The sequence below is a fragment of the Microbacterium hydrocarbonoxydans genome, from assembly GCF_023715885.1.
In the GTDB taxonomy this organism is placed as follows: Bacteria; Actinomycetota; Actinomycetes; order Actinomycetales; family Microbacteriaceae; genus Microbacterium; species Microbacterium hydrocarbonoxydans_C.
The window spans coordinates 341,066-563,728 of record NZ_JAMBOY010000001.1; the positions used below are offsets into that span (position 1 = coordinate 341,066).

A 222,663-nucleotide genomic window follows, 5' to 3' on the forward strand; every position below is an offset into this window, starting at 1 on the left:
ACCGAGGTCCGGAGGCTTCAAAGCCCCGACCGGGGACGACCGTGATCGATCCGAGGTACTGCAGCCCGTCGTTGCCGACGTGGAAGCCGGGCTCGACCTCGACCCACAGCCCGCGCGGCGTGGCGACCGCACGAGTGCGTGCTCCTGCCGCGGCGCGTGCCGCGACTCCGATCCGCTTCGACATCGTCAGGCGCTCATGGCGTGGAGCTGCGGGGCAGCCGCCACCTCCGCGAACTCGGCACGGGTGAGGTCGAGACCGCCCGAGGAGTTCGCGGCGTTCATCATCTTGACGAGCAGCGCGCGATCGATGGGCGACTCCTCCTCCATGACGAATCGCAGCGGGATGGCCGCCTGCACCCACAGCGTCTCGACGCCGGCGGGAGTGTGAAGCGTGAGTGCGAACGACTCGTTGCGTCGGAGCTTGGTCAGCGTGACGGCTCGGACGTGCGTCAGAGTCTCGTCCTCGACGTCGATCGCCAGTGTCGAGTTCCCGTAGGTCAGGTGTCCCATCGTGTCTCCCATCCCGTGGTTGCTTCGACGTTTAGATTACTAGGTAACCTAGCTAAATGCCAGCGGAGGGAAATTTCGGGTCACGACAGGTCGCTGATCTCCTCCGTCAACCGACGCAGGAAGCGAGAGACGACATCGCTCTGCTCGGGCGTGAACTCGCTCGCGATGTCTTCGATGCGCTGCGTAAGGTCGTCGACCGGAGCGTTCGCGTCGCGCAGCGACGGCCGGAGCACCTTCGACCGGGCGTCCTGCGGGTGCGGTGCGACGACGACCTGTTCCCGCTCTTGCAGACGGCGGAGGATGCTGGTCACCGCGGCGGTGCTGACGTTGAGATGCGCGGCGAGATCACCGGGCGTTGCCGGCGAGTCCGCCGGCGCCTCGGAGATGAAGCGCATGGCCTCACGGTCGGTGTCGTTGGGCGCCCGGCGCAGAGACAGTCTGCGGGCGAGCTGCGACTCGGCACGACGGAGATCGTCGACACGATCCACCAGCTCGCGCGTGGTCACCTGCGTCGCGTCCTTGATATCGGTCATTCCGTCACCCCCTGACGCGACAATTCTACAAGAGAACCACGTAACCAGGCAGGCTAGTGATATGAGATGCACGGCACGTCGTTAACGGGTGAGAGGATGGACTCCTGTCGGAAGGGACGCCATGGGAAAGCGATTCACGCCCGAAGACGCCGGATACATCCTGTACTCCGACGTCATCGAGCGTCTGCGCGCGCAGTTCCCGACGGTTCCCGAGTGGCGTCTCGAGCAGATCGTCACCGCCGAGAACGAGGCGATCACCGGAGGGATGCTGAGCATCGTCCCCGAGGAGGTCGAAACCGGAGCTGTCGAGATGCTCACGCGCGAGGAGAATCGCATGAGTGACGACGACGAGGTGGCCTGATGTCCCAGTCTCCCGAGGAATTCACCCGGTCGGGTTACTGGTATCCCGACGCCGAGTCAGCGAGCACCGTCGACGTGCTCAATCTGCTGCGCCGCTATCGATCGGCCGAGACCGCGATGCGTGCGCGCACTCGTGCATCGATGAAGATGAACGAGACAGACCTCGTCGCGCTGCGGTTCCTGCTGCGCGAGCAGCGCGCCGGCCGCATCGTGCGCCCCATCGACATCGCCCGGATGCTCGACATCTCCACGGCATCCACCACCACCCTCATCGACCGTCTCGAGAAGGGAGGTCACGTGCGCCGTGAAGCGCACCCGACCGACCGCCGCGCGGGCGTGGTCGTGCCGACCGTGAGCAGCGACGACGAGGTGCGCGAGACCCTCGGCGCCATGCACCGCCGCATGCTCGCCCTCGTCGACGAGATGAGCGATAAGGAGCGCGCGGTCGTGACACGGTTCCTCGCCGGCATGACGTCGGCGATCGAGGAGGCCTCCGACCTCGATCAGGAGTTGCGCGATGTCATCCGCGACCACGAGGAATCGGAGTCGTCGGGCGAATAGCGCCCGACCTCAGGCTTTCTCTGGCTGCTGCTCGTCGGACTCCACCCGCTCCGGGAAGAGCTCGTCGAGGTCGAGGTCGGGGTTCTCGTCCTGTGTCTCCACGAGCGCGATCGCCTCTTCCTCGGTCTGCACGCTGGGCATCGCGCCAGGCAGCGGTCGACGGGCGGACTCCTTCAGCACGACGACAGCGATGAATCCGGCGATCGAGGTGCCGATCACGTAGAAGGCGGGCGCCAGCGACGAACCGGTCCACTGCACCAGCGCCTCCATCACGACCGGCGCCGTGCCGGCGAAAAGCGCCACTGCGAGGTTATAGGAGATGCCCATACCGCCGTACCGCGAGGAGGTCGGGAACAGCGCGGGCAGGGAAGACGCGAGGTTCGCGACGTAGAACGTGACGGGGAAGGCGAGCAGCACGAGGCCGAGCACGGTCGACCAGATCGCCCCGTGCATCATGAACAGGAACGCGGGCACGGCGAAGACGATCGCCGAGACGGAGCCGATGAAGAGCACCTTCCGCCGACCGATGCGATCGGAGAGGCGACCGGTCAGGGGGATGCACAGCGCCATCGCTACGAGCACCGGCAGCGTCAGCAGGGTGCCGTGCACCTCGTCGTAGCCGAGTGTGCCGGTGAGGTACGTGGGCATGTAGGACGTCAGGGCATAGCCGACGGTGTTGGCGGCGGCGACGAGCACGAACGCCGTCAGCAGCTCGCGCCAGTACGAGCGGATCAGAGCGATGACACCCTTCGGCGCGTCGGGTGAGGCCTGGGCTTCGTCGGCCGCGCGCTTCGCCGAGTCCTGAGCTTCCTGGAAGGCGGGGGTGTCCTCGATCTTGAGCCGGAAGTAGATCGCGACCGCGCCCAGCGGCAGGGCGACGAGGAACGGGACGCGCCATGCGAACCCCTGCATGACGTCGGCGGAGAGGGTGAGCTGCAGGATCGAGACGAACGCCGCACCCACCGCGAAGCCCATGTACGAGCCGAGGTCGAGCAGTGACGCGTAGAAGCCGCGGCGGCGGTCGGGGGCGTATTCCGTGATGAAGGTCGTGGCACCGGCGTACTCCCCTCCGGTGGAGAAGCCCTGCGCGAGCTTGAGGACGATGAGCAGGATCGGCGCCCAGACGCCGATGACCGAGTAATCGGGCAGCACGCCGATGAGGAAGGTGGCCGCCGCCATCATGATCAGGGTGAACGCGAGGATGCGCTGGCGCCCCAGGCGATCGCCGAGCTGGCCGAGCACGATGCCGCCCAGCGGACGCGCGACGAACGTGACGGCGAACACGCCGAGCGAGAACAGCGACTGCGCACCCGCCGACGCGTCGGGGAGGAAGGCGCGACCGATGATCACGGCGAGGTAGCCGTACACGCCGATGTCGTACCACTCCATGAGGTTGCCGACCACGGTGCCTGCGACAGCTCGCCGCAGCATCGGGCGGTCGACCACGGTGACGTCGTCGACGGTGAGCCGACGGGGCTCCTCGGCGTCTTTCACGAGGCCGAAGCGACGGCCCAGCCGACGCCACAGCGATTCGCTCTTCACGGATTCCGACATGATGCTCTTCTCTCGTTCTCCCCCGGGCCCGCGCGCCCATCACGCGCGGAAAAAGCAGACGGGGAGGCGGCTCGCGCCGCCTCCCCGCACTGTGCGTCCGCCTCAGTTCTTGAAGGCGTCCTTGACGTTCTCGCCGGCCTTCTTGGCATCGGCCTTGACCTGGTCGGCCTTGCCCTCGGCCTCGAGCTTCTCGTTGTCGGTCAGCTTGCCGACCGCTTCCTTTGCCTTGCCGGAGATGTCCTGCGCGGCGTTCTTGATCTTGTCATCGAGTCCCATGAGGGCTTCCCTTCTCTCTTCCAACGGTGGCCTGCGGCCTGCAGTTCACTGCTGCAGAAGCTGTGTGACGATGACGGTCATCAGCGGCGCGGATGCCGCGGCGACGAGCACCATGAGCCCTGCCGCGCCGAGGATCTCGCGCGGCGGGCGAGCGGAGACGAGGGACGCGCGATCGATCCCGATCACGCGTCCCACGGCCTCGCTGGCGGGGAGCGGCGCGAGGCTGGCCGCATCCGTGAGCGTCGACGTCGCGTCATGTGGGGCCGTATCGACGCGAGCGGGGGAATTCGCTGCTCCGGACATATCCATCACCTACCTTCGATGGCAGGTTACTAGATGAACTAGTGATTTGGAAGCCTAGTGATCTTTCGGCATCCTCGGCATACCCTCGGAAGCATGACGGAGCTCACCCAGCCCACCGGCCACGAAGAAGCGCTGCGCGCCGTCCTGCGCGAAGACGGATCAATGCCCCGAGCGCTGGTCCTCGGAGCCACCGGATACATCGGCGGGCGTCTCACCCCGCGACTCCTGAACGCCGGCTACCGCGTGCGCATTCTGGCGCGCGACGCGGCGCGCGCGGCATCCTTCCCCTGGGGATCCGACTCCGAGATCGTCGAAGGATCCGCCGATGACGAGGATGCCGTCCGCGAGGCCATGCGCGACGTCGACGTCGTGTACTACCTGATCCACTCGATGTCGGCGGGCAAGGGCTTCGAGGAGAGCGATGAGCGCGCAGCGCAGACGGTGGCGGATGCCGCGGCGGCCGCCGGCGTGCGTCGCATCGTGTACCTCGGCGGACTGCATCCCGACGACGTGAAGCTCTCGGCGCACCTGCGGTCCCGAGTGCATGTGGGCGAGATCTTCCTGCGGTCGGGCGTCCCGACGCTGGTGCTGCAGGCCGGTGTCGTGATCGGCTCCGGGTCGGCGTCGTTCGAGATGATCCGCCACCTGACCGAGGTGCTGCCGTATATGCCGGCGCCGAAGTGGGTGCGCAACCGCATCCAGCCGATCGCGGTGCGCGACGTGCTGCACTACCTGCTCGGCGCCGCCCGCGTCGACGACGACGTGAACCGCGCCGTCGACATCGGCGGACCCGACGTGCTGCGTTACGGCCAGATGATGAACGGCTATGCCGTCGAGGCGGGCCTCCCCCAGCGCGCGATCGCCGCGCTGCCGGTGCTGACTCCCGGCCTTGCCTCGCACTGGGTGAACCTCGTCACCCCCGTGCCGCGCTCGATCGCCCGGCCGCTCGTGGCGTCGCTGCAGAACGAGTGCATCGTCAAGGACCGCGCCGTCGACGACCTCATCCCCCGCCCCGAGGGTGGACTCACGCCGTACCGTCAGGCCGTGCGGGCGGCCCTCGGGCGCGTGAACGCGGATGCGATCGAGACGAGCTGGCAGGACTCCGAGGTCTCCGGCGCGCCGAGCGATCCCCTGCCGAGTGACCCCGAATGGGCGGGGCGCATGGTCTTCACGGATGCGCGATCGCTGAAGACGAGCGCCCCGGTCGACGGCCTGTGGCGCGTGATCATCGGCATCGGCGGAGAGAACGGGTGGTACTCGTCGCCGTTCCTCTGGGCCGTGCGCGGCTGGATGGACCGCCTCGTCGGCGGTGTCGGCCTGCGCCGAGGACGACGGAACAAGGCCGCAGCGCGGGTCGGCGACGCGATCGACTTCTGGCGCGTGGAGGCCGTCGAGGAGCCGGGGCGCGACACCGAGGCGTCGGACGCGAGCGGCGGGCTCCTGCGGCTGCGGGCCGAGATGAAGGTGCCCGGCGAGGCGTGGCTCGAGCTGCGCGCACTGCCCGACGGCACCGGCGCGCGCTACGAGCAACGGGCCGTGTTCTTCCCCCGCGGACTCGCCGGCCGCCTGTACTGGTTCGCCGTGCTGCCCTTCCACGGGTTCATCTTCGCCGGCATGGCGGCGCGCATCACGGCCGCCGCGGAGAAGCCGGTCGAGACCGTCGCGCCCGGGCACTGACGCGGCCGGCCGGGGCGCCGCGGCTGTCGAAAGATCAGAAACGCCGCGGAACGGCATCCGTCCGCGGCGTTTCTGATCTCTCGTCCGGAGACCGGCGCGGCTAGCGCTCGGTGGGGGCGGCGCCGCCGGACTCGTCGACCGACTCGGCCGTGTCCTCCGCGAGCGCCGCGGGCGGATCGGTCGGGGCAGGGGATGCCGCAGCATCCGCCCCGGCATCCGTCTCCGCATCCGGGATGACGTCGATCGCCTCGGTGGCCGTCGCGTAGACCTCGGCGAGGCTGTCGTCGACCTCCGCCTCGTCGATCCAGGCGAGATCGTCCTCCGAGTGGTCGTACTCGACGGGGACGAGCGCGAAGTCGTCGCCGTACTCCTCGAGCCCGGCCATGACGCTGTGCCGCACGGCCATCCGCGCATAGCGCTCGCGCAGGATCATGGGGTCACGCCGCAGATCCTTCATGAACGCGACCATCATGAACGCCATGATCACCGCGAACGGCAGCGCCGCGATGATCGTCACGTTCTGCAGCGAGCGCAGACCGCTCCCCTCCTCGCCGCTGACGAGCAGCACGGCGGCGATGACTCCGACGAGCACACCCCAGACGACCGCGACCCAGCGCGCCGGGTCGGGGCGGCCCTGCTGTGACAGCGTGCCCATCACGAGGGATGCCGAGTCGGCTCCGGTGATGAAGAAGATCGAGATCAGCAGGATCAGCAGGATGCTGGTGATCAGCGGGAACGGGAGGTTCTCGAGCACGCCGAACAGCACCTCCTCCGGCGGGTCGACCGTGAGGCCGGCGCCGTCCATCTGCTGCTGGATGGCCGTGGTGCCGAAGATCGCGAACCAGATGAGCGAGATCGCGGCGGGCACGACGATGACGACCGAGACGAACTGGCGCAGCGTGCGGCCGCGAGAGATCTTCGCGATGAACATGCCCACGAAGGGCGACCACGAGATCCACCACGCCCAGTAGAAGATCGTCCAGCTGGAGAGGAACATCTGCGCCTCATCGCCCTGGGATGCCGAGCGCGCGATCATCTGCGGCAGGTCGCCGAGGAACTGCACGGCCACCGACGGGATGACGTTGAGGATCAGCAGGGTGGGGCCGACGAAGAACACGAAGAACGCGAGCACGAGGGCCGCGACCGCGTTGATGTTCGACAGCGCCTGGATGCCCTTGCTCACGCCCGAGACGGCGGAGGCGATGAAGCACGCGGTGAGCACGGCGATGACCGCGATGAGGATGCCGTTGCCCAGCGGGCCGGCTCCCGTGACGATCTCGACGCCGTGGCCGATCTGGAGGGCTCCGAGGCCCAGCGACGCCGCGGTGCCGAACAGCGTCACGATGATCGAGAAGATGTCGATCGTGCGGCCGAGCGGTCCGGTGGTGCGGCCCTCTCCGAGCAGCGGAGCGAAGATCGACGAGATCAGCGGAGTGCGGCCGCGGCGGAAAGCTCCGTACGCGATCGCGCCGCCGACGAGCGCGTAGAAGGCCCATGCCTGCGGACCCCAGTGGTAGAGCACCTGCGCCTGAGCCGTGTGCATCGCCTCGAGTGTGTTCGCCTCGACCGTGCCCGGCGGCGGGCTCTCGAAGAACGTCAGCGGTTCGGCGGCGCCCCAGAAGACGAGGCCGATGCCCATGCCTGCGGCGAACAGCATCGAGATCCACGAGAACATCGAGAACTCGGGCTCCTCGTCGTCGCGACCGAGCGGGATGCGTCCGTAGCGACTGAAGCCGATGAAGAGCATGAACACGAGGATGACGGTGGCGATCGTCGTGAAGAAGAAGCCGAAGTACTCGACCACCCACGCGAGCACGGTCGACGTCGTACCCGCCAGGTTGTCGCCCGCGAACACGCCCCACGCGATGAACGCGATGGTGAGGGATGCCGCGACACCGAAGACCAGCGGGTCGGTGCGGTACGTGCGGCCGGTCTCCTCGACCGAGACGCCTGGCACCAGGGCCGGGTGCACGCTGCGCGGCGGGACAGCGGCGATGTCGCGGACGATCTTGCCCGCCTGCATCCCGGCCTGCCGCAGGGTTCCGGTGTGGGTCTTCTGAACGTCGGTCCGCGAGTGGGGTTTCTCGTCAGGAGTGTCCATGACTCCCGATTCTCCCATGCCGGAATACTGCGGTTCGTCTCGGAAAACCCAGACCACCCGCGGGATCCGCGGCGAGTCGCAGCCCGGCACGCCGAGCGGATGCCGTCGTCTCTCCGTTCTCCGGAAGTGTTTCACCCCCGAACAGGTCAGCGGGAGCGGCGGCCCACGCCCGCGAAGACGGCGTGCAGCAGCGGCAGCGCCGACACGCAGATCAGCGTGATGCCGAGCGGCTCGAGCGACGGCACGAGCAGCGCCCCGCCGACGAGCATCGCCGCGAACAGCACACCCGAGCCGATGCGCCGGGCGATGCCCTCGAGCCGGTCGAGGCGGCGTTCCAGGCGCGACGTGTCGAAGGTCACGGTCCCCGCGTCGACGCGCGAGATGATCGCGTCGATCCGCTTCGGCAGTCGATAGGTGATCGCGGCGGTCTCCATCGCCTGGTCGGCCATGTCGCGCATGAGGCCGCTGCTCTCCTCGCGCAGGAGTCGACCGGCGTACGGCTCCGCGGCATCCCACACGTTGAAGTCGGGGTCGAGGCTCGAGCACATTCCCGAGGTCAGCGACACCGCCCGGATGAGCAGCAGCATGTTCTCGGGCAGCTGCAGCGGGAGCGAGCGCACCATGTCGCCGAACTCGTTCGCGAAGTCGGCGAACTCGCGCGGGTCGACCTTGGCGAGCTCAGCGAATCCCATGCCTCCGAAGCGGGCGAACAGGGCGGTGAGCGCTCGTTCGAGCTCGCCCGTGTCGGCCGACGGCAGCAGCACGCCGATCTCCTGCGCGGCGGCGACGAGCCCATGGCTGTCGCGCGCGGTCACGGCGATGAGCAGCGTGCGCAGACCGGCGCGGAGGTTTGCCGGCACCTCGGCCATCATCCCGAAGTCGATGAACGTGAGTCGGAAGCCGGCCGGCAACGACGCGTCCGGGGTGACGAAGATGTTGCCGGGGTGCGGGTCGGCGTGCACGAAGCTGTGCGTGAACACCTGGTCGAACATGACCTCGGCGAACGCGTCCGCGACGGCGGAGGGGTCGATGCCCGCCGTGCGCAGAGCAACCGTGTCGTTGATCTTGATGGCCGTGACGTCGGAGAGGGTGAGCACGCGGCGAGTCGACCGCTCCCAGACGATCTCGGGGGCGTCGATGCGCGGATCGTCCGCGAAGTTCTCGCGGAAGCGCTCGGCGCTGCCCGCCTCGTGCAGGTAGTCGATCTCCTCGAAGCTCGTCGCCGCGAACTCCTCGACGAGGGCTGGCGCGTCGACACGGTCCGACACGAAGCGCACCCGCATCGCCCACCGCGCGACGCGGCGGAGGGCGGAGAGATCGACCGCGACGATCTCGTCGATGCCCGGCCGCTGCACCTTCACGACGACGTCGGAGAGGCCCGTGTCCGCGGCATCCTGATCCGACAGCCGTGCGCGATGCGCCTGACCGAGGGATGCCGCGGCGACGGGCGTCTCGTCGAACCAGGCGAAGACGCTGCTCAGCGGGGCGCCGAGCTCGGCCTCCGCCACGCGCCGGATGTCGGCGAAGGCGACGGCCGGCACCTCATCCTGGAGCCCCTCGAGCTCCTTCGTGATCTCGGGCGGCAGCACGTCGAGGCGGGACGACATGAACTGCCCGACCTTGATCATCAAGCCGCCGAGGTCGACCGCGAGTGCGTGGAACCGTCGCGCGAAACGCTGCATGCGCGGCCCGCGGGTGCGTTCGGCGATGCGGGTGAGCCCGAACCGTGGGAGCACGAGTTCGAACCACCAGATCGCGATGAACTCGCGGGCCGCGAACGACACGATGCGGCGGTAGCGGGCGCGATGGGCGCCCTGCGCCGCGGCATCCGTCATCGATGGTTCCCGTTCGTTCGCGTTCAGTCCTGAGCGAGGATCGTGTACAGCCTACGGCGGGCCTCGTCGAGCACGTCGATGGCCTGCTGCACCTGCTCGGGGCTGCCGCTGCGGCCGACCTGGGCGGCGGCGGCCGCGAGGTCGACACCGGCCTTCGGCAGCGCGGAGAACCGCGGGTCGTTGCGGTGGCCGTCCTTGGTGGAGCTGGACACCCACGGCGCGGGCGTCTCGGTCGACTCGGCGGCGACGGCGCGACCGGCTTCGGTGAGCGAATAGGTCTTGCGACCGTTCTGCTCGTCGGCCTCGATCAGGCCCTCGTCGGCGAGCAGCTGCAGCGTCGGGTAGACGGATCCCGCGCTGGGCTTCCACGATCCGCCGCTGCGCTCGGCGATCTCGCTGATGATCTGGTAGCCGTGCATGGGCCGCTCCGCGAGGAGCGAGAGCACGGCGGTGCGGACGTCGCCGCGCGCCATGCGCGTGCCGCCGCTGGGACGCTGCTGGTCGAACGACTTGCGGAGCTGGTCGAGCGCGTCGAAGATCGCGCCGGCCGGGCCGTTGGGGCTGCCGAGTCCGCCGGATCCGAAGATGCCGCCAAGCGGGTTCTCGCCGCTGTTCGAGCCGGTGCCGAAGGGGAATGCGTTGTTCATGATGACCTCCCAGTGCTGTTGGTGGAGCCGGTGAGCGATACTCAACGATATATCGTTAACCCTGGGTGCGGGGTGGGAGTTTCGACGTCCCAGACGGGGCGTAGCCCATGGCATCCTGCATGCCCGACGCACGGATGCAGGCCGCACAGCGCCCGAACCGCCCTGCATCCGTGCACCCGACCTGCAGGACGCCACGACTGAGCGTTAGGACGCGCGCGTCGCGGCAGCACGTTCCGACTGCACGTCAGGACGATCGTGGCAACCCCCGTGCGGGTCCATAGGTGACACTGATTGACTGCTCCACGATGTCGACAGTGTCCGAAGATCCCCAGTCCCCTCCCGCCGAGTCGGTGCGCGTGAGCGTGGTCGTGCCCGTGTTCAATCCGAACGAGGCGTTCGACGAGCTCATCGCCTCGCTCGACCGGCAGACCCTCGACCGCTCGCGGTTCGAGGTGCTGCTGTGCGACGACGGGTCCGATGAGAAGACCAGGGAGCGACTGGCAACGGTCGAGAGCACGCGGCCCCACGTGCGAGTGCTGTACCTGCCGCACTCCGGATGGCCCGGGACCCCCCGCAACGAGGGCGTCGCCGCGGCGCGCGGTCGCTACGTGCAGTTCGTCGATCAGGACGACTGGCTGTTCGAGTCAGCGCTCGAGGCCCTGTGCGACTACGCCGACGAGCACGGCTCTGACGTCGTCGTGGGCAAGGAGGTCGGGATCGGCCGCCCGCTGCCCCGCCGCATCTACCGCCGGGACGTGCCGGACGCGAAGCTCGGCGAGGACCCGCTGCTCGAGATGCTCACGCCGCACAAGATGTTCCGAACGGCGTTCCTGCGCGAGAAGCAGGTGCGCTTCCCCGACGGCAAGGTGCGGCTCGAGGATCACCTCTTCGTGATGCGCGCGTACTTCGAGGCGCGCACGATCTCGATCCTCGGAAGCGTGCCCTGCTACGCCTGGGTGAAGCGCTCGGGCAGCGCGAGCTCGTCACGGATCGACCCGGAATCGTACTTCCCCCACCTCGAGGCCGTGCTCGATCTGGTCGAGCGGTACACCGAGCCGGGGCGCCTGCGCGACCGCCTGCTGCGGCACTGGTTCCGCGGCAAGATCCTCAAGCGGGTGGCGGGCAAGCGGATGGTCGGATACCCCGCCGAGTACCGCACCCGGCTGCTCGACGCCGTGGTGCCGATCGTGCAGCGCCGGTTCGGACCGGGCGTCGACGCGGGGCTCGCCTTCCCACAGCGGATCCGCGCAGCGCTGCTGCGCGCCGATCGACGGGCCGATCTGGTGGCGTTCGCGCGGTTCGAGAAGGAGATGGAGTGCCGGGTCGCGGTGACCTCGGCATCCTGGTCGCGCGGCGGCGGGCTGAGCCTCGGACTGCGGGTCGCGATCACCCGTGACGGCCAGGACGCGCTCGTGTTCGACGACGGCGGCACGCTCACGTCGCTGCCCGTGCCGATGGACGGGCTGCCGACCGGACTGCTCGAGGCAGGACGAGAACTGCGCAACGACCGGATCGAGCTCGTGCTTCCCGGCGAGGGCAGCTCGGTCAGGCACCTGGCGAGCGCATCGCTGCGCAAGCGGTCGACCACGACGATCGCGATCGACCCGCTGCGCGTGTTCGGACCCGACGACGAGTCCCGCGAGGCGCGGATCATCGCCAAGGTCCGCCGCGCGGGCTGGACGTTCGACGTACCCCTGACCTCGGATGCCGCGACGCTGGCCGGCGCGGGGCGCTCGCCGCTCCTCGCCGGACGCACCTGCACTCCGGTCGCGGCTCGCGGCGGCGCGGTCGAGCTGCGTCGGGTCTGGCCCGGGGGCCGGTTCAAGGATCTGGCCGGTCGGGCGGTGCGCCGGATGCGCAGCCGCGCGCACAGGCGCTGAGGAGGCGCCTGTTCCGGCCGGGTCAGCGGGCGCGCGTCAGCACCTCGGCGCCGTCGTCGGTGATCGCGATGGTGTGCTCGGTGTGGGCGGTGCGGCAGCCGGTGGCGCTGCGCAGGGTCCAGCCGTCGGCGTCGACGACGAGCTCATCGGTGTCGGCCATGACCCAGGGTTCCAGCGCGAGCAGCAAGCCGGGGCGCAGTCGGTAGCCGCGACCGGGGCGTCCGTCGTTCGCGACATGCGGATCCTGATGCATGGTCGACCCGATCCCGTGGCCGCCGAACTCGAGGTTCACCGCGTACCCGGCGTCAGTCAGCACCGAGCCGATCGCGTGCGAGAGATCGCCGATCCGCGCGTCGGGCCCGGCCGCAGCGATCCCAGCGGCGAGCGCCCGCTCGGTCGCGTCGATGAGAGCGAGATCCTCGGATGCCGCGCGCTCGCCGACCACGAAGCTGATCGCTGCGTCGGCCGCGATACCGCGGAGCTTCACGGCGAGGTCGAGCGTCAGGAGGTCGCCGTCCGCGAGGACGCGGTCGTGCGGCATTCCATGCAGGACCGCATCGTTCACGGCGGTGCAGACGTAGTGTCCGAAGGGTCCGCGGCCGAACGAGGGGGCGTAGTCGACGTAGCAGGACTCCGCTCCGGCATCCTCGATCAGCTCCTTGGTCCAGCGGTCGAGGTCGAGCAGGTTCACCCCGACAGCGGTGCGCTCTTCGAGGGTCTGCAGGATGCCGCCGACGAGCGCGCCGGTGTCGCGCGCCCGCTCGAGCTGGTCGCGATTGAGGATCTCGATCATGTGCCGTGCCGTCCGTTGTCCCGATAACTATCCCGGTAATACTATCCCGGTATTACTATGGGTGCATGATGGTCCGCCTCCCCCTGAGCGCCGCCGAGGTCGAGCGCGGCGAGCGCCTCGGCGCCCTGCTGCGTCGTGCGCGCGGCGAGCGGTCGATGCTGAGCGTCGCCCTCGACGCCGGCGTCTCGCCCGAGACGCTGCGCAAGATCGAGTCGGGTCGCGTGGCCACGCCGGCGTTCTCGACGATCGCCGCCATCGCCGGGGTGCTGCATCTGTCACTCGACGCGGTGTGGACCGAGATCGAGCCGGCGCGCGACACCCGCAGTCGGGTCGCCTCCTGACATGGCGAACGCCCTCGTCACCGGCGCGTCGCGCGGAATCGGTCGCGCCGTGGCGCAGGAGTTCGCACGCCGCGGCGACCGCGTGGTCGTGCACTACGGCGCGGATCGCGCCGCCGCCGAGCAGACCCTCGCGTCGCTCGACGGCTCGGGCCACGCGATCGTCGGCGGAGACCTCGGCGACCCCGCGGGCGCGCGGAGCGTGGTGGATGCCGCGATCGCGGCACTCGGGTCGCTCAGCATTCTGGTGAACAACGCCGCGGTGGCGCCGAGCGCCGCGAACGAGCACCGCGTCGACTCCGCGTCGTTCGCGGACTGGCAGCGCGCGTGGTCGTCGATGGTCGCGGTGAACCTCGTCGGTGCCTCGAACGTGACGATGCTCGTCGCGCAGCACATGATCGCGCAGGGCAGCGGCGGCGCGATCGTGAACGTCGGGTCGCGCGGGGCGTTCCGGGGCGAGGCCGACCACCCGGCCTATGCCGCGACGAAGGCGGGACTGCAGGCGCTCGGCCAGTCGCTCGCGCTCGTGCTCGCGCCGCATGGCATCGCCGTGACCTCGGTCGCCCCGGGAATGATCGCCACCGAGCGGCAGGCGCCGAAGCTCGAGGGGGCCGGCGGCGACGGCATCCGCGGGCAGAGCCCGTTCGATCGGGTGGGCACTCCCGAGGAGGTCGCCGAAGCCGTGGCCTATCTCACGTCACCCGGGGCCGTGTGGGCGTCGGGTGCGGTGCTCGATCTCAACGGAGCGTCGTACTTCCGCTGAGGTGGGTGTTGTGCGAGCGCTTGCCTCGGCTTTGTGCGCTTCCCTCGGCTTTGTGCGCTTCCCTCGGCTTTGTGCGCTTCCCTCGGCTTTGTGCGCTTCCCTCGGTTGCTTTGCCCGGATTCGGCCGCGGTAAGCGCATTTCTCCGAGGGAAGCGCACGCGCACGGCGTCGCAGGTGCGCGAGCGGATGCCGCGTCAGCCGCGCAGCACGGAGTCGAGGAGTCCCGGGAAGAGGGCGTCGAGATCGTCACGGCGCAGCGTCAGCACCCGTCGCCGTCCGTTGGGCTCGTTGCGGATCACTCCCGCTTCGCGCAGCACCTTCATGAAGTGCGACTTGGTCGACTTCGGCAGGTTCGGATCGGTGGCGTGGCAGGCGGCCATGTCGAGCGGGCCGTCGGCGAGCTGACGCGCGATGGCGAGGCGCTCGGGGTCGCTGAGCGCGAAGAGCACGTCCGTGAGCTGGATGTCGGAGCGCTCGGGATGCGGCAGGTCACCTGGCATGGTTCGAGAATAGTTGAACAATGGCGCGAGGGCGAGTACGCTCGCGAAGGTTCGATGATTCTCGAACCGAACAGGAGCCTCATGACCACCGCGCCGATCGTCACCTCCACGATGGATGCCGATGCCGCACCGCGCATCCGCCGCCACCGCTTCGGGTTCGCCCTCGCGATCGTCGCGCAGATCGCGATGATGACCGGCGCGAGCGCGCCGTCGCCGTTCTACCCCGTGCTGGCGGCCGAGATCGGATTCGATGCGATCGTCATCAGCGCCGTCTTCGCGGTGTATGCGATCGCTCTGCTGCTCGCGTTGCTCACGGCCGGATCCCTGTCAGACCACGTCGGCCGGCGCCCTGTCGCGATCGGCGGATTCCTGCTGCTCGCCGCAAGCATGCTGCTGTTCTGGCATGCGGACACGGTCGTGACGCTCATGCTCGCCCGCATCCTGCAGGGAGCCGCGAGCGGCGTGCTCATCTCGACGCTCTCCGCGGCCGCCCTCGACCTCGCGCCGCGCGGACGGGCTCGGACCGCCGCGCTGTGGAACGCGCTCAGCCCCGGCATCGGACTCGCGCTGGGCGCCCTGCTCGCGGGCATCGCCCTCGACCTCACGCGGGCCGCTCTGCTCGACGTGTTCGCTCCGCTCACGGTGGTCTACGTCACCCTCGCCGCGCTGTTCTTCGTGGCGCCGGAAACCGCACCTCTGCGGGCGGGCGCGTGGGCGTCGCTGCGGTTCCGGCTGTCGGTGCCGTCGGCCGTGCGCGGCGACTTCTGGCGCGGAGCGCCGGCGATCATCGCGGGCTGGGCCACCGGCGGGCTCTTCCTCTCGCTCGGCGCGACCATCGTGCGCAGCGAGCTCGGCGGCGAGGCGCACACGTGGCAGGGACTCTCGGTCGCGATGCTCGCGGGAGTCGGCGCGATCACGGCGTTCACGTTCCGCCATCGTTCGGCCCGCACCTCAGTGATCTTCGGCACGGCTGCGCTCACGGTCGGCACGGCGCTGTCGCTCGTGGCGCTGGCCGTCGGATCGCTGCCCTTCTACCTCGCGGTCACGGCCGTCACCGGCATGGGATTCGGCACCGCCTTCTCGGGCGTGGTCGCATCGTTGGCTCCGCGCATCCCCGCAACCGAGCGTGCCGACGCGTTCGCCGTGATCTACGTGCTCGCCTACCTCGCGTTCGCCGTTCCCGCGGTCGTCGCCGGTATGCTCGTCGGCGTCTTCGGTCTGGGAGCGGTGTGCGTCGGGTACGGCGCCGTCGTCATCGCCCTCGCCGTGACCGCGCTCGTACTGCGCGTGCGCCGGGCGGCGTAGGGGGTTGCGGCGCGGCATCCCCCGCGCCCGCGCGCGCACCGCAGGAGATCTCACGCAGTGCAGGAGCTTCCGCCCCGGAATCTCCTTCGTGACGCGCGAAGTCCTGCAATGCGGGTGCGAGGGATGCCACAACGGCGGCGCCCCGGCATCCACCGCCTTGCCTCATCGAACGATTAACGATAGATTCCTATTGTTCTTCGACGAGAGGGTGTGTCATGGGTCGAGCGACGATCGCCGTACTGAGGGTGCTGATCGCCATCGCGCTGGTGGGGTCGGTCGCCGTGCAGGCGCTCGTGGCGCCGATGCTGTGGCTCGACCTCGCGGCCGAGGAGCTGTGGGGGCGCATCGTGATCGTCGGCCTCATCGTGCTGGGCGTCGGGACGATGCAGGTTTTCGGCGTCTGCGTCTGGATGCTGCTGACCAGAGTCCGCAAAGGGTCGATCTTCTCGGCATCCTCGTTCCGATTGGTCGACGTGATCATCGGGGCGATCCTCGTCGCGGCGGCGCTGACGTTCACGTTCTCGGCGGCGCTGGCCCCGGGCGATGCTGCGCCGGGGATCGTCGCGTTGATCGGAGGCGCCGGACTGGTGCTGTGCGGCATGGCGCTGCTCGTCGTCGTGATGAAGGCGCTGCTGCGACAGGCGATCGACCGTGACGTCGAGGCGCGCTCACTGCGGTCCGAGCTCGACAACGAGGTGATCTGATGCCCGTTGTGGTCGACATCGACGTGATGATGGCCCGGCGCAAGATGAGCGTCGGCGAGCTCGCCGACCGCATCGGCATCACCCCCACGAACCTGGCCGTGCTGAAGAACGGCCGCGCGAAGGCGGTGCGCTTCACGACGCTCGACGCGCTGTGCGAGGTGCTCGAGTGCCAACCCGGAGACTTGCTGCGCTGGGAACCCTGACCGCGGGTTCGTTCCCGCGGTCGGATGCCGTTCGCTCGGCCACCTCCCGCGCATGCGGCCGAGCGAAGGCGAAAACGCCGAGCGAACGAACGCCCGCTACCGCCCCGCGAGCAGCTCCCGTAACCGCGTGACCTCGGCGTCCGGCATCCCGTACCCGTGCTCGGGCGCGGGGTACTCCCCCGACCGCACCTCGTTCGCGTAGGCCGCGACTCCGGCGACCGACGCCGCCCGCACCTCGGCGTACCGCTTGACGAAGGCGGCAGCCGGCCCGTCGTAGATGCCCAGCAGGTCGTGGAAAACGAGCACTTGGCCGTCGGCATCCGCTCCGGCACCGATGCCGATCACCGGCACGCGCAGCAACGGCATGAGCGCTGCCGTGACAGCCGAGGGGACGGCCTCGACGACGATCAGCGAGACTCCGGCATCCTGCAGCGCGACGGCGTCGTCGATCACCGCGAGCGCGGCCTCGGCGGTGCGCCCCTGCGCGCGGAAGCCGCCGAGAGCGGTCGCGGTCTGCGGGGTGAGGCCGACGTGTCCGACGACGGGGATGCCGGCGTTCACCAGTGCGCGGGCCCGGTCGACGGTCGTTCCCCCGCGCTCGATCTTGACGAGGTCGACCCCCGCCTCCTTCACGAAGCGCTGGGCTGTCTCGAGCGCGAGCGCGTCCGACGCCTCGTACGACCCGAACGGCAGGTCGCCCACGAGTAGCGGTCGCGAGAGTCCGCGGCGCACGGCCTTGGTGAGCACGAGCATCTCGTCGATCGTGACGGGCACCGTGCTGTCGTACCCGAGCACCGTCATCGCGGCGGAGTCTCCGACCAGCACCATGTCGACCCCGGCCTCCTCGACGATCCGCGCGCCGGGATGATCGTAGGCCGTGACCATGACGATGGGCTCCCCAGCATCCTTCTTCTTGGCGAGGTCGGCGATCGTCAGGCGGCGAGTGGGAGCGGCGTGCGCGCTCATGCGGGGATTCCCGTCAGCAGGTGGTTGTCGATCAGGCGGGCGGCGCCGACCCGGGCGGCGACGAGCAGCAGGGCGTCTCGGTCAGCGCGAGCGACGGGCTCTAGAGTCTCGGCATCCCGGAGTTCCAGGTACTCGGGCTCGATGCCCGCCTCGGCCAGCACCGCGAGGGCCGCCGGCACGATCTCGCGCCCTGCCTGGTGCGCCGCCTCCCCCGCATCCAGCGCCCGGTTCAGCGCGCCGGCCTGTGACCGAGCTTCCCTGTCGAGATAGACGTTGCGCGAGCTCAAGGCCAGTCCGTCGGATTCGCGCACGATCGGGCACGCGACGATCCGCACGTCGAGGTCGAGGTCGCGCACGACGCGGCGCACGACGAGCACCTGCTGCGCGTCCTTCTGCCCGAAGAGCGCGACATCGGGGCGCACGATGCCGAAGAGCTTCGTCACGACGGTCGCCACGCCGTCGAAGTGATGGGGCCCGCGGCTCGCGCCGTCGAGTACCTCGGTGATGCCCGCGACGTGGATGGTCGTCGCGAAGCCGTCGGGGTAGATCTCGGCGGGCTCCGGAGCGAAGAGGATGTCGACGCCCTCCGCCGCGGCGAGCGCCGCATCACGGGCCTCGTCGCGCGGATAGGTGCTGAGGTCTTCGTTCGGCGCGAACTGGGTCGGGTTCACGAAGAGCGAGACGACGACGAGGTCGGTCTGCTCGCGCGCCGCGCGCATCAGCGACAGATGCCCCTCGTGGAACGCTCCCATCGTGGGGACGAGTCCGACGCTCCGGTCGGCGGCCTTCGCGTCGCCGACGGCGGCACGCACCTCGGCGATCGTGCGGACGATTCTCATGCGCCACCCTTTCTCGAGGCGATCGCGCGCGTCGCATCGGCGAGCGCGTCGAACAGCCCTCGATAGTCGTTGGATGCTGTGCGCTGCCGCGCCACCGTCTCCTCGTCGCCTCGGGCGATCGGCCCGGTCAGGGCGGATGCCGCGCCGGACACCGCCCAGTTGTCGATCGTCTGGCGGACGAGCGGTGCGAGGTGGGCGCGGTCGACACCGGCATCCTTCGCGAGGTGCTCGGCCGCGTCGAGCACGGTGAGCACGAAGGTCGAGGCGAAGGATGCGGCGGCGTGGTACTCCGCGCGGTGGGCGTCGTCAACGTGGAACGGGTTCGCGCCCAGCGCCCGCGCCAACTGTTCCGAGACCTCGAGCGCCTCGGGAGTGCGGCCGTCAACGGCGACGCCGATGCCGCGGAACACGTCGGGCGTCTCGGTGCCGGTGAACGTCTGAAGCGGATGCAGGCTGAAGTCGACGTCGACGAGGGGTGTCGCTCCCGAGACGTGGGCGACGAGCCGCGAGTGCGGTCGAGCGGCGAAAGCCACCGCGGCGATGGCGGAATCCGGGACGCAGAGCAGGGTGATGTCGGCATCCGGAACCCTGTCGTCGCGACGGAGGGGCCCGATGACTGTGATGCCCGCCGCGCGCAGGGCCCGAGCGAGGACGCCGCCGAGACGGCCGGCGCCGACGATGGCGATGGTCGTCTCAGGAGGGAGAGCGGGGGTGCTGTGCATGGTGTCGCCCGCGCGGTCGTCGTCACGGGATGCGTCGAGTATCCGCCGCAGAGGGTTCCCGCACCAAATGCAGGAGCAAGTAGACATGCTCAATCCGATTGATAATGATGTATTTGAACATTTTCTAGGCAGTTGACTTTGCATATTGCTCCAGCCGCCCCCGCCACGACTGCTGCGCTCTGAGCGACCGGGTGAGAGTGATTGACCAATCACTCCCACGCGAGTACAGTCGCTGACATGACCCCGCGCACTCCCGTCCTCTCCACCGCCGACGTCCGCCGACCCCTGGTCGCGGCGGCCGCGTTGGTGGAGTTCGCTCGGGGCGGCTATTTCCGCACGACGGTCGCCGATGTCGCTCGCGAGGCGAAGATCTCGCCCGCGTACGTCTTCAAGCTGTATCCGCGCAAGGAGCAGCTGTTCGTCGCGGCGCTCGAGGCGTGCTTCGAGCGGATCGTCGAAGCTCTGGATGCCGGGGCCAACGCCGCCGAGTCCCCGACCCCCGGCGAGGTGCTGGATGCCATGGGCGAGGCGTACGCCGATCTCATCCGCGACCGGTCGTTGCTGATGCTGCAGGTGCACGCGCAGTCGGCGGCGGAGATCCCCGAGATCGGCGACGCGCTGCGCGCCGGACTCGCGAAGGTCACCGAGTTCGTGCAGCAGCGCTCGGCCGCGAGCGACGACGCCGTACAGCGCTTCATCGCGTACGGGCAGCTGTGCCATCTGATCGTCACCGCCCGCGTCGATGAGAGCAGTGCCCCGTGGGCGAAGATCGTCGCGCACGGCATCCGTCATCCCGAATGAACCATCTCGTTTCCACTCGCACTTTTTCGCGTCCTCGCGGGTGAGTGACCGCTCACTAACCACCCAATCAAGGAGTACATCATGACCCTCACCACCCCCACACCCACCGCGACCGCGGGCAGCAACCGGCGCTGGCTCGCCCTGAGCTTTCTCGCTCTCGCGCAGTTCCTCGTCGTGCTCGACGCGTCGATCGTCAACATCGCACTGCCCGTGCTCGGGCAGCAGCTCGCCATGAGTACCGCCGCGCTCGCCTGGGTGATCACGGCGTACGTGCTCGCGTTCGGCGGACTGCTTCTGCTCGGCGGACGCCTCGCCGACCGCTACGGCCACCGCCGGATCTTCCTTGTCGGCACGGCGGGATTCGTCGCGGCATCCGCTCTGGCCGGGCTGTCGTTCTCGAGCGAGATGCTTCTCGGTGCGCGCGCTCTGCAGGGCGTGTCGGCGGCGCTGCTCGCCCCGTCGGCGCTCGCGCTGCTCACCCGGCTCTTCCCCGATGCGCGCGACCGCTCGAAGGCGCTCGGCGTGTGGGGCGGCGTGGCCGGCATCGGCTCCGCCGCCGGGGTCCTGCTCGGCGGCGTGCTCACCGGCGCCTTCGGGTGGCAGTCGGTGTTCTTCGTGAACGTCCCCGTCGGCATCGTCGTGCTCGTGGCCGTGCCGCTGTTGATCTCGCGCGACACGGCGTCGGCGAGCGAAAAGCTCGACGTGTGGGGCGCCGTCACCATCACCGGTGCGCTGGTCGCGGTCGTCGGGGCGCTCAGTGCGGTCGAGCAGGTCGGCATCCTGCATCCGCTCCCGCTGGGCCTGCTCGTGGTCGCGGTCGCGCTCGGCGTGGCGTTCGTGATGATCGAGCGGCGCACGGTATCCCCGCTTGTGCCGCTCGGGATCTTCCGCATCCGCACCCTCGCGATCGGCAACCTCGTCGTGCTGCTCGTCGGCGCCGGGATGGTCGCGCTGTTCTTCGCCCTCTCGGTCTACATGCAGGCGGTGCTCGGCTACGACGCGCTCACCACCGGGCTCTCGCAGCTTCCCCTCGCCGGGGCGCTCGTCGTGGTCGCCGGCGTCGTGCCCGCGGTCGTGCAGCGCCTCGGCCTGACCGCCACGCTGATCGGCTCGCTGCTCGTGCTGGCCGCGGGACTCGTGTGGCTGTCGTTCGCACCCGCGGATGCCGGATTCGTGGCGCAGCTGCTCGGCCCGACCCTGCTGATCGGCGTCGGCCTCGGCGGCGCGTTCGTCACCGCGACGCAGCTGTCGGTCGACGGGGTTGAGGGCGGCGAGGCCGGACTCGCGGGCGGACTCGTGAACACCAGCCAGCAGATCGGCGGCGCGCTCGGACTCGCGGTGCTCGGCACGGTCGCGTCGCTGCGGACGGAGGCGCTGACCGCGGCCGGGGTGTCGGCGCCGGAGGCTCTGACCGGCGGGTTCTCGTGGCTGTTCCTCGGGGCCGCGGCGGTGACCGTGGTTGGGGCGGTCGTGGCAGGGTTCGCGCGGAAGGGCTGACGTCGCGCGCTCGGTGATGTGCGCTTCGCTCGGCCAAATCCTGCAGATTCGGCCGAGCGAAGCGCGTTTGGCCGCACGAGCAGTAGCTGGTTGAGCGAAGCGAGACGACCGCGCGGCGGCGAGCCCGCGGCATCCGCTCTACGCTGGACTGTCGGCCCCTTTTGCGTGGCCCTTCTCTGGAGCATCCCCCATGTCTGCACTCACGGTCGATGATCGTGCCCGCTATCGGGCGAAGCCCTCTGTTCTCGACGCGCTGAAGAGTCCGCGGATGCTGACGCGCGAGGTCCTAGCGGGACTCGTCGTCGGGCTCGCGCTGATCCCCGAGGCGATCGCGTTCTCGGTCATCGCGGGCGTTGACCCGAAGGTGGGACTGTTCTCGTCGTTCATCATGGCGGTGTCGATCGCGTTCCTCGGCGGGCGTCCGGCGATGGTGACCGCGGCGACCGGAGCCGTCGCGCTCGTGATCGCGCCGGTCGCGCCGACGTACGGGATGGACTACTTCATCGCGACCGTGATCCTGGCGGGGATCTTCCAGGTGATCCTCGGGGTGCTCGGGGTCGCGAAGCTCATGCGGTTCATCCCGCGCAGCGTCGTGGTCGGGTTCGTGAACGCGCTGGCGATCTTCGTGTTCAGCTCGCAGTTTCCGCAGCTGATCGATGTGCCGTGGCTCGTGTATCCGCTGGTGGCGCTGGGAATCGTCGTCATGATCGTCATGCCGCGGATCACGAAGATCGTGCCGGCGCCGCTGGTGTCGGTGATCATCGTGACCGCGGTCGTGCTGACGATGGGCATCGCGGTGCCGACGGTCGGCGATCAGGGCGAGCTGCCGCGGAGTCTGCCGTCGCTGTTCCTGCCCGACATCCCGTGGACGTGGGAGACGTTCGGCATCATCGCGCCGTTCGCTCTCGGGGTCGCACTCGTGGGACTCATGGAATCGCTGCTCACCGCGAAGCTCGTCGACGAGATCACCGACACGCACTCGAACAAGACGCGCGAGTCGTGGGCGCAGGGCGTCGCGAACATGCTGTCGGGATTCTTCGGCGGCATGGGCGGATGCGCGGTCATCGGGCAGACCATGATCGGCGTCAAGGCGTCGGGCGCGCGCACCCGCATCTCGACGTTCTGCGCGGGGCTGTTCCTGTTCGTGCTGGTGGTCGTGTTCGGCGACTTCGTCGGGACGATCCCGATGGCGGCGCTCGTCGCGGTCATGATCATGGTGGCGATCGGCGCCTTCGACTGGCACTCCGTGAAGCCTTCGACACTCAAGCGGATGCCGAAGAGCGAGACGTTCGTGATGGTGGCCACCGTCGTGCTCGTGCTGCTGACCCACAACCTCGCGATCGGGGTCGTCGGCGGAGTGTTGGTCGCGTCGGTGCTGTTCGTGCGGCGGGTGGCGCATTTCGTGTCGGTGTCGCGTGTTGTTTCTTCGGCTGGTGATTCTGTGACCTATGTCGTGGACGGGGAGTTGTTCTTCGCGTCGAGCAATGATCTGACGACGCTGTTCTCGTACTCGGATGATCCTGCGCGGGTGGTGGTGGATCTGTCGCGGTCGCATGTGTGGGATGCGTCGACCGTCGCCGCGCTCGATGCGATCGAGACGAAGTACGCGGCGCTGGGGAGGTCCGTGGAGATCGTCGGGATGAACGAGAGCAGTCAGCGGATGCGGGGACGGTTGACCGGCGGGTTCGAGTAGGGCGACTTCCGGGTCGTTGAGCGAGCGGCTCCCCTCCGGTCGTTGAGCGAGCGGCGCCCCTTTCGGTCGTTGAGCGAGCGAAGCGAGACGAAACGCGGCAACCCCCGCAGGTGGTCGAGCGAGAGAAGCTGTCCGCACTCAGCGCGCCTTCTCGCCTGCTGTGGTCTCTGCAAGCTAGCCAGTTCGGCTGTCGATCAGTCCGGCCAGGACCGCCGGTTGCATCCGATACTCCGGAATGGGTCGATCCCCGACAGCTAGACCTCTGCCGGGAGGTCATGTCGCGCGCTAATCTGTTTGTATGCAAACAGGAGTGTCCGATCCGGCTCACACGACGCCGATCTACACACTGACGGAGGCGGCGCAGATCATTCACGCGCCGCCCACTTCCTTCGCGCGGTGGGCTCACGGCCACCGGTTCAGGCAGCGGCGAGCGGGCGAGTGGGGATGGAGTGAACCGATCCTCACGGGTGTTCGCGAGGGTCGCGGCTTCACCGTGCCGTTCAACGCGCTTGCCGAAGGGTTCATCGTCGAGTCCTTCCGACGGGCGGGGCTACCGATGGCCCGGATTCGACCGGCCATCGAGGTGCTTCGCAATGAGTTGGGGATCGAGAACGCGCTCCTCAGCGAAAAGCTTCGAACCGATGGCGCCGAGATCCTGATCGAGAATGGCGACCGAGAGTTGGTCGTCGTGCGCAACCATCAAGGCGTCTTCCGCGATGTCGTAGCAGAGTACTTGCAGAGCATCCGATACCGCGACGGCTTCGTCGAGTTCGTCCAGCTTCCGACGTACGAACGTGCTGAGGTGATCGTCGATCCCCGCCGCAACTCCGGGCAGCCGACGATCGCGCGGCTCGGAGTGCGAGTCGAAGACGTCGTCAGCCGGGTTCGTGCGGGCGAACCCATGCCGGAGGTTGCCGAGGATTTCGGGTTGAAGAAGTCCGAGCTGCGATCTCTGCTCGTTCAGGCGGCGTGACGTGGCGCCGGCACGCTTCCTGCTCGACCGATCGGTCGGAGGAAGAGTGCTGGTTTCCCGACTTCGAGCCGCAGGTTGGGACGCGCGAACTCTTGCGGAAGAGTACGGTGACGAACGCGCCCAGCGCATGCGCGATGAAGAGTGGATCGCTGAGGGCACTCGATCGGGATTCCTGCTCCTTGCGAAGGATCACCGGATCGCGTCACGACCTCTCGAGGCTCAAGCCGTCTACCTCAACGACGCCCGCGTGATCGCGTTCGCCCGGGGAGAGCTCACGGGCTCGCAGATGAGCGACATCTGCCTCACACACGAGCGAGCGATCCATCGATTGGCCGCTGTGCGGCCACCGTTCGTGTTCTCACTGAGCGCGAGCGGATTGCGACGAAAACATCTCAACGCACCCTGATCGACGGAGCAAGCGAGCGGCCACGAGGTGCCAGCCGACCCCCGCCGGGCACCGCTCGCCCGACCTGCTACCGTGTTCCCCAGCGTCGCGTGTCGGTGGCAGTCTGTGCCAGACATGGAGGCGTGGGACCCGAGGAGGACGACCGTGACAACGGCGATCTCTTCGCCCTCCCGTGTCTGAGGGCGAGAAGACCAGGCTGATCGCCTGGGCGAACGAACTGCGCGCGGTGCACGGCCGCCTGCGTGCCGCATTGAAGGCAGCACAGGATGCCGTGGCATCCGGCGCTCCCGCAGAGGTCGCATCCCGCGATCTGCTGCTGTTCTGTCACGGATTCTGCGTGGCGCTGACCGGGCATCACGAGGGCGAAGACCGCACGCTGTTCCCCGCGCTCAGCGCGGCGCATCCGGAGCTGCACGAGACGATCCGCAAGCTCATGCAGGATCACTCGATGATCGGGCACCTGATCGGCGGGCTGCAGTCGGCCGTCTCGTCGGGCGCGACGACCACCGCGATGGCCTCGCATCTCGAGGGCATAGCCGCCATCATGGAGAGCCATTTCCGCCACGAGGAGCGCGAACTGCTCGATGTGCTCGACGGTCTCGTTCTGGACGCGGATCCGGCGGAGGTTCTAGGTCCGCTCTGATCTGCGAGATGCCCCCTTCCAAAGGGGGGTGGCGGCAGTAGGGTGACGCTGTGATCATCAGCGCGAAGGCGTTCGCTTCTCGATTCGATGTGCCGCTCGCGGAAGCTCGCCGTGTTCTGAGATCGCTGCACGGGCCCGCGCCCACGGGGAGCGATGGGTGGGATCTGAGCGAGGCGGAGGTCTCGGCCGCGCTCGCGCAGATCTCCGATCGACCCGAACGCGCATTCGCAGAAGAGCTCACATCTGATCTGCTGAGTCAGTACGCCCAGATCCTCGCGGAGCTCCGAGCGCGGGGAGTCGTGCGCACCGGAAGCGCACCGCTCGGCGACTATGCCGAGCACATGGCACTCTCGGTCTACGGTGGATCGCTGGCTCCGAACTCGGCGAAGTCCTACGACATCACCGCAGCCGACGGGCGCACGATCCAGGTCAAGGCGCGCACCGTCAGTGCATCGACGAGTCCAAGCGCAGTGTTCTCGGTCTTCCGCTCATTTGACTTCAGCGTGGCGACTCTGCTCGTCCTCGACTCTCGGACCTACGCCGTGAAAAGCGCGCACGAGATGGATCCGGACCACGTCAGGGCGGCGTCGCGCTGGTCAGAGCACGTGCGTGGCCATCTTCTGCCGGTCAGCGCTCCGGCGAAATCCGGAGTCGACGTGACGGACCTGTTCGCCGCTTACTCCTGACACACTCAGCCGATCGCGGCCAGGATCTGCCGGCGAGCTGGAGCGCCTTGTCGAGACCGAGCTTGCCGAACACGATCTGAGCAAATCTGCCCTCTACGTCGACGTACGGCCGAATGGCGGGAGCGGACAGCCCCCGAGCTGCGCCCCAACCTGCTCGATCGCTAGTCGCGGCTTCTGCACAGTGAGCGCAGGCTTAGCAGCTCGCATCTTCCGTGAACCGAGAAGCCGGGCCCCGCTCCGTTGCGGGGCCCGGCTCCTTGCCCAACCCGATCAGTAGCCGACCGCGGCGAGCCCGTACTCGATCTCTGACGGCAAGAACCCCTCGTACTCGAGCTGGCCGTAGAGGCCGTCGCGCGAGAACGACGAGAAGTCAAGATAGCTCTGTGCTTTCTCGGCAGCCTCGAGGTTCCAGTCAGCACCTGCATTGTCGACGGCGAACGTCGCGTCCTCGGTGCTGAATCCCTCATACTCGAGCTGCCCGATGAGGCCGCTACGCGAGAAACCCGTGAAGTCGAGGTAGTTCTGCGCGGATCGGATCGCATTCTCCTGAGCCACAGTGAGCTTGGGCTTCTCCTCGAGTGTCAGCGTGATCTCCGTGCCCTCCTCAACTTCGGTTCCCGCGGCCGGACTCGTGGCGAGCACCTTTGCGAGCGGGTCTGCGAGCGTCGTCAGCACTGGCGGGTTGAGACCGGCGGCGCTCAGCGCGACCAGCGCCTCCGTTGCGGTGAGCCCGGTCACATCCGGGACGGCGACCATGACCGCGGGCTCCGGCTCTTCCACCGTCTGCTCGGCCGTCACCGTCGACGTCGACGGTTTCTCGTCGGCGACATTGTTGCTGCCTGCACCCCCGACGGCATTCGCGACGCCGCCGATGAGGATGACTCCAGCGGCGATCGAGCCGCCGATGATCCAGCCCTTCTTCTTCGACTTCTTCGCCGAGGTGCCGTCCACGGGAACCGACGCATCGACCGTTGTGGACGGACCCGCGGGGTACTCCTTCGTAGGAACATCGTTCGGCAGGGCAGCCGTCGGGACGGCGACGGTCGCCGCCTCAGGCGTCATGGGAGTGCTGGGCTGCTGCGGCTCGAGCCACTGCACCCCATCCCAGTAGCGCTGCTCGTTATTGGCGTGCGGCGCCGGGTACCACCCTGGCGCAGGATTCGGGTTCGTCATGGTCGAGTTCCTTTCGATGCGGTTGTACTGCTGTGTCGTGTTTGTGATTCGGGGGACAGCTGATCGCTCCACGAGAGCCGTCCTCGTGCTGCCCCAAGTGGTCAGATGACATGGGGAGCGACGCCTTCGTCGCTCATCACGTCATCTGTCAGATGGCGGAGTTCGCCACTCCTCGTGCTGCCTCCACCTGAGCTCTTACACCCTCGATGGCTGCGAGGATCGTCGGACCGTCCTGAGTCGAGACCGCGTCGGACAGGACGTCAAGCGCAGCGCCCAGCGAGGTCAGCGACGCCGGCCAGGTGTTCACGACGCCCGGGGGAACGTCCAGACCCTCCAGCTGCCCAAGGTTGAATGCTAGTTCGGCGCTATTACTCAGCAGACGCCAAAACCCTGCCTCTTGCACGGTGACGACCATGTCGTCCAGGTCCTTATTCATGTCGTCGAGATGCGATCCAGCCTGAGCGCGAAACGCGACACTATCGACGGCATCGATCGCTGGCGCAGTTGCCGTCGGCGGCGTCGGGGTGGGCGTCGGCTCCGCCGAGGTGGGTTCTTGCGTCGCGATGGCGGCAGGGGCGGCGCTCGCCTGCTGAACCGGTTCCCGGTTGCTTCCAGCGCCGATTGCGGTACCGACAGACCCGACGAGGATGACGGCGGCCGCGATAGCACCTCCGATGAGCCAGCGGTTCTTGCTCCTCGACGACGTCGGCGCCGAGGCTGACGACGCCGCAGGAGGCGGCGGGATCGTCGGAGTTCCGGGCTGCAGGGCGGGCGTAGCGAAGGCGGGCGCCACGGCAATCGGTGGCGCGGACGGCCCAGGAATCGCGTCTGCAGGCGGCGTCATCGGAGCGCGATGCTCCGTCCACCGCGTGCCGTCCCAGTAGCGGCTCTGCGTCGGAGCTTCAGGATCCGGATACCATCCAGCGCGAATATCGCTCACGTCTTCCCCCAGGTGATGAAGAGCCCCCCATCTGGCTCCGATCTGACACTAGCGACTCCATGCGTTCGCATTGGTCTCGGCTTGATCACGATTGAACGACGGTGCAACCCTCGCCGTCCGCCAAACTCTTACGCGTCTATCGGATTCCCCGGTGCACCAGAGTCTTCGCGAGGCCGTTCATCGCTTCTAACCCGCCACGCTCAGCGTCGTAGACGAATAGCGCAATTCCCGCCGTGTCTGCAAACTCTCTCGCTCCTCGGGCGTACCCGGTGCTTGTGAAAAATAGGGCTTGGCGATGCAGAGGATCGTTGGCAGCGACTCCAGCGAGTTCGCGCACGGGGGCGACGCCCACCGATGTCGCATAATGCTTTACCTGCGCAAACGACCGACTGCCTGTCACGTCGATCCCACCGTCACCGGTGTAGCTCGTCAGCTCGGCGTCCGCTTCTCCCAGATGACGCATCCATTGGGCCACGACTTCCTCTGCCCCTCGCGCGTCCACTCCCTGAGGTCGTGGGGACGGAGGAAGGAACCCTCGCGCAGCCGAGACCTCGACCGCCATCCCGGTGCGTTGACGACGCCCGGCGAGAACGGTGATCGCCCCCTGGAAGGCGGCGTCATAGAGCGCCCGAACCGCCGTACTGTGCGCCTCTTTCGCGCGCCTGCTCGCCGCCGCAACCGCAAACGATAGCGCTATAACAACGAGGAGAAGTGCGGCAGTGACGAGGATCAGCGCCTCGCGCGGAACCGTTTCGATCAGCCCCCGCATTGTGGTCAAGGCCGGCATTGAGTCGACGGTTGCCTGCGGCAGCATCACGATCACTGTTGCTGCGAGAGCGACGACCGCGACGAACGAGGTGAAGATCAGGAGGCCTTGCCCTGTCTCGAAAGATCTGTCCTCATCGGAGCGCTGCAGTTTGATCTGAGGGCCGATCCTTCGTCGAATCTCTTGCTTCAACACTTCATCGGGGATCCAGACATCGGAAGCATCGCGACCGATCTCGCGGCCGATCTTGTTGGCGGTGTTGACGGACCTCACGCGCTCATCCTGGCAGAGTCCCGACGCAAAGATGCTCCGCGCAGATCGCCGAGCATCGCCTGCACGCAGAGTTGTGTGTAGCGAGAACGCCATGGAAGATGACCCGGCTGCATTGGTCGCCGCCGCGCAACCGGGATCGAGAGCCGCTACGCTCAGCCTGAGGGCATGCGGCGTGCGGTGGGGCGCGTCGAGAAAGGGACAATCGCGATGAGTGCATCGACCCCGGGTTGGTACCCGAACGGGGATCAATGGGAGACCTACTGGGACGGTACCCGCTGGACGGGTCAGCACAGGGCGGTCACACCTGCGGGGATGCCCGCTCCTCCTGCACCGCCCGCATCGGCTGTCGTCACCCCGATGCCTTCTACCGAAACGTTTACCTCGGACGGTGCGCTACTGAAATTCAAATCCCACATCGATGGGAAGAACGCGGACGTGGCGATATACGCCGATCGCGTCGAGTGGCTCATGGCACGCGGCGTCTCCGGCGCGAAGGTCACTGCCGGGGTATTCACCGCCGGGCTGTCGATGCTGGCGACTGGCGTCAAGAACGGTAAGGCCGGCACAGAGATGATTCCGATGAAGTCGATCACGGGTGTCTCCACGAAGCGCGACGGCATGATCAACACGATCGTCACCGTGACCTCCTCCAGCTCGGCCATCGGGTTTCGGGTCTCCCACAAGGAGGCCGAGCAGATGCGCCAGCTCCTGAACCAGCTGATTCTGTCGTAAGGCGGTGGATCAGCTCGCGCAGCTTTCGCCGGCCCACGCAATCACGACTGCGGTTCGAGCACGTTCGAAACAACTTGTCTGCCGCCCTGACACTGCGTCCGAACTCTGCGAGGCAGCCCCCATGACGACCCGGCTTCAAACGGCGTGCTGAGCCAATCGGCCGGACTTTCGAGCGCGAGCGCGAGCGCCATAACCCGACGTCGCGGGTGAAGCCCTCCCAGTCAGCCGATCGCAGCCTGGATCTGCCCGGCGAGCTTCTCGACGGCCTTCTTGTTCTTCACGCCGTCCATGAGTGCCGGCGGACGGTTGTGGTGCACGTTCAGCGACAGATGCACGTCGGATCCGGATGCCGCGGGCACGACGTTCGCGCGGCCGAGGAGCTCCCAGTTGAGCAGCGTCTTCTTGGTCTGGAAGTCGATCTGCGTGCCGTCAGGGCTCTGCCCGAGCACCTTGCTCTTGTTGTCGGCGAGTACGCGCTGCACGGCAGCCGCGGTGGTCGCCGCGTCGGCGTTCGAGTGGAAAGTGGTGGTGGCTTCTGCGGACATCGTGATCCCCCTCCGGATCGTGGTGTGAGCCCTCACGCTAGCGGAGGCGACGGCGGGCGCGGCGCAGTAGTCTCAGAGGATCATGACGAGCGTTTTTTGGCAGGATGCCTCTCTACGTTGGTGGGATGAGCCCCGTCCAGATGCTTGGAAGATTGCGCAGGAGTTGCCCGACCTCTTCGAGGGTGTTCTCGGCGATGTCTGGCGAAAATCCGATGTGAGCTATGAGGTCGTGACAAAGTCCGGAATCAGATTCGAGGGTCCCGACATCGTTGCGCTGCAGGAGTGGACCAATCTCCACAAAGGTCCCCTATCGTTACTGGCAGTCGCCGGTACGTACCGATACGCCAACGACGAGAGACTCCACTCTTCTGCTCTCTTGCACTTCGACAACCGTCAAGCCGCTGCAATCAGCCTGACGTGGGCGAGTCCTCAACGAGTAGACATAGAGTCTGCTCGCTATTCGTTGAGCCAGGTCGTGGACAAGTTGAAGCGCCGTAAGTCTTGGAAGTCGGCTGAGTTTGAGTTACGCGACATCCGGATCACGACGAGTGCCAATGCGGGGGATAAGGAGAAGATAGAACCTCCAGCGGTCAAAGCCAATGGGCTTCGCCCGCGCGGGCGCCGTTGGTTCATCCGAAACCGGGACAACCTGATCATCAGTTTGGGCGGCGGATTCATCGTCAGCACCGCCATAGTCGTCCTGCAGCTTGTAGGCGCAATTCCCGTGCCTGGGTGACTGCGGCCGGAGTCGACGCCGTCCGCCGTGCGCGAGCCCGGGAGAAGTTCGATCTAAGATACCCGCTCACGGAATCACGATGACCTTCCCCGCGATCCGTCCCTCCGCAGCCTCGGCATGCACGGCAGGCAGCTCTTCGAGCGGAACCCGCCGCGTGACCTCAACGGTGAGCACCCCGGCATCTACCAATCCGACGAGCTCGCGCAGCTTCTCCGCGTCGCTCCGCACGAAAACGACGACCGAGCGCACGCCGCGGTCGGCGTCGTCGGGGGCGGGCATCCATGCGGTCGTGCTGACGACGACTCCCCCGTCGCGCACGAGGCCGACCAGAGCGGTGAACTCGTCGGGCTCGATGGGGGCGAGGTTGAGCAGTAGGTCGACCTGGTCGGTCACGGCATCCCGCACCGTGGACTGCGTGTGGTCGATGATGTCGTCGGCGCCCGCTGCGCGCACGGCATCCGCACTCCGAGGGCTCGCGGTCGCGATGACGTAGGCGCCCGCGCGCTTGGCGAGGGCGATCGCGTACTTGCCGACGACTCCGCCGGCGCCGACGATGAGCACGCGCTGGCCGGCTTCGAGTCCGCCGTCGTCGAACAGCGCCTGGCGCGCGGTGAGGGCGACCGACGGGAGTGCGGCGGCATCCGCCAGCGGAACGCTCGTGGGCGCGGCGACGATCGAGTCGGAGGGGGCGACGACGTACTCGGCGGCGCCTCCGTCGTCGGTCATCGGCAGGAACCCGATCACCGGGTCGCCGACCGCGAAGCCCTCGACTCCGTCGCCGATGGCGTCGATCGTTCCGGACACGTCGTATCCAGGGACGTGCGGGAGCTTCACCGGGATCGGCAGGAACCCGGCGCGCATGCCGTTGTCGGCGGCGTTGAAAGCGGATGCCGCGACGCGCAGCCGCACCTGACCCGCCGCCGGAGTGGGCTGCTCGATCTCCTCGGTGCGGAGCACCTCGGGACCGCCGACCTCGTGGAACCGTACTGCCTTCATGACTCATCCCTTTCGTAAGTACTTCGAATTCGAAGCATATGGGAACGGTAGCACTGCTTCGAATTCGAAGCAATCTATACTGGACCTATGAGTCGCCCCGCGCAGCTGTCCCAGCTCGAGCTCTCGGCGTACTTCGCGTTCACCGAGGTCAGCAGCCTGCTGCGGCATGAGGTCGAGAAGCAGCTGCGCGACGTCGGCAAGCTCAGCTACGTGCAGTTCCAGCTGCTCGCGCGGCTTGGGGATGCTTCTGGTGGGTCACTGCGGATGACCGACCTCGCGGACGGCGTCGTCTACAGCCGGAGCGGGCTGACGTATCAGGCGCAGACGCTGGAGGAACGGGGGCTGGTCACGCGGGCGCCGTCACCGGACGATGAGCGCAGCACGATGGTGACGCTGACCGATGCGGGGCGGGCGGTGCTGGCGGAGGTGTTCCCCGGGCACATCGCAGTCGTGCGGGGGTTGCTGTTCGAGTCGTTGGATGAGGGGGATGTTGGGGTGCTGGAACGGGTTATGACTCGGGTGAGTGGGCATCTGCGGGCAAATCCACCTCGGAGTGCTGGGGGGCGGAAGCGGAAGAGTGGCACTAGCTCACACGACTTCACCGGGTGAAGCGACGCCGTCATTCTCGGACGAAGATTGCATCTCTTGCGCCAATCGCAATACCGTGAATAGACGCCTACAAGCACATGAGGAGCGAAGTGTCCAATGAAGAGTTGAACGACGCGGTCGTAACCGCCGACGTCGATGACGAGAGCCACGCGGACGACGCCACCGTGCTCAACGACCCCGAGGAACCGGAGTCTACGATCGATTCAGTAGCGGCCAGCCTGCCGTACTTCGGGGCAGACTTCGACGTAGCTGGGTTGGTACGTCGCCTGGCGGATGACGATATCGTTATCCCGCGGTTCGATCCCGACGAGAGCTCAGACCTTTCCGTGGAGGGTTTTCAGCGCCAGCGCGTCTGGACAAAGCCTCGAATGGAGAAATTCATCGAGTCACTGCTCCTCGGATGGCCAGTCCCAAACATCTTCCTCGTTGTCGAGCCGGATGGCAAGTATCTCGTGCTCGACGGGCAGCAACGCCTCACGACGCTCTCCGATTTCTATAACGGAGAATTCAGCCTCGAAGACGTGGTACCGGAGCTCGGGGGAGCCAACATTTCAAACCTTTCGACCGAAAGTCGCCGACGTCTCAACAACACCTTTATTCAGGCCGTCGTGATTGAACCTTCGGAGCCGGACGGTCGCGACTCAGTTTATCGCTTGTTCGGACGGCTTAATAGCGGTGGGGTGGCGCTTACTCCTCAAGAAATCCGAGTTGCGCTGTACCGCGGACCGCTAGTCAACTTCATTCGGGACCTCAATCACAACGACGATTGGCGGATCCTCTACGGTTTGAAGAATGGCGAAGAGTTCACGACTGACAAGAAGCTGAAGGACCACGAATTAATCCTTCGCTCGCTCGTTATGTCAGATGTTGTTGAAAAGATTCACCTCGACTGGGACGATAAGGCGGCGAGGATTTCAGCATATCGTCCACCTATGGTTCAGTTCTTGAACTCGTACCTAGACAGCAACCGTCAACCGACTGAGGCACGCCTGAATGCCCTCGAGAGCGCTTTCAAAGTAAGTTGTCAGTTGCTCAATCAAGCCGATGGACGCGAGGCGCTGAGATTCGCCGGCAGACTCAATGCCGCCCACATTGACGCCCTGCTGGCGAACCTGATCTTTGCCGCCGAGAACGGATTACTCTTTTCCGTCGATCAAGTCCGGGCAGCGATATCCGACCTTCGTACTAACGAAGCGTATATCGGGTGGATCTCCGGCAGCACTTCACATCGGGACAGCGTCTATGGCCGCCTCAAGGCTGTCCGCGAAGCCCTATTGGCGACACTGCAGTGACCCTGCAAGTATTTCCGCACCGAGAGGCGCATCAGCTCTGGACACAGCTGGAGTCTGAGTTCGAGCGATGGCGGAAAGCAGTCTCATATATTCCCGCTGATCAGATCCGGCTGCAGGAGGACCTTCGCGGTTACCTATGCCTTCGTTGCGCTGGATTTCTTGAGTCACTTGCATTTGAGTGCGTCAAAAGGTACTTGACGACGCATTCTAGCGGCCCCGCCCTCGAGTTCGCACAGTCGTTCTTTCACCAGGCTCCGAATCTCAATGCGACGACCCTACCAAAACTCATTGATCGCTTTGGCAAGGAGCATAGCAACAGTTTCAAAAAATTCCTGACCCCGCAGCTGGCAGATAGCCTAAACGATCTAGCGGCTGTCCGCAACAACATTGCCCACGGGAATCTGCAAGGGGGGCGCAAACTTAATCCCGATCGATATCACGCCCTCTGCAAGGCAATACTCGGCTGGTTCTCGGGAGAGTTTCTCGAGCCACAGGCAACCTCGCAGGCGATCGACCCAGACATGACAAATGTCGTAGACGAGCCATAATCTAACGGGTTTCGCTATCCGTCGGCAAAGGTTGAACCCGAGGTTACTGACCTCTGCCATCACCGAGAACCTCGTCCAAGAAGGTGAGGATCCCGCTCAACCAGCGCATCAGGCGGCATCGTGTGGATCGCACTGACCACAACCAGTCCGCGAGGAGTAGTAGTCGTCCTTACTCAAAGACAAGCCCCGCGAATGCGGGACTAAGCGACCCGCATCCGGGCCTCTCAACGCAATTCGCACCGCGACCGAGAGAACAGGGGACATTTGCATCAACCGGCGTCTGCCAATGTGCCTTCCATAGCCCCTCTCCCTCGAACAGGGGCGCGGCTTTGTATGAATCACTTGAATGGCACATCGGGAGCTTCGACAGGAGATATTTCCGCTTCGTCGGCTAGCCTCCAAAGCTGCCCGCCAAACTCAGCAACGAACGGATCCTCGTCTGTTGCCGGAACCAGCCGAATGCTGACTACTTCCCCCGGCTCCGGCGCCTCGACTCCTAGCTGCCTCGCCGCAACACGATGCTTCTCGTAATCACCGCCGAGGATGACGTACCCCTCGGGGCGTAGCGTCGTACGTGCACCACCGTTGGCTCGCACCCGCTTCATGAAGTCGTCCTGCTGCGCCACAGTCGCGATCACATTTCGGCCGATTCTTCGTCCGGTCACTCGGCGGAGCAATTCATTAACGCGCTTCTGACCGGACTTTGGGGAGAAGATCGCCGCGAGTGTCTCGGCGTCACAGTCAAGGAGGACGTTCGGCGGCAGATCGCCAGGCCGCTGCAGCCATCTGACGGCCTCTCGCCCTGCCTGATTCAGCTGCACCTTTGCGTCACGATTTGGTTTAATCCTGCAGTGGTCTAGCGTCGCGCGGACTACGCCGAGGGCGAACTCGTTCTTGGCGTCGCTCACGTAGCCCACGACGAGAAGATGCCCGAGTGCTTCCGGCGGAATCATCCACCCGTTCATCCGCTGGGAGAACTTGCAGTCAACGTCTACGTCGGCGATCCTATAGTCGAGCTTTTCGCCTTCATCGATTACGTCGTCGAACTCACGACGAAGGTTGATCTCGAAGAGAGTACCGAAGTGCGTTCGTTCGGTCTTGTGTAGCTCGGCCCACGAGTATCGCCCAGTACGCTGACCGTCATAAAGCTGATCGAGGGTGCGTCGCATGAGTCGTCCGGTGCGGGTGCCATCCGGATCTGCAGTGCGAAGCTTTTGATAAACAGCCACTAGCTCCAGATCGCCCTCACTCTCCAGCGGGTCTGGCTCCCAGCCCCGCAGCAGCTCGGCACTCATCCGATCAGCTGACCTTACTCCGAAATCGAGTAATCACTTCGTGCCGCCAGTGATCTTCCTGCCCGGTGAAGCCCCTGAAGTCTCCGAGCAAGTATCGCTCACTTCCATCGATGTCGAACCTGTGGAGTTCGAAGTCGCGCCCGATCGCTGCGAGTCTCTGCTGAACTGCAGCAGTGCTTCCTTCGTTGTAGGCACCAACCAACTCATCAAGACTTAGCGGCCGATCGCTGCTGGCAAGCGCTCGGTACACCGGATCCTGAAGGCTCACACCATCGGGCTGAACCACTCTCGCGATGCCCTCCTGAGTGAGAGCAGCCCGAACACTGCGACCAAGCGCCTCCGCGACAGGTGGAGGGAACGCGTTCCCGATCTGTCGGTACTGCGACGTTTTCCGGCCAGCGAAAGTGTACGCATCCTCCGCCTTCCAGCCCTGGACTCGAGCCGCCATCTCGATGGTCAAACGTGGTGGGGCCGTCCTGAACGAGGGAGATTGACGGTTAGGTCGCGTGTCAGCGATCCCCCTACCATCAACGCCCAGCTTCGCCCACGCTGCCTTCGCCCTCGTTGGGCCAAGGTCGGCGCCGCCGTGTTTCTTGCTGCCGCCCACGAGCGTCGGCCCGATATCGTTCGCTGCCTCGCGCCAAGCATCCGCATACTTCCAGCCGTCAGCTGCCATCAAGTCGTGCAGCGCTTCTCCGACCGTGATTCGAGCGCCCGGCCGTGGCTCTGGCCAATGGAAGTAACGCATCTCGTCCGCCCGCATCGCCACGAGGACGAAACGGGGGCGCAGCTGCGGGACACCGAAGTCAGCGGCGTGGAGTAGCTTCCACTCTCCGACGTAGCCGAGATCATCGAGACGGTCCAGGATTCGCTGGCGGTACGCAGCAAATCTGGGGGAGGAAAGCCCGCGGACATTCTCAAGCATCACTGCGCGGGGCTGGATGACACCTACCTGCTCGATGGCCCAGGCGAACAAGTCGCGCTCGTCACCCGTCCCGAGCTGCTTGCCCGCAGCTGAGAAGGGTGGGCACGGTACCCCGCCGGCAAACATGTCGACGCCCTCATACTCCCGTGGGTGCCAGAGTGTCCGGTCGGCAACATCGCCCACGGCAACATCGACCCCAAGGTTCGATCGAAGTGTCTGTGCTGCGGTTTCATCGATCTCAACGGCCAGCGCATGGGAGAACCCGGCTTTGTGAAGTCCAAGTGATTGACCGCCAGCGCCCGCGCAAACCTCCACGAGAGTATGAGCGGAGTCCTGGGAGCGACGAGATTCTGGCACGGTTTCATCGTACGTCTGGCCTGCGACATAGGCCTGAAGCATCACCGAGCCTTGTTGTGACCGATCTTCCCCGCCCGGGTCCAGAGCACTGCGATCGACGTACCAGGAACGCGTGGCCGAAGGGTACGCGGCTCGGACCTGGATCGGAACCCGAGCTAGTTCGTCACCTCTCAACATGAAGCTCACACCAAGAGTGCGCTCTCGATCGGGCGGGACTATCATCGAAATACATAGACGCACCGTTGCGAAACCCGAAGGAGCTCCACCATGGCCCTCACCGCCCACTCCACGATCGGCGACTGGCTCAACGACCCGACCGGCGGCCCGCTCATCCGCGGACTGTTCGAGCAGACCGGCGCCGACCCTGAGCTCCTCACTCCGGTCCTCGGGCTCCCGCTGCAGCAGCTCGTGGCGATGAGCCAGGGCCAGCTCCCGCAGTCGGTCGTCGACGACCTCGTCCGCGCGGCGAACAACGGCGAGATCCCCGAAGACACGAGCACCGAGGGCTGGACTGAGACCCCCACCTCCGGACGCTTCGCTGGCAAGACCGTGATCGTCACGGGAGCCGCGTCCGGGATCGGTAAGGCCACGGCATCCCGCATCGCCCGTGAAGGTGGACGCGTCATCGCCGCCGACATCTCCGCCGAGAAGCTCGACGCGCTGAAGTCCGAGCTGCCCGACATCGTCACGGTCGCCGGTGACCTCACCCAGCAGGACGCGATCGACGCCGTCATCGCCGCCGCGGGCGACACCATCGACGGTCTCGCGAACGTCGCCGGCATCAACGACGACTTCTCCCCCGCGGGCGAGACGACGGATGCTGTGTGGGACCGCGTCATCGCCATCAACCTCACCGCCCCGTTCAAGCTCATGCGCGCGGTGCTGCCGATCATGGAGAAGGCCGGCCGCGGCGCGATCCTCAACGTCTCGAGCGAGGCGGGCCTGCGCGGCAACGCCTCGGGCAACGCCTACACGGCGAGCAAGCACGGCATCATCGGCGTCACGAAGTCCGCGGCGTTCATGTACGGGCCGAAGGGCATCCGCGTGAACAGCGTCGCTCCCGGAGGGGTGGCCACCGGCATCCCCATGCCCCCAAACATGTCGGAGTACGGGTCCGGGCGTCTCGCTCCGTTCCAGCAGGCGATCCCCACCGTCGCGACCGCCGAGCACCTCGCCGCCTCGATCACGTTCCTGCTGTCGGACGACGCCGTGAACATCAACGGTGCCGTGTTGGCCTCGGACGGAGGATGGTCGGTTCAGTAGGTCCGACGCTCAGCGCGTGATCCGCCGAATCGATCGGCGGATCACGCCCGGCGAGGCAGGTGGCACTTTCAACTTGCGGATAACTTCCTTCTCACTACGATTGCCGCTCTCTGCGCGCGGCGCGCAACTTTGACAATCGAGTCGTGGCCGCCGAGCCGACCATGAACGCGAGCAAACCGATCAAGAGGTACGCAGGAAGGGCATCGCCAGTGGGGCTGTCCATGTTGCCCGACCAGCCGAACCATGCCAGCACAGCGAACCACCCCACGACCGGGATCATCGCCAGTACAGCGCTCAGCTTCTGTCCCGCGCAGCCGGTCAGGGTTCCCCAGAGGAAGAGCGCGACACCAACGATGATGTAAGCCATACCCGACTCCCCTAGCAGTCCCGCACCCACGGCCACCATACGCCGGCCGGCCCCCCGACGCCGACTACGTAGTGAATGGAGACGCACCTGTTGCCGACCAGCTGAGCCGCCCCGATCGCGGTGACTGTCGTGCAAGCGACCTGCAAGAGCTTCGCGAAAGGCACGGGTGACTTGCTCAGAATTCCAGCGCACGCAGCGTAGCCCGTAATCGCTGCACGACTCTCAGTCTTGTTCAGGTGCACCTGAATGTAGGGGCCGAAGAACTGCACAGTGGGATCAGCGACCACAGGAAATGTCGCGCCCGTCGTGTCAACGACCTGCGTGAGAGTTGAACCAGAGATCTCGTAGTGGGTATCGAGGGACCGCCCGGCGGCATCTACGGCCCATGGGGATTCGATGCCAGCGATGAATCCACGCGCGTCGGAAACCGAGACCGATCCATCATCGAGAAGCAACAACTGGGTGCCGCTCCCAAACGTCCACTCGGGACTTTGTGCCGACTGTTCGGCGATCACGGCTGAGAATCGCGTCGCTCCCTCTTCGGGCAAGCTCACGGCGTAGGTGACGGACTCCTCTACCGCGACCGCGTACTGGTCGACCGGCGAGTTTTCAGCGTGCGATGAGACGCCTAATGTCACATCTAGATCGACGGCATCCAGCGACACGAAAGTGCCACCCGCTTCGCTTTCAAGCGCTGGAGGGGCGACGGTGGACGGCGACGGAGCTCCCACGGCGATCAGCTCGGCATCACCGATAACGTCCGCGAGGTCGTCGAGCGAAGACGCCGCGTTGGCATGAGCGATCGCGGGAGCAACAGCGACAGATAGGGCGAGCGCTCCCGCTGTGCAAGCGATCCGGATTCCAGATTGTGTTTTCATGCGGCATAGATTTACACACGTTTGACTACGGATGTGATATTTTGCATAAGCTGCGCGTGGGTCGAGCGGAGGTGCCCGAGGCCGTTGGTCATGTATCTCTGATTACCCTTGACACATGAAGAAGCTCCCTGCCCTGGCCGCTCTCGGCGTCAGCATCCTTCTGCTGTCCGGATGCTCTGAGCAGGTGTCGAAGGTCACGGCGTGCGGCTCGGTCACGTCGCTCGCGGTGCAGGTGAGCGGTGCGATCGGCTCCCTCACCTCCCCGACTCCCGAAGCGGCGCAGGCGGCGCTCGACGAGGTCCGCGGGGTGGTCGAGAACATCCGTCAGGTCGAGGGTCCCGACGAGTTCGTCACCCTCCGCGACGCGTGGACCATCAGCATCGACGGCGTCATCGCGGAGGGCGAGAACACGCTGGCCGGGAATCCCGGGAACATGGATGCCGCGGTCACCGACCTGCGCACCACGACGGAGGCGATCGTCGGCTACTGCGCGCCGTAGTCTCGCGCGTTTCGTCTCAGGCGACTTCGTCGTCTTCGCTCAACGACCCGGGGAGCCCCCCGCTCAACGACCGGTCAGGTCGCGATTCCCCGCAGCAGCCGCGTGACCGTCTCGTCCACACGACCTTCACTGAGGGGCTGCCCGATGAGCGCCGCGTACGACGCCATCGCGATGAGCTGATCGGCGATGGCGTCGGCATCCACATCCGGGCGGATCTCGCCCGCCGACTGCCCGCGCGCGATGCGCTCCGCGACCCACTCGCGGATCGGCGCCGCCAGCCGCTCGTTGAGCGCGAGTCCGAGCTCGTGGTCGGTGGCCGTCACCGCGATGAGCGCGCGGGCGAGGGCAACGCCCTCGTGGCTGGCGAGTCCAGCCGACATCGCCGAGAACCACGCGTGCAGGTCGGCGCGGATGTCGTCGGTGATCGGCACCTCGACGTCGGCTCCGGGGAGGTCGCCCTCGAGTAGCGCCTCTCCGAGGATCGCCGCCTTCGTCGGCCACCAGCGGTAGATCGTCTGCTTGGCGACTCCCGCCGACTCGGCGAGTCCCTCGATCGTCACCGCCTCGTAGGCGCCGGCGACGACCGCCGTGCGCATCGCGTCGAGCACCGACCGGCGGGCGGCTTCACTACGGGGACGAGGCATGAGGACAAGGCTACTGACGGATGCCGAAGCGCGACGCCGTCTTCGCCGCCGACATGGACCGTCGACTGCGCGCCCTAGGCTTCACTCATGTCGAAGAAGAAATACGGGTTCTGGAACTTCGTCCTGGACTGTGTCCTCACGCTCCTTACCGGAGGCCTCTGGTTGATCTGGATCTTCGTGCGGGAGATGCGCCGCCGCTGAGTCTGGCGTTGCGAGTGTGCCTGCCAGGGCCGCTCGCCAATGTCGAGGGAACTCGGCGGTTGCGTCAGTTCTGAATGCCGGCGTCGCGGCCGTAGCGGTTCTCGAAATCGCGCGTCGCTCGCCGGGAGGCGACGAGCTTGACAGCGCCGAACACTGCGCCGCCGATGAAGACGACAACGGCGGCGACGCCGAACCACAGAAGCCAGCCACCTCTACCCTCGATGACGAGCGTCACCTGCAGAGCGGCCGCGATGATCGACGAAACGATCGTCCAGACTGCGTAGTTCCTATCTCGGCGAAGTGCGAAGCGCTGCTGGATCAGCGACGGGGTCGGCTTCGGTTCGCTCATGGGGGGAAGCGTAGCGGCCTGCATCGTCGCAGGTCACGAAGATATCGATGCTTGTCCTGACTCTGATCCGACCGGCACGCGTTGGTCCCGGTCTCGAGGCGGCCGGCGTCGATCCACCGGTACACCTGCGAGAAATGCCTTCCGATCAGCACGGCGACTTTCTTCGCGGTCACCCACTCCTCCAGTTCACACATTGGGGACTCTTTCCCTCTTTCGCTGGCTGGGTACAATCCGGGTATGTCCTTCGCAGCACACGTGACCGTGGACGGCATCGCATACGAAATCCACGACGAGGAGGAGTGGGCCGACGTCTCGGCGCAGATCGACACCTTCGTCACGACGGGCCGCCACCTGCTCAGAATCAACTACCCGACTGGCGTGCAGCATGTCCTCCTCACGGAACACTCGAAGTTGCTCGTCTGGGTCCAGACCGACTAGCGCGGCGCTCACGTCCTGTCTCCTCGCTCACCGTGATCCGCTCCTTCGGATTGGGCATAGTCGCGTCCCGCGTCTGCCGATAACCTCTGCGCATGAGCGATGGTGACCCGAGGCCCGCACCTCTACCTGGAGAAACCGAGTCGACGTTGCGGACTCGGCGTCTGGTCCTGTGGGCGACGATCGCCGTTGGAGGGGCGGGGAGTGTAGCCCTCTCGTACCTGATTGCGGGATGGGATGCAGTGATAGGTGGCGCGATCACCGTGGTACTCGTCGCGCTCTCCTTGATAGTGCCGGAGCTCGTTCGGATCCAGCGAGCGCTGCGCACGCTGCGAGACGATCCGCATGCTGACGAGCGGCGTTAGGCTCTGCGCATGAACGAGCCCAAGCCCGAGCCGTCGTTGATCCAACAACGCCACGAGCTCGGGCGATGGCGCCTCGCCGCGCTCATCATGATGATCGGCTGGGGCGCGATGGCTGCGCTCCGAGTCGTCTTCTTCGACGTCGCCGACTTCGTCGACTGGGGAATGCTTGGTCTCTCGGCGGCCCTGGCGCTTTATGGGGTGAAGCTCTGGTTCGACTACCGTCGCAAGGTCCGCACCTTCGAGGCTGAGCATGGCCCGGACGCAGGCAAGCAACCGTAGGCTTCGGGCATGAGTGATTCCGAGCTGACACGGGATCGACAGCGGCGTGCGATCAGCCGCAGCACGATCCTCTGGTCCGTCGCCGCGGTGGGGATGCTGATACTCGGCGCGGCTAACTGGATCACTCTTGCGGTCGATGGGGGTGGCAGCCAGTACACCTGGGGTATGGCGGTTGGCGCCACTGTCATCGCGGTTTTCACGGTGGTGTTCATCGTTACGTTCCGTGTCGCGACAAGGAGTCTCAGGCTTTCCAAGGCAGACCGGCGGCGTTGAGAGAGCGCTCGTCGCCCCTCACCCCTACGTCAGAAGCAGCACGCTGAGCGTCGCGCCACCGGCACCGAACGACTGCTTCGGCGGACGCGACGAGCATCCGTCCTTCCACTCGAGTGATGCAGCCTCGCGCTGCGCGTCGAACGGTCCGACCTGCGGCTCGATCCGCCCGTCTGAGATGATGTCGCCATGCTCCTGGTGCTCGCAGCGATCGGATACCTGGTCGTCATCGGCGTCGCGTTCGCTGCGGTGCGCCTCGGCCAGTTCCTGATCCGTCGACGCCGCTAGGTTGGCGCTCGGCTCCAGCACGTCGAACCGAGGCGTAGCCATCTGGTCCCACTCGTCCCAAAGCCATCCGAACCCCTGCCCTTCCTCAGCGACAGGCGTAGCGGGCTCAAGAATGTCCGCGAGCCGACGCGGTCTGCACCTCCCTGGTCCGCCCGACGGTAGACCTGAGCGACCGCATCGGACCCGAACTCGCGCCGGCTCACAGACTCCGACGACGACGACGAAAGCGCAGCGATCCACTCTCAGTCCATCGATGAGCCAGCTCTGGTCACAGACCAGCTCAACTCTGATCCGGATGGCGAGGCGTCCCTCGTTGGGACAGCACAGCACCAACCCCCACCCACATAAGGGTGAACATGAACAGGGCCGAACCCACCCAGAGCGGCAAGACACCCATGATGGACAGCGGTGCCACCACTATCCCCGCCATGATGATCGCGTTGCACACGCCGCGAAAGACTTTTCGATCCCTTTTCATCGGTCATCTCCTCACTGAGCTTCAACGCCTTCATCTGCAGTGAGCGGTCCCACGCGGTTCGATGAAGACAGAGGAGCCGAGCGGTGTGAAGAGGATTCCGATGCAATTTCGATCTTTGTTGGCCACCCCCGCTTGCGACAGAGCAATCCCCAGCGAGATTCCGCAGCCGATCGCGATAACGGCTCCAGCTTTCGCGCATGCTGCCGTGATCGCTGCACCCACTGCTGGACCACCGGATGCGATCGCATTCGTTTCGGACCTGTTGAAGTAGACGGAACACCAACCGACGCCGCAGCCCATGGTGGGGTCGGCCGTTACGGGAAAGGTTGCGCCCTCCAAATCGACATGCTGAGTGAGGACGTTGCCAGCCACTGTGTAATGCGTGGCGACATCGACACCCTCGGCATCCGTCGCCCACGGTGCTTCGATGAAGTTGACGACTTGCCCCGTGACGTCACGAACAAGCGCCGAGCCATCGACCTGCAGCTCGAGCGTTGTCCCTCCATCTCCGATCTCGAAGTCGTAGGAACGCGGGGCTGACGAGTCGTGGAGAACGATGAAGCTCGCATTCGTCCCTCGTGCACCCGTGCCCGTTACGATCCCGAAGCTGTCTTCAACGAGAACAGAGGATCCGTTCTCTGTGTAGGACTCGCCCTCCCATACCGGAGCGATTTCCACTTCATTGTTTAACGGCTCCGCGATGACGGGTGGGATATCTACTTCGAAGGCATCAGATGGACCACCCAGAAGATCCTGCTCCTCCACGATCGCCAACGGATCAAACTCTTCCTCAGCATGTGCGGGCGCGACGCCCAGCGCTGTGACAAGCGCTGCCGCGCTTAGGAGCGCTGGCGCCAGGAATCTGGTGGCAATGGACTCGTGTTGTGTACTCATATGAGGACACTACGACGGGCATCGAAGATTCGCAGTATGTTGCATTGCGCCACTCAAGCCGATCAAGACCCTAAAAGGGCGGTGTCCGCCCGACGGTAGACCTGAGCCACGGCGCCAGACCCGAACTCGCGCCGACTCACCGGCTCAAGCCGCACCCGCTCTCGTAGCCCATCGAGCAGGTACGGACCGTGCCCAGCGACGATCGGATGCACGACGAAGATGTACTCGTCGATCAGTCCCAGATCCGTGAGCGCGGTCGACAGCACGAGTCCGCCGACCGACAAACCCTTGCCCGGCTGCTCCTTCAGCCGCCGGACGGCATCGCCGAGGTCGCCTCGCACGAGCTCTGCGTTCCAGTCCACCGATTCGAGCGTGCCCGAGACGACGTACTTCCTCGCCCGGTCGAGGGTGTCGGCGAACTCCTGCTCCCCCGCATCCATCCGGTCGGGCCAGACCCCGTCATCCGGACGCTTCCACGCCTCCCGCATCATCTCGAACGTCACGCGGCCGTAGAGCTCGGCATCCGAGTTGTGCATCTGATCGGTCCAAAAGCGCATCAGCTCGTCGTCGGGAGCGACGCCGGCCTCGTGATGCACGCAGCCGTCGAGCGTGACATTGATGGCGTACCGCAGTGGTCTCATGGCGCTGCTCCCTTGATGCGCGAAGTGCGGGTCGGATGCGGTACAGAGTACGCCTCGTGGAGGGCACCGCGTTTCGTCTCGCTTCGCTCGCTCAACGACCGAGAGGCGGGGCCTCGCTTCGCTCACTCAACGACCGAGAGCCAGGCACAGACTCCATCGAAGTGGCATGATCGATTCGAAGCACTTCGAGACGAGGACCCATGTCGAATCCCGCGACCATCTACGAGGTCGCCAGCCGCGCCGGCGTGAGCATCTCGACGGTCTCCCTGGCCATCAACCACCCGGCCCGCGTCAGCGCCAAGACCCGCACACTCGTGCTCGCCGCCGCCGACGAACTGGGTTTCGTGCCGAAGGAGCGCGCGATCGCCCGGGCCAAGGCCGGTGTCGGCCGGATCGCCATGGTCGCGCCGTTCTCGTCGTACCCGAGCTTCGCGGAGCGCATGGCCGGAGCGATGGAAGCCCTGGGCGACGACGGCACGCAGTTCGTGGTGTTCGATCACGAAGACATCGCGACCTCCGACTCCCCGCTGCTCGACACTCTGCCGGTGCGCGGGCACGTCGACGGCCTGATCATCATGGGCATCCCCCTGCAGGATGCCGCGGCCGAGCGCCTCGCCACCCGGCTGCCGACCGTGCTGGTCGATCAGAAGCATCCGCTGCTCTCCAGCGTCTGGGTCGACGACCTCGGCGGCGGACAGCTGGTCGGCGCCCGCCTGCTCGCGGGCGGACACCGCCGCGTCGTGTTCGTGCGCGAGACGGAGACGTCGTTCCTCGACGACTCCCCGGCGCAGCAGCGCGTCGACGGATTGCGCTCGGTCATGGGCGACGACGCGGTGCGCGAGATCACGATCAGCCGCACGCCGTCGGCCGGACGCGAGGTGATCGCCGAGTACTGGGGCGACGGCGCGGACTGGCGGCCGACCGCCGTCTTCGCACACCGCGACCTCGTCGCCCTCAGCGTGCTGGGAGCGGCACGCGAGGCGGGGCTGCACGTGCCCGGCGACGTGTCGATCATCGGGTACGACGACGACGATTCCGCCGCCGCGCTCGACCTGTCGACGGTCGCGAACCCGCTGCGTGAGAGCGGCCGCGAGGCGATCCGTCTTCTGCGCGAGATGATCGCGCACCCGGACGCCGCCCCGACCCAGGTCGAGCTGCCGCTGATGTTCCGCGCGCGCGGATCGTCGGGGCCTGCCCCTCAGAGCTGAGCCGGGCGCTCCGCGAAGTCCCGGAGCACCGAGACGACCTCGCGGTGCCAGAGCCGCGCACCGCGATACCCCTGCAGCAACGACTGCGTGCCGTGCAGCGACCCCAGGTGCCGGGTGCCGGTCACGCGGTTCCCCGCCGCGGCCAATCGCTCCACGAGCGCTTCGCCGCCCGCCCGCAGCGGGTCGAACTCCGCGGTCATCACGTGCGTCGTCGGCAGACCGCGCAGATCTCCGCGAAGGGGCGACACCGCGGGCGACTCGGCATCCTGCTCGCTCACGTATCCGGCACGCAGGTCGGCGACCGACGGCAACCCGTTGAGCTCGCCGTACTCCGGCAGCCAGGGGGCGTCGTCGGAGAGATCCACGACGGGCACCTCGAGCAGCTGTCCGCGCACCGGCACTCCGTTGTCACGGGCCCAGAGGCAGAGGGATGCCGCGAGCGCACCGCCCGCCGAGACCCCGCCGACGACGATGCGGGTCGGGTCGATCCGCAGTTCGGCGCTGTGCTCGCGAAGCCACGACAGGGCGGCCCTGGCGTCGAGCGATGCGGCCGGATGCGGCCTCATCGGGGCGAGGGCGTAGTCGGGGCAGAAGACCGCGTACTCCGCCTCCACCGCCCGGTTGCTGCAGAACGCGACGTTGATGAGTTCGTCGAGGTCGCCCAGTCGGAATGCACCGCCGTGCAACACGAGGTAGGCGGGCAGTTCGCCGATCGCCCCGGCCGGCCGGTACTCGTCGATGCGCAGGTCGCCCGACTCGGTCGCGATCCGGTGCGTCGTGCGCGCGGCGGGCGACGGGATCTCCCCGAACTCCGCGAAGAGGCGGTCGCTGAGTAAGCGCGAGCGGGTGCGCTCGTCGGCATCCGGGTCATGGGTGTCCGAGACGTCGGCGATACGGCTCTGCCAGACGCGGATGGTCGGGTCGAGCGCAGGCGAGGTGAGGGTCATCGGAGGAGGGTCTTTCGGGATCGGCGGGCGCGTTGCACGACCGGGTCGGGGGAGGGCACGGCATCGAGAAGATTCCGGGTGTAGTCGTTCTGCGGCGACGCGAGCACGTCGGCAGTGGCGCCGGACTCGACGACGCGGCCGTAATGCAGCACGGCGAGCCGGTGCGCGACGTGCTCGACGACGGCGAGGTCGTGCGTGATGAAGAGGTAGCTGACCCCGGTGCGCTGCTGCAGCTCGGCCAGCAGGTTGAGGATCTGCGCCTGGATCGAGAGGTCGAGTGCGCTCACCGCCTCGTCGCACACCACGAGCCGCGGCTCGACGAGCAGTGCCCGGGCGATCGCGATGCGCTGCCGCTGGCCGCCCGAGAAGTCGGAGGGGTACTTCTGCGCCGCGGCCGCGGGCAGCCCCACGACGTCGAGCCAGCGCTCGATCCGGGCGCGGCGATCGGCGGCATCCGTCGCGATGCCGTGCGCGCGCAGCGGCTCGCTGAGCGTCTGCCCGATCGTCAGCGCGGGGTTAAGCGACGCGTACGGGTTCTGGAAGATCACCTGGATGTCTTTGGTGAGCTGCCGGCGCCGTGCTGCCCCCACCTGCGTGATGTCCTCGCCCGCGAAGGCGATGCGGCCGCCCGAGACGGGGGTGAACCCGAGCACGGCGTTGCCGATCGTCGACTTGCCCGAGCCGCTCTCGCCGACGAGGCCGAGAGTCTCACCCGCTTCAATGCTCAGCGAGACGTCGTCGCTCGCGCGCACGGGGAGCGATCGTCTGCGCCCCCGGTAGTCGACGACGAGGTGCTCGATCGTGAGCAGGGGCTCCGAATCGCGGATGGTCATGCGTGCACCGCCTTCAGCTCGTGGGTCCGGATGCAGCGGCTCTCGCGCTCGTCCTCCGGCACGACGAGCGGGATCGCGCCCGCCCGGCAGGCGTCCGTGACGAGCGGGCAGCGGTCGGCGAAATGGCACCCGACCGGCCAGTGCGCCGGCTCCGGCACCTGCCCGGGTATCACCGGCAGCGGCTCGCCGGGAGTGGCGGTCTGCGGGTTCGCCGCGATGAGAGCGCGCGTATAGGGATGCAGGGGTTCGGCGAACAGATCGACGATGTCGGCCTGCTCGACGAGCTCTCCCGCGTACATGACCAGGGCGCGATCGCACAGATCGGCCAGCACGCCCCAGTCGTGGGTCACGAGCACGATCGACGTACCCAGCCGCTCACGCAGGTCGGCGAGCAGGTCCAGGATCTGGCGCTGCACGGTGACATCGAGCGCGGTCGTCGGCTCGTCGGCGATGAGCAGGGACGGCCGGCTCGCGAGGGCGAGCGCGATGCCGACGCGCTGTGCCATGCCGCCGGAGAGTTCGTGCGGGTACATGCGCGCGACATCCGCCGCGTGGGGAAGACCGACCAGTCCGAGCAGCTCGATCATGCGCGCCTCGGTGGCCCGACGGTCGCTCCTGTCGTTGGTGCGCACGGCCTCCCTCAGCTGCGAGCCGATGGTGAACACCGGGTCGAGAGTGTTCATCGGCTCCTGCGGGATCAGCCCGATGCCGGAACCCCGACGCCGCGCAAGGCCGCGCGTGACGTCGGCGCCCTGGAACCGCACGCTGCCGGCGACGATGCGCCCGCCCCGGGCGAGCAGCCCCAGCACCGCGCGACCTGTGACCGACTTGCCGCTGCCCGACTCGCCGACGATGCCCACCACCTCGCCCGGCGCGACGTCGAACCCGACATCGCGCACGACGACGGTGCTGCCGAAAGCGACCGTGAGCCCGCGCACGCTCAGCAATGCGTCGGGATCGTGCGGTGTCGTCTCGCGAATCGGCTCCTGACGGCCGGCCTTCGTCCGCGTCGGCGCCGAGCCGCGCTGCGTCACCGCATCGCGGGCGCCGTCGCCGACGATCCCCAGGGCGAGCACGAACAGCGCGATCAGCAGACCGGGCGGCACGAGCTCCCAGGGGTTGCTGGTGAGGTTCGCCGCGGCATCCTTCACCATCGCCCCCCAGCTCGGCGCCGGCGGCGCGACGGAGAATCCGAGGAAGGCGAGGCCGCTTTCGACCAGCACGGCGCTCGCGGCGAAGAGCGTGACCTGCACCGTCACGGGCCCGGCGAGGTTCGGGAGGATGTGACCGGCGACGATCGCGGCCGGGCGCAGGCCGGAGGCACGCGCCGCCCGCACATAGAGCTCCGCGGACGCGGCGATCGTCGTCGCCCGCACGACTCGGAAGACGCTGCCGAATCCCAGGATGCCGAGGGTGATCATCGCCGCCACGATGCTCGTGCTGAACACGGAGAGCACGACGAGAAGGATCACGATCACCGGAACGGCGAAGAGGATCTCGACGGTGCGGCTGAGGAGCGTGTCGATCCATCCGCGTCGATAGCCGGCGACGAGCCCGAGCGGCACACCGAGGATGACGAAGACGACCGTTGCGATCAGGGTGCCCACCAGCGTCGTCTGTCCGCCGTGCAGAAGCCGGGAGAGGATGTCGCGGCCGAGCGTGTCTGTGCCCAGCCAGTGCGCCGCGGAGGGCAGCTGATTCGCGCTGGCGAGATCCTGAACGAGCGGTCCGTACGGGGCGACGAGGTTCGCGAAGGCGCACGCCAGGACGACCACGACGATGAACCCGAGGGCGACGACGGCGAGAGGGTTGCGCAGGAAGGCGCGGAGAGAGGTCATGCGGTTCTCGCCTTCGGGTCGAGGATGCCGGAGAGGACGTCGATGAGAAGGTTGGTCACCACGACGAACAGCGCGAAGGTGAGCGCGACGCCCTGGACGACGGGGATGTCGTGGCGGGAGGTCGCCTCGACGACGAGACCGCCCAGGCCCGGGAGGGCGAAGACGTTCTCGACGAGCACGGTGCCGCTGAACAGACCGATCATCATCAGACCGATGACCGTGGTCACCGGGATCGCCGCGTTCCGTAGCACATGCCGGTAGACGATCGAGCGCTCGCTGAGTCCCTGCGCCCGCATGGCCGTGACGAACTCGCGGTCCAGCTGGGTGCGCATCGCGTCGCGGGTCTGCTTCGCGATCACGGCCACGCCGCCGATGCCGAGGGTGAGCACCGGGAGCACGAGGCTGAGGAACCACCCGAACGGCCAATACCCGAAGTCGATGTAGCCGGTCGCGGGGAACAGCGGCAGGGCGACCGCGAAGACAGACACGAGCAGGAATCCCAGCCAGAAGGTGGGAATGGAGACCCCTACGAGAGCGACGACGTCGATAGCCCGACCGATCGGCCCGTGGCTGCGAGCGCCGGCGACGCCCAGAGCGACTCCCACGACGACCGAGAACAGCAGGCTGCCCGCGACCAATGACAGGGTAACGCCCAGCCGTGACCCGATGAGGGACGACACAGACTGGTTGCTGAAGATCGACGACCCGAGGTCGCCCTGCACCGCCGCGCCCAGCCACTGACCGTACCGCTCGATCAGCGGATCATCGAGGCCGAGCTGATCGCGCAGGGCCAGGTACTGCTCCTGCGTTCCGGTCTGGCCGAGGATCGTGCGGGCGGCGTCGCCGGGGGCGAGCGAGACGAGCACGAAGGTGAGCACTGAGACGACGAAGAGCAGGAGGAGGGAGGTGGCCAGCCACCTCGCCAGGCGGCGGGCGAAGAGCCCGCCGCGCTGACGAGACGGCGCGGCCGTGAAGGTGACGCTCATCAGCTCGCCGGCTCGAGGTCCACGATCGCGACGATCGGGTTCTCGCCGGTGGTCGACGCGACCGCCTCGGGATCGATCGCGTCGGTCGCGTACTGACCGAGCGGGGCCCAGGCAACCGGCGCGTACCAGGCGAGGTCGACAAGGCGCGTCTCGATCTGCTCGCTGAGCTCTTTCACCTGGTCGGTCTCTGCCACCGCGAGCTGCTCCGAGAGGCTCGTGAGCTCGGCATCCGTCGACTTGAAGGCGTTGAAGAGCGCCGTCGGTCCGTACAGCTGCTGGTACTCGACGAACATCGGCAGAGTGCCGAAGCCGATCCACGCGGCGGGGTACTCGCCCGAGGCCATCTTCGTCACGTACTCGTTGACGTCGGCCTTGCTGTCGGCCTGGATCGTGATGCCCACCTCGCGCAGCTGGCCCGCGATGGCCTGCACCATCGTGTCGCCGTTGAAGAACGGAGCGGACACGACCGGGAGGGTGAACCCGTCGGCGTACCCGGCCTCAGCGAGCAGCTGCTTCGCCTTCTCGGGGTCGTACGGATACGCGTCGTCGAGCGACTCGACGTAGCCGACGCCGTGCGTGGTCTGCGTGGTGGCGGACCCCCACTCGCCGTAGAGCGCGTCGACGATCGCCTCTCGGTCGATGGCGTAGTTGATGGCCTGGCGCACGCGCTGGTCGCCGAGAGCCGGAACGAGAGCGCCGTCGCGATCGAGCAGATTGAGCCCGGAGAACACATTCGGGACGAAGTGCACCTGCAGTCCGGCCTTCTCGGCCTCGGATGCCGTCGTGTAGTCGCCCGTCGTGAAGTCGATCTGGCCCGACTTCATGGCGTTGAGGGTGGAGCTGAGGTTCGGGATGACCTTGATCGTCACCTTGCTCCAGTGAACGTTCTCCTCATCCCAGTAGTTCTCGTTCGGGACGTAGACGTAGGTGTCGTTCGCGATCGTCGCCTGCGCATCGAGCACGTAGGGGCCCGCTCCGGCGGTCATGGTTCCGAGGTCGTCGGCGTTCTCGAGTCCGGTCGGACTGATGACGTCGGCGATGCCGACACCGCTCTGCGAGAAGTAACGCGGCAGCTCGGGGTTGCCCTCGCTGAACGTGAGCTCCACGGTGAGGTCGTCGGGGGTGTCGATGGACTCGAGCGTCGCGAGGACCCCCGACATCTGACCGCCCGCGCCCTTGACGTACTCGAGGTGCTTCTTCACGCCCTCCGCAGTGAGGTCGCTGCCGTCGGCGAACGTGACTCCCTCGCGCAGGGTGAGACGGAAGGTCGTGTTCCCTTCACCGACGTACCCCCAGTCGGTCGCGAGTCCCGGGCGCAGCGTGCCGTCGGAGGCCGCCTGGATCAGCGGGCTGTAGGCGAGATCGACGTACCACTGGGCCGCCTGGTTGATCAGGGCAGGGTCGAGGGTGCCGGGCCCCGCCTGCATGGCGATCCGCAGTTCGGGCGGTGCCCCGTCGAATCCGTTCGGCCCACCGGCGGGCGGCGCGCAGGCGGTGAGAGTGGCGGCGAGCGCGGCGGCCGCGGCGGCGAAAGCCAGCAGTCGGCGCGTGCGCGAGGTGTGCTGTGACGACATTGTCGGTGCCCTTCTGAGCGCGGGAGCGCTGTCGCGACCTTCCGGATGAAGGTGGGTGTGTTCATGAAACCCGCGTCTCGACATTCTGTCAAGTGCTTGTTCGAAGCACTTCGATATGGTGGGATGGCTGCAAGCCATTCGTCGAAGGAGACACGATGCCGCTCGACCCGATCATCACCGAGGCCGATACCCGCGCGTACGCCCTGATGTCGTCCACGCCGGTGTCGTCACCCACCGAGCAGCGCGCCCTCGCGCTTCGGATCGACGAGGAGATCGTGTTGCCGCTCGTCGCCTCGCCCCCGCCGGTGGACGTGCGGACCGAGACGGTGCCGGTACCCGGAAGAGACGACGTGACGGTGCACGTCTACACGCCGGAGAGCGAATCGGCCGCCGGCGGGTACCTGTTCTTCTTCGGAGGCGCTTTCCGCCAGGGCGGCCTGCACTTCCCGAGCGTCGACGCCGTGCTGCGCAGCCGCGCGGCGAAGGCCGGCACCGTGATCGTCGCGCCCGACTACGCGCTCGCGCCCGAGGAGCCGTACCCGATCGCGCTCGCGCAGGCTGCGGCGGTGCTGCACTGGATGACGGAGCAGGCCGACGCACTCGGCATCGACCCGGCCGCGGTCTCGATCGGCGGGATGTCGGCGGGAGGAGACATCGCGGCGGTTCTCGCGCTGATGAACCGCGACGGCGACGGTATCCCGATCCGTCGTCAGATCCTCGAAGTGCCCGTCTCCGATCTGACCGGCGGCCACCTCTCGCTGGAGGTCGCGCGAGACCTCGGCCTCGATGAGTCGACGATGGTGCCCATGATGCGCGAGCTCGCCGACAACTACCTCGCGGGAGCGGATCCGACGGCCCCTACCGCGTCTCCCCTCTTCGCGCCCGATCTGTCAGGGCTGCCCGACGCGCATGTCCTCGTCGCGGAGGTCGATGTCTTCCGGGGTGATGGCGAAGCGTACGCCGCGGCGCTGCAGGAGCACGGGACACCGGCGACACTGCACCACTTCACGGGCATGACTCATGGGAGTCTGGCCTATACGAAGGACGTCGCAGGAGCGCAGGAGTGGGAGCGCACCGTGGTCGACCTTCTTCGCGGCTGAGGCAGGAGCGATGGGATCCATGACGCAGATGAGCCCGACCGTCCGCACCGAGAGCGGTGAGGTGCGCGGCACGACCTCCGACGCCCTGCACGTCTTCCGCGGCATCCCCTACGCGGCCCCTCCGTTCGGAGCGAACCGCTTCCGTCCACCGGCGAGAGCCACGTCGTGGGACGGCGTTCGGGACGCGACACGCTCCGGGGTCGCCGCCCCGCAGCCGACACCGCCCGCATCCGATCCATGGGCGCCGATATACGCGCCGACCGATACCGGCGAGGACTGTCTGAGTCTCGACATCTGGACGCCGGAGCTCGGCGCCACGCGGCTTCCGGTCGTCGTGCACATCCACGGCGGCGGGTACGTCTCGGGGGCCGGGTCGCTGCCGCTCTACTCAGGGCGGGCATTCGCCCGCGACGGGATCGTCCACGTCAGCATCAACTACCGCCTCGGGATCGACGGCTTCCTCCACCTCGGCGAGGGGCATGACAACCTCGGGCTGCGCGATCAGATCGCCGCGCTCGAATGGGTGCAGCGCAACATCGCGACCTTCGGCGGCGATCCCGACCGCGTCACGATCATGGGGCAGTCCGCGGGGGGAGTGAGCGTCTTCACGCATCTCGCGATGCCGGCGTCGGAGGGCCTTTTCCACCGGGCGATCGCGCAGAGCGGGTCGACGATCGGCTCGATGAGCATCGACACCGCCGAGCGGCAGACGCGCCAGGTGGCTCGCGGACTGCGGGTCGCTCCGACCATCGACGCCCTGGGGGATGTGCCGCTGGACCGGACGGTCGCGGCCGCGCAGAAGCTGGCCACCCGCTTCGCCTTCGGGCTGCTGCGCGGAGACCCCGAATCACTCATGATCACCCCGTTCCGAGCGGTGCACGGCACGGCGATGCTGCCCGAGATGCCCTCGGCGACCGCGGCCCGGTCCACGGTTCCCCTGCTCACCGGGACCGTGCAGAACGAGACGATCGGCTTCATCCAGGCGCTCACCTCGATGCCCCTGCTGCGCGGCCTGGCGCGGCGCGGACTGCGACGTGCCCTCGGCATCGACGCGGCGACGCGTGCGGCGTACGCATCGGGAGAGCGCGCCCTCAGCGACGCCGACCTCGTCAACGAAGCGGCCTGGACGGACTGGAGCTTCCGCGGGCCGACGAGGCGCTTCGTCACGGAGCGGCCGGGGCCGTCGTGGCTCTACGAGTTCCGCTGGCACGTGCCCTCGGAGCCCGCCGGGGCCGTGCACGGCATCGACCTGCCGTTCAGCGCCGACGCGCTGGACACCGTCGGGCTTCTCGGCGAGGAGGCGCGCCGGTACTTCGAGGCCGCGCCGCAGGCGCTCGCCGACGACATGCACGGCGCATTCACTGCATTCATCCGCACCGGTGATCCGGAGTGGGAGCGGAGCGACGGCGTCGCCCGGCCGCGGGTGTTCGGCGGCGGGGGTACGGCGGCGGGCTGACCGCGTCTCGTCTCGCTTCGCTCGCTCAACGACCGGGGCGTACGCAGCCAGCCAGTGACTTCTGTCTGAGGCTCAGGCAGAGTGATGCCATGCGCGTCATCGTGAGCGGAGCAGGTCTCGGCGGACTCGTGCTCGCCCACGCCCTGCGCGACCACGCCGAGGTCGTCGTCGTCGACCGCGACGCGCACCCCGGCGACACCGGCGGCTACCGCATCGCCCTCACGCCCGAAGCCGTCGCCGTGGTGGAGCAGCACGTTCCGGCGCGGCTCGTCGACCGCATCCGCTCGGTGTCCGACGGCCCGCGCACGTTCTCGCAGTTCACCATCGCCGACTCACGCCTGCGCCCGATCGTCGTCGCACCGGAGCCGCCGGGACAGGACAGGATGCTGTGCCAGCGCCGCGCCCTGCGGCAGATCCTCGCCGAAGGGCTGGGCGACAGCATCCGCTTCGCGTCGACCGTGACCTCGGCCGAGGCGCACGCCGAGGGCGCGTCGGTGACACTGACCGACGGCACCCGGATCGACGGCGACCTCGTGGTGGCGGCGGACGGCGCGCGCTCGGCGACCCTGCGGAGGCTCGCTCCGGAGACGAGCGCCGACACCGGACTCGTCGGCATCGCGGGATCGACTCCGCTCGGTCGAGCGCCGCGGTTCCCGCGCTACCTCGACCACGGTCCGGCCCTCGCGGTCGACCGTTTCGGCACAGGGATGTTCCTGTCGCTGACCTCGCGCGGACTCTCGTCGCCTCCGGCAGACCTCGCGGATGCCGTCGGCCCGCCGTCGCTCGTCTGGGGTCTCATCGCGCGACGGGATGCGCTGCCCGACGTGCGCGATGCCGACCCGGAGGAGCTGGCGGCGACGGCATCCGTGCTGGTCCGCCGATGGCACCCGTGGCTGCAAGATGCCATCGCGGCCTCCGCGGCCGATCGCACCGCCGCGTTCTCCTTCCGCGCGGCGGACCCCTCTGAGCCGCGCTTCCCGTGGTCACCGTGCCGCATCACCGCCATCGGGGACGCCGTGCACGCGATGCCGCCGACGGGCGGGCGAGCGGGATCGACCGCCATCCGCTCGGCCGGCGCACTCGCCGACGCCCTGATCGCCGAGGCTGACATCGACGTCGCTGTGGCGCGGTATCAGTCGCGCGTGAACGAGTGGGCCCGTCCTGCCATCCTGGAATCGCTCGGGCCGGTGCGCGTGATCACCGCCCTGCGGCATCCACTCGCGCAGCTCGTGGCGGGTCCGGCTCTCGGGGTCGCCGGGGCGGTCGGGGCGGCCTTGTACCGACTCAGGGTGCGCGGGACTCGCGACGACTGATCGGAGGCACGCAAGGGCCTGTCGCGGCATCCGTCCTCCGCCCTAGCCTGTCCCGCATGCTGAAGATCGTGTCGCTCGTGATCCGCGTGGACGACCTGCCCGCGCAGGCCGAGTTCTGGAAGGCCGCCCTCGACTACGTCGAGCGTGACCCGGCATCCGACGACTGGGTCGTGCTGAAGCCGCGCGATGCCGACGCGCCGTGCATCGCCCTCGACGCGCATCACTCGGAGCGGGTGCTGCCGCCGCGCATCCACCTCGACATCTACGCCGAGGATCAGGATGCCGAGGTGCGCCGCCTCTCCGATCTCGGGGCGACCATGGTTCCGTGGGACGGGCGTCCCGATGACGCCGACTACGTGATCATGCAGGATCCGGAGGGCAACCGGTTCTGCATCGTCGACCGGCCGGACTGGACGGGGTGGGCGCGCCCGAGCCCCGACTGATCCGCCTACAGCCCTTCTGCGATCTCCTTGATCGCGGCGAGACGGCGATCCCACGCGACGCCGACAGCATCGAGGTGCTTGGCGGTCGATCGCAGCTCCGAGCCGACCACCCGGAACTGCACCTCGCGCCCGACCTTCACCGGCTCGACGAGACCGACCCCCTGCAGCACGACGAGGTGCCGCGCGATCGCCTGACGCGTCACCGGCAGCTTCCCCGCGAGCGCCGACGCCGACGCATCGCCCTCGCCGAGCGCCGCGAGGATGCTCCACCGCGTCTCGTCGCCGAGCGCCGCGAATACGGCCACCATGGCCTGCATCGTCATGCGCCGCGCTCGACCAGCGCGACGAGCTTGTCGAGCTCGCTGTCCCACCCCTGGCGGTGGCTCTCCATGTTGGCGGCCGGATCCGACGTCGCGTCGAACCCGGTCTCCACCACCGTCAGCCGGGTGCCTCCGTCGAGGGGCTCGAGTGTGAAAGTGAACACGGTCGAGCGCTCATCGACCTCGGGCGGCAGACTTCCGCTCGCGTCGTCGTTGCTCCAGCGGTACGACACGAGCCGCGGCTCGTCGATCGCCTCGATGCGCAGCGGAATCGCTCCGTAGTCGTCGAATGTCAGAGTTCCGGTCGCGCCGACGCTGGATCCGTCGAACTCCGCCCGACCGAACCACCGCGAGATATGCCCGGGATGCGTCACCGCGGCCCAAACCTTCTCGATCGGGGCGTCGATGCGGATCGTCCGCCGCACCGAGAACCGACCCTCGTCGATGACGGATGCGCTGTCGTTGGTCATGCTGTCCATGATGTTCCTTTCGAGAGGATGCTGCGACTCACCGCGAGGCGAGGGATGCAGGTTCCGCGATCGGAACCCGGAGGAGACTCGTCGCCCACGCCGCGACGATGGCGATGATCGCGATGCCGAGGCCGGTGACGACCGCGAGCGTAACCCCGGCGATGTCGATCGCAACCCCGCCGGCGAACGCTCCGAGCGCGATGCCGACGTTCACCGCCGATGCCGGCAGGGATGCCGCGAGCGGCCCTCCGACACCCGCGAGCCCCACCACCCGATGCTGCAGCGACGGCGTCGTCGCCATGCCCATCAGCCCGATGCCGAGCACGGCGAGCACCGCGATCCATGGACTACCGCCGAAGGCAAGCATCAGCCCGAGCGACGCCGCCACTCCGGCCGCGCCGATCACGAGCATCCGCGGTGCATTCGCATCGGCGAAGCGTCCGCCGAGTACCGAGCCGACGGTGGTGGCGACGCCGTAGAGGAGCAGGTACGCCGTGACGATCCCGCCCTCGACGCCCGTGACCTGGTCGAGAAACGGCACGAGGTACGTGATCGCCGCCTGCATGCCCGCGAAAGTGAGGACGCTCACCGCGAGCACGGCGAGCACCCGCGGAGCGAACGCGTGTCGGGCCTGTCCGATCGCGCGGCTGCCACTCGCCGTCGGGATCGAGGGGAGCAGGACGATCACCAGGACCAGCACGACGAGCGCTGCGAGCACGACGGCGACGAACGCTCCGCGCCAGCCGATCGCCCGCCCGAGCAGGGTTCCGAGCGGAAGGCCGAGGGCGCTCGCTGTGGCGAATCCGGAGATGACCACGGCCATCGCGCGACCGGCGCGCTCAGGTGGGGTGACCGCTGTCGCGGTGATCATGGCGGCCGCGATGAACAGGCCCTGCACCGCGCCGATGACGACGCGAGCGACGAGGAACACCGGATAGTCGGCGATGGTCGCGGGCAGCAGGTTCGCGACGAGGAAGACCGCGCTCGCGGCGATGAGCACATGCCGTCGATCGAAGCGGGTGGTCAGGAAGGTCAGCACGGGACCACCGATCGCGAGCCCGAGCGCGTTCGCCGTGACCAGCGCTCCGGCGTTCGACAGCGAGACCGCGAGGTCGTCGGCGATGAGATCGATCATGCCGACGACGAGCATCTCGGCGCAGCCCATCACGAACGCGCCGGCGAAGAGGACGGCGAGCACCGCGTGGGGGCGCGTGATCTTCGGCGTGGCAGGCATGAGCTTCCTCTCGCTATGTGCAATCCGAGTGTTGCAGGTTGCGAGCGGAAGTGCAACAGCAATGTTGCAGTCAGGTCCGGTTCATCCGGACTACTGACCGGCCTCATTCGCTCCGGAGTCCGGCGCGAGCGAGCGGTAGAAGTAGAACGCCTTCTCCCCCGTGTCGGGGTCGCCGTTGCTGAAGCCGTGGGCCTCGTAGAAGCGCATCGTGTCGGCATCCGACTCGTCGACGTTGATCTCGATCTCCGCGACGCCCAGCCGCTGGCACGCCTCGACCATCACGCGCAGGATCTCGCCGCCGATGCCGCCGCCGCGCTCCTCCGGCGCCACGTACATCTCGTCGAGAAGCGCGACCGGTCCCGCCGACCACACGTTCGGACGCAGCGTCACCAACGCGACCCCGATCGCCGGCTCGCCGCCGAGAACCGCGAACGTCGACGGCCCCGCGAGCAGGGTGCGCAGCCTGCGCGTGAGCACCTCGACCCCCGGAGTGGCGGTGTCGAACTCGGTGTTGAAGTCGTGCAGCAGCTCCGCGATGCGGGGCGCATCGTCAGGCGTCGCCGTGCGGATGCGGTACGCGCGGGGTTCGTCGTTCATCGGGTCTCTTTCGGGTAGAGAGTGGTGCGGATGCCGCAGGGTGGCGGTTCGAGGAATGTAGCGCGTTTCGTCTCGCGACGCTCGCTCGACGACCCGGGGGAGAGCGCGCCGCCGATCAGTTGGACTCGGCCTTGCGGGAGCCGGCCTCGAGCACGTCGCCGGCCGGGAGCTCCTTGTGCCCACCGAACTGCAGACGCATCGCCGAGAGCACCTGGTTCGCGAAGCGGTCTTCATCGCGAGACGCGAAGCGCTCGAAGAGGGATGCTGCGAGCACCGGCACCGGCACGCCGACGTCGACCGCGGCCTTGACGGTCCAGCGACCCTCGCCCGAGTCGGACACGCGACCGGCCAGCCCGTCGAGCGTCGGGTTCTCAGCCAACGCCGCCGCCGTGAGGTCGAGCAGCCACGACGAGATGACCGATCCGCGCCGCCACAGTTCCGACACCTTCGCGGTGTCGATGGGGAACTGGTAGTACTCCGGCTCCTCCAGCGGCGCGATCTCGGCGGAGTGCTCGGCCTCGCGCACCCCGGCATCCGCGTTGTGCAGCAGGTTCAGCCCCTCGGCGATCGACGCCATGATGCCGTACTCGATGCCGTTGTGCACCATCTTCACGAAGTGCCCCGCGCCCGAGGGACCGCAGTGCAGGTAGCCGAGCTCCTCCGGGCCGAGCTCGCCGGTGCGCCCGGGGGTGCGCTCGATCTCGCCCGCGCCCGGCGCGATCGTCTTCAGGATCGGCTCGATGCGCTGCACGGCCTCGTCCGGCCCGCCGACCATGAGGCAGTAGCCGCGGTCGAGTCCGAAGACGCCGCCGCTCGTGCCCACGTCGACGTAGTGGATGCCGCGCTCCTTCAGCGCCTTCGCCCGACGGACGTCGTCGCGGTAGTTCGAGTTGCCGCCGTCGATGAGGATGTCGCCCTCCTCGAGCACCGCCGCCGCCTCATCGGCGACCGCCCCGGTGAGGCCAGCCGGCACCATCATCCACACGGCCCGCGGAGCCTCGAGCTTCGACGCGAGATCGGCCATGCTGTCGGCGCCGACGGCGCCCTCCGCGACGAGTGCCTGCACGGCATCCGCGTTCACGTCGTAGACGACGCAGTCATGTCCGTCGCGCATCAGGCGGCGCACGATGTTGGCGCCCATCCGTCCGAGTCCGATCATCGCGATCTGCATGAGGGTTCCTTCCATCGCCGAGCAGGGGATGCCGTCATCCTCACACGCCCGCGGGCTGCGACCAAAGGGGGTGGCGCGTTTCGCGGCGAGGTGGGTGGGTCCGGCGGTGCGGGTGGTCAGCGGTCGACCCCGTCGGGCGCGTCGATGCCGTCCCGGGAACCGACGACCTCGCTCTCGGGAAGAGCCTCCGCCAACCGCATCCGGTCCTCGGCCGTGAGCGGGATGTCGGCCGCGGCCGCGTTCTCGTCGAGCCGAGGGCGGCGCCGCGTCCCGGGAATCGGCACGACCCCCTCCGACAGCACCCACGCGAGCGCGATCTGCGCGACCGTCGCTCCCTTGTCGCGGGCGACCGCCTCGACGCGTTCGACGAGGCGACGGTTCGCCGCGAACGCCTCCGGCTGGAAGCGCGGCAGGCGACGGCGCGCGTCCCCGGCATCCAGTTCGTCGAGCGAGCGGATGCTGTCGGTCAGCGTCCCCCGCCCCAGAGGCGAGAACGCGACCACGCCGATGCCGAGCTCGTCCGCCGTGGCCTTCTCGTCGTTGCGCAGCATGTCGCGAGCGAACAGCGAGAACTCCGACTGCACGGCCGCGATCGGATGCACGGCGTGCGCGCGACGTAGCGTCGGGGCCGACGCCTCCGACAACCCGATGTGCCGCACCTTGCCCTCGCGCACGAGCTCCGCGAGCGCGCCGACGCTGTCTTCGATGGGCACGTTCGGGTCGACCCGGTGCAGGTAGTAGAGGTCGATGACGTCAGTACCCAGATGCCGCAGCGATCGCTCGCATGCACGGCGGATGTATTCGGGGCTGCCGTTCCGCCCGTGCACCGTGCCGTCGTCATCCGTCTCCGACGACGCTTTGGTCGCGAGGGTGATCTCGTCGCGCCGCGCACCGAGCGCACGCCCGATGAGCTTCTCATTCTCGAACGGCCCGTACGCCTCGGCCGTGTCGATGAAGGTGACCCCGATGTCGACCGCGTGCCGCAGCGTGGCGATCGCCTCCTGCTCGTCGGTGGGACCGTAGAAGGCGCTCATCCCCATCGCGCCGAGTCCGACCGACGACACCGTGAGTCCGTCGCCGAGTGCCGAATGCTTCATGCGTGTCGTCCTTCCGTGCGAGCCGGCAGCTCGCGGTCTGCGATCGCGCGCCGATACGCGTCGATCTTCGTGTCGAGCGCGGCGAGGTGGCGCCGCGTCTCCTCCAACCGTGCGAGCACGAGCTCGCGATGCGCCTGCAGGATGCGGAGCCTCTCCCGCTCGGTGCCCCCACGCCGTGACAGCTCCGCGAGCTCGCGCATCTCGGAGACCGGCATCCCCGTCGCCCGCAGCATGAGCAGCCCGCCGATCCACGCGAGGTCGCTCTCGTCGTAGCGACGCCGATTGCCCGGGTCGCGGGGTGTCGGGTCGAGCATCAGCCCGCGTCGCTCGTAGAAGCGCAGGGTCGACACCGGCAGCCCCGTCACACGGGCGACATCGCCGATCGTCAGGCCCTCCGGAGGCACGACGACATCGAGGGGTGGCAGTGCGATCTCTTCCATGGGTTCATCCTCCGACCTGAACCGCGGTGCAGGTCAAGCGGGACCGTGGGGCGGCGCGGAGAAAGCGATAGGTATGGAACTCGACTCGCTCCGTATATTTATAAATATAAATAGCTTTAATACGTGTTTCGAGCTACAGTGGCGATGTCGCCCAGAGCGGGGCGACCCGAGATCGACCGAGGAGCATCGTGGCTCAGACCCATTCGGCCTTCATCCACTCCGTGGCGGAGCGCGTGCGCGCCCGCGCCGACGAGGCCACGGCGGCAATGTTCGAGCGCTGCTTCGAGAACACCCTCGGCACCACGCTGCGGGAGATGCCCGACGGCACGCTGTTCATGCTCACCGGCGACATCCCCGCGATGTGGCTGCGTGACTCCACCGCGCAGCTCGGCCCCTACCTGCACTTCGCGGCCGAGGACCCGGCGATCAGCGACATGATCGCCGCCGTCTCACGGCGCCAGATCGACTACGTGCTGCTCGACCCCTACGCGAACGCCTTCAACGCGGCCGCCGACGGCAGCGGACACCAGAGCGACCTCACCGAGCAGTCGCCGTGGGTGTGGGAACGCAAGTACGAGGTCGACTCGCTCTGCTACCCCGTGCAGCTCGCCCACGACCTGTGGACGCTGACCGGCCGCACCGACCACCTCGGCGAGCCTTTCGCCCGCGTGGCCCGCGCCATCATCGCGCTGTGGCGCACCGAGCAGGAGCACGAAGCCCGATCGACGTACCGCTTCCAACGGTTCGACTGCCCGTCGACCGACACCCTCGTGCGCGACGGCCGCGGCAGCGAGACCGCGCCGACCGGCATGACCTGGTCGGCGTTCCGCCCGAGCGACGACGCCTGCGAGTACGGCTACAACGTGCCGGGAAACATGTTCGCCGCCGTCGAGCTGCAGCACATCGAGGCCATCGCCACGGCCGTTCTCGACGACCCCGCGCTCGCGGCGAGCGCCCGCGACCTCCGCACCGACATCGAGCGGGGCATCGCGCAGCACGCGGTCGTCGACACCCCCGACCACGGACCGGTGTACGCCTACGAGGTCGACGGCCGCGGCGGCATCCTGCTCCTCGACGACGCGAACGTGCCGAGCCTGCTCTCCCTGCCGCTGATCGGCTGGAGCGGAACCGACGACCCCCTCTACCTCTCGACCCGCTCCTGGATTCTCAGCGGCGCCAACCCGACCTTCGTCTCGGGCACCCTCCCCTGGGGCGACGAGGCGCGCGGACTCGGCAGCCCGCACACCCCGGCCGGGCACATCTGGCCGATCGGACTCTGCATCGAAGCGCTCACCACCGACGATCAGAGCGAGAAGCAGCGCATCCTGCGGCTGCTCCTCGAGACGGATGCCGGGACCGGCCTCATGCACGAGTCCTTCCTCGCCACCGATCCGTCGGTGTTCACGCGCGAGTGGTTCTCGTGGGCGAACGCGATGTTCTGCGAGCTGGTGCTCGACATCACAGGACTGCGCGCCCTGCGCCGTGAGCCCCTGCGGCACGAGCCCCTGACCGAGGCACGGCCGGCATGAGCGCGCAGATGACCGCGGAGCCGGCATCCGTCTCTCCGAAGACGCCGGCGGGCTCGGCCCGTCCCGCGAAGGCCCGCAAGCCGCGCAACCCCTCTGCGCGCCAGATGACCTGGAACGCCTGGCTGTTCCTGCTCGTGCCGGGTGTGCTGTTCGTCGTCTTCATGGCGCTGCCGATCGTCATGGCGCTCGTGCTGAGCTTCACCGACTACGCGATCGTCGGGGACTTCGAATGGCTCGGCCTCGAGAACTATCTGAACATCGCCGTCGATCCGTTCTTCTGGATCGCGCTGCGCAACACCGCCTACTACACGCTGCTCTACGTGCCAGCGGGGCTCATCGTCGCCCTCGGCACCGCCCTGCTGCTCAACCGCCGTCACCGCGCGGTGCGGCTGTTCCGCACCCTGTTCTACATCCCGGTCGTCGCCTCGACCGTCGCGACTGCCACCATCTGGTTCTGGATGCTGAACCCGCAGAGCGGTCTGCTCAACGTGGTGCTCAGCTGGTTCGGCATCGACGGCCCCGCGTGGCTGTACGAGTCGCAGTGGGCGATGATCGCGATCGTCATGATGAGCGTCTGGGCCGGCTTCGGCGCCAACATGATCATCTTCCTCGGCGGGCTGCAGGGCGTGCCGGGCGAGCTGTACGAGGCGGCGCGGCTCGACGGCGCGAACGCCTGGCAGCAATTCCGCTACGTCACTCTGCCGTCGCTCACCCGCACGACGTTCCTCGTGTCGACGCTGCTCATCATCGGCGCGTTCCAGGTGTTCGACCAGGCCTACGTGCTCACCAAGGGCGGGCCGGGCAACTCGACCGTCACGATGGTCTACTACATCTACAACAAGGGCTTCGGGGCGCTCGAGATGGGCTACGCCTCCGCCCTGTCGTTCGTGCTGTTCCTCATCATCCTCGTCTTCTCCCTGGTCAACGCCAGGCTCACGAACAGGAGGGACGCGTGATGACGAACACCCTCAGCGGACCCCGTACCGTCGCCACCTCGATCGCCGCGGGCACCACGCTCGCCCCGATCCCGACCTCGCGGCGCAAGACCCCGCGGCAGCGTCTCGCCACGATCGGCTGGTACGTCGGCGTCATCCTCATCAGCGTCGTCACGGTCGCGCCGCTCGTCTGGACGATCTCGACGTCGCTGAAACCGGCCAGTGAGATCCTCTCCGGTGCCCTCAACCTCATCCCCGCGAATCCGACGATCGAGAACTACCTGCAGGTGTTCGAGGAGGTGCCGTTCGGGCGCTACTTCGTCAACTCGCTCGTTCTCGGTCTTGGCGGCGCGGCGACGAACATCTTCTTCGGCGCCCTCGGCGGATACGCGCTCGCGAAGCTGCGGTTCAAGGGCCGCGCGGCAGTGTTCGCCGTGTTCCTGTCGTCGCTCATGATCCCCGGCATCATCACGATGATCCCGTCGTTCCTCATCCTGCGCGGCATCCCGTTCGCCGGAGGCAACGACGTACTCGGCCAGGGCGGTCTCGGCCTCATCAACACCTACTGGGCCGTCATCATCCCGGGAGCCGCCGGCGCCTTCGCGGTGTTCTTCATGAAGCAGTTCTTCGAGACGCTGCCCGACGAGCTCGGCGAAGCCGCCCGCATCGACGGCGCGAGCGAGTTCCGCATCTTCACGGTCATCTACTTCCCGCTCGCCAAGGCCGGACTCGCCGTGCTCGGCATCATCAGCTTCCAGGCCGGCTGGAACAACTTCCTCTGGCCGCTGATCGTGCTCAACAGCCAGGACATGATGACCGTCCAGGTCGGCCTCGCGTCGTTCGTCAACAACTACGAGACCGCGTACGGCCCGCTCATGGCCGGAACCGTGATCGCCAGCCTTCCCGTGCTGCTCGTGTTCCTCTTCGCGCAGCGCTGGATCATCGAGGGCGTCGCGCACGTCGGCACCAAATAGCCCCCTTCCCACCACCACAGCACCACCATCCACCGAGGAGAATTCGATGAAGAAGAACCTGCGCGCCCTGGCCGTCATCGCCACGGCCACCCTGGCCGTCACCGTTGCCGGCTGCGCGTCCGGAGACTCCGGCGGCGGCAGCGCCGACGGCCCCGAACCCGTCGTGATGTGGGGATCCTGGTCGGGCGACCAGGTCGATCAGCTCGAGGAGCAGGCAGCGCGATTCAACGAGTCGCAGGACGAGTACGAGGTCTCGTACGTCCCGCAGGAACTCGTCGAGGAGAAGCTGCTCACCTCCCTCGCCGGCGGCCAGGTGCCCGACGTAGTGCTCTGGGACCGCTATCAGACCTCGCTCTACGCCCCGAAGGGCGCGCTCGCCCCGATCGACGAGTTCGTGAAGGAGGATGCCGTCGACACGAGCATCTTCTACGAGCCCGCCCTCGGCGAGATGGAGGTCGACGGAGAGCTCTACGGTCTGCCGCTGCTCGTCGACAACCGGTCGCTGCTCTTCAACCAGACCCTGCTGGACGATGCCGGCGTCACGCCGCCAACGAACTGGGACGAACTGAAGACCGCCGCCGAGGCGCTCACGGTCAAGGACGGGAACAAGCTCACCCAGGCGGGGCTCGACCTCAGCGACCCCGGACTGTTCAACATGTACCTCGCGCAGGCCGGCGGTCAGCTACTGAACGACGACGAGACCAAGACCGCGTTCAACAGCCCCGAGGGCCTCGAGGTGCTGAAGTTCTGGCAGAGCCTGCTCGACGCCGACGTGTACGAGCAGGGCTTCGGCGACACCGGCGACTCCTTCGCCGAGAGCAAGACCGCCATGAAGCTCGACGGGCCGTGGGCGCTGTCGACGCTCGACCAGGTCGACGGGCTCGAGTACGGCGTCGTGCAGCCGCCGGCCGGCCCGAACGGCGGCAAGGGCGCCTACATGGGCGGCTTCGGACTCGTCATCCCCGAGGGCGCGAAGAACGCCGAGGGCGCGTGGGAGTTCATGAAGTGGTGGACGACCGAACCCGAGAACGGTGTGGCCTTCGGCGAGATCGCCGGGTGGATCCCCGCCAACATCGAGGCCGCGAACGACCCCTACTTCACCGAGGACGAGCACTACGCCGCCTTCATCGAGGCCATGAACTACGCGCAGACCCGCCCGAACGTGCAGGGCTTCTCCGACGTCGAGGGCAAGGCTCTCGTGCCGGCGCTCGAGCGCTTCCTCTCCGGCGAGATCTCGGCGGAGCAGGCACTCAAGGAGGCACAGGAACAGGGCGACCAGATCCTCGCGCAGAACCGCTGACCGGACTCCCCCGGCTTTCGAATCGCGCACTGTGCAGCCTCGGCGGCGTGCCGGTTGCCCGGTGCGCGATTCGAAACCCCCAGACGAGAAGGACACATGAACGACACCTCCTGGTCGGCGCGAGCCGACATCGCCCAGCACAGCATCGACCACTGGTTCGGTGCCGACGGCATCCAGTTCCTCGCGAACAGCCACCCGCACGACCGCGGCAACACCGAGGTCTTCAACTACTGGTGGCTCGCCCACGTGATCGACGCCCGCGTCGACGCCGGACTGCGCACCGGGGACCGGGAATGGATGGACCGCGCGATCGCCGCCCGCGACAACATCGTCGAGCGCAACGGCGGCCAGCTGTTCAACGACTACTTCGACGACATGCTGTGGTTCGCGCTCGCGCTGGAGCGCGTACACCGCGCGACCGGCGAGCAGCGGTTCCTCGACGAGGCGATCGCGATCTGGGACCACGTCATCGCGGAGGGCTGGAACGACACCCTCGGCGAGAGTCTGGCCTGGCGCGAGCAGCAGCTGTACTACAAGAACACGCCCGCGAACGGACCGCTCGTCATCCTCGGCGTCCGGCTCAGCCGCCTCGACGACTCCCGCGACTATCTCGGCTACGCGCGGCGGGCGTTCGACTGGCTGACGGCGAACCTCGTCGGCGCGGACGGATTCGTCGAAGACGGCGTCAACCGGGAGCAGGACGGCCGGGTCGACACGCAGTGGCGGTTCACCTACAACCAGGGCCTGTACGTCGGCGCCGCGGTCGAGCTGCACGCCGCCACCGGCGACCGCGCCTATCTCGATCGGGCCGTGCAGACGGCGATGACCGCGGTGCGCGAGCTCAGCGACGGGACCGTCTTCCCCGACGAGGGCGACGGCGGTGACGAGGGATTGTTCAAGGGCGTGTTCTACCGCTACCTCGGCGAACTTCTCGCGGCGCTCGCTGATGACGACGAGTATGCCGACGAGAAGGCTGCGCTCGAGAGCTTCCTCCGCTCGGGCACCGACGCCCTGTGGGCCAACGGCCTCGTCGACGGGCACCTGCGCCCGGGCAACGACTGGTCGAAGCCGCCGGTCGAGTGGATCCCGTACTCGACGCTGCTCAGTGCGGTGTTCGCGGTCGAGCAGCGGGCGCGTCTTGAGGCACGGGATGCCGGGGCGGATGCCGCGACGACGGCGTCCGTGGGGGTCGCCGGCTGACGGCATCCTCGCCCCGCCCCTTCGGTTGGCACCTCCTGTAGGAATTCCTCGCGAACTCCTACAGGAGGTGCCACGTCGCGTGAGGGGGAGCGGCGCGCGGGCAGGCGGGGTCAGCGCCGCGGCGCGGTCGACGACGCTCCGACCACCAGCTCGACCGGCAGCACGACCTTCTCGATCTCGCTCGGGGCGGCGATGTGACGCCGCACGGACTCCACGCCCTTCTCGCCCAGCTGACGCTGCTGCTGACGGATGTGCGTGTACCGGAACAGGCGGGTGTCGAAGAAGGCGTCGGGGTGGTCGAAGCACACGATCGAGATGTCGGCTGGCACCTCGCGGCCCAGACGGTCGCAAGCCTCGCGCAGCATCAGCGCGATGTTGTACTCGCCGACCACGTATCCCGTGATGTCGGGATGCTGCTCGACGAACTCGACCAGGCGGGCGATATCGTGCTCGGTGGTCTCGGAGCTGCCGGGCACCGTCGACCCGATGGTGCGCAGCTCCGCCCGGTTCTCGAGCGGGAGGTGGTTCATCGCGTGCGCGTGGATGTAGCCGTTTCGGCGGTCGTCGCTCGATGACACGTGACTCGCCGAGCTGATGAAGCCGATCGTCTGATGGCCGAGCTCGAGCAGGTGCTCGGTGGCCGCGCGTCCGCCGGCGAGGTTGTCGGAGCACACGGCCGACACGGGGATGCCGTCGAACAGCCGGTCGAGGATCACGACGGGGAACTTCCTCGCGACGAGTTCGAGCGCGGCCGGCGGGATGTACTCCGACGAGCTCGGCAGCAGGAGCAGTCCCTCGACGCCGGCGTCCACGAGCGCGCGGATGCAGGCGTCCTCCTCGGCGAGGTCGCCGCCCGAGCGCTTGATCACGATGTGAGTGTCGGCTCCGGCGGCGGCGAGGATGCCCTCGATCACCTTGTTGCCGAAGGTGTCGTCGAAGCTCGTGATGACGCAGCCGATGAGCGACGGCCCGCCGTCGGACTCCCCCGCGACGCGGGCGTTGGATGCCGTCGGCGTCGCGCTCGTGACGACCGTGCCGATGCGCGGACGACGCATGATCATGCCGTCGGTGCGGAGCAGGTCGAGCGCCCGCTTGACCGTGATGGGGCTGACCTCGAACTGCTTCGACAGCTCCGCCTCGGTGGGGAGCTTGTCACCGACCGTGTAGATGCCCTGCGCGATGGAGTCGCGCAGGGCTTCGTAGACCCGCTTGTAGAGCACGGCGCCCCCTCACCCGAATAGTTATATTTAATCTACAGGGTGAGAGAGCGTCGCGCGGACTCAGCGGCCCTGGGTCCGCATCTCCACGGCTGTCGTCTCGAACGGCGCCAGCTCCAGCGTCACCGCGCCACCGTCGACCGTGAGGTCGCCGGCCGGGTCGCCGAGGAGAGTCGTGCGGCGCGTGGCATCCGTCCCGGCGAGCGTGATGCGTACCCGTGTCGGCTCGTCGGCGAACGATTGCAGACGCACCCGCGACCATCCCGGTTCCTCGGCCGCGCCGACGCCGATCACCGCGACGCGGTCGTCGTCGAGGCGCAGGAAAGAGGCCGCCGGCTCGGCAGCGCCTCGCCCGGCAGCGGCGATAGCGAGCAGCGGCTTGGCGACCGCGGATGCCGTCGACACGGCCAGTGCTTCGACGCTCTGCGATTCCGCGGCGCGCACGCCGATCGCGTAGGAGAACGTCGCCGTGAACCCCTGCTCGATCGGAAAGTTCGTGTCCCAGACGTTGTTGTGGAACCACGAGATCACCGTCGACGGTTCATCCGGCGACGTGCTGGCGGGGAACGGCGAGTACGGCAACGCGATAGAACCGGTCTGCACGAGCGGTGCATCCTTCGTGGCCCAGGCGATCGCGTCGGCGCCGTCGGCGACCGTGACCCAGTTGCGGATGGCACGCATGTGCTGCGGTGCTCCCGGGATGTGCGTGATGCCGTCGCCGGTCACCCCTCCGGAGACCTCGAGCCGAACCGTGGGATCGACCGCGGCGAACGGGAACACGAAGTACCCGCTCTCCTTGACCCGCGTGACGGGCTTGCTGACGCGGTTCTCGATCAGCAGCGTCGGGTCGCCGTGCCGCAGTCGCAGCGTGACGCGCACCGCGTCCACGCCGTCGGCGGGGAACTCGTACACGAGCCGCTGCTCGACCGCGTCGTCCACGCGCTCCACGACGACGGCCGACCGGCCGACGGTTCGCGAGGCCAGCAGCTCGAGCCGCGGCGACACCGAGAGCTTGTTCGCGAGGTGATTCACCCCGGCGCCCGAGCTGCCGTAGGTGTCGTACACGTAGCCGTTGAACCCGGTGAAAGAGTCGCCGTTCACCCACTCTCGGCCTGTGGACTTCTCGACCAGCGAGCGGATCACCGACCGCCGGTCGTCGACCTCGACCCGGATGTGCTCGTTCTCGAGCACGAGGATGTCCTCCCGGCGTCCGGTCTGCAGCGGATGTTCGGTGGCCGCCGCCGCCGGATCGTCCGCGGCCACGAGATCGAACCGCACCCACCCGACCCCTGGTGCGTCGGCGACCGGGAAGGTGATCCACCGGCCCGACTCGCGGTGCAGCGAGTTGCCCTGATCTTCGAGGGTGTGGGGCACGACGTCACCCGATCGTGCATCCACGACCGAGAAGTGCTCATCGAGCCCGACCTGCGACTCCTTCACGAGCACCCGCGCGGTGGTCGTCCGGGCGTGACCCGCGACGTTCACGACGACGTAGCTCGCCAGGGCATCCGCCGCCGGGGCGACGGCCTGCCCGAGGTGGTGGAGCGCCAGTTCGGTCGCGTCGACCGTGCGCTGATGGGCGGCGATGGCATGCCCGACCTTCCACTGCCACTGCCGCTCCCCTGAGTCGTACCCCTCGTCGCCGTGGGTCCAGGAGTTGCTGGCTCCCCAGGTGTGCTCGTTGAACATCGAGATCGCCTCGTACGCCGCACGGGCGTCGGCTCCCTCGGAGGCGACCGGGTCGCCGCCGCTCCACCGGGACAGCTGCGAGATCGAGCGCGCGACGGGTGCGCCTACCTGTGCCTCGCGGGCGAGGGCGAGGGGAACCGCGCCCGACCCGACACCCTCGACCCACCAGTCCCCCCAGTCACCCTCGAAGGTCACGAGCTCGTCGCCGTAGCGGGCCTCCGCATCTTCGAAGAAGTCCTCGTTGCGCGAGACCCTCAGGCGCGGGTACTCCCAGGTCTCGTTCCACTGCCGCACCTGCTCCGAGAGGTGAAGGCGAGCGGGGCCGTTGTCGCCCATGAAGCCCTGCGTGCGCACATGCAGGACGTCCCACGGATACAGCTGACGGCCGGGGTCCTCCTCGCCGTGCGCACCGAACACACCCGGGGGGAACGGATAGCCCTTCGTCGACAGCGCCGTGAGGTAAGCCGAGAACACGGTCTCGAGGGTCTCGAACGACTCGGTGAATCCGACCATCGGGCCCTCGATGTATGCGAGCCCGTGCGGGCTGTCGGTCATCCACACGAGCACCGACTTGCCGGCCGGCGACTTCCAGCGGAACATCCGGGGGTTGTCCAGTCCGCCGTTGCGATGCGGCTCGGATCGACCGGCCCAGTTGTGCGCGACGGCGAGATACCGCACCCCGAGGTCGGCGAGGGCGTCGGGGAGCCCGGCGACCTGGCCGGGAACGTCGGTCTGCATCGCGCTCCGGAACGAGATGCCGTACTGGTCGCGGATCCGACGCGCCGAGGCGAGCAGTTCGTGCAGCTCGTCGGTCGAGCACGTGTCGGTGTGCAGGTTGTACGGCATCGCGCTCAGCCCGATCGATCCCTCCTTCACGAGGCGCACGAGCTCGTCGATCTCGGTAGGAGTGCGATGGCGCTCCCAGTCGTCGAAGGACCACAGCGCCTCCGCGTTCCAGCGGAAGCGCGATTCCTCCGGCCAGTCCGCGGTGCGACCGATCAGCTCCACCGCCGAATCGAGGTACGACCGCTGATTCGCGATCACCGCGGCCTGCGGGTCGGTGTATCCGAAGTCGAAGTGGGAGTGATGCACGACGTGCACGCTCCAGGGACGGACGCCGTCGAGCCGCACGGGGATCGACTCCTCCCCGAGATCGGGCACGCGCACCACCACATCGACGGGGTCGGCGGATGCCGGCACCAGCACGCGCACCGAACCCACGGGAGCGGTCGCCCGTTCGAGCCCGAGCGGCCGGCCCTCGGCATCGACGATCTGCACATCGAGCGCATCGGCGTCGGCGGCGCGGTCACCTTCGATCACCACCCGCACGCTGCGAGCGCTCTGCCCTCCCGCCTGCCGCTGCAACGGCTCGGGTATGACGCGAACGGTGTGCGAGCCGACGATGGCCACGGCGGCGGTCGCTCGCTCGAGAAGCCCTTCGCGGGCCTCCTCTCCGGTCCACGGGCTTGCGGAGATCAGGGACGGTTTCATGATCGGTTGCTCCAGGGTCGGGGTGCGGGGATCAGTCGATGGCGGGAAGGTCAGGGGAAGCGGGACGTTCAGGAGGATGCGGGAAGGTCGCGAGCACGGAGCCAGTGGGCGGCGCCGAGAAGCGGGGCGGCATCGAGGAGCCGCGACGGGACGACCTCGAGCCGGTCGGGGGCGCCACCCTGCGTGAGCCCGTCGTGGAGGGCGCCGACCAGCACCGGCCAGGAGCGCACCATCGACCCGCCGACGGTCAGCCGGTCGGCGCCGAACGACGCCAGCCAGGGCGCGAGCGCGAGCCCGAGTGCGTGCATCGCGCGGTCGAGCACTGCCGCGGCATCCTCCTGACCCTTCGCCGCCTCGGACGCGATCTCCTTCACGGTGCAGACTCGACCGGTGCGACGAGTGTTCTCCGCGACGATGGCTCTTGTCGAGATCGTGTCCTCGAGGGGCCGGCCGTCGAACTCGAGGGGATACACCCAGCCGTCGGGCGGCACTCCTTCGCCGGCGGTGACGATCCGCCCGCGGTCGAGAAAGGCCGATCCGACGCCGGTTCCGAGCGTGACGCAGACCTGGCGGTCAGCCCGGGTGTCGGCGCCGAACGCCCACTCCCCCAGTGCGTAGGCGGCGGCGTCGTTCACGAAGGAGATGCGCTCGGGCGCGAGGCCGAGACGTGCAGCCATACCCTCGCGCACGTCGACGCCGCGGAGGGCGTCGAACTTGGCGACGTCGCCGAAGATGCCGACGCCCCGCTCGTAGTCGAACGGCCCCGGCATCGCGACGACCCAGCGGACGGAAGAGGTTCCGCCCAGTCGCCGCGCCGGTGCGACGAACGTGTCGAGGAGCTCGTCCGCCGGCAGCGCCGGATCGAGCGCTCGCGTCGCCGACTCCACGACCCGCGCCGACGATGCGGTGACCTCGACAGTCGCCGCCGTCGCATGACTCCCGCCGACCTCGATCACACCGTACGGCGACACCTCCGGCATCCCGGCTGCGTCTCGTGCGTCGTCGCTCATCACACGTACTCTCGCATCCTGCGTCGCGGCGGGCATCGTTCAGTACTGCCCCAGAGCGAGACCGCGCTGAAACGTGCGCTGCGTGAACATGAACAGCAGGGCGGTCGGGATGGAGACCAGCAGCGCCGCCGTCAGCAGCACCGTGAAGGCCGAACCGCCGCCCTGCACCGACTGCAGCGCCTGCAGCAGGGGCATGACAGGACGGGTCTCCGAACTCTGCGTGAGGATGAGCGCGAGCAGGAAGTCGTTCCACACCCAGGTCGCCTGCAGGATGAAGACGACCACCAGTGCGCTGCGCGACATCGGCAGGTAGATCTGGGTGAAGATGCGCCAGGGCTTCGCTCCGTCCACCACGGCCGCCTCGAAGACGGACTCGGCGATGCCTGCGAAGAAGTTGCGCATGACGAACGCCGAGAACGGCAGACAGACGACCGAGTAGATGAGGATCATGCCCACGGCGGTGTCGAAGAGCCCGACCTGCGAGTAGGCGGCGAACAGCGGGATCACCATGAGCTGCAACGGGAAGACCGTGCCGCAGAAGATGACGAAGAACCAGAAGAACCCGTGCTTGAGCTTCAGCGCGATCACGGCGTAGCCGACCGCGGCTCCGAGCACCACCGCGATGAACGGCGCGATGATGGCGTAGACGAGGGTGATGAACAGACCGGACGGCACATCGGTCGTCGTGAAGACATCGACGATGTTCGTCCACAGGCTCCCGAGGTTGCCCGGTTCCCACAGTCGCGACCCGGAGTACTCGGAGGTCACTTTGCCCGCATTCGCGAGGAGCAGGTAGATCGGGAGGAGCCAGACAATGCCCATCGCGATGAGGATGCCGTAGCGGAGGATCTTCGAGATCATGCGCGCTGCGCTCCCTTCGGTGCGCCGTCGCCGAGCGAGAGCTGACGGCGCAGGTAGATGACGGACGCCGCGACGGTGACGACCGTGAGGAAGATGGCGACGGCCGAGCCCATGCCGTACTCGTTGTTGAGGAACGTCTCGCGATACATCGTCACGCCGAGCGTCTCCGACACGCGGTTCGGCCCGCCCTGGGTCATCGACTGCACGATGTCGAACGTCTTGAGGCTGTTCACGATCGAGAGGCCGACGACGATCGTCGTGGTCGGTCGCAGCAGGGGCCAGACCATCGAGCCGAAGAGTCGGAACCCTCCTGCGCCGTCGAGCTTCGCGGCCTCCAGAGGCTCCTTGGGGATCGACTGCAGTCCGACCGTGAAGAGCAGCGCGTTCACGCCCACGCCCTGCCACGATGCCGCGAGGATCATCACGACCGTGTTCAGCGGCGCATCCTGCAACCATCGCAGCTCCGAGCCCGGCAGATTCAGGAATGCGAGGGCCTGCGACAGCGCCCCGCCGTTCTGCAGGACGAACGAGAAGATCACACCGACCGCGACGCCCGACAGGGCGTAGGGGATGAGGAACGGCACCCGCAGCCACGCGGCGCCCGGCAGCCCGTAGGCGAGATACGCCACGAGGAGTCCGAGTCCGACGGGCACGAGCAGGGTGCCGCCCACCCAGGCCAGCGTGTTGAGGATGGAGGTGAGCATCGCCGGATCGCGGAACATCTCCACGTAGTTCTCGACGCCGATCCACTCAGGGTCGCCGAGACCGTCGTACTCGGTGAAGCTCAGGTAGACGGTGTACAGCACCGGGACGTACAGCGCGAGGATGACCACCGCAACGCCCGGGCCCATGAAGGCCCAGGCGTCGCGCTGTCGCGCGGTGTGAGCCGGCATCCGACTCAATGCTCGCTCCAGTACTCGTCCGCCGTGGCCTGGATCCCCTCCAGGAAGGGCATCGGGTCACCGGGGTTCGTCATGAATCCCGTGAACTGGTCGAGCGACGAGGTGAGGATCGGCGCAGGAGCCGCCTCGTAGTAGCGCAGGTAGAACGTGTACTTCGGATCGGTGTACTCCTCGCCGATCTTCTGGAACTCCTCGGTGGATGCCGTGGCGTTCGGGTTGAAGGGCAGGTTGCCCTGCTGCTCCGACCACGCGGTCTGCGCGTCGGTGCCCATCCACCATTCCGAGTACTCGAGTCCGAGCTCGCGCTGCGCCGACTTCTCGGGCACACAGGCGGGGGCTGTCTCGATCGCCACCGGGGTGACCTCCTGCTCGGGGTTCACATTGGGGATCGGGAACACCCCCCAGTCGGTGCCGCTCTCCAGCCCCACGGTGTCGAGCGTGCTCGCGTACCAGGTGCCGAAGGGGATCATCGCCACCTCCTGGTCTTTGATCTGCGTCTCGCCGGGAGTCTTCGAGCCCGGGTCGGAGAAGTAGCCCTTCTCCTTCATGTCGAGCCAGACGTTCATGATGTCGACGACTTCGGGGTCGGTGAACTTCGCATCGCCCGACATCAGGTCGTTGTAGAGCTCGACGTCGGTGCCGGCGGTGAGGATCTGGAACCACACGAACGCCCAGGGGTTGCCGCCCGAGTTCCAGAACGGCGCGACGCCGGCGTCGACGAGCGTGTCGGCGACCGTCATCATCTCGTCCCACGTCGTCGGGACCTCGAGCCCGAGCTCGGAGAACGTGCGCTTGTCGTAGTACATGACCCAGTCGTCGACGCTGATCGGAGTGCAGTACTGCTTGCCGTCGATCGTGTAGAGGTCCTTCACCGACTCGCTGATGTTGCCGTCTGCGACGGCCTTCTCCCAGATGTCGGTGGTCTCGGCGACGAGTCCCTCCGAGACGAGATCCTCGAGCGACGAACCGGTGTGCCAGGTGAAGAGTCCCGGCGCCTTGTTCGATCGGAAGGACTGCTTGATGAACGCCTGGAACGCGTTCTGGTCGGCGTAGTACGCGGGGTCGAGCGACACGTCGATGTCGTCCTTCGACACGGCGGAGAACTTCTCGAAGTCCCAGCTCTTGTCGGTGACGAACTGCAGATCGGTCGATGATCCGGCGGTCGAGCCGGCGCACCCGGCGACCGATGCCACGGTCACGAGCGCCGCCGCGGCGACGACGATTCTTCGCGGGAACTTCACACGGAACTCCTTCGTTCGGGTCGAGGATCGATGTCGCGATCATCGGATTGATATCGTTATCAGAATCGGACTGTAACACGGTCGAGAAGACGACGGCAAGCGATCCATCGCAAGTGATGGGGCCCACCCCGCAGTCGGATGCCGGTCGCTCGGCGATACCCGGACCGACGCGGATGTATCGATACCATGACGGCATGACCGGTCGTCTTGCGAAGAATCGCGGCTCCGCCGCGCCCACCGTCCAGGACGTTGCCGCAGCCGCCGGGGTCTCTCCGATGACGGTGTCTCGGGTGCTCAGCGGCGGACCGAATGTGCGGCCCGAAAAGGTGCAGGCGGTCCTCGAAGCGGCCGCCGCCCTCGGGTACCGCCGTAACGAGAACGCCCGGAGCCTCCGCCCTGGGCAGCGCACCGGTCTGATCGGTGTGATCATCACCAATGTCGCGAACCCGTACTACGCGCAGGTGCAGCTCGGCGTCGAGGAGATCGTGACGACAGACGGCATGCTCCTGCTCGTCGGCAACAGTGGTGAGGACATCGAGCGCGAACGGGCCCTGGTGAACGACTTCATCGGGCGCAAGGTCGACGGGCTCATCGTGGTCCCGGCCGGCGGCGACGTCACCCACCTGCGCACGGCGGTCGCCGCCGGCATCCCCCTCGCCCTCGCCTCCCGCCAGGTCGACGGCGTGACTGCCGACGTCGTTCTGGTCGACGACGAGAACGGAGCGCGAGACGGCACTGCGTCTCTGCTCGCCCAGGGGCACCGTCGGATCGCCTTCCTCGGGAACCGCGCCTCGGTCTTCACCAGCCGGCGACGGCGCCTCGGCTTCGAACGGGCGCACCGCGAGGCAGGCGTCGCGATCGACCCCGATCTGATGCGGGCCGGTCAGAACGACGACGCCGCCGCGCACGACGTCATGGTCGAGCTGCTGACGAGTGAGAATCCGCCGACGGCCGTCTTCAGCGCGAACAACCGCAACACCATCGGTGCACTGCGCGCTCTCGCCGAGCATCCCGAGCTCGCCGCGGAAATGCGCATCGTCGCCTTCGACGACTTCGAGCTTTCGGGCCTCGTGCCCTTCGACCTCTCGGTCATCGAGCATGATCCGCGCGAGCTCGGTCGCGCGGCGGCTCGCATGATCATGCAGCGACTCGGGGCATCAGCGGGCGAGCCGCAGCTGGTGGAACTGCCCACTCGCTTCCGCGAGTGATGTCCGCATGCTGCTTATCCCGTGGTCGTGGTATACGTTGATAACGATATCAGCGTGGATCGCCTCTGCGGCGGCCCCGTGGCATCCGGAACGAAAGGCTGCAGCGATGCCCCACTCCTTTGCGCGCGCCGGTGAGCGTACGTCCTCCTACGACCGCCATCCCGTGATCGCGCTGCCGCCGGGCGAGACCATCCGCCGTGGCGTCGACGTCTGGCACGCACTCCGCGACGCCGCCGCATCGGCAGGGGATCGGGCTCTCATCGCGATCGACGCCTACCCTGGCACCGACCTCGCCGCGCTCGCCGACGAGATCCGCGCGGGGCTGCCGGGATTCGAGATCGTCGACGTGGAGTCGGCGGCCCTGTCGGCATCCGAACTGGCGGCTCGGTTCGCGCGCACGCTCACCGACGATCGGGTCTTCGGCATCATGTCGCACGCGACGATCGACGCCTTCTACGACGCGGCGAAGCGCGACGAACTGCGCGAGCGCGTCGAGAGCCGCGCCGCACCGACCGTGCTGATCGGCTGGGGCTCAGCCACCCTCACTCGACCGGATGTGACGGCGCTCGTCGAGATGGCGCGCTGGGAGATCCAGCTGCGCTACCGCCGCGGCATGCCGAACTGGCACGCCGAGAACGCCGAGGAGGATTCGCTGCGCAAGATCAAGCGCGGCTTCTTCCTCGAGTGGCGCGCTGCCGACCGGCACAAGCGACCTCTGTTCGGCACCGCCGACTTCGTGCTCGACGCGAACCGGGTCGGCGCCACCTCCCTCATCACCGGTGACGCCTTCCGTGGAGCGCTGGCCGCGGCATCCCACCGACCGTTCCGCGTCGTGCCGTACTTCGATCCCGGCGTCTGGGGCGGGCAATGGATGAAGCAGGTGTGCGGCCTCGACGCGTCGGAGGCCAACTACGCCTGGTCATTCGACGGCGTGCCCGAGGAGAACAGCCTGCTACTGAGCGATGGCGAGGGCGTCTTCCAGATCCCGTCGATCGACCTGGTGTTCTCGCACCCGCGGGATCTCCTCGGCGAGCGGACCTTCGCGCGGTTCGGTGCCGAGTTCCCCATCCGCTTCGACCTGCTCGACACCATGGGCGGCGGCAACCTCTCGCTGCAAGTGCATCCGCTCACCGAGTACATCCGCGACCGCTTCGGTATGGCGTACACGCAGGACGAGAGCTACTACCTGTTGGATGCCGACGACGATGCCGTCGTGTACCTCGGGCTCAAGACCGGGGTGGACCGGGAGAGGCTCACCGCCGATCTCACCCGCGCGCAAGCAGGGGAGATCTCGTTCCCCGCAGAGGAGTACGTGAACACCTACCCCGCGAAGCGGCACGATCACTTCTCGATCCCCGCCGGGACCGTGCATTGCTCCGGAGCGAACTCGATGGTGCTCGAGATCTCGGCGACGCCGTACATCTTCACCTTCAAGATGTGGGACTGGGACCGAGTCGGCCTCGACGGGGTGCCGCGGCCGATCCATCTCGAGCACGCGCTCGCGAACATCCAGTGGGAGCGCGACACCGCCTGGACCGATGAGAACCTCATCAATCAAGTGGAGTCGATCGCCGCGGGCGACGGCTGGCGGGAGGAGCGGACCGGCCTGCACGACCTCGAGTTCATCGAGGTGCGCCGGCACTGGTTCACGGGCGTCGCGCCTCATCACACAGGTGGGACGGTGAATGTGCTGAACCTCGTCGAGGGGGCGGAGGCGATCATCGAATCGCCCACCGGCGCGTTCGAGCCCTTCGTCGTGCACTACGCCGAGACCTTCATCGTTCCAGCGGCCGTCGGCGCGTACACGATCCGGCCGCATGGCGCCGGCGTCGGTGCGGAATGCGCGACGGTGAAGGCCTCGGTGCGCGGAACCGCCGTGTGACCGGAGCACCGGGGAGGGGTTGACGCTTCCGCCGTCGTCGGTCAGGCTTGTCGAGTTGATAACGATATCAATCTGAAGACAGGATGAACGATGAAGTCAACCTCTTCCCTTCGTACACGCGCGCTGCGCAGCAGTGTGATCGCTGCGGCGACCGCCGCGGTGTTGGTCGCCGCGGCGGCCGCACCCGCCCAGGCGGCTCCGCCGTCGGACGCGGACGCCTGGTCGGATCGCGCCGTGGTCAGCTACGACGCGATGCAGGACAATCTCTATCTCGGAGCCGCAGGCCACCAGCTCTACCGACTGAACACGGGCGAGGAGGTGAACCCGTACTCCTACCTCTGGGAGTATCGCGAAGCGAGTCAGGCGACAGCCGACCTGCAGGGCGTACCCGGCATCGGGCCCGCGGACGCCTGGTCGGATCGCGCCGTGGTCAGCTACGACGCGATGCAGGACAATCTCTATCTCGGAGCCGCAGGCCACCAGCTCTACCGACTGAACACGGGCGAGGAGGTGAACCCGTACTCCTACCTCTGGGAGTATCGCGAAGCGAGTCAGGCGACAGCCGACCTGCAGGGCGTACCCGGCATCGGGCCCGCGTACGCCAACGTCACGCGGCAGCGCATCGCCAACTTCGAGCTGTACTACAACGTGCGCGAGGGAGGGCGTGCGGGGTACGAGTCCTACCTCCCCGCCCCACTCGGCACCGGGGGCGACGTCTTCTACGATGACAACTCCATCATCGGACTCACCGACGTGCGCCAATACCGCAAGACCGGTGATCCGGCCTACCTCGAGAAAGCCGAGCACGCCTTCTCGATCGTCGTGCGCGGATGGAACACCGACTCAGCCCTCGCCTGCCCGGGCGGGATGGACTGGATCGACCGGGCCGACAACGCCGACCGCGGCGCCAACATCACCGGTCTCGCCGCTCAGCTCGCCGCACACCTGTACGAGCAGACCGGGAAGGCGGACTATCTGACATGGAGCAAGAAGCTCTACGCCTGGAACAACAAATGCCTGAAGACGTCGGCGGGGCTCTACGCCAACAGCATCAATGACGCCGGCGAGGTGAACCCGACGCTCTGGACCTACAACTCGGGGTCGATGATCGCGACCGCGACGATCCTCTACCGGGCCACCGGTGAGGCGAAATACCTCTCTCAGGCGAAGGCGGCGGCGCGTGGATCGCTGGAGTACTGGACCGCGGAGAACAGGTTGCAGCAGCAGCCGGCCATCTTCAACGCGTTCTACTTCCGCGACCTGTTCCTCCTCGACTCCGTGAGCCACGACCCGGCGTATCGAGCGGCCGCCGAGCAGTACGCCCAGCTGGTGTGGGACACCAACCGCGACCCCGCCACAGGGCTCTTCCACTTCCAACCGTCCGGCGGCGGCGATTACCTGCCCTCCCGACCTGCGGCGACGCTCGACCAATCCGGCGTGATCCAGATCTTCGCGATCCTCGCCTGGGATCGCGGCGACCTCGGGAACGTCAGCTAGCGGCGGGATCGACGACGCCCCCTCACCGCGCGGCCGGAGGCACCGCCGAGATGAGGCCGAGCGCGACGCTGATCCGGTCTGCGGATTCGACAACGTCTTCCTGCAGGCGGTCGAGTCCGTAGTCGCGCATCATCGTGAGACGCCCGGACAGCGAGATCGCGCCGACGGCCTGTCCGGTTGCATCGCGGATGGGCGCGGCGACGCACAGGCGACCGAGGGCCAGTTCCTGGTCCTCGGTCGCGTACCCGTCGCGGCGCACCCGGTCGAGCTCGGCGTCGAGCGCGGCGTGGTCGCCGATCGTGTTCACGGTGTATTTCGGCAGGTCGTCGCCGAGCAGCTCGCGGCGCTCCTGCGCAGTGAGCCCGAGCAGCAGGCACTTGCCCAGCGCGGAGGCGTGCAGCGGCTGCCCGAGTCCGACCATCGTGTGCGACTTGCGCGCGAGCTCACCCTCGGCGTGCGAGAGGTACACCGCCCTGTCGCCGACGCGCACGGCGACGTTCGCGCTGAAGCCGGTGCGCTGCGCCAGTTCCTGCACGGGGGTGCGGCTCTCGCGGTGGATCGGGTACTGGTTCAGTCCGCGGCTCGCGAGCGACATGACCGCGGCGCCGATCGCGTAGCCGTTGTCGACCTTCGACACGTAGCCGAGCTCTTCGAGGGTCGTCAGCATGCGGGCGATCGTGGATGCGCCGAGGCCGGTGGCGCGCGATATGTCGGAGGCGCGGGGCGGTCCGCCCGTCGCACTCGCGATCGCCTCGAGCACCGCCGCCGCCCGGCCGACTCCCTGTTGAACTTCCGCCGCCATGACCCCAGTCTCTCCTACGACCGCGCCTCACCAGGGCAGTGCGACATCGCGCCCGCTCGGCTCGGCGTACACGCGCACGCTGCTCAGTGTCACGTACGCGTAGCCGTTCGTGCGACTGACGCGCACGCGCACGGCCTCGACCCGCTGCTGCGCGAAGTCGTGGATGCGGTGCCGGTGCCGGTTGTCGGCGACCTCGGCGACCGTCGACCACTCGCCGTCGACCTGCACCTGCACCTCGTAGTCGGCGACGAGCTCGGGGATCACGGTGAACTCGGTGCGGTGGTGGTGGAGGTTGATGAGATCCTCGTCGACGTCGTCGTTCCACACGAGACGAACGGATGCCGCGGGCACCGGTTCCGGCCAGCGCAGCTCGATCCACTCCGGCGCGCCGGCGAGCGCCTCGGCATCCACCCGCTCCGACGACCACATACGAGGGCCGCCGTACGGCCGGTTGCTGCCGTCCACGACCTTGTCGGCCGACCAGGCGCGAGTCTCGCCGACGGCGCGGAGCGAGACGCTGCGGCGACGCAGCATCCGGGCGTTCCAGTCGGTGACGAGCTGGTGCTCGGCGTCGGGGATGTGATCGTCGAAGGCGGCGTCGTCGGCGCGCTTCGCGCCCATCGCCAGCACCCCGTACGGCCGCTCGTCCGTGAGCACGAGGGAGACGTTTGGGTCGGCGCGCACGATCACGACCGCGTTCGCCGGGGCGTCCGGATGCCAGGCGAGCGGAGCCACCGCGGACTCCGCACCCGCGGCGACCGGCACCTCGACCTCGGCGATCCGCTCGACGGGTACGGCGTTCTGCGGTCTGCCGGTGTTCCAGAGCTCGAGGCGGAGGGTCGTGTCGGAGGAGGCGACGACGTCGAGCTCGACACCGTCGATCCGCGGGTCGACCGGGATCATCACGGCGATGTCGCGGTCGAGCGGCAGGGTCTCGGTCGTGCGATGAGCCCTCGTCGACACCTCGGTGAGCGCGCTCGACGCCGTCACCGTCGCCCCCTGCGCGAGGTCGTCGGCGTCGGTCGCGGAGATCCCGAACACCGGTGCGTCCTCACGGAGCAGCGCGGCCTGCAGCTCACCCCGGTGCGAGCCGGCGAGCTCGCGGGGCGTGAGGCCGTCGCGCGCGATGAGGGCGGCGGCGGTGCCGACGGCCTGCCCCTGCGTGGCGCACGTGGCCATGACGCGGGTCGAGCCGAACGCGATGTGCGAGGCCGAGATGTTGCGGCCGGCGAAGAGCAGGTTGGCGACGTCGCGGGAGTAGAGGCTGCGGAACGGGATCTGATAGATGCCGTCGCTGTAGCGCTGCAGCGCACCCGCCTTCTCGGCATAGACGCCTTCCACGGGGTGGAGGTCGATCGACCAGCCGCCGAAGGCCACGGCGTCGTCGAACGCCGTTTGCTGCAGCACGTCGTGCTGCGTCATCGTGTAGTCGCCGATGAACCGCCGGTACTCGCGCTTGCCGGGGATCGCCCCGACCCACTCGAGAGTCAGCCGGTCGGCGTCGAACTCTCCGGAGTTCTTGATGTAGTCCCAGATGCCGTAGACGATCGACCACAGCTCGTCGCGGATCTGCTCGTTCGATGAGACGGTGTCGAGGTGCCCTCCCCACTCGATCCACCAGTAGTCGCAGCCGTTGTCGCCGGTGCGGATGATGCGGTTGCGCACGATGGGCGTCTCGCGGATGTCCTTCGCGATGAGCGGGGGCACGAAGCGCTCCGGCCGCCCGGCGTCCTTCGTGTAGAAGAAGAGGGAGCTGCCGAGCAGCTCATCGTCGGCGACGTCGGGCGCCCAGGGCTCGTCGAACTCCGCGCGGGACTCGCGTCCGACGCGATAGCCGGCCCCGGCGAGGTGACCGATGAGCCCGTCGCCCGAGCAGTCGAGGAAGACGGGCGCCTCGAACACCGTCTCGATCTCGCTGCCCATCGTCCACCCGACCACGGCGGCGATGCGCGGCGCCTCGCCGAAGGTGGTGTCATGCATGCGCACCTCTCTGACGTCGGTGTTGAGGTGCAGCGAGATGTTCGGCTCAGACCGCACGGCGTCGAGCAGCACCTGATCCCAGTAGTAGGGGTTCCCCTCGGGGTTGCGGTACTGATTCTCGAGCACGAGCTCGCCGACTATTCCCGTCTCACGGGCGAACCGCTGCGTACCGTGCGCCGTGGCGCCGACGACCCACACCCGCACCTCGCTCGAGGAGTTGCCCCCGAGCACCGGCCGGTTCTGGATGAGCGCGACGCGCGATCCCATCCGCGCCGCGGCGATGGCGGCGCACGTCCCGGCGAGCCCTCCGCCGACGACCACCACGTCCACCTGGCTCTCCGCCTTGATCATCGGACCTCCTCGTCGCTTCGTCTCGTCAGAGTTTACCGTTCAGAGGTTGCACATTACCACTGAGCGGTAGTAGCTTCTCATCAGACGCTACGATCGTGGTGTCGCCACAACCTCTACTCAAGGACGCGTAATGGGTATCACTGACACCGCCGACGGCGTCGGCACCGCGGTTCTCACCGACGACGAGCGCCGCCGGCGCATGCGCAAGGTCATCACCGCCGCCGGCGTCGGCCACTTCGTCGAGTGGTTCGACTTCGGCCTCTACGGCACCCTCGCCACCGTCATCGCGCTGCACTTCTTCGAGACCGGCGACCCGCAGGCCGCGCTCCTCTCGTCGTTCGGAGTCTTCGCGGCCGGGTTCATCATGCGCCCGATCGGCGGTCTCTTCTTCGGCTCCATGGGCGATCGCATCGGCCGCCGCACCACGCTCGGCCTCGTGATCATGGTCACCTCGGGCGCGACGTTCATCATGGGCATCCTGCCGACGTACGACGCGATCGGTCTCGTCGCGCCCCTTCTGCTCGTGATCGTTCGGCTCGTGCAGGGCTTCGCGGCCGGAGGCGAGAGCAGCGGTGCGACCACCCTGCTCGCCGAGTACGCGCCGAGCAACCGCCGCGGGTTCGTGTCGAGCTTCGTCGACGTCTTCGGCTTCGCGGCCTTCGTCGCCGGCTCCGGTCTCGTGCTCCTCTTCACCGCCACCCTCGGCTCCCAGGCCCTGAACGACTGGGGCTGGCGCGCGATGTTCGCCCTCGCGCTGCCCCTGGGTGCGGCGGGTCTCTACCTCCGACTCAAGCTCGAGGACACACCGGAGTTCCAGAAGATCAAGGAGAAGGGCGAGGTCGCCGCGAAGCCGCTGCGCACCTCGATCTCGCGCTGGTGGAAGGCTCTGCTCTTCTGCGTCGGCTTCGTCGTGCTCAAGGCCGTCGGCCACTGGATCCTGCAGACCTTCATGCCCTCATACCTGCAGACCGACCTGAAGTTCGACCAGCAGACGGCCTACGCCGTGACGACCATCGGCCTCGCGGCGATCATGATCCTCGTGCCGCTGTTCGGCCTGCTCAGCGACCGCATCGGCCGCAAGCCCGTCATGATCATCGGCGCCGCCGGCTTCATCGTGCTCACCTATCCCACGCTCATGCTCATGGGCTCGGGAGCGTTCCTCGCGGCCGTGGTCGCGATGATCATCCTCGGTGTCTTCATGGCCGCGTACGACGGAGCGATGAGCGCCGCGATGGCCGAGCTGTTCCCCACGAACATCCGCTACGGCTCGATGGCGATCGCGTACAACATCTCCGTCGCCGCGTTCGGCGGCATCACGCCTTGGTTCTCGCAGAGCCTCATCTCGTGGACGGGCAACACCTACGCTCCCGCCTTCTACGTGATGGGCGCCGCCGTCATCACGCTCGTGGTCGTGATCGGTGCCCGCGAGACCGCGAAGAGCCCGCTGATCGAGAAGGGCTGACCCATGCGCATCGTCGTCACTGGAGCCTCCGGACGCGTCGGATCGACCGTCGCCGCTCAGCTCGTCGCACGCGGCCACGCGGTGATCGGTCTCGACCGGGTCGCCCCGGCCGAGCCGATCCCGGGTGTCGAGCACATCGTGACCGACCTCACGGAGCTCGCCCCCCGCGATTCACGACTGGCGGATGCCGAGGCCGTGGCGCACCTCGGAGCCTTCATGTCGTGGAACGATGCCGACGCCGAGGCCGTCTACGAGGCCAACGTCACCGGCACGGTCGCGCTCGTGCGGGCACTGACCGGGTCGGCGGTGCGGCGGTTCGTGCTCGCGAGCACCGGCGAGGTCTATCCCGAGAACGCGCCGGAGTACCAGCCGCTCGACGAGCAGCATCCGCGTCTCCCCCGCACCTGGTATGGACTCAGCAAGGTGCTCGCGGAGGAGACCGTCGCGTTCGCCGGCCGCACCCTGGACTGGGACACCGTGGTGCTGCGGTTCTCGCACACGCAGCATCCGGCCGAGCTGCTCGACCCGACGTCATTCTTCTCCGGTCCGCGCTTCTTCGCGAAGGCGCGATTCGCGAAGGAGGATGCCGCGGGCAACGCGTTCGTCGCGGACCAGCTGCGCGGCTTCGCCGATGACGATGCCGACACGGTGATCGTCGCCGCGCGCGCCGACGGCACCCCGACGACCATGGGCATCATGGCCGCGCCGGATCTCGCGCGCGGTGTCGTGCTGGCTCTCGAAGGTGAGACGTCGGGGCACGAGGTCATCGGGCTCGGTCCGGACTCCTCGACCGATCTCGGCTCGTTCGCCGCTCGTCTGGCCGATGCCGCGGGGCTGCCGACGACTCCGCTGACCCTGCCCGACACGGCACCGTCGTACACGACCAGCAACGCCCGGGCCCGCGAGCTGCTCGGATTCCGGCCCGAGTACGACGAGGCGCGCATGATCGAGGCCGCCGTCGCGGCTCGACGGGCGCGGGTGGGCGCGGCGCGGCGGTAGGTCTTCTGCGGAAGGAGCCGCGTTTCGTCTCGCTCCGCTCGCTCAACGACCCGCGCAGACCCCCGGTCGTTGAGCGAGGAGCGAAGCACCGAGACGAAACGTCGCACGCCGTTCTCCGACACCCACCGCGTTTCGTCTCGCTCCGCTCGCTCAACGACCCGCAGGGGCTCCGCTCGCTCAACGACCCGCAAGGGCTCCGCGAGCCGGTAGCGGCGGGTCAGTGCGGCGCGCGGACGGCATCCCCCATCGCGGCGAGCGCCTCGACGAGGATCGGCCGCGGCGTTGCGAACACGACGCGCACGAAGCGCTCATACCCGTGACCGAGCAGCGCTCCATCGGTGAGCACGACGCCGGCCCGTTCGCGGAAGAACCGGGCCGGCGAGCCCGGGATGCCGAGCGCGCCTGTGTCGATCCAGCCGATGTACGTGGCCTCGGGCTCGCGGTAGACCGCGCCGGGCAGGTGCTCCGCGACGAGCTCGCCGAGCGTGCGCCGCGAATCCGAGAGGTAGGCGAGCACCCCGTCGAGCCACGACCGGCCCGACCGGTACGCCGCGGTCGACGCGACGACCCCGAGCGTCGAGGCTCCGTGCTGCACCGAGAATCCGAAGCGGCGGTACTGCTCCTGGTCGATGTCGTTCGACAGCACGAGCTGAGCGGCCTTGAGACCCGGGATGTTCCACGCCTTCGACGCGCTCGTGCCGGTGACGGTGTGCGCGGCTGTCGCCTCCGTCAGCGAGGCGTAGGGCACGAAGGGCCGGCCGTCGAAGCGCAGCGGCGCGTGGATCTCATCGGCGAACACCCGCCCACCGTGACGCTCGACGATCTCCGCGATCGCCTCGAGTTCGGCGCGGTCCACGACGGTGCCGGTCGGGTTGTGCGGGTTGCACAGCACGAGCGTGCGCGCGCCGGCGGCAAACGCCTTGTCGATGCGGTCGAGGTCGTGGTGCCATCGCCCGTCGACCACGACGCCCGGCACCTCGATCACGGAGTGCCCGATCGACGGCAGGTAGGTGAGGAACGGCATGTACGCGGGGGTCGGCACGATCACCGGCGACCCGGCCGGCGCGTACTCCTCCACGGCGACGCGCAGCGCGGCCATCACGTCGGACACCGGATGCACGCGCTCGGGATCGACGACCCAGCCGTACTCGGCGCGCATCCATTCCGCAGTGGCCGCACCGAGGTCGGCCGCGAGCGGCGGCGACAGGTAGCCGAGCGTCTCCTCGTCGATCGCCCGGTGCAGAGCTGCGGCGATCTCGGGCGCGATACCGAAGTCCATCTCGGCCACCCACGCACCGATGCTGCCGGGGTGCAGGCTCCACTTGCGGCTCTCAGGACGATCGAGGTCGAATCGGGTCCGGGAGTCGAAGGGATGCGGGGCGCCGTGCGCGGAGTCGTTCACGTCGCTCGACTCTAGGCCACGGGCCGATTCCACGCATCGTGCGCTCATGCCGGAGCGACGAACGCCATCGCCGCCCGCACGAGGGCGGCATTGTCGAACGCGGTGCGGTCGTCGGGCAGCACGAGGGTGTCCTCCAGCCCGATGCGAGTGTCGAGTCCGAGTTCGGCCGCGAGGGCGAGCGCCGGCCAGGCCGACCGCTCCTCGCCGTGCAGCAGGATCGGCACCTCGGCGTCCTCCGCACGCACGTGAGCGATGAGGCCCTCGGCGTGGGTGCGCACGCCATCGGCGGCCTCGTCGGGCAGCTCGATCAGCACCCGCAGGCATTCCGCGCGGACGGCGGAATCCCGCCAGACCTCGAATCCGGTGCCGTCCCAGATGCCCGCCTCGACACCCACGCCCCGGCGCCGCAGCGCCACCGCGACCTCATCGGCACCCGCCTCGTGCCAGTTCACCGAGGCGTAGTCAGGCAGCTCGGTCCAGGCCTCGATCGCCGCGATCCGGCGCTCGACATCGGGTGCCGTCCACGCGCCGGTCGTCACGCCGATCGGGATGCCGGGGCACGCCGCGCGCAGCGCGCTCACCCACTCCCCGACGTGGTCGGGTGCCACGGAGTCGCGCCCCGCGGCATCTTTCGGGTGCACGTGGATCTCCCGCGCGCCGGCCGCGACCGCCCGTGCCGCGTCCGCAGCGGCCAGCGTCGCATCGGCTGTCAGCCGCGGATGCTGGGTGAGCTCGCGCGCACCGTTGATGCACGCCTGCACCAGCATCCGTCCGGAATCGACGGCTCCCGTGTCACCAGGAGCGGCCATCAGTTCATGAGCTCACGCGGGTGGAACTGGTGCAGCCCTCCGGTCTCGGACGGGCCCTCCTCGGTGCGGATGTTGTGCGCGACCTGGCGTGCCGTCGCTGCGCCGCGGCCGACGCGCACCGCCTCCTCCTGCGTCTCGAAGCTGTTGCCCAGAGTGCGTGACTCCCCCTCGATCCGGTTGAACCAGATGCCGTCGCGCTGGAACGTCTCGATGTCTCCTGCAGCCATGGGGATGTCCTCTCCGTCCCCTCCTTTCTACGCGAGGGCTCGGACACGGCAGGAGGGGCTTGACAGGATCCGCGGTTCTCGACGATGGAGCGGATGCCGCGCATGCAGACATCCCGCGCCACGTCAAGGGCGATGACGGGTGGATTCCCGGAGCCGTACGGTCATGTCATGCCCGACCCGAAGACCGCTGCGCGGAGCGCCCGATGAGCCTCGAGGTGATGTCGCCCACCGAGGCGCTGCTCGACGGCCGTTACGTGCTCAAGGAGCGGGTCGGCCGCGGCGGCATGGCGACCGTCTACCGCGCCGAGGACACGCACCTCGAGCGCACCGTCGCGATCAAGATGATCCACGAGGATGACGACGCCTCCTCCTCTGCCGAGCGGGCTCACAACGAGAAGGCGCTGCTCGCGGCCGTCGACCACCGTGCACTGGTCACGCTCTACGACGCGCAGCTGATCCCCGGCCGCCCGCGATATCTCGTCATGGAGTTCGTCGAGGGTCCCACTCTCGCCCGCCGCATGAGCACGGGGCCGATGCGTCCGCGCCAGGTCGCCCGCGTCGCGCGGGACGTCGCCGAGGCGCTGTCGATCGTGCACGGCGCAGGCATCGTGCACCGCGACGTCAAGCCGTCGAACGTGCTGCTGGCCCGCGACCCCGGCGGTGGACCGTGGACCGCCAAACTCGCCGACTTCGGCATCGCGTGCACGGTCGGCAGCCCCCGCCTGACCTCGCCCGGGATCGTGCTGGGCACCCTCACCTACATGGCGCCCGAGCAGCTGCGCGACGCCGAGCCCGGCACGGCCGTCGACGTCTTCTCGCTGGGTCTTCTGCTGATCGAGGCCCTCACCGGCGTGCCCGCCTACCCGGCGATGAGCACCGGGCGCGGAGCAGCCGTCGCCCGGCTCATGAACCCGCCGACCATCCCCGACGACGTGCCCGACGAATGGCGCGGACTGCTCGATCGGATGACACGCCTCGAGCCCTCCGAGCGCCCCACCGCGCGCGAGGTCGCTCGCGCCGCCCGAGCGCTCATGCGCGGCGAGGCTCCGACCGCCGTCGTGCCCGCGGGCGCTGCGGGGATCGCCTCGGGAGCGGACGCCGCCGAAGCGGATGCCGTATCGGCATCCGCTGGCGCAGGCGCCGCCGCCGCCGCTCCTGCAGAGCCGCCGACCGACCGCACCGCCGTGCTCGACTCCGCTGCCCCGCGCCGCCGCCGCAACCCCCGAGCCATCGCCGGCATCGCCGCAGCCGCCGCGGTCGTCGTCGCCGGGGGACTCGTCACCGGCTTCGTGGCCGGGAACCCGCCGGTCGCCGAGGGCGGCCGCCTCGCGGCATCCTTCGCCGAACGCACCGTCATCGCGCCCGAGGACTCCGGCGAGGCCCCCGTCGAGGTGGTGGTGAGCGAGCCCACCGAGCCGGAACCGGTCGTGAATCAGCCGGCGGTCGATCGCCCCGCGCAGAACGAGAACAAGGGTCCGGGCAACAACAACGGCAACGAGAACAAGGGTCCGGGCAACAACAACGGCGGCAAAGGCGACGAGGGCGACGACGACTGAGCTCCGGCGACCCTGCGGCGCTCCCTGGTGAGTACGCCCGTATCCGCTCGGTTGGCACCTGCTGCGGAGATTCGCGCGGAATTCCCACAGGAGGTGCCAACCGAAAGCGCGGGGATCAGGCCGCCCGCACGTCGAGCACCCAGGTCACCCCGAACCGGTCGGTCAGCATGCCGAATCCGGGCGACCAGGCCGACGCCGCGAGCGGCTCGATGATCTGCGCGCCGTCGGCGAGCGCGTCCCAGAAGCCCCGCAGCTCGTCGAGCGAATCGGCCTGCAGCGACTGGAAGAACGTCCGGTCGGTGAGCGTGACGCCGTTCTCGCGTCGGGTGGTCCCGGCGACGGACTCGGCCTCGTCGGCACCGGGCACGTCGTACGCCATGAGGCGGAAGCCGGAGGCGTTCGCGACCTGCCCGAACACGACGCGGTCGGAACCGGGCGCCTCGGTCGGCATCCCGAAGTCGGCGTAGGTCGCGATCGTGACGTCGGCGGTGAACACCGCGCCGTAGAACTCGAGCGCCCGACGGGCGGTGCCGCGGAAGTTCAGGTGGGTGGTGGTGGTGATGCTCATGAGGTTCTCCTGTCGGATGGGGCGGCGGATGCCGTGAGAACCACGATCACAGCAGTAGCGGTCAGATCCGGTCCGCTACTGCGGTGAGAATGGAGACATGTCCAGTTCCTCCTCGCGGATGCTGTCGCTGCTGTCCCTCCTGCAGGCACGGCGCGACTGGCCGGGCGCGGTGCTGGCCGAGCGCCTCGACGTCACCCCGCGCACGATCCGTCGTGACGTCGACCGTCTGCGCGAACTCGGCTATCGCATCACGGCGATCAAGGGACCCGACGGCGGCTATCGGCTGGATGCCGGATCCGAGCTGCCCCCGCTTCTGTTCGACGACGCGCAGGCCGTGGCGATCGCGGTCGCCCTGCAGAACGCTCCCGCGAGCGGCGTCGACGTCGACGAAGCAGCGGCGCGCGCCCTCGCCACCGTGCGCCAGGTCATGCCCTCGCGGCTGCGGCACCGCATCGACGGCATCCGCTTCTCCGGCTCCGGGAACGACGTGCGCGTCGACCCCGCCGTACTCGAAGCGACGAGCGCCGCAACGCGCGACCACCTCGTGCTGCGCTTCGACTACGGGCGCGCCGACCGACCGCCGCGGCGCGCCGAACCGCACGCCGTCGTCGCGCGGGAGGGGCGGTGGTATCTGCTCGCCTGGGACCTCGACGCCGACGACTGGCGCACCTTCCGCCTCGACCGGATGACTCCCCGCATCCCGACCGGACCGTCGTTCACGCCCCGCCCTCTCCCTGCGCAGGACGCGCAGACCTACCTCGCGGCCCGCGCCAAGGGGTCGGATGCCGAGGATCGCTGGCCCTGCATCGGCGAGGTCGTCATCGAGCTTCCGGCGCGCGAGGTCGCACCGTGGATCGGCGACGACGGCTCGGTCGAACCCGTCGACGACGGATCTTGCCGGGTCGCGGTCGGATCGTGGTCGTGGGTGGGCGTGCTCGCCGCCGTGGCCCGGTTCGACGCCCCGTTCACGGTTGCCGGTCCAGCACCCTTGGCGGAGGCCGCCCGCACCCTCGCAGCGCGCTTCGCCGCGGCATCCCCCCGGTAGACTGGGGTCGCCCCGCCGGCCCCTTCCCTAGGAGTGCGCGTGACCACCGCCCCTGCACCTGCCCACAAGCACGTCCCCGACTCCGTCGAGAACGCGATCGCGACACCGGAGAAGGAGCAGCCCTACGCGGCGCTGGGCCTCAAGGACGACGAGTACGCCCGCATCAAGGAGATCCTCGGGCGTCGCCCCACCTCGGGTGAGCTGGCGATGTACTCGGTGATGTGGTCGGAGCACTGCTCCTACAAGTCGTCGAAGAACTACCTGCGCCGCTTCGGCCAGAAGGTCTCCGACGAGATGAAGGAACGGCTCATGGTCGGCATGGGCCAGAACGCGGGCGTCATCGACGTCGGCGAGGGCTGGGCCGTCACCTTCAAGGCCGAGTCGCACAACCACCCGAGCTTCATCGAGCCCTTCCAGGGTGCGGCGACCGGCGTCGGCGGCATCGTCCGCGACATCATCTCGATGGGCGCCCGGCCGGTCGCGGTCATGGACGCCCTGCGCTTCGGCGCCATCGACCACCCCGACACCGCCCGGGTCGTGCACGGTGTCACGAGCGGCATCAGCTTCTACGGCAACTGCCTCGGACTGCCGAACATCGGCGGCGAGACGGTCTTCGATTCCGTCTACCAGGCGAACCCGCTCGTCAACGCGCTCGCGGTCGGCGTGCTCCGCCACGAAGACCTCAAGCTCGCGAACGCGACCGGGGTCGGGAACAAGGTCGTGCTCTTCGGCGCCCGCACGGGCGGCGACGGCATCGGCGGCGCCAGCATCCTCGCCTCCGACACCTTCGCCGACGGGGGGCCCACCAAGCGTCCCGCCGTGCAGGTCGGCGACCCGTTCGCCGAGAAGGTGCTCATCGAGTGCTGCCTCGAGCTCTACCGCGGCGAGCTCGTCGAGGCCATCCAGGACCTCGGGGCGGCCGGCATCTCGTGCGCGACCTCCGAGCTCGCGGCCAACGGCAACAGCGGCATGAAGGTCTCGCTCGACAACGTGCTGCTGCGCGACCCGTCGCTCACGGCCGAGGAGATCCTCATGTCGGAGTCGCAGGAGCGCATGATGGCGATCGTCGCGCCCGAGAAGCTCGACGCGTTCATGGCCGTCGTGAACAAGTGGGAGGTGGAGACCTCCGTGCTCGGCGAGGTCACCGGCGACGGACGCCTCATCATCGACTGGCAGGGCGAGCGCATCGTCGACGTCGACCCCTCGACCGTCGCAGTCGACGGCCCGGTCTACGACCGCCCGGTCGCGTATCCGACGTGGATCGACGCGCTCCAGGCGGATGCCGCCGAGAACCTGCCGCGCTCGAACGATCCCGACGTGCTGCGCGAGCAGTTCCTCGCGCTCGTCGCCTCGCCGAACCTCGCCGACACCCGCTGGATCACCAACCAGTACGACTACTACGTGCTCGGCAACACGGCCCTCGCGTTCCCCGACGACGCCGGCATGATCCGCGTCGATGAGGAGTCGGGCCTCGGCTTCGCGATCTCGACCGACGCCAACGGCCGCTACTGCCAGCTCGACCCGTACGCGGGTGCGCAGCTCGCGCTCGCCGAGGCGTACCGCAACGTCGCCGTCACCGGTGCCGTGCCCACAGCGATCACCGACTGCTTGAACTTCGGCTCCCCCGAGAACCCTGAGGTCATGTGGCAGTTCGGCCAGACCGTCGACGGCCTCGCGGACGGATGCTACGAGCTCGGCACCCCGGTCACCGGCGGCAACGTCTCGTTCTACAACCAGACCGGCGACGTGCCGATCCACCCGACTCCGCTCGTCGGCGTGCTCGGCATCATCGACGACGTCTCGCGCCGCATCCCGTCTGGGTGGCAGGACGAAGGCCAGAACATCTACCTGCTCGGCACGACCTCGACTGAGCTCTCGGGATCGGCGTGGGCCGAGACCGTGCACCAGCACCTCGGCGGTCTGCCTCCGAAGGTCGACCTCGCGGGCGAGAAGCGCCTCGCCGGTCTGCTCGCGGCGGCGCGCGACGAGTGGCTGATCTCGTCGGCGCACGACGTCTCGGAGGGCGGCCTCGCTCAGGCGCTGGCCGAGGGCGTCTCGCGCTTCGGCGTCGGCGCGCGCGTCTGGTTGAACGAGATCATCGAGCGGGACGGAGTGGATGCCGCATCCGCGCTGTTCTCGGAGTCGACGGGTCGCGTCATCGTGACCGTGCCGCGCGAGGACGACGTGAAGTTCCGCGGACTCTGCGAGGGCCGGAACTACCCCGTCGCCCGCATCGGGGTGACGGACGGCCAGGACGCGAAGCTCGAGGTGCAGGACGTGTTCACGATCCCCGTCGCCGAGATCCGCGAGCGCTCGCAGGCCACGCTGCCCGCTGCCTTCGGCCCGACCGTCGCGGAGCCGGTCAGCGCATGAGCGAGCTGAGCCGCCCCGACGACGACTACGGCGATCTCGGCGAGCGCCGCAATCGCCGCATCCGCGTGGTCGCGTGGGTCGTGATCGTGGCTCTGCTGCTCGGCGGTGGCGGCGCGACCGTGATCACGCTCCTTCTCGGCTGACCCCCGGGTGCACTCCCGACGGGGCCACGCCCGTCGACACGGGTGGGGGGTGACCGCCCGAGCGGCCACCCCCCTCCGGTTCCGAGGGGAGGTCTCGTCACCGGAACAGGCTCGGTCCCGCACTGAGCCTCTTGTCGACCACGCCCTACGGGGAGCGGGGCCGACGATCGAGGTCCGGCGCCGGCACCGGTCCTCGACGATCGACGGGACTCGGGAGTCCCGCGTCAGTTCTCAGCGCGACGCAGCGCCCTCGCGCAGCAGGTCGCGGATCTCCACGAGGAGCTCCGCCTCGGTCGGCGCGATGACCTCGACGACCGCGGGCTTGCGTGCCGCCTGCCGGGCCTTCCACGTGTTCATCGGCAGCACGAAGACGAAGTACACGACCAGCGCCACGGCGAAGAAGGCGATGACCGCCGAGAGCAGGTCGCCGAGCGGGAACGTCACCTCGTTGCCGTAGATGTTGGTGAGCTTCGGTCCGAACTTCCCGGTGGCGTCGGCCTCGAACACGAGCCCGACGAGCGGGGTGATGATGCTCGCGACGACCGCGTTGACGATGGCCGTGAACGCGGAGCCGATGACGACGGCGACGGCGAGGTCGATCACATTGCCCTGCGCGATGAATTCCTTGAACCCCTTGATCATGGTGTCCCCCAATGCAGAAATCGGCCCCAGCCGAGAAGGAAGTGGTGGGGCGAATGCCCCGATGACATCCGACGCGCGATGCACGATCGGATGCCCGACATTCAACCGCACTCCGCGTTCACGATTTCCGGTCGAATTGTGTGAACATCGGCTCGATCGCCCGCTTTTCCGGGAAATGATCGTGTGCGAATGCGTCGATTTCATCTCGGTATATTGCGGCCATGGCCCGATGGCCGCACGAAAGGGGATTCAGTGCGAGAACAGAAAGCGCGTCAGTCGCACCACCGCGGCGGTGTCGTGCTCCTCGCGTCCGAGCGATTCCACGATGATGGCCCCGAGGATCGCCCGCCCGAGCTGCTCCACCGGAGCGTCGGCGGCGAGCTGCCCGTCGCGGATGCCGCCGTGCAGCCGCTCTGTCAGGTACTTCTCCACCCCGAGGCTCTCGCCCAGGTGTGCGCCGACGCCGGCATCCTCGGTCGCCGCGGCGACCAGAGATCGCAGCAGCGCGCCGCCTTCGGGCTCGTCGAGGATCGAGAGGACGCTGCGCAGCCACGTCTCGACGTCGGCGCCGAGATCACCGGTGTCGGGCACGACGAAGTCGACGGGGATCAGCCGACCCTCCGCCAGGCACTCGCCGATCAGCGCACCCCGCGACGGCCACCAGCGATAGATCGTCTGCTTGCCGACACCGGCTTCCTTCGCGATCCCCTCGATCGTGAGCCGATCGTAGCCGCGGTTGTGGAAGAGCCGGGCGGTCGCATCGAGGATAGCCTCACGGGCAGCCGTGCTGCGCACGGGCCCGCTCCGATGCTCGTTCACCACGTGTTCAGGATAACCACAGAACTCTAGACGAGACGCACCGTATGCTCTTGTTGACTGAAGGAGATCGCGTTGGCCTCACTGCTGTACCGCCTGGGTTCGCTCGCTGCTCGTCGCGCGTGGGCGGTGGTCGTCACCTGGATCGTGCTCCTCGGCATCGGAGTCGGCGCGTTCCTCGGACTCGGCGGCGCGCTGAGCAACAGCTTCGACATCCCCGGCACCGCGTCCGGGGCCGTCACCGACCAGCTCGCGGAGAAGCTCCCCGACACCGCGGGAGGCACCGGCACCGTCGTGTATCGCACGACCGACGGCTCGGCCTTCACCGACGAGCAGAAGAAGGAGATCTCCGCCCTCGCGGCGAGCGCGGAGGATCTCGACGGCGTCGCCTCGGTCGTCGATCCGTTCGCGACCCAGGCGGAGCAAGCAGACCAGGCCGCGCAGCTCGCTGACGGAGAGAAGCAGATCGCCGACGGTCGCGCTCAGTTGGAGGCCGGTCAGACGCAGATCGACGACGGCCGCGCGCAGCTGCAGTCCGGGCTCGACCAGCTCACCGCCGCCCGCGCGCAGGCCGAGGCCGGCGGCGCCCCCTCCGCTCAGCTGGCCGCCCTCGACGCGCAGCTCGCCGGACTGAACGCCCAGCTCGCCCAGCTCGATGCCCAGCAGAAGACGCTCGACGAGTCGCGGACGGAACTGGAGGAGAACGAGAAGCAGGTCGAACTCGGCTCGACGCTCCTCGACCTCGCGAACGGCATCGGCGTCGTCTCGGACGACGGCTCGACCGCCATCGTCAACGTCTCGTTCGAGGATCCCCGCCTCGAGCTCTCCGAGGAGGTCAAGCAGGGCACGATCGCGCACTTCGCCGACTCGCCCGTCGACGGCGTCGAGGTCGACTTCGGCACCGACATCGCTCAGGGCGTCCCCGAGATCTTCGGCGTGGGCGAGGCGATCGGCCTGGCCATCGCCGCCATCGTGCTCATCGTGATGCTCGGCTCGCTGCTCGCGGCATCCTTCCCGATCATCACCGCTGTCGTCGGCGTGGGCGTCGGCGTCACGGCATCCCTCGCCTTCTCCGGCGTGGTCGACATGGCGTCGGTGACTCCGGTGCTCGGCGTCATGCTCGGACTCGCCGTCGGCATCGACTACTCGCTCTTCATCGTCAACAGACACCGCAAGCAGCTGCTCGCCGGATCGCCCGTGCAGGAGTCGATCGGCCTCGCAACCGGCACGTCGGGAACCGCCGTCGTGTTCGCCGGCTCCACCGTGATCGTCGCGCTGCTCGCGCTCAACATCACCGGCGTGCCGTTCCTCGGCCTCATGGGCACCGTCGGCGCCGCCTGCGTCGCGGTCGCCGTGCTCGTCGCGATCACGCTGACCCCGGCGCTGCTCGGACTCGCCGGCACGAGGCTGCTCGGCCGCAAGGCCCGGGCCGCCATGGGCCAGCCGCACGCCGCCGGCAAGCCCGTGAAGCGCATGTCCACTCTGCGGGCGATCGTCACGGTGCTCGTCAGCGTCGTCGCGCTGCTGGTCGTCGCCATTCCCTCGATGTCGATGCGCCTCGGTCTTCCCGACGGATCGAGCGAGCCCACCGACTCGACCAGCTACCGCGCCTACCAGACCGTCGACGAGCAGTTCGGCGAAGGCGCGAACGGCCCACTGCTCGTCACGGCGTCGCTCGACGACGCGGTCAGCGACGACGATCTGCTCGCGACCCAGGTCGAGGTCGCGCAGAAGCTCGCGGATCAGGAGGATGTCGTCGCCGTCGCGCCGATCGCCGCATCCGACGACAATTCCCTGCTGGCGTTCCAGGTGCTCCCGGCTGAGGGGCCCAACAGCGCCTCGACCGAGAAGCTCGTGCAGGACATCCGCTCGCTTCCGTCGGCTGACGGCATCACGCTCGGTGTGGCCGGCCAGGCTGCGATCAACATCGACATCTCCGAGTCACTCGCCGGCGTGCTGCCGATCTACCTCGTCGTCGTGGTCGGACTCTCCCTGCTCATCATGATCGTCGTGTTCCGGTCGCTGCTCGTGCCGCTCATCGCCACCGGTGGATTCGTGCTGTCGCTCTTCGCGACCTACGGCCTGACCGTCGCGGTGTTCCAGTTCGGGTGGGGGGCGGAGCTCATCGGACTGCACAGCACGGGGCCGATCCTCAGCTTCCTGCCGGTGATCCTCGTCGGCATCCTGTTCGGACTCGCGATGGATTACCAGCTGTTCCTCGCCTCGGGCATGCGCGAGGCGTACGTCCACGGCGCGAGCGCGCGGGACGCCGTCGCCCAGGGCTTCCGCGCCGGCCGCTCGGTCGTCATCGCCGCAGCGCTCATCATGGTGTCGGTCTTCGGCGGGTTCATCTTCTCGGAGTCGACCATCATCCGCTCGATCGGCTTCGGCCTCGCCTTCGGGGTGCTGCTCGACGCGTTCGTCGTGCGGATGCTGCTCATGCCCGCTCTCATGCACCTGCTCGGGCGCTCGGCCTGGTGGCTGCCGCGGTGGCTCGACCGCATCGTCCCGAACGTCGACATGGAGGGCGCGGCGCTCGAGCGCGACCACCCCTCGGTGCACACCGACACGGTGACCGTCGCCGATCCGGAGGGCGCGTCGGCGCCCGCCCCCGGGACGCGGCGGGCGCGTCGCGAGCGGGGCGAGCGGGGCTGACGCGCCGCGCTCGGCATCCGCCCTTCTGCAGGTCGGGAACCCGCCTGCATGCCGAATCGTTCCATCTCGGCATGCAGGCGGGTTCTTTGGCATGCAGTCTGGGTCGGCCCGGTCGGACGGCTGACGGAATCCCGGATGGCGGGACAGATGCCGGTGATCCGCCAGCCGGCCGGGGAAACGCCAGCCATGCGGGCGCGAGCGGGTGGTGGGAGCGGATGCGGGGCGGTAGCCTCGGCGTGCGAGGAGGCGCCATGACGACCCAGCCCACGGATATCGGCCCGGACGAGAACATCGAGGGGTACCTGATCGGTTCGCCCGTGAGCCTGATCCGGGAGTTCACGGCGGTGCCGGGGTCGGGGCCACGGCTGCACCGGCATCCGTACGTCGAGACGTTCCTCGTTCACTCAGGGCGGGCGCTGTTCACGCTCGGCGACGACCAGGTCGTCGTCGAAGGCGGACAGGTCATCGCCGCGCCCGCACTCCTTGCACACCGATTCGAGGTGCTCGACGGCGGAACATACAACGCGACGCACATTCACGCCAGCGACCGGTTCGTGACGGAGTGGCTCGAGTAGGTCTCGCCGAGCTCGCACGGCTGACGGATCCCCGGATGGCGGGTCGGATGCCGCTGCGAGGCCGCGCATCCGAGGGATCGTCAGCCGAATGGACCGGGCCGCAGGTGCCGGAAGCCGATGTCAGCGGGGCGGCGTAGGGTGTGCGGATGACGTCTTACCCGCGGGCACTTCTCGAAAGGCTGCACGCCGACGCGCTCGCCCGGGTGGAGTCGACGAGGGCGACGCTCGGTCAGCTCACGCATGACCGAGCGGGGTCGAACGACGACGACGAGCACGATCCCGAAGGCGTCACGCTGTCATCGGAGTGGTCGCGCTTGACCGGGTTGGCCGAGGCCGCGGCATCCGAGCTCCGGCAGGTCGACGAGGCGATGGACCGGCTGGATGCGGGAACGTACGGCCTCTGCGCGCACTGCGGCCGACCGATCCCCGCGGCGCGTCTGGAGGTGCGACCGTTCGCCACCCACTGCGTCGCGTGCGCGGAGAAGCTCGGGCGCTGAGGGGTTTCGCGGAGGGCACCGCGTTTCGTCTCGCTCGCTCAACGACCAGGGGCGACGGCCTCCGCGTGCCCAGACCTCGCGAGGGAGGCGCTCGGCTCGCTCAATGACCGGGGTACACCGGAAGACCGCCGGAAGTAGGCTGAGGGCATCATGGACGAGTTCATCCGCGGTTTCTGGGTCTTCGCCGGCAGCTACTGGTGGCTCATCTTCCCCATCATGGGCATGGCCGGCGGAGCCGCGAAGGCCTGGGAGCGCAGCGCGAAGCGCCGGCATGAGCGCCGTCTCGAGACCCTGCGCGTCAAAGCCGAGCTCAAGGCGGCTCAGGTCGAAGCCCGTGGCGGCAGACGCCTCGGCCCCTCGGTCGTCGACACGACGGCGCCTCCGGTCGCATCGAACACCCTGCTCGAGCGACTCTTCGCCGAGCACGACGAGATCACCGCGCGCTGGCTCGACTACGAGCTCGATGTGGCGAAGCTCATCGCCTTCCCCGCGATGAGCGACGGCCGCCAGCCGCTCGTCGCCGCGTTCCTGCGGGCGAAGCGGACGGCTGACGCGCTGCGACCGGCCTCAGCCGACGCGTCGGTCACCGAGCAGCAGGTGTCGGAGTACCTCGACGCGGTCGGCGCCTACGCCGTGGCGTTCGAGGTGGCCGAGAAGGATGCCAGGCGGCTGCGCGACTCGACGTTCTCCGAGCCGGAGCGCAAGCGCCTCGACCGTGCGCAGCAGCTGCTCAAGGTCGCGGTCGACGAATCGGCCACGCAGGCCGAGCGGAACATCGCCTACAAGCGGGTGCGCGACGAGCTCGACGGACTGATCCTGCTCAGCGACGAGGCCGTGCAGGTGCTCGAGAAGCAGGTGGCGAAGGAGCTGCCCGCGCAGCCGGCCGCGGCCCCGGATGCTCCGGAATCGCATCCCGAACCCGAGCGGATGCCGCTGCGCCGCGACGAGGCATCATGACGCCGGAGAACCTGACCGGGCCGGTCTGCGTGCACGCCGAGGCGCCGGTGTGGTCGCCGTCGTGGGGCGGAGTCAGATGGGTGGATGCCGAGGCCGCCGACCTCGTGACGCTGAGGGACGACGGCATCCATCGCCTGCACCTCGACGACGACTACGCGGCGTTCGTCCGGCCCCGCATCGGCGGCGGCTTCGTCGCGGTCGGAGCGCGCAGTCTGCACCTCGCCGACACCGCGGACGGACCGGCGCAGGTCGTCACCTCCTTCGACCTCGGGTCCGCCCAGTTCAACGACGGCACGGTCGACCCGCGTGGTCGCCTGCTCGCCGGATCCATGTCAACCGGAGACGACAGCGCGGCCGGGAGAGTGCTCCGCATCGACGGCGATCTCTCGTCGACGGAGATCCTGTCGGGCGTCGAGACCTCGAACGGCATCGGCTTCTCCCCCGACGGCACCCTCGCCTATTACAACGACACGCCGACCGGCCGCGTCGACGTGTTCGACGTCGTCGACGGCGAGCTGCGCGACCGGCGCGGGTTCGTGTCGATCGCCCACGACCAGGGGATGCCGGACGGCCTCACCGTCGCTGCAGACGGGTCCGTGTGGGTCGCGCTCTGGAACGGCTCGGCCGTGCACGGGTACTCGCCCGAGGGCGCGCTGGTCGCCCGCATCGAGCTTCCGGTTCCGCAGGTCAGCGCGTGCACCTTCGGCGACGACGACCTCGGCACACTGTTCATCACCACGTCGGCCCAGGGCCTCGACCCCGATCACGGCACGGAAGCCGGATCACTGTTCGCGGTGCGCCCCGGTGTGCGCGGAATGCCGGTCGTGCCGTTCGCCGGCTGACATCATGACGAAGACCATCGTGATCACCGGGGCGTCCGACGGCATCGGCGCGGCCGCCGCGCGGCAGCTCGCCGATTCCGGACACCGCCTGCTGCTCGTCGGGCGATCGCCCGAAAAGACCCGCGCCGTCGCCGAGGCCGCGGGTGCCACGGCTCTGACCGCCGACTTCGCGCGACTCGACGACGTGCGGACGCTGGCCGGTCGGATCGACGACCTCCTCGGCGACGACGGCCTCGACGTGCTCGCGAACAACGCCGGCGGCATCTTCGGCGACCGCACCCCCACAGTGGACGGTCACGAGAAGACCATCCAGGTCAACCACCTCGCACCGTTCCTGCTGACGAACCTGCTGCTGCCCCGATTGCTGCGCAGCCGCGCTGCCGTCATCAACACGTCAAGCGTCGGACACAGACTGTTCGGGAACCTCGATGTCGACGACCTCGACAACCGGAAGAAGTACAGCGCCAACAAGGCATACGGCGACGCCAAGCTCGCGAACGTGCTCTTCGCGAAGAGCCTGCACACGCGGTTCCATGCCGACGGGCTGAGCGCGGTCGCCTTCCACCCCGGCACCGTGCGCACGAACTTCGCGGCCGACTCGTCGAGCCTCATGCGCCTCGTCTACCGCAGCTTCCTCGGCCGGCTCATCCTCACCGGGGTGGAGGAGGGCGGCAGCGTCCTGCGCTGGTTCATCGAGGGCACCCCCGACGAGACCTGGTTCTCGGGCGCCTACTACGACGAACGCACCCTCTCGAACCGCGTCAATCCGCAGGTCGACGACGCCGCCCTTGCCGAGGCGCTGTGGCAGAAGAGCGCCGAACTCGTCGGGATCCGTTGAGGCCCGCCGCACTTTCGAATCGCTCATCTTGCAGCTTCGGGAGTCTGAGAACTGCGAGGTGGGCGATTCGAAAGCTCCGTCACGGGAGTAACATGGCACGTCGGGCGCGGTGGCGTTCGAATCCGAGGTGCGAGAGGCGGTGATGGCGATGTCCGGTGATAGTAGCGACGCCGCCGTCGTTCGCGTCGCATTCCACGGCCCCGTTGCGTCGAGCTGAGACAGCTCCGCACGACCGTTCCGCACGCAGCGTCGGCGGCGTCATCCGCCCCTGACGATTCCTGCGCCCGCCGCCGACCCTTCGCGGCGAGCGCCTGCGAGAACGGAGGCCGCATCATGGCCCTCATCGACAACGGCGTGTACGTCCACGGACGTCGCGTGGAGACGCTGCACAACCTCGACGACACGTCGCGCACCCTCGGCGCGCTCGGCGGCATCGCGTGGATCGGGCTCTACCGCCCGAGCCCGCAGGAGGTCGAATCGGTCGCGCGCGAGTTCGACCTGCATCCGCTGGCCGTCGAGGATGCGCTCTCCGGGCACCAGCGCTCGAAGGTCGAGCGCTACGGCGACACCCTGTTCGCGGTGCTGCGTCCGGCGCGATACCGCGACAAGGAGGAGTCGATCGAGTTCGGCGAACTGCACCTGTTCATCGGACCCGACTTCGTCGTGACGATCCGGCACGCCGAGTCGCCGAACCTCGCCGCCGTGCGGCGGCGCATGGAGGCGAACCCCGAGCTGCTCGCGATGGGGCCCGAGGCCGTGCTCTACGCGATCCTCGACGAGGTCGTCGACGAGTACGAGCCGATCGTCGCCGGACTCGAGAACGACATCGACGAGATCGAGGACCAGCTGTTCGGCGACAGCGACGACGACGCCCTCTCCCGCCGCATCTACGAACTGTCGCGCGAGGTCATCGGTTTCCAGCGCGCCGTGCACCCACTGGCCGGGATGCTGCAGTGGCTGCGTCGAGGATCGGACAAGTACCGGATCGACGAGGAGCTGCAGCGGTCGCTGCGCGACGTGCTCGACCACGTCATCCGCGTGCAGGAGAAGATCGACTCGTTCCGCGCGATCCTCGAGAACGCCCTCACGGTGCAGTCGGCGCTCGTCGCCCGGCGCCAGTCGGAGGCGGGACTCGCGCAGAACGACGAGATCAAGAAGATCTCCTCGTGGGCAGCGATCATCTTCGCCCCGACGCTCGTCGGCACCGTCTACGGCATGAACTTCGAGGGGATGCCGGAACTGCAGTGGACCTTCGGGTACCCGATGGCGATCGGCGCGATGGCGGCCTTCGCGGTCGGACTGTACGGGGTGTTCAAGTACAAGCGCTGGCTCTGACCGCGAACCGTTCTCTGCGTCGAGACCCACCTCCCGCGTCGAGACCCACCTCCAGCGACGTCGTTCCGGGTGGGCTTCGGCGCGCGTGATGGGTTTCGACGCAGGAGCGGGCGGGGGGGGCGCGGGGGAGCGCCGGTAGGGTCGGAGCGTGACCAGCGCAGCATCCGACCTCGCCCGCCTCGCCGATCTCCTCACCGGCGCAGAGCCGCTGAACTGGGTCATCACGGGTGACTCGATCACGCACGGACTCGTGCACACGCAGGGTGCGCGCAGCTACGCCGAGCACCTGCATGAGCTGATCCGCGGCGAACTCGGGCGCACGCGCGACATCGTCGTGAACTCGGCGATCAGCGGACACCGGCTGCCCGACATCCTCGGCGACTTCGAGCGGCGCGTGTCGTCGTGGCGTCCCGCGGTGGTGACCCTCATGATCGGGACGAATGACATGTCGACGCTGCCCGGCAGCCCGCACGTCGAACCCGCCGCGTTCACGGCATCCCTGCGCGAGTTCGTGGCACGCGTGCGCGAGACCGGCGCGATCGTCGTGCTGCAGACGCCGCCGTCGATCGACACCGTCAACGCGCCCGGCCGGGAGCGGATCGCGGAGTTCGCGGATGCCGTACGCGCCGCCGCAGCGGCCGACGACGTCATCCTCGTCGACCAGAACGCCCGCTTCACCGAGCTCGGCGCCGGCGGTGTGCCGTGGGGCCTGATGAACGACCCCTTCCACCCGAACGCCGCCGGCCACGCGGCGCTCGCGCTCGGGCTCGCCGCAGCCCTCGGCATCCGTCCGGCCGCGTCGCGCACCCTGCCGCTGCTCGAGGCGCAGGTCGCCGCCGCACGACTCGGCTGACGCACGCATCCCCTTCCTCCCCACACCGACGCCCCCTCTGAGCATCCACGCCCCCGCTGAGTGACGCCGCTCAGAGGGGGCGTCGGCGCTCGGCAGAAGAATCTCAGTATTCGGTGTTGCTAAGTACCGGTACTTAGTGTTACTTTGTACCGGTACCCAGCAACACTGAGTACCGAACGAGAGAAGGGAGCGTCATGGGCAAGCAGATGACCGAGATGCTCAAGGGCACTCTGGAGGGCATCGTCCTGGCCCTCCTCGCCGAGCAGCCGGCCTACGGATACGAGATCACAGCGAGACTGCGCGATCACGGATTCACCGACATCGCCGAGGGCACGATCTATGCACTGCTCGTGCGCATCGAGCAGAAGAAGCTCGTCGACGTCGAGAAGGTGCCGAGCGAGAAGGGGCCGCCCCGCAAGGTGTACTCGCTCAACCCCGCCGGCACGCAAGAGCTCGAGGAGTTCTGGACCACCTGGAACTTCCTCGCGCAGCACATCGAACAGCTGAACACCACCCGCACCACCGCGAACACCACGAACACCACGAACACCACGAACAAGGAGAACTGACATGGCCGCCAAGTGGCTCGAGTTCATCACCGGATCACTCGAGCAGAAGAAGCAGTACCGCGATGCGAAGAAGCGCATCGACGCCCTGCCCGAGCCTTACCGCACCGTCGCCAACGCCCAGCACCGCTACACGATGTACTACGGCGGCATCACCGACGGCGACACCCTCGTGCGGATCTTCCTCGACCTCGCAGACCTCTGGGAGCGCGCAGCCGTCGACGGAACCCCCATCGCCGACATCGTCGGAGACGACCCGGTCGAGTACGCCGAGAGCTACGCCGAGGCGTACGGCGGCTCGCAGTGGGTCGACAAGGAACGCGCGCGCCTCGTCGAGGCCGTCGACGACGCCAAGAAGAAGGAGAGCCGATCATGACCACCACCGCCATCAGCGTCCGCGGCGTCGAGAAGTCGTACAAGGACCTCCGGGTGCTGCGGGGCGTCGACTTCGAGGTCGAGAAGGGGTCGATCTTCGCCCTCCTCGGCTCGAACGGCGCCGGCAAGACGACGATGGTCCGCATCCTCTCGACGTTGCTCCGAGCGGATGCCGGAACCGCCGCCGTGCAGGGATTCGACGTCGCAGCAGAGCCCCTGCGGGTGCGCGAGTCCATCAGCCTGACCGGTCAGTTCGCCGCGGTCGACGAGATCCTCTCCGGCCGGGAGAACCTCGTCCTCGTCGCGAAGCTGCGCCACCTCCCGCACCCGGGCGAGGTCGCCGACCGGCTGCTTGCGACGTTCCGTCTGACGGATGCCGGGAGCCACAAGGTCGGCACCTACTCCGGCGGCATGCGGCGACGGCTCGACATCGCGATGAGCCTCGTCGGCGACCCCGAGGTCATCTACCTCGACGAGCCCACCACCGGGCTCGACCCGGAGGCCCGCATCGAGGTGTGGGCCGTCGTCAAGGAGCTCGCGAACACGGGCACGACCGTGTTGCTCACCACCCAGTACCTCGACGAGGCCGAGCAGCTCGCCGACCGCATCGGGATCCTGCACGAGGGCCGCATCATCGCGAACGGCACGCTCGCCGAGCTGAAGGCCCTGCTGCCTCCGGCAACCGTCGAGTACGTCGAGAAGCAGCCCACCCTCGAGGAGATCTTCCTCACCCTCATCGGCCCGTCCGCTCCCGACACAGACAAGGAGAAAGCAGCATGAGCACGCACTTCGCCGCGGACACCGCGACACTCACCGGCCGCTCGATGCGGCACATCTTCCGCAGCCCCGACACGATCATCACCACCGCGGTCACCCCGATCGCGCTGATGCTCCTGTTCGTGTACGTCTTCGGAGGAGCGCTTCGGACCAGCACCGGCTCCGAGAACTACGTGAACTACCTGCTGCCCGGCATCCTGCTGATCGCGATCGCATCCGGCATCGCCTACACGGCGTTCCGGCTGTTCGCCGACATGCAGAGCGGCATCTTCGAGCGGTTCCACTCCATGCCGATCGCGCGGTCCAGCGTCCTCTGGGCGCACGTGCTGACGTCGCTCACCGCGAACGCCATCACCCTCGCGATCATCTTCGGGGTCGGGTTCGCGATGGGATTCCGCACCGGAGCCGGCGTGCTCGCATGGCTCGGGGCCATCGGCATCCTGCTGCTGTTCACGCTGGCGCTCACGTGGCTCGCGATCATCGCCGGACTCAGCGCCAAGACGGTCGACGGGGCGAGCGCGTTCTCGTACCCGCTGATCTTCCTGCCGTTCATCAGCTCGGCGTTCGTGCCCACCGACACGATGCCGGGGCCTGTGCGCTGGTTCGCCGAGAACCAGCCGGTGACGTCGATCGTGAACACGCTCCAGGCCCTGTTCGCCGAGCAGCCCGTCGGGAACGACATCTGGGTCGCGCTCGCCTGGTGCGTCGGCATCCTGGTCGTGGCGTATGTGCTCGCGATCGTGACGTACAGGAAGAAGATCTCTTGACCTCGCCCAGCGAGACGGAACGCTCCGTCCGGACCCTGCGTCCGGCCGGGGCGTTTCGCCGCGCTCGGCGGCAGTCAACGGCTGTGCGGTGTCGAGTCACCGCACGGTGCGCAGGAGATCGCACGCAACGAAGGAGGGATCCGCGTGAAAGCTCCTTCGCAGCGCGAGATCTCCTTCGGTACGGGCGGCGCCGAGTCGGACGCACAGCAGAGCGGATGCCGCGGCCTCACCGCAGCCCGAGCGGACCGAGCACGACGGCCTGACGGGTCCGCATCCACCGCACGCCGTGCGCCCGCCGCTCGGCGCGGGTCGCGAAGCGGTACCGGTACGACACCGCGCGCACCCACCGCGGCCGTTCGCCTGCGAACGGGTCGGAGCGCAGCAGGGCGAGCGTCGGAGCATCCGCCTCGAGCAGCCGCAGCAGGAACACCGTGAACCAGTCGTCGAGCGAGCGTCCGAGCGGCAGGAACCACATCAGCCAGTCGAGCCGCAGGTGGTACGGCGCGAACTGACCGGGCACGCGCCGCACGTCGCCGGGCTTGCCCTTGAACTCGTACTCCCGCCACAGCAGCGCGTCGTCGTCGAGCGAGCCCTCCACCACGATCTCGATGCGCTCCTTCGTGACCGTGCCGAACGCGCCGTACGCATTCGCGATCTGCCACCGGTTGAAGCTCGCGTTCATGAGCTGTCGCCGGGCGAAGAGGTTGCGCAGTGCCGGCCAGCTCAGCGCAACCACGAGCAGACCGACGGCCGACGTGATCACGAACCAGGGCAGCGGGATGCCCGGCCACGCCGTGCCCGTCTCCTCCTCCGACGCCGGTGAACCGATCCCCGGGAGCGCGACGGCCGAGAACGCGATCACGATCGTCACCCAGTTCAGCCACGCGAAGTTCCCGGTCGCGACGAGCCACAGCTGCGTCGCGATCATGATGAGCGCGGCCGTCGTTCCGATGATCTGCGGCACAGACCCGGGCACCCAGATCGACAGCAGCGGAGCGAACACGAATAAGGGCACGGCGAGCTGCGCGATGTGATTGCCGACAACCTCCGCCCGGTGGAACCACCTCGGCAGCAGGTGTGCTTGACGGCTCAGCGGTCCGGGCATCGGCTGCGTCTCGTGGTGATACATGAGCGCCGTGAGGTCGCGCCATTCGCGCCCGCCGCGGATCTTGATCATGCCGGCGCCGAACTCGACCCGGAACAGCAGCCACCAGAACAGCACGATCACGACGGTCGGGGGCGGCTGGTCGTGCGAGCCGAGGAAGGCCGCGAGGAACCCCGCCTCGAGCAGCAGCATCTCCCACCCGAACGAGTAGAAGGTCTGCCCGACGCTCACGATCGACATGTATCCGAGCCATAGGGCGAGGAACGCGATCATCGGCACCCACGGCGGCGCGAGCTGCGGGATGCCGAGCACGAGCAGCACGGCGATCGCGATGCCGCACCAGCACAGCGCGACCAGGCGGCGGTCGGTGTAGCGGATGCGGAGGAAGACGGTCGGATGCAGCATCCGCCGTCGCGACGGCTTGTCGCCGACCCAGTCGAGCAGGGCCGGGGCCGGGAGCAGACCGTGCTCGCCGAGCAGGGGGCGGAACTGGTTCAGCGTCGAGACGAAGGCGACGAGGTACAGCGCCGCGATGCCGCGCTGCAGCACCTCGCGGGCGAACCCGAAGTCGACCGCGGCGAACCCGTCCATGCGGTCAGGCTACGTCTCGTGAATCCGGCGCCGAAGGGGGTTGCGCCCGGGCCGCGGGTCGTCGAGCGAGAGCCCCCCCGGGTCGTTGAGCGAGGAGCGCAGCGACGAGACGAAACGCGGTGAGGCGATCTCGAACCCCGCCGCGTTTCGTCTCGCTCCGCTCGCTCAACGACCGGGGGTCACCGCGCCCGCCGCTCAACGAGCCGGAGGAGGCATGCCTTCAGGTCAGTCGACGACCCAGTCGAACTCCGAGCCGTGCTCCTCGAGCCATGCGTCGACGGCCTCGGCCTCGCGACCCTCGCCGTACTCGTTGACGACGAGGTCCTCCAGCGAGCCGTACTGCGCGTCGTCGAGCTTGATCTTCTCGATCAGCTCGGCGGCCTCGGGGAACTCCTCGGCGAAGCCCTTGGTGCCGAGGAAATGCAGGCCCTCGGCCTCGCCCATCGCACCCTTCGGGTCTTCGAGGTCCTTCACGGGGTACGCGTCGTTGGCCCAGAACGGACGCCAGAGCGTCACCACGATGTCCTTCTCGTTCTCGGTCGCCGACTTCAACTCGGTGAGCATCGCGGCGGTCGACGAGGTCACGAGCTCGTACGACCCGTCGAGTCCGTATTCGGGCATCATCTTCTGCGTCTGGCCGGTGAGTCCTGCGCCCGGCTCGATGCCGTAGATCTTGCCGTCGAACCGGTCGCTCGCCGCGGCGAGCTCGTCGATCGAGTCGATGTCGGTGTACTCGGGCACCGCGATCGTCAGCTTCGCGTTGTCGTAGTAGGTGCCGAGGTCTTCGATCGAGTCGCCGTAGGTCGCCATGTACTCGGCGTGCGTGATCTCGGGCCACGCCGACGGGAACACGTCGACGTCGCCCTGCGCGAGCCCCGTGTACAGCGGCCCCGCCTCGGTGAGCGTGTTCATCTCCACGGTGTACCCGAGCTTCTCGAGCTGATCCTGCAGCAGGTACGCGGTGCTGAGCCCGTCGGTCCACGAGGGCAGGAACCCGAGGGTGATCGTGCCTTTGTCGCCGCCGCCCGCAGCATCCGACCCGCCGCCGGCGAGTTCGATCGTGCCGCCGGCGCCGTCGCTCGCGCACCCGGCGAGGGCGAGGGATGCCGCGGCGCCGAGCGCCGCGACGGTGGTGAGCCTGCGATTACGCATTCTGGAGCTCCTTCTCTTCGACGGACGCGGGTGCGGGGGCGGATGCCGGGGCGGCCTCGACCGCGGCGACGCGCTGCTGCGCGCGGCGATCGCGGACCAGGGCCAGCAGCGAACCGCGGTTGCGTCCGAGCGTGCCGAGAGCAGCAGTGACGCGGTCGAGGAAGACGGCGATGAGCACGACTCCCAGGCCCGCCTCGACGCCCTTGGCGATGTTCACGGTGGAGATGGCCTCGACGACCATCTTGCCGAGCCCGTCGGCTCCGGCCATACCGGCGATGACGGCCATCGAGAGCGCGAGCATGATGACCTGGTTCACGCCGGCGAGGATGGTAGGCATGGCGAGCGGAAGCTGGATGCCGCGCAGGATCTGCCCCGGCTTCGCGCCGAACGCCTGTCCGGCCTCGACGGTCTCGGAGTCGACGCCGCGGATGCCGAGCTCGGTGAGGCGCACACCCGGCGGGAGCGCGAAGATCACCGTCGCGACGAGACCGGGCACGACGCCGATGCTGAAGAACACGATCGCGGGGATCAGGTACACGAAGGCGGGCATCGTCTGCATGAAGTCGAGCACCGGCTTGAGAACCGCTCGCACGGTCGCGTTGCGCGCCGACCAGATGCCGAGGGGCATCGCGATGATCACGGCGACGAGCGCGGCGACCAGCACGAGGGCGAGCGTCTGCATCGCGGGGACCCAGAGGCCCATCGCGACGATCAGCGTGAACGAGATCGCAGTGCCGATCGCGAGCTGCCACGACCGCACCAGCCACGCGATGAGCGCGGCGACCACGATCACGACGTAGAAGTACGGCAGGAGCAGCAGAAAGGTCAGCCCCTGCACGAGCGAGGTGACGACGAACGACACCACGTCGAGCAGACCGTCAAGGTTGGTCTTGATCCAGTCGACGCCGGCTGCGACCCAGGATCCGAGGGGGATGCGGAAGCCGTCCATCAGCGCACCTCCTCTGCCATCGGGGTTCCCGATCCCGTCGATGGGGCGGGTTCGGCAGTCCATCCGTCGTCCAGCACCGCGTCGATCTCCGCCTGCGGCATGGGCAGCAGCGGAAGGGTGAGCTCGCCTGTGGCGCCTGGCCCGGGGCCGAGCGCTGCAAGCAGCGTGATGCGGGGGATGACGCCGACGAGACGTCCGTCGGCGTCGACCACCGCGAGTGGCAGCGGCGACTCGACCGAGGGGATGAAGAGGTTCATGAGCACCTCGTCGACGCTCACGCTCTGCGGCACAGGCTTGAGGATCGACTCGAGAGTCGTCACGCCCTTGCGCACCAGTTTCACGGCATCCCTGTCGGTGACGATGCCGAGCAGCTTGCGGTCGCGGCCGGTGACATACGTCGCCGACATGAAGGCATCCCGCATCTGGCGCAGTGCAGTGCGCGGGCCGGCCGTCTCGGCGACGACGGGGCGAGGGCGGTCCATGACGTTGCCGGCCGTGAGCACGCGGGCGCGGTCGACGTCCTGCACGAACTGCTCGACGTAGTCGTTGGCGGGGTCGGTGAGGATGTCCTCGGGCGTGCCGATCTGCACGATGCGGCCGTCGCGCATCACGGCGATGCGGTCGCCGAGGAACATGGCCTCGTTGAGGTCATGCGTGATGAAGACGATCGTCTTCTGGAACTTCTCCTGCAGCTCGAGCAGCTGCTCCTGCATCTCGCGCCGGATCAGCGGGTCGAGGGCGCTGAACGCCTCGTCCATCAGGAGGATGTCGGTGTCCGCGGCGAGCGCGCGGGCGATGCCCACGCGCTGCTGCATGCCGCCGGAGAGCTCGGAGGGGAGCTTGTCGGCCTGGCCCTCGAGACCGACGAGGGACAGGATCTCCTCGGCCTTCGCGAGACGCTCGGCCTTGCCGACGCCCTTCAGCTCGAGCGGATAGGCCACGTTCGCGGCGACCGTGCGGTGCGGCAGCAGGGCGAAGTGCTGGAACACCATGGAGATGCGGTCGCGGCGGATCTCGCGCAGTCGCGAGCCCGGGATGCCGGTGATGGCGTCTCCCCCGACGAGCACCGAGCCGTCGGTGGCCTCGTGGAGACCGTTCAGCATCCGGATGATGGTGGACTTGCCGGAGCCGGAGAGCCCCATGATGACGAAGATCTCGCCGCGCTTCACGGTGAAGCTGGCGTCGATGACGGCTGCTGTCCCGTTCTCGGCGACGTCGGTGCGGGTCTCACCGGCTTTCAGGCGTCGCACCGCCTGGTTCGTGTTCTTGCCGAACACCTTGTACAGATTGCGCGCTTCTAGAGCGATTTCGGACACGTTTCCCCCGCGGCTCGCCTTCGGGTGGCTGAGCCTGCTTCGGTTACGCCCGGGTGACGCTCCCGGCCGTTTCGACATGGTGCTGTGGCGGCACGGACGGCGGATTTCGGATCCCCCGCGATAGAGCATCGACCGTACGCCCACGCCTCTTCGCAGCACAGCACATTCGAAAGAAGGACGCGGTCGCGGACTGGTCTTCGGGCCATCAGGCCCACAGACCAACGTAACGAAATGGCCGGTCAGCGCCAAATCCGGGTTTGCTAGTCAGCCTGACTTTCCGCGGCTGACCGGGGGATTGCGCGGCGTCCGTCGCGCGTGTCGTCGGGCGTTTCGTCAGCGGCGGATGCTGCGCGTCACCGTGAACTTCGGGGTACGGTGCACCTGCTCCGTCGGCCCCACGAGACGGGTCAGTTCGGCTCGATACCCCAGCGACGAGTTGTACACCGTGAAGAGCTCGCCACCCGAGCGCAGGATGCGGGCGGCTGCCTCGAAGAGCCGGGTCGCGGCTCCCGTGTGGACACTCGTGCCGAGATGGAACGGCGGGTTGAGGAGGACGGCGTCGGCGCTCTGGTCGGGGAGCTCGGATGCCGCGTCATCGTGCGTGACCTCAATCCGGTCGGCGACGCCATTCGCTGCGGCAGTGGCACGGGCCGAGGCGACCGCTGCAGCAGAGCGGTCGGTCGCGATGACCCGGGCGTCCGGGTGGGCGAGAGCGTAGGACACCGCGAGCGCGCCCGTTCCGCAGCCGAGATCGACGACGGTCCGCGCTGCCGGCGCGTCGCCGGGTTCACCGCCCGGAGCCGCGCCAGAGCGGTCGAGGTCGAGCGTCTCGAGCAGGACCCGTGTGCCGATGTCGAGCTTCGCGCCGGCGAAGGCGCCACCGTGGGCGACCAGGACGAGCCCCACGTGCTGCTGCGCGACGGGGAAGCGCGGTTCGCCCGCGGCATCCCGCGGTTCCGAGGCGACGATGAGCCGCGACTTGCGCTCCGACCGCTGCGCCTGCACGACGGCGAAGCTTCGCGCGAGCACCTCGTTCTGTGCGAGCGTCATGTGCTTGACCCGACCGCCGGCGATGAGCACGACATCGGGCGCAGCCCACCGCGCGACGGCGTCCGCGATCTCCTCGAGCTCGGCGAGCGACTTCGGCAGCTGCAGCAGTATGAGTCGCGCGCCCGCGAGGAGTTCGGCATCGAGCTCATGCGGCGCGTACCCCGTGAGTCCGAGGTCGGCGGCGTTGCGATCGAGGGCGCGGCGACCGGTTGCGAGATCCTGGTGCACCCGCACGCCGGTGAGGCCCGCCGCGACGAGAGGCAGGGTGATCGCTCCATACTCGTCGCCGATCACGGCGATCTCCTCGCCCGGCACGTCGAGTGCGAGCGCCCGCTCGACGAGCAGCACGTCGGTCGCGTCGTGAGCCTGCAGGTTCTCGGCCTCGACGTCTGGCCACCGACGAAGCCGCGCGTACGGGAATCCCATCCGTTCAGCCTAGAAGCGCCCGGCCCTTGACCCGGACTGAACACGCGTTTAGCCTGCTGTACATGCGTTCAGCATCTGACGATCTCACGGCCCGCGCCCGCATCCGCGACACCGCGATCATCGCGTTCGCCCGCGACGGCTTCGACGCGACGAGCCTGCGGTCCATCGCCCGCGAGGCCGGGGTCAGCCCGGCGCTGATCGTGCATCACTTCGGGGATAGGAACGCCCTGCGCGCCGAGTGCGACGCGCACGTGGTGAGCGTATTCATCGACGAGGAGCACGCGGTCATCGAGGCCCCGACGCGGGACCGCATCCGTGCGGCGATGCACGACATCGAGCGCTACGGCCCCTACATCGACTACTTGGCGCGCATGCTCGTCGACGGCTCACCCGCGGCCGATCTCCTCTTCGACAGACTGCTCGACGCCACCCGGCGCGTCTTCGAGGATCAGCGCAACGCCGGAGTGCTCGAACCGATGAGCGACCCCGAGATGACGATCCTCCTGGTCACGATGATCGGACTCGGACCCGTCGTGATGCGCGCGCAGATGGCGCGGGCGCTCGGGTCCGATCAGCTCAGCCCGGCGGGGCTCCGGCGCATGACCGTCCCGACCCTGGAGCTGCTCACGCACGGCATCTACTCGACCACTGCGCTGCTCGACGGAGCACGTGCGGCACCCGCCGATGGAGAAGCGGAGGAGGCTCGAGAATCATGACCGACGCGATAGAGATCCGGAAGCTGCACAAGCGCTACGGCCGCCGCGTGGCGGTCCACGAGCTCGACCTCACGGTGCGGCCGGGTACCGTGTTCGGACTCATCGGCCCCAACGGCGCCGGCAAGACCACGACCCTTCGCACGCTCGTCGACGTCATCCGCCCGTCGTCGGGCGATGTGCGAGTGCTCGGGGCGGAACCGAGGCGCGACGGGGCGGCGCTGCGCCGACGCATCGGGTACGTGCCCGGCGAGCTGCGCCTCGAGGGCCGCGCGAGCGGACACCGCACCCTGTCTTTCTACGCCCAGGTCTCCGGCACGTGCGACGCCGCCGAGACTCTGCGGAACGCGCGCGACCTGGCCGATCGCCTCGGCGTCGACCTCGGCCGACCGGTACGCACCCTCTCGAAGGGCAACAAGCAGAAGGTCGGCCTCATCCAGGCGTTCATGCACCGCCCGGAGCTGCTCATCCTCGACGAGCCGACGAGCGGCCTCGACCCGCTCGTGCAACGCGAGTTCCTCGCGATGGTCCGCGAAGCGCGGGATGCCGGACAGACCGTCCTGCTCAGCTCGCACGTCCTGAGCGAGATCCAGCAGACGGCCGACCAGGTCGCGGTGCTCGCGAACGGACGCGTGGTCGCCGACGGAGACGTGTCGTCGCTCCGGCTCGGCTCGATCCGTCGGGTACGCGCGGAGCTGGCGGCGGATGCCGCGGTCGCCCGCCGTGCGCTGGGCAGCGTTCCGGGCCTCGCCGGTCTGGAGCTGCGCGAGGCCGACGGCATCCTGCAGGTCTCCGGCACCGTCGAGGGCGCCATCGATCCATTCGTGAAGGCGCTCGCCCGATTCGAGGTGCGCGACCTGTCGGTCGAGGAGCCCGACCTCGAGGAGTCCGTACTGCGCCTGTATGGCGCGGCTTCGTCTGCCGGCCCTGCGCCCTCTCCTTCTGCGCCGAAACCCACCTCGCGCGTCGATACCCACCACGAACGACGTCGGGCGAGGTGGGCCTCGTCGGGCGAGGTGGGTTTCGACAGGGAAGAAGGGGAACACGAGGCGGATGCTGCCGCACCACCCTCCCGGCGATCCCGGCGCGCACGGCGGGAGGGGCGGCGATGAACGGCATCCTCCCGGTGTTCCGGCGCAGCCTGCGCGAGTCGTGGCGGAGCGTGCTCGGCTGGACCGCCGGCATCGCCGCTGTCCTCGCGCTGTATCTGCCGCTGTACCCGAGCCTCGGCGGCAGCGCGCAGCTGCAGGACCTCATCTCCGCGCTGCCGAAGGAACTCGTGGAGACGATCGGCTATGACCAGATCTCCAGCGGAGCGGGTTATACGCAGAGCACGTTCTACGGGCTCATGGGCTTCCTGCTGCTGACCATCGCTGCCGTGGTCTGGGGCTCCGCGGCACTCGCGGGCGCCGAGGAGAGCGGCCGCGCCGAACTCGATCTCGCGCACGGCATCGGGAGGGTGCGGTACGCCCTCGAATCGGCCCTCAGTGTGCTCCTACGACTGCTGTGGCTCGGAGCGTTCTCCGGACTCATGGTCTGGGCACTGAACGGACCGGCCCAACTGGACCTCGAGCCGGCACGCATCGTCGGTGCGAGCGCCGCGCTGACCGGGCTCGCGTTCCTCACGGCATCGGCGGCACTGCTCGCGGGAGCGGCCACGGGCCGCCGCGTCTGGGCCACCGGCGTCGGCGCGGGGATCGCCGTGCTCGGGTACATCCTGCAGGCACTCGCGAAGCAGTCGAGCGACATCGAGTGGCTGAACGCTCTCTCGCCGTATGCCTGGGTGTATCGGCAGTCGCCGCTCACCGAAGGGGTGGATGCCGGAGGCCTTGCGCTCGTCTGGGCGTCGGCGACAGCGCTCGCCGCGGCGTCCGCGATCGCGCTCCGCGCGCGCGACCTGCGGGGCTGAATCGGGGCGCCTCCCTTGCGGAGGAAACACGATCGTCACACAATGGTCATCTAATGGATCATTCTGATCTATTAGATGGATCACGACGACGTATCCCGAGGAGCCCCGCATGACGCTGACCATCGCCGGACTGCAGCACGACGGCGTCGCCGGCGATGTCGAGGCGAACCTCGCGGTGATCGCCGAAGCGGCTCGAGATGCCGCATCGCGAGGAGCAGACCTGCTCGTCACGCCCGAGATGTTCGTCACCGGCTACAACATCGGCGACGCGCTGGCACCGCTCGCCGCGCCCGAGCTCGTCGACCGCATCGCGGAGATCGCGCGCTCGGAAGGCATCGCGATCATCGCCGGGCTCCCCGAAACCCTCCCGGAGGGCGGCATCGCGAACTCGCTCGTCGCCGTCGACCGCGACGGCACCGAACTGCTCCGCTACCGCAAGACCCACCTCTTCGGCGACCTCGATCGCAGCCTCTTCGTGCCGGGCGACACCCTCCCGCCCACGATCGACATCGACGGCGTGAAGGTCTCGGTGCTCATCTGCTACGACGTCGAGTTCCCCGAGACGGTACGCGCCGCGGCCCTCAGCGGGGCGGATGCCGTCATCGTCCCGACCGCGCAGATGGAACCCTACGCGCACATCGCCGAACGGCTCATCCCCGTGCGGGCGTGGGAGAACCAGGTGCACGTCGTCTACGTCAACCGCACCGGTATTGAAGGCGACCTGACGTATGTCGGCCGCAGCAGCATCGTCTCCCCCGAGGGCGTCATCCTCGACTCCCTCGGACCCACCGAGACCGGCCTCCTGATCGCCACGATCGATCCCGAGGCCACGCGACGCGCGCGACGGGAGAACCCGTACCTCGCCGACCGCCGCACCGATCTGTACTGACCCCCTCCTCTCCCGCATCCCCTTCCGGATGCTCGTCGAAAGAGACCACATGACCGTGTCCCCTCTCGCCGAGCCGCGCCAGCGCCTCAGCGGCCAGCTCGGCACCGGCGCGATCGTCTTCATGGTGATCGCCGCCGCCGCTCCCCTCACCGTGATCGGCGGCAACGTGCCGATCGCGATCGGTTCCGGCAACGGCGCCGGCGCCCCGATCGGCTTCGCGCTCGCGGCCGTCATCCTGCTCGTCTTCTCCGTCGGTTTCGTCACCATGACGCCGTTCGTGAAGGAGGCCGGCGCCTTCTTCTCGTATGTGACCGCCGGACTCGGATCCCGGTTCGGACTCGGCTCCGCCTTCACCGCCCTCGTCGCGTACACCGCGATCCAGGTCGGCGTGTACGGCTACATGGGCTGGGCGGTCGACGACCTCGTGACGTTCTTCGGCGGGCCGAGCCTGCCGTGGTGGCTGTACTCGTTCGCGACCATGGCGATCGTGGCTGTGCTCGGATACCGGCACATCGAGCTGAGCGCCAAGGTGCTCGGCATCGCGCTCGCCCTCGAGATCCTCGTCGTGGTCGTGCTCGACGTCGTGATCTTCGCCACCGGCGGCGCCGAGGGCATCGCTCTCGAGACCTTCGACCCCGCCAACGTCTTCACGGGCGGAATCGGCGTGGCGGTGCTGTTCGCGCTCACCGGATTCATCGGGTTCGAGGCGACGGCGGTCTTCCGTGACGAGGCCCGGGCGCCCGAGCGCACCATCCCGCGGGCGACCTACCTCGCGGTCATCATCATCGGCGTCTTCTACGCCATCTCGTGCTGGGCGCTCGTCACCGGAGTCGGTGCGAGCAACGCCGTCGCGGTGGCGCAGCAGACGCTCGCCGGCGAGGGCAACCTGCTGCTCGACACCACGACGCAGTACCTCGGGCCGATCCTGCGCGACGTCGTACAGGTGCTGCTCATCACGAGTCTGTTCGCCTGCGTGCTCTCGTTCCACAATGTGATCGCGCGCTACCAGTTCACGCTCGCGCACAAGGCGGTCCTCCCCGCCCGACTCGGACGCCGTCACCCGGCCCACCACTCTCCGGCGTTCTCGTCGATCGTCCAGACGATCACCGCCGCCGCCGTGCTGGCCGTCCTGGCGCTGCTGGGCCTCGACCCCCTCGTCGGCGTCTTCGGTTCCATGGCCGGGGTCGCGACGGTCGGCATGGTGCTGCTGATGCTGACGACCTCGATCGCCGTGCTCGTCTTCTTCGCGCGACGCCCCGAGCTCGCATCCGGGCGATCGGTGAAGGCGCGGGTGTTCCCAATCCTCGCCGTGATCGGTCTCGCGTTCGCACTGTGGCTCGTGCTGTCGAACTTCACGCTCGTGACCGGGGGCAGCGTGGCGGTGAGCACCGTGCTCGCGCTGATCCCCGTCGTCGCGATGGCGATCGGTATCGTGGCGGGCAGGCGGTTCCCCCTCGACGCCGAACTCGTCGAGGACCCCGCCGCACCGGATCGCACGGAGGAACGCGCGACGAGCTGAGTCGGGTCGCCCCGGCCGACCGGTGCCGACCGAGAGACGCACACGATGGACCTGGCCTCCCCGGCACTCGGCGCGATCCGTCGCACGACCGCCGTCGACACGGTGCGTGCGCGGATCTCGCTCGCCGTCGAGCTCGGGATGCTCGTGCCGGGGCAGCGCCTGCCCAGCACCGAGGACACGGCTCGGGCGTTCGAGGTCAGCGAGATGACCGTGCGGCGCGCGTACCGCGCGCTGAGCGAAGAGGGCGTCGTCGTCCGGCGCAAGGGCCACGCGGGCGGCACGTTCATCGCCGACGCACCGGCGGTGGGCACGGTCGTCGCGATCGACGCGTACAGAGCGGATGCCGCGCACGTGCACGCCCTGATCGACCAGCGCGCCGCGCTCGAGGCCGGACTCGCCGCGATCGCCAGCGCCGCCGCCGACGAGAGGGCGCTCGCACGGCTCGACGTCCTCGTCGAGGAGATGCGGTCCGTGCCCGACTGGACCGGGTTCCGCACCGCCGACGCCGCGTTCCATGAGGTGCTGGTCGGGATGGCGGACGCTGCCGGCGCCGCCGACCTGCACCAGCGCGTCTCGCACGAGCTCTACGCCTACTTCATCCCTTACCGCATCGACTACCTCCGCGCGTCGAACGAAGAGCACGCCCGACTCGTCGAGGCGCTGCGCGCGAAGGACGCCGCGGCCGCGAGCCGCATCGCCTTCGATCACGTCGCCGAGCTGCATGGGTCGATGTATGTCGGGAGCCCGCGCGCCTGAGTCGCTGCCCTGCAGGGTCCGCCGCGGGTCGTTGAGCGAGGAGCGCAGCGAGGCGACGAAACGCGGTATGGAGTTGCACAGCGGGAATCGCGTTTCGTCTCGCTCCGCTCGCTCAACGACCCGGTGCCGCCTCCCGTGGCCCCCTTGACACACGCTGGGTTAAGTGGTTACCTACTCATGTAACTAACCCACCAACCACTGCGGAGGACTCGTGATCGAAGAAGGCAAGCCGCTCTTCCTTCAGATCGCCGAGCAGATCGAGGATTCGATCATCGACGGCTCGCTTGCAGAGGAGACCAAGGCGCCTTCGACCAACGAGCTCGCCGGCTTCTACCGGATCAACCCCGCCACGGCAGCGAAGGGAGTCGCCATGCTCACCGACAAGGGAGTGCTGTACAAGCGCCGCGGCATCGGCATGTTCGTCGCCGAGGGCGCGCGAGAGATCGTGCTCGGCGAGCGCCGTGCCGCGTTCGCCGACCGCTACCTCGACCCGCTCCTCGCTGAGGCCCGCACTCTAGGCCTGAGCGCCACCGACCTCGCCGCCCTGCTGACCGAGCGGGCGGCCTCCACAGAAGGGAAGAACCCCGCATGACCGCCGTCATCGAGGTGCAGAACCTCACCAAGCGCTACAAGGACAAGCGTGCGCTCGACAACGTGTCGCTGAAGCTCGAGGCCGGTGCGATCTACGGCCTGCTCGGGCGCAACGGCGCCGGCAAGACGACCCTCATGTCGATCCTCACGGCGCAGAACTTCGCCAGCTCCGGAGACGTCAGGGTCTTCGGGGAGCAGCCCTACGAGAACGCTCGCGTGCTCGACCGCGTCTGCTTCGTGCGCGAGAGCCAGAAGTACCCGGACGACGCGTATCCGCGTCACGCGTTCAAGGCCGCGAGTCTGTTCTTCCGCAACTGGAATCAGGAGCTGGCCGATGAGCTGATCGACGAGTTCCAGCTGCCGATGAAGCAGACGATCAAGAAGCTGTCGCGAGGACAGCTCTCGGCCGTCGGGGTCATCATCGGGCTCGCCTCCCGCGCCGAGCTGACCTTCTTCGACGAGCCGTACCTCGGACTCGACGCCGTTGCCAGGCAGATCTTCTACGACCGCCTGCTCGAGGACTACGCCGAGCATCCGCGCACGATCATCCTGTCGTCGCACCTCATCGACGAGGTCTCGAACCTCATCGAGAAAGTCATCGTGATCGACAACGGTCGGATCCTCCTCGAGGAGGACACGGATGACGTGCGCGACCGCGCCGTGACCGTCGTCGGCGACGCGGAGAAGGTCGATGCCTGGGCCTCCGGCCGGGAGGTGCTCCATCGCGAGTCGCTCGGCCGCGTGGCGTCGGTCACCGTGCTCGGACACGTCTCAGCCGCCGAGCGCGCCGAGATCTCGGCGTCCGGTCTGGACCTCGCTCCCGTCTCGCTGCAACAGCTGATCGTCCGCCTCACGCAGAAGGCGGAATCCGCGTCGAGAGACGCAGCCGTGAAGGAAGGAGTCCTCTGATGCGACGCACCCTCAACGTCATCCGTCTGCAGCTGATCAACCGGCAGACCTTCATCTGGGTGCCCCTGATCATCCTCGGCTCGGCCGTCGTGATCTCGGTGCTCATCTACGCGATGATCCCGGTCGACACACCGAAGTACGGCGGCGGCGGGCAGGCCCCGCTCTGGTACTTCTTCGCGATCGGCATGGGCGCGATGACCTACACGTTCCCGTTCTCGCAGGCGATGAGCGTGACCAGGCGGGACTTCTTCCTCGGCACGCTGGCCACCGCCGTGCTGGGAAGCGCTCTGCTGGGCCTCGTGTTCCTGCTCGGCGGTGCGATCGAGCTCGCCACGAACGGATACGGCGTGAACGGGTACGTCTTCCACCTGCCGTGGCTGTGGGAGGCAGGACCTGCAGGCGCCTTCATCGTGTTCTTCACGCTCGCCCTCTTCCTGTTCATGCTCGGGTTCACGGGTGCCACGATCTACAAGAGCTGGGGCCCGCTGGTGCTGACGATCGTCGGCGTCGGGCTCGCACTCGTGCTCCTGGCACTGGTGTTCCTCGTGACTCGTCTGGAGCTGTGGCTGCAGGTCGGGCGCGCGATCGGCGACCTCGGAGCGCTGGGACTGGCATTGTGGGGACTCGTCATCGTGGCGGTGCTCTCGGCGGTCTCGTTCTTCGCATTCCGGCGCGTGATTCCGTAGATCGTCCGATCCCCTTCCGGCCGCACCTCGGGGGCCGACACGCCGATCGGCGGACTGCTTCACGGCATCCATTCGACATCCGGCGTGTCGGCCCCCGACCCGTACGCACGGGCGGGCGGATGCCGGCCGTGCGGGCCGCCTCTACCCGGCCCGCACCCGTGAGGCAACCCCGTTCGACTGCCTGAGGCGAGCGGCTATCGTCTTCGTGCGGGGAGGACGACCGAGAGGATGCCGTGACGAAGATCCGCTCGCGAATCCGCGAACGCCGCCCGGCCATCGTGGAATCGCTGCGCGGGGCGGTGCAGCCCGCGCGGCTGCTGCTCGCGGCGAAGACCGCGCTGGCCGTCGGGCTGGCGTGGTGGATCGCCCCGCAGATGCCGGGTGTCACCGATCAATACCCGTACTATGCTCCGCTCGGCGCGCTCGTGAGCATGTACCCGACGCTCATGGGATCGGTGCGGTCGAGTCTGCAGACGCTTCTCGGCCTGGTCGCCGGCATCGGCCTCGCCACGCTCGTGATCGTGACGGTCGGCCCCAACTGGTGGACCATTCCCGTCGTCGTCGGCGTCGGCGTGCTGCTCTCGGGCACCGGCTGGTTCGGCGCCGGCAAGGAGTACGTGCCCATCGCGGCACTGTTCGTGCTGATCATCGGGGGGCAGAACGCCGACGACTACTCCCTCGGCTACCTCACGCAGATGGCGGTCGGCGTCGTCATCGGACTGGTCGTCAACCTCGTGATCGCGCCTGCGCCCACGACCCTGGCCGCGGCGGCACGGGTCGACGCGTTCCGCCATCAGCTCAGCGACCACCTGCACGACATCGGCTATGCGATCACCGAGTCGTGGCCGCCGGAGCACGAGCAGTGGGCGGAGGATGCGGCGTCGCTCGCTGACACGACATCGTCGCTGCGCACCGCGCTGGCGGAAGCGGATGACAGTCGCCGCGTGAATCCTCGTGCGCGCGGCGGCCGCGGCGAGACGCAGCACGTGCACGAGGATCTCACCCGTCTCGATCGCATCGCGCATCTGATCCGCGACATCGCCGACGCGACGGCCGACACGATCTGGGACCGCCCGGGCGCGATGCCCCTCGATCCGGAACTGCCCGAACCCCTGGCGGCTGCCTGCCACGCCGTGGCCGACGCGATCGCCGCGGAGGACCCGTCGACGGCCGAGGCCCACCGCCTACGCGCCGAGGCCGCCCGAGCCATCCGGAGACTGCTGGAGACCGTCGACGATCGTACGGCTGACGTCGGCCGCACGACAGGTCCCGGAGTGCTCACAGCCATGCATCTGCGCCGCATCCTCATCGTGAGCGGCGCGACGCGCGAGTCGGACGACTGATCAGATCGTGTCGTCGGCCGCGACGATGTCGACCTGCCAGAAGCGCCCGTCGGGATCGTTCTCGTCGTGGGCGGCCTCGGCGCGCTCGAACGCCTCGTCGAACTCGTGCAGCAGTGCTTCGAACTCGGTCTCGGTGAGCCGAGTGGTGCGCTGCTGGAACACCGCGCGAATGCCGGGCGAGCGGCCGCCGTAGTACTCGGGCGCCCACGCGACGACGCGCTGCAGCAGATCCTGATGCTCGGCGGCGACGGCCTGGACCACGGCGCCGCCGAGCTCCTCGTCGGCCACCGGGTGATCGGGGTCACCGACGCTCATGGCGCCTCGAACGGCTGTCCAGACCCGATCGCGACGATCGCGGGCGTGCTCGGGGGCTTCGGTGATGAGGGCTGCGTCGGCCAGGCTGCGCAGGTGGAAGCTCACGCGGTTCGCGGGCACGTCGAGCTCGGCAGCGATGTCGGCCGCCCGCATGTGGCCGCGGCGGGCCAGGAGCTTCAGGATTCGCCGCCGGAGGGGGTGCGCGTAGGCCTTGAGCATGGCGGAGGTCATCCACACGGGATCCTCCCCCTGCGCTCCTCCGGTCATGGGTCGATCATACGTGCACCCGGAATTGCGCAAGGATAGTTGCGCAACTATTGTTGGCAATCTACGCTGTGATTCATGACCGCTGTCAGGACCCCGTCGAGTCTCTGGCGCAGCCCGCGCTACCTCATCTGGCTCGCGAGCGACACGAGCAAGGGACTCGCCGCTGCCTTGTTCGGCTTCGCGGTGCCGCTTCTCGCCTTGATCGTCACCGACGATCCCGCGCAGGCCGGCGTCATCGGCGGAGCCGGCATGGTCGCCAAGGTGGTGTTGACCCTCGCCGGCGGGATCCTCGCCGATCGGCACGCACGCATCGACCTCATGATCGTCGGATCGCTCCTCGGGGTGCTGCTCGCGGGCGCGTTCACCGTGCTCGCGCTCGCCGATGCGCTCACCTTCGCGACCCTGCTCATCCTCAACGTGCTGCTCGCGGCGCGCAGCGGCGTCTTCGACGTGGCAGGCGAAAGCGCGATCAAGGAGATCGTGCCCGACGACGCCATGGGCCGGGCGCAGGCGGCGAACCAGGGGCGCGACGCCGCGCTGCAGCTCGCCGGAGGCCCCCTCGGCGGTCTGCTCCTGAGCATGGGCGGCTGGGCGATCGGCGCCGCGATGACACTCTGTCAACTCATCGCCGGGACGACGGCCTGGATGCTGCGGCGCACCGAGCCGACGGCATCCGTCCTCCCCGTGGAGTCAGACGATCGGGAGAGCGACGCCCCCGCCGCCGCGGCGAGCGCGTGGCGCGAGCTGCGCGAAGGATTCTCCTGGCTCATGTCGAGGCCCGACCTCGGTGGAGTGCTGCTCACGGTGACGGTGATCAACCTCGGCTTCAACGCCGCGATCACGACCGTCATCTACGCGCTGCAACAGTCCGGATACTCGGAGGTCCTGATCGGCACGCTCGGGGCGGCCGTCGGCGCGATCATGCTGGGTGGGGCCATCGTCGCTCCTCTCCTCGTGCCGCGGTTCGGCGCCGGGGCCATCGCCATTGCAGGTCTGGCGACGGCGACGATCGGCACCGTCGTGCTCTGCTGGGTCGATCAGCCGTGGGGGATCGTCGCCGTGCTCGGGGCATCGGTGCTCCTGCTGCCGGCGCTCAACGCCGGGATGATGGGCTACTTCATGGTGGCGACGCCGAGCCGGCTGCTCGGGCGGGCGAACAGCGCGGCCGGCGTGCTCTCGATGGGCGCGCTGCCGCTCGCCCCGCTCGTCGCAGGCTTCGGTCTCGCCTGGCTCGGACGGGAGGGGACGCTGCTCGTCTGCGCTGGCCTGTGCCTGGCATCCGTCTCTCTCGCCGTCGGCAATCGAGCGCTCCGCGCGCTGCCCGTCGAGTCGCGGTGGGCCGAGCACGCGAAGGCGTACGAGTCGCGTTGAGCCGCTACAGCGACCCGGTCAGCGCCGCGATCCCGGCGAGCGCCGAGGCGAGGGCGAGCACCAGGGCGATCGAGATCAGCACCACGTGCACGGTGAGGAACGTCGTGGGTTTGCCCGCGGCATCCCGAGCCCGGGGATCCTTGGCGATCCGGGCGTAGAACCGCGGCCACACGAGGGCGTTGAAGGCGGCGTTGGCGAACAGGAGCACGGCGAGCACGGTCACCCCTCCACGGTATCGGCTCGACCGCGCGCGATCCGCCGGGAGAAATCGACCGGGTCCATGTATCAGGAACCTCTTGCCGCGCTCCTGACAGGTGTGATCACAATGAGTCCCATGACCGACGGCGTACCCGGCGCCGGCCACGATCCTGCACCGGATGACGGCGCGGCACGCTGGAAGCTCGCCGCCGCACACTTCGACGCATGGCGGGGCGGCGACAGCCGCGCGATGGACGACCTCGTGCGGCTGATGACACCTGTGCTCTGGCATGTCGTGCGCGCCTACGGTCTCGAGCGCACGCTGGCCGAGGACGTCGTCCAGACGACATGGATGCAGCTAGTCCGCAGCGGCCCCTCCATCACCGAGGCCCGCGCCGTCGCCGCCTGGCTGACGACGACCGCGCGTCGCGAGGCGTGGCGCGCGGGCAAGGCGCACGGGCGGATGGACACCACCGACACCGATGCTCTCGACGCACTGCTGCCGGAGCAGAAGTCCGCCGAGGAGCATGCCGCGACGGGCGATGAGAACCGCCGACTCTGGGCAGCCGTGCGGCTCCTCGCCGAGCGCTGCCAGCGGCTCCTGCGGGTGATCGCATTCGAAGATCGGCCGGACTATGCACGGCTGGCCGCCGATCTCGGCATGCCCGTCGGCAGCATCGGCCCCACGAGGCAGCGATGCCTCGCCAAACTGCGCGCGCTGCTCGACGCTCCGACGACTCGGACGGAGGGGGCGCCATGAGCGGGACCGACCAGGAGGATGCCGCGCTGTTCGCCCGGCTGCGTGATCTGTGGCGCGACGTCGATCCGATGCCGGCGACACTCATCGACCGGATGATCGCCGCCGTCGCCGCCGAGGGCCTGAGCGAGGAGTACGCCATGCTGACCCTCATCGAGCAGCCGCTCGGCGCGGTGCGCGGCGACACCGACGCCCTCACCCTGCAGTTCAGCGACGGCACGACCAGCATCCTGCTGCACGTGACGCGCACGGCGAGCGGACGCCACCGGGTCGACGGGTGGGCCGACACCGCCGCCGCGACGATCGAGCTCAGGCAGGGGGAGCGGGTCCGCCGCACTGCCCCCAGCGAGACCGGACGCTTCGCATTCGATGAGGTGCCGGACGGGTTCACCCGCGTGCGGCTCACCACCACCGTCGGCGACGAGGAACGCACACTGTCGACACCGCAGTTCGAGTTGTGATCCATCGCGGGTCCGCCCGCACACACCGCGGGCACGCCCGCACAGGATGCGGGTGCGCCCGCGAGGAGGGGACGACCGATCATGGAGCAGCCGAGGGGTTGGAGCTGGCAGGACAGAGCGGAAGGATCGATCCGTCGAGGGACGGCGCTCGATCCGAACGTCGAACCGGTCGACGGCGTCCGCGCCTTCCCGACGGCATACCTGCCGGAGCGGCTGCTCATCACCTTCGACCGCGACAGCGACCACGAGGCGTACGACGGCGAGGTGAAGGCTCTCCGCGACGCCGCGGCATCCTTCGGCTGGCAGCTCGACATCGAGTCGCCCGACTCCCGCCTGTACGCCGACGATCTGCTCCCCGGGGTGCCGGGATTCCTGCGCGCGCGCCTCACGACGCCCGACGAACCCGTGCGCGGCGAGTCGCCCGTACCACCCGACGCCTGGCGCGTCCTGCAGCGCGCGCGTCGAAGCACCCGGTCGCCGATGCCGCGGACCAGCCTCGAGCACGTCCTGTCGATCGATCCGGTGGGACTCAACCCGTTCAGCCGCACGAACCCCTTCAGTCGCACGAACCCGTTCAGCCGCACCAACCCCGTGCGCGGAGCCGGAGCGGGCGGCAGCGACGACTACCTCGAGCCGGGTCGAGGGGCACGGCAGCCGGTGAGCTGGCTCGGACCCGCACCGCGGCGCGGACCGTCGCCGAAGCGCGGGCGGCGACCCGTGGTCGCGGTGCTCGACACCGGCTGCGGCGTGCATGACTGGTTGCCCGACGACATCGTCACCCGGCAGGTCGAGCTCGACGGCATTCCGGTCGGACTCACCGACGACGCCGACCCCGAGCGCTACCCCGACCTCTACGGCCAGCTCGACGGTGAGATCGACGCCGTCGCAGGGCACGGCACGTTCATCGCCGGCATCATCCGCCAGACGGCGCCGGATGCGGACATCCTGTCGGTCCGCATGGCCGGAGCGCTCGGAGTGATCGACGAGAGCACGTTCCTCACGACGGTCGCGCAGGTCGTGGAGCTGTTGCGCCGCCACCGGCAGGATCCGTCGACCGGATACCCGATCGACGTGCTCAATCTGTCGCTCGGGTATTACCACGAGACCCCTGAGGACGGGCTCTTCAGCACCACGCTCACGGCGCTGTTGACCAAGGCCAGGGAGCTCGGCTGCGTCGTGGTGTGCTCTGCCGGCAACGACGCGATCGACCGGCCGTCGTTCCCTGCCTCGCTCTGGCCGTGGCCCGGGTCGAACAACGGCATCCCGCACGACGACGACGCCCCGCACGTTTCTGTCGGGGCGCTGAACCCCTCGGCGCGCTCGGTCGCCCTGTTCTCGAACGTCGGCCCGTGGGTGCAGGTGTATGCGCCGGGAGCAGCGGTCGTCAGCACGTCGCCGGCGTTCGTGGGCGGAGAGCAGGCATCGTGCCGCGCCGATGTCGACGGACTGCGCCGCGAGACGATCGATCCCGACGATTACCGCGGCGGATTCGCGATCTGGAGCGGCACGTCGTTCGCGGCGCCGTACGTCGCCGGACGCATCGCGGCGCAGCTCGGGGTCGTGCCAGGCGATGGCGTGTCAGCGGCGACCGCGGCGAAGGCCGTGGCGGCGGTACTGAAGACGCTGCCGGCACCGCGGGAGTAGCCCGCGCACTTCCGTGGAGACGCACCGACCGGCATTCTGGGACGATGCCCCTGTCTGCGCGCGAGCTGCATCAGCGTGGTGTCGACGCTGCCAACTCCCGGCGGTTCGGTCAGGCGAGACGCGCGCTGGCGGCGGCGACCGCCCGCGCCGACGACGACGAACTCCGCGCGAGGATCGACGGCACCATGGCGTACGTACTGGCCCAGATCGGCGAGCCTGCCGAGGCGGAGCGGCTCTCTCGCGACGCCCTCGAGCGGCCCGGTCTTCGCGCCGAGACGGTGGCGCTGCTGCACGGCCAGCTCGGCACACTGCTCATGCACGGCGGCCGACTCGACGAGGCGGACCAGTCGCTGACGCGGGCGATCGACGCGCTGGACGAGGGCTCGATCGAACGCGCGAACCTGCTGATGAGTCGTTCGATCGTCGGGATGCAGCGGCACCGCCTCGACGACTGCACCGCCGACCTGCGCCGCGCCGTCGCCGTCTACGAGTCGCTCGGCGAGGAGGAGCCCCTGGCCGAGGCGCGCCACAACCTCGGGTACGCAGCGCTGCTCGGCGGCGATCTCGTGACCGCGCTGAACCTCATGACCGCCTCGCGTCCTGCGCTCGCCGCCACGAGCGACCTGGCAGCGGCGATCAGCGACCTCGACCGCGCGGAGGTGCTTCGTGACGCGGGGCTGACCACCGAGGCGGAAGCGCTGCTCGACGAGGTGGCGAAACGGTTCGGGGCCCAGCGGATGCGGCAGGCACGCGGCGAGGCCGAGTTCCATCTCGCCCGGTCGCTGCTGCGGCACGACCCCGCGGCCGCCGAGCGCACCGCCGCCAGGGCCGCCCGTCGCTTCGCGTCGCTCGGCAGCGACGGCTGGTCGGCGCGGGCCGAGGCCGTGCGCCTCGAAGCATCCCTCCGTGCCCACCCGGCGCGCGGCGTCGACCACAGAGCCTTCGTACGCACCACGGCGGCGCTCGCCGACGGGGGGTTCCACACGGAGGCGACGGCCCTGGCCCTCACCGCCCGGCTCGCGGACGAACAGCGGATGCCGCGCATCGCCGACGACGACCCCACCCCGCTGCGTCTGCGCGCCCACGAGGTGCGGGCGGTGCGAGCAGCGAAGGCCGGGAGGGATGCCGCGGCCCTGCGCGCCGCGGCAGACGGCCTCGACCTGCTCACGTCGTGGCAGCAGTCGTTCGGCGCCCTCGATCTGCAGGCGTCGGTCGCGATGCACGGCGCCGAACTGATGTTCGCCGGACTCGCGGCAGCGGCGCGCATGCGGGATCCGAGTGTGCTGTTCGAGTGGTCGGAGCGCGCCAGGCACCTGAGTCAGCAGGTCGCCCCGGTTCGTCCGCCGCGCGACGCGAATCTCGCCGCCGACCTCGCGGAGTTGCGCATGCTGCGCGCCGATCTCGCCGGCGCGGACTGGACCGCAGACGCCAGGGTGAGGGCGCTGCGCGACCGGGTGCGCGACCGGCAATGGTCGTCGATCGGCGCAGGCGCGAATCGCGGACGTCTCGATCTGCCGACCACCCTGGCTCGGCTCGACGAGCAGACAGCGATCCTCGCGTACGTGTACACGGGGGACGACCTGCTCTGCACGGTCGTCACGGCGGCCGGGGCCACGATCATCCAGCTGACGTGGCCGCGCATCCGTGCCGCTCTCGACGGCCTGCGCGCCGACCTCGACGTCGCCGCCCTCACGCACGGTGGCCCGATGGCGGCGATCGTCGCCCGATCCCTCGACGAACGGCTGAACGCTCTCGACGAGTCGCTGCTCGCGCCCGTGCTCGCCGCGGCACCGCATGTGTCGCGGCTGGCGCTGACGATCCCCGGCATCCTCGGCGGCATCCCCTGGGCCATGCTGCCGGGACTCGCCGGCGTCCCGTTCACGATCGCGACCTCGGTGTCGCGCCTCCTGGGGGACCGCGCGCTCCCTCGCCGGGGCCACAGGGCGACGGTGCGCCGCGCGGGCTTCGCGGCGGGGCCTCGCGTTGCCCGCGGGGTCGAGGAGGTGCACACCGCGGCGGGCGCGTGGCGCACGGCCGAGGTGTACGTCGGCGAGGGCGCTCGGGTCGACGCGGTCACCGACCTGGCCGGACGCGTCGACGTTCTCCACATCGCCGCACACGGACGTCACGCGGTCGACAACCCGATGTTCTCGGGGTTCGAGCTCGCCGACGGAACCTTGTTCGGATACGACGTCGACCTCATCCCGCGCACGCCCGACACGGTCGTGTTGTCGGCGTGCGAGCTCGGACGGTCGTCGGTGCGGTGGGGAGAGGAAGCGCTGGGCATGACGCGTGTCTGGCTGCATGCCGGTACGCGATGCGTGATCGCAGCGCCGGTCGTGGTCGCCGACGATGTGGCGTGCGAACTCCTCGGAGCGGTGCACTCACGGCTCGCGGGCGGCGACGCTCCGGCCGAGGCGCTGGCCGCCGCATCCGGATCGACCGGCCTCCGCGCCCCTTTCCAGTGCCACGGGGACGGGTTCTAGAGATTTTCTCCACTCGATGTATCAGCGAGAGGGGCACCCTCTCCTGATCTGCAGAGGGTGCCATGCGAAGGGCTTCGGAAGCGAAGCGCGAGGGAGGCGCAGTCGGAAAATGGGGAATCTCGTGCGCTGGGGAGCGCGAGAGACGACAGGGACACCATCTACCTCGGGGATGTCGCGTGAGGGGTCGCGGCATCCCCACCATCCGTCGACGAGGGCAGGGTCGGCCGGATGCCGCGACGGGCGGGGACCCCGTCGCGGCACCGGTCACTCAGAGCGGAAGCGATCGGACGGTCAGCGATACACCTCACGCCGGTGGCCGGCGTGCACGACCACCACCGTGAGGATCTGATCCTCAATGCGGTAGAGCACCCGGTAGTCGCCACTTCGCACACGCCATTCGGGGCGGCCCGTGAGCTTCCTCGCCGCTGGCGGGCGCGGCTCTTCTGCGAGCGTCTCGATGACGCCTTGGATCCGACGCTTCGCCTCAGGCGGCAGCTTTCGGATCGCGCGAGCCGCGATGGGAAGTACCTGAAGCTTGTAGGTCACTGCACCAATCCGAGGTCCCGCTTGACGTCCTCCCATGGAATCGGTGTCTCCTGAAGGCGTTGAGTCTCGTCCCAGGCCTCGTCGACAGCCCTGATGTCGGCGAGCTCCTCGGCATCCTCGAGCAGCTTCTCGAGAAACGAGGAGTCGACGACCGCCGCTACCGCACGATTGCGGCGCGTGAGGTAGACCGGTTCCGTGCGCGCCTCATCGATGATCGACGCCAGTCGTCCCCGAGCCTCCGTAATCGCGATCTCGCTCATGACTTGAGAATACTGCACAATGTACGTTACTGGGCAAGGTGGTGCGAAACGTACAACATTCGCGGCAGCGGTCACTCCACGACGATGACGCGGTACCCCGCCGACGTGAAATCGTCCCGCATGGCGGACGAGAGTCCGTCATCCGTGATGAGGGTCTGGAAGAGATCCGCCCCGCCGATCGACGCGAACGATCCGGCTCCGACCTTCGACGAATCGGCGACGATCACGGCACGCTGTGCGCGCTGCGCCATCACGCTGTTGACGGCCGCCTCCCGCTCGTCGTCGGTCCTGGCGCCTTCGGCGGGGTCCACCGCGTTGACGCCGATGAACGCCACGTCGAGTCGCACCCCTCGCAGCAGCTGTTCCACGAACGGTCCGACGAGCTCGTAGCTGCGCGAATGGATGACGCCGCCCGTCACCACGACCTTGATGTCGGGGCGCGTCGCGAGCTGCGCGGCGATGTTCACGGCGTTCGTGACGACCGTGATCCCCGGACCATCGGTGAGGTCGGCGCGCGCGGCGAGAGCCGCGGCGATCGCCGTGGTGGTCGTGCCGCCTGAGAGACCGACGACCATCCCCGGCGACACGAGCCCCGCAGCAGCTCGGGCGATGCTCTCCTTCTGCCTGGTCCGCAGGTGACTCTTGTAGCGAACCGGCAGCTCATAGGCGACCGAATGTGCGACGGCTCCGCCGTGCGTGCGGGTGAGCAGTCGCTGCTCGGCGAGGCTGTCGAGATCGCGTCGGATCGTGGCGGCGGAGGCGCCGAAGCGCTCGACGAGGTCGTCGACCGTGACCTCGCCGTCGGCGGCCAGCAGGTCGAGGATCGCAGATAGTCGGGCGGCGCGGTTCATGCGCTCAGCCCGCCGGAGCGAGAGCGAACAGTCGGAGCATCCGATCCGCCTCTGCGGCGAGGGCGTCGCGCGCGGGCGCGAGGTACTTGCGCGAATCGACGAGCCCCTCATCGGCAGCGAGCATCTCGCGGACGGCGCGGGTGAAGAAACCGTTGAGGTGCGTGGAGACGTTGATCTTCGTCATGCCCGCGCGCACCGCGGCCGCGATCACATCGTCGGCGACGCCGGAGGAGCCGTGCAGCACGAGCGGCACGTCGAGCGCGGATCTCAGTCGCGAGATCAGGTCGAGATCGAGGGCTGCCGTGCGATCGGTCATCGCGTGCGACGATCCGACCGCGACGGCGAGCGCGTCGACGCCGGTCGCCGCGACGAAGGCCCTGGCCTCCTCGGGATCGGTGCGGACGCCCGGAGCATGCGCGCCGTCCTTGCCGCCGACCTCGCCCAACTCCCCCTCGACGAACACGCCGGCGCGGTGGGCGCGTTCGACGACGGCTGCGGTGAGCGCGACGTTCTCGTCGTAGGGCAGCGCTCCCCCGTCGAACATGACCGAGCCGAAGCCGAGATCGACGGCCTCGTCGACGAGCTCGCGGCGCTCGGCGTGGTCGAGGTGCACAGCCACGGGCACGGCAGCGCGGCGGGCGAGGGCGAGCGTCGCCAGCGAGATCGGCTCGAGTCCGCCGTGGTAGTCGGCGCAGTTCTGCGAGATCTGCAGGATCACCGGCAGCTGGGCGGCTTCCGCCGCGCGCACGAGGCCCTCGGCGGTCTCCAGATGGATGACGTTGAACGCGCCGATTCCGGTGCCGCGGGTCGCAGCATCCGTCACCAGTTCGCGGGCGGAGACGAGTGTCACGGTGAATCCTCTCGGAGGGTGGACGTGTGCGGAGCGACGACGAGACGCTCTTCGAGCGTGCGCCAGTCGTCGGAGATCTCTCCGGCGAGCGGCATCACGACCGCGGCGGCCGACCACGCCGTGGCTCGCCGCAGGACGGTCTCGGGGTCGCGCACGCCGTCGGCGTAGAGCACGGCGCACGCGGCGACGCCGGCATCGCCCGCTCCGGTGGGATTGCCGGCGAGAGGTGCGTCGAGACGGGCGTGCAGGACCTCGGATGCCGTCACAGCGAGCATCCCGTCGGCGCCGAGCGAGAGCAGCACCAGCTCGACGCCGCGCGCGATGAGCGACCGCGCACCGTCGACCGGGTCGGCGATGCCCGTGGCCTCGACGAGCTCGACGGCGTTGGGCTTGAGGACGGATGCTCCGGCATCCGCCGCGCGCACGAGCGCCGCGCCCGACGTGTCGACGATCGTCGGCACACCCGCGTCACGGGCCGTGCCGATCAGCAGCGGGACGAAGGACTCGGGGGCACCGGGCGGCAGGCTCCCGGAGATGACGAGCACGCGCGCGCTCGACAGGGCGTCGACGACCTCGCCGAACAGCGCCGCCCATTCCTGGTCGGTCGGATTCACGCCGCGCTCGTTGATGATCGTGGTGTCGCCGAGCTCGTCGTCGACGATCGCGACGCTCTGCCGCGTCGCCGCCGCGACGGGTACCACCCTGTGCGGCACGCCGCTCGCGGCGAGCTCGGCCGAGAACGCGATGCCGGGGCGCCCGCCCGCTGTCGTGAGGGCGAGAGCCGACGCACCCTGCGCGTGGGCCACCCGCGCGACGTTGAGTCCCTTGCCGCCGGCGCGCGCGGCCCCGGCATCCGCCCTGTGGGTCGCGCCGATCGTCAGACGGTCGACCCGCCAGGTGAGGTCGAGGGCCGGGTTCGGGGTGACGGTGAGGATCATGCGAGCTCCCGTGCGCGAAGGGCGGCGCCGAGGATGCCGGCGTTGCCGGAGAGCTGGGCGGGGACCAGGTCGGGGATGCGGTGGAAACTGAGTCGTGCAGCGAGGCGGTGGCGGAGTTCATCGAACAGGGCACCGCCCGCGCGCGAGAGCCCGCCGCCGATCACGATCGCCTGAGGAGCGATCACCGCGGTGAGCTGAGCGAGCGAGAGGGCGAGCGCGTCGAGCGCCGACTCCCAGATCTCGGCGGCGACCGAATCGCCGGCAGCGGCCCGGGCGATGACATCCTTCGCACCGTCGGGAACGACGCCGGTTGCCTCGGCGTACCGACGGGTGATCGCGCCGGCCGACGCGACGGCCTCGAGGCATCCGCGCGCGCCGCACGGGCAGATCGGGCCGTCGGCGATCGGGGAATGGCCGATCTCTCCCGCGTATCCGCCCGCGGTGTACGGGACGCCGCCGATGATCAGCGCGCCAGCGATGCCGGTGCCGATCACGAGCACGACCGAGTCGTCGTAGGCCCGCGCTCCGCCGAGCACATGCTCGGCCCAGCTCGCCGCCCGCACATCGTGGTCGAAGGCGACCGACAGACCGAGTCGGGCGGACGCCAGGTCTCGGATCGGGCTGTCACGCCAGCCCATGTTGCTCGCGAAGACGCCGAGCCCTGCGTCGGGATCGACGATGCCGGGCACGACGAGCCCGACCGCTCGCGGCTCGATCGAGGGGAAAGCCGCGCGGTACTCCGCGGCGAGCACGCCCAGGCGCTCGATGATCGCGGCCGTGCGGTCGCCGGTCGCGCCCGGCGTCGGGGTTCGCCGAAGATCGAGCGCCGTGCCGTCGGCGTCGAAGAGGGCCGACTTGATGTCTGTCCCGCCGACGTCGAACGCGAGCACCGGAGCACCCGCCCCCAGCGATCGCGTGGCGCCGGGGCGTTCGACGGCCCCGACGTCAGACGTGGTCATGGGGTGCTCCGGTGCCGCTGACGTCATGCATCCAGGATGACGGATCGCGTGAGGTTGCGCGGCTGGTCAGGCTCCAGGCCCCTGGCGACCGCACGGTCGAGAGCGACGCGGTGCAGACGCACGAGGTCGGCAAGGGGGTCGATCGGATGCTGCACGAAACGCGCCCCGGTGGCCTCGACCTGTGCGGCCAGCCCCTCGGGCGCCTCGCCGAACTGCCAGGTCACGCGCCCCGGAGCGGCGATCGCGATCGGACCGTGCCGGTACTCCATCGAGGCGTACGACTCCGTCCACGACTGCGACGACTCGCGCATCTTCAGCGCCGCCTCGTGCGCGAGACCGACCGTCCAGCCGCGACCGAGGAAGGTGTACTGCTCGGCATCCCCCAGCTCGGCGCCGTCGTCTGCGGCGAGCGCGGCAGCAGCATCCTCGATCGCGGACGTGAGATCCTCGCCGAGCGATGCGCGGAAGAGGGCGAGTGCGGTCGTCGCGAAGCGCGTCTGCACCACGGACTTCTCGTCGGCGAAGGGCAGCAGCACGGCCTCGTCGACGAGGGACACGAGCGGAGAGGTCTCGTCGCCGATGACTCCGATGACGCGGACGCGCCCGCGCACGCGCTCGACGAGTTCGAGCACCTCGGTGGTCGTGCCCGAGCGGGTCAGTGCCACGACGGCGTCGTAGCCGCGGTCGACGAAGGCCTCGGATGCCGCGAAGGCGTCGGTCTCGCCCTGGCCCGACCCCTCGCGGAGCGCCGCGTACGCCTGCGCCATGAACCACGAGGTGCCGCACCCGATGACGGCGAGGCGGGCACCCGCCTCCGGAAGCAGCGCCTGCTCGTCGCGCATGGCGACCGCGCGCGCCCAGGTCTCGGGCTGCGAGGTGAGTTCTGCGCGCATGTGTGCGCCGGGAAGAGTCTCGGTCATGGGATCTCCGTCGTTCGTTTGATGCACGTTTGTGATTTTTTAAAGGCGGTTTCAATCATAGTATGGCGCTATCGAGAGCCTCAGCAATATTCTCCTTGATTTGTTTATTCGCCTGACAAATAATCGAACAACTCCACGCCGATCCTCCGGAGAGGCGACCACGCACTGTCGCGTGCTGTATTCGCGGCTGTGCGACCCTCCGCTCCATCCGAGCGGTTCCTGACACAGTGAGGAATGCCACACAGATGAAGAAGTCACTGCGATTCGGCGCCGTCGCACTCGCGGCAACCGCCACACTCACGCTCACCTCCTGCGGTTTCGGTGGTTCTTCGGGAGGGGGCGGCGGCGGAGACGACGCGAACACCCTGAGCCTGCTCGTCCCGAGCTACTCCGACGCGACCAAGGGCCTGTGGGAAGACGTGATCGACGGGTTCGAGAAGGAGAACCCCGACATCACGGTCGACCTCGAGGTGCAGTCCTGGGACAACCTCGAGAAGGTCATCTCGACCAAGATCCAGGCCGGCGAGGCGCCCGACATCTACAACGGCGGTCCGTTCGCCGGCTTCGTCGGCGATGAGCTGCTGTACCCGGTCTCGGACGTCGTGTCGGAGGACACCCTCGCCGACTTCCAGGACGCGTTCATCGCGAACGCCGAGGTCGACGGCACCGCCTACGCGCTCCCGCTGATCGCATCGGCGCGCGCCCTGTTCGTGAACAACACACTGCTGCAGCAGGCGGGCGTGACCGAGGCCCCCAAGACGTGGGACGAGCTGCTGGATGCCGCGACCAAGGTCTCGGCGCTCGGCGGCGGCATCGCCGGCTACGGCATGCCCCTCGGGTCCGAGGAGGCTCAGGCCGAGGCGGCGGTGTGGCTGTGGGGCGGCGGCGGCTCGTTCGGCGACGCCTCGGAGATCACGATCGACACCCCGGAGAACCTCACCGGAGCCGAGCAGATCAAGAAGATGATCGACGCCGGGGCCACTCAGGCCGACCCGGGCTCCACGCAGCGGTCGCCGCTGATGGACATCTTCATCCAGGGCAAGATCGGTATGCAGGTGGGACTGCCGCCCACGGTCGGTCAGATCGAAGAGGGCAACCCCGAGCTGGACTACTCCATCGTCCCGATCCCGACCAAGGACGGCTCGCCGTTCACGCTCGGCGTCATGGACCAGCTGATGGCCTTCCAGAACGACGGCGACAAGCAGGAGGCGATCACCAAGTTCTTCGACTACTACTACTCGGCCGACGTGTACGTGCCGTGGGTGCAGGCGGAGGGCTTCCTGCCCGTCACCAAGTCGGGGGCCGAGCAGCTGTCGGGTGAGGAGGCGCTCGCGCCGTTCCTCGAGGTGCTGCCCGACGCGCAGTTCTACCCGTCGACGAACCCGAAGTGGTCGGCGACCGACGGGGCGTTCAAGTCGCTGTTCGGTCAGTTGCAGACGAAGCCGGCGCAGGACGTGCTCACCGAGATCCAGGCGCAGGTCGACGCGGGCTGAGCCCCGCGGAAGGAGAGGTTCGGGGATTCCCATGAGCCAGACCACAGAGTCCCAGACCCTCGCGGGGGCGGCCACCGGCCGCCCCCGCCCCTCGGGCTCCGCGCCGCGCGCGCGGTCCCGGGGCAAGGACCTTCTCCAGGCGCTGCCCTGGATCGCACCGGCCCTCGTGCTCATCGTCGGGGTCGTCTTCTTCCCCGCAGGGGTCATGTTCTACAACTCCACGCGCGACATCTCGCTCTCGGGCCTCGACAAGGGCTCGGTCGGGTTCGACAACTTCGCGACGGTGTTCGGATTCGCGGAATTCTGGCCGATCCTGTTCCGCACGATCGTGTGGGTCGTCGTGGTCGTCGCGTTCACCGTGATCATCTCGCTCGGGCTCGCGCAGATCCTCAACAAGGCCTTCCCCGGGCGGCAGATCGTGCGCATGGCCGTGATCGTGCCCTGGGCGGCCTCGGTCGTCATGACGACGATGGTCTTCTACTACAGCCTCGAGCCGTACTTCGGGGTGTTCAACAAGTTCCTCTACGACATCGGTCTGTCCGACGATGCCGTGGGCTACGGGTGGACGAAGAACCCCGCCACCGCATTCGCGTGGTCGATCGTCATCGCGATCTTCGTGTCGCTGCCGTTCACGACTTACACGATCCTCGCCGGACTCCAGTCGGTGCCCGCCGATGCCATCGAGGCCGCGAAGATGGACGGCGCCGGACCCGCGCGCACGTACTGGTCGATCGTGCTGCCCCAGCTGCGCAGCGCCCTCGCCGTCGCCGTGCTCATCAACATCATCAACGTCTTCAACTCGCTGCCGATCCTCAAGGTGATGACCGGGTCGATCCCCGGCTACGGCGCCGACACGATCATGACGATGATCTTCAAGTACATCGAGCTGCAGAAGAAGGTCGACGTCGCGAGCGCTCTGTCGGTCGTGGCCTTCCTCATCGTGATCGTGATCGTCGCGATCTACGTCAAGGCCGTCAAGCCCATGAAGGAGGTCTGATCGTGACCCTGACCGAGACCGCCCTGGTCACCACCGCCGGCTCGACGCCCGCCCCACGCATCCCCGGCCGCAAGCGCCGGTACACCGAGGACCAGGTCACGCTGCCGCGCGTCATCCTGCGCACCGCCGCCGGCTTCCTCGTGCTCGCGATCTTCGTGCTGCCGTACCTGATCATGTTCTTCGGCAGCGTGAAGACCAAACCGCAGATCCGCTCGGTCGACCCGACCTATCTCCCCGTCGAGTGGCACTGGGAGAACTACATCTCGATGTGGTCGACCCCCGAGACGCCGCTGCCGTACAACCTGATCTCGACGATCATCATCGCGGTGTTCGCGACCCTGCTGGTGCTGCTCGTGTCGCTGCCCGCGGCGTACTACACGGCGCGGTTCCGGTTCCCCGGCCGCATGGTGTTCCTGTTCCTCGTGATCGTCACGCAGATGCTGCAGCCCGCCGTGCTGACGTCGGGTCTGTTCCGTCAGTTCACCACCCTCGGCCTCGGCGACACCTGGGCGGCCATGATCTTCATCAACGCGGCGTTCAACCTGTCGTTCGCGGTGTGGATCATGCACTCCTTCTTCGCCGGCATCCCGAAGGAGGTCGACGAGGCCGCGCAGATCGACGGCGCCGGACGCTTCACCGTGCTCTTCAAGATCAATCTGCCGCTGGTCTGGCCCGGCATCGTGACGGCGATCGTGTTCACGTTCGTCGCCTGCTGGAACGAGTTCGCCGCCTCGCTCGTCATCCTCTCCACCGACAAGAATCAGCCCCTGTCGGTCGCGCTCACGAAGTTCGTCGGTCAGTACGAGACGAGCTGGCAGTACGTGTTCGGCGTCTCGATCGTGGCGATCCTGCCCGTCGTCATCCTCTTCATGCTCATCGAGAAGCGGCTCGTCGGCGGTCTCACCGCCGGCAGCGTGAAGTAGCGCGCGAGGCACGTCACTTCTCTCACCGCAGAACCTGCTCCGGCTGCAGACCGGCGGATATCGGCATCCGCCTCTGCTCGTCGCGGAACATGCTCGGCGAACGACCGAGCCGCTGCGTGAACTGCCGTGAGAAGTACGACGGATCCTCGAAGCCCACCTGCCGAGCGATCGCGCCGACCTCGAGATCCGTCTCGACCAGCAGCGACTGCGCCCGCGCGAGCCGCGAGTCGATGAGGAGTTGCAGGGGTGTGTGCCCTGTCGCCGCGACGGCGGCCGCGCGCAACTGGCCGACGCTGAGGCCGAGCTCCCGCGCGCGCGTCTCCATCGGGATCTGCCGCGCCGCACCCCGGGTGAACGCCTCGATGAGATCGGGCGCCGAGGCGGGCATGGTGATCGCGGCGAGCTCGGCGATCCACGCGTAGCCGGCAGCGGAGGCACGCAGGGCGGCGGCGGATCCGCTGTCGACGAGGTCGGAGTGCAGACGATCGAAGGTCGACCGGAGCGAAGCGGGAACCCGGAAGAGCGGGACGATGGGCTTCGTGCGCCGCCACGCGCCCAGCTCATCCAGAGCTCGGGTGGCCGCCCCCGAGAACAGCACCCAGTGCTCGGTCCACCCGGAGCGAAGCGGGCCGTACCCGTGCACCACCCCGGGGAAGAGCCACAGCAGAGAGGGCGCATCGATCCGCACGTCACCTGTCAGCGGACTGGAGTACCACCCGCTTCCCTCGCTGACCACCACGGCCGCGTGCGATCGCAGCTGCCGGTCACGGAATCCCTCGTTCCGACCGGAGTATTCGCCGGCCCCGAGACACGCGATCGTCACGTCCGCGAGCGTGCGAGCGGGAGCAGCGTAGATCGCCCAGTTCTGCATAATCCTCCTAGTGTTCTCACGGAACCGCGAAAGTACAACCACATTTCGCCGGATTGCATGGCCTGATCGTGCTAGCGCGAGAAGACTCGACGCATGATCACCTCGAACGGCTACACCCTCGACGAGAGCCCGGCTCGGCTCGGACGGCTCGACGTCGTCCCCGCCGGCGAACGCGGCGACCGGGAAGCGCTGTGGCAGCGCCTGCGGCGGGACGGCTACCTCTTCCTCAGCCAGCACCTCGACGCCGGCCTCGTCGAGGACTTCCGTCGGTACTACTTCGAGACCCTCGCCCCCACGGGTCTCGTCGACGCCGACGGCGCTCACGACGGCGTCGACGCGGGAGGTCCCGTCGATCCCGCGCTCACCCGCCGGCTGCTGTTCGACGACATCGTGCCGGGCGACAGGTACGCGGCTCTGACGACTCACCCGTCGATCCGCGGCTGGTTCCAGTGGTTCCTAGGAGACGACGTGCACCTGCACAAGCGACGCATCATCCGACACACGCGGCCCGGCGAGAGCGGCATCGGCACGGCAACGCAGGCGCACTACGACCTCGTGTACCTGCACGAAGGGACCGACCGGGTGCTGTCGATGTGGATTCCGCTCGGCGACTGCGCGGTCGAGACCGGTGGCCTCGCCTACCTCGAGGGCAGTCACCATCGCGTGATGGCGCAGGAACGCGCCGGGACGCTGCGGATGCCGGCTGCGTCGATCACCGCCGACCTCCCGTCGCTGGCGGAGGACTACGATGCCCGCTGGCTGGTCGCCGACTATCGGGCCGGTGACGTCATGGTGCACTCGGCCCACATCGTGCACGCGTCGACCGACAACGTCGACCCGCGATCGCGCATCCGCCTCTCCACCGACATCCGCTACCAGCGGGTCTCCGATCCCATCGATTGGCGCTGGCAGGAGCACTGGTTCGAGGGCGACGGCCTCTGAGCGGGTCGCGGATCCCCCGCGGGGCGATCATGGATGCCGTGGCACCTGCTGCGGCATCCACCGCACTCCGAGGGATGCCGTCAATGCGGCCTGCGCGGGCCCGGCCGCGAGCGAGATCGCGGGGTCGGCGTACCGGACGGGGACCTGCGCGGTTCCCGTCGCCGCATAGTCGGTCTCGGTGCGGACCAGATCGAGGAAGCGGTCGCCGAGCACGGCACCCGGTCCGCCGATCACGATCTCCGCGGGGTCGAGGAGCGCGCTGAGGAGCTTGATCGCCCGTGCCAACGCTCGGGCTCCCTCGTCGAGAGCGCGTTGATCAGCGTGGGCGACGAGTGCCCTGATCCGGTCGACGTCGAGCGCGTCGGAGAATTCGTCGCCGAGCATCGGTCCGAGCGCGGCGGCGGACTCCAGGCAACCCGTTCGACCGCAGCGGCAGGCGCGCGCGGCATCGCCGAAGACCACCTGGACGTGACCGATCTCGCCGGCGCGTTGGCGGGGCCCCGGGGCCAGCTCGCCGTCGAGGGTGACGGCCGCGCCGATGCCCCCGCCGACGTGGATGAAGAGGCGGTGACCCGAGCGGGGGCCGTCGGCTGCGGCCTCAGCGATGGCCTCGGCGTCCACGTCGTTAACGAGCAACACCGGCGCATCGAGTACGGCCTCCAGTCGCTCCGCGAGCGGAACGTCGCGCCAGTCGAGCTGCACGCTCTCGAGCACGGCGCGTCCGTCGGTCGTGCCGGGCAGCTGCACCGCGGCGATGAGGAGCCGAGAGCCGTACTGCTCTGCCACGGCGGCGAGGGCGGTCGTCAGCATCCGCTCGCGTGTCTCTGCCGTGAAGTCCACCCGGCGCGCGTCGATCTCTCCGCCCGCGAGAGAGAGCAGACTGATCCGCGCATCGGTGGGGCGCAGGATCACGACGAGGAGCAGATGATGCTCGTCGTCGATGTCGAGGGTGGTGGCGCGCTTTCCGCCCGTGCTCGCGGCCTGCGCGCCCTCGACGATCACGCGCTCCTCGATGAGTTCGGCGACGAGCGATGACGCGGTCGCTGCGGTGAGCCCGGTGGCGCGGGAGATGCCCGCGCGCGTCTGAGTCCCCGGGGTGTCGAACACGAGCTGCAGCGCGCGACGCAGGTTCGCACGCCGAACCGCTGCCTGCGTGTCGAGTGTGTCGTCGGCGTAGAGCATGAGGCGTTTCCTGCGCGGGAGAACGGTTGACAGGTGAGGTTCGGCTGCGTACCCTCTTACATAGTTTAGTCGCTGAACTAAGTCGGGTTCCGGGTGGGCGAGTGCTGCACACACCGTCGCTCGCCCGGAAGACCCGTCATCGGCTCTCGGCCGCCTCGGTGTGGTGACGGATCACCTCGGCCACCACGAAGTTGAACCACTTCTCGGCGAACTCCGGATCCAGATGGGCCTCTTCCGCGAGCGCACGGAGCCTCGCGACCTGCTGCTCCTCGCGGCCGGGATCGGACGCGGGCATCTCGTGCTCGGCCTTGAGCTGCCCGACCTGCTGCGTGGCCCGGAACCGCTCGGCGAGCATGAAGATGAGAGCGGCGTCGATGTTGTCGATGCTGGAGCGCAGTCGGAGGAGTTCAGCCCGGGGATCGTCGGCGGCGGTCATGCCCCTACTCTACGGAAACACGCGCCGGAACGATCCGCCGGGCGAGGTCGGATGCGAAGGGCGCCACGATCCTCGGCCGCTATCGTGAGCACATGAGCGACGACGAGCGGCCCCGGTCCGAGAGCGCACAGGGCAGGGCTTCCGACCGAGCGGATGACGGTTCCTCGACGGTGGACTCCGGCGCTTCCTCGGCGGAGACGGGCAGCGCGGCGGATGCCGTGGCGACGCCCGCGCCCTCGCCCGCCCCGACGCTCGCCACGGCGCCCGTCAAGGTCGTCGAGCCCATGACGCCCAGCCGCTCGATCTGGACGCGCATCGACCGTCCGTTCGTGTTCGGGTTCCTCGTTACGCTCGGCGGACTGACCGCCGTGCTGCTGGGCCTCGCCCTGTCGAACCTCTCCACGGTGCTGATCTACATCGCGCTCGCGCTCTTCGCTGCTCTGGGCCTCGATCCATCGGTGCGGTTCCTCGAACGCCGCGGCCTGTCGCGAGCACTGTCGGTGGTCGCGGTCATCCTCGCGCTCGTCGTCGTCGCCGGTCTGCTGCTGTGGATGGTGGTGCCGATCGTGGTCGATCAGATCGCGAGCTTCATCCGCTCGGTGCCCGGCATGATCGCCGAGTTCACCCGCTCCGACATCTACGCGACGCTGGAGCGGCAGTTCGGCGACCAGTTCGAGGATCTCGTCGCCGACGTGCAGAAGTTCCTCACCGATCCAGGCAACATCGCCGTGATCGGCGGCGGAGCGCTGCAGGTCGGTGCGAGCATCGCCTCGGCCGTCTCGGGCATCATCGTCGTGCTCGTGCTCACGCTGTACTTCGTCGCCACGCTGCCGACCATCAAGTCCGGTCTGCTGCGTCTCGTCCCAGCCCGTGACCGGGCTCGCGCGAGGGACATCACAGAGCAGATCACCGATTCGGTCGGCGGCTACGTCATGGGGATGGTGATCCTCGCGTTCTGCAACGCGGTGCTGACGCTCGTCCTGTACCTGCTCCTGGGGCTGCCGTTCCCGCCGCTCATGGCGACGGTCGCGTTCTGCATCACCCTCATCCCGCTCGTCGGGTCGGTGCTGTTCTGGATCATCGGCACCACCCTTGCCCTGTTCACGAACCCGATCGCAGCACTCGTGTTCGCGGTCGTCTACCTCGTCTACATGCAGATCGAGGCGTACGTCATCACCCCTCGGGTCATGAACCGCGCGATCTCGATCCCCGGCTCGCTCGTCGTGATCGGCGCGCTCGCGGGTGGAACGCTGCTCGGGCTGCTCGGTGCTCTCGTGGCGGTGCCGGTCGCGGCATCCATCCTCATCATCATCAAGCAGGTGTGGGTGCCGAGACAGGACGCCCGGATCTGACCCGCGCTCTTCCTCCCTCGTCCCTCCACTCCGTCGAGACCCACCATCCGCGTCGAAGCCCACCGCCAGCGACGTCGGGCGGGGTGGGTTTCGACGGGCGGGGTGGGTTTCGACGGGCGGGGTGGGTGTCGACGTAGGCGCGGGGGCTGGGGAGATCTCGGCTCGGGGACGCAGAAGTGCCCGGGCCGTGGGACCCGGGCACTTCCGTCAGGCTTGCGACTCAGATGAGGTCGTTGTCGGTGAGCCACTGCTTGGCGATGTCGGCCGAGGACTTCTGGTCGACCGTGCTCTGCACGTTGAGGGCGACGAGCTCCTCACCGGTAAGCTTCGCGCTGATCTCGTTCAGGACGTCCGAGACGTCATCTGCGATGTCGCTCGAGACGATCGGCACGACGTTCGACGAGATGATGAGGTTCTCCGGGTCCTCCAGAGCCACGATGTCCTCCGTCTCGAACGCCGGATCGGCGGTGTAGATGTCGGCCACCTGGATCGAGCCGGCGAGCAGCGACTCCAGGGTGGTCTGGCCGGTGGCCGAGAACGTCAGGTCGACGCCGTAGACCTCTTTCGCGCGAGCCGGGCTGTACGGACGCTGCTCGAACTCCGGCGCCGCACCGATCGTCACCTGCGACGAGACGTTCTTCAGGTCGCCGATGGTCTTCAGGTCGTTCTCCTCGGCGAAGCTCTTCAGCACGGTGTAGGAGTCCTGATCGGTGGCCTCGGCGAAGTCGAGGGCGGTCAGGCTGTCGGGCAATGCGTCGCCCAGCGCGCTGTAGACGTCCTCGGGGCTCGTGACGGTGACCTCGTCGTCAGAGAGATACTCGAGCAGGCTGCCCGTGTACTCCGGGAAGACATTGATCGCACCGGACTCGACGTCGGGCATGTACGCATCGCGCTGGCCGATGTTGAGCTTCTTCTCGACGTCGAAGCCGGCGGCCTCGAGCGCCTGCGCGTAGATCTCGGCGATGATCTCGTTGGAGTAGTACGCCTGCGAGCCGACGACGATGGTGTCGCCGCTGCCCGAGCTGTCGCCGGAGTCGCTGGGCTCGTCGAGCGGGTTGCTCGACGAGCAGGCCGACAGGGCGAGAGCCGCCGCGGCGACCAGGCCGACGGCGAAGACCGAGCGCTTGCCTCGTGCTGTGAACATGGGATTCCTCTTCTCTGGGTACTGCTGCTGTGTGACGAAGGGTTCGTGTGAGTCGAACCGCCGGATCAGGCGGTGGCGGGAGCGGATGCCGTCGCGGCGGAGTCCGCGCGGGCACGTCGCCGTGTCGGACGCCCGGCGCGGAGCCCAGCCGGGACGGCGGCGTGCTGCACCGCCGCGAGGATCAGGTCGACGACGAGCGCGAGCACCGCGACGAGGAGAGCACCCGCGAGCACCTGGTCGAAGCGACGAAGCGGGATTCCCTGGATGATCGGGTACCCGAGTCCGCCGAGGTTGACGTAGGCGGCGATCGTGACCGTGGCGATCACCTGGAGCAGGGCCGATCGGATGCCGCCGACCAGCAGAGGCATTCCCAGGGGCACCTCGACCTTCCAGAAGACCTGCCATCCCGTCATACCCATCGACTTCGCGGCGTCGACTACCCGACGGTCGATGGCCTCGAGTCCCGTGTAGGCACCGGCGAGGAGCGACGGGATCGCCAGCAGGACGAAGGTGATGACGGCGGCCTCGGGGATCCGCAGGACTCCGAGGAGGAGGACGAGCAGGATCAGCAGACCGAACGCCGGGATCGCGCGCGCGGCACCGGAGACGGCGACGGCGATCTCACGCCCCTTGCCGGTGTGACCGATGAGCCATCCGATCGGCAGCGCGATCGCCGCGGCGATGAGGACCGAGATCGCGGTGAGCGCGAGATGCTGGCCGAGGAGCGTCGGCAGCGCGTAGTTGCCCGTCCACTGCTCGGGGGCGAACATCCAGGCGAAGGCTTCGGCGAAGAGGTTCATGCGGGAGCTCCCACCGCGATGGCACGGGCTGCGGTCGACTTCGTCGCGGCGCGGGTCCATGGCATGAGCGCGCGTCCTAGCAGCAGCAGGATCAGGTCGATGACGAGGGCGATGATCACCACGGCGATCACCCCGGCGACGACCTCAGCGATGATGCGTCGCTCGAGGCCGTTCGTGAACAGGTAGCCGAGGTTCGTCACGCCGATGAGGGTGCCGACCGTCGCGAGCGAGATCGTGCTCACAGCGGTGACCCGCAGACCGGCGAGGATCACCGGTCCGGCGAGCGGGAACTCCACGGCCCAGAAGCGGCGGAACGACGCGAACCCGGTCGCGGTGGCCGCCTGTCGCACGTCGTCGTCGACCGAGTCGAGGCCGTCGGAGACGGCGCGGACGAGGATGGCGATCGCGTAGATGGTGAGCGCGATCACGAGGTTCGACTCGCTGATGGCCGAGTACCCGAGCGTCGCGGGCAGCAGGATCAACAGCGCCAACGACGGGATCGTGTAGAGCAGGCCGGTGAGGACGATGATGGGTCCGCGCACGAGGCGGAACCGCCAGGCGACCCACCCGAGCGGCAGCGACAGCACGAAACCGAGCACGATCGGGATGATGCTCTGGCGCAGGTGCACCAGTGTGAGATCGAGGATCAGCCCGACGTTGTCGCCCACCCAGTTCACGGGTGACCGCCCTGCACCGCGTCGAGGGCAGCCGTGTCGGGCCCGGAGAGCGGGCCGTCGGACGTCTCGGCATCCGCCACGATCGCGCCCTGCGTGCGGCCCTCGCTGTCGACGACGACGGTGCCGTGCGGGGTCTGCTTGAGGTGCAGAGCACGGCGGCCGCGGTCGGCGCCGATGAACGAGGCGACGAAGTCGTCGGCCGGGTTCTCGATGATCTCGCTCGGGCTGCCCACCTGCACGATGCGCGCGCCCTTGTCGAGGATCACCACCTGGTCTCCCAGCAGGAAGGCCTCGTCGATGTCATGTGTGACGAAGACGACGGTCTTGTCGAGCTCATGCTGCAGACGCAGGGTCTCCTGCTGCAGGTCGGCGCGCACGATCGGGTCCACCGCGCCGAACGGCTCGTCCATGAGCAGGATGTTCGGGTCGGCCGCGAGGCCGCGGGCCACACCCACGCGCTGCTGCTGACCGCCGGACAGCTGGCTCGGGTAGCGCTCGGCGAGCGCCTGGTCGAGGCCGACGGTGTCGAGCAGCTCGCGCGAGCGCTTGTGCGCGTCGGCCTTCTTCACGCCGTTGAGGCGGAGGACCGTGGCGACGTTGTCGATCACCGTGAAGTGCGGCATGAGGCCGGAGTTCTGCATCACGTATCCGATGCTGCGGCGCAGGGCGACCGGATCGCCCGTCAGAACGCTTTCTCCGTCGATCTCGACCTCGCCCGAGGTCGGCTCCACCATGCGGTTGATCATGCGGAGAAGGGTGGTCTTGCCGCATCCGGACGACCCGACGAAGACGGTCGTCTTTCTCGATGGGAGAACCAGGCTGAAGTCGTTCACGGCGACGGCGCCGCCGGGGAACTTCTTCGTGACGTTGCGGAATTCGATCATGGCGCATCTCCGGTCGGTCGATCGACGAGTCGGGCATCGGCGCCCCGGCGTCGGCAGACGGATGTCATGCTTCGATCTGCACGCGGGGATCGAACGCGACGAAGCCGGAGAAGTCCTTGCCGACTCGATCGAACGCCGACGGGTACGGGGTCGGGTAGGACCACGCGTAGTCCTCGTGCAGCTCGCCGCCGGCCTGCACCGAGTAGTACTGCGCTTCGCCCTTCCACGGGCACGTGTACGGAGTGGGGCTCTCGACGAGCGCACCCTCGGTGATCGATGCGGGCGGGAAGTACCAGTTGCCTTCGATGCGCGCGAGGTCACTCTCGTCTGCTTCGGCGATGACGGTTCCTGCGAGTACAGCCTTCATGGTCCTGCCTCCTGGGATGTGGGTATGAGCGTAACCGAGGTGTACGACATCCGCTCGGGGTTGCGCGAGGGGTCGTCAATGTGGGAAACAAATCCCCTCGCCTGTTCGGCGCGCGGGGCCGAACGGATTGCCCGGCCCCGGGCCCGAGATCAGGCCGACTGCCTGCCGTACTCCTCGAGCAGGCGCAGCCAGATCTCGCTGATGGTCGGATACGCGGGCACCGCGTGCCACAGGCGCGAGATCGGCACCTCGCCGACGACCGCCACGGTGGCCGCCTGCACGAGCTCGGCGACCTCGGGTCCGACGAACGTCGCGCCGAGCACGACATCGCGCTCGGTGTCGATCACGAGGCGGGCCTGCCCCGCGAATCCGTCCTCGTAGACGCTCGCGCCCGCGACGGCTCCGAGGTCGTAGTCGGCCGCAGCGACCTCGTGCCCGGCCTTTCGGGCCTCCGCCTCGGTGAGCCCGACCGACGCGACCTCGGGGTACGAGAACGTGACCTGGGGCGCAGCGGCGTGGTCGGCGGTCGCGACGTGACGACCCCAGGGCGCGTCGTCGACGGCATCCCCCTTCGCGCGTGCAGCGATCACGTCGCCCGCCGCGCGCGCCTGGTACTTGCCCTGGTGGGTCAGCAGCACGCGGCCGTTGACGTCGCCGACGGCATACAGCCAGTCGGAGCCGGGTACACGCAGGGTGTCGTCGACCTCGATGTACCTTCCGGGCTCGAGCCCGACGACGTCGAGCCCGATGTCGCCGCTGCGCGGGGTGCGTCCGGTGGCGACGAGCACCTCGGCGGTCGTGACGACCGATCCGTCGGAGAGGTCGATCACGACCCCGTCGTCGGTGCGTGCGACGTTCGTGGTGCCGGTGTCCGTGCGCACGTCGACGCCGAGCTCGGCGAGCCCGGCGGCCACCCGCTCACCCGCGAACGGCTCGAACGACCCGAGCAGGCCGCTGCGGGCGATGACCGTGACCTTCGTGCCCAGCGACGCGTAGACGGTCGCCATCTCGACGGCCACCACGCCGCCGCCGATCACGGCCAGCGATTCGGGCAGCTCTTCGGCGCTGGTCGCCTCGCGGCTGGTCCACGGCTCGGCCTCGCGCAGACCCGGGATCGGCGGCACCGCGGCATCCGTTCCCGTACTGATCGCGACCGCGTGACGGGCGCGGAGCACGCGCGTTCCGCCGTCGGCATCCGTCACCGTGACCTCTCGCTCGCCGGTGAGCCGTCCGTGCCCGCGGGCCAGATCGATGCCGGCCGAGTCGAGCCACTCGACTTGCCCGTCGTCGGACCAGTTGCTCGTGAACGAGCCGCGGCGATCGAACACCGCGCGCACGTCGAGGTCGCCGGTGACGGCCTCGGCCGCGCCGCCGACCTTCTTCGCCGCTCGGAGCGCCTGTGCCGGACGCAGCAGCGCCTTCGACGGCATGCACGCCCAGTAGGAGCACTCACCTCCGACGAGCTCGCTCTCCACGATGATGGCGGTGAGCCCGCCCTGCACGGCCCGGTCGGCGACGTTCTCGCCCACCGGTCCGCCGCCCAGGACGATCAGGTCGTATTCGTCGGTGTTCTCGGCAGTCATGCGGTGCCCCTCTCCGTGGCCCAGTCTTGCTCAAGACCAACGCGGAGTCACGGGGTTTGTTCCTGGCCGGCGCGCCGGGCGGGTCGGGGCGCGGATTCGCAGCGGCGTCGCACATCTGCACCGCAATCGTGCGACGCCGTTGCGAAAGCGCGACGCGTGGGTCAGTGCACGAGCAGGAAGTGCGTCGGCGTCGGGACCTGCGCCTCGTGACGGATGCCGAGGGGCGCGCCCGTGCGCTCGTCGAGGTCGAGCAGCGCGACCGTGTCGGACCGCTGCCCGGCGACGAGGAGCTTTCCCTCGTGCACGAGGTGATGCCGCGGCCAGTCGACGCCGGAGTCGGCGAGCGCGAACGGTTCGAGGCTCTCACCCGCGCCGCGCACCCTCAGGGCCGCGATCGTATTGCTGCCGCGCAGCGCCGTGTACAGGAACTGTCCATCACGGGTGCGGGCGAGTTCGGCGGGGAAGTCGACGCCCACCTGCGCGATCGGGCTGGACAGCACCGACGACACGACGCGCCAGATGCCGTCGGGGCCGGCGGCGAGCGTGAACACCTCGCACGAGTACTCGGTCACGACGTGCAGGTGTCCACTGGGATGCACGACCATGTGCCGTGGGCCGGTGCCCTGCGGCAGCGCGACCTCGTGATCGACCACGAGGCCGCCCGGCGTCGCACGCCAGATGCGCACGAGGTCGAAGCCCAGATCGGTCGTCGCGATGCGACCGTCGGAGAGGAACGCCGCGGCGTGCGCGTGTGACACACGCGGATCGCCGGTCGCGGTGAGGGCGCCCGCGTAGGGGTCGGATGCCGCGGCCCCGACCCCCGCGGGCGCCGAGGTCTCCACGGGTTCGCCGAGCAGGGCGGCGCGGAGTTCGGCGGCCTTGTTCGCAGCATCGGGAACCAGGCTCCCGTCGGGAGCGATCCCGATGCGCACCACGCGGCCATCGCCGTAGCAGCTCGCCACGAGGTAGCCGCCGCCCGGCGAGACCGCGACGTGGCACACCGAGTCGCCCGCCTCGACGGGGTCACCGAGCGGCTGCAGCGTCGATTCACCGCTCCGGCGGAACGCCTGCACCGCGGCATCCCCCTCCAGCGCCGCGTAGACGACGTCGAGGGTGGGATGCTGCGCGAGCCAGGACGGAGACGGGGTCTGGGTGACCGCGCCGCGGTACGAGAGCTTCGTCGGCGTCTGCTCGTCGCCGGCGAGGAGCCCGATGCCGTCGGCCGAGCCGCCCATGCCGGCGCCGTAGCCGCCGAGCCAGAATCGGGTCATGCGCGGATCAGTCGAGCAGGTCGTGGCGGACGACGACCTGGTCGCGCTCCGGGCCCACGCCGATCACCGAGATGCGGGTGTTGCTCATGCCTTCCAGGGCGAGCACGTAGTCCTGCGCGTTCTGCGGCAGGTCGTCGAAGGAGCGCGCGGTCGAGATGTCTTCCGACCAGCCGGGGAAATACTCCAGGATCGGCGTCGCGTGGTGGAAGTCGGTCTGGTTGACCGGCACCTCGTCGAAGCGCTCGCCGTCGACGTCGTAGGCGACGCACACCGGGATCTGCTCGAGTCCGTCAAGGATGTCGAGCTTCGTGAGCACGAGGTCGGTGATGCCGTTGACGCGCGTCGCGTAGCGGGTGATCGGGGCGTCGTACCAGCCGACGCGACGCGGGCGGCCGGTCGTCGTGCCGAACTCGAACCCGCGCGAGCGCAGCCATTCGCCCTGCTCGTCGAACAGCTCGGTCGGGAACGGTCCCGACCCGACGCGGGTCGTGTACGCCTTCACGATGCCGACGACGCGATCGAGGGAGCCCGGGCCGACGCCCGAGCCGGATGCCGCACCGGCCGCTGTCGCGGTGGACGACGTCACGAACGGGTAGGTGCCGTGGTCGATGTCGAGCATGGTGGCCTGGCCGCCCTCGAACACGACGACCTCGCCGCGGTCGAGCGCCTCGGCGATCAGGTAGCCGGTGTCGGCGACCATGGGACGCAGGCGCTCGGCATACGACAGCAGCTCCTCGACGATCTCGTCGACCGTGACCGCGCGGCGGTTGAAGACCTTCACGAGCAGGTGGTTCTTCTGGTCGAGCGCGCCCTCGACCTTCTGGCGCAGGATGTTCTCGTCGAAGAGATCCTGCACGCGGATGCCGACGCGGTTGATCTTGTCGGCGTACGCCGGGCCGATGCCGCGGCCGGTCGTGCCGATGTTGCGCTTGCCGAGGAAGCGCTCGGTCACCTTGTCGAGCGTGCGGTGATAGGCGGTGATGATGTGCGCGTTCGCGCTCACCTTCAGGCGGGAGACGTCGATGCCGCGGGCGCCGAGCGCCTCGAGTTCGCTGAACAGCACCTCGAGGTCGATCACGACGCCGTTCCCGATCACGGGCGTGACTCCCGGCGACAGGATGCCGGAGGGCAGCAGGTGCAGCGCGTACTTCTCGTTGCCCACGACGACGGTGTGCCCGGCGTTGTTGCCGCCGTTGAACTTCACCACCCAGTCGGTGCGCTCACCGAGCAGGTCGGTGGCCTTCCCCTTGCCCTCATCGCCCCACTGGACGCCGACGATCACGATTCCTGGCATGGGTGTCCCCCTTGCTGACGCCGGGTTCGCACCGGCTGATGAGCTGGCCCTCTTCGGGCGGTCCCATCCTATCGAAGGCCCGTTTCGGGGCTGTTTCGGGTGTGGCGGGTGCGCGGTCCGGTCGCAGTTCGTGCCGTCCGAGACGGGCCCGGACGGCACGAACTGCGACGGGATGACCGGATGACCGGAAAACGTCGGACTCTGTCGCTCCGCCGCATCGACCGATGTCGGTGGCCGGTGCCACGATCGGCGTATGCCGCAGACCGAGCTCCCGAGTGACGCCACCGTCGCTACCCCGCGCCGCCAGGGGCCGCTCGTGCTCGCGGCCGCGCTCGTCACGGTCGTGCTGTGGGCATCGGCGTTCATCGGCATCCGCGGCGCAGGTCCGCACTTCGACCCGGGAGCTCTGGCCCTGTTGCGTATGGCCGTCGGAAGCGCCGTGCTGGCGATCATCGCGGTGCGGCACGGCATCCGACTTCCCGCGCGGTCGACCTGGTGGCTCGTCGCCGTGTGGGGAGTCGGCTGGTTCTGCGTCTACAACCTCGCGCTCAACGCGGCCGAGCGCACGCTCGACGCCGGCACTGCCGCGATGGTCGTGAACCTTGCCCCGCTCATGGTCGTCGTCTTCAGCGGACTCTTCCTGCGCGAGGGATTCCCGAAACCGCTGCTGATCGGAGCGCCGATCGCGTTCCTCGGTGTCGTGTTGATCGGCATGAACTCCTCGACGTCCGCCGATCCCGATATCTCCGGCCTGCTGCTCGCCCTGCTCGCCGCTGTCATGTACGCGGGGTGCACCCTGCTGCAGAAGCGCCTGCTGAACGCGGGATCGGATGCGACGACACTGACGTTCCTCGGCGCTGTCGCCGGCACGGTCGCACTTCTCCCCTGGGCCGGCAGTCTCGTCGGCGCCATCCAGACGGCTCCCCTCGATTCGACGCTCTGGGTCGTATACCTCGGGATCTTCCCGACGGCGATCGCCTTCACGACCTGGGCGTACGTGCTGCAGCGCAGCACCGCTGGTCAGACCTCGGCGACGACCTATGTCGTACCAGCCATCGCGATCCTGCTGTCATGGGCGATCCTCGGCGAGGTGCCCACGCCGCTGATGTTCGTCGGTGGAGCGCTCTGTCTGCTCGGCGTGCTCGTCACCCGAATGCGGTGGCGGCAGCGCAGGAGCTGACGCGGCGGTCGCGACCCGCCTCAGCGCCGCCAGCACCTCGCGCACGCGGGTGCGTGCCAGCGCGGCCGGCCGGGCGAGAACGTCGACATGACGCACCAGCGACACGCCCGCAACCGGTCGGAGCACCATCGACTCGTCGACGAGCGGTGCGGCGGTGAGACGGGGCATCACGGCGATCCCCGCCCCGGCGCGCACGATCTGGGCGGTGACGGAGAACTCGTTGACCCTGTGGTCGATCCTCGGTGCCTTGCCCATCCGGGCGCCGAGATGCGCGAGCACGCCGGCGAGCGGGAACCCCTCGTGCGTCGACACCCACCGTTCGTCGACGAGGTCAGACGGACTGATCGCCGCCTTCTGCGCCAGTCGGTGCGTCGAGGACATCGCGATGTCGAGCGGCTCACGCAGCAGGGGCGTCACGACCACGCGATCGGTCTCCCATGCCGGCTGGTGCGCCAGACGGTGTGCGACGACGAGGTCGTAGTCGGCCGTCAGCCCGGGGAACGCCTCCTGCTCGACGTCGGCGTCAGCCAACGAGAGCCCTGCGTGCGGGCCGAGCTCTCGCAACAGCGGAGCGAACAGGGCGAGGCCTGCACTGTGGAACGCCGAGACGCGCACCGGCCGCTCGTCCCGCGCGAGATAGGCCGAGATCGTGTCGTCGGCGAGAGCGACCGCCTCTTCGACGCGCGCCGCAGCGGCGGCGAGGGCCCGTCCGGCATCGGTGAGAACGAGGCGGCGACCCTGACGCTCGGTCAGCGGAACCGGAGCGGTGCTCTGCAGCGCGGCGAGCTGCTGCGACACCGCCGACGGGCTGATGTGGAGCGCCGCAGCGACGGCCGTCACGCTGCCGCGATCGCCGAGCTCGCGCAGAAGCCGCAGCCGGTTCATGTCCATGAAGCTCCCCTTCATCGTCCTTGAATGCGTTGGCCGTTGTTCTTCACGATCTTCACACGAAGGATAGCGACGTGCCTTCAGTCAGCCCGCGACCCGATCGTCTCGTCGATGTGATGCTCGTCGCCGTCGCCCTCGTGTGGGGCGCGAGCTTCGCCGCCGCGAAAGAACTCGTCGCCGCGACCGACGTCGTCACCGCGGTCGCTCTGCGTTTTCTCATCGCCGCGGCGGCGCTCGGCGCTCTCTGCCTCCTGCGACGCGAACGGTTGCCGAGGGGTCGCGGTCTTGTGATCGCGGTGGTGCTCGGCTGTTCGCAGGCCGCCGTGATCGGCCTGGAGACGTGGGGCGTGCACCTGACGACGGCGACCAACGCGGGCCTGCTGATCAGCCTCGCCCTCGTGATGACGCCGGTGCTCGAGGGCGTCGCCTCGCGTTCCTGGCTTCCCCGGCCCTACTTCGTCGCCGCCGTCGCCGCCATCGTCGGCGTGGCGATGCTCGTCTCGGACGGGGGTTTCCGTGCACCATCCGGCGGCGACGCGCTGGTGATCGCGGCTGCGGTCGTGCGCGCCGTGCACGTCACCGCCAGCGGCCACCTCACCCGCGACCGCCCGGACGGCACGTTCGGCGTCGTGCTCGTGCAGATGACGGTGTGCGCCGTGCTGTTCTCCGGACTCGCCGGCCCGGGGCTCGTCTCCACGGCGGTCGGTCTCGACGCGAGGTCGTGGGCGTATGCGGTCTTCCTCGGCCTGATGTGCTCTGTCTTCGCGTTCGTGGTGCAGCTGTGGGCGGTGCGGCGCACCTCGGCATCGCGAGCCAGCATCCTGATGGGGACGGAGCCGGTCTGGGCGCTGCTCATCGGTGTCCTCATCGCCGGGGAGACGATCACACCCCTGGGGGTGTGCGGTGCGACTCTCATCATCGCGGCCAGCTATGCCGGACAGGCGATCGAGAGACGTCACCGGATGCTGCTCGTGGTGGCGCAGGACGCGAGATCGATAGTGTGTGCGCGGGAGGAAGTATGAAGACCTGGTGGCCGTACGTCCGGTTGGCATCCGCAGCGCTCGGCCTCGCCGCCGTCATCGCTCAGCTCTCACTCACCGTCGCGCTCGCGGCCGACGATCCGACCCCGTGGGGCAGCCACCTCCCCACCGTGTGGTGGAACTTCTTCAGCTTCTTCACGATCGACTCGAACATCATCGCCGCCGTCGCGTTCGTCATCGCGGGGATCTGGGCCATCCGGCATCGGCGCGACGACGACCGGGAGCCCACCTGGCTCGCGATCCTGCTGGTCTGCGCTAGCACCTACATGATCGTCACCGGGATCGTCTACAACACGCTCCTCCGCGGCATCGAGCTGCCACAGGGGATCACGGTTCCCTGGTCGAACGAGGTGCTGCACGTCGTCTTCCCGCTGATCCTGCTGCTCGACGTGCTCTTCGCCCCGCGGCGCCGTGCGCTGCCGTGGAGCACCGTCTTCGTCTCGGCGATCTTCCCGCTCGTCTGGGCTGCGTACACGATGATCCGCGCGAACCTCGTGGTCGCCCCGGCCACCGGTCAGGAGTGGTGGTACCCGTATCCGTTCCTCAACCCGCACGTCGTCCCCGGCGGGTATCTCGGCGTCTCCGCGTACATCGTCGGCATCGCGATCGCCATCATCAGCGTCGCCTGCTTCGTGGTGTGGGTGGGGCGCCGCCGCGCGGCATCCGTCTCCGCTGTCGTCTGAGATCGGTATCATTTGCATCAAGGTGGACTTATGTACATAAGTGGTACTTTGTAACCATGAACACGATCAGCCGGAGCGTCCCGTCCAAGGACCTCCGCGACAGTCTGGCCGACGTCCTCGGCAGCGTCACGTACGGCTCGGAGAGAGTCGGCGTCACACGCCACGGGAAGCTCACCGCGGTGGTCATCAGCGTCGCCGATCTGGAATTGCTCGAGGAACTCGAAGCGGCGCGCGATGCCGCCGAGTTCGCCGCGGCGCGCGAGGCCGATGACGGCGGCCGGGTGTCGCTCGATGAGTTGCGTGCCGACGTCGCGTGAGCGGATACCGCGTCGAGTTCACGACCGCAGCAGCGAAGGAGATCCGCCAGCTGGATCCGCCGGTCCGTCGACGCGTCCTCGCCGGGATCTCCGAGTTTGAGCGCGACCCACGCCCGCCCGGTGTGCGCAAGCTCGCCGACTTCGACAATGCGTGGAGGGTTCGTGTCGGTGACTACCGGGTGCTGTACGAAGTGGTCGACGACGAGGTTCTCGTGACCGTGGTGCGCGTCGCGCATCGCCGATACGTCTACGACCTCTGACAGCTCGTCGCGAAGGATCCGTCCGAGCGTCCTCGTCATCCGCCTGACGGCACGACCGATGGGGAGAAGTCCCCATTCGAGGGCCGGAAGGGCACGAACGGATGCGGTTACGCTGGTCGCGGGGGAACGTCGACGCGTCCCCGAGGGAACGAGGAGACCTGTGAACGAGCCCTACGCACCTGGCAGCCCCGCGGGTTCCACCCCGCCGCCCCCGCCCGCGCCGTCGGCATCGTCCGCGCCACCGGCCCCACCCGCGCCGCCCGCGGCTCCTGCCACGCGTGCAGAAGCCGCCGCGAGTCAGCCCGCGCCTCCCGCCTCACCCTCGGCGTCGACGCGGTCCGAGGCGCCGACCGAGGCCGAGCTGCGCCGCGCGGGCGCCGTGCTGAAGACGGTGTCGGACGCGTACTCGGCGAAGATGGTCGGCCAGGAGCGCCTGCGGACGAGTCTGCTCATCTCGCTCATCGCCGGCGGGCACATCCTGCTCGAGAGCGTGCCGGGTCTCGCCAAGACCACCGCCGCGAGCACGCTCGCCGACACCGTGAAGGCGCAGTTCAAGCGCATCCAGTGCACGCCCGACCTGCTGCCCAGCGACATCACCGGCAACCAGATCTACGACGCCGCGACCGGCTCCTTCCGCACCGTGCTCGGCCCGGTGCACGCGAACTTCGTGCTGCTCGACGAGATCAACCGCTCGAGCGCGAAGACGCAGAGCGCGATGCTCGAGGCGATGCAGGAGCACCAGACCACGATCGGCGGCGAGGTGCATCACCTCCCGCAGCCGTTCCTCGTGATCGCGACGCAGAATCCCATCGAGCAGGAGGGCACCTACGAGCTGCCCGAGGCGCAGATGGACCGCTTCCTGCTGAAGGAGATCGTCGAGTACCCGAGTCCGGCTGACGAGTTCGAGATCCTCGGACGCATCGACTCCGGCGTGCTCGACCCCGACCGTCACGTCGAGAGCGCGATCACGCTCGATGACGTGCGGATGCTGCAGGACGTCGCGAGCCGCATCTACGTCGACCCGGCGATCCGCAATTACATCGTCTCGATCGCGTACGTGACCCGGAACCCCGCGCCGTACATCGGCGAGGAGCGCGCCCGCTTCATCAAGTACGGCGCGAGCCCTCGCGCGAGCATCGCGTTCCTGCAGGCGTCTCGTGCATTGGCGCTGCTCAACGGTCGCGGTCACGTGCTGCCGGAGGACATCCGGTCGCTGCGCCACCTCGTGCTGCGCCACCGCGTGCTGCTGACGTTCGAGGCCGACGCCGAGGGCATCCGCAGCGAGGAGATCATCGACCAGATCTTCGGCGCCGTCCCGACTCCCTGACGCGCCCATGCCCAGCCTGATCACCCAGGTGAAGAGCAAGCTCTTCATCCACTCGTCGCGCAAGTCGCTGCACGCCCTCGACGGCGCGTACGCGTCGCTGCTGCACGGGCGCAGCCTCGACTTCGAGGATCTGCGCAAGTACGAGTACGGCGATCAGGTGCGCGACATCGACTGGCGCGCGACCGCCCGTATGGGCACCCCGCTGGTCAAGCGGCACCGCGCGCAGCGCATGCACACGGTGATGTTCGTGGTCGACACGGGACGCTCGATGAGTGCTCTCGCCCGCGACGAGCGCTCGAAGAAGGAGCTCGCGATCCTCGCCGCCGGGGTGCTGGGGGTGCTCGCCCTGCGACACGGCGACGACTTCACCCTCGTCTACGGCGACTCCGCCGGCGTGCGCCGTCGGGCTGCCGGCCGCAGCGAGGGAGCTCTCGAACACGCGCTGCGCACGGTCGACCACGCGATCGACGACAGCACGGCCCCGAGCGACCGCGACGCCCTGCTGTCGTATGTGACGCGCACCATCTCTCGACGGATGATCGTCGTCGTCATCACCGACGAGGCGCCGATCACCCCCGAGACGGAGCGGGTGCTGCGCCGACTGCGCGTGCAGCACGACGTGCTGTGGCTCACCCTGCGCGACGCCGAGCCCGTGCTCGACCACACCACGGGAACCGTCCGCAGCGACGTCGACAGCATGTGGGAGGTGCCCGACTTCGTGCAGGGCGACCTCGACATCGTGCGAGAGCTCACGGCGCAGACCGAGGCGGATGCCGTGCGGCTCGCCGAGGTGCTCAAGCGCATGGAGATCAGCCACGGAGTGCTCGCGGGTCAGGACGACGCCGTCTCGCAGCTGCTGCAGCTGCTGAACCGGAGGTCGCATGCCCGGCTCTGACGAGCTCTACCCGCCGGCGCAGTACGGCTGGGGCTGGATGCTGCTCGCGATCGGCATCCTGCTGCTGCTCATCGCCGGCAGCTGGGCGATCATCGCGCTGACGAAGCCACGCCGCGACCTGACGCTGATCCGCGAGGGTCAGGGAGCGATGCTGCAGACCGTCGACGTGCTGTCCCAGCTCCGGATCGAGTATCTGCAGGCGATCCAGCGCATCGAGGACGACTACCGGGCGCGCACGCTCTCGGCGCGCAACGCCAACTTCGAGCTGAGTCGCGTCGTACGCACATTCGTGAACGAGTACAGCGGCATCGAGGCGCCCGTCCTCGCGCTCGACGATCTCGTCGCTCGCGGCGTGCACCCCGCCCTCATCGACGCGATGGGCCGCCACTACTACCCCAGCATCTTCCGCCCTGGCCCTGCGATAGATCCGCTGGCCGGAGCCGAGGCCGCCAGAACGGTGGTGCGCACATGGCACTAGCGAACTGGTGGGTGCTCCTCGTCGTCGTCGGCGCGGCCGTCATCGCGATCGCGATCGGCGTGCTGCTCGGCTTGCGCGGCGGCGCGAAGACCGATGCGCACGAGCGAGCGAGAGTCGCGCGCGCCGAACGCCTGCGCGCCCTGCCGACGTTCCGCCAGGCGCTGAGCCGCCGCGTGCTGGCGCTCTCCGGCATCCTGCTGCTGGGGGTCATCGCCGTGGTCTCGGCGGGAGTCGTCGCCGCACGACCGATGTCGTCGCAGACGATCCAACCCGTGAACACGAGCCGCGACATCATGCTGTGCCTCGACGTCTCCGGATCGATGAGCGAGGTCGACGTCGAGGTGCTGACCGTGTTCGAGGAGCTTCTCGACAGCTTCGAGGGCGAGCGCATCGGGCTGACGATCTTCAACAGCTCGCCCGTGCAGATCTTCCCCCTCACCGACGACTACCCGTTCATCCGCGAGCACCTGCAGAGCATCCGCGAGAGCTTCGACTACCTCGACGAGGTGCCCGAGCACTGGGTCGGCACGCTCAACGGCAATGGCGCCTCGCTCATCGGCGACGGACTCGCCGCCTGCGCCATGGCGTTCGACCACCCCGACGACGAACGCTCGCGGTCGATCATCTTCGCCACCGACAACGAGATCAACGGCGCCTCGATCGTCACTCTGGACGAGGCGTCGGCGTACGCGAAGTCGGTCGGCGTGCGGGTGTTCGCGCTCAACCCGGTCGAGGGGAAGGATGCCGACGTCAGCGCCGAGCTCACCCGCGCCGCCGAGGCGACCGGCGGACAGGCCTACGGCCTGCGCGACACCACCACGGTGTCGGACATCGTGGCGCAGGTGCAGGAGCAGGAGGCCACTGAGCTGAAGGGTCAGGCGCAGGTCGTCTGGACAGACACTCCGAACCTCTGGATCGTCGTGCTGCTCGTCTCGATGCTGTCGTTCATCGTCGTGCTGTGGAGGGTGAAGCTGTGATCCTCCAGCCCGTCCTCAACGTCTTCCTCCTCCTGCTGCTGTTCGCGCCGGTGGCGGCGATCGGGGTGCTCGCACTCATCAAGGCTCCCGGCCGCGACCGCGGGCTGTGGGTGATGCGGCTCGTCATGCTCGTGGCGCTCTTCACGATGCTGCTGCGCCCCGGCATCCCCGGAGGCGCGACGCAGACCCTCGCGACCGACACCGACATCGTTCTCGTCGTCGACACGACCGCGAGCATCGTCGCCGAGGACTGGGCCGACGGCCAGCCCCGACTCGACGGCGTGCGCGCCGACGTGCAGTCCATCGTCGACGAGTACCCCGGCGCCCGCTTCGCGCTCATCACGTTCGACGCCTCGGCCGACCTGCGGCTGCCGCTGACCACTGACACGACGGCGCTGATCTCTTCGCTCGACGTGCTGCGCCCCGAGGTCACGAGCCAGTCGCGCGGCAGCTCGATCGGCATCGCGAACCAGCTGCTCGCCGACACGCTCGCGAACGCCGCCGAGTCGCAACCCGATCGGTCGCGCATGGTCTTCTACTTCGGCGACGGCGAGCAGACCGCGAGCTCGACGCCCGAGCCCTTCGACGGCAGCGAGCAGTACACCGATGCGGGGGCCGTGCTCGGCTACGGCACCGCCGAGGGCGGGCCGATGCGGCTCACCACCGGCGGCGTCGACGGAGCGAGCGGCGAGTACATCCAGTACGAGGGCGCGAACGCGGTGTCGACGATCGACGAGCGGAACCTGGAGACGATCGCGGGTCAGCTGGGCGTCGAGTATCAGCACCGTGCGGCGGATGCCGAGATCGCCCTGCCCGAGGCGCCCTCGACCACGACGAACTACGCCGAGTCGGGTCAGGTGGGCAACGTGATCGAGCTGTACTGGATCGCCGCGTTGGTGATCGCCGCGCTCCTGGCCGTCGAGCTCGCGAGGGCGAGCATGCTCGTCGCGCGGCTCCGCCACCTGCGTGCACCGCGGCCGGAGTCGTCGAGCGAGCGCGGCCCCCGCGGGTCGTCGAGCGAGCGAGCCGAGAAGAAACGCACCGACGGAGGTGACGCATGACCACGCTCACCGCACCCGACGACGTTCGGGCAGACGCGGCATCCGCTCTCCTCGCGGCGAACCGCCGCCGCCGCCGCATCCGTCGCTGGCTCGCGATCGGCATGCTGCCGCTCGCACTCGCAGCCCTTCTGTTCGTGGGGAAACTGCTGAGCATGTACGCGTTCGCGCACCAATCCATCAGCGCCTACGTGGCCGACGACTACGCCGGTTCGGAGGCGTCGGCGCGTGGCCAGGAGTTCCTGAACTGGTTCGAGCCGTACAAGGCGCCGTTCAACGTGGGCACGGCTCTTGCCGGCGCCGAGCAGCTGCCGGAGGCGCGCGCGAAGCTCGAGGAGGCGCTCGATCTCGCAACAGGACTCGAGGTGTGCGGCGTGCGCATCAACCTGGCGATCGTGATCGAGCGGATGGGCGATGCCGCCCGTGCCGACGGCGACGGGGCGGGTGCCGCCCAGCTCTACGCCGAGGCGCTCACGGTCACCACCGAGATGCCCGAGGACTGCAACAGCGAGGAGGCGCAGCAGCAGTCGTCGGATCCGAGCCGCGACATGCAGCAGAGCAAGGACGACCTCGAGGACCGCCTGAAGCAGAAGCAACAGCAGCAGGAACAGCCGCAGGAACAGGAGCAACAGCAGCAGGAGGAGCCTCAGCCCTCCGACGACAAGCTCGAGGAGCTCAAGGACAAGCTCGAGCAGGGTACGCAGGAACGCGACCAGCAGCAGGGCGACGACGGCGGCGGCTCGGGGACGGACAAGCCATGGTGATGGACCACGAGAAGCAGCGCGCGCGCTACATCGCCGGCACGGAGGGCGCGCCACCGCTCCCCCCGCCCGGCGGATACCGTAACGCGCGGCGGCCCTCGTCACCGGTCGTGCAGCAGCGGGCGGTCACCGGCGCGATCGGCACCGCGACCGCCGAGCCCGAGGCCAAGAAGCCCGCGAACGCTCTCGGCTGGATCGCGCTGATCGCCGGCATCCTGTTCTCCGTGATCCTGCTCGTCACCCTCGCGGCAGGGGGCACCGATGTGCTCTACGGCATCACGATGCTCGCCTTGCAGCTCGTCGTCGTGGCGATCATCGTCGGTGCGCTGTTCACCCGCCGGGGCCGCACGCTCGGCGCGATCGCCCTCGCCGTCACCGTCGTGGTCAACGTCGCGACCGTCGGAGGTCTCGGAGCGCTGCAGACGTCGGCGGCCGGCGCCTACGACGGCATGAAATCCGATGAGCAGAAGCACGAGGAGGCGTACCCGGGCATCAAGGGCACCGACTCGCAGGACGTGCTGGCGCAGCAGTCGCTCGAACAGGTGCAGGCCGAGGCGGAGAGCCTGTTCGCCGATATCCGGTCGCGACTCACGGCCGAGTACGGGTTCGAGTGGGTGCAGGTCGGCGACGAGGACTTCCGCCCCGAGCGCAACGGCTACGGCGGGGAGTCGATGCTCGTGGAGTACACCTCCGCCAGCTGGGCGACGACGCAGCCCGTGCAGGATTACGCGCTCAAGCTCGACGTGATGTCGACGATCGACGACGTCATCGCCGAGCACGGCCTGTCGTACCTGTACTCGTTCAACGATGCATCGTCGGGGCTCGACCCGTCGACGGTCGCGAAGCTCTACGGCAGCGACGACCCGCGGGAGCAGCACACGTGGGAGTACTACGCCGAGAACTATCCCGACCCGATGCGGTTCTACGCGAATATCTACGACCTCTCCAACGACCCGACCGGCGACTTCCGCACGGCCAGGGAGGCGCAGAACGCGCGCACGGGTGAGCCGCTCGAGGGGCTGCAGCTCACCGTGCTCGCGAGCGCGGTGCTCAGCGACGCCGACCGTGCCGAGTTCGAGAAGAAGCTGCAGGAGTACCCCGGCTTCGAGTGAGCCGCCGACGCCTCGATCAATCCGCGAGAGTGCACAGCATCCGTGCCAACGCGTAGCGCGTATGGCCGCGAGCGGTGCGCGGGTCGTAGCCGAGGACATCGATCACCGTTGCCAGTCGTTCCTGGATGCTGGAGTGGTGCCGCCCGAGCCTCGCGGCGGCGCCCCGCACGCTGCGCTCCTCGGCGAGCGCGTCGAGGAGGTCGAGGGTGCGCGGGTCGAGGCTCCGCAGTACGACCGCGTCGGGATGCAGCGGCGCCCCGTCGGCCGCCTCCGCGACGATCAGCGCCGCACCGAGATCAGCAGCGCGCACGGCGGGCTCGGCCTCCGACGTGAGCCGCACCGCGATCAGCGCCGCCGCCCACGAATCCGGGAGCTCGACGCCCGGCCCCGTCAGCCCGACGCCGAGGCGCGGAGCGGACTCCGACCAGGCCGAGCTCGGATCGGACGCCGCGTCGACGATCGTCGCGCGAGTCAGCCCGTGCCGGGTGGCGACGACCGACGACGGATGCTGCGGCAGCGGCGCCGGATCGGGCGGCGATGCCACGACGCACAGCGCGGCATCCGTCATGCGGAGGCGCAGCAGGGCGCTTGCCCGTTCGTCGACGCTCGCGTAGGAGCTGATCGCGAGTTCGACCGCGCTCTCGGCGCCGACCGATCGACGGGCGCGGACGATGCCGAGCGCGAGCGCCAGCCGTTCGAGGATCATCGCGTCGTTCGTCCGGGGTTCGCCGTCGCGCTCGATCCAGACGACGGCATCCTGTCCGCTCTCCCGCTGCATCCACGACTCATCCGGGTCCGTCGGACCGATGCGTTCTCCACTTGCCGCGACGCGCACGATCTGCGAGCCGTCGCGCAGTCCGACCGTCGCGCCGCTCAGCACAGCGGCGCCGCGGAGCATACTCTCGACGCCGACCGACCGGGCGACCAGCGCGTCGAAGTACGTGACGACCTTGAGGCTCTCGCTCGCGTCGGGGTCGAGGGCGGTCAGCCGCCCCAGCAGATCTTGCATATCGGCTCCATCGCCCGGGGTTCCAGATTAGGACCTCGGCGGTCACAGAATATGTACGGGAGAATTCCGTACACTGGTTCTATGACTGCTCCGCTGAAGGACGCTCGCATCGAGCTCCGTGTGACCGCTGCCCAGAAGGAGAAGATCGAGCGAGCCGCCGCGCTCTCGGGTCGCACGGTCTCGGCGTTCTCGTCCGAGGTGCTCGCCGCACGCGCCGAGCAGGTGATCCAGGAGGATCGACAGCTCCGGGTCGATGCGGAGGCTTTCGACACCTTCCAGCAGGTCATGGACCAGCCTTCGCGGTCCCTCGAGGGCCTGCGCGACCTGATGACGCGCAAGCCGGTGTTCTCCGACCTTGGTTGAGTTCCTGAGCCCCCGGCCGCTCGCTGTCGGAGACAGGCTGTCCGAGTTCCGCTCGGGCGAAGAGGCGCTCGACAGCTGGCTACGCGGCCGAGCACGCAACAACGAGAAGGCCGGCGCGTCACGCACCCTCGTCTCGCTCACCCGAGACGAAGTGCGCGTGGCCGGTTACTACTGCCTGTCCTCCAGCGCCCTGGTGCGCGAGGACGGACCGCCGGAACTCGCGGCCGGGATGCCGGCCACGATTCCGGTCGTGCTCCTGGGGCGGCTCGCCGTCGATCGTGAGTTCCACGGTCTGGGTCTGGGGTACTCCCTGCTGCAGCATGCGACGAACCGTGCCCTGGAGGCGGCTGATGTGATCGGCATCCGCGCGATGCTCGTGCACGCTCTCTCCGAAGATGTCGTCCCGTTCTACGAGAGGTTCGGCTTCGCCCGCTTCCCCGGTCAGAGTCACACCCTCTACCTGCTCACGAAGGATGCGCGAGAGACTCTGAGCGGTCTCTGACCCGCACCGAGCGCCGCCGGCTGCCTCAGCCGAGAAGCCGTGTGACCCAGTCGTCGCGGGCGGCCAGCATCGCCTGCGCGACGGCCGAGTGCGGCGCGAACATGTCGAAGCCGTGGAAACCGCCGGCCCACACGTGCAGCTCCGCCTGCACGCCCGAGGCCCAGAGCGTCGTCGCATACGCCACGTCCTCATCGCGGAACACCTCGGCGCTGCCGCAGTCGATGAACGCGGGCGGCAGACCCGAGAGATCGGTGGCCCGCGCGGGAGCGGCGTAGATCGACACGTCGTCGGTGCCCTTACGATCTCCGAGCAGCGCCGTCCATCCGGTGATGTTCGACCCGCGGTCCCACACGCCGATGCCGTCGATCTGGTGGGTGGAGACGCTCTCGTCGCGGTCGTCGAGCATCGGATAGATGAGCAGCTGCCCGACGAGCGCCGGTCCTCGCCGATCGCGGGCGAGCAGCGCCGTGCCCGCGGCGAGCCCTCCTCCCGCGCTTCCGCCGCCGATGAGCAGGCGGCTCGTGTCGATGCCGAGCTCGTCGGCGTGCTCTGCGGTCCACTGCAGCGCCGCGTAGCAGTCCTCGACCGGATACGGATCGGGGAACTCGGGCGCCAACCGGTACTCGACCGTCACGATCACACCGTTGAACCGCTCGGCCCAGTCGAGGAAGCCGACGACTCCCAGCCACCTGTTGCCGATGATCATGCCGCCGCCGTGCGTGTGGAAGAAGCCCGGCCCGATACCCGTGCGTCCGTCTTTCTCGATCACCGTCACGACGATGTCGTCGCCGTCGTGGCCCGGGATGGTCTCGTCGCGCCACACGAAGCCGCGCTCCGCGAGCACCTGCCTGATCTCGTCGTCGTTCCCCACGGGCGTCTGTCGCATCAGCGGGATCATCTCCGCCGTGAGCGTGGGCGGCAGCTGGTCGGCGACGAGCGCGAGCGCGGCCTCGAGCTCAGGGTCGAAGGGCGGGCGGGCGAGTGTGTCGGTCATCGGAACTCCTCTGTTCTCCGTGTCCATGGTCGCGTCGTTGCGGCCTCGGCTCAGCATCCCTCTCCCCCTCGCGCCGAGGGACCCGCCGGGTGCGGCCGATTGAGGGCGCTCCGACCGCCGGACGGCGGGGTCAGGACGAAAGTGCGAGTCCGGCGGCGAGCGCGAAGCCGAGCACGGTCGCGAGCCCCGTGGACTCCTTGGCCTTCGACTGCGCCTCGGGAACCATGGAGTCGACGAGCATGACCAGCAGCGCTCCGGCGGCGAATCCGCCGGCTGCAGAGCGGAAGGTGTCGTCGGTGACGCTCGCGAGCGCGAAGCCCGCCACGGTGGCCACGGCGCAGACGACCGTGACGCCGCCCCACAATGCGAGGACGCGCGAGCGCTTCATGCCGCCCTCGAGCAGGTCGGCGGCCGAGCCGATCGACTCGGGCAGGTTCGAGACGAGGATGGCGACGACGAGCGCGACGCTGACCGGCTCTCCCGAGGCGAGTCCGATCCCGAGCACGAGCTGCTCCGGGATGCCATCGAGCAGCGCCCCCACGGCGAGCTGCCCGCCGCCAGCGCCACCCTTCTTCTTCGCTGCCCTCGCGTCGAGGATGCGATCGGCGCTGTAGTAGCTGAGCGCCCCGAGGGCGACGCCGATGACCAGCGGGATCGGTCCGGTGCGCTCGAGCCCCTCCTCCCACAGCTCGAAGGCGATCGAGGCCATCAGCGCGCCGGCACCGAATCCCAGCACGATGCCCAGCCACCGAGGCGGCCACGCCCGCAGCAGCGCGAGCACCGCTCCGATGAACAACGGGGATGCCGCGACCACACCCCACAGCACTGCCTGACCCATGCCGACAACTCTGCCACCGTCGCGGGGGAAACCCGGAGGGTCGCCGACGAGATCCGAGATCAGGAACATCACCCGAGATCAGGAGGATGCTGTCCGCGCACTCCTGATCTCGGGAGATGGTCCTGACCTCGGCGACACGACGGCTCAGCCGATGCGGTGGATGTCGAGGTCGATGCGTCCGGGCAGGAGGTCGGCTCGCAGCGCCCGCGTGCCCCGGTAGTCGCCGTCCTTCAGCCGTCGGAACGGGCGGCTCGGCGCCTCATCGGCGACGACGTCCAGACGCGCCAGCAGCCGCGCGGACTCGCGCTCGACATCGCCCGCATCGAGACCGTCGGCGTCGTGGACCACGTGCAGGTCGAGCGGCTCGATGCCGGTGTACCAGAGCGTCCCGTGCGTCACGGGGAAGAGCAGCTGATCGATGTCGCCGCTGATGCCGCGGCTGCCGATCGAGCGGTCGTCCTCGCCGGCGGTGACGACCACGAGCGCACGGCGCCCGGCGAGCGGCCCCTCGCCGTAGCGGAGCGGCAGACCGGTCTCCGGGTCGTTCGGCCCGTACGCGAACCCGTTCGTGAGCACCCGGTCGAACCACCCCTTGAGGATCGCCGGCGGCCCGTACCACCAGAGCGGGAACTGCAGCACGACGAGGTCCGCAGCCGCGAGCTTGCGCTGCTCCTCGACCACGTCGCCGGGCAGGCGACCCTCGGCGAACGCCTCGCCCATGAGGTCGACGACGCTGCCGGGCCGACCGAGCGGGTCGCCGAGGTCGCGAGCGGCGAGCACGGGGTCGAATCCCTGCCGATACAGGTCGCTCGTGACGACCTCGTAGTCGCGGGACAGGGCCTCGGCTCCCTCACGGAAGAGGCGCGCATTGAAGGAGTCCGCTTGCGGGTGGGCGAAGATCCAGTGGGCGACGGGGCGCGACGACATGGTGTGTCCTCTCGATCTTCTCTGGTCAGTGGACGTCGGCCGGGGCGGTCGCAGCTGATCCGCTCCACAGAGGGAGAAGAGCCGCTGCGACGACGGCCGCGGCCGCGACGACGAGTGCGACGGCGAATCCGCCCGTGCCGACGATCGTCGCGATCGTGCCCAGCACGGCGATGCCGAGTCCGCCGCCGAGGGAGAAGCTCACCTCCTGGATCGCTCCGACCTGCCCCGCGTCGTCTTCGGTCGTGACGTCGAAGAGGGTCGTCGCGGCCAGGGTCGCGGCGACGCCGAATCCGGCGCCGACGAGCACGAGCGGGATGGCCACGACGTCCGGGTCGAAGGCGAGCCAGGCGAGTCCCGCTCCCTGCACGAGCAGAGCGAGAACGGTCAGGGTCGGCGAGGTCAGCCAGCGCAGGAACAGCGGAGCGACGACCCCGCCCAACGCGATGGCGACCGCCTGCGGCAGGATGGCGATCCCGGCCTCGGCGGCAGTGTGTGCGCGTACATCCTGCAGATGCAGACTCACGAGGAGGACGGATGCCGCGGCCACGCCGCTGCTCGCGACGATGCGGACGATCGCGGGACTGAACCCGCTCACCGAGAACAAGCGCATGTCGATGAGCGGCTCGCGCAGAGCACGCTGGCGGCGGATGAAGTACACGAGGGTCGCGACGGCGGCGACCGCGGCGACCGCGGCGGCTATCGGCTCCGCGAGCGCCTCGTGCAGGGCGAACACGAGCGCGCCGAGCGCCACGACCGACGAGAGGATGCTGAGCACGTCCCACGACGCGGGCCGCGAGCTGCGGGAGTCCGGCACGAGCCAGATCGCCAGGACGCCGGCGATCACCGCGAGCGGCACGCTGCCGAGCAGCAGCCACCGCCACCCTGAGCCTTCGGTGACGATGCCGCCGAGCACGGGTCCGAGGGCGCTGCCGGTGCCGAAGGTCGCCGTCCAGAGCCCGTATGCCAGCACGCGCTCTCGTGCCTGGTAGTGCGCGCCGATCGTCGCGACGACGCCGGCCACGACGAAGGCCTCGGCGACGCCGAGCAGCGCCCGCACGACGATGAGCAGCAGGCCGTCCTGCGCCAACCCGCCCACGAGGTTGAGCGCGGCGAAACCCGCGAGACCGATGAGGACGATGCGCTTGCGACCGAAGGTGTCGCCGATGCGCGAGGCGAGGATGAGCGTCGCCGCGAGCGAGAGCGCATAGACGTCGACCAGCCACAGCGCGCCGCTGTCGCTGAGAATGAGATCGCCGCGGATCGCCGGCAGCGCGGTCGACACGCTGCTGATCGCGAGCGCTCCGATGAGGATGCCGAGGAGCAGCGGAATCATGGCCAGCCACGGATGCCGGGCGGTGCGCGCGTGCGCGGAGACGACGGGGACGGGGAAGGTCACCACCCGAGTCTGGCGGAGGGGTACGATTCCGACAAGTACGGTCATCCCGGTCACATACTGACGTTTCGGATACCATGGCGGTTCGAAGGAAGGGCGGAGCGATGAGGGAGAAGACCGAGCGCATCGTGCGCGAATGGGGCGACGCCTGCGACGCCGAGATCTCGATCGCCGTGCTCGGCGGGGCGTGGAAGCCTAGTATCCTGAGCCTCCTCGGCGAGCACGAGGTGCTCCGCTTCGGCGAGCTCAGCCGCCTGCTCGACGAACCGACGGCGCGCGTGCTCACGCGCCAGCTGCGCGAGCTCGAAGACGACGGCCTGATCACCCGCGAGGTCTACCGGCAGGTGCCTCCGAAGGTCGAGTACCGGCTCAGCGACCTCGGTCGCGGATCCATGCCGCTCGTCGATGCGCTCACAGCCTGGGGCGGGCAGTACGCCGCGACTCAGCGGGCCACGCTGGCCGCAGCCCCCGCCTGAGCATCCCCCTTACTCTGCCGAGATCAGGAGAGTGCCCCCAGATCAGGAGGATCGTGTCGGCATCCTCCTGATCTCGGGCGCTGCTCCTGTTACGGGCGGCCGCGAAAACAGGCGACACGCCGCCGATAGACTGGAAGGCATGTCCAAGGTCCTCCAGTCACTGCCCGTCGGCGAGCGCGTCGGCATCGCCTTCTCCGGGGGACTCGACACCTCCGTCGCCGTCGCGTGGATGCGCGACAAGGGCGCCGTGCCGTACACCTACACCGGCGACCTGGGCCAGTACGACGAAGACGACATCGAGTCGATCCCCGGCCGTGCGCTCGAGTACGGCGCCGAGGCCTCGCGCCTGATCGACTGCAAGACCGCCCTGGTCGAAGAGGGCTTCGTCGCCCTCTCGTGCGGCGCGTTCCACATCCGCTCCGGCGGCAAGACGTACTTCAACACGACGCCCCTCGGTCGCGCGGTCACCGGCACGCTGTTGGTGCGCGCCATGAAGGAGGACGGCGTCGACATCTGGGGCGACGGGTCCACCTACAAGGGCAACGACATCGAGCGTTTCTACCGCTACGGCCTGCTGGCGAACCCGCGCCTGCGCATCTATAAGCCGTGGCTCGACGCCGACTTCGTCACCGAGCTCGGCGGCCGCAAGGAGATGAGCGACTGGCTCGTCGCCCACGACTTCCCCTACCGCGACTCCGCCGAGAAGGCGTACTCGACCGACGCGAACATCTGGGGCGCGACGCACGAGGCCAAGACCCTCGAGCACCTCGACGTGTCACTCGAGACCGTCGACCCGATCATGGGCGTGAAGTTCTGGGATCCCTCGGTCGCGATCGACGCCGAAGACGTCACGGTCACCTTCGAGGGCGGCCGCCCCGTCGCGATCAACGGCGTCGAGTTCTCCGACCCGGTGGCCCTGGTGCAGGAGGCGAACGCGATCGGCGGACGCCACGGCCTCGGCATGAGCGACCAGATCGAGAACCGCATCATCGAGGCGAAGTCGCGCGGCATCTACGAGGCCCCCGCGATGGCGCTGCTCTTCATCGCGTACGAGCGTCTCGTCAACGGCATCCTCAACGAAGACACGCTCGCCACCTATCACGAGCAGGGTCGCCGCCTCGGCCGCCTCATGTACGAGGGCCGCTGGCTCGAGCCCCAGTCGCTCATGCTGCGCGAGTCGATCCAGCGCTGGGTCGGGTCGACGATCTCGGGCTCGGTGACGATCCGTCTGCGCCGCGGCGACGACTGGACGATCCTCGACACCGTCTCGCCCAATCTGTCGTACGGCCCCGAGAAGCTGTCGATGGAGCGCGTCGGCGACGCCGCCTTCGGCCCGGTCGACCGCATCGGACAGCTCACGATGCGCAACCTCGACATCGCCGATTCGCGTGCCCGCCTCGAGCAGTACGCGGGCCTCGGCTTGGTCGGCGGCGCGACGGGCGAGCTCGTCGGCCGCGTGACCGCCGGTGAGTCGGCCGAGATCACCGGCTCTGTCGAGGAGGTCGACGAGAAGTTCGCGGACGCGGTCGACACGGCATCCGAGGGCGCGGCCTTCGACTCCGGCACCGACTGACACTGCGTGTCGAGGAGGGGCGGATGCTGCGGCATCCGCCCCTCCTTGTCGTTCGCTGAGAGTTGCCCTCTTATCTTGCACAGCGCTGTGCAATATAACTACCGTGGAGGCATGACCACCCGTGCACCCCGCCGCGACTCGGTCGAGAACCGCGCCGGCATCCTCGACGCCGCCCGCGCGACCCTGGCGAACGACCCTCGCGCGTCGATCGACGTCATCGCCCGCAGCGCCGGTCTCTCGCGCCGCACCCTCTACGGCCACTTCGACGACCGTGACGCCCTGATCCGCGAACTCATCTCGACCGGTGCGCAGCGCTTCAACGCGATCGCCGCGTCGGTCTCCGATGCCGATCCGCGCATCGCGCTCGCCCGCCTCGCCGCCCGTCTCTGGCGCGAGGCCTCGCACGTGCAGTTCGCTGCCGCTCTCGCGCTCGACGAGGCGCACATCGAGCACACCGCCGCCGCACTCGCGCCGCTGCGTCGCTCGGTCGCCGCGCTCGTGCAGCGGGGTCAGGACGACGGCAGCTTCCGCACCGACATCCCAGCCCCGACACTCGCACGCCTCATCGAAGAGGTCGCGCGCACCGTCGTCTCGCGCACCGACGCGAGCAGCAGCGGAGCCGCGAACCTCGCCGTGCGCGCGCTGCTGAGCATCGCGGGACTCTCCTGGCGCGACGCCGACGAGCTTCTCGGCGCCCACCGCGACATCATCGAGGCCGAGGAGGCCCGCTCATGAGGATCGCCCTGCACGAGGTCAGCAAGGGCCGTGGCGGCCAGGCGCTGCCGGCGACCAGCCTCGAGTTCCACACCGGCGCGGTGCGCTTCGCCCTCGCCGAGACGGAGCAGCGCCCGACCGTGCTCGGCCTCATCGCCAGCGGTCGCATGCGGCCCGAGACAGGACGCGTGACCATCGACGGAGCGGCGGACAACCGGATGCTGCGCCGCACCGTCGCGCTCGTCGACGCCCCCGATGTGAGCGACCCGCACCCCGACATCGCCCTCGCCGGCGTCGTCGGCGAAGAGCTCATGTTCGCGGGACTCGGCGCTACACCGCTGCATGCCCGCCGCTGGCTGAGCCAGCTCGGCTACGGCGACCTCGCGTCCATGCCGATCGGCAATGTCGATCCGGCGGCGCGCGTCCGCATCCTGTGCGAGCTCGCCGTGCTGCGCGACGGCACGCGGGCGATCGTGCTCGTCGCGCCCGACCGCCACGGCGGAAGCCCCGACGGCTGGTGGCGCATCGCCATGGAGTTCGCCGACCGCGGCTACGCGATGCTCGTGATCGTCGGCGGCTCGGCGGCCGTCGCGCTCGAGCGCATGCACGAGTTCGACGCCGTGAACGCGTCGGGCCCGATCGAGCCGCTGACGCTCGATGCCGATGCCGATGCCGACGGGGAAGACAGCGAAGCCGACCGAGACCAGACGCGCCACGACTCGGCATCCGAGACCGAAGACCAGGAGGGCGCGCGATGAAGGTCCCCGCCATGATCGCCGCCGAACTGCGGCGGCTCACCGCAAGCAAGATGGGCATCATCGCGCTGATCGCGCTCGTCTGCGTGCCGATCCTCTACGGCGGCCTGTACCTGTGGGCGAATCAGGATCCGTATGCGAAGTTCCCCGACGTTCCGGTCGCGCTCGTGGTCGACGATGAAGGGGCGCCGGCACCGACCACAGACGCCACGGAACAGGCCGACGACACCGTCAACTACGGCGAGGACGTCGCCGACAACCTCATCGACGGCAACGCCTTCGACTGGCAGCGGATGACGGAGCGCGAGGCGGCCGAGGCCTTGCGCACGGGGTCCGTCGACTTCACGGTGACGATCCCCTCCGACTTCTCGGCGGCACTCACGTCGGCCGCCGGAGACGATCCGCACCAGGCCCGCATCGACCTTGAGACGAACGACGCGAACAACTACCTCGCATCGTCGATGGGAACGCAGGCGGTCGAGAAGATCCGCAGCTCGGTGGCCGAGATGGTCGGCAGCGAAGCCGCGGAGCGGCTGCTCACCGGTCTCAGCGAGGTGCGAGACAACCTCGTCACCGCGGTCGACGGTGCGACCCGGCTCGCCGACGGGGCGACGACCGCGGCATCCGGCAGCGCCACGCTCGCCGACGGCACAGCGCAGCTCGCGTCGGGCACGGCCCAGCTCGCCTCCGGCGCGAGCACCCTCGCGGCCGGCGCCCAGCAGGTGAGCGACGGAAACCGCCAACTCGCGGATGTGGCAGACCGCGCGGGCTCCATCGTGCAGCAGGCGACGAACGCCCTGCCGCAGGTGCGCTCCGACATTCAAGCGCTGCTCGCCGACCAGGGTCTGGCGCAGGACTCGATCGACCAGGTGCTCGCCGCGCTCGACCCAGTCGCGACCCGGTTGCAGGAGGGCAACACCACCGTGCAGACGGCCGTCGGCAAGGTCGATCAGCTCGCCGACGGCGCCGCCGCCGTGGCGTCCGGAGCGTCCCAGCTCGCGAGCGGTGCCGGTACGGCTGCGTCCGGCGCCGTTGCGGTGAACGACGGAGCGGTGCAGCTCCGCGACGGTCTGTCGACCCTCTCCGACGGCGCGGCTCAGCTGCGTGACGGTCTCGCCGATGGTGTCGCGCGCATCCCCGCATCCACTCCCGAGCTGCGCGAGAAGCAGGCCGACACGATCGCCGACCCGGTGAAGGTGTCGAGCGACAAGGTCGCGTCGGCCGAAGACTACGGCGCAGGTCTCGCACCGTTCTTCGCCGCGCTGTCGGCATGGATCGGCATCTACGCGCTGTTCCTCATCGTCAAGCCGATCTCACGCCGCGCCGTGACGGCCCTGCACTCGCCGATCCGCGTCGCGCTGGCCGGCTGGCTCACCCCGGCCATGCTCGGCGCCGTGCAGATGCTCGGGCTCATGGGCATCCTCGCGATCGCCCTCGGGTTCACGTTCGACAACCCGATCGGCACGCTGGGGGTCTTGATGGCGGCGTCGGCGACGTTCGCCGCGATCATCCTCGCGCTGAACGTGTGGCTCGGATCGGTCGGCCAGTTTATGGGCCTGGTGCTCATGGTGCTGCAGCTCGTGACGGCCGGCGGCACGTTCCCGTGGCAGACGCTGCCCGCACCGCTCGCCGCCCTGCACCACGTGCTTCCCCTCGGGTACGTCGTCGACGCGATGCGACAGCTCATGTACGGCGGCGATCTCTCCCGCGCCGGGTGGGATCTCGCGGTGCTCGGGATGTGGCTGGTCGGAGCACTCGCACTCGCGGCGATCGGCGTCACGAGGATGACGCATCGACGGACGCTGCGCGACCTCCAGCCGAGCCTGATCGGCTGACACCGCGCGAGCGAGATCGCTCTTCGAATCGCCTGACGTGCAACCGCAACCGCCGTCGAGTTGTCAGTCGGGCGATTCGAAAGCGTCCGGTGCGACTAGGATTCGAGGATGCGTCCGTGAGACGCGCTCTGGGGCTCTCTGGGACTGAGTCCCGTCGAGCCACCCGAGAGAGTTTTCGATGATGACAACTGATCAGGTTCCCGTCGTGGAGCCCGCGCGTCGCTCGTGGGGAGTGCGACTGGGCAGAATCGCGTTCCTCGTGGTCGCGGCGATCGTGGTGATCGCGGTTGCGGCGGCGTTCTTCGTGACCTGGACGATCCAGCGCTCCTTCCCGCAGACCGAAGGCGAGCTGCACCTCGACGGGCTCCAGGCCGAGGTGACGGTGCAGCGGGATGCGAGCGGCGTGCCCACGATCACGGCGGACTCCTCGCACGACCTCTTCTACGCGCAGGGCTTCGTGCACGCGCAGGACCGCTTCTTCGAGATGGACTTCCGCCGCCATGTCACGGCCGGTCGGGTCGCCGAGATGTTCGGCGAGTCGCAGGCCGGCACCGATGCGTTCCTCCGCACCCTCGGGTGGCGCAAGGTCGCCGAGGAGGAGGTCGCGCAGATGGACGACGTCACACGCGGCTATTACGAGGCGTATGCCGACGGCGTCAACGCCTACCTCGCGTCGCGCTCAGGGTCCGAGCTGTCGCTCGAGTATGCCGTTCTCGGCATACAGAATCCAGACTACGCCCCTGAGCCATGGGAGCCGGCTGACTCGGTGGCGTGGTTGAAGGCCATGGCCTGGGATCTGCGGGGCAACATCGAGGACGAGACCGAGCGGGCGCTGCTCACCGCCCGTCTCGCCGAGGGCGGAGCGGATGCCGCCGGCCTCGAGGCCGCTCTCGATCAGCTGTACCCGCCCTACCCGTTCGACGAGAACCCCGTCATCGTGCCGACGATCTCGACGGTGCCGGCCCTCGATTCGGGAGCCGAGCCGGCGTACTCGAGCGACACCACCGACCCCGAACTGCAGCAGGCCGTCACGACGGTCGACTGGACCGAGGCGTCCGACGTCATCGAGGCGGCGAGCCTGCTCGTGGGTGATGTGGGCGAGGGCATCGGCTCGAACTCGTGGGTCGTCTCCGGAGACCTCACCGAGAGCGGGATGCCGCTGCTCGCCAACGACCCGCACCTCGGCGCCTCGCTGCCCTCGGTCTGGTACCAGGTGCAGCTCCGCTGCTCCGAGGTCGACCAGGAGTGCCCGTTCGACGTCGGCGGCTTCTCGTTCTCGGGACTCCCCGGCATCGTGATCGGCCACAACCAGCACGTGGCCTGGGGCTTCACCAACCTGACGACCGATGTCACCGACCTGTACGTCGAGCGCATCGAAGGCGACCAGTACTGGCGCGACGGCGCACTCGTGCCCCTCGAGGAGCGCACCGAGACGATCCGCGTCGCAGGCGGCGACGACATCGAGCTCACGATCCGATCGACCGGGCACGGGCCGATCATCTCGGGACTCGTCGACGACTACACCTCCCTCGCCGACGACCCGGGGCCGGGTCTCGTGGCGGGCGGAGCGACGGCATCCGCTCCCGGCGATGAAGACGCCGAGTACGCCGTGAGTCTCCGCTGGACGGCGCTCGACCCCGGAACCACCGGTACAGCGATCTTCGCCCTGTCGACGGCGCAGGACTTCGACGACTTCCGCGTCGCGGCATCCCTCTTCGACGTCCCGGCGCAGAACCTGATCTACGCCGACACCGAGGGGAACATCGGCTATCAGACGCCCGGCCGCCTGCCTATCCGCGGCGCCGGCGACGGGTGGATGCCGCAACCGGGGTGGGACAGCGCGTACGACTGGACGGGTTTCATCCCCTTCCAAGAGCTGCCGGTCTCGTACAACCCCGCATCCGGGTACATCGTCACGGCGAACAACGCGATCGTCGCCGACGACTATCGCTACTTCCTCTCGCGCGACTGGGACTACGGCTACCGCGCCGCGCGCATCGCGTACCTCATCGAACGTCGCGCGGCGGCCGGTCCGCTCACCGCTCAGGACATGCGCGACATCCAGATGGACAGCGAGATGTGGATCGGCAAGCGCCTCGCCAGTGCGATGGACGACATCGAGGTCGACGGTGCGGGTACGAAGGATGCCGTCGATCTGCTCCGCGACTGGGACGCGCAGAACGAGGCGGACTCGGCAGCCGCCGCCTACGCGAACGTGCTCTGGTCGAACCTCGTGCAGAACCTCTTCGTCGAGCGCGACGAACCGCTTCCCGCCGACGGCCAGGGCCGCCTCTTCTCGGTCGTGGGCGCACTGCTCGACGATCCGTCCGACCCGCTGTGGACCAACCCCGCGATCCGCGTCGATGGGCGGGACGAGATGCTCGCGCTGTCGGCGAAGGAGGCCTACGACGAGCTGTCGGCCCTGCAGGGGGCCGACGTCGACGCCTGGAACTGGGGAGACCTGCACGCGATCACGCTCACCAGCGACACTCTCGGGTCATCGGGCATCGCTCCGATCGAGGCGCTCTTCAATCGCGGACCCTACGCCGTGAGCGGTGGTGCGTCGGTCGTGAATGCCACCGGCTGGCAACTGGGCGAGTCGTACGCCACGACGACGGTGCCCTCGATGCGCATGGTCGTCGACCTGTCGGACTTCGACGCCTCGACGTGGATCCACCTCACGGGCGCGTCCGGCCACGCGTTCGACGAGCACTACACCGACCAGACCGCCGACTGGGCCGCGGGCGTGCAGCGCCCCTGGGCCTTCTCGCCGGAGGCGGTGGATGCCGCGGCGCAGCGCACGCTCGTGCTGACGCCAGCGGGGTGACGCCCGGCGGGCCTGTCACCTTCTGCGGCCTTCGTCAGGTTCTGCGGCCTTCGTCGCGCACACGGGCCGCAGAAGGTGCGCATGGCCGCAGAAAGTGACGGCCCCGGGGAAGCGAGAGAGATCAGACGGATGCCGCGGCGCGGCGCGCGATGGCCCAGATGCCGACCGCGGCGGCGAGGAAGATCGCGGCGAGCATCGCCCATCCCGCTGGTCCGTAGGTGATGGCGGTCGCGTTGACGACGATCGGCGACGCGAGCGCTCCCAACGAGAATCCCATGCCGAACACCCCCTGATAGGCCCCCGCGCGCTGCGGGTCGGCGAGTTCGAAGCTCAGCCCCCACGCCCCCGCCTGCGACAGGATCTCGCCGAAGGTGTGCGCCACCATCCCGAACACGAGCAGCGCGATCGCGACCCAGGCGGGCAGTCCCGCAGCGAGCGCGTAGATCATGCAGGCGGCGACCATGAGCCATCCCGCGATCATGGTCACGCGGCCGGCGACGCGGAGATCGTGGGTGCCGCGCGACGCCCGCACCTGGAACAGCACCACGAGGGCGGTGTTGACGATCAGCAGCGCCGACACCGTGACCTCCGGCGCGGCGGTGTACTCGGTGATCCAGAGCGGGATGCCGAACTCCGCCACTCCGAACTGCATGCCGAACACGGCCGAGAGCACGGTCAGCAGCAGGTAGCGCGAGTCGCGCCACGGCGAGCGGCGGTTCCAGTCGCGGCGCGCCGCGGCCGCGGCATCCGTATCGATCGATCCGGTCTCGGTGCGCACCTCGTACGTCTCGCGGCGCGGTGCATCGACGGCGGCGGTGAGGCGCAGAAGGGGCAGCGAGCCGAGCGCGCAGAGCAGGCCGCCGCTCGCGATGACGATGCGATAGGCCTCGGGCGTCCCGAGCGCGAGGGCGACGGCGCCCAGGCCCGAACCCGCCGCGATCGAGACGTTGGTCACGGTGCGCAGCACGGCCCTGGCATGCACCCGGCGGTCGGGCGCGAAACCGCGGGCGATGATGGCAGACCGCGAGGAGTGGCCCATCGAGTCGAAGAAGCCGCTGAGGCTCGCGAGCACGAGCGCCGACACGAAGTCTCCCGCGAACGCGTAGGCGGCGAGCATCAGCCCGCTCACCATCTCGAAGGTGAAGGACAGCCGCCGTGCGCTCCATCGATCGGAGAGCCACCCGCCGAGCAGCGATCCGAGCACTCCGCACCCGCTCGAGACCGCGAGCACCACCGCCGCCTGCGCGGCCGAGAGTCCGATGATCTGGGTGAAGAACAGCACCGTGACCGCGAAGAACACTCCGCGTCCGACCCGTGACACCGCGGTGGCTGCGACGAGAGCGCGCAGCACCGGATCGCTCATGCTCGAGGCGAGGCGCGCGAAGAAGCGGGTGGGCGTCACCGCCGGTCCCGCCTCCGGAACCGTCGTCGTCTCGGGATCGGGGCCTGGCGAAGTCACCCTCCATCCTCACACGACGCACCGACATCCCCGCGCCGGCGCCGGTTTTTCCGGGCGCGCCCGCCTCGACTACCGTTGTCGGGTGGCATCCAGTTACCTCGCACCGAAGGGCACGCCGGTCACGCTGCTCGAGTTCGAGCACGGCGGGGCGACGCTCATCGCCGAGTCGTTCGGCGACGGCGGCCCGACATTTCTCCTGCTGCACGGCATCGGCATGGGCCGTAGCGTCTACCTCGACGTGGTGCAGCGACTGCGCGGACGGGTCGTCGCGCTCGACCTGCCCGGATTCGGAGAGGCGCCCGAGCCCAGCCGCACGCTCACCATGGAGCGCCACGCCGACCTCGTCGCCGCCTACCTCCGCCATGTCGGGGAGGAGCCCGTCGTCGTGATCGGCCACTCGATGGGCAGCCAGATCGCGGCCGAGCTCGCGGCCCGGCATCCGTCGCTCGTGAAGGGTGTCGTGCTCGCCGGACCGACCGTGAACAAGGCCGCGCGCAACATCGCCGCCCAGGCCCGCTACCTGCTCAGCGATCTCGTCGGTGAGCGCCCGCTCGTGATCTGGCGCGGAGCCCGCGAGTACCTCCGCGGCGGACCGCACCTGATCCGCAAGATCCGCGCCACGGTCGTGCACGAACCCGAAGACGCGTACGCGCGGATCGATCGTCCCGTACTCGTGCTGCGGGGTGAGGACGATCCCCTCGCGCCGATGAGCTGGTGCCGCGAGATCATCGACGCGATCCCGGGAGCCGACCTGAAGGTCATCCCCGACCACGGCCACGGCACGCTCATCAGCGACTCCGAGCCGGCCGCCGAGCTCATCCAGGGCTTCGCCGACCGCCTCTGACGCCCGTCATTTCGGCGGCCTTCGTCAACTTCTGCGGCCACTCTCCGCCCCCGACGCCGCAGAACGCGCCCGAGGCCGCGAAAAGCGACAGGCCGCGAGGTGTCAGCCCGCGGCGGGCGGCGTCTGCTTCGACTCGGCCAGTTCGTCGACGACGAGGCTGCGCTCGTCGGTGGTGCCGTTGCGGTACGCCTGTCGGCCGACCATGTGCGCCGACAGCGGGGCGGTCGCGAACTGCATGAGCACGATAGGTGCCACGAGCAGGAGCCCGACGAGGATGCTGCCGATGGAGCCCATCGACACCGCGATCGCGAGGCAGATCAGCGCGAGCCCGAGCACCTGCGGCTTGGTCGCCGCGTGCAGACGCGACGGCACGTCGCGGAACCGCAGCAGACCGACCGCGGCCGACAGACACAGCACCGCGCCGAGCAGGATCAGCACGAGCACCGTCACGTCGACGACGCCCTCGGGGAGCGCGAGCTCGAACACGTTCATGGCGTCGTGTTGTCCCTTCTCGCGACGAATCGGGCGACCGAGATCGATCCGAACACTCCGACGGCGGCGATGATCAGCATCACCGGGATCGTGCGCGTGTGTCCGTTGATGGCCATCTCGGCGCCGAGCACGCACATCACCTCGGTGAGGAGCACGTCGGACGCGACGGCACGGTCGAGGATCGACGGACCGCGAACGATCCGGACGATCGTGAGGATCGCCGCGACACCGAACACGACCATGACGACCAGCAGCAGGATGTTCATCGCGCACCGCCCTTCGCCGCGCGCTCGTCGGCCTTGAGAGCACGGTACTGCGAGGGTGCCCCGAGCGCACGCACGATGCGACGCTCCCATCGCAGTACGCCCTCGCGCTGCTTCTCGACATCGTGGGCCGACCGCACGCCGATCACGTGCAGGTAGAGGATGCGGCGGTCGCGGTCGGCCTCGACGATCAGAGACCCGGGGATCAGCGACGACACCACCGACACGTGCGTCATCATCAGATCGTCGGCGTACCGCAGCGGCACGGCGATGATCGCGGCCCCTGGCTGATGGCGAAGGTCGAACACCTGCGCCGTCACCGCGAGCGCTCCGCGGATCATCGCCGCCAGGAACTGCACGACGAACAGCGCGCCGAACCAGAGGTTGATGCGCCCGGAGAGCTCGACCGTCGGCAGGCGGAACACGCGCGTGACGAACACCGCGACGATCAGCCCGGAGAGGAAGGCCAGCACCGTGAACTGGCTCCACAGCAGCATCCACAGCACGACCAGCCATGCGAGGAAGGGCAGCTGCACGCCGATGTCGCGCCAGATGTGGCGCCCGCTCTCCTTGCTCATCCCTCCACCTCGCCTTCCAGCTGCACGAGATTGACGGGTTCGAGCAGAACGGCGCCGATGCGATCGCACAGCGCATACAGAGGTCCGGCGAAGACGGTCAGCGCGACCGTGACGCCGACCATCCCCGCGGTGGCGACGGTCATGATCCTCGGGATGCGGCGACGCTCCTGCTGCTCGTCGGCGGCGGGCGCGTTCCCGAGGTACGAGATGCGGCCCTCGGTCTCGGTGGAATCCTCCTCCTCGCGCCAGAACGCGAGGTTCCACGCCCTCATCAGCGCATAGAGCGTGAGAAGGGAGGTGACGATGCCGCCGACGATCAGCACGAGCATGAGCGGCGTGCCCACCGAGGCGGCCGCCTCGAACAGTGCGAACTTGCCGATGAAGCCGGAGAAGGGCGGGAGTCCGCCGAGGTTGATCGCGGGGATGAAGTACAGCACGGCGATCACCGGCGCGACCTTCAGCAGGCCCTTCACCCGCAGAATCGAGGTGCTGCCGGCTCGGCGCTCGATGAGGCCGACCGCGAGGAACAGCGTCGTCTGCACGACGATGTGGTGGACGATGTAGTACACCGCCGCCCCGATCGCCGCGGGCGTGGCGATCGCCAGACCGAAGATCATGTAGCCGACATGGCTGACGAGCGTGAACGAGAGGATGCGTTTCAACTCGGCCTGTGCCACCGCGCCGAGCACGCCGACGATCATGGTCGCGAGCGCGATGATGAGCAGCAGCGTGTCGATGCTGTTCTCGGCGAAGAGCTGGGTCTCCGTGCGGATCAGCGCGTACACGCCGACCTTCGTGAGCAATCCGGCGAAGACGGCGGTGACGGGCGCCGGCGCGGTCGGGTAGGAGTCGGGCAGCCAGAACGACACCGGGAAGATGGCCGCCTTGATGCCGAACGCCACGACGAGCATGAGGTGCAGCACGAGCTGCGTCTCCTGCGGCAGCTCGGTCATCCGCTCGGCGATCTGCGCCATGTTCACGGTGCCGAGCGCGCCGTAGATCATCGCGATGGATGCGAGGAAGAGGATGGACGATACGAGCGAGACGACGATGTACACGGCGCCGGTGCGGATGCGCGACTCGGTGCTGCCGAGCGTGATCAGCACGTACGACGCTACGAGCAGGATCTCGAAGCCGACGTAGAGATTGAAGAGGTCCCCGGCGATGAAGGCGTTGAAGATGCCGGCCGCGAGGATCAGGTAGGAGGGATTGAAGATCGAGATCGGCGTCTCGTCGGTGCCGTCGGCCGCTCCCTGACCGATCGAGAAGAGGAGGACCGCGAGCAGCACGATGCTCGACACGAGCACGAGCAGCGCCGCGAGCCGGTCGACGTAGAGCACGATGCCGAACGGCACCGGCCAGCCGCCCACCGAGACGGCGAGCGGGGTCCCCGCGTCCACCACGACGAGGAGCACGGCGGCGATCACCGAGACGATGGCGAGCGTCGCCACCGTGACGAACACCTGCAGGCGCGCGTTGCGCCCGAACACGAGCGTGACCGCGGCACCCAGCAGCGGCAGGGCGACGAGAAGGGGGACGAGTGCGCTCATCGGCGGTCCTCCCCGTCTTCTCGGTGCTCGGGCGCGTTGTCGTCGGATGCGGTGTCGGATGCCGTGTCTCGCGCCGCATCCGCAGCGTCCGTCTCGTGGGCGTCGGACGCGTGGGTGTCGGCGTCCGTGCGGAAGTCGCGGTCGTCGTCGGGCGGAGCCGATTCGGCGGCGAGGATGGATGCCGCAGCACCGGCGTCGTCCGCGTCGTCGGCGCCGTCGGTATCGGCGCGGCCGTCCGCGTCGCGGTCCTCGGGCGCCCACGAGCTCGGCCGGTCGACCGGCGCGTCGTCGTGGATCGCCGCGTTGTCGCGCATGTGCAGCACGGTGATCGGCGAGGTCTGCACGCCGACGAAGTCGGTGGTCGCGTCGTCGTCGCCGGTCTCGGACTCGTCGTCCATGAGGTCTTCGTCGGCGTCGGTGCGCTCGCGGAGCGCGATGTCGGCCTCGTCGTCCTCGACCGTGTCGGCCTGGCCGAGCTGCCAGGAGCGGTAGATGAGGGCGAGCAGGAACGCCGAGACGGCGAAGGTGATGACGATCGCGGTGAGGGTGAGCGCCTGCGGGAGCGGGTCGCTCACATCACCGTCGGCGTCGTAGAACGGTGCGCGCCCGGGGACCCCCATCACGATCAGGAGCAGCAGATTCGTGGCGTTGCCCAGCAGCAGGAAGCCGATGAGCACGCGAGTGAGGCTGCGCTCGAGCATCGCGTACACGCCGCACGCGAAGAGTACGGCCATGATGGCGATGAGGGTGACGGAGACGTCCATCAGATCGTCACCCCCCGCTCACGCAGCTCCTGGGTCTGCCGGTCGACCTCGGCGCCGAGGCTGCGCAGCACGTCGAGCACGAGCCCGATGACGACGAGGTACACGCCGACGTCGAAGATCGTCGAGGTGACGAACTCCATGTGACCGATGCCGGGGATCTCCCACTCCCAGAACGTGCTGGTGAGCGGCGCCTGGCCGAAGAACAGCGGCACGACCGCCGCACCGACCGCGAGGATGAGCCCCGCGCCGAGCAGACGCCCGGCATCCGTCGGGGCGGCCGCACCGAGCTCCCAGCGCCCACCCGCGATGTACCGCATGACGAGGGCCATCCCGGCGACGAGGCCGCCGGCGAAGCCGCCGCCCGGGAGGTTGTGGCCGGCGAACAGCAGGAAGATCGAAACGACGATGATCGTGTGGAACAGGATGCGGACGATCACCTCGAGCAGGATCGACCTGTTCTCCGGCTTCATCTTCGGCCCGCCGACGAGCCAGGCGCGGGGGCTGCTCTCGTTCTCGGAGGTCTGGAACCGGATGCCGTCGGTCGTCTCGACCAGCGGCCGGCTGAGGGTGCGGCGGCGCTTCGCCTTCGGAAGCGTCTTCGTCGAAGCGAGCATGTCGGCTCGGTGCGTGACGAATACGAGGGACGCGACGCCGGTCGCGGCGAGCACGAGCACCGAGAGCTCGCCCATGGTGTCCCAGCCGCGAAGGTCGACCAGCGCGACGTTGACCACGTTCTTGCCGTGGCCGATCTCATACGCCAGTTTCGGGAACATCTCCGAGATGGGCGCAGCCACGCGCGACTGCGTCGCCACGATCGCGACCCAGGCCATCGTGAGGCCTGCGCCGATCGCGAGCAGCGCGCGCGGGACGCGGCCGACCGACGCGTTGTGCTCGCCCAGGCGTGCGGGCAGTCGTCGCAGAACGAGCGCGAACGTCACGAGCGTGACCGTCTCGACGAGGATCTGCGTGAGCGCGAGGTCGGGGGCGCCGCTCGTCGCGAAGAGCACGACCATCCCGAGACCGGTGACCGAGACGAGCACGACACCCGTATAGCGCTTGCGCGCCCGCACGGCGATCACACCGGCGACAGCCATGAGCGGCGCGACGACGATCTGCACGGGCGTGTGCCACGCGGAGAGCTGGAACCGGTCGATGTCGCTCGCGAGCAGCGCCGTGATCTCGGCGGCGACGAACACCACGAAGATCGTGCCCACGTACACCGGCAGCGACCCGCGCTGGGTGAGCGTCGTGCTCAGCACCGAGAGGCGGTCCACGCCGCGCACCACGAGGTAGTAGGCGTCCGCCGCGGTGAACGGCAACAGGCGCGACCTGCGATCCCAGCCCGAGCGGACGGTCACCAGGAACAGGGCCGCACCGAGCAGCACCGTCAGGATCGAGATGCCGAGCGCCGGCTCCAGCCCATGCCACAGGGCGAGGTGCCCCGGACCTTCGACCGCTTCGCCGTGGTGGTCGAGACCCGGCGTCGCTGTGAGCGCGTACCCCTGCAGGGCCTTGTCGATCGCCGGCGCACCGATCCCGGCGGCCAGCGTGACGCCGGCGAGGACGATCGGCGCCGACAGGAAGCCGACCGGTGGGTCGGGCCAGACCGTATCGGGCATGCGGTCGCCCATCGCGTCCCGCTTGCTCCAGAACGCTCCCCAGAGGAAGCGGATGCCGTATGCCGCTGTCAGCATGGAACCGATGCTCACGCCGATGATGGCGACGAGGCCCCAGGGAGAGCCGCCGATCGCGTCATCGAGAAGGGCCGTGAGCGTCGACTCCTTCGCCACGAAGCCGATGGTGGGTGCGATGCCGGCCATCGAGGCGACGGAGATGAATGCCGCGGTCGTCATGACCGGCGCCTGGCGGCCGACGCCGCTGAGCTCGGTGATGTCACGGGTCGACAGCTGCCGGTCGATCACGCCGACGATGAGGAACAGCGCCGACTTGAAGAGCGCGTGGCCGATGACCAGCGCAAGACCGGCGAGGGCGCTCGCCTGCGTGCCGTAGCCCACCACGACGGCGAAGAAGCCGAGCTGGCTCACGGTGCCGAAGGCGAGGATGCGCTTGAGGTCGGTCTCGCGCAGCGCCTGGAAGCCGCCGAGAAGCATGGTCACGATGCCGAGCGAGATGATGATCGGCCGCCATGGCCCGCTGAACGCGAAGATGGGCGCGAACCGGGCGATGAGGTAGATGCCGGCCTTCACCATCGCGGCCGCGTGCAGGTAGGCGCTCACGGGAGTCGGCGCTGCCATCGCGCCGGGCAGCCAGAAGTGGAACGGGAAGATCGCGGACTTGCTGACGGCGCCGACGAGGAGCATCACGATCGCGGCATCCACCATCGGGCCGCTGGGTGCGAGCGCGAGGATCTCGCGGATGCTGCCCGTCCCCGCGTCCACGACGAGGAGCACGACGCCGATGAACATCACGAGCCCGCCGAGCGTCGTCACCAGCAGCGCCTGCAGGGCGGCGCGACGGCTGGCGGCGCGACGGCGGTAGTGGCCGATGAGCAGGTACGACAGGATGCTCGTCACTTCCCAGAACATGACGAGCATGACGAGGTCGTCGGTGAGCACGAGGCCGTACATCGCGCCGGCGAACGCGAGCAGCACGGCGGAGAACTGCCCGATGCCCGCGGAGTCGTCGTGGAAGTACCACCGGCAGTAGAGCAGCACGAGGGCGCCGACACCGGTGACGATGAGGGTGAGCACCCAGCCCAGTACGTCCATGTGCATCGACATGTTCAGCCCGAGCTGGGGAATCCACGGCACGGACACGAACGGCGCCGGACCGTCGAGAACCTGCGGAGTGAGCACGAGCGCGTGGACGAATGCCGCCGCGGGAATGAGTGCGGCGACCGCAAAGGCCTGAGCACCCAGCCAGCGCACCAGAACGGGCATCAGAAGCGACCCGAGGAGGAACACAGCGAGGAGCGTCATCATAAGCGGCTCCTCAAAGCTCGTCGGCCGAGATCGGCTCAGGCGGGCGGGTGTCGCTGACCAGTTTACCCGGCGTTAGGAAGTCGTAAGGCCGCGGGTCTCGGATTGCTCCGCTCCGGAGTTCCGCGCGAGCGCCGGACCGAGCCGTTCGTAGGACTGGGCGATGTGCGAGCGCATCGCCTCGGCCGCGGCATCCGCGTCGCGTCGGCGGAGCGCCTCGAGGATGCTCTCGTGCTCCCTGACCGTGTCGTCTTCGAAGTCGTGACGGAAGTTCAGCCGGTAGAGGTGCATGTGCGAGCGCAGCCGCACGATGGCCTCGGCGAGCAGCGGGCTGTCGGCGTGCTCGGCGATGAGGTGGTGGAAATGCAGGTCCTCATCGATGAACCGGCGATAGTTGCGGAACCGCTCATCCTCACCCGGGTCGGATGCGGCGCGCATCTGCTCGACGGACTCCGCGAGTTCCGCCTCGGTGTCGTCGTCGATCCTCCCGGACGCGCGACGCGCGGCTTCAGGCTCGAGGAGCTCGCGCATGTCGTAGAGGTCTCTCAGACCGCGGGCGTCGAGCAGCGGCGCCGCGACGTATCCCTTGAGCGCGCGCTTCGCGACGAGCCCCTCCGCTTCGAGCCGTGTCAGGGCCTCCCGCACGGGGGTGGGTGACACGTCGAGATCGCGGGCGACGGCGTCGATGTTGACCCGGGCTCCCGGGTCGATCACGCGGTCCATGAGCAGTCCGAGCACGGCGTCGTAGACGTCGTCGACGAGGGCGCGCCGCGCGGGGAGCGGGCGCGGTCCGCGGGCCTCGTCGTCGCTGAACATGAGTCTCATCGTACGGGCTGCCCCTCGCGCTCATATCGCGGGCGCGCGGACGTCGGGCCCGCGACCACCGACGGAGAGTGGCTGATCAGACCGAGTTCCCGGAGCTCGTCCCAGAGGTCGGCGGCGACCGGAGGCTCCCGCAGACCGCTGTTGCGCGAGATCTGGTCGGCGCTCGCCCCGCCGAGGACGACGGCCGCCACCGCCGGATGCAGGAGCGGGTACTGCACTGCCAGCTCGGGAAGCGTGCGCCCGTGGCGGGCGGCGACGCGCGCGATCGCGCGCGCACGCCCGACGATCTGCTCCCCGGCCGGTCCGTAGTCGAACATCGCGCCGGGCGCCGGGTCGTCGATCGCGAGGATGCCGGAGTTGAACACCGCAGCGGCGAGCACGCTCACACCGCGCTCTTCCGCGGCGGGCAGCAGGTCGTCGGCGGCGGATTCGTCGAGCAGCGTCCACCGTCCGGCGATCATCATCACGTCCGCATCCGTCTCGCGCACGAAGCGGGCGGGCATCGCGCTCTGGTTCATGCCCGCCCCGAACGACGTGATCACGCCCTGATCACGCAGCTCGGCGAGCGCCGGGAACGCCCCGTCGAGCGCCTCGCGCTCGAACTCGTCGGGGTCGTGCACGAGCACGATGTCGATGCGGTCGAGGCCGAGCCGGGTCAGCGAATCCTCGATGGAGCGCAGGACGCCGTCCCGCGAGTAGTCGCGGACCCGTCGGTGGTCGGACGACACGTCGAAGAGGTTCTCCAGATCCGTGCGGCCATCGGCATCCTGCGGCACGAGCAGTCGCCCCACCTTCGTCGAGACGAGGAACTCGTCTCGCGGCAGGGCACGCAGCCCTTCGCCCAGCCGTCGCTCGGCAAGCCCGAGGCCGTAGTGCGGGGCCACATCGAAGTACCGTACGCCGCTGTCCCACGCCGTGGGGACGATCGCCGGCCACTCGTCGTCGCCGAGCGCTCGGTAGAGATTGCCGAGCGCGGCGGCGCCGTAGCCGACGGGCGGGGCGGCGAGTCCGCCGCGTCCGATGGCGACGGCTGGGATGTCGACGAGACTCATGAGACGATCAGCCGGTCCAGCGCGCGATCGTCCCAGGGGATGCCGAGGCCGGGCGCCGTGGGCGCCCACCCCCTTCCGTTCTCGACGCGCAGCTCTCCCGTGGTGACGGCCCGCAGCTGCGGGATGTGCTCGAGGTACAGCGCGTTGGGGATCGCGCAGACGAGCGAGACGTGCAGCTCCATGAGGAAGTGCGGTGCCACCTTCGCGTTGAACGACTCCGCGAGGTGCGCGATCTTGAGCCACGGAGTGATGCCGCCGACGCGGGCGACGTCCGCCTGCACGATCGACGCCCCGCCGCGCTGCAGGTGCTCGCGGAAATGACCGAGCGAGTACATGCTCTCGCCGACCGCGATGGGCACCGACGTCGACCGGGCGAGGAGGCGGTGTCCCTCGACGTCTTCGGCGGGGAGTGGCTCTTCGAACCAGAACACGTCGACCTGCTCGAACAGCCGCGCGCGGCGCACCGCTTCCGAGACGGAGAACGACTGATTCGCGTCGACCATGATGTCGAGATCCGGGCCGACGGCGTCCCGCACGGCGCGCAGACGGTCGAGGTCCTGGTGACCTCGCGGCATGCCGACCTTGATCTTGACCCCACCCATGCCGCGCTCCTTCGCGGCGACCGCGTGCTCGACGAGTTCGTCGGTGCGATAGTGCAGCCAGCCGCCCTCCGTGTCGTACATCGGCACCGAGGGGGAGGCGCCTCCGGCCGCGACCCAGAGCGGCAGCCCGGCGCGCGTCGTCCTCGCATCCCAGACCGCGGTATCGATCGCGGCGAGCGCGAGCGCCGTGATCGGCCCGACCGTCGTGGCCCTTGTGATGCCGAAGAGCGACAGCCACACGGCCTCCGGCCGCTCGGCCTCGAGCCCGATGAGCGCGGGCAGCAGCGTCTCGCGCAGCAGGCTCAGCACCGCGCCACCGCCCGTGCCGATCGTATAGCTGTAGCCGACGCCTTCCGCGCCGTCCGCCGTGCGGATCCGCACGAGGACGGTCTCCTGCTTCACGAAGGTCTGCAGCGCGTCGGTGCGCTCCGTCTCGACGGGGATGTCGCAGAGCCGGGCCTCGGCGTGCACGATGCGGCTTCGCGCCGTGGCGTCCGTGTGCACCTCGAGGCGTGTGTCGTGAGTGGTGGTCATCAGCGTCCTCCGAGTCCGCCCAGGGTGACCCCCTTGATCAGCTGACGCTGCAGGAGCAGCACCAGGACCAGCGAGGGTATGACGGCCAGGGTCGACGCCGCCATGAGCAGAGCCCACTGCGTGCCGAACTGGCCGGTGAACATGCCGAGCCCCAGGGGGACCGTGGCCATGTCCTGCGTGTTGATGATGATGAGCGGCCACAGATACGAGTTCCAGTAGCCGATGAACGAGAAGACCGCCAGCACACTGAGGGGAGCCGTGAGCTGCGGCAGCAGCACCGACCACAGGGTGCGCAACCGCGAGGCGCCGTCGATCAGCGCCGCCTCCTCGTACTCGAGTGGGATGGTGAGGAAGAACTGCCGCATGAGGAACGTGCCGAACGCCGTGAACGCGAACGGGATGATCAGCGCCGCGTAGGTGTCGTTGAGGCCCCAGCCGTTGATCATGATGAACAGCGGAACGACCAGCACCTCCTGCGGCAGCACGAGAGTGAGCACGAACAGGAGGAACAGCTTGTCGCGGAACCGGAAGCGGAGTCGCGAGAACGCGTAGGCCGAGAGCACGGCGACGACGACCGACAGCGCGGCACCGAGGATCGCGACGAACAGTCCGTTGAGGATGAAGCGTCCGAACGGCACGACCGTCCACGCCTCGACGAAGTTCGCCCAGCGGATCTCGGATCCGAAGATCTGCGGCGTCTCGGTGAAGACCTCATTCTCGGGTTTCAGCGCCGTGAGGAACATCCAGATGAACGGGAACGCGAAGATCAGCGCCACCACGGCGATCGCTGCGGTGTTCAGCCACTCCTTCACGGTGGTCCGCCGCTGCTTCGCTCGTCGAGGAAGCACCAGCAGGGCGGTGGCGGAGAGGTCGCGGTCACTCATAGTTCACCCACTTGCGCTGCCCGACGAACTGCAGAGCCGTGATGAGCATCACCACGACGAAGAGGATCCACGCGAGCGCGGATGCGTAGCCGAGCCGATCGAACACGAAGCCGTTGCGGTACAGGTAGAGCACGAACGTGTTCGTGCTCTCGCCCGGACCGCCCTGGGTCAGGAACAGCGGCTGCACGAAAACCTGGAAGGCGCCGATCATGGTCATGGTCGAGCAGAAGAACAGCGAGGGAGACAGCAGCGGGAGGATGATGAACCGCAGTCGCTGCCAGGCGGTCGTGCCGTCGATGCGGGACGCCTCGAGGAGCTCCTTCGGAATGGCGCTCAGGCCGGCCGAGAGCACGATGACGTTGTAGCCGAATGACTGCCACACCGACATCGCGATCACCGACGGGAGCGCCCACGCCGAATCGGAGAGCCAATTCGGCCCGTCGATCCCGACCGTGGCGAGCATCGAGTTCACGAGCCCGTCCTGCGACAGCAGCAGCCTCCACACCAGCGCGTTGGCGACCATCGGGGTGATGACCGGCAGGAAGAAGACCACCCGCCACGCACCAGCCGCCTTCATGCGGGTGTTGAGCCAGAGCGAGATCGTGAGCGCGACGAACAGGTTCAGCGCCGTGTAGACCACCGCGAAGATCACGGTGTTGCCCAGCACGGTGTAGAACGTCGGGTCTCGGAACAGCTTGACGTAGTTGTCGACGCCGATGAAGTCGGGGCTGCCGAACAGCTTCCAGTCGAAGAGGCTGATGAACGCCGAGCCGAACAGCGGCGTGAGGATGAACAGGACGAAACCGATCATCCCCGGCGCGAGGAACGCCACCGCCACCCAGCCGTGACCCCGCCGTCGCGGTAGACGCGGCACCCGCGGGGCGGGGGCGCCGGTCGGCACCCCCGCCACGTCGGGCATCGCAGAGGAGGCCGCAGCCTCTCTCCGGTCGCTCATGATGGCCATCCGCTCAGCCCGCCACCGAGTTCTGGATCGTCTCCATGATCTCCTCGGCCGTCAGCTCGCCGCGGTAGCCCTGCACGCCGTACTGCGTCATGAGGGTCTCGACCTGATTCCAGGTGGGGGTCGTACGCTGCGGCGTCGCATCCGACAGCAGCGCCTCGACGACCTCGGCCGCGCCCTCTGTCTTGCCCTCGGCCCACGCCGGAAGCGCCTCGATGCGGGCGGGGACGATGCCCCGGGCCTCGGCCTGCTTCTCCTGCACCGACAGCGAGGTGAGCGCCTCGATAGCCGCGAACGCCTCTTCCGGCCGCTCGCAGTTCGCCGCGATCCCGAAGCCCGAGCCGGCGGTCATGGCCGCAGCACTGCCGCTGGTCGACGGCACGATCGTGACGCCGAGCGTGAAGTCGGCGGCTTCGGCGAAGCTGCCGTACATCCATGGCCCCTCGATGAGCATCGGCACCGCACCGGAGGTGAACGCCTGCTGCGACACCTCGGAGCCGTCGGCCGCCTCCGGCGCCTTCGCGACCTGGTCGACCGCGACGAGGTCGAAGAAACTCTGCATCTGCTCGACGAAGTCGGGGTTGGTGAGGTCCAGCTCACCGTCCTCCGTGACGGCGGGTACGCCGTCGGCCAGCGACCAGGCGTTCGGGATGAAGATGCCGGGTGCCAGCGCGAGCCCCTTCTTGTCACCATCGGTCAGGGCTTTCGCGTCGGAGATGAACTGGTCTCGCGTGTAGTCCGTGCCAGGGAGCTGCAGGCCAGCGGCCTGGAACGCCTCGACGTTGTAGAACAGCACGATCGGCTCGGCGTCGTACGGGATCGCCCGGATCGTGCCGTCGACCGTCATACCGGCGAGCATCGACGCGTCGATCTCATCGGTGTCGAATCCGCTCTCCTCGATGAGGTCGTCGAGCGGCATCAGCAGATCGCCGAGCTCCTGAGCGCGTGCGGCCTGCGTCGTCAGCAGACACGGCGGATTGCTGCCGCTGAGTCGCGTCTTGACCTTGGTCCAGTAGTCCGAGAAGCTCGGTCCCTCGACGGAGATGTCGAGGTCGGGGTCCTCGGCCTTCGCACCGGAGATGAAGTCGGCCCACTGCGCCTGATCGCCCTCGCTGGCGGCCCAGGTGTAGAGCACGAGCGGACCGCCGGCGTCTCCGCCGCCTCCGCCCGAGCTGCTCGCGCACCCGGCGAGGGTGACCGCGGCGAGTCCGGCGATGCCGGAGACGATCAGGCGCCTGGCACGGCGCGTGGGGACTGCATTCATACTGTCTGCCTCCTTCATTGGATGCATCATCGATGCGTGGGTGAGGGGTACCGCTCGGATGCGTCCGGCCTCGATCGGGGTGGAGGTGGCCCGGACGCTGTCATGTCTGTGATCAGGTGGTGGAGAAGTCGATGGCGACGACGTCGATCAGCGCTCCGCTCGGGTCGGGGGCGACGATGCGCAGTTCGCCGAGATCGTCCCCGGCCGTCGAGGCCTCGTGCACCTCGAAGGTCGCATCGTGCTGCAGGTCGAGGCCGTCGGCCAGGCGGTGCACGCGGGTGATGCGCCGCACCGGGAGCCCCCGCACGATGATCTCGTCGACCGGCAGGGCCGTGAGGTGCAGGTAGAGCCGCCCATCTCGGGCGGTCGTCGGTCCATGGAAGTCGATCCCCTCGGTGGGGTCGACGCCGATCACGGACTCGGCGTGAGCCGGCATCCAGTCGGCGAACTCCTGCAGCCGTTCCTGCTCGACCTCGGGGAGCGCGCCGTCGGGGCCCGGGCCGACGTTGAGCAGCAGATTGCCGCCGCGTGCGACGACGTCGATGAGCGTCACGAGCAGCGAGCGCGCCGACTTCTCGTTGTCGGGACCACGACGGTAGGCCCAGTGGTCGCCGATCGTGAGGCACAGCTCCCAGGGGCCGGTCGGCGCGGCGAGCGGGAAGCCCTGCTCGGGAGTGCGGTAGTCGCCCTGCCCTGGTAGCCGGTCGTTGATCACGACGTCCGGCTGCAGCTCCTTGATGAGACGCCGCAGCGCGGGAGCCGTCCATTCGACCGCTGAGCGCTCCCAGTCGCCGTCGAACCAGAGCAGGTCGATCGTGCCGTAGTTGCTGAGCAGCTCGCGCAGTTGCGCGCGGAGATACTCCAGGTAGCGTTCCCATTCCTCGGGGCTCGAACGGCGGTGGCGGTCGGTCGCGTCCGGGGTGTCCGCGAACTCGGGGAGTCCGGCGGCCGGCCAGTGCTCGAGCTTGTAGGGCAGGTCCTCGTCACGGAAGGCCGGGTAGTCGGGGTGGTTCCAGTCGGGCAGGCTGTAGTAGATGCCGACGCGGAGCCCTGCCGCGCGCACGGCCTCGACGAACTCGCGGGTGATGTCGCGCCGGAAGGGGCCGTGCTCGACACCGAAGTCCGACTGCTCGGTGAAGAACATGTTGTAACCCGCGTGGTGCCGGGCGGTGAAGACGACATAGGTGGCGCCCGCCTCGCGCGCCCGACGGGCGAGGTCTGCCGCATCCCAGTCGGTCGGGTCGAACGTCGGCGCGGTCGCCTGGTACTCCGCGACCGTGACGCGGTCCTCGACGGCATCCTGCCCGGGGATGATGGAGCGTCCGACGAGCGGCCAGGAGATCTCGACGCCCTGCTGGGAGGCCTGGTCCCAGTGCACGAAGATTCCGAGACCCGCCCCGCTGAACCATTCGCCGCCGGGGATGCGCTGGGTCTGCCGGCGGAAGACTGCTGCGTCTGCCATGACTCTCCTCATCGAGATCACAATTTCCTATAGGATACCTGATACGCAATATATCCCACAACGGAGTGAAGGAGAAGCGCCGATGGTCATGTTCGAGAAGGACGCCGTCAGGCCCGCCGAGTACCGCCGGTTCGAGCGACCGCTGCCCGAGTGGTACCGCGGCGCCGGTCTGGGCATCTTCGTGCACTGGGGGCCGTACTCGGTGCCGGCATGGGCTGAGCCGACCGGCGAGCTCGGCGCTGTATCCCGCGAGGAGTGGTACGCGCACAACCCGTATGCGGAGTGGTACGCCAACACGATCCGCATCGAGGGATCCCCGGCGCGTGTGCATCACGAGACCGTGCACGGCGGTGCCCCTTACGACGACTTCCTCGACCGGTGGCGCGCGGAGGAGTTCGATCCCGACGAGGTGCTCGCCGTCGTCGCTGCGACCGGAGCGCGCTATTTCATCCCCACGACCAAGCATCACGACGGCGTCACGCTATGGGACGCTCCGGGCACCGACGGCCGCAACACGGTGGCGCGCGGACCTCGCCGCGACCTGATCGGCGCCTTCGCCGACGCCACCCGACGGGCGGGCCTGCGGTTCGGGGTCTATTACTCGGGCGGCCTCGACTGGCACTTCTCCGACCTGCCGCCCATCGATCACGACGGCGCCCCGGCGCCCGACGACCTCCCGTACGCCGAGTACGCGCACGACCATCTCGTCGACCTGGTCGAGCGATACCGCCCGGACATCCTGTGGGGCGACATCCGCTGGCCGGATGCCGGCATCGCGCCCGGTCCGAAAAGCCTCGCGCACGCGTTCGACGTCTTCTACGACGCGGTGCCGGACGGAGTCGTCAACGACCGGTGGGGCAGGTCGCACTGGGACTTCCGCACGAGCGAGTACGTGCACGGCACGGCGGTCGAGGTCGGCGACGCGTGGGAGAACACCCGTGGCATCGGCCTCTCCTTCGGCCACAACCGCAACGAGACGTCCGAGCATCTGCTCTCGGCGGAGGAAGCGGTGCGGCTGCTCGTCGACGTCGTCTCCCGCGGCGGGAACCTGCTGCTGAACATCGGCCTCGACGCGGCGGGCCGCATTCCCGATCTCCAGCGGCAGACGCTCGAGGGCATCGCCGCGTGGACTGCCCGACACGGCCACACCGTCTTCGACGCCCGACCGGTGGACGGGCTGAACCCTTCCGACGACCCGTGGGTGCGATGGACCCGCTCGGGCGACGCCGTGCACGCCCTGGTCGACGCGCGAGGGACCGTGAGTCTTGCCGACCCCAGCGGGATGCTCGACGAGACGACGGCGCAGATCGCCGGCACGCCGGTCGCCGCGACCAGGACCGGGGATGCCATCCTGGTCGAGGCGACGGGTGCCGAGGGTCCCGTCGCGATCTCGTTCCGGGTCCGCACCTGACGAAAGGCCACTCACCATGCGCATCGCCCTGCACTCCGAGATCCGCGACGGCGCGGTCGACGACTACCGCACCAACCACGAGCGGATCCCCGACGACCTCGCCGCGACGTTCGCTCGTATCGGAATCCATGAGTGGACGATCTGGCGCTCGGGGCACCGCCTGTTCCACCTCGTCGAGTGCGACGACTGGGATGCCGCGGTCGCGGCGCTCGCCGACGACCCGGCCGACCACGCCTGGCAGGCCGACATCGGTCGCTTCGTCGAGTTGTTCCGCGATGCAGACGGCGCCGAGGGCACCGCGCCCCTCGAGCAGGTGTGGGATCTCTCGGCACAGCGCGACGCCTGACGCCGGTCGGATCGCTCGTCGCTCGCGTGGCAGAGTAGCCCCGTGACGCGGGTGTGGGTGCGAGAGCTGCCGGGCTGGATGCTGGCCGCCGCCGTCGCGCTGATCACCGTGGCGACTGTGGCATCGTCGCCGCGCGCCGAACTGCTCTTCCGCGACGGCGACTCGCTCGTCGTCGCGCTCCTGTCGCGGTCCATCCTCAGCGGCGAGCCGCTGGACTGGGCGATGTCGAGTGTGCTCTTCCTCCCCGAGACTGCGCTGTTCACCGGCCTTCGCGCGGTGCTTCCGCTCGGGGTCGACGGTCTGTTCACCGCGAGTGCGGTCGTCGGCATCCTCGCCCTGTACGGAGCGATCCGCCTCGCGGCGGGCCGCGCGAGAGCCGGGCGCGCGCCCGTCGGATGGTCGGTCGCGGCGGTCGCGATCTTCGGCCTGCTGGCGATGACCGAGACGACGGCGTCGCGGGATGCTCTCGAGCTCGCGTCGCTGCAGCTCACGACGACCTATTACTCGGCCACTGTCATCGCGGTGGTGCTGTCGATCGGCCTGAGTCGCCGGGTGCTCGACAGCAGCACGCACACGGTGGTCCTCGGCGTCTCCCTCGGAGCGGTGGCCGCGCTCTCGACGCTGACCAACCCGCTCTACGCGGCGTGGTTCACGATACCGTTCGCCCTGGTGTCGTTCGTCTTCGTGTTCCGTCGGGCGCTGCGCGTGCGCATCGTGGGTCTCCTCTCCGCCGCGCTGACCGGCACGGGGCTGGGCTTCCTCCTCCGTATTCCGTTCGCAGCATGGATCGCGAACACGGGTGCCGGATACGCCCAGCCATCGCTGTGGCGCGAATCGATCGGGCACTACTCGGACCTCGCGGCGCACCGTCTGCAGTCACCGCTCGGGGTCGCCGCCCTTCTCACCGGGTTCGCGCTCCTCGGTCTCGGCGTGCTCCGCAGCATCCGTGCCGACGATCCGGCGTCGCGCATGGTCGCTGTCGCGTCGTGGGCATTTCCGGTGGCCGTCGTCCTCGGCGCGATCGCTCTCGGCACCCATGCCGCGCGCTACCTCGAGCCGATCGCCTTCCTGCCGGTGCTCTCACTCGTGGCCTCGCCGCACGCGCTCCGACTCCCGATCCGTCCACGCCGCACGGTCGCCGTCATCGCTGCGGCGATCGTGCTCGTCGTCGGCGCGGTGGGCGCGACCCGTCTCACGGTCGCTGCGTCCGAGGCGTCAGAGAACCCCGATCTCGCGTGCGTCACCGCATGGATCGACGCGTCGGGTCGAACCGGCGCAGGGCAGTTCTGGACGGCACGGCTGCCGAAGCTGCACCTCGACGACCCGGCGCAGCTCGTGCAGGTCGACCACCGTCTGAACGGCTACGCGTGGCTCGTGAACCGCACGGACTTCGCGATCAGCGACGTCAGCTTTCTGGTGGAGGACTCCCAGTCCGTTCCCTGGGAGCTGCCGAAGTCCACCGTGCCCGACGGAATCGTCGAGTGCGGGCGGTGGTCGATCCTCGACTTCTCGTCGAATCCACTGCCACTCGGCCCGGTGCACTCGTGAGCCCGCGCTGCCGTCATCCCCGACGCGCGCGCCGTCGCGACCGGAGGAGCAGCCAGGCACCCGCGCTCATCAGCACGCCGGCGCCGAGGAGCGCCGGGGACGCATCGCCGCCTCCGGTCGCGGCCAGGCGTCCTGGGCGCGCCGCTGAGCCCGATGCCTGCTGGCTCGCCGCAGTGACGAGGAACACCGCCGACACCGACCCGGACGACGCGCCGGTCAGAATCACGGTATGCGATCCCGGCGAGGTGCCGGACGGGACCGACCACGTGAAGGAGACCGAGCCGGACGCATCCGCGATGCGCGCGCCGAGGTCGACGGGATCCGAGGCCATGACACCACTCACGGACTCGCCGGGACGGAACCCGCTCGCCGTCGCGCTCTGCTGAGCACCCTGCGGCACCTCCGCTTTCGCAAGTGTCAACGACAGCTCAGGGGGCTCGGGCACATCCGTCATGACCGCGGCCGCGGGTGACGAGTTCCCGGCGGTGTCGGTCGCCGTGACGTTCAACGGGGTCGCGTCGGCCTGCGCGGGGTCGAGATCGACCGTGAAGGAGCCGTCCTGAGACGCGACGCCGGTGCCGATCGTCGTTCCGTCGGGGGCGCTCACCACGACGGTCGCGCCCGGCTCGGCGGTTCCCGTCACGCGCTTGCCGTCGCTGGCGAGCGAGGCGGGTGGGGCGGGGGCGACGACATCGGCTCGAGTCCTGATCGAGAGTGTCGCGGTGGTCGAGGTGGTCGACACCACGTTCACCTCGACACCGCCGGACGCCGAGGTGAACGTCGAACCGGTGGGCCAGAAGGTGCTGCGCGTCCCGTCGGCTGCGGCTGGTGTGGCGAGCAGCCCCGTTCCGTTCGCCGGCTGCGACGTGAGAACGCGGACGCCGTACCCGCGGCGATAGGTGACGCCGTCCCAGGTCGCGCTCGAGCGGGCGTTCCAGTTGCCGACGTTATAGCCGTCGGGGGTCGTGAACTCCACCCAGTACTTCTTGCCCGAGACGGGATCGGTGATCTGGACGGACCTCAGTCCCTGGCGCAGGTTCACCGATTGCAGAGTGACCTGCTGTTCCGCGGGGCCGCTGATGTCCAGATAATCGGGCTGGTCGAGGAACCCGAGGCGGATCTGGTTGGGTGTCGAGAGGTCGTTGTAGACGAGCTGCAGGCTGCCGCCCATCACGTCGAGGGTGTCGCCGTACTCCTGAAAGGTGCACGATCCGCCGGCGCTGCGGGGCAGTCCGTCGACGCTGCCGTCGGCGCAGGTGTACACCCCCGCATGACCGAGCGTGAGGTTGTGGCCGAGTTCGTGAGCGATCGGGCCGTCCTGGCGCGGGTTGGATCCGCCCTGCTCGACATCGATCCAGGTCGGGTCGTCGATGGATCCGGGCTGCTGTCCGACCCCGCCGAAGCTGCAGCCGGCGACGACGAAGTACAGGAAGTGCGCGCGAGGGCTGCTCTGATACGCGAGCCACCGCTCCGCGGCGCGCACCCGCTCGTTGCGCCCGGCGCCGCCGGGGTTGCAGGCGGTCTGATCGGTCGTCCCGTTCTCGTCGACATCGGCCCACTGCACCGAGACGACGCGGAGGTCGACAGCGCCGTCGCTCTGGTCGAGCCAGTACTGACGGAGGTCGGCGAGCTGATCCATCGCGCGGTCCCTCAGCACCTCGGGTGCATCCGTCACCGGAGTGGACGTTCCGAGGGCCAGGACCACGGTGACGGGATGGTCCTCCGCAGCGCCGGGTTCCGCGGCGACGGCCGGTGCGGCGACTCCTCCGAGCATCCCGCCGGCCGCGACGGCCATGGCCACGACGGCACTCGATGCGCTTCTCCACGACCGTTTCCGCTGAGGCGTCCTCGACTGCATCCGTGCCATCCCCTCCGTCGTCCGGCGGCGCCGCGTCGGCGTACCGCGCAGAAGGCTAGTGGAGGATCGACCGTGTGCGCAGAATACTGCGTCGACGCCCGATGATCAGCGGATCGGCGCTGCGGTCGTCGTCCCCGCTCGGAAGCGACACGTCAGGTGCAAGGAGATCCCCGGCTCACCCTGCAGCATCCGTGCGACCTGCTCGCCGGCGGCGCGGCCTTTCTCCATCGCGGGCTGCACGCTCGTCGTCAGCACGAGGTCGCCGAGACCGTCGGCGTCGATTCCATCGAATCCCGCGACGGAGAGGTCCTGCGGCACTCGCAGTCCGAGTTCCTCGGCCGCTCGGATGACGCCGACCGCGAGGAGATCGCTCTGCGCGAAGATCGCCGTCGGCCGGGAGGAGGGATCCTCCAGCAGCAACCGACCGACCAACAGGCCCTCGTCGATGAGGCTGCCAGAGGCCGAGATCGCCGGAGCGTCGGGGAAGATCTCGCGCATGCCGGCCAGACGGTCCACGGTGACGTCGACCGTCGCCCGGGCGATCCGCTCTGCCGTGACCGTCCCGCGAACGCGGTCCTGGTCGAGTGGCAGCGTGACCAGGGCGATGTCGCGGTGCCCGAGCTCGTGGAGATGCCGAGCGACGTCCGCCGCCGCGGCCTGATTGTCCAAGGTGACGCGCGGGACGCCATCGCCGGCATCGCCCTCGATCACGACGACGGGAAGCCCTCGGCCGCGGACGACGTCGAGCGACGCACGGGTGCGACCCGAGCATCCGATCAGCACCACGGCGTCGACCGGTGCGCTCGCGAGGGGCGACCCTTCGTCGCCCGGCTCGTCGCGCATGAGCAGGATCCCGGCGCTCAGTGCGGCGAGCCCATCGGTCAATCCGTCCATCATCGCGGTCGTCACCGGGTCGAGGAACGCCGTGCGCAGGTGCCCTTCAAGGACCACCGCGACGATGCCGCTCCGCCCCCGCCGCAGCGAGGCCGCACGCGGGTCGGGGCCGGCGTAGCCGAGCTCCGCCGCTGCGGCGAGCACTCGTTCGCGGGTCGCCGGGGCGACGTTGGCCTTGCCGCTGAAGACGACGGATGCCGTGGAGGTCGCGACCCCCGCCTCGCGCGCGACATCGGCGATGGTCGCGCGACGCGGAGATTCGGGGCTGGTCATACTCCGAGGATAACCCGCCGTGGGTAGGTGGGTTCGAATCGATTCGATAAGCTCTCCCCATGCAGCACGTCCTCTCCCGTCCGCAATACGTCCGGTGGCGTACCGCGGTCTTCGCGATCTTCTTCATCAGCGGACTGTCGGTCGCGACCTGGGCATCGCGTGTGCCCGACATCAAGATCGCGCTCGAGATCGACAAGGCGCAGGTGGGCATGCTGCTGCTAGGCGCCGGGATCGCCTCCATCATGGGCATCTCGTCGGGTCCGGCCGTCATGGCGCGCACCGGAGCGCGGCACGGGATGCTGATCGCCATCGCCACCTTCGCCTCGGGCGTCGCGGTGATCGGCGTCGGCGCGAACGTCGTCGGCTCCTACCCCGTCGTGCTCCTCGGGCTCGCCCTGTTCGGCCTCGGCAACGGCAGCGTCGACGTGATGATGAACGTCGAGGCCACCGCGATCGAGCAGTACGCGAAGAAGACGATCCTGCCGCTGTTCCACGCCTTCTTCAGCTTCGGCACCGTGGTCGGCGCCGGCCTGGGCGCCCTGGCGGCGCAGCTGCGCATCGACGTGTTCGGCCACACCCTCGCCACGGCGATCCTCATCGCGGTGATCGGCATCACGAGCATTCTCAACGTGCCCCGCCGCGCGGAAGCGCTCGACCCCGCGGACCGCACCGGCGAGAAGCCCCGGTGGCGCGAGCGGATGCATGTGGCCCTCACCGCCTGGCGCGAACCGCGCACCTACGCGATCGGCGTCGTCATGCTGGGCATGTCGTTCGCCGAGGGCGGCGCGAACGACTGGCTCGCACTCGGCGTCGCGGAGGACCACGGCGGCGGCACAGCTCTCGGCGCCGCCGCTCTCGCGACGTTCTCGGTCGCGATGACCGCTGTCCGGATCTTCGGTGGGCCGCTCGTGGACCGCTTCGGTCGTGTCGCGGTGCTGCGCATCCTTGCGCTCACCGCCGCCGCGGGCATCCTGCTGTTCATCCTCGCCCCGTCGCTGCCGCTCGTGTTCGTGGGCGCCGCCCTCTGGGGCGTGGGCGCTTCCCTCGGGTTCCCGCTGGGCATGTCCGCCGCAGCCGACGACCCGGCGAAGGCCGCGGCACGCGTGAGCGCCGCGGCGACGATCGGATACATCTCCTTCCTCGGCGGACCTCCGGTGCTCGGGTTCATCAGCGAGCATGTCGGATTGCTCAACACCCTGTTCATCCTCGCGGGACTCGCGGTGCTCTCGGGGCTCTTCTCGGGCGCTGCCCGTCCGCTGCGCGAAGACGAGAAGACCCCGGTCTCGACGCGCTGACGTCGACCTCGCCCGATGCGGTTAGGCTCGTCGGGTGCGTCTCGTCATCGCCCGCTGCTCCGTCGATTACACCGGGCGGCTGAATGCCCACCTCCCCCTCGCCACGCGCCTGCTCGTGCACAAGGGAGACGGCAGCCTGCTCGTGCACTCCGACGGCGGCAGTTACAAGCCGCTCAACTGGATGAGCCCTCCCTGCTCGCTCTCGACCGAGGCGCCGGGCGAGGAGGAGGCCATCGCAGGGGTGGCCGAGGTGTGGCGCGTCACGCACAAGAAGACGGGTGACGCGCTGCGCGTGCAGATCTACGAGGTCATCCACGACTCGAACCACGATCTCGGCATCGACCCCGGCCTGCAGAAGGACGGCGTCGAAGCGGATCTCCAGCGCCTGCTCGCCGAGCAGGTGGACCGCATCGCCGACGGTGCGACGCTCGTGCGCCGCGAGTACCCGACCGCGATCGGTCCGGTCGACCTGCTGGTGAGGGATGCCGACGGCGTCGCCATCGCGGTGGAGGTCAAGCGCCGCGGCGACATCGATGGTGTCGAGCAGCTGACACGCTACCTCGACCTGCTCCGTCGCGACCCCCACCTGTCGCCGGTGCAGGGAGTGTTCGCCGCGCAGGAGATCAAACCGCAGGCGCGCGTCCTGGCCGAGGACCGTGGCATCCGCTGCCTCGTGCTCGACTACGACGACATGAAGGGCATCGAGTCCGGCATCCCCCGCCTCTTCTGAGGTCAGCGGGATGTGACGAGTCGCGGGAGCGGGCCTTCGAGTCGCGCGATCGCGACTTTCACCTCAGACAGCTCATGCTCCACCCCGCCCATACGGGTCTCGAGTCGATCGATCCGGGTGTCCGCCGCCGCGAACCGCGCGTCCATCCTGGCGTCAGCCGCCGCGAACCGCGCGTCCATCCGGGCGTCCGCCGCGGCGAACCGCGCGTCCATCCTGGTGAGGAACCACCCACAGGCACTCACGAATGCGACGATCACCGACACCCCGCACGCGATGATCGCGATGACTTCCACCGACACGTGCATTCCCCCAGTCTTCTCCGCATCCGCGGCGATGTCCCGACCGTAGTGACACGAGATCCGGCATTCCGGCATCCGTGGATAAGCCCACGGCGACGGATTCTGTGCAGGACGAGTGCCCATAGGCTGGAAGGTATGCCTCTCTCCCCCTACTCCTGCGTGCTGTGGGACGTCGACGGCACGATCGTCGACGCTTCCGTCGGCATCCTCCGCCGACTGAAGGTGGCGCTCACGCACTTCGGCCGTCCCGCGCCCACGCGCGAGGAGCTGATCCACTGGATCGGCCCGCCGATGTTCGACTCGTTCCAGGCGCAGGCCGGAATGTCGCCCGAACAGGCGACCGAGGCCGTGTCGTTCTACCGCACGCTCGGCAAGGCGGACGGGTACACCACCGACATCGCGACCTACGCGGGGGTTCCCGAGATCCTCCGCGACGTGCACGCCGCCGGCATCCCCCAGGCGACCGCGAGCTCGAAGCCCGAGATCCAGGTCGACGCCATCGTGGACTTCCTCGAGCTGCGTCCGTACTTCCTGACGACGGTCGGCGCAACGCCCGACGAGGCCACCCTCGCGACCAAGACCGACATCGTCGCCGAAGCGCTGCGCCGGCTGGCCGCTCGAGGCGTCGACGTCTCACGGCCGGTGCTCATCGGCGACCGTCACCACGACGTGGAGGGTGGCGCCGCCAACGGAGTGCCGGTGATCTTCGTCGACTGGGGTTTCAGCGACGCTCATGAGGGCGATGACGCGGCGTTCCGCGTTTCGACGGCTGACGATCTCCGCGCCCTGCTGCTCGGCTGAGACCGTTCAGGGCCGCTGAAAGCACAGAACTCCCCGCCGGATGCCGCGCTCGTTGCGGCACCCGGTCAGGGAGTTCTGTAGGTCGTCCGCCTCAGAGAGGACGGATGTTCTCGGCCTGCAGGCCCTTGGGACCCTGCGCGACGTCGAACTCGACTCGCTGGTTTTCCTCCAGCGAGCGGTAGCCGGAAGACTGGATGGCGGAGTAGTGCGCGAAAACGTCAGCGCCGCCGTCGTCGGGGGAGATGAAGCCGAAGCCCTTCTCCGAGTTGAACCACTTGACCGTGCCCTGGGTGCTCATTTACTGCCTGTTCTGCTGAGAAAAGAAGCCGACGCAGGATGCACCGACGTGCTCCACGCTAGTGGAGCGCCGCCAGAGGGGAAGTCCCGGTGTCAGCCCGTAACCCAAATGTTGCATGAGCGACCTTTCGCCGTCACAACAGCGTGACGGTCATCGGCGTCGCCTGGCCGGAAAATGGTGTGGCCCTCACCGCGGGGGGAGCGATGAGGGCCGAAGACGACCGGAGGGTGCGTCAGAGACCACCCTACCCCCTTCGCGGAGGATTTGTCCCCCATTTGGGGGACAACGACGAAAATTGCGGAAATCCACAACGATAGCGGCCCCCTCGAGCGGCCCATTGGGGACTGAGCGACTCGAGGGGGCCCAATCGCATGCACGGATCGCCTCTGCCTCTGGGGAAGGCAGCCCGTCATCTGGGGTAGACGGAGCGATCAATCCCCTGTGCATGCACCTTCACCATAAACGAGGAAACACGATCGCGCCATGGGGCCGTCGCCGTGTCGCGGGAGCGTTCCCGCGACGCCCCCGAGCGCCCTTCGGTAGCCTGATGCGGTGACCATGCTGAACAAGGACATGACGCTGTGCATCTCGCTGTCGGCGCGGCCGAGCAACAACGGCACCCGCTTCCACAACTTCCTCTACGAGGCGCTCGGCCTCAACTGGATCTACAAGGCGTTCGCTCCGACCGACCTCGCACAGGCGATCGCCGGGGTGCGCGGTCTGGGCATCCGTGGCTGCGCGGTGTCGATGCCGTACAAGGAGGACGTGATCGCGCTCGTGGATCGCATGGACGCCTCCGCATCAGCGATCGACTCGGTCAACACCATCGTCAACGATGACGGCGTGCTCACCGCGTACAACACCGACTACAGCGCGATCGCCCAGCTCATCGAGCGGAACGCGCTCGACACCGAGTCGTCGGTGCTGCTTCGCGGATCGGGCGGCATGGCCAAGGCGACCGCTGCGGCTTTTCGCGACGCGGGCTTCACGGCAGTGACGATCGCAGCACGGAACGAGGAGCGCGGGCGCGCCCTCGCCGACCTCTACGGCTTCTCGTGGACGCCGGATTCCGACGGCGTCAGCGCAGACGTCATCGTGAACATCACGCCGATCGGCATGGCCGGCGGTGCCGAGGCGCAGTCGCTGTCGTTCGACGAGGAGCAGATCGCCGCGGCATCCGTCGTCTTCGATGTCGTGGCCCTACCCGCCGAGACGCCGCTGATCACCGCCGCCCGTGCTGCGGGCAAGACGGTGATCACCGGCGCCGAGGTCGCGACGCTGCAGGCGCTCGAGCAGTTCGTGCTCTACACCGGCATCCGTCCGACGACCGAGCAGGTGCGCGCGGCCGAGGAGTTCATGCGCGCGCAATGACGCGGGTCACGCGGCGACGGTCTGCATCGTGCCCGTCGTCGCCGACGCCGTTCCTCGCCGGGCCGCGACGCTCGCGATCACCATCACCACGAGAGCGGACGCCGTGATCGCGGCGCCGATCCAGATCGGTGACGTGTAGCCGAGGCCGGCGGAGATGCCGAGCCCGCCCGCCCAGGCTCCGAGGGCGTTGCCGATGTTGAAGGCGCCGATGTTCGCGCCCGAGGCGAGCGTCGGCGCGCCGCCGGCGTACTGCATGACGCGGCTCTGCAGTCCGGGGACGGTGCCGAACCCGAACGCGCCCATCACGACGAGCAGGCCGATGGTTGCGGGCTGCGACCACGCCAGCATCCCGAAGAGGACGAGGATGACGGCGAGCGCCGCGATGAACCACAGGAGCGTGCGATCTATCGCCCGATCAGCGAGCCGCCCGCCCACCCAGTTGCCGACCACGAGCCCTGCGCCGAACAGCACCAGAAGCCACGGGACGGCCGATGCCGAGAAGCCCGTGACACCCGTGAGCGTGTACGCGATGTAGGTGAAGGCGCCGAACATTCCGCCGAAGGCGAGGGCCGTCACGACGAGCGACAACCAGACCTGGAGCGACGCGAACGCGCGGAGCTCGTGACGCAGGCTCACGGGTGCGTCCGACGCGCGGGGAGCGGAGACGAGGAACGCGATTCCGAGGAACGCGACGACGCCGATCGCGGAGATCACCCAGAACGTCGCGCGCCACCCGAACTGCTGCCCGATGAACGTGCCGAAGGGCACACCGAGCACGTTGGCCGCCGTGAGGCCCGTGAACATGATGGCGATCGCGCCTGCCTTCTTCGCGGGGGCGACGAGGCTCGACGCGACGACGGAGCCGATGCCGAAGAACGCGCCGTGGCAGAGGGCGGCGATGACGCGGCCGATCATGGCCGTGGAGTAGTCGGGCGCGACCGCGGTCAGGGCGTTGCCGGCGATGAAGAGCACGACGAGTCCGAGCAGCACGGCCTTGCGGGGCAGGCGGGTGGTCGCGGCGGTGAGCCCGAGAGCCCCGACGACGACGCTCAGCGCGTAACCCGAGATGAGCCAGCCGGCGGTGGCCTCGGTGACGGCGAAGTCGGAGGCCACTTCGGGCAGCAGGCCCATGATCACGAACTCGGTGAGTCCGATCCCGAAGGCGCCGATGGCGAGTGCGATGAGTCCGAGTGGCATGGGTTTGCTCCGTGATGCTCTGCTAAAGTAGTTGCAGACGCGGGATATTGCGTCCGACGAGTAATCATTGCACACGCAACTAGTCGGCGCAAGCAACTACCCGCGTTCGCAACGACTCAGGAGGTCACCATGGGCATCTCGGACGACGCCGTCGAGATCCGCGCGCGCGGCTGGCGCACGCTCGCCGCGCTTCACGGGCTGATCGACGCCGAGCTCGAACGGGCCCTCGGCGAAGCCGTCGGGCTGTCGGTCGTGGAGTACACGGTGCTCGACGCACTCAGCCGCCAGGACGGCTGGCACATGCGAATGCAGCAGCTCGCCCGCGCGGCAGCGCTGAGCCCGAGCGCCACCACGCGGCTGGTCACCCGGCTGGAGGATCGCGGGCTGCTCACGCGCATCCTCTGCGCCGACGACCGTCGCGGCATCTACACCGAGCTCACGTCGGCGGGACAGGCGCTCTACGAGAAGGCGCACCCGATCCATGACGACGCCCTCGAACGCACCCTGGGCGACGCCGTCGCGCAGCCTGAACTCGCGCCGGTCGTGCACGCGCTGCAGAGCACCGCGGTCGGGGTATGAGGGTCCGCGGATGCGAACGATAGGCGTTCTCGGCGGCATGAGCTGGGAGTCCTCGCTGGAGTGGTATCGGCTCGCGAACCAGCGGGTGCGCGACCGCCTGGGCGGCCACAGCTCCGCGAAGATCGTGCTCGACTCGGTCGACTTCGCCGAGATCGAGGCGATGCAGGCTCGCGGCGACTGGGATGCGGCGGGCGACCTCCTCGCCGATCGCGCTCGCGCCCTCGAGAGCGCCGGTGCGGAGCTGCTCGTTCTCTGCACCAACACCATGCACCTCGTCGCGGATCGGATCCAGGATGCCGTCGACATCCCGTTCCTGCACATCGCCGACGTCACGGCCGAGGCCGTCACCCGGGCCGACCTGTCGGCCGTGGGTCTGCTCGGCACAGCCTTCACCATGGAGCAGCCGTTCTACCGGGACCGTCTCGCCGCGCACGGCATCCGCACTCTCGTCCCCGACACCGACGACCGTCACGCGGTGCACACGATCATCTACGACGAGTTGGTGCACGGCGAGATCCGCGAGGAGTCGCGGCAGCGCTACCGCGAGGTCATCGACCGTCTGGTGGAGCAGGGCGCCGAAGGCGTCATCCTCGGGTGCACGGAGATCGAGCTGCTCGTGTCCGCCGACGACTCACCGGTGCCGGTGTTCCCCACCACGGCCCTGCACGTCCAGGCGGCCGTCGATCGGGCGCTCGGCGAGGACTGAGTCGCTCTCAGCGCTTCTCGGGGCGCCGGTCGCCGACGTAGAGGAGCTCGCCGGACCCCTCCCCCTGTCGGGCCTCGAGGTGTGCAGTGATCACCGCCTGCGCATCCGACTCGCGGGGCGTGCCGACATCCGCCGGTCGGCGCCCGGCGGTCACGCTCGTCCTTTGAGGATGAGATTCCAGTACACCCACGGCAGCACCCATCTGTCCAAGAAGTATGTGAAGCGGCGTTCGCGATAGAGCGTACGCCACCACGGGATGGACGGTCGCAGTCGGCCGCGACGATCGAACTCGGCGAACACCGCAGTGCGGCGCGTGACCGTGAACGGCGTCTCGCTGTACCCGTCGTACTGTCCCCGTCTGCGGGGTCGCGTGAGGCCGTCGGCGACGATCTTCGCCTGCGCTCGGATGGCTCCGCCGGAGCGGATGCGTGTGAGCGATGCAGCGTCGCCCAGTGCCCAGACGTCATCCCATCGTCGGTGGCGAAGAGTCTCGCGATCGACGTCGACGAAGCCGTCGTCTCCGTGCAGGTCGCTCTCGGCGATCCACTCCGCGGGCATCTGCGGCGGTGACGCATGCAGGAGGTCGTACCCGATCGTGGTGGTCTGCCCGTCGACGACCACATCCAGCTCAGACGCGTGCGGACGCACCTCGGCGATGGTCGCGGCGTAGAACGTCTCGACGCCGTAGGCATCGAGTGTGCGACGCAGCTCGGATGCGACCGCGTCGATGTGGAAGGGCGCCGGCTCCGGAGTGACGAAGACCACCCGTATGCGGTCGAGCACGCCGCGCTCCCTCCAGCGATCGCAGGCGAGGTACAGGGGCTTCTGCGCGACGCCGGCGCACGATGCCGGTTCCGCCGCCTGCGTGAAGACGACGGTTCCGGATTCGAGCTCCCGGAGCCCGGTCGACGCCGCCTCCGCGAGATCGAGGGTGTAGTTCGAGACCAGAGAGGCGCCGCCTGCCGCCTCCTGCAGCCCGGGGATCGCATTCCACCGCTGCTCGATGCCCGCCGCGATGATCAGCTGGTCATACTCCATGCGTCCGCCGGACGCCAGTTCGACGGAGTTCTGGGCTGGCCGCACCGACACGACGCGATCCCGCACCCATCTCACCCCCCCGGGGAGTGACCTTAGCCTGCGGGCGAACGACCTCGCGGCGGTTCGCGACGCCGCCGGCGATGTGGGATTGCAGCGGCGCGTACACGTGCTCCTGGCGAGGCTCGACGATCGTCACGTCCGCGACGCCCCGCCGACGGAGGCGCGCTGCGATCGAGACACCGGCGTTCCCCCCGCCGACGATGACGACGGGACCGAGTGCCTTCGACGCAGATCTGCTCATGACACCGAGCATCCCGTCGAATGTCGATCTGCGCCAGGCTCTTGCGTCTCGTGCGGTGCTGCCTGTCGACGGCGGACCGGACCTTGCGCTTCGCGCGCGATCAGGCGGGCGGGGCGGCCGTCGATGCCCGCACGATGAGCTGTGAGGCGAGCGGCGCGAGGGCGCCGACGGCGCCGCCCGCAAGGATCTGCAGCAACAGGTCGACCGCGACGCTGCCGCTGCGGTCGATCGGCATCCGCACCGTCGTGAGAGCAGGCGTCACGGCGCCGGCGAGGTCGATGTCGTCGATGCCCACGATGCTGACGTCGGCGGGACAACGCCGACCGAGCTCCAGCAGTCCCGCCTCGAGGCCGAGCGCGACGAGGTCGTTGTAGGCGACGACCGCGGTGGCGCCGCTCGCCGCAGCCGGCGCCGCAGCAGCGCGGCCGCCCTGGATCGACGCGGCCTGGTGGCTGAGGAGCGTGAGGCGGATGCCGTGGCGCTCACACGCGCGGGCCACGGTGTCGGCGCGGTGCACGTCGGCCCACGAGCCGCGGGGGCCCGAGGCATAGGCGATATGGGTGTGCCCGAGAGCCGCGAGGTGCTCGATCGCCTGAGCCGGGCCGTGCTCGGCGTCCATGACGACGCAGGTGGCGCCGTCGATCTGGCGGTTGACGACGACGAACGGGGTGTCGCCGACGAGCGCGAGAACATCCTCATCGGGCAGGCGCGGTGAGCACAGCAGCATCCCGTCGAGCTTGCGCGCCTGTTCGATCTGCTCGCGCTCGCGGCGGAGGTCCTCATCGGCATCGAAGACGACGATGCGGTGCCGACCGTGCCAGGCCTGCCCCTGGATGGCCTTGAGCAGGGTGCCGTAGACCGGGTTCGCGACGTCCGGCAGGATCACGCCGAACGTGCGCGTGGCGGTGACCGCCGACTGCGGAGTGGCGTAGCCGAGCTCGGTGGCCGCTTCGAGCACGCGGCCGAGGGTTCCGGGGGCGAGCCTGTCGGGCTCTCCGAACGCCCGCGACGCCGTCGCGATGGACACGCCTGCGTGACGTGCCACGTCCGTCAATGTCGCTGCCACGAGCACCCTCCGCCTTTCGTGCAATCCTACGATCCCACTCCTGCATGTAAACGCGCTTGACAACTTTGTACAACTCATACACACTCGTTTACATGACGATCACCGCCGATCACCCGCAGTGGTGCGCGGCCCACAGCGAAGGAGCCACCGCGTGAGCACTCCCGCATCGGCCCTGAGCCGCACCGCTCGCATCTCGACCACCGCGCCGGCAGCCCCCGCCCGAGCCGGGATCCTGCACCTCGGACTCGGGAGCTTCCACCGCGCGCACCAGGCCGCATACACCGCGGCGGCCCTGCAGGCGGAGGGCGGCGACTGGGGCATCGTGGGCGTCGCCTCGCGCTCCCGCACCATCGTCGACGCGCTGCACGCGCAAGACATGCTGTACTCCGTCGCGACCATCTCGCCCGAGACGACGTCGCTCTCGATCCCCGGCGCGCACACCGACGCGTTCGTCGGCGCCGACCAGCCCGACCGCGTCGTCGCCCAGATCGCCGACCCCGGCATCCGCATCGTCACCCTCACGGTCACCGAGAACGGCTACAGCTACTCGGCCGCGACCCAGCGCCTCGACCTCGACGACGAGATCGTGCGAACCGACCTGCGCGGCGGCGCTCCGCGGTCGACCATCGGACAGCTGGCGCGAGGCCTGCAGGCCAGGGCCGCCGCCGGCGGTGCACCGATCTCCATCCTGAGCTGCGACAACCTCGCCGCCAACGGCAAGCACACCGAGAAACTCGTCCGCGAGTTCCTGCAGGAGCTCCCGGGCTCCGAGGGTGCGGAGGCGCTGACCTTCCTCGATCGCTCCGTGGCGTTCCCGTCGAGCATGGTCGACCGCATCGTGCCGGCGACGACCGGCGAGCTGCGCACACGCGTCAGCACGCTGCTCGGCGCGCGCGACGACATCCCGGTGCCCGCCGAACCGTTCACGATGTGGGCGATCGAAGACGCCTTCGCGGCAGGTCGCCCCGCATGGCAGGTCGGCGGCGCCGTGTTCACCGACGAGGTAGCGCGGTACGAGCAGATGAAAGTTCGCCTGCTCAACGGCACGCACTCGCTCATCGCCTACCTGGGCGCCCTGAGCGGCGTCGCCACGATCCCCGCCGCCATCGGCATCGACGGCATCGAGCGCGCCGCAGAGGCGGTGCTCCGCGACGAGTACGAGCCCTCGATCGAGGTACCCTCGGGCGTCGACATCCGCGCCTACGAGAGCGAGCTCTTCGACCGCTGGGCGAACACCGCGCTCGGCCACCGCACGAGCCAGGTCGGCACCGACGGATCGGTCAAGCTGCGCCAGCGCATCCCCGAGCCGGCTCTCCTGTCGCTGTCACGCGGCGAGATGCCGCACCTCATCGCACTCACGGTCGCCGGCTACCTGTCCTGCATCGCTCCGCTACCAGGATTCGACCCGGGTCTGCACGCCGCCGCGATGACGGATGCCGCGCGCGACCGCCTCGCCTCCCTCGCCGCCACCGCACGGGATGGCCGCGAGCTCTCCCACCGCGTGATCGCCGAGCTGCATCTGTTCGGCGCCGAGCTCGGAGAGCAGGATGCTTTCATCGAGCGCGTCGGCGAACTCACCGACACCATCCGTCGCCAGGGCGTCGGCGCGGCGATCACAGACGCCCTCGACGCCTCCCGGACCCCCACGAAGGAGATGCAGCCATGAAGGCTCTCGCCATCCACGGCAAGGAAGACATCCGCTGGGAGGACCGCGAAGTCCCGACCCCCGGCGCACGGGAGGTGCGCCTCCGCGTGAAGTACGTCGGCATCTGCGGATCCGACCTGCACTACTACTTCCAGGGCGCGAACGGCGAGTACACGATCCGCGAGCCGCTGACGCCCGGACACGAGCTGTCGGCCGTCGTCGACCTCGACCCGTCCGGCCGTCTCGCCCCCGGCACCCCCGTGACCGTGCACCCCGCCCGTTACGGCGCCTCCGTACCGGGTCTCGAGGACCGTCCGCACCTGCGCGCCGGAGGCGACTACCTGGGCAGCGCGGCAGCCGATCCGCACCGGCAAGGCGGAGCATCCGAGCTGCTGATCGTCGAAGACCACATGGTCCGCGTCCTCCCCGAGGGCCTGCCGTTGGAGCGCGCCGCGCTCGCCGAGCCGCTCGCCGTCGCGATCCATGCCGTGAGCCTCGCGGGCGACCTCCGCGACAAGCGCGTCCTGGTGATCGGCGCAGGCCCCATCGGTCTGCTCGTGGTCGCCGGCGCGGCGCACGCCGGCGCGTCCGTGGTCGGGGCGAGCGACGTGCGTGAGGAGCCTCTCGCTCGCGCGCAGGCGCTCGGCGCAGCCGAGGTCGCCCTCGTCGGCCGCGACACCATCGAAGACGAGTCGTACGACATCGTGTTCGAGTGCTCGGGCGTCGGCGTCGCTCTGACGCAGGCCGTCCGGGCGGCCCGCCGCGCCGGCACCGTCGTGCAGGTCGGCATGCTCGCGAACGCCGAGATCGGGGTGAACCTCGCGCCGATGCTCGCCAAGGAACTGACGATCCGCGGAGCGTTCCGCTTCTCCACCGAGATCGACGACGCGGTCGCGATGCTCGCCGAGTCCGACGCCCTCGATGCGGTCATCTCCCACGTCCTCCCGGCATCCGACGCCGTCCAGGCCCTCGAGCTCGCTCGCGACTCGTCGGCCTCGGCCAAGGTCCTGCTCTCCCTGTAATCGTCACCCCACCCAGACACATCGGTTCCCGGTCCGAAGGAGTACCTCCCATGTCAGAACAGCAGACGGCGGCGACAGCTGCCGATCCCGCCGCGAAGAGGTCGGTCCGCGATCTCGTTCGCGCCGCCATCTCGGGGTGGCTCGGCACCGCCCTCGAGTTCATGGACTACCAGCTCTACTCGCTGGCCGCAGCGCTCGTCTTCGCCGACCTCTTCTTCTCCTCCGAGAACCCCGCTGTCGCGGTCGTCGCCGCGATGGCCACCTACGGCGTCGGCTACGTCGCCCGTCCGGTCGGCGCGTTCTTCTTCGCCCGCCTCGGCGACAAGACCGGTCGCACGAAGGTGCTGTTCTACACGATCCTGCTCATGGGTCTCGCGACGACTCTCATCGGCGTGCTGCCGACGTACGATCAGGTCGGCATCCTGGCTCCGATCCTTCTCGTGGTGCTGCGCATCGCCCAGGGCTTCGGCGCCGGCGCCGAGATCTCGGGCGCGGGCGTCATGCTCGCCGAGTACGCTCCGGCCAAGCGCCGCGGCATCATCGCGTCGCTCGTCGCCCTGGGCACGAACTGCGGCACGCTGCTCGCCTCAGCCATCTGGGCGATTCTCCTCGTCGCGTACAGCGAAGACGAGGTCATCGCCTGGGCATGGCGCATCCCGTTCATCGCCAGCGCCGTGATCATGCTCTTCGCGATCTGGGTGCGCTTCAACCTCAAGGAGACACCGGTCTTCGAGGAGCGCGAGGACGTCGTCGACGGCAAGGCGCTCTCCCGCGAGGAGACGATCCAGCTCGCCACCGAGACCGGTGACGTCCGCACCCTCGAGGCGATGCAGCGCAAGCCGATCAAGGCGTTCATCATCGCGCTGCTGCTGCGCTTCGGCCAGGCCGGCAACTCGGGCATGATCCAGACGTACCTCATCAGCTACATCACCGTCGTGCTGCTGCTGGATCGCTCGATCGGCGTGAACGCGGTGATCGTCTCGTCGCTCGTCGCATTCGTCACGGTGCCCCTCTCGGGCTGGCTCGGCGATCGCTTCGGCCGCAAGCGCATGTACATGGTCTGGGCGGTCATCGCTCTCATCGTGATCGTGCCGACCATGCTCATGATCAGCAGCAAGGACACCCTGCAGGTCTTCGTCGGGTACGTCGCGCTGCACAACCTCGCGGTGATGAGCTTCGCCTCCCTCGAGAACCTGACCCTTCCCGAGATCTTCGGCGCCCGCAACCGCTACACCTACACGGCCATGGCCCGTGAGATCGCAGCCATCGTCGCGACCGGTGCCGGCCCCGTCATCGCGGCCGCCTGGGTCTCGGCCGTCACGGGCTCGTTCATCCCGATCGTCATCATGCTCGTGTTCTTCACGCTGTGCGCGCTCGTGGCATCGATCTGGATGCCGGAGGTCGCCGGTCGCGACCTCACCGACCCGCGCGACGCGATCTGAGCGCGCCGACGATCACAACCAGGGGTGCGGTCGACCCGAACGGCCGCACCCCGCACCTCTCATCCCGCACGATCAGGAGAAGACCATGGCCATCGAGCTCGTCGACGTCATCATCACCAGCCCCGGGCGCAACTTCGTCACGCTCAAGATCACGACCTCCGACGGCATCGTCGGCTGGGGCGACGCGACCTTGAACGGGCGCGAGCTCGCCGTGGCCTCGTACCTCTCCGACCATGTGGCCACGACGCTCGTCGGCCGCGACGAGGACCGCATCGAGGACACCTGGCAGTACCTGTACCGCGGCCCGTACTGGCGCCGCGGCCCCGTCACCATGGCGGCGATCGCCGCGGTCGACATGGCCCTGTGGGACATCAAGGCCAAGAAGGCCGGGATGCCGTTGTATCAGCTGCTCGGCGGTGCGAGCCGCGAGGGCGTCCGCGTCTACGCGCACGCGTCCGGCACCGACTACGAGGCGCTCAAGAACGCCATCGCCGGATACGAGGAGCTCGGCTACACCGCCGTGCGCGTGCAGACCGGAGTGCCCGGCCTCGGCCAGATCTACGGCGTCTCGAACGCCGGCCCCGGGGTGCGCTACGATTACGAGCCGGCCAAGCGCTCGGGCGACCGCCCGAGCGAGGAGACCTGGGACACCCGCAACTACCTGAACCACATGCCGGGGATCTTCGCGCGCATCCGCGAGGACTTCGGCTCCGATCTGCGCATCCTGCACGACGGCCACCACCGCATGTCGCCGATCGAGGCCGCCCGCTTCGCGAAGGACATCGAGCCGTACGACCTGTTCTGGCTCGAGGACTGCACGCCCGGCGAGGACCAGACCGCGTTGCGGCTCGTGCGCCAGCACTCCACCACCCCGCTCGCGATCGGCGAGGTCTTCAACTCGGTGCACGACTACCAGACGCTCATCACCGAGCGACTGATCGACTACGTGCGCTCGGCGGTGACCCACACCGGCGGCATCACGGCCATGAAGAAGCTGCTCGACTTCGCGGCGATCTACGGCATCAAGTCCGGCATCCACGGGCCGACCGACATCTCGCCGGTCGGCATGGCGGCGGCTCTGCACCTCGACCTCGCGATCCACAACTTCGGCATCCAGGAGTACATGCCGCACAACGAGCAGACGCTCGAGGTGTTCCGCACGTCGTTCACGTTCGACAGGGGCTTCCTGCACCCGAGCGAGCAGCCGGGACTCGGCGTCGAGCTCGACGAGGAGGCCGCGGCCGGGCACGAGTACACCAAGGCGTATCTGCCGGTGAACCGTCTGCTCGACGGGACCGTGCACGACTGGTGAGCCTCCGCCCGTGGCACGTTCTGCGGCCATGGGCATGTTCTGCGGCCACGGGCATCCGCTCGTGGCCGCAGAAGGTGACGATGGCCGCAGAAGTGACGCTCCGGAGTTCCCGGACCGGACCACCCCGCAGGGCGCGTAGCCTCGAAGCATGTCGAAAGCCGTTCTGACTCCCGCCGCGGCATCCGACCTCCCGGCCGTCGAACCGAGCGCGCGCCTGCTCTCGCGGGCTGCCGTCAACGCGCGGCCCCTGGCCCTCGCTTACCGGCTCATCGCCCTGGTGGTCATCGCGACGGGAATCGCGCGGAACGCCGGCATCGTCGACGGAGCGATCGACCCCACGACGTTCCTCTATTACACGATGGTCAGCAACCTCATCTGCGGAGGTTGGATGCTGCTGCTCTCCGTGCGAACGATCGGCGATCTTCGCCGCTCCGGCTCCCGCGGCACGTCGACGCCGAGCGCCCGATGGAGCGGCGCGGTGATGATGGCGATCACGGTCACGATGCTCATCTACCTGGTGGTGCTGGTGCCGACGCGGTTCGATGCGGGCGACACCGACATCTTCTCCCTGACCGACAACCTCATCCACATCGTCACGCCGGTGCTGCTGATCGTCGACTGGCTGCTGTTCGTGCCGAAGGGCGCGTTCCGGTGGGGTGACCCGGTGCTGTGGACGCTGATCCCGTACGCCTACCTCGTGTGGGCGTTCGTCTACGGCGCGCTCGGCGGCGAATTCGTGCCGGGCCAGCGCTACCCGTATCCGTTCATGGACGTCGACGCACTCGGGATCCCGGGAGTCACGCAGTGGGTCATCGCGCTGTCGTTCGCCCTGATCGCCGTGGGGTTCGTGTTCGTCGTGCTCGATCGCGCTCTCGCGGCGCTTGCTCGCAGCGCCGCTGGGCGTTGAGAGAACTCCCCGGAAGGCCGCGGTTCAGTTGATGATCTCAGCCCGTGGGTCGGAGTGCAGCGCGGCGAGCTTCTCGCGCCACTCGGCGAGCGCCTCGGGCGAGAGCCGCGTCCAGTCGTGCACCTCGCGCACGATGCGCAGCGGCTCAGCGCTGCGATACGACCTCGTCGGGTTGCCGGGGAACTTCTTGTCGGTCACGTTCGGGTCGTTCTCGAACTCTCCCACGGGCTCGACCTCGTAGACCCGCGGCTCTCGATCGCCCGGCGCGAGTTCCGCCGCGAGCCCGGCGCCGTCACGCAGCGCCGTGAAGTAGATGTGGTTCATCACGATCTCGGGCCGGTAGTTCGATCGGAACCCCGCAGTGAGGAGGTCGCCCGGCTTCAGGTCGGCCTTCGTGCCGTGGAAGAACGGACCGTCGTCGAGTGCGTCTGTCACCCGCACAGCCTACGACTGCGCGGGTGACACACAGAAGCGGATCTCAGTCGCCGGAGCGACGCGTGCCGATCCCCGGCTCGTCGTTGTGGATCGACTCGTCCTTGACCTCGCCCTTCGAGGCGGGGTCGACGCGGACCGCGCCGGCGCCGCCGGAGTCAGCACCAGCGCCGCCCGCCGGAACGTCGTCCACGGCATCCGGGTCGTCGCCTCCGCGATCGTCGAGCATCTCGGCGATACGGTCCTTCGCGTCGGGTTCGGCCGCGGCATCCTGTGCGTCGCCGACGCTGTCTGCGAGACTCACTCTTCGACCCGCAGATCGTCGGGGGCGTCGCCGCTGTGCTGGGACCCCTCGTCTTCCGGAGCCAGGTCGCCCTGCCCGTCCTCACCGATCTCGGCCTCGAGCGGCTCGTCGCCCTGCGTCTCGGGCTGCTCGGTGTCGGTCGGGAAGGTGCCGTCGGTCGGGTCCTCCGTGCGCGGCACGCCGGGCATCTCCGGCTCGAAGCTGTTCGCGAATGCGTCGATGTTCGTCATGGAGTCCTCCTGTGTGGGTTGGCGGACGTCCATGGTGACGCGGACCGAGGGCGAACGCAGGACGGTTGACAGCCGCGTCGCCCGGCTGTATCCCGGCCGACACCTCGGTGCGGCGCATAGTCTTGCCGATACACGACGAGGATGAGGAGAGACGGATGCTCGAGGCGAAGGACAGCGTGAGACTCGGCGGTTCAGGGCTGAAGATCTCCCCCGTGGTGCTCGGATGCATGAGCTTCGGCGTTCCGGACCGCGGGGCGCACCCGTGGTCGCTCGACGAGGAGGCGAGTCGTCCGCTGATCCGGCACGCGCTCGAGACCGGGATCACGACGTTCGACACGGCCGACGTGTACTCCGACGGCACCAGCGAGGAGATCGTCGGACGGGCCCTCGCCGACTTCGCGCGCCGAGACGAGATCGAGATCGCCACGAAGGTGCACGGCCGCATGGGGCCCGCTGCCAATCAGGCTGGGCTCAGCCGCGCGCACATCATGAGTGGCATCGACGCGAGCCTGCGGCGCCTCGGCACCGACTACGTCGACCTGTACCAGATCCACCGCTGGGACCCCGATACGCCCATCGAGGAGACCATGGAGGCTTTGAACGACGTCGTGCGCTCGGGCAAGGCGCGGTACATCGGCGCGTCGTCGATGTGGACCTGGCAGTTCGCGACCGCCCAGCACGTCGCACTCCAGAACGGGTGGACGCCGTTCGTCTCGATGCAGGACCAGTACAACCTGCTGCAGCGCGAGGAGGAGCGCGAGATGCACCCGTACTGCCTCGACTCCGGGGTCGGCGTGCTGCCCTGGTCGCCGCTCGCCCGCGGACGCATGACCCGCGACTGGGACGACACGACGGCCAGGACCGAGTCGGATGCGTTCGGCGCGACGCTCTACCGGAGCGAGGAGCGGTCGAACCGCACGATCGTCGAGGCCGTCGCGCGCGTCGCCGAGGCCCGCGGCGTCTCACGCGCGCAGATCGCGCTCGCCTGGGTCGCTCAGCAGGATGCCGTGACCGCGCCGATCGTCGGCGCGACGCGCGTCGGGCACATCGACGACGCGGTGGCCTCCGTCGGCATCCGTCTCGAGGAGTCCGAGGTCGAGGCGCTGGAAGCCGCCTACACGCCCCGCGCACCCGAGGGGTTCTGAGCGGGGCTCCGCCCGCGGTCAGTCGCGCTGCGCGGACGCCAGCTCTCGCAAGGCGTCGGCGACGAGCGCGTGGTCATCGGCCGACGGCAGACCCGACACGGTCGCCACGGCCACGACGCCCACGCCGCGAACACGCACCGGGACGGCTCCGCCGGCGACGGCGTACGTCGCGGCATCCAGCCATCCCGGCTCCATCGGGTCACGTCCCCCCGCTGCCACACGCGCTTCGAGCAGCGCCGTGCTGGTCTCGAAGCGCAGCGCGGTCGCCGCCTTCTTCGCGACCCACGAGTCGTTGTCGGCCGTCGCGCCGGGGAGCGAGGCGTGGAAGAGCACCCCGAAGGCGGTGCGGATGTCGATCGCGATCGGCGCCGACTCCGCCAGTCCGCGCTCGGCGATCGCGCGGCCGAGCGCCCACGCGTCGGCCCTGTCGAATCGGTCGAGCTCGAGCTCCGAGTGCTCCTCCTCGAGGCGGCTGAGCCATGCGTCGTCTGTCATCATCGTCGATCCTTCCGTGGCGAGGGTGCTCCCCCAGTCTGCCGCCCCTGGTCGGGCGTAGAGTCCGAGTGTGCCCGATCCTCGACCCGCCCTGATCATGCCGCCGCTCATCGACGAACGGACGCGGCTGCTGTTCGTCGGCATCAACCCCGGGCTGCGTTCGGCCGAGGTCGCCGCACCCTTCGCGCACCGCAGCAACCGGTTCTGGAAGGCGCTGCATGCCGCCGGCATCCTCGACCGGGTCGTCGATGCGTATGACGGCGTGACGCCGCCCGATCGCGAGCACATCCTCGCGCGCGGCGTCGGGGTCAGCACGCTCGTGCAGCGGGCGACCCGCGCCGCCGACGAGCTCGCCCCGGAGGAGCTGGTCGCCGGGGTCGACGACCTGCGGCACCTCGTGGCCGAGCACGACCTCGCGGTGGTCGCGATGCTCGGCATCGGCGCCTACCGCACCGGTTTCGGGCGTCGGAAGGCCCGCCAGGGCGTGCAGGAGGAGACGCTGGGCGGCGCCGAGCTGCGAGTGCTGCCCAATCCGAGCGGGCTGAACGCCGGGTCGACGCTCGCCGACCTCGCGACCGCTTTCCGCGAGGCGGCGGTCGCCGCGGGGATCGTCGACGGAGAGGACCCTTCGCCATGACCGACGCGGATGCCGAGCTCCGTGCCCTGCAGTCACGGGCCTACGGACGGGATGCCGACATCGCCCGCGACCCCGAGGCGATGAGGCGCCTCGCCGACCTCGAAGCGCCGCAGCCCGTCGAGCCGTCGGTCGCCGTCGTACCTCCGTCGGCGACGCCCGTGTCAGCATCGGAGGCGGCGCCGTCCACGGCTGCGGAATCCATCGAACCCGAGGCCGAGCCGCGACTCGGGTTCTTCGATCCACGCCCGCGCGCGGCATGGATCGCCGTCGCGTGCGCGGCCGTCGCGGTCGTGGCCGCCGTCTCGGCGTCCGTCGCCACGGCCGTCACCGCGGCCGCTCGTCCTGTCGAGCCGGGACTCGTCGACACGATCGCCGTCGATCCCGGCGCCGACTGGTGGGACGCCCTCGGCGAGCGCACCGACGGATCGGTGCTCTTCGAGGACTGGTACGGGCTGACGTTCGTGCGCAACGAGGGCTGGAGCGAGATCGACGACCAGCGGTGCCTTCTGGGAGTGCCGACCGAGACCGTCCGGTCCGCATCGAACGGTTTCACAGCGATCGGAATGGAGTGCTCCGCCGGCGCGTTCCCGGCATCCCTCCAGATCATCGTCGATGCCGGACAGCCCGATGCGTTGCGCGACCGGTTCCCCGAGGGCGCGGCCCTGAAGTTCACGCTGCGCGGCGACACGGTCGAGGTGCGCGCCGACAGTCAGGACGGATGATGACGTTCCGCGACAGCAGTTGTCAACGTCTGGCCCCTGCGTCCGGGGTGGCTTCTAGGCTGGAGTCATGACTGTTCCCACCATCGCCCTGAACTCCGGCCACTCCATCCCGCAGCTGGGTTTCGGCGTCTTCCTCGTGCCTGCGGATGAGGCCGAGAAGGCCGTCTCCGAGGCGCTCGAGGTCGGCTACCGCCACATCGACACCGCCGCGATCTACAAGAACGAAGAGGGTGTCGGCGCCGCCATCGCGAAGAGCGGCATCCCCCGAGACGAGCTGTTCATCACCACGAAGCTCTGGAACGACCGCCAGTCCGGCGAGCAGCCGCGCGAAGCGATCCGCGAGAGCCTCGACAAGCTCGGCCTCGACTACGTCGACCTGTACCTGACGCACTGGCCCACGCCCGAGAAGAACACCTACGTCAACGCGTGGAGCAAGCTCATCGAGATCCGCGACGCCGGCCTCTCGCGCTCCATCGGCGTCTCGAACCACCTGCCCGAGCACCTCGACCGCCTCGTCGCCGAGACCGGCGTCGTTCCGGCCGTCGACCAGATCGAGCTGCACCCGGCGTACCAGCAGCGCGACGTGCTCGCCTGGGCCGAGAAGAACGGCACGAAGATCGAGTCGTGGGGTCCGCTCGGCCAGGGCAAGTACCCGCTGTTCGAGAACCCCGCGGTCGCCGAGGCCGCCGAGGCGCACGGCGTCACTCCCGCCCAGGCCGTGATCCGCTGGCACCTGCAGAAGGGCTTCATCGTCTTCCCGAAGTCCAGCCGCAAGGAGCGTATGCAGCAGAACTTCGACGTGTTCGGCTTCGAGCTGACGGATGACGAGATCGCCGCGATCGACGGCCTCGACCCGCTCGACGGTTCCGGCCGCGTCGGCACGCACCCGCTCGACTTCAACTGATCGAGCCCGCGATCCACTGAGGAGGGGCGGATGCCGGGTGAGCGCCCGGCATCCGCCCCTTCCCGGATCCGCCCTCAGGCGCTCAGCGACCCGAGGCTGCCGAAGATCAGTCGCGGACTCGCGTCCGTGTGCAGCACCGTGAAGAGGGTGCGCGTGCAAGACCGGCAGCGCACGATCGCGGCGCTGTCGTCGAGCTCGACGACGGCCTCGGCCAGACAGGCCTCGCTGCCGCATCCGTCGCACGTGCCGCGGAGCCCGGTGACGTCGATGCCGAGGATGTCGAGCACCTGACCGGCGATGGCATTGCCGTCCACGCGGGCGGCGGGGTGATCGTGACTCATCAGCTGCCTCCGAACCTCTCGGTGCGCACGCGGTCGGGCTCGTGCCCGAGCTGCACGAGGATGCTCGACACGTGCTCGACGAATCCGGTGGGCCCGCAGACGAACACGAGGGGCCGTCGGTCCGCCGGCCAGACGGCGTCGGCGACGGCATCCGCGTCGAGCCTTCCCGCCCTGCCGTTCCACCCGGGAGGAGCCGACCGCGTGTACGCCCAGCGCACGCCGACCCCCGCGTCGTCGGCCGCCAGTTCGGCCCCGAACATCGCATCGTCCGCACTGCGGACGGAGTACAGCAGGCGCATCGACGATCCGGCGCCCGCCGCCTTCGCCGCACGCGCCATCGCGACCAGCGGGACGATGCCCGATCCGCCGGCGATCAGCTGCACCGGACCTTCTTGATCCGGCCGCCACACGAAGAAGCGGCCCAGCGGACCCTTGACCTCGAGCTCGTCGCCGACCATCACGTCACGGACGAGATAGGGCGACACCTCTCCGGTCGGGATCTCGTCGACCCCGAGCTCGATGACCGTCGAATCCCCGGACGACGCGAGCGAGTACGAGCGCACGGCCTGATAGCCGTCTTCGGCGGTCAGCCGCACGTCGACGTGCTGGCCTGGATCGCTCCCGGGCCAGTCGGACACGTCGAGCAGGATGCTGCGCGACGACGCCGTCTGCTCCGTGACGCCGACCACACGCGCCGGCCGCCAGCCGGCGACGATCACCAATAGCGCTCCTCGGTCCAAGGATCGCCGTGCATGTTGTAGCCGTTCTGCTCCCAGAATCCGGGGGCGTCCTCGTCCATGAGGGTGAGACCCCTGACCCACTTGGCGCTCTTCCAGAAGTAGAGGTGCGGCACGATCAGCCTGGCCGGTCCCCCATGCTCGGGGTCGAGCGGCTCGCCCTCGAATTCCGAGACGACCCACGCCTGTCCGCCGAGCAGGTCGTCGAGCGGAATGTTCGTGGTGTACCCGCCGTAGGAATGGGCCATCGCATACGACGCACTCGTGTCGATGCCGGCCAGCAGGGTGTCGAGCGACACACCGCGCCAGTGCGTGCCGAGCTTCGACCAACGGGTGACGCAGTGGATGTCGGTGTGCACATCTTCGAGGGGCAGCGCGTGCAGCTCGTTCCAGGTCCAAGACGTCAGGGCGCCGCTCTCGTCTCGGATGCCGAAGCTCCACTCCGACGTGTCGATCCGCGGCGTGGGGCCGGCTGAGAGGACAGGGAAGTCCTCGGT

General features: G+C 68.8%; 229 protein-coding genes and 1 pseudogene (2 of these 230 only partly in view). 115 read left to right on the forward strand and 115 right to left on the reverse strand.

The genetic code is table 11. From position 1 onward, the window contains the following. The 3 genes from M3195_RS01535 to M3195_RS01545 form a co-directional block, all read right to left on the reverse strand. Positions 1-184: the 5' portion of a hypothetical protein gene (locus M3195_RS01535; protein WP_251584541.1), read on the reverse strand. Its footprint begins 95 nt before the window's first position; the window shows 184 of its 279 coding nt (coding positions 1-184); its start codon is at positions 182-184; its stop codon lies off the left edge, out of view. Between the two features lie 2 nt (positions 185-186). Then, entirely contained in the window at positions 187-522 is a 336-nt protein-coding gene (locus M3195_RS01540) for a DUF7882 family protein (protein WP_251584543.1), read from the reverse strand. Positions 523-590: 68 nt separating this feature from the next. Next, positions 591-1,043 carry a MarR family winged helix-turn-helix transcriptional regulator gene (locus M3195_RS01545; RefSeq protein WP_251584545.1) on the reverse strand — a complete coding sequence of 151 codons (453 nt, stop codon included), beginning with the start codon at positions 1,041-1,043 and terminating at the stop codon, positions 591-593. 121 nt (positions 1,044-1,164) lie between these two features. On the opposite strand from M3195_RS01545, the gene M3195_RS01550 reads away from it, so the two are divergent. Together M3195_RS01550 and M3195_RS01555 are read left to right on the forward strand one after the other, a co-directional pair. Then, on the forward strand, positions 1,165-1,404 hold the full coding sequence (locus tag M3195_RS01550) for a hypothetical protein (RefSeq protein WP_251584547.1): 240 nt from the start codon (positions 1,165-1,167) through the stop codon (positions 1,402-1,404). Further along, positions 1,404-1,964 carry a MarR family winged helix-turn-helix transcriptional regulator gene (locus M3195_RS01555; RefSeq protein WP_251584549.1) on the forward strand — a complete coding sequence of 187 codons (561 nt, stop codon included), beginning with the start codon at positions 1,404-1,406 and terminating at the stop codon, positions 1,962-1,964. The genes M3195_RS01550 and M3195_RS01555 overlap by 1 nt, the downstream gene beginning before the upstream one ends. A 9-nt stretch (positions 1,965-1,973) precedes the next feature. On the opposite strand, the gene M3195_RS01560 is transcribed toward M3195_RS01555, so the two are convergent. From M3195_RS01560 to M3195_RS01570, 3 genes are all read right to left on the reverse strand, one after another. Then, positions 1,974-3,518 (reverse strand): MFS transporter, encoded by a 1,545-nt coding sequence (locus M3195_RS01560; RefSeq protein ID WP_251584551.1) that lies wholly within the window; start codon positions 3,516-3,518, stop codon positions 1,974-1,976. Positions 3,519-3,620: 102 nt separating this feature from the next. Next, on the reverse strand, positions 3,621-3,794 hold the full coding sequence (locus M3195_RS01565; RefSeq protein ID WP_251584553.1) for a CsbD family protein: 174 nt from the start codon (positions 3,792-3,794) through the stop codon (positions 3,621-3,623). A 45-nt stretch (positions 3,795-3,839) separates the two neighbouring features. Then, entirely contained in the window at positions 3,840-4,097 is a 258-nt protein-coding gene (locus tag M3195_RS01570; RefSeq protein WP_251584555.1) for a hypothetical protein, read from the reverse strand. Between the two features lie 93 nt (positions 4,098-4,190). Between M3195_RS01570 and M3195_RS01575 the strand changes: the two genes are divergently transcribed. Further along, positions 4,191-5,774 carry an SDR family oxidoreductase gene (locus tag M3195_RS01575; RefSeq protein ID WP_251584556.1) on the forward strand — a complete coding sequence of 528 codons (1,584 nt, stop codon included), beginning with the start codon at positions 4,191-4,193 and terminating at the stop codon, positions 5,772-5,774. Positions 5,775-5,874: 100 nt separating this feature from the next. On the opposite strand, the gene M3195_RS01580 is transcribed toward M3195_RS01575, so the two are convergent. From M3195_RS01580 to M3195_RS01590, 3 genes are all read right to left on the reverse strand, one after another. Beyond that, positions 5,875-7,875 carry a BCCT family transporter gene (locus tag M3195_RS01580; RefSeq protein WP_251584558.1) on the reverse strand — a complete coding sequence of 667 codons (2,001 nt, stop codon included), beginning with the start codon at positions 7,873-7,875 and terminating at the stop codon, positions 5,875-5,877. A gap of 146 nt (positions 7,876-8,021) precedes the next feature. Continuing rightward, positions 8,022-9,710 carry an ABC1 kinase family protein gene (locus tag M3195_RS01585; RefSeq protein WP_251584560.1) on the reverse strand — a complete coding sequence of 563 codons (1,689 nt, stop codon included), beginning with the start codon at positions 9,708-9,710 and terminating at the stop codon, positions 8,022-8,024. 23 nt (positions 9,711-9,733) lie between these two features. Next, complete coding sequence (locus M3195_RS01590; RefSeq protein ID WP_251584562.1) at positions 9,734-10,357, reverse strand: PadR family transcriptional regulator; 624 nt, start codon at positions 10,355-10,357, stop codon at positions 9,734-9,736. A gap of 314 nt (positions 10,358-10,671) precedes the next feature. Here M3195_RS01590 and M3195_RS01595 point away from each other — a divergent pair, with 314 nt between their 5' ends. Next, on the forward strand, positions 10,672-12,237 hold the full coding sequence (locus tag M3195_RS01595; protein ID WP_251584564.1) for a glycosyltransferase family 2 protein: 1,566 nt from the start codon (positions 10,672-10,674) through the stop codon (positions 12,235-12,237). Between the two features lie 22 nt (positions 12,238-12,259). On the opposite strand, the gene map is transcribed toward M3195_RS01595, so the two are convergent. Then, positions 12,260-13,030, reverse strand: coding sequence for a type I methionyl aminopeptidase (gene map, locus M3195_RS01600; protein ID WP_251584566.1), 771 nt, complete (start codon positions 13,028-13,030; stop codon positions 12,260-12,262). 68 nt (positions 13,031-13,098) lie between these two features. Between map and M3195_RS01605 the strand changes: the two genes are divergently transcribed. Together M3195_RS01605 and M3195_RS01610 are read left to right on the forward strand one after the other, a co-directional pair. Beyond that, positions 13,099-13,371 carry a helix-turn-helix domain-containing protein gene (locus M3195_RS01605; protein WP_251585319.1) on the forward strand — a complete coding sequence of 91 codons (273 nt, stop codon included), beginning with the start codon at positions 13,099-13,101 and terminating at the stop codon, positions 13,369-13,371. A gap of 1 nt (position 13,372) precedes the next feature. Then, the gene (locus tag M3195_RS01610; protein ID WP_251584568.1) at positions 13,373-14,131 is read left to right on the forward strand and encodes an SDR family NAD(P)-dependent oxidoreductase; all 759 of its coding nucleotides are present in this window, start codon (positions 13,373-13,375) and stop codon (positions 14,129-14,131) included. Positions 14,132-14,325: 194 nt separating this feature from the next. Here the strand turns inward: M3195_RS01610 and M3195_RS01615 are convergent, their stop codons facing one another. Next, positions 14,326-14,631, reverse strand: a complete 306-nt coding sequence (locus M3195_RS01615; protein WP_251584570.1) for an ArsR/SmtB family transcription factor — start codon at positions 14,629-14,631, stop codon at positions 14,326-14,328. A gap of 81 nt (positions 14,632-14,712) precedes the next feature. On the opposite strand from M3195_RS01615, the gene M3195_RS01620 reads away from it, so the two are divergent. The 3 genes from M3195_RS01620 to M3195_RS01630 all read left to right on the forward strand — a co-directional run bounded on the left by M3195_RS01620 (position 14,713) and on the right by M3195_RS01630 (position 16,843). Further along, on the forward strand, positions 14,713-15,936 hold the full coding sequence (locus tag M3195_RS01620; RefSeq protein ID WP_251584572.1) for an MFS transporter: 1,224 nt from the start codon (positions 14,713-14,715) through the stop codon (positions 15,934-15,936). Between the two features lie 215 nt (positions 15,937-16,151). Continuing rightward, positions 16,152-16,640, forward strand: a complete 489-nt coding sequence (locus M3195_RS01625; protein WP_251584574.1) for a DUF2975 domain-containing protein — start codon at positions 16,152-16,154, stop codon at positions 16,638-16,640. Then, on the forward strand, positions 16,640-16,843 hold the full coding sequence (locus tag M3195_RS01630) for a helix-turn-helix domain-containing protein (RefSeq protein ID WP_251584576.1): 204 nt from the start codon (positions 16,640-16,642) through the stop codon (positions 16,841-16,843). The genes M3195_RS01625 and M3195_RS01630 overlap by 1 nt, the downstream gene beginning before the upstream one ends. Before the next feature lie 96 nt (positions 16,844-16,939). On the opposite strand, the gene panB is transcribed toward M3195_RS01630, so the two are convergent. From panB to M3195_RS01645, 3 genes are read right to left on the reverse strand one after another with little or no spacing between them, the layout of a single operon-like run. Further along, positions 16,940-17,809: a 3-methyl-2-oxobutanoate hydroxymethyltransferase gene (gene panB, locus M3195_RS01635; protein ID WP_251584578.1), complete on the reverse strand. Its 870-nt coding sequence runs from the start codon at positions 17,807-17,809 to the stop codon at positions 16,940-16,942. After that, a complete protein-coding gene (panC, locus tag M3195_RS01640) occupies positions 17,806-18,648 on the reverse strand; it encodes a pantoate--beta-alanine ligase (RefSeq protein WP_251584580.1) in 843 nt (280 codons plus the stop codon). The genes panB and panC overlap by 4 nt, the downstream gene beginning before the upstream one ends. Next, on the reverse strand, positions 18,645-19,370 hold the full coding sequence (locus tag M3195_RS01645; protein WP_251584582.1) for a Rossmann-like and DUF2520 domain-containing protein: 726 nt from the start codon (positions 19,368-19,370) through the stop codon (positions 18,645-18,647). Before M3195_RS01645 ends, panC begins: the two co-directional genes overlap by 4 nt. A gap of 237 nt (positions 19,371-19,607) precedes the next feature. Between M3195_RS01645 and M3195_RS01650 the strand changes: the two genes are divergently transcribed. The 7 genes from M3195_RS01650 (at position 19,608) to M3195_RS01680 (ending at position 26,069) form a co-directional block, all read left to right on the forward strand. After that, on the forward strand, positions 19,608-20,171 hold the full coding sequence (locus M3195_RS01650) for a TetR/AcrR family transcriptional regulator (protein WP_251584584.1): 564 nt from the start codon (positions 19,608-19,610) through the stop codon (positions 20,169-20,171). Between the two features lie 81 nt (positions 20,172-20,252). Next, entirely contained in the window at positions 20,253-21,668 is a 1,416-nt protein-coding gene (locus M3195_RS01655; RefSeq protein WP_251584586.1) for an MFS transporter, read from the forward strand. A gap of 190 nt (positions 21,669-21,858) precedes the next feature. Further along, the gene (locus M3195_RS01660; protein ID WP_251584588.1) at positions 21,859-23,361 is read left to right on the forward strand and encodes a SulP family inorganic anion transporter; all 1,503 of its coding nucleotides are present in this window, start codon (positions 21,859-21,861) and stop codon (positions 23,359-23,361) included. Between the two features lie 310 nt (positions 23,362-23,671). Beyond that, positions 23,672-24,334, forward strand: coding sequence for a DUF433 domain-containing protein (locus tag M3195_RS17030; protein ID WP_251584590.1), 663 nt, complete (start codon positions 23,672-23,674; stop codon positions 24,332-24,334). Position 24,335: 1 nt separating this feature from the next. Beyond that, on the forward strand, positions 24,336-24,740 hold the full coding sequence (locus M3195_RS01670) for a PIN-like domain-containing protein (protein ID WP_308211562.1): 405 nt from the start codon (positions 24,336-24,338) through the stop codon (positions 24,738-24,740). Between the two features lie 172 nt (positions 24,741-24,912). Next, the gene (locus M3195_RS01675; RefSeq protein ID WP_251584594.1) at positions 24,913-25,383 is read left to right on the forward strand and encodes a hemerythrin domain-containing protein; all 471 of its coding nucleotides are present in this window, start codon (positions 24,913-24,915) and stop codon (positions 25,381-25,383) included. Positions 25,384-25,433: 50 nt separating this feature from the next. Next, entirely contained in the window at positions 25,434-26,069 is a 636-nt protein-coding gene (locus M3195_RS01680; RefSeq protein WP_251584596.1) for a DUF6998 domain-containing protein, read from the forward strand. A gap of 270 nt (positions 26,070-26,339) precedes the next feature. Here the strand turns inward: M3195_RS01680 and M3195_RS01685 are convergent, their stop codons facing one another. The 3 genes from M3195_RS01685 to M3195_RS17035 form a co-directional block, all read right to left on the reverse strand. Beyond that, positions 26,340-27,242 carry an Ltp family lipoprotein gene (locus M3195_RS01685; protein ID WP_251584598.1) on the reverse strand — a complete coding sequence of 301 codons (903 nt, stop codon included), beginning with the start codon at positions 27,240-27,242 and terminating at the stop codon, positions 26,340-26,342. Positions 27,243-27,390: 148 nt separating this feature from the next. Next, positions 27,391-28,182, reverse strand: coding sequence for a DUF2510 domain-containing protein (locus tag M3195_RS01690; protein ID WP_251584600.1), 792 nt, complete (start codon positions 28,180-28,182; stop codon positions 27,391-27,393). Positions 28,183-28,318: 136 nt separating this feature from the next. Next, entirely contained in the window at positions 28,319-29,221 is a 903-nt protein-coding gene (locus M3195_RS17035; RefSeq protein ID WP_251584602.1) for a restriction endonuclease, read from the reverse strand. A 165-nt stretch (positions 29,222-29,386) separates the two neighbouring features. Here M3195_RS17035 and M3195_RS01700 point away from each other — a divergent pair, with 165 nt between their 5' ends. After that, on the forward strand, positions 29,387-29,953 hold the full coding sequence (locus M3195_RS01700; RefSeq protein WP_251584604.1) for a DUF2510 domain-containing protein: 567 nt from the start codon (positions 29,387-29,389) through the stop codon (positions 29,951-29,953). 221 nt (positions 29,954-30,174) lie between these two features. Here the strand turns inward: M3195_RS01700 and M3195_RS01705 are convergent, their stop codons facing one another. Beyond that, positions 30,175-30,498, reverse strand: a complete 324-nt coding sequence (locus M3195_RS01705) for a hypothetical protein (protein ID WP_251584606.1) — start codon at positions 30,496-30,498, stop codon at positions 30,175-30,177. An 82-nt stretch (positions 30,499-30,580) separates the two neighbouring features. Between M3195_RS01705 and M3195_RS01710 the strand changes: the two genes are divergently transcribed. Beyond that, positions 30,581-31,234, forward strand: a complete 654-nt coding sequence (locus M3195_RS01710) for a hypothetical protein (protein WP_251584608.1) — start codon at positions 30,581-30,583, stop codon at positions 31,232-31,234. Between the two features lie 66 nt (positions 31,235-31,300). Here M3195_RS01710 and M3195_RS01715 read toward each other — a convergent pair whose 3' ends face one another. After that, positions 31,301-32,230 (reverse strand): NADP-dependent oxidoreductase, encoded by a 930-nt coding sequence (locus tag M3195_RS01715; RefSeq protein WP_251584610.1) that lies wholly within the window; start codon positions 32,228-32,230, stop codon positions 31,301-31,303. Between the two features lie 87 nt (positions 32,231-32,317). On the opposite strand from M3195_RS01715, the gene M3195_RS01720 reads away from it, so the two are divergent. Both M3195_RS01720 and M3195_RS01725 read left to right on the forward strand, forming a co-directional pair. Further along, complete coding sequence (locus M3195_RS01720; protein ID WP_251584612.1) at positions 32,318-32,839, forward strand: MarR family winged helix-turn-helix transcriptional regulator; 522 nt, start codon at positions 32,318-32,320, stop codon at positions 32,837-32,839. A gap of 89 nt (positions 32,840-32,928) precedes the next feature. Beyond that, on the forward strand, positions 32,929-34,131 hold the full coding sequence (locus M3195_RS01725; protein WP_251584614.1) for a DUF262 domain-containing protein: 1,203 nt from the start codon (positions 32,929-32,931) through the stop codon (positions 34,129-34,131). Positions 34,132-35,017: 886 nt separating this feature from the next. Here M3195_RS01725 and M3195_RS01730 read toward each other — a convergent pair. After that, positions 35,018-35,974, reverse strand: coding sequence for a NaeI family type II restriction endonuclease (locus M3195_RS01730; protein WP_251584616.1), 957 nt, complete (start codon positions 35,972-35,974; stop codon positions 35,018-35,020). A 4-nt stretch (positions 35,975-35,978) separates the two neighbouring features. After that, positions 35,979-37,298 carry a DNA cytosine methyltransferase gene (locus tag M3195_RS01735; RefSeq protein ID WP_251584618.1) on the reverse strand — a complete coding sequence of 440 codons (1,320 nt, stop codon included), beginning with the start codon at positions 37,296-37,298 and terminating at the stop codon, positions 35,979-35,981. Between the two features lie 225 nt (positions 37,299-37,523). On the opposite strand from M3195_RS01735, the gene M3195_RS01740 reads away from it, so the two are divergent. Further along, the gene (locus tag M3195_RS01740) at positions 37,524-38,519 is read left to right on the forward strand and encodes an SDR family NAD(P)-dependent oxidoreductase (RefSeq protein ID WP_251584620.1); all 996 of its coding nucleotides are present in this window, start codon (positions 37,524-37,526) and stop codon (positions 38,517-38,519) included. Positions 38,520-38,613: 94 nt separating this feature from the next. Here the strand turns inward: M3195_RS01740 and M3195_RS01745 are convergent, their stop codons facing one another. Both M3195_RS01745 and M3195_RS01750 read right to left on the reverse strand, forming a co-directional pair. Then, complete coding sequence (locus M3195_RS01745) at positions 38,614-38,886, reverse strand: hypothetical protein (RefSeq protein ID WP_251584622.1); 273 nt, start codon at positions 38,884-38,886, stop codon at positions 38,614-38,616. 11 nt (positions 38,887-38,897) lie between these two features. Further along, positions 38,898-39,764: a hypothetical protein gene (locus tag M3195_RS01750; protein ID WP_251584624.1), complete on the reverse strand. Its 867-nt coding sequence runs from the start codon at positions 39,762-39,764 to the stop codon at positions 38,898-38,900. A gap of 115 nt (positions 39,765-39,879) precedes the next feature. Here M3195_RS01750 and M3195_RS01755 point away from each other — a divergent pair, with 115 nt between their 5' ends. Then, a complete protein-coding gene (locus M3195_RS01755) occupies positions 39,880-40,263 on the forward strand; it encodes a hypothetical protein (protein WP_251584626.1) in 384 nt (127 codons plus the stop codon). A gap of 74 nt (positions 40,264-40,337) precedes the next feature. Here the strand turns inward: M3195_RS01755 and M3195_RS01760 are convergent, their stop codons facing one another. Together M3195_RS01760 and M3195_RS01765 are read right to left on the reverse strand one after the other, a co-directional pair. Beyond that, a complete protein-coding gene (locus M3195_RS01760; protein ID WP_251584627.1) occupies positions 40,338-40,907 on the reverse strand; it encodes a TetR/AcrR family transcriptional regulator in 570 nt (189 codons plus the stop codon). Positions 40,908-41,172: 265 nt separating this feature from the next. Next, the gene (locus M3195_RS01765; RefSeq protein ID WP_251584628.1) at positions 41,173-41,457 is read right to left on the reverse strand and encodes a hypothetical protein; all 285 of its coding nucleotides are present in this window, start codon (positions 41,455-41,457) and stop codon (positions 41,173-41,175) included. A gap of 237 nt (positions 41,458-41,694) precedes the next feature. Here M3195_RS01765 and M3195_RS01770 point away from each other — a divergent pair, with 237 nt between their 5' ends. The 3 genes from M3195_RS01770 to M3195_RS01780 all read left to right on the forward strand — a co-directional run bounded on the left by M3195_RS01770 (position 41,695) and on the right by M3195_RS01780 (position 42,809). Then, positions 41,695-41,895 (forward strand): hypothetical protein, encoded by a 201-nt coding sequence (locus M3195_RS01770; protein WP_251584630.1) that lies wholly within the window; start codon positions 41,695-41,697, stop codon positions 41,893-41,895. A 371-nt stretch (positions 41,896-42,266) separates the two neighbouring features. Then, positions 42,267-42,536: a hypothetical protein gene (locus tag M3195_RS01775; protein WP_251584632.1), complete on the forward strand. Its 270-nt coding sequence runs from the start codon at positions 42,267-42,269 to the stop codon at positions 42,534-42,536. A 9-nt stretch (positions 42,537-42,545) separates the two neighbouring features. Next, positions 42,546-42,809 carry a hypothetical protein gene (locus M3195_RS01780; RefSeq protein ID WP_251584634.1) on the forward strand — a complete coding sequence of 88 codons (264 nt, stop codon included), beginning with the start codon at positions 42,546-42,548 and terminating at the stop codon, positions 42,807-42,809. A gap of 24 nt (positions 42,810-42,833) precedes the next feature. Here the strand turns inward: M3195_RS01780 and M3195_RS01785 are convergent, their stop codons facing one another. The 3 genes from M3195_RS01785 to M3195_RS01795 form a co-directional block, all read right to left on the reverse strand. Beyond that, a complete protein-coding gene (locus tag M3195_RS01785) occupies positions 42,834-43,136 on the reverse strand; it encodes a hypothetical protein (RefSeq protein ID WP_251584636.1) in 303 nt (100 codons plus the stop codon). Between the two features lie 466 nt (positions 43,137-43,602). Then, positions 43,603-44,466 carry a hypothetical protein gene (locus M3195_RS01790; RefSeq protein WP_251584637.1) on the reverse strand — a complete coding sequence of 288 codons (864 nt, stop codon included), beginning with the start codon at positions 44,464-44,466 and terminating at the stop codon, positions 43,603-43,605. 62 nt (positions 44,467-44,528) lie between these two features. Beyond that, entirely contained in the window at positions 44,529-45,107 is a 579-nt protein-coding gene (locus M3195_RS01795; protein ID WP_251584640.1) for a dihydrofolate reductase family protein, read from the reverse strand. A 200-nt stretch (positions 45,108-45,307) separates the two neighbouring features. Between M3195_RS01795 and M3195_RS01800 the strand changes: the two genes are divergently transcribed. Further along, positions 45,308-46,315: a LacI family DNA-binding transcriptional regulator gene (locus tag M3195_RS01800; protein WP_251584641.1), complete on the forward strand. Its 1,008-nt coding sequence runs from the start codon at positions 45,308-45,310 to the stop codon at positions 46,313-46,315. On the opposite strand, the gene M3195_RS01805 is transcribed toward M3195_RS01800, so the two are convergent. From M3195_RS01805 to M3195_RS01825, 5 genes are read right to left on the reverse strand one after another with little or no spacing between them, the layout of a single operon-like run. Then, a complete protein-coding gene (locus M3195_RS01805) occupies positions 46,306-47,262 on the reverse strand; it encodes an alpha/beta hydrolase (protein ID WP_251584642.1) in 957 nt (318 codons plus the stop codon). The two genes, M3195_RS01800 and M3195_RS01805, sit on opposite strands and share 10 nt — an antisense overlap. Continuing rightward, positions 47,259-48,095: an ATP-binding cassette domain-containing protein gene (locus tag M3195_RS01810; RefSeq protein ID WP_251584643.1), complete on the reverse strand. Its 837-nt coding sequence runs from the start codon at positions 48,093-48,095 to the stop codon at positions 47,259-47,261. The genes M3195_RS01805 and M3195_RS01810 overlap by 4 nt, the downstream gene beginning before the upstream one ends. Next, a complete protein-coding gene (locus M3195_RS01815; RefSeq protein WP_251584645.1) occupies positions 48,092-49,933 on the reverse strand; it encodes a dipeptide/oligopeptide/nickel ABC transporter permease/ATP-binding protein in 1,842 nt (613 codons plus the stop codon). Before M3195_RS01815 ends, M3195_RS01810 begins: the two co-directional genes overlap by 4 nt. After that, complete coding sequence (locus M3195_RS01820) at positions 49,930-50,919, reverse strand: ABC transporter permease (protein WP_251584647.1); 990 nt, start codon at positions 50,917-50,919, stop codon at positions 49,930-49,932. The genes M3195_RS01815 and M3195_RS01820 overlap by 4 nt, the downstream gene beginning before the upstream one ends. Further along, the gene (locus M3195_RS01825) at positions 50,919-52,493 is read right to left on the reverse strand and encodes an ABC transporter substrate-binding protein (protein WP_251584648.1); all 1,575 of its coding nucleotides are present in this window, start codon (positions 52,491-52,493) and stop codon (positions 50,919-50,921) included. The genes M3195_RS01820 and M3195_RS01825 overlap by 1 nt, the downstream gene beginning before the upstream one ends. A gap of 155 nt (positions 52,494-52,648) precedes the next feature. Between M3195_RS01825 and M3195_RS01830 the strand changes: the two genes are divergently transcribed. From M3195_RS01830 to M3195_RS01845, 4 genes are all read left to right on the forward strand, one after another. Continuing rightward, positions 52,649-53,593 carry an alpha/beta hydrolase gene (locus M3195_RS01830; RefSeq protein WP_251584649.1) on the forward strand — a complete coding sequence of 315 codons (945 nt, stop codon included), beginning with the start codon at positions 52,649-52,651 and terminating at the stop codon, positions 53,591-53,593. Positions 53,594-53,612: 19 nt separating this feature from the next. Beyond that, on the forward strand, positions 53,613-55,049 hold the full coding sequence (locus M3195_RS01835; RefSeq protein WP_251584651.1) for a carboxylesterase/lipase family protein: 1,437 nt from the start codon (positions 53,613-53,615) through the stop codon (positions 55,047-55,049). Positions 55,050-55,138: 89 nt separating this feature from the next. Further along, positions 55,139-56,362 (forward strand): FAD-dependent oxidoreductase, encoded by a 1,224-nt coding sequence (locus tag M3195_RS01840; RefSeq protein ID WP_251584653.1) that lies wholly within the window; start codon positions 55,139-55,141, stop codon positions 56,360-56,362. Between the two features lie 56 nt (positions 56,363-56,418). After that, positions 56,419-56,805 (forward strand): VOC family protein, encoded by a 387-nt coding sequence (locus tag M3195_RS01845; protein WP_251584655.1) that lies wholly within the window; start codon positions 56,419-56,421, stop codon positions 56,803-56,805. A gap of 5 nt (positions 56,806-56,810) precedes the next feature. On the opposite strand, the gene M3195_RS01850 is transcribed toward M3195_RS01845, so the two are convergent. From M3195_RS01850 to M3195_RS01880, 7 genes are all read right to left on the reverse strand, one after another. Then, entirely contained in the window at positions 56,811-57,113 is a 303-nt protein-coding gene (locus M3195_RS01850) for an ArsR/SmtB family transcription factor (protein ID WP_251584657.1), read from the reverse strand. Positions 57,114-57,124: 11 nt separating this feature from the next. After that, positions 57,125-57,595 carry an SRPBCC family protein gene (locus tag M3195_RS01855; protein WP_251584659.1) on the reverse strand — a complete coding sequence of 157 codons (471 nt, stop codon included), beginning with the start codon at positions 57,593-57,595 and terminating at the stop codon, positions 57,125-57,127. A 37-nt stretch (positions 57,596-57,632) separates the two neighbouring features. Continuing rightward, positions 57,633-58,829, reverse strand: a complete 1,197-nt coding sequence (locus tag M3195_RS01860) for an MFS transporter (protein WP_251584661.1) — start codon at positions 58,827-58,829, stop codon at positions 57,633-57,635. A gap of 90 nt (positions 58,830-58,919) precedes the next feature. Next, a complete protein-coding gene (locus tag M3195_RS01865) occupies positions 58,920-59,426 on the reverse strand; it encodes a GNAT family N-acetyltransferase (RefSeq protein WP_251584663.1) in 507 nt (168 codons plus the stop codon). 115 nt (positions 59,427-59,541) lie between these two features. Next, positions 59,542-60,597, reverse strand: a complete 1,056-nt coding sequence (gene gnd / locus M3195_RS01870; protein ID WP_251584665.1) for a phosphogluconate dehydrogenase (NAD(+)-dependent, decarboxylating) — start codon at positions 60,595-60,597, stop codon at positions 59,542-59,544. Between the two features lie 116 nt (positions 60,598-60,713). Further along, entirely contained in the window at positions 60,714-61,694 is a 981-nt protein-coding gene (locus M3195_RS01875; RefSeq protein WP_251584667.1) for an aldo/keto reductase, read from the reverse strand. After that, positions 61,691-62,134 carry a MerR family transcriptional regulator gene (locus tag M3195_RS01880; protein WP_251584669.1) on the reverse strand — a complete coding sequence of 148 codons (444 nt, stop codon included), beginning with the start codon at positions 62,132-62,134 and terminating at the stop codon, positions 61,691-61,693. Before M3195_RS01880 ends, M3195_RS01875 begins: the two co-directional genes overlap by 4 nt. 188 nt (positions 62,135-62,322) lie before the next feature. On the opposite strand from M3195_RS01880, the gene M3195_RS01885 reads away from it, so the two are divergent. The 5 genes from M3195_RS01885 (at position 62,323) to M3195_RS01905 (ending at position 68,072) form a co-directional block, all read left to right on the forward strand. Then, complete coding sequence (locus M3195_RS01885; protein ID WP_251584671.1) at positions 62,323-63,663, forward strand: glycoside hydrolase family 125 protein; 1,341 nt, start codon at positions 62,323-62,325, stop codon at positions 63,661-63,663. Continuing rightward, positions 63,660-64,619, forward strand: a complete 960-nt coding sequence (locus M3195_RS01890) for a carbohydrate ABC transporter permease (RefSeq protein ID WP_251584673.1) — start codon at positions 63,660-63,662, stop codon at positions 64,617-64,619. Before M3195_RS01885 ends, M3195_RS01890 begins: the two co-directional genes overlap by 4 nt. Continuing rightward, positions 64,619-65,572 carry a carbohydrate ABC transporter permease gene (locus M3195_RS01895; protein WP_251584675.1) on the forward strand — a complete coding sequence of 318 codons (954 nt, stop codon included), beginning with the start codon at positions 64,619-64,621 and terminating at the stop codon, positions 65,570-65,572. Before M3195_RS01890 ends, M3195_RS01895 begins: the two co-directional genes overlap by 1 nt. 46 nt (positions 65,573-65,618) lie before the next feature. Further along, complete coding sequence (locus M3195_RS01900; RefSeq protein ID WP_251584677.1) at positions 65,619-66,872, forward strand: ABC transporter substrate-binding protein; 1,254 nt, start codon at positions 65,619-65,621, stop codon at positions 66,870-66,872. Positions 66,873-66,968: 96 nt separating this feature from the next. After that, positions 66,969-68,072, forward strand: coding sequence for a glycoside hydrolase family 76 protein (locus tag M3195_RS01905; RefSeq protein WP_251584679.1), 1,104 nt, complete (start codon positions 66,969-66,971; stop codon positions 68,070-68,072). A gap of 110 nt (positions 68,073-68,182) precedes the next feature. Here the strand turns inward: M3195_RS01905 and M3195_RS01910 are convergent, their stop codons facing one another. From M3195_RS01910 to M3195_RS01935, 6 genes are all read right to left on the reverse strand, one after another. Continuing rightward, positions 68,183-69,292 (reverse strand): GntR family transcriptional regulator, encoded by a 1,110-nt coding sequence (locus tag M3195_RS01910; protein WP_251584681.1) that lies wholly within the window; start codon positions 69,290-69,292, stop codon positions 68,183-68,185. A gap of 60 nt (positions 69,293-69,352) precedes the next feature. Beyond that, a complete protein-coding gene (locus M3195_RS01915; protein ID WP_251584683.1) occupies positions 69,353-72,469 on the reverse strand; it encodes a glycoside hydrolase family 38 N-terminal domain-containing protein in 3,117 nt (1,038 codons plus the stop codon). Positions 72,470-72,537: 68 nt separating this feature from the next. Beyond that, a complete protein-coding gene (locus tag M3195_RS01920; protein WP_251584685.1) occupies positions 72,538-73,479 on the reverse strand; it encodes an ROK family protein in 942 nt (313 codons plus the stop codon). A 39-nt stretch (positions 73,480-73,518) separates the two neighbouring features. Next, positions 73,519-74,340: a carbohydrate ABC transporter permease gene (locus M3195_RS01925; protein ID WP_251584687.1), complete on the reverse strand. Its 822-nt coding sequence runs from the start codon at positions 74,338-74,340 to the stop codon at positions 73,519-73,521. Next, positions 74,337-75,233: a carbohydrate ABC transporter permease gene (locus tag M3195_RS01930; protein WP_251584689.1), complete on the reverse strand. Its 897-nt coding sequence runs from the start codon at positions 75,231-75,233 to the stop codon at positions 74,337-74,339. Before M3195_RS01930 ends, M3195_RS01925 begins: the two co-directional genes overlap by 4 nt. 5 nt (positions 75,234-75,238) lie before the next feature. Then, positions 75,239-76,483 carry an ABC transporter substrate-binding protein gene (locus tag M3195_RS01935; protein ID WP_251584691.1) on the reverse strand — a complete coding sequence of 415 codons (1,245 nt, stop codon included), beginning with the start codon at positions 76,481-76,483 and terminating at the stop codon, positions 75,239-75,241. A 194-nt stretch (positions 76,484-76,677) separates the two neighbouring features. On the opposite strand from M3195_RS01935, the gene M3195_RS01940 reads away from it, so the two are divergent. From M3195_RS01940 to M3195_RS01950, 3 genes are all read left to right on the forward strand, one after another. Next, the gene (locus tag M3195_RS01940; protein ID WP_251584693.1) at positions 76,678-77,691 is read left to right on the forward strand and encodes a LacI family DNA-binding transcriptional regulator; all 1,014 of its coding nucleotides are present in this window, start codon (positions 76,678-76,680) and stop codon (positions 77,689-77,691) included. Positions 77,692-77,797: 106 nt separating this feature from the next. Then, positions 77,798-79,573: a class I mannose-6-phosphate isomerase gene (locus M3195_RS01945; protein WP_251584695.1), complete on the forward strand. Its 1,776-nt coding sequence runs from the start codon at positions 77,798-77,800 to the stop codon at positions 79,571-79,573. Positions 79,574-79,663: 90 nt separating this feature from the next. After that, complete coding sequence (locus tag M3195_RS01950) at positions 79,664-81,070, forward strand: glycoside hydrolase family 76 protein (RefSeq protein WP_251584697.1); 1,407 nt, start codon at positions 79,664-79,666, stop codon at positions 81,068-81,070. 22 nt (positions 81,071-81,092) lie between these two features. Here M3195_RS01950 and M3195_RS01955 read toward each other — a convergent pair whose 3' ends face one another. Both M3195_RS01955 and M3195_RS01960 read right to left on the reverse strand, forming a co-directional pair. Continuing rightward, complete coding sequence (locus tag M3195_RS01955) at positions 81,093-81,872, reverse strand: IclR family transcriptional regulator (protein WP_251584699.1); 780 nt, start codon at positions 81,870-81,872, stop codon at positions 81,093-81,095. A gap of 27 nt (positions 81,873-81,899) precedes the next feature. Continuing rightward, positions 81,900-84,203, reverse strand: a complete 2,304-nt coding sequence (locus M3195_RS01960; protein WP_251584701.1) for an FAD-dependent oxidoreductase — start codon at positions 84,201-84,203, stop codon at positions 81,900-81,902. 130 nt (positions 84,204-84,333) lie between these two features. Here M3195_RS01960 and M3195_RS01965 point away from each other — a divergent pair, with 130 nt between their 5' ends. Both M3195_RS01965 and M3195_RS01970 read left to right on the forward strand, forming a co-directional pair. Continuing rightward, positions 84,334-85,665, forward strand: coding sequence for an MFS transporter (locus tag M3195_RS01965; protein WP_251584703.1), 1,332 nt, complete (start codon positions 84,334-84,336; stop codon positions 85,663-85,665). Between the two features lie 3 nt (positions 85,666-85,668). Beyond that, on the forward strand, positions 85,669-86,664 hold the full coding sequence (locus M3195_RS01970; RefSeq protein ID WP_251584705.1) for an NAD-dependent epimerase/dehydratase family protein: 996 nt from the start codon (positions 85,669-85,671) through the stop codon (positions 86,662-86,664). A 217-nt stretch (positions 86,665-86,881) separates the two neighbouring features. On the opposite strand, the gene M3195_RS01975 is transcribed toward M3195_RS01970, so the two are convergent. Genes M3195_RS01975 through M3195_RS01985 form a run of 3 tightly spaced genes read right to left on the reverse strand, consistent with a single transcriptional unit; the run spans position 86,882 to position 89,102 of the window. Beyond that, positions 86,882-88,066 (reverse strand): MalY/PatB family protein, encoded by a 1,185-nt coding sequence (locus M3195_RS01975; protein WP_251584706.1) that lies wholly within the window; start codon positions 88,064-88,066, stop codon positions 86,882-86,884. Positions 88,067-88,110: 44 nt separating this feature from the next. After that, complete coding sequence (locus M3195_RS01980; RefSeq protein ID WP_251584709.1) at positions 88,111-88,875, reverse strand: 3-keto-5-aminohexanoate cleavage protein; 765 nt, start codon at positions 88,873-88,875, stop codon at positions 88,111-88,113. Further along, complete coding sequence (locus M3195_RS01985) at positions 88,875-89,102, reverse strand: DUF2188 domain-containing protein (RefSeq protein WP_251584711.1); 228 nt, start codon at positions 89,100-89,102, stop codon at positions 88,875-88,877. Before M3195_RS01985 ends, M3195_RS01980 begins: the two co-directional genes overlap by 1 nt. Positions 89,103-89,305: 203 nt before the next feature. On the opposite strand from M3195_RS01985, the gene M3195_RS01990 reads away from it, so the two are divergent. Next, positions 89,306-90,658 carry a serine/threonine-protein kinase gene (locus M3195_RS01990; protein WP_251584713.1) on the forward strand — a complete coding sequence of 451 codons (1,353 nt, stop codon included), beginning with the start codon at positions 89,306-89,308 and terminating at the stop codon, positions 90,656-90,658. A 115-nt stretch (positions 90,659-90,773) separates the two neighbouring features. On the opposite strand, the gene M3195_RS01995 is transcribed toward M3195_RS01990, so the two are convergent. Then, positions 90,774-91,226, reverse strand: coding sequence for a VOC family protein (locus tag M3195_RS01995; protein WP_251584715.1), 453 nt, complete (start codon positions 91,224-91,226; stop codon positions 90,774-90,776). Between the two features lie 97 nt (positions 91,227-91,323). On the opposite strand from M3195_RS01995, the gene M3195_RS02000 reads away from it, so the two are divergent. Genes M3195_RS02000 through M3195_RS02010 form a run of 3 tightly spaced genes read left to right on the forward strand, consistent with a single transcriptional unit; the run spans position 91,324 to position 94,787 of the window. After that, positions 91,324-92,271: a helix-turn-helix transcriptional regulator gene (locus tag M3195_RS02000; protein ID WP_251584717.1), complete on the forward strand. Its 948-nt coding sequence runs from the start codon at positions 91,324-91,326 to the stop codon at positions 92,269-92,271. Positions 92,272-92,310: 39 nt separating this feature from the next. Further along, entirely contained in the window at positions 92,311-94,644 is a 2,334-nt protein-coding gene (gene purL, locus M3195_RS02005) for a phosphoribosylformylglycinamidine synthase subunit PurL (protein WP_251584719.1), read from the forward strand. Next, positions 94,641-94,787 carry a hypothetical protein gene (locus M3195_RS02010; RefSeq protein WP_179297510.1) on the forward strand — a complete coding sequence of 49 codons (147 nt, stop codon included), beginning with the start codon at positions 94,641-94,643 and terminating at the stop codon, positions 94,785-94,787. Before purL ends, M3195_RS02010 begins: the two co-directional genes overlap by 4 nt. Before the next feature lie 231 nt (positions 94,788-95,018). Here the strand turns inward: M3195_RS02010 and mscL are convergent, their stop codons facing one another. Next, positions 95,019-95,429: a large conductance mechanosensitive channel protein MscL gene (gene mscL, locus M3195_RS02015; protein WP_251584721.1), complete on the reverse strand. Its 411-nt coding sequence runs from the start codon at positions 95,427-95,429 to the stop codon at positions 95,019-95,021. A gap of 249 nt (positions 95,430-95,678) precedes the next feature. Beyond that, positions 95,679-96,251, reverse strand: a complete 573-nt coding sequence (locus M3195_RS17040) for a TetR/AcrR family transcriptional regulator (protein ID WP_251584723.1) — start codon at positions 96,249-96,251, stop codon at positions 95,679-95,681. A gap of 69 nt (positions 96,252-96,320) precedes the next feature. Between M3195_RS17040 and M3195_RS02025 the strand changes: the two genes are divergently transcribed. The 12 genes from M3195_RS02025 to M3195_RS02080 all read left to right on the forward strand — a co-directional run bounded on the left by M3195_RS02025 (position 96,321) and on the right by M3195_RS02080 (position 107,282). Continuing rightward, a complete protein-coding gene (locus M3195_RS02025) occupies positions 96,321-98,900 on the forward strand; it encodes an MMPL family transporter (protein ID WP_251584725.1) in 2,580 nt (859 codons plus the stop codon). A gap of 251 nt (positions 98,901-99,151) precedes the next feature. Continuing rightward, a complete protein-coding gene (locus tag M3195_RS02030; RefSeq protein ID WP_251584727.1) occupies positions 99,152-99,475 on the forward strand; it encodes a cupin domain-containing protein in 324 nt (107 codons plus the stop codon). Between the two features lie 146 nt (positions 99,476-99,621). Further along, the gene (locus tag M3195_RS02035; protein ID WP_251584728.1) at positions 99,622-99,972 is read left to right on the forward strand and encodes a TraR/DksA family transcriptional regulator; all 351 of its coding nucleotides are present in this window, start codon (positions 99,622-99,624) and stop codon (positions 99,970-99,972) included. Positions 99,973-100,122: 150 nt separating this feature from the next. Then, entirely contained in the window at positions 100,123-100,929 is an 807-nt protein-coding gene (locus M3195_RS02040; protein ID WP_251584730.1) for a hypothetical protein, read from the forward strand. Further along, positions 100,926-101,771, forward strand: a complete 846-nt coding sequence (locus tag M3195_RS02045) for an SMP-30/gluconolactonase/LRE family protein (protein WP_251584732.1) — start codon at positions 100,926-100,928, stop codon at positions 101,769-101,771. Before M3195_RS02040 ends, M3195_RS02045 begins: the two co-directional genes overlap by 4 nt. Before the next feature lie 4 nt (positions 101,772-101,775). Beyond that, on the forward strand, positions 101,776-102,609 hold the full coding sequence (locus M3195_RS02050; protein ID WP_251584734.1) for an SDR family NAD(P)-dependent oxidoreductase: 834 nt from the start codon (positions 101,776-101,778) through the stop codon (positions 102,607-102,609). Between the two features lie 333 nt (positions 102,610-102,942). Further along, on the forward strand, positions 102,943-103,944 hold the full coding sequence (locus M3195_RS02055; RefSeq protein ID WP_096714022.1) for a magnesium and cobalt transport protein CorA: 1,002 nt from the start codon (positions 102,943-102,945) through the stop codon (positions 103,942-103,944). A gap of 148 nt (positions 103,945-104,092) precedes the next feature. Beyond that, positions 104,093-104,797: an SGNH/GDSL hydrolase family protein gene (locus M3195_RS02060; RefSeq protein ID WP_251584736.1), complete on the forward strand. Its 705-nt coding sequence runs from the start codon at positions 104,093-104,095 to the stop codon at positions 104,795-104,797. 194 nt (positions 104,798-104,991) lie between these two features. Next, positions 104,992-105,366, forward strand: coding sequence for a PadR family transcriptional regulator (locus tag M3195_RS02065; protein ID WP_251584738.1), 375 nt, complete (start codon positions 104,992-104,994; stop codon positions 105,364-105,366). Between the two features lies 1 nt (position 105,367). Continuing rightward, on the forward strand, positions 105,368-105,739 hold the full coding sequence (locus M3195_RS02070; protein WP_144875791.1) for a DUF1048 domain-containing protein: 372 nt from the start codon (positions 105,368-105,370) through the stop codon (positions 105,737-105,739). After that, complete coding sequence (locus M3195_RS02075; protein ID WP_251584740.1) at positions 105,736-106,518, forward strand: ABC transporter ATP-binding protein; 783 nt, start codon at positions 105,736-105,738, stop codon at positions 106,516-106,518. The genes M3195_RS02070 and M3195_RS02075 overlap by 4 nt, the downstream gene beginning before the upstream one ends. Continuing rightward, entirely contained in the window at positions 106,515-107,282 is a 768-nt protein-coding gene (locus M3195_RS02080) for an ABC transporter permease (RefSeq protein WP_251584742.1), read from the forward strand. Before M3195_RS02075 ends, M3195_RS02080 begins: the two co-directional genes overlap by 4 nt. 226 nt (positions 107,283-107,508) lie before the next feature. Here the strand turns inward: M3195_RS02080 and M3195_RS02085 are convergent, their stop codons facing one another. The 5 genes from M3195_RS02085 to M3195_RS02105 form a co-directional block, all read right to left on the reverse strand. Further along, complete coding sequence (locus tag M3195_RS02085) at positions 107,509-108,978, reverse strand: lipase maturation factor family protein (RefSeq protein WP_251584744.1); 1,470 nt, start codon at positions 108,976-108,978, stop codon at positions 107,509-107,511. Between the two features lie 225 nt (positions 108,979-109,203). After that, positions 109,204-110,130, reverse strand: coding sequence for a glycine betaine ABC transporter substrate-binding protein (locus tag M3195_RS02090; RefSeq protein WP_251584746.1), 927 nt, complete (start codon positions 110,128-110,130; stop codon positions 109,204-109,206). Next, the gene (locus M3195_RS02095) at positions 110,123-111,079 is read right to left on the reverse strand and encodes an ABC transporter permease (protein ID WP_251584748.1); all 957 of its coding nucleotides are present in this window, start codon (positions 111,077-111,079) and stop codon (positions 110,123-110,125) included. Before M3195_RS02095 ends, M3195_RS02090 begins: the two co-directional genes overlap by 8 nt. Next, complete coding sequence (locus M3195_RS02100) at positions 111,079-112,395, reverse strand: quaternary amine ABC transporter ATP-binding protein (protein ID WP_251584750.1); 1,317 nt, start codon at positions 112,393-112,395, stop codon at positions 111,079-111,081. The genes M3195_RS02095 and M3195_RS02100 overlap by 1 nt, the downstream gene beginning before the upstream one ends. Positions 112,396-112,728: 333 nt before the next feature. After that, entirely contained in the window at positions 112,729-113,871 is a 1,143-nt protein-coding gene (locus M3195_RS02105; RefSeq protein WP_251584752.1) for a class I SAM-dependent methyltransferase, read from the reverse strand. A gap of 62 nt (positions 113,872-113,933) precedes the next feature. Between M3195_RS02105 and M3195_RS02110 the strand changes: the two genes are divergently transcribed. The 10 genes from M3195_RS02110 to M3195_RS02155 all read left to right on the forward strand — a co-directional run bounded on the left by M3195_RS02110 (position 113,934) and on the right by M3195_RS02155 (position 123,186). Then, complete coding sequence (locus tag M3195_RS02110; protein ID WP_251584754.1) at positions 113,934-114,587, forward strand: TetR family transcriptional regulator; 654 nt, start codon at positions 113,934-113,936, stop codon at positions 114,585-114,587. Continuing rightward, positions 114,584-115,696, forward strand: coding sequence for an ABC transporter ATP-binding protein (locus M3195_RS02115; RefSeq protein WP_251584756.1), 1,113 nt, complete (start codon positions 114,584-114,586; stop codon positions 115,694-115,696). Before M3195_RS02110 ends, M3195_RS02115 begins: the two co-directional genes overlap by 4 nt. Then, a complete protein-coding gene (locus M3195_RS02120) occupies positions 115,693-116,493 on the forward strand; it encodes an ABC transporter permease subunit (protein WP_251584758.1) in 801 nt (266 codons plus the stop codon). The genes M3195_RS02115 and M3195_RS02120 overlap by 4 nt, the downstream gene beginning before the upstream one ends. 109 nt (positions 116,494-116,602) lie before the next feature. Continuing rightward, entirely contained in the window at positions 116,603-117,382 is a 780-nt protein-coding gene (locus M3195_RS02125; RefSeq protein ID WP_251584760.1) for a carbon-nitrogen hydrolase family protein, read from the forward strand. A 49-nt stretch (positions 117,383-117,431) separates the two neighbouring features. Further along, positions 117,432-118,901 carry an APC family permease gene (locus tag M3195_RS02130; RefSeq protein ID WP_251584762.1) on the forward strand — a complete coding sequence of 490 codons (1,470 nt, stop codon included), beginning with the start codon at positions 117,432-117,434 and terminating at the stop codon, positions 118,899-118,901. 45 nt (positions 118,902-118,946) lie between these two features. Continuing rightward, complete coding sequence (locus M3195_RS02135; RefSeq protein ID WP_251584764.1) at positions 118,947-119,657, forward strand: FadR/GntR family transcriptional regulator; 711 nt, start codon at positions 118,947-118,949, stop codon at positions 119,655-119,657. 211 nt (positions 119,658-119,868) lie between these two features. Next, on the forward strand, positions 119,869-120,249 hold the full coding sequence (locus M3195_RS02140; RefSeq protein ID WP_251584766.1) for a GntR family transcriptional regulator: 381 nt from the start codon (positions 119,869-119,871) through the stop codon (positions 120,247-120,249). Next, positions 120,246-121,157, forward strand: coding sequence for an ABC transporter ATP-binding protein (locus M3195_RS02145; RefSeq protein WP_251584768.1), 912 nt, complete (start codon positions 120,246-120,248; stop codon positions 121,155-121,157). The genes M3195_RS02140 and M3195_RS02145 overlap by 4 nt, the downstream gene beginning before the upstream one ends. Beyond that, positions 121,157-121,843, forward strand: a complete 687-nt coding sequence (locus tag M3195_RS02150) for a hypothetical protein (protein ID WP_251584770.1) — start codon at positions 121,157-121,159, stop codon at positions 121,841-121,843. Before M3195_RS02145 ends, M3195_RS02150 begins: the two co-directional genes overlap by 1 nt. Before the next feature lie 233 nt (positions 121,844-122,076). Further along, positions 122,077-123,186, forward strand: coding sequence for an FUSC family protein (locus M3195_RS02155; protein WP_251584772.1), 1,110 nt, complete (start codon positions 122,077-122,079; stop codon positions 123,184-123,186). On the opposite strand, the gene M3195_RS02160 is transcribed toward M3195_RS02155, so the two are convergent. Continuing rightward, on the reverse strand, positions 123,187-123,768 hold the full coding sequence (locus tag M3195_RS02160) for an ArsR/SmtB family transcription factor (protein WP_251584774.1): 582 nt from the start codon (positions 123,766-123,768) through the stop codon (positions 123,187-123,189). Positions 123,769-123,843: 75 nt separating this feature from the next. Here M3195_RS02160 and M3195_RS02165 point away from each other — a divergent pair, with 75 nt between their 5' ends. After that, positions 123,844-125,139 (forward strand): MFS transporter, encoded by a 1,296-nt coding sequence (locus M3195_RS02165; RefSeq protein WP_251584776.1) that lies wholly within the window; start codon positions 123,844-123,846, stop codon positions 125,137-125,139. A gap of 4 nt (positions 125,140-125,143) precedes the next feature. Here the strand turns inward: M3195_RS02165 and M3195_RS02170 are convergent, their stop codons facing one another. After that, the gene (locus M3195_RS02170) at positions 125,144-125,362 is read right to left on the reverse strand and encodes an SCO4848 family membrane protein (protein WP_251584778.1); all 219 of its coding nucleotides are present in this window, start codon (positions 125,360-125,362) and stop codon (positions 125,144-125,146) included. Positions 125,363-125,473: 111 nt separating this feature from the next. Between M3195_RS02170 and M3195_RS02175 the strand changes: the two genes are divergently transcribed. The 4 genes from M3195_RS02175 to M3195_RS02190 all read left to right on the forward strand — a co-directional run bounded on the left by M3195_RS02175 (position 125,474) and on the right by M3195_RS02190 (position 130,685). Then, a complete protein-coding gene (locus tag M3195_RS02175) occupies positions 125,474-126,097 on the forward strand; it encodes an RNA polymerase sigma factor (RefSeq protein ID WP_251584780.1) in 624 nt (207 codons plus the stop codon). After that, the gene (locus M3195_RS02180) at positions 126,094-126,555 is read left to right on the forward strand and encodes a hypothetical protein (protein WP_251584782.1); all 462 of its coding nucleotides are present in this window, start codon (positions 126,094-126,096) and stop codon (positions 126,553-126,555) included. The genes M3195_RS02175 and M3195_RS02180 overlap by 4 nt, the downstream gene beginning before the upstream one ends. An 81-nt stretch (positions 126,556-126,636) precedes the next feature. Then, positions 126,637-128,199: a S8 family peptidase gene (locus M3195_RS02185; protein WP_251584784.1), complete on the forward strand. Its 1,563-nt coding sequence runs from the start codon at positions 126,637-126,639 to the stop codon at positions 128,197-128,199. Positions 128,200-128,243: 44 nt separating this feature from the next. Beyond that, positions 128,244-130,685, forward strand: a complete 2,442-nt coding sequence (locus M3195_RS02190) for a CHAT domain-containing protein (protein ID WP_251584786.1) — start codon at positions 128,244-128,246, stop codon at positions 130,683-130,685. A 291-nt stretch (positions 130,686-130,976) separates the two neighbouring features. On the opposite strand, the gene M3195_RS02195 is transcribed toward M3195_RS02190, so the two are convergent. From M3195_RS02195 to M3195_RS02225, 7 genes are all read right to left on the reverse strand, one after another. Continuing rightward, positions 130,977-131,231: a type II toxin-antitoxin system RelE family toxin gene (locus M3195_RS02195; RefSeq protein ID WP_251584788.1), complete on the reverse strand. Its 255-nt coding sequence runs from the start codon at positions 131,229-131,231 to the stop codon at positions 130,977-130,979. Beyond that, positions 131,228-131,491 (reverse strand): type II toxin-antitoxin system Phd/YefM family antitoxin, encoded by a 264-nt coding sequence (locus tag M3195_RS02200; RefSeq protein ID WP_251584790.1) that lies wholly within the window; start codon positions 131,489-131,491, stop codon positions 131,228-131,230. The genes M3195_RS02195 and M3195_RS02200 overlap by 4 nt, the downstream gene beginning before the upstream one ends. Positions 131,492-131,562: 71 nt before the next feature. Further along, complete coding sequence (locus tag M3195_RS02205; protein WP_251584792.1) at positions 131,563-132,342, reverse strand: DeoR/GlpR family DNA-binding transcription regulator; 780 nt, start codon at positions 132,340-132,342, stop codon at positions 131,563-131,565. A 4-nt stretch (positions 132,343-132,346) separates the two neighbouring features. Further along, a complete protein-coding gene (locus M3195_RS02210; protein WP_251584794.1) occupies positions 132,347-133,192 on the reverse strand; it encodes a class II fructose-bisphosphate aldolase in 846 nt (281 codons plus the stop codon). Next, complete coding sequence (locus tag M3195_RS02215; RefSeq protein WP_251584796.1) at positions 133,189-134,130, reverse strand: 1-phosphofructokinase family hexose kinase; 942 nt, start codon at positions 134,128-134,130, stop codon at positions 133,189-133,191. The genes M3195_RS02210 and M3195_RS02215 overlap by 4 nt, the downstream gene beginning before the upstream one ends. After that, entirely contained in the window at positions 134,127-135,089 is a 963-nt protein-coding gene (locus M3195_RS02220) for an ROK family protein (RefSeq protein ID WP_251584797.1), read from the reverse strand. Before M3195_RS02220 ends, M3195_RS02215 begins: the two co-directional genes overlap by 4 nt. A 23-nt stretch (positions 135,090-135,112) precedes the next feature. Then, the gene (locus M3195_RS02225; RefSeq protein WP_251584799.1) at positions 135,113-136,009 is read right to left on the reverse strand and encodes an SIS domain-containing protein; all 897 of its coding nucleotides are present in this window, start codon (positions 136,007-136,009) and stop codon (positions 135,113-135,115) included. A gap of 245 nt (positions 136,010-136,254) precedes the next feature. On the opposite strand from M3195_RS02225, the gene M3195_RS02230 reads away from it, so the two are divergent. The 3 genes from M3195_RS02230 to M3195_RS02240 are packed head-to-tail and all read left to right on the forward strand — an operon-like array spanning position 136,255 to position 139,422. Then, a complete protein-coding gene (locus M3195_RS02230) occupies positions 136,255-137,502 on the forward strand; it encodes an extracellular solute-binding protein (protein ID WP_251584801.1) in 1,248 nt (415 codons plus the stop codon). Positions 137,503-137,533: 31 nt separating this feature from the next. Next, complete coding sequence (locus M3195_RS02235; RefSeq protein ID WP_251584803.1) at positions 137,534-138,499, forward strand: carbohydrate ABC transporter permease; 966 nt, start codon at positions 137,534-137,536, stop codon at positions 138,497-138,499. Between the two features lie 2 nt (positions 138,500-138,501). Further along, positions 138,502-139,422, forward strand: coding sequence for a carbohydrate ABC transporter permease (locus M3195_RS02240; protein WP_251584805.1), 921 nt, complete (start codon positions 138,502-138,504; stop codon positions 139,420-139,422). Positions 139,423-139,444: 22 nt separating this feature from the next. Here M3195_RS02240 and M3195_RS02245 read toward each other — a convergent pair whose 3' ends face one another. Then, entirely contained in the window at positions 139,445-140,293 is an 849-nt protein-coding gene (locus M3195_RS02245; protein ID WP_251584807.1) for a helix-turn-helix transcriptional regulator, read from the reverse strand. Positions 140,294-140,386: 93 nt separating this feature from the next. Between M3195_RS02245 and M3195_RS02250 the strand changes: the two genes are divergently transcribed. Further along, positions 140,387-141,235, forward strand: coding sequence for a phytanoyl-CoA dioxygenase family protein (locus M3195_RS02250; protein WP_251584809.1), 849 nt, complete (start codon positions 140,387-140,389; stop codon positions 141,233-141,235). A gap of 27 nt (positions 141,236-141,262) precedes the next feature. Here M3195_RS02250 and M3195_RS02255 read toward each other — a convergent pair whose 3' ends face one another. Together M3195_RS02255 and M3195_RS02260 are read right to left on the reverse strand one after the other, a co-directional pair. Continuing rightward, positions 141,263-142,417 carry an ROK family protein gene (locus M3195_RS02255; RefSeq protein WP_251584810.1) on the reverse strand — a complete coding sequence of 385 codons (1,155 nt, stop codon included), beginning with the start codon at positions 142,415-142,417 and terminating at the stop codon, positions 141,263-141,265. 136 nt (positions 142,418-142,553) lie between these two features. Further along, positions 142,554-142,853, reverse strand: a complete 300-nt coding sequence (locus tag M3195_RS02260) for a chorismate mutase (protein WP_251584812.1) — start codon at positions 142,851-142,853, stop codon at positions 142,554-142,556. 92 nt (positions 142,854-142,945) lie between these two features. Between M3195_RS02260 and M3195_RS02265 the strand changes: the two genes are divergently transcribed. Further along, positions 142,946-144,205, forward strand: coding sequence for an AI-2E family transporter (locus M3195_RS02265; RefSeq protein WP_251584814.1), 1,260 nt, complete (start codon positions 142,946-142,948; stop codon positions 144,203-144,205). Between the two features lie 220 nt (positions 144,206-144,425). Here M3195_RS02265 and M3195_RS02270 read toward each other — a convergent pair whose 3' ends face one another. From M3195_RS02270 to M3195_RS02305, 8 genes are all read right to left on the reverse strand, one after another. After that, on the reverse strand, positions 144,426-145,349 hold the full coding sequence (locus M3195_RS02270; protein WP_251584816.1) for an ABC transporter substrate-binding protein: 924 nt from the start codon (positions 145,347-145,349) through the stop codon (positions 144,426-144,428). Positions 145,350-145,414: 65 nt separating this feature from the next. Next, on the reverse strand, positions 145,415-146,149 hold the full coding sequence (locus M3195_RS02275; protein WP_251584818.1) for an ABC transporter permease: 735 nt from the start codon (positions 146,147-146,149) through the stop codon (positions 145,415-145,417). After that, positions 146,146-146,826, reverse strand: coding sequence for an ABC transporter permease (locus M3195_RS02280; protein WP_251584820.1), 681 nt, complete (start codon positions 146,824-146,826; stop codon positions 146,146-146,148). Before M3195_RS02280 ends, M3195_RS02275 begins: the two co-directional genes overlap by 4 nt. Next, positions 146,823-147,710 (reverse strand): ABC transporter ATP-binding protein, encoded by an 888-nt coding sequence (locus tag M3195_RS02285; protein WP_251584822.1) that lies wholly within the window; start codon positions 147,708-147,710, stop codon positions 146,823-146,825. Before M3195_RS02285 ends, M3195_RS02280 begins: the two co-directional genes overlap by 4 nt. Positions 147,711-147,774: 64 nt before the next feature. Next, positions 147,775-148,077, reverse strand: a complete 303-nt coding sequence (locus tag M3195_RS02290; RefSeq protein ID WP_251584824.1) for a DUF427 domain-containing protein — start codon at positions 148,075-148,077, stop codon at positions 147,775-147,777. Positions 148,078-148,226: 149 nt separating this feature from the next. Further along, positions 148,227-149,660, reverse strand: coding sequence for a dihydrolipoyl dehydrogenase family protein (locus tag M3195_RS02295; RefSeq protein ID WP_251584825.1), 1,434 nt, complete (start codon positions 149,658-149,660; stop codon positions 148,227-148,229). A gap of 161 nt (positions 149,661-149,821) precedes the next feature. Beyond that, positions 149,822-150,931, reverse strand: a complete 1,110-nt coding sequence (locus M3195_RS02300) for a lactonase family protein (protein WP_251584827.1) — start codon at positions 150,929-150,931, stop codon at positions 149,822-149,824. Positions 150,932-150,938: 7 nt separating this feature from the next. Next, on the reverse strand, positions 150,939-152,225 hold the full coding sequence (locus tag M3195_RS02305; RefSeq protein WP_251584829.1) for an adenylosuccinate synthase: 1,287 nt from the start codon (positions 152,223-152,225) through the stop codon (positions 150,939-150,941). 253 nt (positions 152,226-152,478) lie between these two features. Between M3195_RS02305 and M3195_RS02310 the strand changes: the two genes are divergently transcribed. Next, positions 152,479-153,405, forward strand: coding sequence for a DMT family transporter (locus M3195_RS02310; RefSeq protein WP_251584831.1), 927 nt, complete (start codon positions 152,479-152,481; stop codon positions 153,403-153,405). Here the strand turns inward: M3195_RS02310 and M3195_RS02315 are convergent. Further along, complete coding sequence (locus M3195_RS02315; RefSeq protein WP_251584833.1) at positions 153,295-154,296, reverse strand: LysR family transcriptional regulator; 1,002 nt, start codon at positions 154,294-154,296, stop codon at positions 153,295-153,297. The two genes, M3195_RS02310 and M3195_RS02315, sit on opposite strands and share 111 nt — an antisense overlap. A 113-nt stretch (positions 154,297-154,409) precedes the next feature. Here M3195_RS02315 and M3195_RS02320 point away from each other — a divergent pair, with 113 nt between their 5' ends. The 11 genes from M3195_RS02320 to M3195_RS02370 all read left to right on the forward strand — a co-directional run bounded on the left by M3195_RS02320 (position 154,410) and on the right by M3195_RS02370 (position 163,201). Continuing rightward, positions 154,410-155,315 (forward strand): DMT family transporter, encoded by a 906-nt coding sequence (locus tag M3195_RS02320; RefSeq protein ID WP_285885412.1) that lies wholly within the window; start codon positions 154,410-154,412, stop codon positions 155,313-155,315. Then, on the forward strand, positions 155,312-156,016 hold the full coding sequence (locus M3195_RS02325) for a Pr6Pr family membrane protein (RefSeq protein ID WP_251584837.1): 705 nt from the start codon (positions 155,312-155,314) through the stop codon (positions 156,014-156,016). Before M3195_RS02320 ends, M3195_RS02325 begins: the two co-directional genes overlap by 4 nt. Before the next feature lie 56 nt (positions 156,017-156,072). Further along, positions 156,073-156,333 carry a type II toxin-antitoxin system prevent-host-death family antitoxin gene (locus M3195_RS02330; RefSeq protein ID WP_251584839.1) on the forward strand — a complete coding sequence of 87 codons (261 nt, stop codon included), beginning with the start codon at positions 156,073-156,075 and terminating at the stop codon, positions 156,331-156,333. Next, complete coding sequence (locus M3195_RS02335; RefSeq protein WP_251584841.1) at positions 156,330-156,593, forward strand: type II toxin-antitoxin system RelE family toxin; 264 nt, start codon at positions 156,330-156,332, stop codon at positions 156,591-156,593. The genes M3195_RS02330 and M3195_RS02335 overlap by 4 nt, the downstream gene beginning before the upstream one ends. A 361-nt stretch (positions 156,594-156,954) precedes the next feature. Then, positions 156,955-157,920, forward strand: a complete 966-nt coding sequence (locus tag M3195_RS02340) for an AAA family ATPase (protein ID WP_251585320.1) — start codon at positions 156,955-156,957, stop codon at positions 157,918-157,920. Between the two features lie 7 nt (positions 157,921-157,927). After that, a complete protein-coding gene (locus M3195_RS02345) occupies positions 157,928-158,815 on the forward strand; it encodes a DUF58 domain-containing protein (protein WP_251584843.1) in 888 nt (295 codons plus the stop codon). Next, positions 158,802-159,293 carry a hypothetical protein gene (locus M3195_RS02350; protein ID WP_251584845.1) on the forward strand — a complete coding sequence of 164 codons (492 nt, stop codon included), beginning with the start codon at positions 158,802-158,804 and terminating at the stop codon, positions 159,291-159,293. Before M3195_RS02345 ends, M3195_RS02350 begins: the two co-directional genes overlap by 14 nt. Next, positions 159,284-160,270 (forward strand): vWA domain-containing protein, encoded by a 987-nt coding sequence (locus M3195_RS02355; protein ID WP_251584847.1) that lies wholly within the window; start codon positions 159,284-159,286, stop codon positions 160,268-160,270. The genes M3195_RS02350 and M3195_RS02355 overlap by 10 nt, the downstream gene beginning before the upstream one ends. Next, entirely contained in the window at positions 160,267-161,331 is a 1,065-nt protein-coding gene (locus M3195_RS02360) for a vWA domain-containing protein (protein WP_251584849.1), read from the forward strand. Before M3195_RS02355 ends, M3195_RS02360 begins: the two co-directional genes overlap by 4 nt. Further along, positions 161,328-162,092, forward strand: a complete 765-nt coding sequence (locus M3195_RS02365) for a hypothetical protein (RefSeq protein ID WP_251584851.1) — start codon at positions 161,328-161,330, stop codon at positions 162,090-162,092. The genes M3195_RS02360 and M3195_RS02365 overlap by 4 nt, the downstream gene beginning before the upstream one ends. Beyond that, positions 162,086-163,201: a hypothetical protein gene (locus tag M3195_RS02370; RefSeq protein WP_251584853.1), complete on the forward strand. Its 1,116-nt coding sequence runs from the start codon at positions 162,086-162,088 to the stop codon at positions 163,199-163,201. The genes M3195_RS02365 and M3195_RS02370 overlap by 7 nt, the downstream gene beginning before the upstream one ends. Before the next feature lie 16 nt (positions 163,202-163,217). On the opposite strand, the gene M3195_RS02375 is transcribed toward M3195_RS02370, so the two are convergent. Continuing rightward, on the reverse strand, positions 163,218-164,210 hold the full coding sequence (locus tag M3195_RS02375; protein ID WP_251584855.1) for a hypothetical protein: 993 nt from the start codon (positions 164,208-164,210) through the stop codon (positions 163,218-163,220). Positions 164,211-164,291: 81 nt separating this feature from the next. Here M3195_RS02375 and M3195_RS02380 point away from each other — a divergent pair, with 81 nt between their 5' ends. Further along, positions 164,292-164,573: a type II toxin-antitoxin system TacA family antitoxin gene (locus tag M3195_RS02380; protein ID WP_251584856.1), complete on the forward strand. Its 282-nt coding sequence runs from the start codon at positions 164,292-164,294 to the stop codon at positions 164,571-164,573. Continuing rightward, positions 164,566-165,075, forward strand: a complete 510-nt coding sequence (locus M3195_RS02385; RefSeq protein ID WP_251584858.1) for a GNAT family N-acetyltransferase — start codon at positions 164,566-164,568, stop codon at positions 165,073-165,075. Before M3195_RS02380 ends, M3195_RS02385 begins: the two co-directional genes overlap by 8 nt. A 25-nt stretch (positions 165,076-165,100) precedes the next feature. Here the strand turns inward: M3195_RS02385 and M3195_RS02390 are convergent, their stop codons facing one another. The 4 genes from M3195_RS02390 to M3195_RS02405 form a co-directional block, all read right to left on the reverse strand. Then, complete coding sequence (locus tag M3195_RS02390) at positions 165,101-166,069, reverse strand: alpha/beta hydrolase (RefSeq protein WP_251584860.1); 969 nt, start codon at positions 166,067-166,069, stop codon at positions 165,101-165,103. Between the two features lie 130 nt (positions 166,070-166,199). After that, a complete protein-coding gene (locus M3195_RS02395; protein WP_251584862.1) occupies positions 166,200-166,907 on the reverse strand; it encodes a ZIP family metal transporter in 708 nt (235 codons plus the stop codon). A 144-nt stretch (positions 166,908-167,051) separates the two neighbouring features. After that, a complete protein-coding gene (locus M3195_RS02400; RefSeq protein ID WP_251584864.1) occupies positions 167,052-167,834 on the reverse strand; it encodes an NAD(P)H-dependent oxidoreductase in 783 nt (260 codons plus the stop codon). Positions 167,835-167,859: 25 nt separating this feature from the next. Continuing rightward, the gene (locus M3195_RS02405; protein ID WP_251584866.1) at positions 167,860-169,230 is read right to left on the reverse strand and encodes an MFS transporter; all 1,371 of its coding nucleotides are present in this window, start codon (positions 169,228-169,230) and stop codon (positions 167,860-167,862) included. A gap of 101 nt (positions 169,231-169,331) precedes the next feature. Here M3195_RS02405 and M3195_RS02410 point away from each other — a divergent pair, with 101 nt between their 5' ends. The 6 genes from M3195_RS02410 (at position 169,332) to M3195_RS02435 (ending at position 177,407) form a co-directional block, all read left to right on the forward strand. After that, positions 169,332-169,703 carry a winged helix-turn-helix transcriptional regulator gene (locus M3195_RS02410; RefSeq protein ID WP_251584868.1) on the forward strand — a complete coding sequence of 124 codons (372 nt, stop codon included), beginning with the start codon at positions 169,332-169,334 and terminating at the stop codon, positions 169,701-169,703. A gap of 139 nt (positions 169,704-169,842) precedes the next feature. Beyond that, positions 169,843-171,276, forward strand: a complete 1,434-nt coding sequence (gene argG / locus M3195_RS02415; RefSeq protein WP_251584869.1) for an argininosuccinate synthase — start codon at positions 169,843-169,845, stop codon at positions 171,274-171,276. 111 nt (positions 171,277-171,387) lie between these two features. After that, positions 171,388-172,011 (forward strand): TetR/AcrR family transcriptional regulator, encoded by a 624-nt coding sequence (locus M3195_RS02420; protein WP_251584871.1) that lies wholly within the window; start codon positions 171,388-171,390, stop codon positions 172,009-172,011. Then, positions 172,008-172,748: a hypothetical protein gene (locus tag M3195_RS02425; protein WP_251584873.1), complete on the forward strand. Its 741-nt coding sequence runs from the start codon at positions 172,008-172,010 to the stop codon at positions 172,746-172,748. The genes M3195_RS02420 and M3195_RS02425 overlap by 4 nt, the downstream gene beginning before the upstream one ends. Next, positions 172,745-174,580, forward strand: a complete 1,836-nt coding sequence (locus tag M3195_RS02430; protein ID WP_251584875.1) for a YhgE/Pip domain-containing protein — start codon at positions 172,745-172,747, stop codon at positions 174,578-174,580. The genes M3195_RS02425 and M3195_RS02430 overlap by 4 nt, the downstream gene beginning before the upstream one ends. 178 nt (positions 174,581-174,758) lie before the next feature. Next, positions 174,759-177,407, forward strand: coding sequence for a penicillin acylase family protein (locus M3195_RS02435; protein ID WP_251584877.1), 2,649 nt, complete (start codon positions 174,759-174,761; stop codon positions 177,405-177,407). Positions 177,408-177,528: 121 nt separating this feature from the next. Here the strand turns inward: M3195_RS02435 and M3195_RS02440 are convergent, their stop codons facing one another. Then, on the reverse strand, positions 177,529-178,866 hold the full coding sequence (locus M3195_RS02440; protein ID WP_251584879.1) for an MFS transporter: 1,338 nt from the start codon (positions 178,864-178,866) through the stop codon (positions 177,529-177,531). A gap of 82 nt (positions 178,867-178,948) precedes the next feature. Between M3195_RS02440 and M3195_RS02445 the strand changes: the two genes are divergently transcribed. Then, the gene (locus M3195_RS02445; protein WP_251584881.1) at positions 178,949-179,710 is read left to right on the forward strand and encodes an alpha/beta fold hydrolase; all 762 of its coding nucleotides are present in this window, start codon (positions 178,949-178,951) and stop codon (positions 179,708-179,710) included. Positions 179,711-179,812: 102 nt separating this feature from the next. On the opposite strand, the gene mnhG is transcribed toward M3195_RS02445, so the two are convergent. From mnhG to M3195_RS02510, 13 genes and pseudogenes are all read right to left on the reverse strand, one after another. Next, complete coding sequence (gene mnhG / locus M3195_RS02450) at positions 179,813-180,202, reverse strand: monovalent cation/H(+) antiporter subunit G (protein WP_251584883.1); 390 nt, start codon at positions 180,200-180,202, stop codon at positions 179,813-179,815. Then, the gene (locus tag M3195_RS02455; RefSeq protein WP_251584885.1) at positions 180,199-180,468 is read right to left on the reverse strand and encodes a monovalent cation/H+ antiporter complex subunit F; all 270 of its coding nucleotides are present in this window, start codon (positions 180,466-180,468) and stop codon (positions 180,199-180,201) included. Before M3195_RS02455 ends, mnhG begins: the two co-directional genes overlap by 4 nt. Next, complete coding sequence (locus M3195_RS02460) at positions 180,465-181,043, reverse strand: Na+/H+ antiporter subunit E (RefSeq protein ID WP_251584887.1); 579 nt, start codon at positions 181,041-181,043, stop codon at positions 180,465-180,467. Before M3195_RS02460 ends, M3195_RS02455 begins: the two co-directional genes overlap by 4 nt. Next, positions 181,040-182,593: a Na+/H+ antiporter subunit D gene (locus M3195_RS02465; RefSeq protein WP_251584889.1), complete on the reverse strand. Its 1,554-nt coding sequence runs from the start codon at positions 182,591-182,593 to the stop codon at positions 181,040-181,042. The genes M3195_RS02460 and M3195_RS02465 overlap by 4 nt, the downstream gene beginning before the upstream one ends. 233 nt (positions 182,594-182,826) lie before the next feature. Further along, a pseudogene (locus M3195_RS02470) lies at positions 182,827-183,357 on the reverse strand (Na(+)/H(+) antiporter subunit C); the annotation flags it as partial. Then, positions 183,357-186,299, reverse strand: a complete 2,943-nt coding sequence (locus M3195_RS02475; protein WP_251584891.1) for a Na+/H+ antiporter subunit A — start codon at positions 186,297-186,299, stop codon at positions 183,357-183,359. The pseudogene M3195_RS02470 and the gene M3195_RS02475, both read right to left, overlap by 1 nt. A gap of 72 nt (positions 186,300-186,371) precedes the next feature. Then, a complete protein-coding gene (locus M3195_RS02480) occupies positions 186,372-187,112 on the reverse strand; it encodes a GntR family transcriptional regulator (RefSeq protein WP_251584893.1) in 741 nt (246 codons plus the stop codon). 5 nt (positions 187,113-187,117) lie between these two features. Beyond that, the gene (locus M3195_RS02485) at positions 187,118-188,173 is read right to left on the reverse strand and encodes an aldo/keto reductase (RefSeq protein ID WP_251584895.1); all 1,056 of its coding nucleotides are present in this window, start codon (positions 188,171-188,173) and stop codon (positions 187,118-187,120) included. Beyond that, positions 188,170-189,309 (reverse strand): mandelate racemase/muconate lactonizing enzyme family protein, encoded by a 1,140-nt coding sequence (locus tag M3195_RS02490; protein ID WP_251584897.1) that lies wholly within the window; start codon positions 189,307-189,309, stop codon positions 188,170-188,172. Before M3195_RS02490 ends, M3195_RS02485 begins: the two co-directional genes overlap by 4 nt. Further along, positions 189,309-190,193, reverse strand: a complete 885-nt coding sequence (locus tag M3195_RS02495) for a carbohydrate ABC transporter permease (protein WP_251584899.1) — start codon at positions 190,191-190,193, stop codon at positions 189,309-189,311. Before M3195_RS02495 ends, M3195_RS02490 begins: the two co-directional genes overlap by 1 nt. Further along, positions 190,186-191,148 carry a carbohydrate ABC transporter permease gene (locus tag M3195_RS02500; protein WP_251584901.1) on the reverse strand — a complete coding sequence of 321 codons (963 nt, stop codon included), beginning with the start codon at positions 191,146-191,148 and terminating at the stop codon, positions 190,186-190,188. The genes M3195_RS02495 and M3195_RS02500 overlap by 8 nt, the downstream gene beginning before the upstream one ends. A gap of 13 nt (positions 191,149-191,161) precedes the next feature. After that, complete coding sequence (locus M3195_RS02505) at positions 191,162-192,418, reverse strand: ABC transporter substrate-binding protein (protein WP_251584903.1); 1,257 nt, start codon at positions 192,416-192,418, stop codon at positions 191,162-191,164. Positions 192,419-192,530: 112 nt separating this feature from the next. After that, on the reverse strand, positions 192,531-193,880 hold the full coding sequence (locus tag M3195_RS02510) for an alpha-L-fucosidase (RefSeq protein ID WP_251584905.1): 1,350 nt from the start codon (positions 193,878-193,880) through the stop codon (positions 192,531-192,533). Positions 193,881-193,962: 82 nt separating this feature from the next. On the opposite strand from M3195_RS02510, the gene M3195_RS02515 reads away from it, so the two are divergent. Genes M3195_RS02515 through M3195_RS02525 form a run of 3 tightly spaced genes read left to right on the forward strand, consistent with a single transcriptional unit; the run spans position 193,963 to position 197,185 of the window. Further along, positions 193,963-195,291 carry an alpha-L-fucosidase gene (locus tag M3195_RS02515; RefSeq protein ID WP_251584907.1) on the forward strand — a complete coding sequence of 443 codons (1,329 nt, stop codon included), beginning with the start codon at positions 193,963-193,965 and terminating at the stop codon, positions 195,289-195,291. 16 nt (positions 195,292-195,307) lie between these two features. Further along, positions 195,308-195,637 carry an L-rhamnose mutarotase gene (locus M3195_RS02520; protein ID WP_251584909.1) on the forward strand — a complete coding sequence of 110 codons (330 nt, stop codon included), beginning with the start codon at positions 195,308-195,310 and terminating at the stop codon, positions 195,635-195,637. A 42-nt stretch (positions 195,638-195,679) separates the two neighbouring features. Further along, positions 195,680-197,185, forward strand: a complete 1,506-nt coding sequence (locus M3195_RS02525; RefSeq protein WP_251584912.1) for a hypothetical protein — start codon at positions 195,680-195,682, stop codon at positions 197,183-197,185. 13 nt (positions 197,186-197,198) lie between these two features. Here the strand turns inward: M3195_RS02525 and M3195_RS02530 are convergent, their stop codons facing one another. Both M3195_RS02530 and M3195_RS02535 read right to left on the reverse strand, forming a co-directional pair. Next, on the reverse strand, positions 197,199-198,980 hold the full coding sequence (locus M3195_RS02530; protein ID WP_251585321.1) for an Ig-like domain-containing protein: 1,782 nt from the start codon (positions 198,978-198,980) through the stop codon (positions 197,199-197,201). 168 nt (positions 198,981-199,148) lie between these two features. After that, positions 199,149-200,210 carry a LacI family DNA-binding transcriptional regulator gene (locus tag M3195_RS02535; protein ID WP_251584914.1) on the reverse strand — a complete coding sequence of 354 codons (1,062 nt, stop codon included), beginning with the start codon at positions 200,208-200,210 and terminating at the stop codon, positions 199,149-199,151. 59 nt (positions 200,211-200,269) lie between these two features. On the opposite strand from M3195_RS02535, the gene M3195_RS02540 reads away from it, so the two are divergent. Together M3195_RS02540 and nucS are read left to right on the forward strand one after the other, a co-directional pair. Beyond that, a complete protein-coding gene (locus tag M3195_RS02540) occupies positions 200,270-201,505 on the forward strand; it encodes an MFS transporter (RefSeq protein WP_251584916.1) in 1,236 nt (411 codons plus the stop codon). 34 nt (positions 201,506-201,539) lie between these two features. Then, positions 201,540-202,235 (forward strand): endonuclease NucS, encoded by a 696-nt coding sequence (nucS, locus tag M3195_RS02545; protein WP_251584918.1) that lies wholly within the window; start codon positions 201,540-201,542, stop codon positions 202,233-202,235. Between the two features lie 2 nt (positions 202,236-202,237). On the opposite strand, the gene M3195_RS02550 is transcribed toward nucS, so the two are convergent. Further along, complete coding sequence (locus tag M3195_RS02550; RefSeq protein WP_251584920.1) at positions 202,238-202,540, reverse strand: response regulator; 303 nt, start codon at positions 202,538-202,540, stop codon at positions 202,238-202,240. Positions 202,541-202,669: 129 nt separating this feature from the next. Here M3195_RS02550 and M3195_RS02555 point away from each other — a divergent pair, with 129 nt between their 5' ends. After that, positions 202,670-203,335, forward strand: a complete 666-nt coding sequence (locus tag M3195_RS02555; RefSeq protein ID WP_251584922.1) for an HAD hydrolase-like protein — start codon at positions 202,670-202,672, stop codon at positions 203,333-203,335. Between the two features lie 91 nt (positions 203,336-203,426). Here the strand turns inward: M3195_RS02555 and M3195_RS02560 are convergent, their stop codons facing one another. Further along, positions 203,427-203,633: a cold-shock protein gene (locus M3195_RS02560; RefSeq protein ID WP_067356903.1), complete on the reverse strand. Its 207-nt coding sequence runs from the start codon at positions 203,631-203,633 to the stop codon at positions 203,427-203,429. 552 nt (positions 203,634-204,185) lie between these two features. Between M3195_RS02560 and M3195_RS02565 the strand changes: the two genes are divergently transcribed. Next, positions 204,186-205,004 carry a shikimate 5-dehydrogenase gene (locus tag M3195_RS02565; protein WP_308211563.1) on the forward strand — a complete coding sequence of 273 codons (819 nt, stop codon included), beginning with the start codon at positions 204,186-204,188 and terminating at the stop codon, positions 205,002-205,004. Between the two features lie 6 nt (positions 205,005-205,010). Here the strand turns inward: M3195_RS02565 and M3195_RS02570 are convergent, their stop codons facing one another. Next, complete coding sequence (locus M3195_RS02570; RefSeq protein ID WP_251584924.1) at positions 205,011-206,201, reverse strand: MFS transporter; 1,191 nt, start codon at positions 206,199-206,201, stop codon at positions 205,011-205,013. 129 nt (positions 206,202-206,330) lie between these two features. On the opposite strand from M3195_RS02570, the gene M3195_RS02575 reads away from it, so the two are divergent. Next, positions 206,331-206,780 carry a MarR family winged helix-turn-helix transcriptional regulator gene (locus tag M3195_RS02575; protein WP_251584926.1) on the forward strand — a complete coding sequence of 150 codons (450 nt, stop codon included), beginning with the start codon at positions 206,331-206,333 and terminating at the stop codon, positions 206,778-206,780. A gap of 10 nt (positions 206,781-206,790) precedes the next feature. After that, positions 206,791-207,486, forward strand: a complete 696-nt coding sequence (locus M3195_RS02580; RefSeq protein WP_251584928.1) for an aspartate/glutamate racemase family protein — start codon at positions 206,791-206,793, stop codon at positions 207,484-207,486. Positions 207,487-207,493: 7 nt separating this feature from the next. Here the strand turns inward: M3195_RS02580 and M3195_RS02585 are convergent, their stop codons facing one another. The 4 genes from M3195_RS02585 to M3195_RS02600 form a co-directional block, all read right to left on the reverse strand. Next, positions 207,494-207,640, reverse strand: a complete 147-nt coding sequence (locus tag M3195_RS02585) for a hypothetical protein (RefSeq protein WP_251584930.1) — start codon at positions 207,638-207,640, stop codon at positions 207,494-207,496. Next, positions 207,637-208,599 carry an NAD(P)/FAD-dependent oxidoreductase gene (locus M3195_RS02590; RefSeq protein ID WP_308211564.1) on the reverse strand — a complete coding sequence of 321 codons (963 nt, stop codon included), beginning with the start codon at positions 208,597-208,599 and terminating at the stop codon, positions 207,637-207,639. Before M3195_RS02590 ends, M3195_RS02585 begins: the two co-directional genes overlap by 4 nt. Further along, positions 208,514-208,837 carry an FAD-dependent oxidoreductase gene (locus M3195_RS02595; RefSeq protein WP_308211565.1) on the reverse strand — a complete coding sequence of 108 codons (324 nt, stop codon included), beginning with the start codon at positions 208,835-208,837 and terminating at the stop codon, positions 208,514-208,516. The genes M3195_RS02590 and M3195_RS02595 overlap by 86 nt, the downstream gene beginning before the upstream one ends. Before the next feature lie 88 nt (positions 208,838-208,925). Further along, positions 208,926-209,870 carry a LacI family DNA-binding transcriptional regulator gene (locus M3195_RS02600; RefSeq protein ID WP_251584936.1) on the reverse strand — a complete coding sequence of 315 codons (945 nt, stop codon included), beginning with the start codon at positions 209,868-209,870 and terminating at the stop codon, positions 208,926-208,928. Positions 209,871-210,042: 172 nt separating this feature from the next. Here M3195_RS02600 and M3195_RS02605 point away from each other — a divergent pair, with 172 nt between their 5' ends. The 5 genes from M3195_RS02605 (at position 210,043) to M3195_RS02625 (ending at position 216,219) form a co-directional block, all read left to right on the forward strand. After that, positions 210,043-211,557 carry a mannitol dehydrogenase family protein gene (locus M3195_RS02605; protein WP_251584938.1) on the forward strand — a complete coding sequence of 505 codons (1,515 nt, stop codon included), beginning with the start codon at positions 210,043-210,045 and terminating at the stop codon, positions 211,555-211,557. After that, a complete protein-coding gene (locus tag M3195_RS02610; RefSeq protein ID WP_251584940.1) occupies positions 211,554-212,558 on the forward strand; it encodes a zinc-binding dehydrogenase in 1,005 nt (334 codons plus the stop codon). Before M3195_RS02605 ends, M3195_RS02610 begins: the two co-directional genes overlap by 4 nt. A 50-nt stretch (positions 212,559-212,608) precedes the next feature. Continuing rightward, complete coding sequence (locus M3195_RS02615) at positions 212,609-214,000, forward strand: MFS transporter (protein WP_251584943.1); 1,392 nt, start codon at positions 212,609-212,611, stop codon at positions 213,998-214,000. An 85-nt stretch (positions 214,001-214,085) separates the two neighbouring features. Continuing rightward, positions 214,086-215,312, forward strand: a complete 1,227-nt coding sequence (gene manD, locus M3195_RS02620; RefSeq protein WP_251584946.1) for a D-mannonate dehydratase ManD — start codon at positions 214,086-214,088, stop codon at positions 215,310-215,312. Between the two features lie 148 nt (positions 215,313-215,460). Then, on the forward strand, positions 215,461-216,219 hold the full coding sequence (locus M3195_RS02625; RefSeq protein ID WP_251584948.1) for a Pr6Pr family membrane protein: 759 nt from the start codon (positions 215,461-215,463) through the stop codon (positions 216,217-216,219). A 24-nt stretch (positions 216,220-216,243) separates the two neighbouring features. On the opposite strand, the gene arr is transcribed toward M3195_RS02625, so the two are convergent. Genes arr through M3195_RS02640 form a run of 3 tightly spaced genes read right to left on the reverse strand, consistent with a single transcriptional unit; the run spans position 216,244 to position 217,185 of the window. Next, a complete protein-coding gene (gene arr / locus M3195_RS02630) occupies positions 216,244-216,654 on the reverse strand; it encodes an NAD(+)--rifampin ADP-ribosyltransferase (RefSeq protein ID WP_251584950.1) in 411 nt (136 codons plus the stop codon). Positions 216,655-216,697: 43 nt separating this feature from the next. Then, positions 216,698-216,955, reverse strand: coding sequence for a hypothetical protein (locus tag M3195_RS02635; protein WP_251584952.1), 258 nt, complete (start codon positions 216,953-216,955; stop codon positions 216,698-216,700). Then, the gene (locus M3195_RS02640) at positions 216,952-217,185 is read right to left on the reverse strand and encodes a hypothetical protein (RefSeq protein WP_096714121.1); all 234 of its coding nucleotides are present in this window, start codon (positions 217,183-217,185) and stop codon (positions 216,952-216,954) included. Before M3195_RS02640 ends, M3195_RS02635 begins: the two co-directional genes overlap by 4 nt. A 155-nt stretch (positions 217,186-217,340) precedes the next feature. Between M3195_RS02640 and M3195_RS02645 the strand changes: the two genes are divergently transcribed. Next, complete coding sequence (locus tag M3195_RS02645; RefSeq protein ID WP_251584954.1) at positions 217,341-218,330, forward strand: aldo/keto reductase; 990 nt, start codon at positions 217,341-217,343, stop codon at positions 218,328-218,330. Positions 218,331-218,348: 18 nt separating this feature from the next. Here the strand turns inward: M3195_RS02645 and M3195_RS02650 are convergent, their stop codons facing one another. Beyond that, complete coding sequence (locus M3195_RS02650; protein WP_251584956.1) at positions 218,349-218,828, reverse strand: heme-binding protein; 480 nt, start codon at positions 218,826-218,828, stop codon at positions 218,349-218,351. Between the two features lie 67 nt (positions 218,829-218,895). Here M3195_RS02650 and M3195_RS02655 point away from each other — a divergent pair, with 67 nt between their 5' ends. From M3195_RS02655 to M3195_RS02665, 3 genes are all read left to right on the forward strand, one after another. Further along, positions 218,896-219,462, forward strand: a complete 567-nt coding sequence (locus tag M3195_RS02655; protein ID WP_251584958.1) for a mismatch-specific DNA-glycosylase — start codon at positions 218,896-218,898, stop codon at positions 219,460-219,462. Then, positions 219,459-220,184, forward strand: coding sequence for a hypothetical protein (locus tag M3195_RS02660; RefSeq protein WP_251584960.1), 726 nt, complete (start codon positions 219,459-219,461; stop codon positions 220,182-220,184). The genes M3195_RS02655 and M3195_RS02660 overlap by 4 nt, the downstream gene beginning before the upstream one ends. 67 nt (positions 220,185-220,251) lie before the next feature. After that, positions 220,252-221,088, forward strand: a complete 837-nt coding sequence (locus M3195_RS02665; RefSeq protein WP_251584962.1) for an aldo/keto reductase — start codon at positions 220,252-220,254, stop codon at positions 221,086-221,088. 74 nt (positions 221,089-221,162) lie between these two features. Here the strand turns inward: M3195_RS02665 and M3195_RS02670 are convergent, their stop codons facing one another. The 3 genes in view from M3195_RS02670 to M3195_RS02680 are tightly spaced (each overlapping or abutting the next) and all read right to left on the reverse strand, a layout consistent with a single transcriptional unit that may run on beyond the window. Then, the gene (locus M3195_RS02670; RefSeq protein WP_251584964.1) at positions 221,163-221,429 is read right to left on the reverse strand and encodes a DUF6510 family protein; all 267 of its coding nucleotides are present in this window, start codon (positions 221,427-221,429) and stop codon (positions 221,163-221,165) included. Then, entirely contained in the window at positions 221,429-222,148 is a 720-nt protein-coding gene (locus M3195_RS02675) for an FAD-binding oxidoreductase (RefSeq protein WP_251585323.1), read from the reverse strand. The genes M3195_RS02670 and M3195_RS02675 overlap by 1 nt, the downstream gene beginning before the upstream one ends. Then, a protein-coding gene (locus M3195_RS02680; protein WP_251584966.1) for a sulfite oxidase-like oxidoreductase crosses the window boundary here: on the reverse strand, positions 222,145-222,663 show its 3' portion. Its footprint extends 75 nt past the window's final position; 519 of the gene's 594 nt are visible here — the last part of the coding sequence; its start codon lies off the right edge, out of view; its stop codon occupies positions 222,145-222,147. The genes M3195_RS02675 and M3195_RS02680 overlap by 4 nt, the downstream gene beginning before the upstream one ends.

Excerpts from the sequence above, each read along its gene's own strand:
- M3195_RS01540 (WP_251584543.1), bottom strand. The coding sequence starts at position 522 with ATGGGAGACACGATGGGACACCTGACCTACGGGAACTCGACACTGGCG.
- M3195_RS01545 (WP_251584545.1), bottom strand. The coding sequence starts at position 1,043 with ATGACCGATATCAAGGACGCGACGCAGGTGACCACGCGCGAGCTGGTG.
- M3195_RS01550 (WP_251584547.1), top strand. The coding sequence starts at position 1,165 with ATGGGAAAGCGATTCACGCCCGAAGACGCCGGATACATCCTGTACTCC.
- M3195_RS01555 (WP_251584549.1), top strand. The coding sequence starts at position 1,404 with ATGTCCCAGTCTCCCGAGGAATTCACCCGGTCGGGTTACTGGTATCCC.
- M3195_RS01560 (WP_251584551.1), bottom strand. The coding sequence starts at position 3,518 with ATGTCGGAATCCGTGAAGAGCGAATCGCTGTGGCGTCGGCTGGGCCGT.
- M3195_RS01565 (WP_251584553.1), bottom strand. The coding sequence starts at position 3,794 with ATGGGACTCGATGACAAGATCAAGAACGCCGCGCAGGACATCTCCGGC.
- M3195_RS01570 (WP_251584555.1), bottom strand. The coding sequence starts at position 4,097 with ATGTCCGGAGCAGCGAATTCCCCCGCTCGCGTCGATACGGCCCCACAT.
- M3195_RS01575 (WP_251584556.1), top strand. The coding sequence starts at position 4,191 with ATGACGGAGCTCACCCAGCCCACCGGCCACGAAGAAGCGCTGCGCGCC.
- M3195_RS01580 (WP_251584558.1), bottom strand. The coding sequence starts at position 7,875 with ATGGACACTCCTGACGAGAAACCCCACTCGCGGACCGACGTTCAGAAG.
- M3195_RS01585 (WP_251584560.1), bottom strand. The coding sequence starts at position 9,710 with ATGACGGATGCCGCGGCGCAGGGCGCCCATCGCGCCCGCTACCGCCGC.
- M3195_RS01590 (WP_251584562.1), bottom strand. The coding sequence starts at position 10,357 with ATGAACAACGCATTCCCCTTCGGCACCGGCTCGAACAGCGGCGAGAAC.
- map (WP_251584566.1), bottom strand. The coding sequence starts at position 13,030 with ATGATCGAGATCCTCAATCGCGACCAGCTCGAGCGGGCGCGCGACACC.
- M3195_RS01605 (WP_251585319.1), top strand. The coding sequence starts at position 13,099 with ATGGTCCGCCTCCCCCTGAGCGCCGCCGAGGTCGAGCGCGGCGAGCGC.
- M3195_RS01610 (WP_251584568.1), top strand. The coding sequence starts at position 13,373 with ATGGCGAACGCCCTCGTCACCGGCGCGTCGCGCGGAATCGGTCGCGCC.
- M3195_RS01615 (WP_251584570.1), bottom strand. The coding sequence starts at position 14,631 with ATGCCAGGTGACCTGCCGCATCCCGAGCGCTCCGACATCCAGCTCACG.
- M3195_RS01620 (WP_251584572.1), top strand. The coding sequence starts at position 14,713 with ATGACCACCGCGCCGATCGTCACCTCCACGATGGATGCCGATGCCGCA.
- M3195_RS01625 (WP_251584574.1), top strand. The coding sequence starts at position 16,152 with ATGGGTCGAGCGACGATCGCCGTACTGAGGGTGCTGATCGCCATCGCG.
- M3195_RS01630 (WP_251584576.1), top strand. The coding sequence starts at position 16,640 with ATGCCCGTTGTGGTCGACATCGACGTGATGATGGCCCGGCGCAAGATG.
- panB (WP_251584578.1), bottom strand. The coding sequence starts at position 17,809 with ATGAGCGCGCACGCCGCTCCCACTCGCCGCCTGACGATCGCCGACCTC.
- panC (WP_251584580.1), bottom strand. The coding sequence starts at position 18,648 with ATGAGAATCGTCCGCACGATCGCCGAGGTGCGTGCCGCCGTCGGCGAC.
- M3195_RS01645 (WP_251584582.1), bottom strand. The coding sequence starts at position 19,370 with ATGCACAGCACCCCCGCTCTCCCTCCTGAGACGACCATCGCCATCGTC.
- M3195_RS01650 (WP_251584584.1), top strand. The coding sequence starts at position 19,608 with ATGACCCCGCGCACTCCCGTCCTCTCCACCGCCGACGTCCGCCGACCC.
- M3195_RS01655 (WP_251584586.1), top strand. The coding sequence starts at position 20,253 with ATGACCCTCACCACCCCCACACCCACCGCGACCGCGGGCAGCAACCGG.
- M3195_RS01660 (WP_251584588.1), top strand. The coding sequence starts at position 21,859 with ATGTCTGCACTCACGGTCGATGATCGTGCCCGCTATCGGGCGAAGCCC.
- M3195_RS01685 (WP_251584598.1), bottom strand. The coding sequence starts at position 27,242 with ATGACGAACCCGAATCCTGCGCCAGGGTGGTACCCGGCGCCGCACGCC.
- M3195_RS01700 (WP_251584604.1), top strand. The coding sequence starts at position 29,387 with ATGCGGCGTGCGGTGGGGCGCGTCGAGAAAGGGACAATCGCGATGAGT.
- M3195_RS01705 (WP_251584606.1), bottom strand. The coding sequence starts at position 30,498 with ATGTCCGCAGAAGCCACCACCACTTTCCACTCGAACGCCGACGCGGCG.
- M3195_RS01710 (WP_251584608.1), top strand. The coding sequence starts at position 30,581 with ATGACGAGCGTTTTTTGGCAGGATGCCTCTCTACGTTGGTGGGATGAG.
- M3195_RS01715 (WP_251584610.1), bottom strand. The coding sequence starts at position 32,230 with ATGAAGGCAGTACGGTTCCACGAGGTCGGCGGTCCCGAGGTGCTCCGC.
- M3195_RS01720 (WP_251584612.1), top strand. The coding sequence starts at position 32,318 with ATGAGTCGCCCCGCGCAGCTGTCCCAGCTCGAGCTCTCGGCGTACTTC.
- M3195_RS01730 (WP_251584616.1), bottom strand. The coding sequence starts at position 35,974 with ATGAGTGCCGAGCTGCTGCGGGGCTGGGAGCCAGACCCGCTGGAGAGT.
- M3195_RS01735 (WP_251584618.1), bottom strand. The coding sequence starts at position 37,298 with ATGCTTCAGGCCTATGTCGCAGGCCAGACGTACGATGAAACCGTGCCA.
- M3195_RS01740 (WP_251584620.1), top strand. The coding sequence starts at position 37,524 with ATGGCCCTCACCGCCCACTCCACGATCGGCGACTGGCTCAACGACCCG.
- M3195_RS01745 (WP_251584622.1), bottom strand. The coding sequence starts at position 38,886 with ATGGCTTACATCATCGTTGGTGTCGCGCTCTTCCTCTGGGGAACCCTG.
- M3195_RS01750 (WP_251584624.1), bottom strand. The coding sequence starts at position 39,764 with ATGAAAACACAATCTGGAATCCGGATCGCTTGCACAGCGGGAGCGCTC.
- M3195_RS01755 (WP_251584626.1), top strand. The coding sequence starts at position 39,880 with ATGAAGAAGCTCCCTGCCCTGGCCGCTCTCGGCGTCAGCATCCTTCTG.
- M3195_RS01760 (WP_251584627.1), bottom strand. The coding sequence starts at position 40,907 with ATGCCTCGTCCCCGTAGTGAAGCCGCCCGCCGGTCGGTGCTCGACGCG.
- M3195_RS01765 (WP_251584628.1), bottom strand. The coding sequence starts at position 41,457 with ATGAGCGAACCGAAGCCGACCCCGTCGCTGATCCAGCAGCGCTTCGCA.
- M3195_RS01770 (WP_251584630.1), top strand. The coding sequence starts at position 41,695 with ATGTCCTTCGCAGCACACGTGACCGTGGACGGCATCGCATACGAAATC.
- M3195_RS01775 (WP_251584632.1), top strand. The coding sequence starts at position 42,267 with ATGAACGAGCCCAAGCCCGAGCCGTCGTTGATCCAACAACGCCACGAG.
- M3195_RS01780 (WP_251584634.1), top strand. The coding sequence starts at position 42,546 with ATGAGTGATTCCGAGCTGACACGGGATCGACAGCGGCGTGCGATCAGC.
- M3195_RS01785 (WP_251584636.1), bottom strand. The coding sequence starts at position 43,136 with ATGGCTACGCCTCGGTTCGACGTGCTGGAGCCGAGCGCCAACCTAGCG.
- M3195_RS01790 (WP_251584637.1), bottom strand. The coding sequence starts at position 44,466 with ATGAGTACACAACACGAGTCCATTGCCACCAGATTCCTGGCGCCAGCG.
- M3195_RS01795 (WP_251584640.1), bottom strand. The coding sequence starts at position 45,107 with ATGAGACCACTGCGGTACGCCATCAATGTCACGCTCGACGGCTGCGTG.
- M3195_RS01800 (WP_251584641.1), top strand. The coding sequence starts at position 45,308 with ATGTCGAATCCCGCGACCATCTACGAGGTCGCCAGCCGCGCCGGCGTG.
- M3195_RS01805 (WP_251584642.1), bottom strand. The coding sequence starts at position 47,262 with ATGACCCTCACCTCGCCTGCGCTCGACCCGACCATCCGCGTCTGGCAG.
- M3195_RS01810 (WP_251584643.1), bottom strand. The coding sequence starts at position 48,095 with ATGACCATCCGCGATTCGGAGCCCCTGCTCACGATCGAGCACCTCGTC.
- M3195_RS01815 (WP_251584645.1), bottom strand. The coding sequence starts at position 49,933 with ATGACCTCTCTCCGCGCCTTCCTGCGCAACCCTCTCGCCGTCGTCGCC.
- M3195_RS01820 (WP_251584647.1), bottom strand. The coding sequence starts at position 50,919 with ATGAGCGTCACCTTCACGGCCGCGCCGTCTCGTCAGCGCGGCGGGCTC.
- M3195_RS01825 (WP_251584648.1), bottom strand. The coding sequence starts at position 52,493 with ATGTCGTCACAGCACACCTCGCGCACGCGCCGACTGCTGGCTTTCGCC.
- M3195_RS01830 (WP_251584649.1), top strand. The coding sequence starts at position 52,649 with ATGCCGCTCGACCCGATCATCACCGAGGCCGATACCCGCGCGTACGCC.
- M3195_RS01835 (WP_251584651.1), top strand. The coding sequence starts at position 53,613 with ATGACGCAGATGAGCCCGACCGTCCGCACCGAGAGCGGTGAGGTGCGC.
- M3195_RS01840 (WP_251584653.1), top strand. The coding sequence starts at position 55,139 with ATGCGCGTCATCGTGAGCGGAGCAGGTCTCGGCGGACTCGTGCTCGCC.
- M3195_RS01845 (WP_251584655.1), top strand. The coding sequence starts at position 56,419 with ATGCTGAAGATCGTGTCGCTCGTGATCCGCGTGGACGACCTGCCCGCG.
- M3195_RS01850 (WP_251584657.1), bottom strand. The coding sequence starts at position 57,113 with ATGGTGGCCGTATTCGCGGCGCTCGGCGACGAGACGCGGTGGAGCATC.
- M3195_RS01855 (WP_251584659.1), bottom strand. The coding sequence starts at position 57,595 with ATGACCAACGACAGCGCATCCGTCATCGACGAGGGTCGGTTCTCGGTG.
- M3195_RS01860 (WP_251584661.1), bottom strand. The coding sequence starts at position 58,829 with ATGCCTGCCACGCCGAAGATCACGCGCCCCCACGCGGTGCTCGCCGTC.
- M3195_RS01865 (WP_251584663.1), bottom strand. The coding sequence starts at position 59,426 with ATGAACGACGAACCCCGCGCGTACCGCATCCGCACGGCGACGCCTGAC.
- gnd (WP_251584665.1), bottom strand. The coding sequence starts at position 60,597 with ATGCAGATCGCGATGATCGGACTCGGACGGATGGGCGCCAACATCGTG.
- M3195_RS01875 (WP_251584667.1), bottom strand. The coding sequence starts at position 61,694 with ATGAAGCATTCGGCACTCGGCGACGGACTCACGGTGTCGTCGGTCGGA.
- M3195_RS01880 (WP_251584669.1), bottom strand. The coding sequence starts at position 62,134 with ATGGAAGAGATCGCACTGCCACCCCTCGATGTCGTCGTGCCTCCGGAG.
- M3195_RS01890 (WP_251584673.1), top strand. The coding sequence starts at position 63,660 with ATGAGCGCGCAGATGACCGCGGAGCCGGCATCCGTCTCTCCGAAGACG.
- M3195_RS01895 (WP_251584675.1), top strand. The coding sequence starts at position 64,619 with ATGACGAACACCCTCAGCGGACCCCGTACCGTCGCCACCTCGATCGCC.
- M3195_RS01900 (WP_251584677.1), top strand. The coding sequence starts at position 65,619 with ATGAAGAAGAACCTGCGCGCCCTGGCCGTCATCGCCACGGCCACCCTG.
- M3195_RS01905 (WP_251584679.1), top strand. The coding sequence starts at position 66,969 with ATGAACGACACCTCCTGGTCGGCGCGAGCCGACATCGCCCAGCACAGC.
- M3195_RS01915 (WP_251584683.1), bottom strand. The coding sequence starts at position 72,469 with ATGAAACCGTCCCTGATCTCCGCAAGCCCGTGGACCGGAGAGGAGGCC.
- M3195_RS01920 (WP_251584685.1), bottom strand. The coding sequence starts at position 73,479 with ATGAGCGACGACGCACGAGACGCAGCCGGGATGCCGGAGGTGTCGCCG.
- M3195_RS01925 (WP_251584687.1), bottom strand. The coding sequence starts at position 74,340 with ATGATCTCGAAGATCCTCCGCTACGGCATCCTCATCGCGATGGGCATT.
- M3195_RS01930 (WP_251584689.1), bottom strand. The coding sequence starts at position 75,233 with ATGCCGGCTCACACCGCGCGACAGCGCGACGCCTGGGCCTTCATGGGC.
- M3195_RS01940 (WP_251584693.1), top strand. The coding sequence starts at position 76,678 with ATGACCGGTCGTCTTGCGAAGAATCGCGGCTCCGCCGCGCCCACCGTC.
- M3195_RS01945 (WP_251584695.1), top strand. The coding sequence starts at position 77,798 with ATGCCCCACTCCTTTGCGCGCGCCGGTGAGCGTACGTCCTCCTACGAC.
- M3195_RS01950 (WP_251584697.1), top strand. The coding sequence starts at position 79,664 with ATGAAGTCAACCTCTTCCCTTCGTACACGCGCGCTGCGCAGCAGTGTG.
- M3195_RS01955 (WP_251584699.1), bottom strand. The coding sequence starts at position 81,872 with ATGGCGGCGGAAGTTCAACAGGGAGTCGGCCGGGCGGCGGCGGTGCTC.
- M3195_RS01960 (WP_251584701.1), bottom strand. The coding sequence starts at position 84,203 with ATGATCAAGGCGGAGAGCCAGGTGGACGTGGTGGTCGTCGGCGGAGGG.
- M3195_RS01965 (WP_251584703.1), top strand. The coding sequence starts at position 84,334 with ATGGGTATCACTGACACCGCCGACGGCGTCGGCACCGCGGTTCTCACC.
- M3195_RS01970 (WP_251584705.1), top strand. The coding sequence starts at position 85,669 with ATGCGCATCGTCGTCACTGGAGCCTCCGGACGCGTCGGATCGACCGTC.
- M3195_RS01980 (WP_251584709.1), bottom strand. The coding sequence starts at position 88,875 with ATGGCCGCTCCTGGTGACACGGGAGCCGTCGATTCCGGACGGATGCTG.
- M3195_RS01985 (WP_251584711.1), bottom strand. The coding sequence starts at position 89,102 with ATGGCTGCAGGAGACATCGAGACGTTCCAGCGCGACGGCATCTGGTTC.
- M3195_RS01990 (WP_251584713.1), top strand. The coding sequence starts at position 89,306 with ATGAGCCTCGAGGTGATGTCGCCCACCGAGGCGCTGCTCGACGGCCGT.
- M3195_RS01995 (WP_251584715.1), bottom strand. The coding sequence starts at position 91,226 with ATGAGCATCACCACCACCACCCACCTGAACTTCCGCGGCACCGCCCGT.
- M3195_RS02000 (WP_251584717.1), top strand. The coding sequence starts at position 91,324 with ATGTCCAGTTCCTCCTCGCGGATGCTGTCGCTGCTGTCCCTCCTGCAG.
- M3195_RS02010 (WP_179297510.1), top strand. The coding sequence starts at position 94,641 with ATGAGCGAGCTGAGCCGCCCCGACGACGACTACGGCGATCTCGGCGAG.
- mscL (WP_251584721.1), bottom strand. The coding sequence starts at position 95,429 with ATGATCAAGGGGTTCAAGGAATTCATCGCGCAGGGCAATGTGATCGAC.
- M3195_RS02030 (WP_251584727.1), top strand. The coding sequence starts at position 99,152 with ATGACGACCCAGCCCACGGATATCGGCCCGGACGAGAACATCGAGGGG.
- M3195_RS02035 (WP_251584728.1), top strand. The coding sequence starts at position 99,622 with ATGACGTCTTACCCGCGGGCACTTCTCGAAAGGCTGCACGCCGACGCG.
- M3195_RS02040 (WP_251584730.1), top strand. The coding sequence starts at position 100,123 with ATGGACGAGTTCATCCGCGGTTTCTGGGTCTTCGCCGGCAGCTACTGG.
- M3195_RS02045 (WP_251584732.1), top strand. The coding sequence starts at position 100,926 with ATGACGCCGGAGAACCTGACCGGGCCGGTCTGCGTGCACGCCGAGGCG.
- M3195_RS02050 (WP_251584734.1), top strand. The coding sequence starts at position 101,776 with ATGACGAAGACCATCGTGATCACCGGGGCGTCCGACGGCATCGGCGCG.
- M3195_RS02055 (WP_096714022.1), top strand. The coding sequence starts at position 102,943 with ATGGCCCTCATCGACAACGGCGTGTACGTCCACGGACGTCGCGTGGAG.
- M3195_RS02065 (WP_251584738.1), top strand. The coding sequence starts at position 104,992 with ATGGGCAAGCAGATGACCGAGATGCTCAAGGGCACTCTGGAGGGCATC.
- M3195_RS02070 (WP_144875791.1), top strand. The coding sequence starts at position 105,368 with ATGGCCGCCAAGTGGCTCGAGTTCATCACCGGATCACTCGAGCAGAAG.
- M3195_RS02075 (WP_251584740.1), top strand. The coding sequence starts at position 105,736 with ATGACCACCACCGCCATCAGCGTCCGCGGCGTCGAGAAGTCGTACAAG.
- M3195_RS02080 (WP_251584742.1), top strand. The coding sequence starts at position 106,515 with ATGAGCACGCACTTCGCCGCGGACACCGCGACACTCACCGGCCGCTCG.
- M3195_RS02085 (WP_251584744.1), bottom strand. The coding sequence starts at position 108,978 with ATGGACGGGTTCGCCGCGGTCGACTTCGGGTTCGCCCGCGAGGTGCTG.
- M3195_RS02090 (WP_251584746.1), bottom strand. The coding sequence starts at position 110,130 with ATGCGTAATCGCAGGCTCACCACCGTCGCGGCGCTCGGCGCCGCGGCA.
- M3195_RS02095 (WP_251584748.1), bottom strand. The coding sequence starts at position 111,079 with ATGGACGGCTTCCGCATCCCCCTCGGATCCTGGGTCGCAGCCGGCGTC.
- M3195_RS02105 (WP_251584752.1), bottom strand. The coding sequence starts at position 113,871 with ATGGGATTCCCGTACGCGCGGCTTCGTCGGTGGCCAGACGTCGAGGCC.
- M3195_RS02110 (WP_251584754.1), top strand. The coding sequence starts at position 113,934 with ATGCGTTCAGCATCTGACGATCTCACGGCCCGCGCCCGCATCCGCGAC.
- M3195_RS02115 (WP_251584756.1), top strand. The coding sequence starts at position 114,584 with ATGACCGACGCGATAGAGATCCGGAAGCTGCACAAGCGCTACGGCCGC.
- M3195_RS02120 (WP_251584758.1), top strand. The coding sequence starts at position 115,693 with ATGAACGGCATCCTCCCGGTGTTCCGGCGCAGCCTGCGCGAGTCGTGG.
- M3195_RS02125 (WP_251584760.1), top strand. The coding sequence starts at position 116,603 with ATGACGCTGACCATCGCCGGACTGCAGCACGACGGCGTCGCCGGCGAT.
- M3195_RS02130 (WP_251584762.1), top strand. The coding sequence starts at position 117,432 with ATGACCGTGTCCCCTCTCGCCGAGCCGCGCCAGCGCCTCAGCGGCCAG.
- M3195_RS02135 (WP_251584764.1), top strand. The coding sequence starts at position 118,947 with ATGGACCTGGCCTCCCCGGCACTCGGCGCGATCCGTCGCACGACCGCC.
- M3195_RS02145 (WP_251584768.1), top strand. The coding sequence starts at position 120,246 with ATGACCGCCGTCATCGAGGTGCAGAACCTCACCAAGCGCTACAAGGAC.
- M3195_RS02150 (WP_251584770.1), top strand. The coding sequence starts at position 121,157 with ATGCGACGCACCCTCAACGTCATCCGTCTGCAGCTGATCAACCGGCAG.
- M3195_RS02160 (WP_251584774.1), bottom strand. The coding sequence starts at position 123,768 with ATGACCGGAGGAGCGCAGGGGGAGGATCCCGTGTGGATGACCTCCGCC.
- M3195_RS02165 (WP_251584776.1), top strand. The coding sequence starts at position 123,844 with ATGACCGCTGTCAGGACCCCGTCGAGTCTCTGGCGCAGCCCGCGCTAC.
- M3195_RS02175 (WP_251584780.1), top strand. The coding sequence starts at position 125,474 with ATGACCGACGGCGTACCCGGCGCCGGCCACGATCCTGCACCGGATGAC.
- M3195_RS02180 (WP_251584782.1), top strand. The coding sequence starts at position 126,094 with ATGAGCGGGACCGACCAGGAGGATGCCGCGCTGTTCGCCCGGCTGCGT.
- M3195_RS02185 (WP_251584784.1), top strand. The coding sequence starts at position 126,637 with ATGGAGCAGCCGAGGGGTTGGAGCTGGCAGGACAGAGCGGAAGGATCG.
- M3195_RS02190 (WP_251584786.1), top strand. The coding sequence starts at position 128,244 with ATGCCCCTGTCTGCGCGCGAGCTGCATCAGCGTGGTGTCGACGCTGCC.
- M3195_RS02200 (WP_251584790.1), bottom strand. The coding sequence starts at position 131,491 with ATGAGCGAGATCGCGATTACGGAGGCTCGGGGACGACTGGCGTCGATC.
- M3195_RS02205 (WP_251584792.1), bottom strand. The coding sequence starts at position 132,342 with ATGAACCGCGCCGCCCGACTATCTGCGATCCTCGACCTGCTGGCCGCC.
- M3195_RS02215 (WP_251584796.1), bottom strand. The coding sequence starts at position 134,130 with ATGATCCTCACCGTCACCCCGAACCCGGCCCTCGACCTCACCTGGCGG.
- M3195_RS02220 (WP_251584797.1), bottom strand. The coding sequence starts at position 135,089 with ATGACCACGTCTGACGTCGGGGCCGTCGAACGCCCCGGCGCCACGCGA.
- M3195_RS02225 (WP_251584799.1), bottom strand. The coding sequence starts at position 136,009 with ATGACCGAGACTCTTCCCGGCGCACACATGCGCGCAGAACTCACCTCG.
- M3195_RS02230 (WP_251584801.1), top strand. The coding sequence starts at position 136,255 with ATGAAGAAGTCACTGCGATTCGGCGCCGTCGCACTCGCGGCAACCGCC.
- M3195_RS02235 (WP_251584803.1), top strand. The coding sequence starts at position 137,534 with ATGAGCCAGACCACAGAGTCCCAGACCCTCGCGGGGGCGGCCACCGGC.
- M3195_RS02245 (WP_251584807.1), bottom strand. The coding sequence starts at position 140,293 with ATGCAGAACTGGGCGATCTACGCTGCTCCCGCTCGCACGCTCGCGGAC.
- M3195_RS02250 (WP_251584809.1), top strand. The coding sequence starts at position 140,387 with ATGATCACCTCGAACGGCTACACCCTCGACGAGAGCCCGGCTCGGCTC.
- M3195_RS02255 (WP_251584810.1), bottom strand. The coding sequence starts at position 142,417 with ATGCTCTACGCCGACGACACACTCGACACGCAGGCAGCGGTTCGGCGT.
- M3195_RS02260 (WP_251584812.1), bottom strand. The coding sequence starts at position 142,853 with ATGACCGCCGCCGACGATCCCCGGGCTGAACTCCTCCGACTGCGCTCC.
- M3195_RS02265 (WP_251584814.1), top strand. The coding sequence starts at position 142,946 with ATGAGCGACGACGAGCGGCCCCGGTCCGAGAGCGCACAGGGCAGGGCT.
- M3195_RS02270 (WP_251584816.1), bottom strand. The coding sequence starts at position 145,349 with ATGTTCACAGCACGAGGCAAGCGCTCGGTCTTCGCCGTCGGCCTGGTC.
- M3195_RS02275 (WP_251584818.1), bottom strand. The coding sequence starts at position 146,149 with ATGAACCTCTTCGCCGAAGCCTTCGCCTGGATGTTCGCCCCCGAGCAG.
- M3195_RS02285 (WP_251584822.1), bottom strand. The coding sequence starts at position 147,710 with ATGATCGAATTCCGCAACGTCACGAAGAAGTTCCCCGGCGGCGCCGTC.
- M3195_RS02290 (WP_251584824.1), bottom strand. The coding sequence starts at position 148,077 with ATGAAGGCTGTACTCGCAGGAACCGTCATCGCCGAAGCAGACGAGAGT.
- M3195_RS02295 (WP_251584825.1), bottom strand. The coding sequence starts at position 149,660 with ATGACTGCCGAGAACACCGACGAATACGACCTGATCGTCCTGGGCGGC.
- M3195_RS02300 (WP_251584827.1), bottom strand. The coding sequence starts at position 150,931 with ATGACCCGATTCTGGCTCGGCGGCTACGGCGCCGGCATGGGCGGCTCG.
- M3195_RS02305 (WP_251584829.1), bottom strand. The coding sequence starts at position 152,225 with ATGCCAGGAATCGTGATCGTCGGCGTCCAGTGGGGCGATGAGGGCAAG.
- M3195_RS02310 (WP_251584831.1), top strand. The coding sequence starts at position 152,479 with ATGCCGCAGACCGAGCTCCCGAGTGACGCCACCGTCGCTACCCCGCGC.
- M3195_RS02315 (WP_251584833.1), bottom strand. The coding sequence starts at position 154,296 with ATGGACATGAACCGGCTGCGGCTTCTGCGCGAGCTCGGCGATCGCGGC.
- M3195_RS02320 (WP_285885412.1), top strand. The coding sequence starts at position 154,410 with ATGCTCGTCGCCGTCGCCCTCGTGTGGGGCGCGAGCTTCGCCGCCGCG.
- M3195_RS02325 (WP_251584837.1), top strand. The coding sequence starts at position 155,312 with ATGAAGACCTGGTGGCCGTACGTCCGGTTGGCATCCGCAGCGCTCGGC.
- M3195_RS02330 (WP_251584839.1), top strand. The coding sequence starts at position 156,073 with ATGAACACGATCAGCCGGAGCGTCCCGTCCAAGGACCTCCGCGACAGT.
- M3195_RS02345 (WP_251584843.1), top strand. The coding sequence starts at position 157,928 with ATGCCCAGCCTGATCACCCAGGTGAAGAGCAAGCTCTTCATCCACTCG.
- M3195_RS02350 (WP_251584845.1), top strand. The coding sequence starts at position 158,802 with ATGCCCGGCTCTGACGAGCTCTACCCGCCGGCGCAGTACGGCTGGGGC.
- M3195_RS02355 (WP_251584847.1), top strand. The coding sequence starts at position 159,284 with ATGGCACTAGCGAACTGGTGGGTGCTCCTCGTCGTCGTCGGCGCGGCC.
- M3195_RS02365 (WP_251584851.1), top strand. The coding sequence starts at position 161,328 with ATGACCACGCTCACCGCACCCGACGACGTTCGGGCAGACGCGGCATCC.
- M3195_RS02370 (WP_251584853.1), top strand. The coding sequence starts at position 162,086 with ATGGTGATGGACCACGAGAAGCAGCGCGCGCGCTACATCGCCGGCACG.
- M3195_RS02375 (WP_251584855.1), bottom strand. The coding sequence starts at position 164,210 with ATGCAAGATCTGCTGGGGCGGCTGACCGCCCTCGACCCCGACGCGAGC.
- M3195_RS02380 (WP_251584856.1), top strand. The coding sequence starts at position 164,292 with ATGACTGCTCCGCTGAAGGACGCTCGCATCGAGCTCCGTGTGACCGCT.
- M3195_RS02390 (WP_251584860.1), bottom strand. The coding sequence starts at position 166,069 with ATGACCGACACACTCGCCCGCCCGCCCTTCGACCCTGAGCTCGAGGCC.
- M3195_RS02395 (WP_251584862.1), bottom strand. The coding sequence starts at position 166,907 with ATGGGTCAGGCAGTGCTGTGGGGTGTGGTCGCGGCATCCCCGTTGTTC.
- M3195_RS02400 (WP_251584864.1), bottom strand. The coding sequence starts at position 167,834 with ATGTCGTCGCGCCCCGTCGCCCACTGGATCTTCGCCCACCCGCAAGCG.
- M3195_RS02410 (WP_251584868.1), top strand. The coding sequence starts at position 169,332 with ATGAGGGAGAAGACCGAGCGCATCGTGCGCGAATGGGGCGACGCCTGC.
- argG (WP_251584869.1), top strand. The coding sequence starts at position 169,843 with ATGTCCAAGGTCCTCCAGTCACTGCCCGTCGGCGAGCGCGTCGGCATC.
- M3195_RS02420 (WP_251584871.1), top strand. The coding sequence starts at position 171,388 with ATGACCACCCGTGCACCCCGCCGCGACTCGGTCGAGAACCGCGCCGGC.
- M3195_RS02425 (WP_251584873.1), top strand. The coding sequence starts at position 172,008 with ATGAGGATCGCCCTGCACGAGGTCAGCAAGGGCCGTGGCGGCCAGGCG.
- M3195_RS02430 (WP_251584875.1), top strand. The coding sequence starts at position 172,745 with ATGAAGGTCCCCGCCATGATCGCCGCCGAACTGCGGCGGCTCACCGCA.
- M3195_RS02435 (WP_251584877.1), top strand. The coding sequence starts at position 174,759 with ATGATGACAACTGATCAGGTTCCCGTCGTGGAGCCCGCGCGTCGCTCG.
- mnhG (WP_251584883.1), bottom strand. The coding sequence starts at position 180,202 with ATGAACGTGTTCGAGCTCGCGCTCCCCGAGGGCGTCGTCGACGTGACG.
- M3195_RS02455 (WP_251584885.1), bottom strand. The coding sequence starts at position 180,468 with ATGAACATCCTGCTGCTGGTCGTCATGGTCGTGTTCGGTGTCGCGGCG.
- M3195_RS02460 (WP_251584887.1), bottom strand. The coding sequence starts at position 181,043 with ATGAGCAAGGAGAGCGGGCGCCACATCTGGCGCGACATCGGCGTGCAG.
- M3195_RS02465 (WP_251584889.1), bottom strand. The coding sequence starts at position 182,593 with ATGAGCGCACTCGTCCCCCTTCTCGTCGCCCTGCCGCTGCTGGGTGCC.
- M3195_RS02475 (WP_251584891.1), bottom strand. The coding sequence starts at position 186,299 with ATGATGACGCTCCTCGCTGTGTTCCTCCTCGGGTCGCTTCTGATGCCC.
- M3195_RS02480 (WP_251584893.1), bottom strand. The coding sequence starts at position 187,112 with ATGTTCAGCGACGACGAGGCCCGCGGACCGCGCCCGCTCCCCGCGCGG.
- M3195_RS02485 (WP_251584895.1), bottom strand. The coding sequence starts at position 188,173 with ATGAGTCTCGTCGACATCCCAGCCGTCGCCATCGGACGCGGCGGACTC.
- M3195_RS02490 (WP_251584897.1), bottom strand. The coding sequence starts at position 189,309 with ATGACCACCACTCACGACACACGCCTCGAGGTGCACACGGACGCCACG.
- M3195_RS02495 (WP_251584899.1), bottom strand. The coding sequence starts at position 190,193 with ATGAGTGACCGCGACCTCTCCGCCACCGCCCTGCTGGTGCTTCCTCGA.
- M3195_RS02500 (WP_251584901.1), bottom strand. The coding sequence starts at position 191,148 with ATGAGCGACCGGAGAGAGGCTGCGGCCTCCTCTGCGATGCCCGACGTG.
- M3195_RS02505 (WP_251584903.1), bottom strand. The coding sequence starts at position 192,418 with ATGAATGCAGTCCCCACGCGCCGTGCCAGGCGCCTGATCGTCTCCGGC.
- M3195_RS02510 (WP_251584905.1), bottom strand. The coding sequence starts at position 193,880 with ATGGCAGACGCAGCAGTCTTCCGCCGGCAGACCCAGCGCATCCCCGGC.
- M3195_RS02515 (WP_251584907.1), top strand. The coding sequence starts at position 193,963 with ATGGTCATGTTCGAGAAGGACGCCGTCAGGCCCGCCGAGTACCGCCGG.
- M3195_RS02520 (WP_251584909.1), top strand. The coding sequence starts at position 195,308 with ATGCGCATCGCCCTGCACTCCGAGATCCGCGACGGCGCGGTCGACGAC.
- M3195_RS02530 (WP_251585321.1), bottom strand. The coding sequence starts at position 198,980 with ATGGCCGTCGCGGCCGGCGGGATGCTCGGAGGAGTCGCCGCACCGGCC.
- M3195_RS02535 (WP_251584914.1), bottom strand. The coding sequence starts at position 200,210 with ATGACCAGCCCCGAATCTCCGCGTCGCGCGACCATCGCCGATGTCGCG.
- M3195_RS02540 (WP_251584916.1), top strand. The coding sequence starts at position 200,270 with ATGCAGCACGTCCTCTCCCGTCCGCAATACGTCCGGTGGCGTACCGCG.
- M3195_RS02550 (WP_251584920.1), bottom strand. The coding sequence starts at position 202,540 with ATGCACGTGTCGGTGGAAGTCATCGCGATCATCGCGTGCGGGGTGTCG.
- M3195_RS02555 (WP_251584922.1), top strand. The coding sequence starts at position 202,670 with ATGCCTCTCTCCCCCTACTCCTGCGTGCTGTGGGACGTCGACGGCACG.
- M3195_RS02560 (WP_067356903.1), bottom strand. The coding sequence starts at position 203,633 with ATGAGCACCCAGGGCACGGTCAAGTGGTTCAACTCGGAGAAGGGCTTC.
- M3195_RS02570 (WP_251584924.1), bottom strand. The coding sequence starts at position 206,201 with ATGCCACTCGGACTCATCGCACTCGCCATCGGCGCCTTCGGGATCGGA.
- M3195_RS02575 (WP_251584926.1), top strand. The coding sequence starts at position 206,331 with ATGGGCATCTCGGACGACGCCGTCGAGATCCGCGCGCGCGGCTGGCGC.
- M3195_RS02580 (WP_251584928.1), top strand. The coding sequence starts at position 206,791 with ATGCGAACGATAGGCGTTCTCGGCGGCATGAGCTGGGAGTCCTCGCTG.
- M3195_RS02595 (WP_308211565.1), bottom strand. The coding sequence starts at position 208,837 with ATGCTCGGTGTCATGAGCAGATCTGCGTCGAAGGCACTCGGTCCCGTC.
- M3195_RS02610 (WP_251584940.1), top strand. The coding sequence starts at position 211,554 with ATGAAGGCTCTCGCCATCCACGGCAAGGAAGACATCCGCTGGGAGGAC.
- M3195_RS02615 (WP_251584943.1), top strand. The coding sequence starts at position 212,609 with ATGTCAGAACAGCAGACGGCGGCGACAGCTGCCGATCCCGCCGCGAAG.
- manD (WP_251584946.1), top strand. The coding sequence starts at position 214,086 with ATGGCCATCGAGCTCGTCGACGTCATCATCACCAGCCCCGGGCGCAAC.
- M3195_RS02625 (WP_251584948.1), top strand. The coding sequence starts at position 215,461 with ATGTCGAAAGCCGTTCTGACTCCCGCCGCGGCATCCGACCTCCCGGCC.
- M3195_RS02640 (WP_096714121.1), bottom strand. The coding sequence starts at position 217,185 with ATGACGAACATCGACGCATTCGCGAACAGCTTCGAGCCGGAGATGCCC.
- M3195_RS02645 (WP_251584954.1), top strand. The coding sequence starts at position 217,341 with ATGCTCGAGGCGAAGGACAGCGTGAGACTCGGCGGTTCAGGGCTGAAG.
- M3195_RS02650 (WP_251584956.1), bottom strand. The coding sequence starts at position 218,828 with ATGATGACAGACGACGCATGGCTCAGCCGCCTCGAGGAGGAGCACTCG.
- M3195_RS02660 (WP_251584960.1), top strand. The coding sequence starts at position 219,459 with ATGACCGACGCGGATGCCGAGCTCCGTGCCCTGCAGTCACGGGCCTAC.
- M3195_RS02665 (WP_251584962.1), top strand. The coding sequence starts at position 220,252 with ATGACTGTTCCCACCATCGCCCTGAACTCCGGCCACTCCATCCCGCAG.
- M3195_RS02670 (WP_251584964.1), bottom strand. The coding sequence starts at position 221,429 with ATGAGTCACGATCACCCCGCCGCCCGCGTGGACGGCAATGCCATCGCC.